Genomic DNA, 187,922 nt, shown 5'->3' with positions numbered 1-187,922 from the left:
AACGGTGCAACTGAAACAGGGATGTTTACACAAACACCAGAGTAATCGAGTGGCCAATGGTAAACGCGGTTATAAAACGAACAATGTCACTGAAGCGGGTCAGAAAGAACACCACGCCGAACAGAAACAGTAAATGGTCATAGCCTGTGACCATGTGCATCGCTCCAAGCTCAATGTACTCCATGAAACCGGCATTGAGCGCCCTCGCCTTATCCTCTGCTGACATGCCATGCCCCATGGCGATGCTGCTTGCCAAAATGGATAGAAGACCAATCCAGTATTTCAATTTCACAACCTAAACTCCCTTGTTGTTGATTTGCTGCGCTGCCTTCCCATTGACCAGCCGGTACAGGGCTGGCAGGACAAATAGCGTTAGCAAGGTAGAAGAAATAATGCCGCCAATAACGACAGTCGCCAGTGGTCGCTGAACCTCAGACCCGATACCCGTATTCAGCGCCATCGGCACAAAACCCAATGATGCCACCAGTGCGGTGGTTATAATTGGCCGTAACCTGGTCACCGCGCCTTCAATAATCGCGTCATCCAGCGTTACACCTTCATGCATCAACTCACGGATAAACGACACCATTACCAACCCATTGAGGATGGCAATACCCGAGAGCGCGATGAAACCCACAGCTGCAGAAATGGAAAAGGGGATATCTCTGAGAAACAGCAGTAGCACACCGCCCGTCAACGCTAGCGGCACACCAGTAAAGATCACGAGTGAATCCTTGATAGAACCCAGTGCAAAATACAGCAGCGCCACAATCATCAACAATGTCAGTGGCACAACCAGCGTCAGTCGCTGACTAGCAGATTGCAGTTTTTCATAGGTGCCGCCGTATTCCACCCAGTAACCTGCCGGCACCTGTACGGTTTCATTGATGGCTTCGCGAATTTCCTCCACAAACGAACCTAGATCTCGGCCACGCACATTAGCGGTGACGACCACCCTACGCTTGCCATTTTCACGGTTGACTTGGTTGAATCCATCAACCAAGTCAATACTAGCCAGCTCGCGCAAGGGAATCGAACCGAAACCAGGAACCTGAATAGGAAGATATCCCAAGCCTTCCATGTCGGTTCGATATTTTTCAGCCAGTCGAACGACGATATCGGCTCGACGATCACCCTCATAGAAACGCCCTGCCACTTCACCCCCTAATGCTATAGACAACTGGGATTGCAGCGTTGACTTATCTAGGCCATACGACGATAACACTGACTCCTTAGGTGTAATCGTCAAAACAGGTAGGCCAGTTACTTGCTCCATCTGAATGTCCGCAGCCCCGTCTATTTCAGACACCACACTTTCAATCTGCTCTCCCACTGCCTCAAGCTGTTTGAAGTCATCACCGAATACTTTAATAGCCAGCTCCGCGCGAACACCGGCAAGCAGCTCGTTAAAGCGCATCTGTATCGGTTGCAGAAATTCATAACGACTACCCGGAACAGTATCGACGATGGCAGATAAATCCTCGACGACTTGCGCCTTGGATTTCCCTGGATCTGGCCACTGGTCCCTAGGCTTGAGAATAATGAAGTTGTCCGCAACACTGGGTGGAACGGCATCGGTTGCCACATCGGCTGTGCCAATTTTGGCGAAAACTTTCTCCACTTCAGGCATCTTCCGGATTTTTTCTTCCAGCGTTCTCTGCATCGAAATTGCTTGACCAAGGGAGGTTCCAGGGATGCGAAGGGCATGCATAGCAATATCCCCTTCATCCAAATTCGGCACGAACTCACTGCCAAGACGACTGGCCATAAAAATTGATCCGAGCACAACGAATACAGCCAAAGGGACAACCACCATACGCAGATCTACGGCTTTTTTTACCAGACGTTGGTAGCTATTTCGCAACCCTATCATGGCTCTATTTTCCTTCTCTTCCACTCCATTGCGAAAAAGCAAAGCTACACAGGCAGGCACAAACGTTACTGACAACAACATGGCGCTAGCCAAGGCTATGATCACTGTCAGCGCCATGGGATGAAACATCTTCCCTTCTACACCGGACAAGGAAAATATCGGAAGATAGACGGCGGTAATGATAAAGACACCAAACAGTGCAGGCCGCATCACCTCTTTGGTTGCCGTAAAGACAATAACCAGACGCTCTTTCTGACTTGGTGACGACCCCGCTCCCTTCGCTTGGCTCAGTCGGCGCAGGCAATTCTCCACGATGATGATTGCACCATCCACCAGCAAACCAAAATCCAGCGCACCCAGGCTCATCAAATTTGCACTTACTCGCGCATGTACCATGCCAGTAATGGTCATTAACATGGCAATGGGAATCACAGCAGCAGTTAGAAGCGCTGCACGAACATTACCCAGCAAAAGGAACAGGATAACGATGACCAGCAACGCCCCTTCCAATAGGTTTTTTTGTACAGTTTCCAGGGTTTTTTCTACCAGACCGGTGCGGTCGTAGACAGCGGTGGCGGTAATACCTTCCGGTAGGCCAGCCTTGATTTCCTCAAGCTTTTCACCCACTGCGCTAGCGACCGTTCGGCTGTTTTCACCGACCAGCATAAACACCGTACTCATTACCACTTCGCGGCCATTCTGGGTTGCCGCTCCCGAACGTAACTCCAGCCCCTCTTCTACCGTAGCCACATCCTTAAGTCGTAACCGACTGCCATCCTCTGCCGTCACAAGGGTATTGGAAAGAGCCTCAAGTGAGACAACTTGACCCGGCACCCGCAGCAACCATTGAGAGCCGTTCTGCTCTACAAATCCCACACCACGATTTTGATTATTGGCCTCCACAGCCTCTACGATCTGTTGCTGACTGATACCGGCTGCAAGTAACCTACCCGGATCAAGAGCCACCAAAATTTCCCGCTTATAGCCCCCAATGGGGTTCACCTCAACAACACCGGGCACACGCAACAATTGCGGGCGAATGATCCAATCATGCACTGAACGCAGGTCCGTGGGTGTAATGGAATTGCCCTGTGCATCAACGGCACCGGGTTCCGCATCCACCGTAAACATAAAGATCTCACCCAGCCCGGTAGCGATTGGCCCCATCTCTGGTTGCAAACCCATAGGCAGATCTGAACGGGCACCTGATAACCGCTCACTTACTAGTTGTCGAGCAAAGTAGACGTCAGTGTCGTCACTGAAAATTGCTGTTACTTGAGATAAGCCATAACGGGAGACCGAGCGGGTATATTCGAGCCCAGGTAGGCCAGCCAACGTGGTTTCAATCGGATAGGTAACCCGCTGCTCAACTTCCAACGGGGTATATCCCGGCGCCTCAGTATTGATCATCACCTGGACATTTGTGATATCCGGCACCGCGTCAATCGGCAAGCGACTGAAATTCCACAATCCAAGAAAAGACAGAAGAGCGACAACCACCAGCACCAAACGGCGGCGCTGGATGGCGTGTTGAATTATGATTTCTAGCATATCTACAGGCCTTTAGTGATCGTGGGAAGCGCCGGACTTTTCGACATCGGCCTTGAGAAGGAAGCTGTTCTCACTGACATATTCGGTGCCGGGCTTCAAACCACCGAGCACCTCCACCCACTCTTTATCCTGGCGACCCAGCTCCAGCATGCGCACCTCATACTGCTGCCCTACCTTGGCAAACACTACGGTAAAATCCCTGAATCCCTGCAACCCAATACGTTTCACAGCAAGGTCGACCGGATGCTTAGCCACTTCGATTTCAGCAGCCACAAATTGCCCCGGCTTCCAGCCTAAAGGAAGCTTGTCTAGTTTTATTAGCACGTTCAGGGACTGGCCCGAGACAGCCATAGGTTCAATAAAGATCACCTCGCCAGACACCGGCGTCTTGCCACCTGCCTGCTTCAACATGACCCGGTTACCCTCTTTTACCCGCTGGCGGTCAAGAGGATAGACCGCGACTTCTGCCTGGGTTTGCTCGATATCTACTATGACGGCCAAGATACGTTCTCCGGTCGCCTCACCAGCCCCCCCATCCATAAAAGCGATCACACCGGGCATAGGGGCACGCAATGAGTAAGACCGTAGGCTATCGTTACTTTCGATAGTAAAAAGAATATCTCCACGGGAAACCGTATCACCAAGTTTTTTGTGCACACGGACAATCTGTCCTGTAAAACGAGCTCGCAGCTCTCGCTTTCCAGAAGGAGGAAGCTTCAGCTTTCCGTAGGCAGAAATAGTCTCATGCAAGAGAGCGGGACCAGCGACTTCCGTGACAACACCCATGGAGTCAGCGACTTCTTGATCGATGGTTGTGCGGCCTTCAAAACTGTCATACTGCCATTGGTAGTTCTTCCCCTGATATTGCGCGGTTACCGTCACCTTGAATGAATGAGGCTCATATATTTCCATATCTCCGCGCAAAAACGACTCCTGAACAGTAAAACCGATTTCATCACGCACGCCGCCAAGCCGTGTCAGCACAACCTCAAGTTCCACTACTTCCGGATCCACTGCCTTACCATCGTCGGTTATCCAGGCGCGATACTCTGGCGGCACTCCGGTCTCAAAGATAGCCAGCTCCACCACAAAATTTCCTTCGCGAAGCATCAGACCGTTATTGGGTCCCTTATCAGGCTCGGCCTCTTCATTTTCAACAGCACCAGCAGCAATACCAACAGTAGGGAGAATCGCCAATAGACAAACCACTAACAGCAGACCAATATTTTTTATTGCTACTTTCATTAATTTTTCTCCTTACTGTTTGCAGAGAGAGATATTCCGGTGAGACGTTCAATTTCTGTGAGATTAACGTGGGAGCTCAACTGCGCACTGATCAACGCCAATCGAGCATCCAGCAATTCCTGTTTAACGGATTGCCATTCCAGATAAGTAAAACGGCCAACCGAATATGCTTTATTTGCCTCAGCCACCGCCTTCTTTAGCCGAGGAATAATTTCTTCATGCAAGGTGCTGGTCTGATGCCGGCTGTGCTGTAAGGCTTGATACAACTCAAACAGCCTGGCTTTTAAACGCGATTCCTCGCTGATCGCCATGGCTTGATTGACTGATCGTTTAGCCTGCAATTCGCTGACCCTCACTTCATTGCGCCGATTTTTACCCAGAGGAATCGCAACACCGGCCACTACGCCAAAATCATCTGTTGCCTCATAGCGACGCACACCCGCAGAAAAGCGCCAACTTGCAAGCGCATCAGACTTGGCTATCGCCATCTCCGATTCATTCACCCTGGCTCGGGTTAGGAAGATTTTGACTCTAGGGCTGTCTTTCAGTCTGACTTTCAGATCCTCCATGGATACCAGCGTCTGATTTGTCTGAAGCTGTCCGAGGAGCTCAAAGTCCGCTGAATCACTGTCACCCCATTGCGCTGCAAGCTGCTGACGGGCTACCGCCAGCTCATGCTCCAGGTCTTCCACATCAAGTTCACGGCGACGCAATTCCACCTCTGTACGCAGGACATCCACTCGGGATGCCCCCCCTGCCCGACCACGGCGACGTATCTCTTCAAGAGATTGGGCCGCACTGTCTCTTGCCCCTTCGGCTACAGCCAATCGTTCCTGGTAAGACAGGGCAGTGAGAAATGCTTGTGCGGTACGCGCCCCTACATCAAATCGCTGGCGCTCAAGCTCGATGGTAACCAGAGACTGGCGCGCTTCAGCGGCGCCGACCCGACTATCTATCTGTTTACCTTCCAAAGCCCAGCTCAGACTCAAGGTCGCCTGGGCGCTGTCAGCCCCCTCGTAGACACCGCTACCGAGCGCATCTTCTACTTCGAGCTGGACTTCGGTAGCGGTTCTTAATTTAGCTTGGTTAATTTGTGCCTGCGACGCGCCAGCACGAAATGACATGGCTTCCAGTTGCGGATGCTGAGTGAGGCTGCGCTCAATAGCTTGCTGTAGAGTCAGCGAGGCTGCCGCCGCATCCTCCACTAAAGCGGTCTGACCTATCAGCAGTAAAATGGGCAGCATCAAGTGCGCCAAATACCGATTGGCAATCGGTTTTTTACGCGTAAAAAAAACAGAAATCCAGCTCATCTGAACTCTCTCAATGAAGGAAAAGGGTTTCGAATAAATGATGGAGCACGTCAACACCGGCCGCGCTGCTTAATGTTGCAGAAATAGCAAGCACTACAACAGTCACCACAGGCAAAGCACGATATTCACTGACGCCTAGCAGGTGATGAACACGCCGTTCAACCGCATGGCGGGCAAAATAGCTATATGCATCATCTGCTTGCCTGTCTTGAGCGTTTACGGCGACTTTCTCCACCTGGAGTAACGCCTGAGCGATAATTGCAGGCTGGGGATAGCGCTGCACAACCCACTCATCAGCCAACTGTTCAATCGCCAGCTCAAACTCGGCCTGCAGGAAATGGCGTACACCGGGGGGATACAGGCACGTCAACAGGGAGAAGGCGAACTTGGCCAACGGATCGCGGCGACAAATATGAGCCTGTTCATGAAGACTAATAACCCGCCGCTCTTTCGCACTGATTCTGGAGGCAAGGCCTCGAGTAATATAGGCCTTGGGACTCCATAAGCCGGCCACAAACGCCATTGGAACAGGGGTGTCTAGTTCTGCTAGTCCATCTTTGTTGCACTCACTGAGCAGCCCGAGAAGTTGCTGACGCTGAACTTCGGACACCCCTTGCCAGCCCCTCCAAGCAAACAAGGCCAGCAGCCCAATAAGGCAAAAAAACAAGAATACCCCATGCCAGGATGCGGGCGAGAAAAGATAGGCATGATGCCAATGAATAATGTCGGCCAGCCACAGGTTCGCTTGAGGCTTCCACTCAGGGAGGTAGGAAAGCAACGCTGCAGCCACCCCGGCAAACAGCGGAAAAACGGCAAAGACCCAAAGTAGGTTTCTTCGTATAGCCAATTGATAGTGCGGCAGACGACTGGCAACCAGACGAACCAGCAGACTAGCCATCATCGTTCCTGTGACCATTCCCAAGATCAGGATCGTCAACAAGTGAAGAAACAACGCCGGATAGCCGAATATCATCAGCAACTACTCTTCGAGTCGGCAGCCCGGCGCGCTTCAATCAGCTTTTCCAGGGCCGAAACCTGATCATCCGACAACTTTTCAGAAAAGGTGCTGAAAGCTGCAATAAGGGTACTGCCAGGATCCGCACTGTAATCTTCGCCAATTTCTTCGATAAGCTTGGCGATAAAAGCTTGGCGATCCATAGCTGCACTATATTGAAAGGCATGCCCTTGTTTTTCACGGGAAAGGAGCCCTTTCTTGAACAATCGATCCAGCGTGCTCTGGATAGTATTCAAGGTACCTCCGCGCTGCTTCTCGAAATGCGCATAGACAGATTTTGCGTCTGCCGTGCGCCCCTTCCAGAAGTATTGCAAGACTTGCTTTTCTAGTTCACCCAGCTGCATGAATCCTGACCACTTAGAGATTATCAATCTGGCAATCAGACTGACACACATAAAACCGATCGTCAATCGGCTTTTGTATGGCTAGCCCCCCCCCCTCCCAGCATCACACGGAAAAATTTTGTCTTTAACACCTGTAACCCCCGCCGATTATTAGTGTCAGATCAGTGCTGATCTGACACTAAGCAGGGTGCCAAGACCAAAAGATTGCGATCCTTATGTGCTCTATTTACTTATTCACAATCGCAACCACCCAAGCTTTAAGCTTGGTTAACCCGGATTCCTGTTGCGTCGTTGCATCAGCAGATAGGCTGCGGGCAGCACGAAAAGTGATAACAAAGGTGCTGTTACCATCCCTCCTACCATGGGCGCAGCAATGCGGCTCATGATCTCGCTACCTGTGCCTCCCCCCCAGAAAATCGGAAGAAGACCGGCAATAATAACAGCTACAGTCATCGCCTTAGGTCGAACACGTAATACCGCGCCATCACGGATAGCACCCATCAAGGCAGCTTCATCCTTTTGGCCCTGCTCCTGCCTCTCCTGCCACGCCTGCTTTAGGTACAGCAACATGATCACGCCAAACTCGGCAGCGACACCCGCCAGGGCGATGAAGCCGACACCAGTAGCCACCGACAAGTTGTAGTCCAGCAGATACAAGAACCAGATACCGCCGGTCACCGCAAACGGTAACGTAGCCATAATCAGCAAGGCTTCACCGATACGGTGAAAGGTCAGGAATAACAGTACGAAAATAATCAGTAAGGTCGCCGGCACCACCACTTTCAGTCTCGCATTGGCCCGCTCCAGGAACTCAAACTGACCGGCAAAGGACAAGCTGACCCCCTCTGGCAGCCTGACTCCATCATTCACTGAGGCACGTAGATCATCCACTACCGAGGCTAGGTCACGCCCCCGAACATCGATATACACCCACCCAGACAGTCGGCCATTCTCACTTTTTAACATCGGTGGCCCATCGGTAATCTTGATATCCGCCACGGTTCCGAGGGTAATTTGTTTTCCTTCGGGAGTGACTATGGGCAAATCGCGTAAGCGATGCACCGTGTCGCGCCACTCGCGAGGATATCGAAGGCTGATCGGGTAACGCTCCAGCCCTTCCACTGTCTCACCGATGTTTTCACCACCAATCAAACCACTGACAACCGACTGAATATCCGCGATGTTGAGGCCATACTGAGCCGCAATGCCACGCCGAATATCGATATCCACATAACGACCACCAGTCAACCGTTCAGCCAATGCTGAGGAAACACCGGGTACTTGTTTGGCTACCTGTTCGATTTGACGACTCACCTGGTCAATGATCTCTAGGTCATTACCCGCTACTTTGATGCCAATTGGGCTCTTGATGCCAGTGGCAAGCATGTCGATACGATTGCGTATCGGAGGAATCCAGATATTTGCCAGTCCAGGCACGCGTACAATACGGTCCAGCTCCTCGACAAGCTTCTCCGTTGTCATGCCTTCACGCCATTGGTCCTTGGGTTTGAAACGGATGGTGGTTTCAAACATCGTCAATGGTGCAGGGTCAGTCGCTGTCCGCGCACGCCCCGCCTTGCCGAACACCTGCTCCACCTCAGGCACCGTTTTGATCAACCTATCGGTCTGCTGTAGAAGCTCGGTAGCTTTTTGTGCTGACAAGCCTGGTAAGGCACTTGGCATATACAGCAAATCGCCCTCATCCAGCGGTGGCAAAAATTCACCACCAAGCTGACTTAGCGGCCAAAAGGCGGTAACAAAAACTAAACCGGCAACCAGCAAGGTGGTTTTCGGCCACGCCAAGACTCGCTCTAGTACGGGTTGATAACAACTAATCAAAAAGCGACTGATTGGATTACTTTCCTCGGAAGGTATCTTTCCCCGAATCCAGTACCCCATTAACAGTGGAACCAATGTCACCGATAGGCCGGCTGCCGCCGCCATAGCCCAGGTTTTGGTAAATGCCAGTGGGCCAAATAGCCGCCCTTCCTGTGCTTCCAAGGTAAAGACAGGAATAAACGACAAGGTAATAATTAGCAACGAGAAGAACAGCGCTGGCCCCACTTCGACAGCTGCTTGCTCTATGACTCGCCAATGCGCATTACCAGTCAGAGATTGCCCTGGGTTATCCCGATGCCAAATCTCAATTTTCTTGTGAGCGTTCTCGATTAACACCACTGCTGCATCCACCATAGCGCCGATAGCGATAGCAATGCCGCCAAGCGACATGATATTGGCATTGATGCCCTGGTAACGCATCACAATAAAGGCAGCAAGGATTCCCAGCGGTAGGGAAATGATGGCCACCAGTGACGAACGCAAATGGCCAAGAAACAATACGCACACCAGTGCAACTACAATGAACTCTTCAATCAATTTGTAACTGAGGTTTGTTACCGCTCGATCAATCAGCTCACTTCGATCATAGGTGGTGACGATCTCAACCCCTTCCGGCAAGCTTTCCCGCAGTGTCTCAAGTCGCTCATGCACGGCAGATAGCACGGCGCGGGCGTTCTTGCCTGAACGCAGAATGACGACCCCGCCGACGACTTCCCCTTCACCGTCCAGCTCGGCAATACCACGCCGCATCTCCGGACCAAGGCGAATCTGCGCCACATCTCCAAGCTGTACTGGCACTCCATCAACCAGTTTTAGTGGGATTTTTCGGAAATCCTCGAGTGGCTGAAGGTAGCCACTGGAGCGCACCATGAACTCCGCTTCGCCCAGCGTCAGCACTGCTCCCCCGGTTTCCTGGTTAGCTTGTTCTATCGCCTTGCGTACTTGTTGATGACTGATCCCATGGCTGGCGAGTTTGACCGGGTCAGGGACTACCTGATACTCACGTACCATGCCGCCTATGGTTGCCACTTCTGCAACGTCAGGCAGAGTCTGCAGCTCGTATTTTAGAAACCAGTCCTGTATCGAGGTTAGCTGCGATAGATCATGCTGGCCGGTGCGATCGATCAATGCGTACTGATAAATCCAGCCGACACCGGTAGCGTCTGGCCCAAGTGATGGTCGTGCTGTACGCGGCAATTCAGACTGGACCTGACTAAGGTATTCCAACACCCGTGAGCGTGCCCAATACAAGTCGGTACCATCTTCAAACAACACGTAAACATAACTATCACCGAAGAACGAGTAACCACGTACTGTGCGCGCACCTGGCACGGCCAGCATGGTGGTGGCAAGTGGATAGGTAACCTGTTTTTCCACCAGCTGCGGTGCCTGACCTGGGTAACTGGTGCGGATAATCACCTGTACATCGGACAGATCCGGTAAAGCATCTACGGGGGTATTGTTGATAGACCAGATTCCCCACGCACTCATGAACAGCGTCGCCAGCAGCACCAAAAATCGGTTAGCCAACGACCAGCGAATCAGGGTAGCGATCATGGTGCAACCTCCTGTTTGTCGAGAGACACCACAGTCAAGCCATTATCGGTATCTTTGACGCCGACGCGCACACGATCGCCCACTGCTATATCGCTGGCCACCTGTTCGCTGGCAAGACGAAAGCGCATGGTCATGCCAGGCATACCGAGCGTCTTAAAAGGACCGTGTTTAAGCTTGACCTTGCCGTCGGATAGCCCCTCGATAACCCCCTCGGCGTAATGCAACGAATTCACTTGGGTGTCTTTTTGTTCCGCCACCTGCTTTTCTAGGCGCTCCACAATCAACCCTTTGTCTGTATCACGAATGCCAATGCGCACGCGATCACCTACCGATATCCCTTTGCCTACTTGTTCATTCGCCAGGTTAAAACGCATGGTCATGGCAGGCATGGACAAGCTCTTGAAAGGGCCATGGTCCAGCATTATTTTGCTGCCATTCAGTTGCTCGACAACACCTTCGGCATAGTGCAGTGCGTTCATCATTTCCGTCTCATCTGACATAGCCAGCTCCTGAACGGCAATGCCTTGCAGGCTGGCTTCGGAATCGAGCAGGAACTGACCACTGACAACCACCTTCTGGTCTTCCTTCAGCCCTGCCAGGATCAGCGTTTGGTCTCCCAGCTCGCCCCCCGGCAACACTGCCTGCGGACGATATCGACCCTCCCCCTCATCAAGCATCACCAGGCTGCGCTTTCCTGTATGCAATAAGGCTGCGGTTGGTACGGCCAATGCTTTCTGTGTGGCTTCGCCATGAATGCGTACCTGAGCGCTCATGCCCGGACGCAGATCACCCTCGTCATTGGACAAGGTCACTCGCACCGGCACAGTTCGGCTGGACTGATCCACCAGAGGCAGAATGTCGGCAACTTGCCCCTCACGCAGTGCTGGCTTCACTCCTTGAACGGTCACGTCAACAGCGTTACCACTACTGACTTGCCCCAATTGGCGTTCCGGGACTGCTATCTCCACCCACACGGGGTTGAGTGACTGAATCTCCGCCACGGGAGCACCGGCCGACAGCGTCATGCCAGCACGAGCATTGAGACTGCGTATCACGCCATCATGCGGAGCTGTCACCGTCCAGGTTTCCAGCGGTTTACGTTGGCGTTCAATACTCCGGATCAGGGATGCAGGCATGCCCAATGACAACAGGCGCTCCCGCCCGGCGACGATCAGTTCGTTGTTGCCGCTGCCGAGCACGGCCAGCCATTCATGCTGAGCTCCAGTCCAGGCCGGAACTCTCAATTGCATCAGCGGCTGACCACTGGAGATGGTGTCGCCCTCAGCCAGAGGCCAGACCTTGTCTACGAAGGAAGGCGCGGGGCTTTGCAGGCGTGTCAGGGCGCGGTCGTTGTAAGCAATCAACCCCGTGACATCAAGCTGAGATTGTGACTGAGCCACGACCACCGAGGCACTGCGAATTCCCAGATTTTGTACCATGGCTGCATCAATACGGACCGTTGGCTGATCGCCATCATCACCACCATTGGCATAACGGGGCACCAACTCCATATCCATGAAAGGTGAGGGCCCGGGCTCGTCAAAGTGCTGCTGGGGATACATAGGGTCATACCAGTACAGCACTTCCTTTTCATCCGCTTTGCTGTTGGTTTCACTGCTGTCCATCGCCATCGATATACTGCTCTGCGAAGGGGTGACGTAACGGCCCAAATATATTCCGGCTAGCAACAACAGCGAGGCAGCCAAACCGATCAAGGCATTGCGTTTAATGTTCATCATCTTGCTCCTCGCCCACCATGCCGTGGTGGTCGTAGGTAAAATGGAGGGCGGCTGCCTGCTGGTCATACTGCCCGCTGAGATCAATTTCTTTCAGTTTGGCGTCCAGCCATTCGCTACGTGCCCGTACAAGATCGGCCAAACTGCCATCACCGCCGCGCCAAGCTGCCCTAGCCAATCCCACTTTCTCTTTTGCGAGAGGCACCAGTTGCTCCCGTTGCCGGGCCAGCGTGCGTTCCTGGCGTTCATATTCGGCCAGATCGCTCTGCAGCATCGCTTCATGTTCACGACGTACCGCCTCTGCACGAGATACCAGTGCTTGCCACTCAGCTTCCGCCGAGGCAATGCGAGGCCCTTGGCGCGACCGGCTGAACAATGGCAGGTCCACATTGACCTGTAGCATCGCCATGTCACTGAATTCTTCACGATTCATATAAGCCAGAGTTAAAGCCCAGTCCGGCTTCTTGGCGGCACGAGCCTCGTCCGCGTTAGCCTGGGCGACAGAAGCCTGACGCGACGCTATCTCAAGTTCAGGGTGCTTATGCAGGCTATTCAGTAACTGTTCAGCATTGATGGCGAAATCAGGTGCTTGGCCAGCCGGTGATTGCCGGCCGGCTTCCCCCAGCCAGCGTATTAAACGAGCCTTAGCCTGGCGTTGCCTGGCCAGAAGAGCATCTCGCCGATCCAGTAATGTCACGGCTTCCTGCCTGGGTGCCACGCTATCAATAGCCTTTCCTTGACCCGATGAAAGTCGGGCACGCACTGCCTTGTCGAACAAACGATTTTCAGCAATGAGTTCTTCCAGCAGGACTAGTTGACGATCCAGAGTGTGGAGCTCGATCCAGGCTTGAGCGGTCTGACGCAGCACGGCCAGACGAGTCGCCTCTTTCGTGGCCTCCGCTAAGCCGATTTGCTGTCTGGCACCTTCTGCCCTTGCTGTGCGTTTGCTGCGATTGGGGAAACGCTGGGTTACACCAATACGCTGCATGGTCATGAAATCACTCGACAGGCTGTAACGATCGGCACCATCCACAGGTACATTGTCGAGGCCAAGAATCAGGGTGGGATCAGGCAAAGCATCGGCAGGCCCTTCTGCCTGCTGAGCGGCCTCGACGCGGGCCGATTCCGCCCGCAGTTCCGGTGATTGACGTAAGGCGAGCTGTAGCGCCTGATTAAAAGTCAGGCCTTCTGCCCCAAACGCCTGGACACTAGCTAGCAGCAGGGAGGGCGCTAGCCAGCCGAGTGCGCGCCGATACCGGCCGGCGCTCAGAAATATCCAATACATGTGTCACTCCAACACGGATCATGGCGCGCAACGCGCCCTCAGTGGGCCCAGACCAGGCCGGACCCCGAAAAGATCAGTGAGAAAGTGCTAGTGGCGGTCGCCAGATGGTAGATAAGGCAAGGGGGAGATAGAGAGGGTCAGAAAAATGAGGGGCAGCCGGATTTGCTGCCTGAAAAGAATTCGCCGGTGGCGTATTCATGATCGAGAGCTGCCCAGCATGGCACTCCTGACCAGGCTTGCAAACCGGGCCACTGTGCGTGCTGGATTGACCATCCAGACAACAATCGTTTTGTGGCATGGCGGACATCATGCTGCAACGGTCATCCATGTCTGCCTGCATCATGGTCTGTTCCATGGGGCAAGGCTGCACCAATTGCACCGCTGCCATCCCGTACAAGGAGATGCTAAGCAGAAATAGGCAGCTAATGAATAACCGGGCAATAAACATATGGTGTCAGCATAGTCCGAAGTGATGTGCTGTAGGCAACATAAACCTTGGGGTAACCCCCATGTCAACGTTTAATATCGAGCTATATAACTATTGATCACCAGCTCTGCTCCCTCTGGCATGCTCTTCTCTACGCCACAGCCTTCAATAGCATTACTTGATGAAGCGTGAAAGTGTCTCTCGATGCCATTCCAGGCGCCTGTTGGCATGCTGGGTACCGAGGCTTATGTCGACAGGTGGCGGCGTGGTTAAGAACTATAAAATCGACACTTTGATCTATTGCGGTTGTAAGATGCCCTCGCTGATGCCAGCAAGAACCCCGCAAGCATCAACTTCACGGCCATCGTTGCACCTCGCTCTCAGGGAAACGAGTTGCTTCTCAAGCGATTGCAAAGCCGTTATCTGCGACCGCGCATCAGCAGACTTCCTGTTATAAGCAACCTGTTGGCTTTACACACCTAGAGAGTTAATCACAATGAGTTGGATTAAAGTTGAACGGGCTGAGCAAACCCCGTGGAACTTGATCACGGTCAACAGATCACGGATGAAGTCGCTTAAGGCGCCAGCTATGGCAAAATAGCCCCTACTCGAGGCTCCACGCCGATGGCCTAGGATTGCATGCCCAAAGATCCGGTAGGCAGGTATTTCCGTGCCCAGCTTCTCCTTCATCGTGGTTTTGACGTCGATTTCGATCAGCACCCCGAAGCAGTTATCCGTGAGAGACTGACGCGCTCGTTTGTCAACCGCCTCAAAATCAGCATCTTCTATGGTTCGATCAATAGTGTACGGCACCAGCGATTATTACTTAGGGCCAAGCTTGATAACTCGCAGGCGCAATGCATTCACAATCACGCTGAAAGACGACAGCGACATTGCAGCAGCCGCGAAGATCGGTGAAAGCAGTATCCCGAAGAACGGGTACAAAACCCCCGCCGCAATCGGAACGCCCGCGGAGTTGTACACAAAAGCAAAGAACAGGTTCTGTCGGATATTGCGCATGGTCGCCAGCGACAGACGACGCGCTTCTACAATACCCATCAAGTCGCCGCGCAGCAGCGTAATGCCCGCGCTTTCGATGGCCACATCTGTGCCGGTGCCCATGGCCACCCCCACGTCCGCCGTTGCCAATGCAGGCGCGTCGTTAACGCCATCACCCGCCATCACGACAACACCCCCTTCATCTTTCAGACGCTGGACGATCTTGCCCTTATCTTCCGGCAGTACCTCCGCTTCCACTTCATCGATATGCAATTTGCGAGCAACCGCCTCGGCCGAGGTGTAGTTATCGCCAGTCAGCATGACCACTCGAATGCCGTCTTTTTGCAGCGCGACAATAGCAGCGTGGGTCGTTCTCTTGATGGGATCGGAGATGGCCAACAGCCCAGCGATTTTTCCATCGACGGCGGCAAAAATCACGGTAGCACCATCTTTGCGATGCTCGTCGGCATCGCTGTCAAATCTAGTGGTGTCGACATTCTCCGACTCCATGAGAAGACGATTACCAAGCAGCACCCGCTTGCCGTCGATTTTTCCTGTTACCCCTTTACCGTTGGGAGAATCGAAGTCTTCCGCATCCGGCAGCTTCAGCTCCATGCCCTTGGCTTTGTCCAGAATGGCGTGGGCCAGTGGATGCTCACTGCCTTTCTCGAGTCCGCCCGCAAAACGCATCAAAGCATCGTCATCGTACCCATTCGCTGTAACAATTCGGGTGATTTGTGGCTGCCCCTCTGTCAACGTGCCGGTCTTATCCACTACCACCGTATCTACCTTTTCCATGCGTTCAAGGGCTTCCGCATCGCGGATCAGCACACCACTTTGGGCGCCGCGGCCAACACCTACCATGATCGACATCGGCGTTGCCAGACCCAGTGCGCAAGGGCAGGCAATGATCAGAACACTGACCGCCGCAATCAGCCCGAACGCCATGGGCGGTGTCGGCCCAAGGAATGACCAGGCTATAAAGGCAACAATGGCAATTAGGATCACGGTGGGCACAAACCAGCTCGCCACCTTATCGGCAAGCCCCTGGATCGGTGCGCGGCTGCGTTGGGCGCTGGCCACCATCTGCACGATTTGGGAAAGCATGGTGTCCCGGCCAACCTTGTCGGCCCGCATGATAAAGCTGCCCTGTTGGTTAATACTGCCGCCAATCACTTGGTCGCCAGACTTTTTGCTGACTGCAAGAGGCTCACCGGTCACCATGGACTCATCCACGTTGGAGCTGCCTTCAAGTAACTCACCGTCCAGCGGCACCTTGTCCCCCGGGCGCACTCGCAGGCGATCACCCACCTTGACCTGATCCAGCGACACATCGGACTCGTCGCCCTGGTCATCCAGCTTTCGGGCCGTCGCCGGTGCCAGATCCAGCAGCGCCTTGATCGCGCCCGAGGTTTTCTCCCGGGCCCGCAGTTCAAGCACCTGGCCTAACAGAACCAGCACCACGATGACCGCAGCCGCCTCGAAGTAGACGGCGACAGAACCGTCTTCCTGCCGAAAGGCGTCGGGGAAAATCTGGGGCGCCAGTGTCGCCACCAGGCTGTAGATCAGCGCCACGCCAGTACCAATGGCAATGAGCGTGAACATGTTCAGATTGCGGCTGACGACGGACTTCCAGCCTCTGACAAAGAAAGGCCAGCCACACCAGGCCACTACTGGCGTCGCCAACACCAGTTGAATCCAGTTGGACATTTGTGGGGCAACGATCTGGTCAAGGCCGGTGAGATGTCCGCCCATTTCCAGCACCAATACCGGCAGGGCCAGCACCAGGCCAATCCAAAATCGACGGGTCATGTCTTTGAGCTCTGCCGAGGGCCCGTCATCCAGACTTACCTGCTCGGGCTCCAGGGCCATACCACAGATAGGGCAATCTCCGGGGCCCTGCTGGCGAATTTCCGGATGCATCGGGCAGGTGTACATGGTGCCCGGAGCCACGGGTTCGTCCTGTTTCTGTTCTCCACTGAGGTAGTGTCCCGGGTCGCCGTCAAACTTCGATTTGCACCCCGAAGAACAGAAATACCAGGTTTTCCCGCCATGCTCGCTGCGATGTTCCGCCGAGTGTGGATTCACCGACATGCCGCAAACAGGATCTTTGACCGTGTGCTCAGCCGTCATGGCCGATCCCTCCCTATCGAGTTCTGGTGATTAGTGATGATGAGCATGAGATTCTTTGTGTCCCGCTTCTTCGGCTTCTGTGGCCTTTTTCAGGAACAGTTGCTCGGCCACTGCGATAACAATCATGGTGACAACCGCCACGCCAATAACAAACAGGTCAGTATTCAGTTTGACCCAAACGAAGCCACCAAGAGCGAGCAAATCCAGAACAATTGCCACCGTGGGCACCCACACATTGGCCTTCACATCCTCCCGTAAATAGCGCAGAACGCCCCAATGGATAGCAATGTCCATGATCAGGTAAAAAATGATGCCCAGCGCTGCAATTCGGGACAGGTCGAAGAAGGCCGTGAGGATAAGCCCAAGCACCACGGTATAAACCAGCGTGTGCTTCTGGATGCTACCGGGCATGCCGAAATGACTGTGGGGGACCAGCTTCATTTCAGTCAGCATGGCCAACATGCGTGAGACGGCGAAAATACTGGCCAGAATGCCACCGGCGGTGGCCATCATCGCAATGGCGACGGTAAACCAGACGCCGTAGTCGCCCAATGCGGGACGCGCAGCGGCCGCCAGAGAGTAGTCCTGCGTTTTGATGATTTCCGCCAGGGACAGGTTACTGGCAACGGCGAAACCGACCAGGGTGTAGATCACCACGCAGGCTGCGATGGAAATAATAATCGCTCGCCCCACGTTTCTCTTGGGGTCTATGACTTCCGAGCCGCTGTTGGTGATGGTGGTAAAACCTTTGAAGGCCAGAATGCCAAGGGCCGTTGCCCCCAGGAAATTGCCAAAGGTTCCAGCCTCACCGGGGCTAGAGAAATCAACAGAAACACTGTCGGCAATCCAGATACCCACCAGCCCGAAAACCAGAATGCCTCCGATCTTCAGGATACCTATAAAGGAAGCCACGCCCTGAATCATTCGGTTGCCCAACAGATTGATCAGAAACGCGGCCAGAATTAGTGAGACGCCAAGAATGGGCACCATGCGGCCACTTTCATCGCCATCGAACAGTTGCATGGTGTAAGAACCGAAGGTTCGCGCAAGAAAGCTCTGGGCAATCACCATCGAGAAATACATCAGCAAAGCATTGAAAGCCGTCGGTAACCGATTGCCATAGGCTTTGTGCAGGTACATGCCTATGCCCCCGGCTGACGGGTAGGCATTGGAAATTTTGATGTAGGAATAGGCACTGAAGCTTACGATTACCGCCGCGGCCAGAAACGCCAACGGGAAAAGAACGCCAGTCATCTGCGCCATCTGCCCGGTAAGGGCGAAGATACCGGCGCCAATCATGACACCGGTGCCCAGCATAACAGTTCCCGGAAGTGTAAGACTGCCTTTCTGATAGCGCGTGGTTCTGTCGTGCGTGCTGCTCATACAACCTCCTGTTGTTTTGAACGGCGTTTGATACTCAATAAATAGCCAATGCTGGCTTGGGTAGATCTCACTTGCATCAATGTCGAGAAAAACGGGCCAAAGAAATATCTTTAGCCCCTAAGTACCTGATCAGAGTGCGATGCGCGCTCCAATCACAGCAAACCAATCTGCTGTACTGCCGCCGTCCGCTTCGGCAAAGTCGGCACTATCGCCGTATTTGCGCTCATGCACCACGCCCACATAAGGCGAGAACGCACGGTCGATCAGATCATAGCTCAACCTGAGTCCGGTTTCGGTAGAAACCAGTCCTTTACCAACGCCAATTTCCCGGTCCTCGCTAAACGCAACCGTGGCATCCAGCGTTGCCGCCAGAATCCAGTAGTTGGTGAGAAGCAGCTCGTACTCTGCATCCAGTTCGGCTGACGTATCGCCATCCTTACTGACATACAGGTTTGCATCGATCTCAAACCATTGGGGAGCCAGCCCGGCTACACCGAGAACGGCATATGTACGGTCCGGCCCCTCGGGCGTATCGAAACGTACGCCCGCTTTGGCGTCGAAGAACTTGGAGATGGGGATCTGGCCGACCAGCTGGTTTTCCAGTGTTTCGTAGGCCTGCTCCTCTATCTCGTACTCCCCGGTTGTGAGCAACCGGACTTTGAACTCGTCGGTGCCATAGAAAGCATCCGCATTCCAGACGCCCAGTTCCTCGTCATCGTCGCTGTAGCGGTATTCAAACTCCTCGAGTTGAACACCCCAGGTTGTGAGCGGCTGTTTACGAGCGGTGGTGTCGGAGATCATTTCCTGAGCTGTCACCGCCGTTGAGACACCAATAGAGGCAAGGAAGCTGACTGCGACAATTGATCGAATACAGCTCATACCTCACCTCCATCTTTGGCAATCACGTCTGTTTTGGCCTGCGTCGACTCTGGCCCACCTTCAACAATGACCTTGCGGAACATACCAGCGGCCGCGTGATAGGACAGGTGACAGTGGAACGCCCACTGACCGGGCGCGTCGACCTCGGTTTCCATGTAAACCGTGGTGCCTGGCTGCACACTGACCGTGTGTTTGATCGGATTCCACTGGTCTGCGCCAACATCTAGAATGGACCACATACCGTGCAAGTGCATGGGGTGAGTCATCATGGTTTCGTTGACAAACTTGAAGCGGACCCGCTCACCATATTTCAGGCGGATCGGATCGGCATCTTCGTACTTAACGCCATTGATACTCCAGGTGTACCGCTCCATATTGCCGGTCAAACGAAGCTCTATTTCTCGAGTCGGTTCGCGGTCTTCATACAGTGGATCTTGGGCCTTGAGGTCAGCGTAGGACAGGAACTTGCCGCCATTGGCTGCCGTGGGGACGAGGCCACTTCCCTTCGCATAGAAGGGGTCGCTTGGACCTTCTTTTCCCATCGCCATGGAACCATGGTCCATGCCGGACGTGCCCGAATGATCCATTCCTTTCATATTTGAGTGGTCCATGTTGCTCATGTTTGCGTGATCCATTCCCTCCATCGAAGAATGATCCATTCCGGACATCCCTTCTGAGCTATTCATATCCATGTCGCCATGGTCCATACCGGACATACCGCCCATATCAGCCATAGTCAGGCGGGCCGGTTCACGCAGTTGCGGCACTAACGCTTCCATACCCTCTTCTGGGGCCAGTGTCGCTCTGGCATAGCCCGAACGCCCCATGGATTCGGCGAAGATGGTGTAGGCCTGCTCACCTTTCGGGCGGACGATCACATCGTAGGTTTCCGCCACACCGATCCGGAACTCGTCCACACTAACCGGCTGAACGTTGTTGCCATCAGCCTGCACAACGGTCATGTCCAGACCGGGGATCCGGATATCAAAGTAAGTCATCGCCGAGGAGTTGATGAAACGCAGCCGAATGCGTTCGCCCGGTTCAAAAAGCCCAGTCCAGTTCTGGTCCGGCCCCTTACCGTTGATCAGGCCCGTAAAGCCTTGCAGGTCCTCAACGTCAGCTTTCATCATGCGCATGTCGCCCCAGGCCATCCGGTCTCGGACCGTATTCATCAGCCCATTCTTTGACACATCCGAGAAAAACTCACCCACAGTTTGCTGCTCGCGGTTGTAGTAGTCCGGCATCATTTTCAGGTTGCGCATGATGCGGTCACCGGAATGGGGGTGCTTATCAGTCAGCTGTACCACGTATTCACGATCGTAGCGGAACGGTTCACGTCCCTCAGGTTCGATAACGATGGAACCGTAGGCGCCATCCGGCTCCTGAAAACCGGAGTGGCTGTGAAACCAATAAGTACCAGCCTGCTGGATGGGAAATTCGTAGGTGAAGGTTTCACCCGGCTTGATGCCTGGAAAGCTGATACCAGGCACACCGTCCTGATCAAAAGGAAGGATCAGGCCGTGCCAGTGAATGGAAGTCATCTCATCCAGGTTGTTGGTCACGTTGATCTTGACGTTTTCGCCTTCCTTGAAGCGCATCACCGGCCCGGGAGATGCACCGTTATAACCGATGCCGTCTTTCACGAAATCGCCGGTGTCAATTTCGACCCGATCAACCGTGAGATTATATTCGCCAGCCATGACCGATGCAGACATCAGCAGGCTTAACAACACTGAACCTAAACGGCTGTTCATACTTTTTGCTCCAAATCGCTCTTCACTAAGAACCCTCAAAATAAATACCTACAAGCCCACTGGATCAACGCCCCATTAGTGAACTCAGTTACTGGACCTTGACGTCACCGTACATCCCTGCCTGGTAATGACCCGGCACATTGCAGGCGAACTCGATATTGCTGTTATCGGAAAACTTCCAGATGACTTCCTGGCTCTGGCCCGGTTCCAGCAGGACGCTGTTGGGGTCGTCGTGTTTCATGGACTGGCCGTTCCCCATGTCCATTTCCATCATGTCGTGGTTGAGTTTTCCGCCCTGGATGACGCCATGCTCGACCATCATCATCATTTCCTCCTGATGGCCCTCGTGCATCTCTGGGGTGCCGATGTTGAATTCGTGAACGAGGTTCCCTTTGTTCTCCACCATGAACCGCACCGTTTCCCCGGGGCTTACGGTGATTGATTCCGGTTCATAGTAGTTGTCGTACATTTCGACTGTTATGGTTCGGCTGACCTCTGAGGCTTTACCAGGTTCACCAATCGCAGCGCCGTGACCGTGGCCTCCGCCATGGGTTCCAGCGGCAAAGGCGGTCGCCGACAATGAGATTGTTGCGGCAGCAACAAGGAATTTTGATACGATCATATAACTTCTCCCTTGAACGGATCTGGCCCAGAAGGCCGGTTTGTCTTACTCAAAACTTGAGCAATATCCAGAAACGGTTGCTACCATCGCTCAGCAACCTGAATCCATGCTGAAAATCGGAATTATTTTTCGTTCAGGCAGAATTCAGCTTGGGCAGCAACACTGACGGGCTTTGATACTCAAATTGGGAAGGCAGATCAGGAATGCGATTACTTCTGGTGGAAGATGATCCCCTGCTGGCGAACGGGCTAAGCGTCCAGCTGGAAAAGGCCGGTTTCAGCGTGGATACCGCCCGTACAGCACGGGACGCCCGGCAACTCGGGCAGCAGGAAAGCTACCGGGCCGGCATCCTTGACCTGGGCCTGCCCGACGGCAACGGTCTGGACGTACTGAGGCAGTGGCGGACGCACAAGGTCAGCTTCCCGGTGCTGATCCTGACCGCCAGAGGAGACTGGCAGGACAAGGTGAATGGACTGAAGGCCGGCGCCGATGATTACCTCGCGAAGCCTTTCCAGACCGAAGAACTGATTGCCCGGCTTCACGCCATCGTCCGGCGAAGCGAAGGCCGAGTTATGGATACCCTGACAGCCGGCCGATTCGAGCTGGACGAAAATCGCCAGACGTTAAGAGCCGGTGACCAGACCGAACATAGCCTGACCGGTACGGAGTTCCGCTTGCTCCGCTGTCTGATGAGTCGACCCGGGCAGGTTTTCTCGAAAGAACAGCTTCTGGACCAGCTATACAGCCTCAACGACACACCCAGCGAGAACGTGATCGAAGCCTATGTGCGGCGGCTCAGGAAGCTGGTGGGTCCGGACACCATAAAGACCCGACGTGGTCAGGGGTACCTGTTCGATGCCGATAGCCACTAGACCTCGCTCGGTCAGGGGGATGCTCCTGATTCTGCTGCTTCCGGTCGGTATTGGTCTGATGGCACTGGCCTGGTTCATTCATGGGGCCTTGCTGGAGAGGATGTCCACGGACTTCGTGGAAAGCCGCCTGAAAGATGAGGTGGCTTTTCTGGAACACCAGATCCGCCAGTCCGGTGGCCGGATTGATACACTCCAGACCGGCGATTACTTCCAGGAAGTGTTCCACCACGCCTTCGCCATTGCCTCTCCGTCCGGGCAGTCCATTTCACCGGAAACCTGGACACCGCTGCTGAGGCCGTTGCTCTCGTCCGAGCAGGAAGGAGCCGTGAGAGTCCGAGGTGCTGGGGTATCCGCTGCGCCTTCAGAGTTGCTTGGGTATCGCCGTGCTTTCACAATCGGCGGCAACCCCTTTGTGGTCATTGTTGCCGAGGATATGGAGGCACTTCAGCAAAGTCAGGCCGAACTCCACACCTGGACTGCCATCGTCTCGGTTTTACTGGTCATTCTGATGGTCGGAAGCATATGGGTGGGCATCACTCTGGCCCTGCGGCCAGTAGTGGGCCTTCGGGCGAGCCTGAAAAAGCTTCAGTCAGGCGATATCTCCCGTATTAACGCAGACGGCCCGGAGGAGTTCCGGCCCCTCGTTCAGCAACTCAATCAGCTGCTGGATTCACTGGATGACCGGTTGGAACGCTCCCGTGACGCCCTTGCCAACCTTTCCCACAGTGTGAAAACGCCCATAGCGGCTGTCAGACAGATCCTGGAAGACACCAGCCGACCGCTCGATGAGAAGCTGAGATGGGAAATGGCGGCGCGCCTCGACGACATAGATGCTCAGCTGGAGTCAGAAATGCGGCGAAGCCGGTTTGCGGGTCCACAGGTCGGTCAAAGTGCCTGCCCGGTCAAACAGGCCCGGGACCTGCTGTGGATGCTCGGCCGCCTCTACCCCGATAAATCTTTTGAACTGTCAACGGATCTGCCTGAACACCATCGCTGGCCTGTTGAGGAGCATGATCTGAACGAAATCCTTGGCAACTTGCTGGATAACGCAGGCAAATGGTCGTCCCGCTGGGTGGAACTCACGCTGGGTGAAGATCAAGGTCAGTTAAAAATCATCATCAGCGACGACGGAGCGGGCGTATCAGAAACAGCCCACTCACAATTGGGCAAGCGAGGATTGAGGCTGGACGAGCAAACACCCGGTCATGGATTGGGGCTGGCTATTGTCCACGCAATAGTTGAGCGTTATCAGGGACAGGTTCATTACACGTCCAGTAAGGTAGGAGGCCTTACTGCAGTTGTTGTAATCCCTGGTTCTGATCGATTCGGCGACCGGTCAGACAACTGACACCTTCACCCTCCATTCTCTATGCTTCAAGTCAAATTCATCAATAGTTGGGATGATGATTTGGAGTCTCGTCCAGCCTGTTCAATCTCGACCGCTCTATAATGAGCTTTCCCTGAAGGATACTGAATCTACACCCACTAACACTACTTGCTCTACTTGCAACCCAAAACAGCAAACCGATGCTTTTGATCATGAATTTTATACCCCCCCCTTTCACTGCATGCCAGAGCCCGCCTTGTGCGGGCTTTTTCATGCCGTTTTGGAGTTTCTATGGATATTCGAGCGAGCTGGGCCTGTACCACGTACAGGGCTACGTTAATCCTGAGGAGATTATCAGTACGGCGGCCACCATTTTGTATGGCTGAAAGGTGTCTAGCAAACCGGTGGCGATTCATAGTAATTTCATTTCTGTTACCTAGTCTACGTCTCGATTCCAGATTTTTTCACCTACATATCACCCCCATGAAGCCAGGAAGGAATGACCTTCCTGACCCATCGCATGGAGGTTTCATGATCATTCAATGTCCCAGCTGCCAATCTATCCGGATAGCGGCACTCCACAACGGACGCAGAGTGTGCGGCTCTGTCGGCACAGCTGCAGGTGCCGCTAGTGGCGTAGCTGCAGCCACCAGTGGCGCCCGTGTTGGCATGACACTGGGCTATGTCGCAGGCCCGGGAGGATCACTACTAGGCGGCATCGCCGGTGCCGTGATTGGTGGTCTGATCGGAGGTGTTGCCGGCGGAGAGGCCGGTGCCGCTCTCGGTGACAAGCTCGACCAGACCTTCCTCGACAACCTGCAATGCCTGGATTGCGGCCACGCCTTTCGACTCGACACCGATTAACCCGTATTTCGCACCTCCCCCCCTTTCACTGCATACCAGAGCCCGCCTTGCGCGGGCTTTTTTATGCCGTTTTGGAGTTTCTATGGATATTCCCACTTTCGTAAAGAACGAGCAGGGCCTGTACCACGTGCAGGGCTGTGTTAAACCCGAGAAGATTGTCAGTACGGCGGCCACCATCCTGCTGGATGAGCTGACCGGTCGGGAGGCACTCACGGCTCCCACCGATGTCGCCCAGTTCCTGCAGCTGGCCCTCGCCCAGGAAAAGAACGAGGTCTTCGCGGCCATCTTTCTCAACAACAAGCACAAGGTCCTCAGTTTCGAGCCCTTGTTCAACGGCACCATTGATGGCGCGGCGGTATATCCCCGTGTGGTTGTGCAGCAGGCCTTGGCCTGTAATGCCGCTGCCGTGATCTTCGCCCACAACCATCCCTCCGGGTGCTGTGAGCCCTCCCAGGCTGATCGCACCATCACCACCCGGCTCAAGGACGCTCTGGCCCTGATCGATGTGCGGGTCTTGGATCACTTCGTCGTGTCCCGCTCCGAGTGGGTCAGCCTGGCCCAGCGTGGCTGGCTCTGAGCCTTTCCCATTCTGCTTTAGCTATACCCCTGAATCAGCATGTCTCCCCCTCTTCTTATTCGTTAATCCGCCCGTTCTGGGCTCATCGCTATTTCTTGGAGATTTACCATGACACATCTTGTCGAAAGCATGGCCTATGCAGGCCGAACCCCCTGGTACGGACTCGGCAACCAGCTCGCTGCCCAACAACCCCTCAATGTCTGGATGCAGGAAGCCGGCATGGACTGGGAGATCCGCGAGACTCCCGTCCGTTTCATTAGCAGTGAGGCTGGCTCCCTGGGGCAGATCTCATCCTTCCCGGATCAGAAGGTTCTGTTCCGCTCAGACAATCAGGCGCCTCTGTCCGTAGTGAGTAACCGCTTCAAGGTGGTTCAGCCCCGGCAGATCCTGGAGTTCTACCGGGATCTCACCGAGCAGTCTGGATTTGAACTGGAAACCGCTGGCGTCCTTAAAGGAGGCCGCAAGATCTGGGCGCTGGCCCGCACCGGCCAAACCGGCGTGCTCAAGGGCAACGACCGCACCGACGCTTACGTCCTGCTGGCCACCGCCTGTGACGGCACCATGGCCACCACGGCGCAGTTCACCAGCGTTCGGGTGGTCTGCAACAACACGCTTGCGGTGGCGCTGAACGGCCAGAGCCAGGCGGTAAAGGTCTCCCACCGATCAGTGTTCGATCCGGACGCAGTCAAACGCCAGTTGGGGATTTCCGTGTCCGCCTGGGACGAGTTCATGTACCGCCTCAAGCGGCTGAGCGAGCGCCAGGTCAAGGACACCGAGGTACGGACCTTCCTCCGAGGCGTCTTTCAGGACGAAACCGCCCAACGGACCAAGGCGACGATCACGCCCGTCAACGAACGCGCCATGGAAACGGTCAGGGCCCTGTACGACGGCCGGGGCCGGGGCGCTCATTTGCCCTCCTCACACCGCACCGCTTATGGCCTGTTGAACGCGGTCACCGAGTTCGTCGATCACGAACGGCGCAGCCGCACCGCCGATCATCGCCTGGACTCCGCCTGGTTCGGCCAGGGCGCCACCCTCAAACGCAAGGCGCTGGACCAGGCACTGCGGCTGACGGCATGACGCCCTTTGCCCACGACATGCCATACCCCCACCAGAGCGGTAGGCTCTGGTGGGCGTTGTTATGGAGGATAATCAATAATGAAAACGACCCCACTGTATTTCCGCCCTTGTGGACAGGCGGCGGACCGGGTCAGCGAGACCTTACCCACGGGGGTAGCGGCCGTTTGGGGAGCCGCCCTGTTCGACGGCTTGATGGGCTCACCGGAAGCCCCCGAGCGCGGCCCGCGTCTTCGGCCGTGCGGGCACGGCGAGTGGATCGATCTGATCTGCGCCAGCACCCGCTATCTGGCGCCGCTCTGGACCTGTTGCCGGCGCTTCTGGCCACCGGGTGCCCCAGCAGACGGGGCCTTTGAAGCGAACGTGGTGCGCCCCTTCGGCGAGCTGCTCGGTTACCACCTGGTTCTGCACCAGGGTCAGTGGCCCTCGGACACCGAAGCGGAGGCGGTCATCCACGATCTCGTCACCGCGTTTTTTAATCGGTATCCGTCGGGACCTTCCGCGCCCGCGTAGCCCACTCTTCCCCGATCTCGTCTTCTCTTTCCCTTCTCGATCCAAGCCCTGCGACAGCCGAGCGGCTGTCGCAGGGCCCGGTTATGGAGTATGCCCCATGAACCCTCACCCTCATCGCCCGCAACGGCGTCGCCCGGCTCTGCGCCTGGTCTCCACCAAACGTCTCAGCCGGGCGGACTGGCTCGAAGTCCGTAAACAGGGCCTGGGCGGCAGCGACGCCGCCAGCGCCATCGGCCTCAATCCCCATCAGTCTCCCCTGGAGCTGTGGATGATCAAAACCGGGAGAGAGGACGCGTTGCCCACCGCGCCTCAGGATGACCTCGCCTCCCCCCTGTATTGGGGCACCGTGCTGGAACCCATCGTGGCCGACGCCTACTCCCGTCACACCGGCCGCAAGGTGCGCCGCGTCCACGCGGTCCTGCAACATCCGGATCCGGACAAGGCCTGGATGCTCGCCAATCTGGACTACACCGTGGTCGGGCACCCCGACGTCCAGATCCTGGAGTGCAAGACCGCCGGAGAGTACGGCGCCCGCCTCTGGCGGGACGGGGTACCGGACTACGTCCAATGCCAGGTCCAACATCAGTTGGCCGTCACCGGCAAACAGGCGGCCGATGTCTGCGTACTGCTCTGCGGCCATGAGATGAAGATCTTCCGCATTCCACGCGACGACGCCGTGATCGAGCGATTGATCGAACGGGAGCGGGCGTTCTGGCGCCACGTCGAGAACGACACGCCGCCCCCCGTGGACGGCAGCGCCTCCTCGGACCGGGCCCTGCGGGCGCTCTACCCCCACGACGACGGGGTGGTGCTGGATTTCACCGACGACGCTGGACTGTGCGGGGATTTCGACGAGCTGCTGGATCTGCGCGAACGCCTGACCCGGCTACAGGCGCGGGAATCCCGGCTCAAGCAACGCCTCCAACAGGCCATGGGCCACGCATCCCGCGCCCTTTTTGGTAACGGCGAGGTGTCCTGGAAACGCAGCGCCGACAGTACCGTGCTGGACAATGAACGACTGCTCCAGGTCCATCCCGGATTGCTCAAGCGCTATGGGAAAGTCAAACCGGGTACACGCCGTTTTTTAGTACGCACCTGACACCTCACCACCGCTATCACCACTGCCTCATCTACGGGAGTTCACCATGCTCAAACAGCTTGCCATCACGCCGCCCGTGATCGGCCGGATCAGCATCGGTCGCATCGTCGAGAAAGACGGGAAACGCCGACCGGAAAAAGACGATCAATTCACGCTCACCACCCAGATCCAGACCCGCCAGGGCTGGGTCACCCACCCCCTGGACGGGCAGCTGCGTCAGGACGCGCCCAGTGGCAAGCTACGGAGCCTACCCGTGCGGCTGTTGTTCAACGATCCGGATCTCAACCTGAGAGCCGATTACACCCGCTTCGATCGCAACACGGGACGCCCTCTGTGTGTGGGGGATGGGGAAACCTGCCGGCGGCGGACCGAGGACGGCGTTCAGTCCTTACCCTGTCCCGGGCCGGAGGCGTGCCCGCTGGCCGGCGAGGGCGCTTGCAAACCCTACTCCCGGTTGAGCGTCCGGATTGGCGATGACGATGATGTCGGTGTGTTTCTGTTCCGAACCACCAGCTACAACAGCATCCGTACCCTCACCGCCCGGCTGCACTATTACCACGCCCTGTCCGGCGGGCACCTCGCCACCCTGCCGCTGTGCCTGAAACTGCGCGGCAAGAGCACCCGGCAAAGTCACGGCACCGTGATCTACTACGTGGATTTGACCCTGCGTGAAGAGCAGCCTCTCGACGTGGCCCTGGTCGAGGCTCGCGATCTGGCGGAGACCCTGGCGGCTCGCGGGTTCGATCAGGCCGCCCTGGATGCCGCCGCCAGAGCGGGGCTGGCCAACGGAGCCTTTGAATACAGTGAGGATGAAGGGCTGGAGGTAGTGGAAGAGTTCCCGCCGAACGCCCCCGGCTCCGAACCGCACAGGGACGGTCCCAAGTCAGACGAGACCCCGCCCTCGGGGCTGCGCCAGAAGCTGGGACTGGCTCATCCCTCCGACGCTAATCCAGCGTCTCCATCAAGGCCAGGAGGGCCTGGCGTCGCTTGACCGGCATGCGGCGGAAGGAGCGCAGCAGTACCTCCTCGGCCTCGTTACGTACGGTCAGGGGGCTGGGCTTCTCCAGCATATCGTCATCCCCTTCACCGCAGATCAATTCGTCCAAGGAGACACCAAGCACCGTACTCAGCTTGTGAAGCAACCGAAAACCCGGCTTCTCCCGGTCGTTTTCCCAAGCGGATATCGAGGCCTTACCCACATTCAGCTCAGCGGCCAACTGTTCTTGGGTTAAGCCCAGGTGTTTCCGGGCGGATTTCAGACGGGTGTGGAAGCCTGACATGAGGGGACTCGGTATCAATGACCCCTCTGACGTTATGGAATCTCCATACTTTTGTCGTATGGCATAAATAGACTGCAAAAGTATATTTATACCATACTTAATTAGTACGGAATCCGTGAACCAGCCCTCACTTTCCGAACTTGAAATAACTCAAAACACCGCTCTGGCGTCACCGCCGGGTTGACCGCGTTTGGGGAAAAGCGGCGAAGCACAGAAAGCGGTGATACGGCGCGGAAGAGCACACAGAGGACCTCCCCCTGCACCCGGTTCGGGTCCCTTTTGCCGATTGGCAGCTTCAATACCTAAAGGAGTCATCATGATCAAACGATGGACCGGCTTCAGTCTTATCCTGGCCTGCTTGATTCTCACCGCCTGTGGTGGCAGCGGTGGCGGCAGCCACCCTGGTAATAACGGCGGCACCCCACCAACCCATCCCGACGACGGCGGAGACGACAACGGTACGCCGCCCGGCACCATTAACGTGTATCCCCACGCGGATGCTGGGCGCGACCAAAACGTCAAGGTGGGGGATACCGTTACCCTCGATGGCTCCGCCAGTTTTGACGAGGATAATGATCCCCTGACCTATCGCTGGAGGTTCGTCTTCGTACCGGATCACGGCACAAGCGCGGAGCTGAGCGATAAGAGTGCCGTCAAACCGAGCTTCGTTGCGGACATGGAAGGCACGTACGAGGTCGAACTGATCGTCAACGACGGCGAGGCCGATAGCAAAGCGGATACCGTCACCATCACCGTGGCCTCTGCCAATAGCGCACCCACGGCGCACGCTGGTGACGACCAATCCGTGAAGACCGGACAACGGGTCGAGGTAGACGGCCGTGACAGCCAAGACACCGACGGCGATCTTCTGACTTACCAGTGGTCGTTTGTATCCGTGCCGGACGGCAGTGCGGCGGTACTGGAAGACGCGAATTCCGTCGTGGCCGCATTCACTCCGGACGTGGACGGCGAATACCGTTTGTCACTGGTGGTGAACGACGGCGTGGTGGACAGCGATCCCGATGAAGTTGTAGTTACTGCCAGTACGCCCAACAGCAAACCCGTCGCTAACCCAGGCGGTAATCAGACCGTTAATGTCGGCGACACCGTTACTCTGGATGGCAGCAGCAGTCACGACGCCGACAACGATCAGATCACCTATCAGTGGCACTTCGTGACCCGGCCTGCGGGAAGCAATGCAGAGCTCTCTGGCGACACCACGGTATCCCCGAGCTTCACGGCAGATGTCGAAGGGGACTACGTGGTGGGTCTGGTTGTCAATGACGGCCAAGAAGACAGCGATCCTGTTAACGTCACGATCACCGCACAAGAAGTAGACCTGCCTCCGGTGGCGGTGATCAATGTCAGCACTATGTCAACGACAGTGGGCGGAATCATTAACCTTGACGCCCATGACAGCTACGATCCTGAAGGTCGCATTCTTCACGGATCCTGGACGCTGATCTCAAGGCCAGAAGGCTCCAATGCGGAGATTGATACCAAAATTAACACTTGGAGGGAAATTAGTATCCGGACCGACGTTGCTGGTTCGTACACTATTGAACTCATCGTCACCGAAGGAGGACAAGAAAGCGAACCGGCGCGCGTCGTTATCACGGCAACCGAGCTGAACCGTAAACCTACCGCAGACGCAGGCGAGGATCAGACCGTCAATATCGGCGATCTCGTGACGTTAGACGGCTCTAACAGCATCGACCCCAACGACGATGTCATCAGCTACAGCTGGTCGTTCCGTTCAACGCCGACGGGCAGCGACCTTACTGAACTGACTGACCCCACCAGTGTCGCGCCTTCTTTCACCCCTGACATCGCAGGAGACTACATCGTCCAACTGGTTGTTAACGACGGCGAGTACGACAGTGATCCGGTTACGGTGAAAATCACGGCAATCGAAAATGGGCTTCGTCTGGAATCCTATTCTTTCGGTAGTTGGAATGAATCAAGCTTGCCCTACGTCTCTAACAGCGTGTTGAACAAAACAGAAACGTGCGTGGGTTCCTGCCCGAACGCTGTCACGCTCGAAGAGTACCGGATTACCGCTATCGGCGGAGACTTCACCATCGATAACGTAGAAGCGATTGTTGTAACGCCCGGCTACGACCACCTCAACCCGCTGATCGATGGGCTCTATACGGGCCAAACGATCACCAAAGGCAGTACGGTCAGCTTCGACTTGAACGTAGGCCGTATCAACGTCAATCAAGTCAAAGTGCGGTTCTCATTCGATGTCGTGGAGACAGGGAAACGGTTTGAATCCAACATCACTCTGACTCTCAGGATCTGAACTCAGCAACTAGAACGCCCGGGGGAATTTCTCCCGGGCTCTTTCCGCCTGCCAGCTATTCCGCAACAAGTAAAGTGCGAAGGCAATCGGCCAATTTGCTTGTGCTAGATCTCGGGGACGAACCCCCAATAAACGTACGAATAGTCCTAGTGCAACAACTCGGAAAAGGAATACTGAGTGAAACCCCATCCCAACCCGAGACGGGAGAGCGCCCTCGCAATCGTGATTGTGGGGCTGGGAGTGGCCGCTTTACTTGTTGCCCTGCTCTTCGGAGCAACCGATGAGAAGATCGGCAAGCTCGCCGCTTCCGGCGCCCTGATCCTGGGGATCATCGGCGCCTCACAGCTATGGCGCCAACCTCCTCTGGACCCGCCTCATTCTGACCAAACCGAGGGCAAGCCCTCAACATCAAAGAGAAAAAACCCATGAGACTCATATGGATCCTATGCGTGCTTACGCTGCTATCCGGCTGCTTCGATCCTACTTTGGACATCAGCACCCGGGAATCCCGGAAAACCTCGTACTTGGCACTCTTGAACAGCCTTCCCGAGGATCAACAGGAGGAGTTCGACGCTCTTGTCATCAAATACCTCGAGGAATACGAGATAGGTGGTCACGTCTACGTCAATGACCTCGAAGATCTCCATGGGCTGACTGCCGCTGAAATCCTGGAGGTCACAAAGGAACACAAAGCGCGCATAGACAGCATCGTCGCCGAGGAAATGGCGGCACATCAGGAATATCAGGACTACAAAGCCCAAAACCCGGATAAATTTAAGCCCTCAAACTACATGAAGGTCTCAAGACACTACGAACCCGAGTACTTCTCCGGATATCGCTCCGAACTCAAGTTCGTCAACATTCTGAGCCTGGTCGATGAGCTTGAAATTAAAGAACTAACTGTGAATCGGGGGAACTGCCGTATTTATCGGGTAATGGAGGGCCCTGGTGGGAGCCTTCGGCACCCTCTACCCAAGAAAATAAAATACGGTGAGACACTCAAAATACAAGTCGATCATCAATGCAACATTATCGAAGCCCAAATCGTCACAGATCATGGCTCTGGCACCTACACCTTTGACGGATAAACGCCCGCCACCACCAAGGACCGTCGTTCAATTCCTCCTTTCATTGCACAAACCGAGAAAAGACAGTGAAAAATGAACAACACAAAGAATGGACAAACACCATCTACGTTGCCATGGTGATCGCTTACCTGGCAGCATCCCGAATCATAATATCCCCGGAAAGCGACGGCTTCCTCGAAGGGATTTTTGCCTCTTCATATCTAAAGGCGTTGATGTTAGAGCCAGGCATGGCACCACACTCCCTCTACAGCTCTCTAAAGACGGGAATTCTCATCTCTGTCATCGCGATAGCTTATTTCACCTATATAGGGTCCACCACCAAGATAAAGGTGTCGTCCCTTATCTTGTCTATCCTGGCAGGATCAAAGTGGGTTCTCGAGTACGCTGTCCTGACCTCATTCCTGAACAAGACCACGTATGGCTACGATATAAAGCACTATGTTTACATCGTGTTTATTCTGGCAGTTCTTGGGATCGTAGGCATGGCCATAGAGATCGAAGAAAATCAATAAGTTAAGCTCACCGATAAACTACCGAATAACGCACCCTCACCGGCACCAATTTCCGGGCCTCTACATCAATAGAGGCCCTTCTCACTATCAGCTTTTCTTTTTTCCTTCGTACGCCATGTCACGTTCCTCTATTCGTTCCATAATCCAAGACTCTATTTCATCAGCGACCCAGCCTGCTGCACGCGCGCCTAAACTGACCTGTTTGGGAAAGCGCCCTTCAGAGATCGCTTTATAAATGGCTGACCGCTTCAGCCCGGTGGTATCCATAACTTCTTTCAACCGCATGATCTTCATGATGATTAACGCCTCGGTATTCTTCTCATGCGATAGGGCTTGGCTGTAAAATATAACCATTACGACCTTCCCCTCGACTGCACCGAAGGTTCCGGAAACCATCTCCAAACTGCTTTGTGTCCTCTTTGGCCAAATAACTAAGTCGGTTAAATAATCCTGCTATCTGACTATCGCACACTGCCGAATGCCGCTTTATCCGGTAGACACCGCCTTCCGGAAAATGCACCAACCCGACCGCTTGCTCCATAGTCCATCCCAACGCACGGGCCCAAGCCGCGACAATACGTTTTGCCAAACCACCTGGACTTGCAATGCGAGGGTCCGCCGGGATATCAGGATCGAACTCGCCCATCCCATTTGCTCGCGGCATTTCGCCAAGGCCTCGGTAGCAATCCCCGTTCAGAAACAAGCACACATGAAAGTGGTGCTGATGAGACACGCCTTGCTCTCTCACGCAAACATATTCGAGTCGACACCGAGGTGCTGCCCTTCCATCCCGCTTACGTTTCATCAGCTCAGCCTCTAGTTGAGCTCGCAATGACTGTATAAACCGTTCTATTAGATCCCCCCGGCGATAATACCCATTTACCGGCAGAGCAAGATCCACCCGCACAGCCATAGTTCTTGGCTGGCTGTGGATAGCCCGTGTCATCGTTTCGTGAATTCGCTCTAAATAGGGGATAAAGAGAGGTCCTCGTTGAAGCTGAACATCGTAGCCTTGCCAAGGGCCTGAGTGATGAAGGGAAAGATTGGTATTATCGTGATTACGTTTTCGCATTTTTTGCTCCTCAGAACAGTAGTGTTCATAGGAACAAGCCGCCATTTATTTTTTTAAGCTCTGCAACTCCAGCAACACCAATTACACCCTGCTATATTCTTTATTTTCCATCAGCCACAAGAGAATTTGACATTTTCATGCCGAAGAACCTATCTAAGAATAAGCCAAAAGCCCCTGTTAATGATAAAAAATCATTATAATCATAACTATATACCGTTCAGAAAATAACCATTTCTGCGCACAAACACTGCGCCAAGATAGTTATCTACGCTTCCGCGTTAGATCATCCCTTGACCCTCATGATTTGAGAACACTGCCAACCCTCATCCTAATTCGTGCCTTTTGAGAGATGCTCCATCTCTCAACCTCTCGCTCTTAATTTTTTCAAAATCCTTTTCTTCTTTATCTTCCACTTTATACATACGGTGTATTCTTTGGTGTTGCGGTTTACTTGACATACATTTAATCCTAAGTTAAACATTACACCAAACCCTTCTTTTAATTACACTCAAAACTCTACATGTAGATACCATATGATCATGAACTCCCCTTTCACAGAAACACCGCCCCTCCCCCACCTCAGTAAACGAGAGAAGTATTGGTTACGCCTGCACTTATCCTACAATTCGGATTGGGTTTACCCAGGAAGCTCTGAGAAGATCAAAAGTGTCGAGTCGATCGTTGAGGATTTGGCCGACAACTGGAACAGATATTACATGTCCTCTCACATTAGGACATGGAAGGAGGCTTATTTTCTGCCCAACAATGAACTGAGTTGGATATCAGCCGATAATGACAGGCAGTTAATTTGGCTACTCAATGAACTAAACATTGCCATTCCAAATATAATTGTTCGAGATCCTCCCCCTTCTCGCTTTCTCCAAGTTCAGATATTGCTCCAACCTCCTGACCCAGCAACCATACCCTCTGAACGAAGATATCACTCCGTCATTGCAACAATTGACGCCTGGGCCATTCGTTTGGACCAAAAGAGAGAGGTCCTTGATAAAATGAGACAATATTGGGATCAATGTCAGATAACCTGGAGTCAGATAAAGTGGCTTAATAAAAGAGATATCAGCCAGTTAAACTGGGCTATTGAGTACATCAATAAGTCCATGCTCTGGAAGCAGCACGATCTGCTTTTCTCATGTCGGCACTCCTCCGACCCCAAAGAGAAATATACGTATATACTTGGCTTTCTCGACCACTTATATAGGTTGGGCAAGGACTCCCAAGAGCTTTTCACAATCAAAATGCGCAAGACTTGGTCCCAGAAGAAATATCGGGAGTCCGAGAAGGCGAAGAAGCAGGTATACTTCTCGTTAAGCGACGAGGCTAGGCGCCACCTTGAACAGCTCGAAAAAGCTCGAAAACAGTCAAAGAATCGCATCATCGAAGACCTGCTCTCACAAGCAGTGAAATCCAAGCCCTTCGAGTAACCCTCGGCTAACTGGTGGACAATACGGTGGGCAACACTCAATAATCCACTGTTAAAAATAAGCAACTCATTGTTTTATAAGGTTTTATTTATTTTTCGCGATAAGCAGATCCAAGACATGGACCAGCAATACCTGGCGGAACTGTCACGAACCCCAAGACCACCTGGACTCCCCCGGCCAACGGTATCGCGTACCTCTCCAGCACCGGACAACGAGACGCTCTGAAGCTGAAAGTCTATCGAAGCGTATCCAGGTGGTCCGCCCAACGCTGCAGCCACTCCCGGCATTCTTCCTCATAGCCGCGCAAGCTATAGGCCCCCTCGATGCCAGGAGGGCCCCGATCACTTCGGCGACATCACTGGGGCAGCGCAGCCATGCCAAGCCAGTGCGCACGGAGCGCCTCAGGCGGCGCGCAGGGTGTTGAAGAGGGTACGGCGGGCGATTGCTTGGGCTTTGAGCTTGCGCCTGCCAGGGATGCACTTACGCTGACCTGGGAATCGACAACCACCCGACTCTCAGACAGATACAGCTCCACCAGATCAGCGATGGTGAAGCTGCCGGCCTGTTCCTGCCGTTCGCGGGTACACTCCGCTTTGGGACAGACGCCGCTGGCGCGCAGGGCCTTCTGTCCGACGGGTTCACTTGGCCCCGGGCAAGCGTCATCGCCGAGGCCGAGCATTTATTCGGTGGGGCAAAAAGTGGGGCAAAAATGCAGGCAACAAAAAAGGGGTTAGGCTGTGAATCGCCTAACCCCTTGTTTTGTTTGGTCGGGACGGGAGGATTCGAACCTCCGACCCCTTGCACCCCATGCAAGTGCGCTACCAGACTGCGCTACGCCCCGAGAGTGGTTGCTTGCTCGGCAGAGAGGGCTCTGCGTCGAAGCGGCGGGAATCATAACGGATTCATGACGCGGATGGAACCCGAAAAACCGCCGCCCGGCGTTGGTTGGGTGGGAATTGGCCAGCCCCTCGTCAGGCCTTCAGCGCGTCCAGCACTTCCTCCAGCTCCACCCTCATCTGCCGGATCATCTGATGGTAGCGAGTGGCGCTTTCGGAGTTGGCGTCGCCGGAGAGCTGCTGACGGGCACCGCCGATGGTGAAGCCTTGCTCATACAGCAGGCTGCGGATCTGGCGGATGGTGAGAACATCCTGACGCTGGTAATAGCGGCGGTTGCCGCGCCGCTTCACCGGTTTCAGCTGCGGAAACTCCTGCTCCCAGTAACGCAGCACATGCGGCTTCACATCGCACAGCTCGCTGACCTCACCAATGGTGAAGTAGCGTTTGCCGGGGATGGCGGGAAGCTCGTCGTTATTACTGGGTTCCAGCATGGTAATCTTCCACCCGCTGCTTGAGTTTCTGACCAGGCCGGAAGGTCACCACCCGCCGTGCGGTAATGGGAATTTCCTCACCGGTCTTGGGATTGCGACCGGGCCGTTCACTTTTATCACGCAGTTCGAAGTTGCCGAAGCCGGACAGTTTCACCGGGCGATTGTTTTCCAGCGCTTCACGCAATTCCTGGAAAAACATCTCCACCAATTCCTTGGCTTCCCGTTTGTTCAGTCCCAACTCTTCGTGCAGTCGCTCCGCCATGCCGGCCTTGGTCAGCGCGCTCATATCTGCCTCGGTTTAGACCCTGAGATTGGCGTTAAATCGTTGTTTTAACTGGGATACTACCGCTTCGACCAGGGCATTGACCTGATCGTCCCTAAGAGTGCTGGAAGCGTCCTGGAAGGTCAAGGTCATGGCCAGGCTTTTGTAACCGTGGTCAATGTGCTCGCCCTGGTAGACATCGAATACCTGCACGTCACGCAGACGTTCGTCGCAGGTTTCCCGCACCCGTTCCAGCATGTCCCCGGCCGCCACTTCGGCGGCCACCACGAAGGCCAGGTCCCGCTGTACGCGCGGGAATTCGGACACCGGCTGGAACCGTGGCAAACGCCCGGTCACCAGCGGTTCCAGGATCAGTTCAAACAGGTAAAGGTCGGTGGGCAGATCCAGTTGAGCGGCCAGACGGGGATGAATACGCCCCAGATAACCGACGGTCTCGCCATCGCGCTCCAGCCGCGCACACTGTCCCGGGTGCAATGCCGGGTGGGTGGCGGCGACAAAGCGGAAGTCCCCGCTGGCGGACAGCGCCAGCAGAGATTCCACGTCCCCTTTCAGGTCATAGAAATCCACCGCCCGCGGCTTGCTCTGCCAATGCGCCGGCGCCGCGCTGCCGTAGAGCAGTCCCGCCACCATCGGCTGCTGAGTGAGTTCCTGCTCACCGGGCACGAAGCGCAGCCCGGTTTCGAACAGGCGCAGACGGTCAATTTGCCGGTTCAGGTTGCGCTGGGCGGTGGTCAGCAGGCCCGCCATCAGGGTGGTGCGCATCACACCGAGATCGGCGGAAATCGGGTTCAGCAACGCCAGAGGCGGGTGATCCGGATCCACCTGGGCCAGGATTTCCGGCGCCACGAAACTGTAGGTGATCGCTTCCATGTAACCACGATCGCGCAGCGCATCGGACAGCCGGCGCAGCGGCACCTTGTGTTCGTATTGCGTGTTGCCCGCGGGCGTGCCCGCCGGTACCCGGTTGGGCAAACGGTCGTAGCCGTGAATCCGCGCCAGTTCCTCGATCAGGTCCTGTTCGATGGCCATGTCGAAACGCCAGCTCGGCGCGGTTACCCGCCAATGCCCCTCGCCCTGCTCACTCACGTCCATGCCGAGTCGTTGCAAAATGTCGACGATTTCATCGTTCCGCAGGGGACTGCCCAGCAATCGGGTGGCATGGTCGGCATACAGTTCGATGGCTGCCGGGGCCGGCAAGGACGCCGTGTCCTCGCTGCCGCTCACCGGGCCGGGACGGCCACCGGCGATCTCCAGGATCAGGGCAGTGGCGCGCTCGATGGCCCGGGCCTGCAGCGCCGGATCCACGCCACGCTCAAAGCGGTGGGAAGAATCGGTGTGCAGGCCGTAGGAACGGGCTTTACCAACAACGGCCAGCGGACTGAAGAAAGCGCATTCCAGGAACAGATCACGGGTATCGGCGGACACCGCGCTGGGGCGGCCGCCCATGATGCCGGCCAAGGCCAGTGGCCCCTGCCCATCGGCGATCACCAGGGTATCGTCGCGCAGTTCCAGAGTCTGTTCGTCCAGAGTTTCCAGCCGTTCACCGGCTTGTGCCCGGCGTACACGGATACCGTCGCTGAGACGGTTCAGATCAAACGCGTGCAGCGGCTGTCCCAGTTCCAGCAGGACGTAGTTGGTGACGTCCACCACCGGATCAATGGAACGCAAGCCGGCCCGGCGCAACCGCTCCACCATCCACAACGGCGTCGGCGCGGAAACGTTGACGTCCCGGATCACCCGGCCCAGATAACGGGGGCAGGCTTCGGCGTCTTCCACGGTCACCGGGAAAACGTCGTCGATCCCGGGCGCCACCGGCTCGATGGCCGGTTCGTTCAGCGGTACCCGATTGAGCACGCCCACTTCCCGGGCAACGCCGCACAGGCTCAGGCAGTCCGCCCGGTTGGGGGTCAGGTCCACTTCGATGATGGTGTCGTTGAGCCCGAGATAGTCACGGATATCGGTGCCCACCGGCGCGTCTTCCGGCAATTCCAGCAGACCGTCGATGAGGTCTTCCATGCCCAGTTCGGAGGCGCCACAGAGCATGCCCTCGGAAGGCTGGCCGCGCAGCTTGGCCTTCTTGATCTTGAAGTCGCCGGGCAACACCGCGCCGATACGGGCGAACGGCGCCTTCAGCCCTTCGCGGGCATTGGGGGCGCCGCACACCACCGGGAACACCTCGGTGCCATCATCCACTTCGCACAGACGCAGTTTGTCGGCATCCGGGTGCGGCTGGCAGCTTTTGATGCGGCCCACCACCACTCCGCTGAAGGCCGGCACCACCGCTTCCACGGCGTCCACTTCCAGACCCGCCATGGTCAATTGGTGCACCAGCGTGTCGGTATCGATGTCGGGATTAGCCCATTCCCGTAACCAGGCTTCGTTGAAACGCATTCTCGGTGTTCCTTAAATTCGGTTCGCGGCCGCTCGGCCTAAGCTGCGGTATCCGGTGGTGACGCGCTCAGGCGAATTGCGAGAGCACGCGCACATCGTTTTCGAAGAACAGACGCAGATCGTTGACGCCATAGCGCAACATGGTCAGGCGTTCGATCCCCATGCCGAAGGCGAAGCCGGTGTAGCGCTCCGGATCCACGCCACCGTGCTCCAGCACTTTCGGGTGCACCATGCCGCAGCCCATGATTTCCAGCCAGCCGCTGTGAGAACACACCCGGCAGCCTTTACCGCCACAGCTCACGCAGCCCACGTCCACTTCGGCACTGGGCTCGGTGAAGGGGAAGTAGCTGGGGCGGAAGCGCACCGGCAGATCATCCACTTCAAACACGAATTTGAGAAACTCCGCCACCGTGCCCTTGAGATCGGCGAAGGTGATGCCCTCGTCCACCAACAGCCCTTCCACCTGGTGGAACATGGGGGTGTGGGTAAGGTCGGAGTCACAGCGGTAAACGCGGCCCGGAGCGATGATCCGGAACGGCGGCTTACCGGCCTTCATCACCCGTACCTGTACCGGCGAGGTATGGGTGCGCAGCAGACGTCCGTCACCAAAGTAGAAGGTGTCATGCATGGCCCGGGCCGGGTGATGATCGGGGATATTGAGCGCCTCGAAATTGTGGTAGTCGTCCTCCACTTCCGGGCCCTCGGCGATGTCGAAACCGAGCCGCAGGAAGAAATCCTCCATGCGCCGGCGCATGCGCGTCACCGGATGCAGGGCGCCGGGCATTTCGCCACGGCCCGGCAGGGTCACATCCAGCGCTTCCTCGGCGAGACGGGCATTGAGTACCTGCTCCTGCAGCAGAGACTTGCGCTCTTCGATGGCGTCCTGGACCCGTTGCTTGCCCTCGTTGATCAAAGCCCCGGCCTTGGGGCGTTCTTCCGGCCCCAAGCCACCCAGACTCTTGAGCAGAGCACTGATTTCCCCTTTCTTACCCAGATAGCGGACCCGCACCTCGTCCAGAACGCGGGCGTCGCCGGCCTCGGCCACCTGCGCCAACGCTTCGCTGACCAGGGTTTCCAGGTTCTCCATCATAAAGCCTTATCCACCAGTGGTTGCTGATTTCCCCCGCCACGCCCCTGGCCCGCGGGTCGATCCCATCGCGGCCTGTCTGGCGGCCGCGCAAACGAAAACGGGGGAAGAGCGCGAGCTCTTCCCCCGTCGAGAGTGCCTTGTCGTTACGCTTATGATTACAAGAGTAACGTCACAGGTGCTCAGGCGGCGAGGCTCGCTTTGGCTTTCTCAGCCAAAGCACCAAACGCGCCCAGATCACGCACGGCCAGATCGGCCAGCACTTTACGGTCGATGTCGATGGACGCTTTCTTCAGACCATCGATCAAACGGCTGTAGGACAGGCCACTGACACGGGCCGCGGCGTTGATACGCACGATCCACAGACGACGGAACTGACGCTTGCGAACTTTACGGTCGCGGTAAGCGTACTGACCCGCTTTGGTTACCGCCTGTACCGCTACGCGGAACACACGGCTGCGCGCGCCATAGTAACCTTTGGCTTGCTTAAGGATTTTCTTGTGCCGGCGACGGGCCTGCACACCACGTTTAACTCGAGCCATTATTCAGATCTCCAAAAACCAGTTGCGATACTGAGCTGTTGGCTCAGCTATAGGGCATCATGCGTTTAACCAGGGCCACATCGCTTTCGTGGACTTCCTGCTTCGGACGCAGCTGACGAATCCGCTTGGAGGACTTCTTCGTCAGAATGTGGTTTTTGAATGCCTGCTTGCGCTTGAAACCGGAGGCGGTTTTCTTGAAACGCTTTGCAGCCCCGCGGTTTGTCTTGATTTTAGGCATGGTTACCTTCTCGTTGCTGAGTGCTTGATTACCTTAAGCAACCCGAATCCGGATCACTTCTTCTTTTTGCCCGGGCCGAGCACCATGATCATCTGGCGTCCTTCCATATTCGGGCGTTGCTCGACGGAACCGTATTCCGCCAAATCCTCTTCAATCCGTGCCAGCAGCTCGCGACCGAGCTCCTGGTGCGCCATTTCCCGACCTCGGAAACGCACAGTGACCTTGGCTTTATCGCCGGTTTCGAGGAAGCGCTTCAGGTTACGCAGCTTCACCTCGTAGTCGCCGGAATCGGTGCCAGGCCGGAATTTGATTTCCTTGACCTGAGTCTGGCGCTGTTTCTTGCGAGACTCCTTGGCCTTCTGTTTTTGCTCAAACAGATGCTTGCCGTAATCCATGATCCGGCAAACGGGCGGTTCCGCACCAGGGGAGATTTCCACCAGATCCAGCTGCTTTCCGGTGGCCGTTTGTAACGCTTCCTCCAGGGAAACGATACCAAGCTGCTCACCGTTTTCGTCGATCAGCCGCACGTCGCGGGCCTGGATTTGCTGATTGATGTTGGCACGCTGCTCGCGTCCCTTGCCTCCACGCTTAATGTCGTGAACCTCCACTTAGTGAATCGAAATGAGGCGAACCTCGCCCGTTTTGACGGGTAGCGCGACATTGTATGCCACGCGGCGACACCCGGACAACCCCGACGCCGGGCATCGAATCTCAAAACGGGAATGTTTGGTAGGCACGATTGGATTCGAACCAACGACCCCCACCATGTCAAGGTGGTGCTCTAACCAACTGAGCTACGTGCCTGCAGAGGGGCGCAATTTTAGGGATACCGGCCGGCTCTGGCAAGCCCTTACCGCATTAATCGCGCCGGCGGGCGCTCTCAGGGCCCGGCGCACCACCTTGATGGTGGTGGCGCTCAGCGGCGGCGGGCGCTCCAGGCGGCCTCGATCTGGCGGGCACGGGTGATGGAGTCCTGCACCAGAGCGCTCTGGTGCTCGGCGAACTCGCGGATGATTTCCAGCGCGGAGCGCACATCACGGCGGAAGATGGTCTCCACCAGCGCTTTGAAGAAGGACAGGCATTCCTTCATTTCGTCATGATCCAGATGCAATGCCATGAACCAGGTACGCTGCAGCGCCGGTTGCAGGTTACCCAGCACCGATTCCACGTAGCTGTTGCGGGCGAAGGGATAGGCCAGTTCCAGAAAACGGAAGCACAGGGTAAAAAAGCGCTCCACGTTGCGCTCGCCGGCGGCCAGTTGCAGTTCGTGAATCAGCTCGATGAACGGGTCCAGGTCCTCCTCGCGCAGGGACTTGATGGCCTTGCGGATCACCAGCCCGAGCAGCACCTGGACCAGTTCATACAGCCCCTGCACCCCGGCTTCCGTCAGTTCCCGCACCACCGCGCCCCGCCGTGGCAGGATCTCGATCAGATGACGGCGCTCCAGGATCAGCAACGCCTCGCGCACCGACCCCCGGCTCACTTCCAGCTCACCGGCTACCCGCAGTTCCTGAATCCGGTCGCCGGCCAGCATTTCCCCACGGATGATCTGGCCGGCCAGGTGACCGGCGATCTGCTCAGCAAGGCTTTGGTTGGCTTTAAAGGTCACGATCGTCGCATTGTTTAACAATTTGGAAGCATTGTCGGACTATACAACAGGAGATCAAGCAACACAGCGCCCTGTTTACGTAACGGTTTGCAATTATCGGCATTCAGCCCGGTGACAAGTTCATCCCGGTCTGGTTAGCTCAAGGATAAGCCCCCGACCGGACTGGGGCACAAAGGAGGACGGGTCCGTGGACACCGTGTCGATGCATCAGGCTCTGATTACTGAATTACCGCTGGTGGACGCCCTGTTCGACCAGTACGCGGAGCGCTTTGGCCGTGACCAGACCGCCTACCGCAACCATGTCTATCGCCTGGTCAATCTGGTGGCGCTGCAGCAACCGCTGACGGAAGACACCCTGGAGAAGCTGCAAGTCGCGGCCTTCTTTCATGACGCCGGCATCTGGCTGGCCGGCACCTTCAATTACCTGAGCCCTTCCGCCCGTCTGGCCTGCCACTACCTCCATGAGACCGGCCGTGGAGCCTGGAGCACGGAGGTTCAGGACATGATCCTGGATCACCATAAGCTCAGCGCTTGCGAGTCCGGCAAGACAGCGTTGGTGGAGGCATTCCGCCGTGCCGACTGGATCGATCTGTCCCGGGGGCTGCTGCACTTTACCGTGCCGCGCCCGGCTCTGCGCGCGGTGCTGCGCCGCTTCCCCAACGCCGGCTTCCACCGCCGGCTGCTGACGCTGTTCCTGCGTCAGATGGCCACCGAGCCCTGGCGTCCTCTGCCGATGCTGCGGCGTTAGCTCTCGCTGCCCCTCTTCCTCATCCCGGTCCTTTCTTTTAAGGGAGCGTCTGCACGCCAATTCGCCGCCAGGGCGGCTCCCTCAGGGGCGTCAGAGCCCGTGGAGAGTCGCCGGTCAGAATTCCAGGACCGTGTTTGGCCAGGGAAGGCCAAACCCGAGCCCACATGGATGTGCTTGTAGCGTGTCCTGGAATTCTGACCGGCGACTCTCCTTACCTGCACAAAGGCCCCCTTGGACATTCGGTCCAAGGACACAATGCCCAAGGACACTCTGCCCAGGTTCCGACATCCGCCCTTCTTGCTAGCCTTTAAAGGATTCTTGAACGGGGGCGGCGACGCCACCCGATCCTTTGCCCGTTGGGCCGGGGTACAAACCCCATTGCCGCCGGAAGGAGTACGCCCATGTCTGACGCCCTGGCGCTGGACCTTGCCCGTCTGCAGTTCGCCTTCACCATCTCGTTCCATATCATTTTTCCCGCCATCACCATTGGTCTGGCCAGCTATCTGGCGGTACTCGAAGGGCTCTGGCTGTATCGAAAGGACACCGTCTACCGCGATCTCTACCATTTCTGGAGCAAGGTGTTCGCTGTCAACTTCGGCATGGGCGTGGTCTCGGGCCTGGTCATGGCCTACCAATTCGGCACCAACTGGAGCTTCTTTTCCGAGTTCGCCGGCAGCATCACCGGCCCGCTTTTGACCTACGAGGTGTTGACCGCCTTTTTCCTGGAGGCGGGTTTTCTCGGCATCATGCTGTTCGGCTGGAACCGGGTGGGCCCCGGCCTGCATTTCTGCTCCACCGTGGTGGTGGCGATCGGCACTCTGATTTCCACGTTCTGGATCCTGGCTTCCAACAGCTGGATGCAAACCCCTCAGGGGCACGAGATCATCGACGGCGTGGTGGTGCCGGTGAACTGGTTCGAGGTCATCTTCAACCCCTCCTTCCCCTACCGCCTGCTGCACATGAGTGTGGCCGCCTTCCTTGCCACCGCCCTGTTCGTCGGCGCTTCCGCCGCCTGGCATCTGCTGCGGCGACGCGATAATCCGGCGGTGAAAAAGATGTTCTCCATGGCCATGTGGATGCTGATCGTGGTGGCGCCGATCCAGGCGCTGATCGGCGACGCTCACGGCTTGAACACCCTCGAACATCAGCCGGCCAAGGTGGCCGCCATGGAGGGCCATTGGGGTGGTGACGAACACATGGCTGACGAAGGAGTGCCGATGATCCTGTTCGGCTGGCCGGACATGGAAGCGGAAACCACTCGTTTCGCCGTGGAGATTCCACGACTCGCCAGCCTGATCCTGACACACAGCTGGGACGGCACCATCGCCGGGTTGAAGGACTTCCCAGTGGAGGATCGTCCCAATGTGCCAGTGGTGTTCTGGTCGTTCCGGGTGATGGTCGGTCTTGGATTGTTGATGATCGCGCTCGGTGCCTACGCCCTGTGGCAGCGCGGGCGCGGGCGCCTCTATGACCACCCTTTGTTACTGCGCTTCGCTCTGATGATGGGCCCCGCCGGTCTGATCGCTATTCTCGCCGGGTGGTACACCACCGAAGTGGGCCGCCAGCCCTGGGTTATATATGGGCTGTTACGCACCGCCGACTCGGTATCGCCCCATCCACCGGGACAACTGGCGCTGTCCTTGTCGCTGTTCGTGCTGGTCTATCTGTTCGTGTTCGGCGCCGGCATCGCCTACATGCTGCGACTGGTACGTAAGGGCCCAGTGATCAGCGAAGGGGAGCGGGAAGCCCACGGCGGTCCCGGCCAATATCGCCAGCCCATGCGCCCGTTGTCCGCCGTGGAGGACGACGAGGGCGATGCCGGGCATCCACAACCGCACACCAGGAGTTGAACCATGGGTATCGATCTTCCTTTGCTGTGGGCGCTCATCATCGGCTTCGGGGTGATGATGTATGTGATCATGGACGGCTTCGATCTCGGCATCGGCATCCTCTATCCGTTTCTGCCGGACAAACAGGATCGGGACGTGGCCATGAACACGGTGGCGCCGGTCTGGGATGGCAACGAGACCTGGCTGGTGCTCGGCGGTGCCGGCCTGTTCGCCGCCTTCCCGATGGTCTATTCGGTGGTCCTCACCGCGCTCTACCTGCCGTTGATTTTCATGCTGCTGGGGCTGATCTTCCGCGGCATCGCTTTTGAGTTCCGCTTCAAGGCCCGCGAGCACGAGCGACCGATATGGGACAAGGCGTTCATTGGCGGCTCGCTGGCCGCCACCTTCTTTCAGGGTGTAGTGCTGGGCGCCTTCATCAACGGTCTGCCGATGGAGAACGGGGTCTACACCGGCGGCGCTTTCGGTTGGTTCGCACCCTTCCCGCTCTTCACCGGGGTTGGTCTGGTGTTCGCCTACGCCCTGCTGGGCAGCACCTGGCTGCTGATGAAAACAGAGGGCCCCCTGCAGGACCGCATGCGCCGCCTGACCTATCCGCTGACCTGGGTGATGCTGGCCCTGATTGCCGTTATCAGCGTGTGGACGCCGATGGCGCACCCGCAAATCGCCGAGCGCTGGTTCAGCTTTCCCAACGTGTTCTGGTTCTCGCCGATTCCATTGCTGGTGGTGTTCTGCGCCACGCTCATGCTCAAGGGGCTGAAACAAGGCGCCCAGGTTGCGCCGTTCATTTACACCCTGATATTGATCTTCCTTGGCTACAGCGGCCTGGCGGTGAGCGGCTGGCCGCACATCCTGCCACCGGACGTGACACTGTGGGAGGCGGCCGCGCCACCGCAAAGTCTCGGTTTCACCCTGGTGGGGGCCCTGTTCATTATCCCTTTCATCCTGATGTACACGGCCCTGGCTTACTACGTGTTCCGTGGCAAAGTCCGGCCGGAGGACGGTTACCACTGATGGCAACCCGGCAGATGAAACACTTTCAAACGACCCAAGCCGCCCCGCCGCCCTCCTGGCCCAAACGGCTGGGGTGGATGGCACTGATCTGGAGTGCCAGTGTGCTGGCGCTCGGTTTCGCCGCCGGACTGATGCGTCTGTTCATGAACACCCTGGGCCTGCACGGCGGCTAAAATTGATCAGGGTTTATCCACCGGTGAGTTACTCACAGAATCTGTGGATAACTCTGTGCACAGACTGTCATCAACTGTCGCCAGGCCCCATTTACCCTGACATTTCGACAGAATGACGAAAAAGTATCCATAAAATTAAATCTCTTTAAAATCAATAAGTTATATATCGATCCAAGAAAAAACAACGACTTGCGCCAGGCAGCTTCAGCGCATTGTGAAATTTTCGTTACCTTGTGCAAAACCGTAACGCCGAACGCACTGATATGGCGCTGGAACCAGGCCCCAGGGGTGGGCGGGAGAGGAAGCGGGAAGGCGGGAACGGGCAACAATCACGGTCCTTTCCTGTATCAGACTTTCCTGTATCAGAAAAGGACCGCGATGGAATTCAGGCCGGGTCAGTCGTACTGGAAGGTGATGCCGAGGCGGTGGCCGACTTCTTCATAGGCCTCCACCACATTGCCCAGCCCCTGGCGGAAACGGTCCTTGTCCATTTTCTCACGGGTGTCCTTGTCCCACAGGCGGCAGCCGTCCGGGGAGAACTCGTCGCCCAGCACCACCTCGCCCTGGAACAGACCAAACTCCAGTTTGTAGTCCACCAGCAGCATGTTGGCGTCCAGGAACAGCCGCTTGAGCACGTCGTTTACCTTGAAGGTCAGCTCCTTCATTTTTTCCAGGTGCTCGGGTTCGGCCCAGCCGAAGCTGCGCGCGTGATATTCGTTGACCATCGGATCACCGAGGGCGTCGTCCTTGAGGAACAGCTCGAAGGTGGGCGGATTCAGTTCCTTGCCCTCCTCCACGCCCAGGCGGCGCACGATGGACCCGGCGGCGATGTTACGCACCACGCATTCCAGCGGGATCATCTCCAGCTTCTTCACCACGCATTCGGTGTTGGACAGCAGCTTCTCGAAATGAGTGGGAATACCGGCGGCCTGGAGCTTTTCCATGATGGCGGCGTTGAACTGATTGTTCACCGCGCCCTTACGGTCCAGCGCCTCTTTCTTCTTGCCGTCAAAAGCAGAGGTGTCGTTGCGAAACACGATCACCAGCTTGTCGGCGTCGTCGGTGGTGTATACGGACTTGGCCTTGCCGGCGTAGAGTTCGTCACGTTTTTCCATGGGGTACCTGCTTTGACCTCGTGATCCTGCGCTAGGAAACATTCAGCCAGTCAAACCCACCGGTCTGGCTGGCCACCTGAATTCGCTCCCGGCCCTGCTCCATGACCTGATGAATTTCCCACAGGGCATGATCGGGAGTGTTATTTTGCTCGCTCAAGTGCGACAGCACGAGATGTTGCAAGCGATCCACGTTGCACTGCGCCAGCATCGTCGCCGCCTGCTGATTGCTCAAGTGCCCCAGATGCCCCCCGACCCGACGCTTCAGCGACAGCGGGTAAGGGCCGTTGGCGAGCAATTCCGGCTCATGATTGCATTCCAGCACCAGCGCGTCGCATTCCGCATAGGCCTGCAGCACGTGAGGGGTTACCGAGCCCAGGTCGGTGAGCACGCCCACCTCCCGTTGCCGCCAGGAGAACCGGTATTGGCACGGTTCACGGGCATCGTGCGGCACGGTCACCGGCGTCACCGCCAGGGCACCTATCTGGAAGGGCCGTCCCGGGCGCACTTCGTGCCAGTCACAGCGATGGAGGCCCGCCGCTTTCCCGGTTACCGCCCGGGCGGTGCCAAAGGTACTGTAAACCGGGATCCGGTACCGGCGAGCCAAGGCGCCCACGCCACGAATGTGGTCGCCGTGCTCGTGGGTAACCAGAATGGCCCCGAGATCGGCGCCGCCAAGACCGCGCTCGGCCAGACGGCGCTCGGTTTCCTTGACGGTAAAGCCGCAATCCACCAGCACCAGGCAGTCGTCCGCGGACACCAGGGTGCCATTGCCTTTACTGCCACTGCCGAGGGAAGCCAGGCGCACCGCGGCCTTCCGCCGGCGCCTAGCGCCGGATACCCGAGCCGATACGTTGCAGCTCGCCGTACAGACTTTCCAATACCGCCAGGCTTCCGGCTTTATCCGCCAGCGCGGTGCCTTCAGCGTTCATCAGGGCCACCTGAATACCGTTGGTGGTATGGCTGAGCTTGAGCTGAGCCTCCGCCGGCTGGAGCTGATAACGTTCCGGCGTGGTGAGGAAGAACACGCCCTGGTCGCGGTTACGGTCGGTGACGCGCAGGTCGGTCTGCGTCAGTGCCTGCCCCACGCTTTCCCAGGCTTGCGCATAGCGGTCCGGCATCATGATGATGGGATAACCGGTACCGTCCTTCGCCAGCACCGCCCTGGCGCCGGCCGGCAACGCCGGCACCGGCGTCTGGTCGCCGTCTTCCGGCACCGCGCCGACCAGATCCGGCGGTTTTGGCGCCTGGAAGCCCCGTTCGCCATCCTCGGCGGTCAGCCGCTGATCCGCGTCCGGCACTTCATATAGTGGGGATTGGCCAATGAACACCCAGCCGTCCGGCACGGTCATCGGCTCCACCACCTCGGCTTCGCGATACTTCAGACTTTGATTCGGAATCAAACCACAGCCGGCCACCATACCCGTGGTGGCCAGCGCGACAACAGTAAGCCAACGCTGCATTATGCCTCCAGGAGCCCGCTACGACGCAGCGTTTCACGCAAGCGCGGTTGTGCGGCCTCCGACAATGTAACCAGGGGCAACCGGATTCCCCGGTCGATCATCCCCATCTCATAAAGCGCCCATTTCACGGGAATCGGGTTCGCTTCGATAAACAGATCACGATTCAGGGGCTCGAGTTCCGCATTCAATGCACGGGCACCATCGGCATCGCCACTCAGCGCCGCGTCACAGAGCCGCGCCATTTTCGCCGGCACCACGTTGGCGGTGACGGAAATGTTGCCATCGCCGCCGGCCAGCATCAGCTCGCAAGCGGTGGCGTCGTCACCGGAATAGACCATGAAATCCGGGCCGCAGCGTTCACGGATCTCCCGCGCCCGCTCCAGATTACCGGTGGCTTCCTTGATGCCGACGATGTTCGGCACCCGGCACAGGCGCTCCACCGTCTCCGGCAGCAGATCACAGGAGGTGCGCCCGGGCACGTTGTACAGGATCTGGGGAATATCCACTGCCCGCGCCACCGCCAGAAAGTGCTGATACAGGCCTTCCTGGGGCGGCTTGTTGTAGTACGGGGTCACCAGCAGGCAGGCATCGGCGCCGTCGCGTTTGGCGTCACGGGTCAGGCGAATGGCTTCCTCGGTATTGTTGGCCCCGGTACCGGCGATGACCGGAATCCGTTTATTGGCCACGGCCACCACCTCACGGATCACGCTGTCGTGTTCCTCAAAGCCGAGGGTAGCGGATTCACCGGTGGTGCCCACCGCCACGATGGCGTGGGTGCCCTGCTCGACGTGCCAGTCGACCAGGTTCCGCAACCGCTCCCAGTCCACCGAGCCGTCTTCCCGCATCGGGGTGACCAGCGCCACAATACTGCCGCGAATCATGCCGTCATCTCCTGCCTGGCCCGTTGAGAGCCGGTTCGTCATTTAGAGCCTGTTCTTAGCGCACAGCCGCTTGGGAACCGTGGTTCCCCAAACCGCGTATGGTACCCCTCCGCGCTTGGCCTGAACAATATCAATTCGCCGGAAAAGGCATCGGCACGGGGCATTCATGGGGCATTTACGGAGCATTCCCGGAACATTCCCGGAACATCGGAGCGAGGTTTCGGTCCCCGACCAGTAGCGTTAAGCTACTGCCTTCCCACTTGCCGACGTTCCACCGACGTTAGCAAGTTTTTACGCTTGCGAGGATCCCATCATGGCCACTGAGTCACTGATCGTCATTTCCGCCCTTGGCTCCGACCGGCCGGGCATCGTTCATGCCCTGTCCAAGACCGTGCTGGAGTACGGCGGCAATATTCTGGACTCGCGCATGACCCTGCTGGGCGGCGAGTTCGCCGTGCTGATGCTGGTGGCGGCAGAGGAAGACGCCCTGGCCCGTCTGGAACAGGACCGCACCACCCTGGAAGGCAAACTGGATCTGGCGCTGACACTGAAACGCACCCGCAGCGGCGATACCGGGCAACAGGCGCTGCCCTACGAAGTCGAGGTGGTGGCCATGGATCACCCGGGCATCGTCCATGAAATCGCCGAGTTCTTCTCCGCACGCGGCATCAATATCGCCGACCTCACCACCGGCACTTACGCCGCGCCCCATACCGGCACCGCCATGTTCCGCCTGCATCTGGCGCTGAGCATTCCCACCGAACACTCGGTGGCACGCCTGCGCGAGGCCTTCCTGGACTTCTGCGAAGGCCGCAACCTGGACGCCACCATGACCCCGAAACGATAAGACTCTGAGAGGACACCCCATGACCGTAGAACTGGACAAGCCGGTCCCCGACTTTTCCGCTCCGGCCACCAGCGACACCACCTTTACCCTCAGTGACTGGCAGGGCCGGAATCTGGTGCTGTACTTCTACCCGAAAGACAGTACCCCCGGCTGCACCACCGAGGGCCAGAACTTCCGAGATCAGTACGCCGCCTTCCAGAAAGCCGGCTGCGAGGTGTTCGGCATCTCCAAGGATTCCTTGCGCCGCCACGAAAACTTCAAGGCCAAGCAGGCCTTTCCCTTCGAGTTGATCAGTGACGAGGACGAGACCGTCTGCCGCCTGTTCGACGTGATCAAACTGAAGAAGATGTACGGCAAGGAATTCGAAGGCATCGAACGCAGCACCTTCCTGATCGACGCCAAGGGCGTATTGCGCAAGGAATGGCGCAAGGTCAAGGTCAAGGACCACGTGGACGAGGTACTGGAAGCGGCAAAAACGCTCTGAGCCCGGGGAGAGTCGGCGGTCAGCGTTCCAGGACCGTGTTTGGCCAGGGAAGGCCAAACCCGAGCCCACCTGGATGTGCTTGTAGCGTGTCCTGGAACACTGACCGTCGGCTCTCCTCTCCTGGCAAGAGGCACCTTGATCCCCCCATTATTCGGCTGCGGGTAGTTCCTGGGGCTTTTCCTTCTCCTCCCGCGGCCAGGCGTTGAGCACCGCTTTCAGCAGAGTGGCCAGCGGAATGGCGAAGAACACCCCCCACAGCCCCCAGATCCCGCCGAAGAACAGAATGGCGACGATGATCGCCACGGGGTGCAGATTGACCGCTTCGGAAAACAGCAACGGCACCAGGATGTTGCCGTCCAGGAACTGAATCACCCCGTATATCACCATCACCAGGGCGAAGTCTCCGCTCCAGCCGAACTGGGCGTAACCCACCGCCGCCACCGGCAAGGTCACCAGGGTCGCCCCCACATAGGGGACGATGACCGACAAGCCCACCATCACCGCCAGCAGCAGCGCGTAATTGAGGTCCAACAACAGGAAGGCCACGAAGCTCGCCGTTCCCACCACCAGAATTTCGATAGCCTTGCCGCGCACATAGTTGGCGATCTGGCCGTCCATTTCTTGCCAGACCCGGCCCAGCACATTGCGGCGGGAAGGCAGCAGTCCAAGCAGCCAGGACACCAGGGCCTGCCGGTCCTTGAGGAAAAAGAACACCAGCAGCGGCACCAGCACCAGAAACACCAGGATCTCCAGCAGATTGGGGATCGATGACAGCGACAAAGACAGCACCGCCTGTCCGAACTGGGCCAGTTCGCGCTGGGCGGAGTTGACCAGGATGTTCACCTGCTCGATGGAAATCACTTCCGGGTACTGCTCGGGCAATGCCCGCAGCCATTGCTCACTGTTCTTGAGCACGTGAGGAAGCTGATCCCGCACCAGCATGACCGTTTGCTGCCACACCATCGGCAACAGCACCACCAGGGTGGCCACCAAGCCGCCAAGAAACAGCAGAAACACCAATATCACCGACAACAGAGAGGGCAAACCACGCCGTTCCAGGGCACTGACCAGTCCCTGCATCAGATAGGCCAGCACCAGCGCCGCCAGCACCGGCGCCAGGATGTTGCCAAACAGCAGGATAATCGCCAGCCCTCCGACCAGGGCCACCAGCAGATAGACCGCCTCTTCATCAGCAAACCAGCGTTCCATCCAGCCCTTGAACACTTTGAACATCGAGTGCCTTCCTTATTAAAACCGGGTATCGGATCATTCAGAGGGGTTGATAGTTCCGTGTAATTTACACAGTCTCTATGCGCCGTCGCCGGCGGCCCCACAGCGTATCAAAAACTCGTACTCGCCCGCCGCTTCGCCATCGCGAACCAGATCGTGAGGTGATTGTCGAAGATAGGCGGGAATATCCCTTGCCGAACCGGCATCGGAGGCCAGTACCCGCAACATCTGCCCCGGCGCCAGATGTCGCAGGGCCTGGCGGGTTTTCAGTAACGGCAAGGGGCATTGAAGCCCTCTGGCGTCCAGGGTCTGATGAACCGTCATCGGATCCTCGGAATGGTGTCGGGTGCCATCCATCAAAGGGTGCCATCCTTATATCAGGAGTTACTTTGTGATCCGTGCCATGCACGCTCTGATACTCAGCCTGGTGGTGGTGCTCGCCGCGCCACCCGGCCGCGCCCAGGATCTGCCCGATCTCGGTGATCCGGCGGCGGCGTTGCTGTCCACGGGCCAGGAGTACCGGCTGGGCCGCAGTTGGCTGCGCAGTCTGCGCGGCAAGACACCGATCATGACCGATCCACTGGTACAAGACTACGTGGAAAACCTGGTTTACCGGTTGGCTTCGTTCAGCGATCTGCACGAACCCAATCTCTCCATCGTGGTGATCAACAGCCAGGCCATCAATGCTTTCGCGGTACCCGGCGGCGTCATCGGCCTCAACGCCGGCCTGTTTCTCAACGCCGGCTCCATGGATGAAGTGGCCAGTGTGGTGGCCCACGAAATCGCTCACGTCAGTCAACGCCATTTTACCCGTCGCTACGTGGATTCCCAGCGCACCAACATCGCCATGCTGGCGGCCATGCTGGCCAGTATCGCGGTGGCGGTGGCGGGCGACGCTCAAGCTGGCATGGCCGGCATGGCCGCCACCCAGGCTGGTGTGATCCAGTCTCAGTTGGCCTACTCCCGCCACCATGAGCGGGAAGCGGACCGGGTCGGCATGCAGACCCTGGTCTCGGCGGGCCTGGACCCGAACGCCATGCCCCGTTTTTTTGAACGGCTGGTGGAACAGCAGCAATTCGCCGGCGATCCGCCAGAGTTTCTGCTCACTCACCCGGTCACAGAAAGCCGGGTGGCGGACAGCCGCGCCCGGGCCCGCAACCTGCCTCACCCGAAACAGGAAACCTCCCTGCCCTTCGAGCTGGTACGCGCCCGTATCCAGGCCTCCTTCTTCGACGATTATCAACGCGCCGAAGCCTACTTCCAGAAACGGCTGAAGAACGGCGACGTCAGTCAGCAGGAAGCAGCCCGCTATGGCCTCGCCATGTCGGCCCTGTACGACAAAAAGTACGATCTGGCCCGTCGCCGGCTGGATCAGTTACGCCAACAGGACCGTGCCGAACTGTGGTATCCGTTGGGCCTGGCGGAAGTGGCGCTGGCGGAAGGCGATTATCCCCGTGCCATCGAAATGGCCCAGTGGGTGCAGAAGATCAACCCGGAGGGCTACCCCAGCTCGGTACTGCTGGCGCGGGCCTATCTGTATTCCAAACAGCCGGAAAAAGCGGTGCCGGTCCTGGAACCGCTACTGCGGCAGCGCCCGGATGATCCCATGCTGTGGTCCATGGCGGCGGATGCCTGGGGCAACAGCGGGGAACTGGCGCGCGCTCATCGGGGCCGGGCCGAATACGCCTTCCTGCGCGGCCGGGACCGCGAGGCCAAACAACAAATGCAGTTTGCCCTGAAGGAAGCCAGCGGACAGTTCGCCCTGCGCAGCGCTCTGAATGCGCGTCTCAAGGAAATGGAGCGGCTTTCCGAAGAGGAATTTTGACGACGGTCCGGGACACAGCCCCGGAACCGCCATCCATTCGATCAGCGTTTCAGGCTCTTGCCGAAATCCAGCATCCGGTCCAGAGGCACCATGGCGCGACGGGCCAGGTCCGGATCGACAAAGATCTCCTGCCCGCAACCATTTTCGTCCTGCAGCACCGCCAGGGTGTTCTCCAGGCCGTTCATGGCCATCCACGGACAATGGGCACAGCTGCGGCAAGTGGCGCCGCTACCGGCGGTGGGCGCTTCGATGAAGGTCTTCTCCGGCGCCAGTTGCTGCATCTTGTAGAAGATGCCCTTGTCGGTGGCGACGATGAAGGTGTCGTTGGGCATCTCGGTGGCCGCTTTGATCAACTGCGAGGTGGAACCCACCACGTCAGCGATGGCCACCACCGATGCCGGTGATTCCGGATGCACCAGTACCGCGGCACCGGGATGGACGGCTTTCAGCTCTTCCACGCCGCGCGCCTTGAACTCCTCGTGGACGATACAGGCGCCGTCCCAACAGAGCACATCGGCACCGGTCTTGTCGCGCACATAGGCCCCCAGATGCTGATCAGGCGCCCATAGAATCTTCTCGCCGCGCTGGTCCAGATACTCGATCAGTTCCACCGCGATGGACGACGTCACCACCCAGTCCGCCCGGGCTTTCACCGCCGCGGAGGTGTTGGCGTAAACCACCACGGTACGGTCCGGATGCTGTTCGCAGAAGGCGGCGAACTCATCCTCGGGACAGCCGATATCCAGGGAGCAGGTGGCTTCCAGGGTGGGCATGAACACCCGCTTTTCCGGGCTGAGAATCTTCGCCGTCTCGCCCATGAAACGCACGCCGGCCACGATCAGGGTGTTGGCCGGATGCTCCTTGCCGAAGCGGGCCATTTCCAGGGAATCCGCCACGCAGCCGCCGGTTTCCTCCGCCAGCGCCTGGATCTCCGGATCGGTGTAATAATGCGCCACCATCACCGCGTCGCGGGCCTGTAACTTCTCTTTAATCCGCTCGCGGTAGAATTCCCGCTGTTCCAGGGTCATCTCCTGCTCGCCATCGGCATGGGCCAGATGGGCGCGGACCAGTTCTTTAGCCTGAGCACTCATATCGCATCGCCGCCCCGTGTGAGGATCGGAAAGCCGACAATCGGTCCGGATCGGACCCTCGTCGCTGTCCCGGTGACGATCAAGGATGTTGATGCCAACCGGGGGGCGAATCATACCACAGCCAAAGAGGGGGTCACGGCGGGTGCCGTCAAGAGTATGGTGTAAAACGCCGCAAGCCCCGGATTCACTGCCTTCCGGGCTCAGAATAAAGCATTTTATGCATATAAAATAAGGCTGAAATGGCGTCCCCCCGGGCGGATGGGCGACGGCCCGCGGGGTGACCGCCATGGGCGGCGGCCATAAAAAAAAGGGCTGCCTGGCGGCAGCCCTTTTGGAAATTGGTGGGTCGTGTAGGATTCGAACCTACGACCAATTGGTTAAAAGCCAACTGCTCTACCAACTGAGCTAACGACCCGTCGAACGAGGCGCAAATAATACGGATTTATTTCGACATGACAAGGGGGAAACCGGGATTTTTTTCACGCCCGCAGATACTTTGTCGGATCTTTGACCAATGCTTCCTCGAAGCCCTGGCGGCGCAGCCGGCAACTGTCGCAGCGCCCACAGGCCTGCCCCTCTTCGTCGGCCTGATAGCAGGACACCGTGAGACCATAATCCAGTCCCAGCCGGGTCCCTTCCCGAATGATGTCCGCCTTGGACAAAGTCATCAACGGCGTGGCGATACGGATCGGATGCCCTTCCACCCCGGCTTTGGTGGCCAGGTTGGCCATGTTCTGAAACGCTTCGATGAACGCCGGCCGGCAATCCGGGTAACCGGAATAATCCACCGCGTTGACACCGATATAAATAACATCGGCCTCCAGCACCTCCGCCAATCCCAGCGCCAGCGACAGAAACACGGTGTTGCGCGCCGGCACATAGGTCACCGGAATGCCGTCGCCCTCTTCTTCCGGTACGTCTTCCGGCACCGCGATGTCATGGTCGGTAAGCGCGGAACCGCCGATGTTTCCGAGACCCAGTTCGATCACCCGATGGGACTCCGCGCCCAGCGCGCGGGAAACCCGTTCGGCGGCCGCCAGCTCCGAGCGGGTGCGCTGGCCATAGTCGAAGGCGATGGTATGACAGCGGTGCCCTTCGGCCCGAGCCATGGCCAGACAGGTGGCGGAATCCAGGCCCCCGGACAGCAGTACCACGGCGGTGCTCATGTTGTGTTCTCCGTCATAGCAGCCCCTGGGCTTCAGCGCCCCTGGGCATCATTCCACAGTAATTTATGCAGCTGGATCTGGAAGCGTACCGGCAAGCGGTCCCGCACAATCCAGTCCGCCAGGTCGGTCGGTGACAGTTGCCCCTGCACCGGCGAGAACAGCACATCGGACACCCGTCGCGCCAATTGGTGCTGATCCAGCATGAAGCGGGCCCAGTCGTAGTCGCGACGGTCCGCCAGCACGAACTTCACCTGATGGTTCGGCCGCAGCAGCGGAATGTTTTCCAGCCGATTATTGTGCTGCTCGCCGGAGCCCGGCGCCTTCAGATCCATCACCACCGAGACGCGCTCGTCCACGGCGGCGATATCCATGGCGCCCCCGGTTTCCAGGCTCACTTCATAGCCACGGTCGCACAAAAGCGTCAGCAGCGGCAGGCAGTTGGGTTGCGCCAGCGGTTCACCGCCGGTCACCGTGACATAGCCTGCTCCGTAGCCGTCCACGGTCTCGAGAATATCGTCCAGGGACCATTTTTGCCCGCCCTGAAAGGCATATTCCGTATCACACCAGACACAACGCTGGGGGCAGCCGGTCAGCCGCACGAAGACAGTGGGCCGTCCCACGCTGCGGGCTTCTCCCTGCAGAGAGTGAAAAATCTCGGTGATACGCAGTTCCACTGTGGCTCCTGACCGGCGGCGAATGCGGGTGTCGTTGGCGGATACGGATGGCCGCCCGGAACAGGGCGGAGTCATTCGGGGTCGGAATCGAGCCCCGGAATGGCGCGCATTCTAACACAGGGAAAGCGCCGGGGACTCCCCGGCGCCTGGCTGGCGGGTTCAGTTGCCCAGTTGCTTGAGCATGGCCTTGGCCAGCTCCGCCTCGGAGGAGTCCGGATACTGTTTGACCAGGCGCTTCAGAGTGTCGCGAGCCTGAACGGTACTGCCGCCCCGCGCCTGCAGGCTGGCCAGTTTGTACAGGCTGGTGGGCGCCCGGCTGTGATCCGGATAATCCTCCACCACCTTGGAAAACTGTTCCCGGGCCTTGGTCAACTGCGGCGATTTCAGATTGGAATAGGCTTCACCCAGCCAGAAATGGGCCTGCGGACGATACCGGCCGTTCGGATACTCTTCCAGATAGGCTTCCAGGGCCGGTACGGCGCCTTCGAAGTCGCGGTCCAGCAATTTGCGTTGGGCGTCATTGTAGGCCTGGCGATCGGCTTGCGGGTCCGCCGGTCCTTCGCCGTCCTCTCCATCCCCGGTGGCGTTCTCGTCATCGGCCGAAGCCGGCGCGGTACTCTCCGCCAGGGCATTGATTCGGGTATCCAGGTCCAGATAGCGTTCGCGCTCGGCGGCTTTGAGCCGGTCCACTTCGTGACGCAGACGTTCTATCTGACCCTGTAAATCCTGAAGCTGTTCCTCATACTGCTGCATTTGCTGCATCAGCATGATCACGCCGTCGTTACCGCCAGTGGATTCCGCGGCGACGGTGCGGGCACCGCCCCGTGAACCGCCGCGGTCCTCCACGGACAAAGGGCCGGTCTGCGCCTGCGCAGTAATCACGGCCCCCGCAAGCAGGGCACCGATGAACCCATGTGTTCCGAGTCTATGGATGGCCTGCTTCAACATCATGGCTTACGGACGGCCTGCCACGTAGTTCAGCTCAACGCGACGGTTTTTCGCCCAGTCCATTTCGCTGTGACCGAAAGCGGCGGGCTTCTCTTCACCGTAGGACACCACTTCCAGTTGGGAAGAGGATACGCCCTGAACGCGCAGGAACTTCTGTACCGCCTGGGCACGACGCTCGGACAGAGCCACGTTGTACTCACGGGTACCGCGCTCGTCGGCATGGCCTTCCAGGCGCAGCTTGGCGTTGGCGTTGTTTTTCAGGTAGGTAGCGTGGGCACGCAGGCTTTCGAAAGCAGCCGCCGGAACGGTGTTGCTGTCGAATGCGAAGTAGATCACACGAGTATCGGTGGTGCCGTCGTAGTTGGACGGATGGTTGTGGAAGTTATCCGCGGTTAACGGAACGCTGCTGGTGTCAGGACGAGTGGACTCGGGACGCTGAACCGGCTGAGTGGTACCGGTCTGGGAATCCATGCCGGAGGTGTCCGTGGCGGACGTGTCCTGCTCGGTGGGCGTGCTGGAACAGGCGGCAAGAACACCGGCCAGAATAACGGCAAACAAAGGATTGACGAATGAACGCATGACAAAACTCCTGATTAATTTCCTGTAATTTCGAACACTGAGACCCGTTTATGGAGAAACCTCCGCATCCGTCCCCGGCCCGTCAGTGACAACGCTGACGCGTGGCTCACCCTGGGCCAGACACCTGAGATGCGAGTCAGCATCTACAGAAACGGCGACCAGGCCGGTTCCCTGACTTCCCCTTCCTTCGACGGCAGCTCTACCTTGACTCTGCCATCGATGGATACGGCCTCCAGGACCCCCGTGCCGCGACGTTGCGTACCGTAAATTACCATACTTCCATTAGGCGCAACACTGGGCGACTCATCCATATTGGTCTGAGTCACAATATCGAACGTACCCCGTTGCAGGTCCTGCACGCCGACGTTGAAACTGCCATTGCGACGGTGCACATAAACCAGATACCGGCCGTCCGGGGTGACATCCGGACGGGCGTTGTAATTGCCCTCGAAGGAGACCCGACGGGCGGACCGATCGTTGATGTTGAGCATGTAGATCTGCGGGCCGCCGGAACGGCTGGACGTGAACACCACATGCTCGCCGTCCGGCATCCAGCGTGCCTCGGTATCGATACCGTAGTTGTCCGTCAGCCGGGTCAACCCGCCGCCATTCACATTCACCATATACAGTTCCGGATTACCGTCCTTGGACAGGGTGATCACCAGCCGCTGACCGTCCGGTGACCAGGACGGAGCGCCATTGATACCCCGCTCCCGGCTGACCACGGAACGCTGCCCGCTGGCCAGATCGTGAACGTAAATGTTCGGCTTGCCGTTGTTCTCAAAGGAGACATAGGCGATCTTGCTGCCATCCGGTGACCAGGACGGGCTCATGATCGGCTCGGCACTGGACAGAATGGTCTTCACCCGATGGCCGTCGGCATCGGCGTACTGCAGTTGATAAGGCAGCTTGGCGCCACGGTTATGGGTGACATAAAGGATCTTGGTGGAAAAGGCACCGGGAATGCCGGTGAGCTCTTCATAGATGCGATCGGAAATGGCATGGGCCACATCCCGCAATTGAGCTTTGGTCGGACTGTAGCTTTCACTGAACAGTTCACGCTGGCGACCCACGTCATACAAGCCATAGGTCACTTCATAGCGGCCATCGTCCCGCGGCTTGGTATGGCCGATCACCAGGTACTCCTGGCCGAGCACACGGAAATCCCGGTAAATGATCGCGTCCTTGGTGTGCGGCCGACTGAGCATGTTCTTGGCCGGTAGCGGTTTGAACTGACCACTGCGGTGCAGGTCCGCCTCGACAATGGAGGACACCTGCTCCGGCGCCTCGTTATCGCCGTCAAACGGCACGATGGCGATCGGCACCGCGTCCACCCGTCCCTCGGTCACCTTGATCAACAGCTCGGCCCGCGCGGCCACCGTCAGTGTCGCCAGGACCAGGGCCAATATCAGTCGCTTCATTTGGCATCTCCAGGTTCAAATTCGAGCACAAGCGTTCGGAACTCTTCAAAACCGTCGCCTTTCGGCACCGGCAGGGGGCTGGCCAGTTGTACGCCCTTGACCACGGAATCATCGAAGTCCGGATAACCGCTGGACTTCACCACATCCACATTGACCACGTCACCGCCGGGAACCATCCGGATACGTACCTGGGTACGGATGTCGTTCCGGTTACGGTAGTTGCCGGGAATGCGCCAGCGTTGAGCCACCGCCGAGGAGATGGCGTCAATATAGCTGGCGGTTTCCTGTTCCACCTTGCTGTCCGGGTCACCGCTGCCGGGATTCTCCTGGTCCTGCTTCTTACCCTGACGCGCCATCTCCAGCCGTTCCTGAGCCAGCAGTTCCTCCATGTCCGGCTGCTCGAACTTGGGCGGCGGCTCCGATTTCGGTTTCGCATCCGCTTTGGGTTTCGGTTCCGGTTTTGGGGGTTCCGGTTTGGGTTCGGGCTTCGGTTTGGGTTCGGGCTTCGGTTTCGGCTCTGGCTTAGGCTCGGGTTTCGGTTTGGGTTTGGGTTCCGGCTTCGGCTCAGGCTTGGGCTTCGGTTCCGGCTTAGGCTCCGGTTTAGGTTTCGGCTTGGGCTCTGGTTTGGGCTGCGGCTTGGGCGTCGGCTTCTCTTGCTTGGGCTCGGGACGGGTGGGCGCCGCCGCCCGCTCGGTCTGGTCGGTAACCACCGCCATCACATGAGGAGGAATCTTCGGGGGACGGCGCAGTTCCGGCTCGGAGGTCCAGGTAAACAACACCATTCCCAGCACCAACAGGTGCAGGAACAGGGACAGCCCCGCGCCTACCCCACGGTCACTCATGGCAACTCCGCTGGGTCGGTTACCAGGCCCAGCTTGGTGACACCGGCACTTTGCAGCTCCGACATCAGTACCACTACTTTGCCATAGGGCACGTCCTGATCACCGCGCACCAGGAACAGGGTTTCCGGTTTCTCGCTGTGAATGGCGGTGACCCGCTGGGTCAATGCTTCCAGATCGGTGGCGGCTTCACTGTCATCGCCGACATTAATGTAGTAGCCGCCATCGGCGGCCACCGCGATCATCACCGGCTCGTCATTTTCCGTCGGCAGCGGCGCGCTATTGGCCTGGGGCAGGTCCACGGAGACCCCCTGGGTCATCATCGGCGCGGTGGCCATGAAGATCACCAGCAGCACCAGCATCACATCGATGTAAGGCACCACGTTCATCTCCGCGGCCAGCTTCCGCGGAGTATGCCTGCGCATACCTGAAGAAGGTCGGTATCGGGCCACGATCTACTCCTCCCGGCTATGGGCCTGACGGTGGAGAACGGCGGAAAACTCCTCGGCGAACATTTCGCAGTTGCCCACCAGGGAGTCGGACAGAGAAGCGTAGCGGTTGTAAGCCATCACCGCCGGAATCGCCGCGAACAGGCCGATGGCGGTAGCCACCAGCGCCTCGGCGATACCCGGCGCCACCACGCTGAGCGTGGCCTGGGTCACATTGGCCAGGGCACGGAATGAATGCATGATGCCCCACACCGTACCGAACAGGCCGATATAGGGACTGGTGGAGCCCACCGACGCCAGGAACGGCAGGTAACGGGACAGCCTCGCCTCTTCCCGCTGCAGCGCCACACGCATGGCCCGCTGGGCACCGTCCATCACCGCGTCACTGTCCCGGGAAGTCTTCGACAACCGCACGAATTCCTGGAACCCGGCACGAAAAATTGCCTCGGTACCGGAATCCGGATTGGATTTCTTGCGCACCTGATTATACAGGCTGGCCAGATCACCGCCGGACCAGAATTTCTCCTCGAACGCCTGCCCCGCCTTGCGCGCCCGGCTCAATACCCGATAGCGGGTAACGATCACATACCAGGAGAACAGGGAAGCGAACAGCAGCACCAGCATTACCGCCTTCACCACCGGCCCGGCATGCAGCACCAGGGAAGCAATGGACATGTCGGAGGCTTCAATCATTGGCCCGTTCTCCTCGATATTCGGCCTTGAATCTTTGGTACAGCGGCGCCGGCAACGCTTTCGGGCGAATACCGTCGGCACTGACGCAGGCTATTTTGATTTCCGCTTCACACAGAAGCTGATCTCCGCGGCGCACCTGCTGAGCAAACAGCAACGTCGCCTTCCCCAGGTGACGCAATCCAGCGGTGACACCGAGGGCGTCATCGATACGCGCGGGACTGTGGTAGCGCACCTGGCAGGAATGCACCACGAACTGATAATTCTCCTCGGACAACCCGTAATGCTGGTAGCCCAGGGAACGCAAGTATTCGGTACGGGCTCGTTCCATGAATTTCAGATAGTTCACGTAATAGACGATACCGCCGGCGTCAGTGTCTTCGATATAGACCCGCACCGGTAGGACAAAGTCCTGATCCGTCGAAGATTTTTCAGTCATTAAACAAATCCTCATCACTCCCCGGGCGGCGCAGCCCGAAGTGGCGCCAGGCGTGGTTGGTCACTTGCCGGCCCCGCGACGTGCGCTGTATGAAACCCTGTTGAATCAGATAGGGTTCCACCACTTCCTCCAGGGTTCCGGCGTCCTCGTTGAGGGCCGCCGCCAACGAGTCCAGCCCCACCGGACCGCCGTCGAACTTATGCATCATCATGTTCAGCAACCGCCGGTCGGTGCCATCCAGACCGTGGCTGTCCACCTCAAGCATATCCAGCGCCGCCTCCGCCACCGGTCCCACGATGCGGCCATCGCCTTTCACCTCGGCATAGTCCCGCACCCGGCGCAGCAGCCGGTTGGCGATCCGCGGCGTGCCCCGGGCGCGGCGCGCCACTTCCCGGGCGCCATTTTCATCCACTGGAATGGCAAGGATGTCGCAGGAACGGGCGACGATCCGCGACAAGTCGTCGACGTTATAGAATTCCAGCCGCTGCACGATACCGAAGCGGTCACGTAACGGCGCGGTGAGCAGACCGGCACGAGTGGTGGCGCCGACCAGGGTGAACGGCGGCAGGTCCAGTTTGATGGAGCGGGCCGCCGGCCCTTCGCCGATCATGATGTCCAGTTGGAAGTCTTCCATGGCCGGATAGAGGATCTCTTCCACCACTGGTGACAGCCGGTGGATCTCATCCACGAACAGCACATCGCCCTCTTCCAGATTGGTGAGGATGGCGGCGAGGTCTCCGGCTTTTTCCAGCACCGGGCCGGAGGTGGACTTCAATTCCGAGCCCATTTCCCGGGCAATAATATGCGCCAGCGTGGTCTTCCCCAGCCCCGGCGGTCCGAAAATCAGGGTGTGATCAAGAGTCTCGCCACGCCCGCGGGCGGCGTCGATGAAAATTTCCAGCCGCTCCCGGACCTTGGGCTGACCGTTGTAATCGGCCAGATTGGCGGGCCGGATCGCCCGGTCATGCTGCTCTTCCCGGGGATCCGAAGCGCCGGAGGAAATCAGGCGATCATTGTCCATGGTGACATTACACCTTCTCTAATAGAGCAATAGAGCCAGAGAAGCACCCTTTATGGTGCGGGGGCATCACTCTTTACAGGACATCACTTTGCCAGACCACGCAGAGCCCGGCGAATAAGACCTTCGCTGGTCTCCTCCCCGGCCTCCGCCGCGCGGGCCACCGCCGCCACCGCGTCCTTATTGCGATAGCCCAGAGCTTCCAGCGCCGCCACCGCGTCGTCACGAACGCCATTGGCGCCGGCCTGGGACACCAGCCCCGACGGCATCGCTGGCGCGCCTTCCAGCTTGTCCAGGCGATCGGACATCTCGATAACCAGACGCTCGGCGGTTTTCTTGCCGATACCCGGCACCTTCACCAGGGAGCTGGTGTCCTGATCACGGATACAGGCGGCCAGCCGATCCGCTTCGATGCCGGAGAGAATCGCCAGCGCCATTTTCGGGCCGACACCGTTTACCTTGATCAGGCTGCGGAACAGCTCGCGCTCATAACGGCTGTTGAAGCCGTACAGCAGTTGGGCATCCTCGCGAACCACGAAATGGGTATGCAGTGTCAACGACGCCCCGACTTCCGGCATGTCATAGAACACCGTCATCGGCGCTTCCACTTCGTAGCCGACACCACCCACATCCAGCAGCAGCCAGGGCGGTCGTTTGTCCAGCAGTTGTCCTTTGAGTTGTCCGATCATCGTATCCGTCTTCGTCTTACCGCGGTGGCGCCGGCGATGCGCGCCAGCGATACGCGCATGTGCGCATGACACAGGGCGATGGCCAGAGCATCGGCGGCATCCGCCTGCGGGCGTTTGTCCAAACCCAGCAAATGCCGGACCATTTCCGCCACCTGAACCTTCTCGGCGCCGCCACTCCCCACCACCGCCTGTTTCACCTGGCGGGCGGAGTACTCAAATATCGGCGCGCCACTTTGCACCAGCGCCGCCAGTGCGGCGCCCCGGGCCTGACCCAGCTTCAATGCGGAATCCGCGTTGCGAGCCATGAACACCTTTTCAATGCTGATTTCCGCCGGCTGAAAGCGCGTCAGCAGCTCGGTCAGCCCGGTGAAAATCTGCCCCAGGCGTGGAGCCATGTCCTCACCGCTGGTACTGATGGTGCCAAAGGTCAAAGCGCGGCTGCGATTACCCTGTTGCTCAATGACACCGTAACCGGTGTGTCGGGAGCCTGGGTCGATACCGAGCAAAATGGTCATAAAGTCCAGCCGATTCTCATAATAAAAAGGCAGGTAGCCGTTACCTGCCTCATATAACCTTTCCGCTGTTCTTATGTCCAGTAGAAGCGCTAACACGCTTTCACGCAACACGCTTACACGCTGGAAAACCTCAAAACAGCGCAAAGGGCTGGAATAGCGTGCCAGCGTGTTGCGTGCCAGCGTGTTAGCGGTCCGTTATTGCTCCGGCCACTCGGCGTTGGTGTAGACGTTCTGGACGTCGTCCAGATCTTCCAGATGGTCGACCATCTTGCCCACGGTCTCGGCGGTGTCGGCGTCCATCTCCGCGCTGGTGGATGGATGCATGGTGACCTCGGCATCCGCCGGCTCCAAGCCGCCCGCCTTGAGCGCATCGACCACGTCACCGAAGCTGCGATCCGGGGCGGTCACCACCAGGAAGCTGCCGTCGTCGTTTTCTTCCACGTCCTCGGCGCCGGCTTCCAGGGCCAATTCCATCAGCTTTTCTTCGTCCACGCCGGGCTCGAAGAAGATTTCGCCCCGCTTGGTGAACAGAAACGCCACCGAACCGCTGGTACCAAGATTGCCACCAAACTTGGAGAAGGCATGACGCACTTCGGCCACGGTGCGATTGACGTTGTCGGTCATGGTTTCCACCAGCACCGCCACGCCACCCTTGCCGTAACCTTCGTAGGTGATCTCTTCCATGTTGGCGCTGTCGTCACCGCCGGCGCCACGTTTGATCGCCCGGTCGATGGTGTCCCGGGTCATATTGTTGGTCAGCGCCTTGTCCACCGCCGCCCGCAGACGCGGGTTATCGTTGATCTCGCCGCCGCCCATGCGGGCGGACACGGTGATCTCGCGGATCAGCTTGGTGAAGATCTTACCGCGCTTGGCGTCCTGGGCCGCCTTGCGGTGTTTGATATTGGCCCATTTACTATGACCTGCCATTGAGGCCCCCTTTCCTTATATTCCTGTGTTGTTCTCTCAGCTGTCCGCCTTGCGAACGCTGATGCCCACTTCACGCAGCTGCTGATTGTCCACCGGCGAAGGCGCGTTGGTCATCAGGCAAGCCGCGGTCTGGGTTTTCGGGAAAGCAATCACTTCACGAATCGAGTCGCTGCCGGTCATCAGCATCACCATGCGGTCCAGGCCGAAGGCCAGACCGCCGTGGGGCGGTGCACCGTATTTCAGTGCGTCGAGCAGGAAGCCGAATTTCTCGCGCGCTTCCTGTTCGTCGATACCCAGCGCCTCGAACACGGTCTGCTGCATGTCCGGGCGATGAATACGGATGGAACCGCCGCCCAGCTCGGTGCCGTTAAGCACCATATCGTAGGCCCGCGACAGCGCGCCTTCCGGGTTGCTCTTCAGTTCCTCGGGGTCGCACTTGGGCATGGTGAACGGATGGTGCAGCGCATAGTACCGGCCGTCTTCTTCCTCGAACATGGGGAAGTCCACCACCCACAACGGCTTCCAGTCGCCCTCGGCAAGACCACGCTCATGGCCGACCTTGACCCGCAACGCACCGATCGCTTCATTGACGACTTTGGCCTTGTCGGCACCGAAGAAGATCAGATCGCCGGTGGCGGCCCCGGTACGTTCCAGGATGCCTTTAATAGCGTTCTCGGTGAGGAACTTGAGAATCGGCGATTGCAGCCCTTCGGCGCCGGCGGCCAGGTCGTTGACCTTCACATAGGCCAGCCCCTTGGCGCCATAGATGCCGACGAACTTGGTGTACTCATCGATTTCCTTGCGGGACAGATCGGCACCGCCAGGCACTTTCAGCGCCACCACCCGCCCTTTGGGATCCTTGGCCGGGCCGGCGAACACTTTGAACTCCACGTCGTCCATCAGATCGGCGATGTCCACCAGTTCCATCGGCACGCGCAGATCCGGCTTGTCGGAACCGTAGCGGCTCATCGCCTCGGCGAACGTCATGCGCGGAAACTCCGGCAGTTCCACATCCAGCAACTCGCGGAACAGAGTACGGGCCATGCGCTCGGCCACGCCCATGATGTCCTCTTCCTCGACAAAGGAGGCTTCCAGGTCGATCTGGGTGAATTCCGGCTGACGGTCAGCGCGCAGGTCCTCGTCGCGGAAGCACTTGGCAATCTGATAGTAGCGGTCGAACCCGGCCACCATCAGCAACTGCTTGAACAGCTGCGGAGATTGCGGCAGCGCGAAGAAGCTGCCGGCGTGGGTACGGCTGGGCACCAGATAATCCCGTGCCCCTTCCGGCGTGGCCCGGGTCAGTACCGGGGTTTCCACGTCCATGAAACCTTCCTGCTCCAGGAAGGCGCGTACCGCATGGGTGAGCCGGGAACGGAACTGGAAGCGCTGCAGGGCTTCCGGCCGGCGCAAATCCAGATAGCGGTACTTCAACCGCACTTCCTCACCGGCGGCGGAATACTCGTCCAGCTCGAACGGCGGCGTCTGTGCTTCGTTGAGAATGGTCAGCGCCTTGCCCAGCACTTCGATATCACCGGTGGCCATGCGCGCATTACGCACCGCCTCGTCACGCAGCCGCACCCGGCCGGTGATTTTCAGCACGTATTCGCCACGAACCTTGTCGGCCAGGGCAAAGGCGTCCACCGTATCGGGATCGAACACCACCTGCACCAGACCAGTGCGGTCACGCACGTCCAGGAAAATAACCCCGCCGTGATCGCGGCGGCGGTGTACCCAGCCGCACAGTTCCACCGTCTCCCCATCATGGGAGGCCCGCAAATCACCGCAATAATGGCTTCGCATGTCCACAGTCCAGTCTTGAGTTCGTTTTGGCCGGTCCCGGCCCATCACCGGCAGGGCCCGAAAAAGGCGGCCTAGTATAGCGATTCAGCGGCGGCCGGGCCATGCCATCCGGCGCGCGAGGGACCATCGGGCAGGGTTGCCGGAAGGTCGGGCACCCGCGTCGATGCCGCCCATTTTCAGTGCCGGTCTTGCCGCGAATCTGTAAAAAGCCGCCAAAGCGCGCCAAACACCGCAAAAAATAGGTGCCGGACGCCTTGTACGTCGGGAAACGTTGGCATATAACTGACTGCGCACCAGCTCAGTCGTGCCTCTGAGTCAGGCAGTCCAGGGGTACCCTGACAGGGAAGCAACTAAACAACCTTCTCCAGGAAGTCATCAAACACAGGGGTAAACGATCCTATGGCTGCAAAGAAAAAAGCGGTGAAGAAAACCGCCAGCTCCACTCCCAAGGCCCGAGCAGTGAAAGCCATCGCCGAGCCGATGACCAAAACCCAAATCGTTACTCAGATCAGTGAAACCACCGGTCTCACCAAAAAAGACGTCAACGCCGTCTTTGATGAGCTGGCCGTGGTCATGGAAGGTCATCTGAAGAAGCGCGGCGCCGGCCAGTTCACGCTGCCGGGTCTGATCAAAGTCGTCACCCAGAAGAAACCGGCGACCAAGGCCCGCAAGGGCATCAACCCTTTCACCGGTCAGGAAACCACCTTCGCGGCCAAACCGGCCCGCACCATGGTAAAAATCCGTCCGTTGAAAAAGCTCAAGGATATGGCGGGCTGATCCGCTGGCCTGGCCGGGAGCTCCTCGCGGCCAGGCTTTCCCTCCCCTTTCCCTCCCGTTCCGCGCAGCAGATGCGAGTCGCCGCCCAACCCCCTATAATCCCCCGCCCCCGGAGCCTGTTTTAACTCCGTACCGGCATGCCCAAGGTGACACGACATGGCTGAACGCAAGGACAAACGCAAAGTCATCGGCGAACCGATGACCGACGAACAAATCAAACTGTTTCTGGACCTGCCTCCCGAGGAAGGCGAGAACGCCGATTTTCATGTGCTGATTCGCGCCTATCGCGCCCTGCGTGTGGAGGATTTCGAGCGTTTTCTGGTCTTCTTCATCGAACAGGGCCGTGACCTGCGCGCCCAGGACGACAAGGGCCGGACACTGATCGAGGTGATGCACGGCCACGGCAAGAACGACGACTACATCGCCGTGCTGGAACAGGCCGGCGGCTGAAACGGCAGGCCTTGGAAACATCAATCCAGAGGTCGCCACAAGGCCGCCGTGGGAGCTTGTCCGGGCGGCGGGCCACTGCAATCGAATTGCACTGCGCCCAAAGAATTCGCTTGCAGGCAAGCTCCCACAGCGGCTTCGTAGCCGGGATTGATTAAGTCGGCGGGGAGCGTTCCAGGACCGTGCTTTACCCGTGTCCTGGAACGCTCCCCGCCGGCTCCCCTCCTCTGCAAGAGGCACCCTTTTCATAGCGGTGGCAAAAAGAATCGCCGGGAACGATTCACGACGTCGTATCAACGACGGCCCGCAGGGCCACCGCCAGGGATGGCGGTGGCAAAAAGCCGCACCTTGTCCGCGCTGGCCCAGGTACAATCGCGACCATGACCGGATTGCCTCCCTACGTAGTCTGGCGCCGCCGCATGCTCTGGCTGCGGGCGGTGCTGGTGATCGCCCTCGCCCTGGCGCTGCTGGTGCTGCGCCAGTTTTCAGCGCTGGTGCCGCTGTCACTCACGCCACTGCTGTGGCTGGGCGCGCTACTGCTGCCCAATCTGTTGACCCTGCTGACATTGAATCTGGATCCCCGCCCTCAGCAACGTCTGCTGGCGGTGGAGCTGGCCATGGACGTGATGCTGTTTCTCGCCGTGGTGCAACTGTTCGGCGGCGCCAGCAACCCGATGACCTTTTACCTGCTGGTACCGGTCTTGATGGCCGGCATGACCCTGGCCCCCATGACCAATGGCCTGGTGCTGATTCTCGCCCTGACCGGTTATATGACGGTGAGCCAGTGGCACCACATGCCCGCCCCCCATACCGCTCTGCACGCTCTCACCCGGGAGCTGAGCGCTCTGCACAATATCGGCATGGCGGTGGCCTTCGCCGCGCTGGCGGTGACGCTTTCCATCCTCGGTCAGGTGATCCAGGCATTGACCCGGCAACAGCAGCGTCAGCAGGACAAGGCCATGGAACTGGCCGGACGCCGCGAGCGCATGTACCAGGTGGCGGCGACGCTGGCCCACCAGGCCCACGAACTCAACACCCCATTGAGCAGCCTGGTGATGATCAGCGATAACGCCTTGCAAGAGCCCGGGTTGTCCGACACCACCCGCGCCGACCTGGAGCAAATCCACGCACTGGCCCGGCAGGTAGCCGGCAAGCTGCGCCGGGCCGATCACCATGACGTCCCCGAGGACATCGCGTTCTCCGCTCTGATTGACCGTTTGCGCCTGCACCTGAGACATCTGCAACCCACCCTGGAGATCCGGCATCAGGGCCCCGACCACGCCGTGCTCAAACAGGCCAGCGATTGGTTCCGGGTGCTTGCCAATCTCGGCTACAACGCCATCGATGCCGGAGCCGGTACGCTGGCGATCGAGTTGAACACGGCGCCGGAGGGGTGGCTCCTGCAGATCAGCGACGACGGTCCGGATCACCCGGAGCGTCCCGGCCGCGAGGGGATGGGCATCGGCCTGGCGCTGGTGGAGAGTACCCTGGAAAACCTGGACGCGCGGCTGGAGATGGAATTCAGCCGGCAATGGACCCAGGCCCGAATTCGCTGGAGTGGTTATGGCGCTTGAAACCCTGCTGCTGGTGGAAGATGACGAGTTACTGGCGACACAGACCCGCCGGGCGCTGGAACGCCACGGCCTGAGCGTGACCCTGGCCGCCGACGCCGAGCAGGCGCGTCAGTGCATGGCCTCCCTGCCCACCCTGGACGCGGCGGTGCTGGATCAGAACCTGGGCGTCGACAACGGGCTCGATCTGATTGCCCCGTTACTGACGCATTTCCCCCAATGCCGGATTCTGGTGCTGACCGGCTACGGCAGCATTGCCGCCGCCGTCGCCGCCACCCGCCGCGGCGCTCATAATTATCTGACCAAGCCCGCCGGAGCCGGTGACATTCTCGATGCGCTGCGACGCGACCCGGCACAAATGGAGTCCCTGCCGGACTCGCCGCCATCATTGCAACGGCTGGAATGGGAGCATATCCAGCGGGTACTGGACGCCCACGGCGGCAACATCTCCCATGCCGCCGCCGCGCTCGGCATCCACCGGCGCACCCTGCAGCGACGTCTGAAGAAACGTCCCAGTCCGGTGCAATTCGAACGGGAACGGCCAGAAAGGAACTAAGACGTCCGAGCCAACTCCTGAAATGTGAAACAATCCTGCTTCCACTGGCTTTCCGCTAAACTCCTCCAGTAGTCTTTCCAGAGTCAGGGTCTGGTGCCACCGTCCAGGCCAAGCAAGGGGCGAAACCGAAGTAGCATCATCATGATCAGGGATAGAATTTTCCGCCACCGGGATGCCGTCACGCGCACGCCTTGCCCCAACCACGACCAAACCGGTTGCCCGTTGTCCGACCGCCGAGTTGTCATTGTGCTATGAGGACCGAACGCCGCCGCCGGCCCCTTGCGCTCCGCGCCCTGCTCTCCGGACTGCCGCTGGTGCTGGCTTTTACCGTCAACGCCCCGGCCCGGGCGGCGGACAACGAGCCGGTGCTGACCATCAAGGGTGATCTGCATGATGAGGTGCGCGACAACGTGCGCGTACTGGTTGGCCTGGACGATGCCGCCTGCCAGCCGGGTCCCGGCCAGAAGGCGCTGATTCTGCGCCAGGTTCGCAACCGGTCAGAGGAGGCGATGCAGGCACTGGGGTATTACCAGCCGGACATCGTGCCGCAATGGCAGGACGCCACCGGCGACGCCTGTTTCGGCGTTACGCTCACCATCACCCCCGGACCCCGCACCAAAGTGGAAACCCTGTCGATCACTTTCAATGGCGAGGCGCAACAGGATCCCGCCTTTCAGAACGCCATCGACAAGGCCAGCCTGTCCCCCGGCGATCCGTTGCGCCACGACCGCTACGAAGCATTGAAACGACGGCTGCAACAGTTACTGATCGATCGCGGCTACGCCGAGGGCAGTCTGTCCACCCATCGCCTGGAAGTGGACCGCGCCCGGCATCGGGCCAGGGTGGTGATGGTGGTGGACAGCGGCCCGCGCTACAGCGTGGGCGAGATCACCATCAACGAGGTTCCTCTGGACCCGCGCCTGGTCAACGCCTATCTGCGTTTCGCCAGTGGCGAGCCGTTCAATAACGAGCGCTTGCTGGCGACCCAACAGGCTTATATGGGCACCAGTTATTTCAGCGCCGCGCGGTTGGAACGCAGCAAGGTCAACGCCGACAGCAAGACCATCGATGTCGGTATCAATCTGACCATGCGCAACCGCTGGGCGCTGCTCACCGGGGTCGGGGTCAGCACCGATACCGGGCCACGGCTGCGGCTGGGGATCGAGAATCGGCGCATCAACAGCGCCGGTCATCGTGCCCGGGCGGAAACCGAACTGTCCGATCTGCGTCAGGGGGTCGGCGTCAACTACCAGATTCCCTTGCGCGATCCCAATACCGAACGGCTGGATCTGCACACCCGCTACCTGAACGAAATCACCGACACCCGCGAAAGTGAAACGATCAGTACCGGGGTCGACTACATTCGTGAGCTGCCGTCGAAGTGGGTGGTCACCACTTCGCTGGAATATCTGCAAGAGAACTTCGACGTGGCCGACCAGGCCGATCACATTGAGCTGATCATGCCCGGCATCCAGATCAGCCGCGTTCATGCCGATGATCCGATCTACCCGCGCTGGGGCTGGCGGCTGGGAGTCAAGGTGCGCGGCGCCCATGAATCGATGGCGTCGTCGTCCAGCTTCGTGCAGGCAGACAGCTGGGCCAAACTGGTCGTGCCGCTGGGCAAGGGCCGCCTGCTGACCCGTGCCGAGGTCGGTTACACCGAGATCGACAACGTCCGTAACCTGCCTGCCTCATTACGGTTTTTCGCCGGCGGTGACTCCAGCGTGCGCGGCTTTGCCTACGAATCCCTGGGGCCCACCAATGATGATGACGAGGTCATCGGTGGTCGGCACTTGCTGGTGACCAGTGTCGAATACGATCGCCCGATCAGCCGGCAGTGGAGCCTGGCGGTATTCTCCGACGCCGGCAACGCCTTCAATGACTTCAACGACTACGACGTGGAACGCAGCGCCGGTTTCGGCGTGCGCTGGCGCTCGCCGCTGGGACCGATCCGTCTGGATCTGGCCCGCGGCCTCAGCGGCGGCGACACCTGGCGGCTGCACCTGAGCATGGGGCCGGATCTGTGAAGCGCTGGCGCTGGTTGAAAATCGTTCTTCTGCTTGTGATCCTGCTGCCACTGCTGTTGATCGCCGGCGTCTACGGGCTGCTTGCCTCCCGCGCCGGCAATCTGTGGGTACTGGAACGGGTCAAACCGGTATTGCCCGGCGAACTCACCATTGAGGACTGGCAAGGCAATTTGCTTAGCGGCGCGCAAGTGGCGCATTTGCAGTACCGCCAGGATGAGCTGGTGGTGGACCTTCACCAGCTGCGCCTCTCGCTGGTGCCGCTGGAAGCCTTGCGCGGCTGGCTGTATCTGGGCGAACTGCACGCCGACCGGGTAAGGGTGCATATACCGCCCTCCCCTGCGGATCAACCACCGGATGACACACCGTTCACCCTGCCCGAAAGCATCGCCCTGCCCCTGGGTGTGCGCATCGATACCTTCTCGCTGAACGAGCTGATTCTGGAAGGCGCCACCGACCTGCAATTGCGGGATCTGGAAGGACAGCAATGGGCCGCCTGGCAACGCCTGAACCTGCCCCGGATCGCGCTCACCGTGGCCGATACCCGTCTGGACGCCAGCCTCTCCGGTAACCTGCACGCGCCCTTTCCGGCCCAGGGCGATCTGCTCTGGCGCCGCCCCGCCGCGGGAGACGATGGCGCGCCGCAACTGGGTGGCCGGCTGATTTTCCGTGGCGACCTGGACAAACTGAACCTCAGCCACGACCTCAGCGCACCGCTGACGTTGAGCACTAACGGCAGCCTCGCCTGGCGGGATCACACCCTGAATCTGGATCTGATCCATGAATGGCCGGCCCAGGCACTGCCGGTGGACACTCCCGTGCCGGTGCAGCTGGGCGCCGGCAAACTGACCACCGTGGGCTCCCTCGATGCCCTCCAAATCCAGGGCCAAGCCGACCTGGAAGCGGACGGCCACCCGCTCAAGCTGAATCTGGACGCCATCGCCAGCACCCGGTCCATGGCCTTGAAGCAATTGCATCTGGAAGGCGCCGGCCAACGTCTCAATGCCACCGGCAGTCTGTCCTATGAGAAGGGTCTGGCCTGGGACCTCAACGTCAATGGCGACGCCCTCGACCCGGCGCTGGTGGCGCCGGACTGGCCCGGCAATCTGACCCTGCGCGCCCAGAGCAAAGGACACTGGCGTGATGACGATTGGCGCGTCAGCGTGGACCCTTTGTCCCTCACCGGCACCCTGCAAAAGAAACCGGTTTCTCTGACCGGCAAGGCCAGCCAGCCCGCCGGCGGCGATCTGAGCCTGACGCTGAATGGCCGCTGGGGCCAGGACCGGATCACCGCCGAAGGCAAGGTGGGGGAACGGCTGGCGTTGACGGGAACCGCCGCGGTGGCGGATTTGTCAGCGTGGCAAGGTCCGGCCCGCGGCGCCCTTGATTTGCGCTGGCGGCTGGCCGGCACCTTGGAAAACCCGCTGCTCAGCGGTGAACTGGGTGGCCAGCAACTGGCCTGGGAAGATTGGCACCTGCCCCGCCTTGATGCCCGTTTCAACAACCTGACACCCGGCAACGGCCAGCAAAGCCTGACCGTGACCCTGGGCCCGGTGAGTCAGGGCGCCGAGCAACGCCTGGAGCAAGTGACGCTGGCGATTCAGGGCACCCGCTCGAATCACCGGGTGACGATCGCCGCCCACCAGGATGCCGCCGAGCTGGAACTTGCTCTGCAGGCGGCGCTGAGCCAGGACTGGCGCTGGCATGGCAGGGTCGAGCAGTGGCGGCTCGGTGAACCGCGTGCCGGCAACTGGGCGCTGGATACGCCGGCGCCATTCAGCGTCAGCGCCGCCCGGCAGCAGCTGGAAACACTGTGCCTGCAGCGCCAAAGTGGCGAGGGCCGTCTCTGCCTCGGCGGTGAACATGGCGACGGCGGCCGCTTCAACGCCGAAGCCCGGCTTGCGCGCTTGCCGCTGACGCTGTTGAATCCCTGGCTCGGCGACCAACTCAGTCTGGCCGGCGAGGTCAACCTGGACAGCCGCTTCTCCGGCACCCTGGCCGCCGCCAACGGAGAATGGACCCTGAGCGCCGACCACACCCGGCTGACCGTGCGCGATGTCGGACAGGACCATGTCTTCGACCTGGATACCGCCCGTCTCGACGGCACCCTCCAACAAGGCAATCTGGCCAGCCAGCTGGCCCTGGTGGTGGCCGGGCACGGTTCCCTGGACGCGGAGCTGAACACTCGCCTGAGCGCGGCGGCTCCGGTTGACGGCCGGTTGCGTCTGGATATTCCCAAACTCGATGACTTCGCCGCCCTGATCCCGCAAATCGGCGAGCTGAACGGCGCCGTCCGTGGCGAATTGAACCTCAGTGGCACGCAGGACGCGCCCCGGTTAAGCGGCCAGATCGATCTCACCGGCGGCCGCGCCAGTGTGCCGGAACTGGGGATCGCCATGGAGGAGGTCACCTTTACCGCCGCCGGCGATGCCGCCGGGCTGCGACTGGATGGACGCGCCCGGTTCGGCGAAGGCACCCTGACCCTGGACGGCGAATGGCGTCCGGAGGTATCGCCGCTGGCGGTCACGCTCAACATCGATGGCGAACGCCTGCAGGTGGCCAACCGCCCGGACGCCAAGGTCTGGGTCAGCCCGGCCCTGCGGCTTCAGGGCAATGGCCAGGATCTCACCCTGGACGGTACCCTGACCGTGCCCGAGGCCCATCTGGAACCCCGCGAACTACCGGAAAGCGCGGTGTCGGTCAGCGCCGACCAGGTGATTATCGACGCCGAGACCGAGGACAGTGCGCCGCTGCCCTTCGCCATGTCGGTGGACGTGGTACTGGGCGACAAGGTCAGCTTCGAGGGCTTCGGTCTCACCGCCACCCTGGGCGGCGATCTGCGAGTGAGTCAAAAAGTGGATCAGCCGGCCCAGCTCAACGGCAACCTGACCATCAAGGAAGGCCGTTACCGCGCCTACGGCCAGAACCTGGCCATCGACAACGGCCGCCTGATGTTCCAGGGACCGCCGGAAAACCCGGGCCTGGATATCCTCGCCATCCGCAAGATTCCCAGTGAAAGCCTGGTGGTGGGGGTACGTATCAGCGGCACCCTGCAGCAGCCGAAAGCATTGATCTTTTCCGATCCAACCCTGGAGGAAAGTGAGGCGATGTCCTACCTGCTCACCGGCCGCGGGCTCAGCAACGCCAATCAAAGCGATGCCGCCATGGTGGCCCAGGCACTGGCGATCTACGGCCTGCAGGGTAGCGGCGTGACAAGAAAACTCAGTGAAACCCTGGGGCTGGATGAAGTCACCATCGGCAGCGACTGGGGTGGCGCCGAGGACGCCGCGCTGATGCTCGGCAAACAAATCTCCGAGCGCCTGTACCTGACCTACGCCGTGGGTATCTTCGACGCCATCTCCACGGTGATGCTGCGCTACACCCTGACCCGGCAACTGCACCTGGAGGCCCAGTCCAGCAGCAAGAACCAGGCCCTCGATCTGATCTGGGAAAAGGAGTTCAGGTAGGCGCCGGCAGTGCGTAGATGCCGGTGACATGGGCCACCATGTCATCGCTGTCGACACTGTAGAGACGCACTTCCAGTACCGCCGAGCGCCGTCCCAGCCGGATGATCTCGGCGTCGGCAATCATGTCCACCGGCGCCGGCTTGCTGAGAAAGTTGATATTCAGGTTTTGCGTCACCGCCATTTCCAGCGCCCCGAGCCGGCCCAGAATCACCGCGTACATGGCGGAATCCGCCAGGCCCATCATGGTCGGACCGGAAATGGTGCCGCCGGGGCGGATCATGGACGGCTGGAACGGGTAACGCACCCGGGCCCGGTTCCCTTCCACCCACTCCACCTGCAAAGCGGTATCGGCCGCCGAAGGCAAGCCGTTGTACATAATGGTCTGTACTTCCTGCGCGCTCAGCACGGTTGTTTTCCTTCTTTCTTCAGTCAGCGATTGGCAGATGAATAGAGGGGTAGATAGTGCCAGAGGCCCGCTTTGACGGGAAGCATACCGGTGTCAGCGCCGGGCCGACTATGTAGAATAGCCCACTTACCGGCCGGGCTTCGGCACTGTCAATCGCATCTCATTGGATCCGGATTCGTACAAATTATGCGTACTTCCCGCTATTTGCTTGCCACCGTCAAGGAAACCCCCGCTGACGCGGTGGTCATCAGTCACCAGTTGATGCTGCGCGCGGGCATGATCCGCAAGCTGGCGTCCGGCCTCTATACCTGGCTGCCCAGCGGCCTGCGCGTGCTGCGCAAGGTGGAGCGGATCGTGCGCGAGGAAATGGAACGGGCCGGCGCCCAGGAAGTACTGATGCCGGTGGTGCAGCCGATCGAGCTGTGGCAGGAATCCGGCCGTGACAGCGCCTACGGCCCCGAATTGCTGCGCATCACCGACCGCCACGGCAACGGCTTCTGTCTGGGCCCCACCCATGAGGAAGTGATCACCGATCTGGCGCGCAACGAGATTCACAGCTACAAGCAATTGCCACTCAACTTCTATCAGATCCAGACCAAATTCCGCGACGAGATCCGCCCGCGCTTCGGCGTCATGCGCTCGCGGGAGTTCACCATGAAGGACGCCTATTCCTTCCACCTGAACGCGGAATCGCTGGCCGAGACCTACCAGGACATGCATCGCGCCTACTGCGCGATCTTCGACCGCCTGGGGCTGGACTATCGCCCGGTGGAAGCGGACACCGGCTCCATCGGCGGCGCCGCCAGCCATGAGTTCCATGTGCTGGCGGCCTCCGGCGAGGACGACATCGCGTTCTCCGACACCTCCGACTACGCCGCCAACGTGGAGCTGGCCGAAGCGCTGGCCCCCGCCGGCGAGCGGCCGGCTCCCGGCGCTGAAATGACGCTGGTGGACACCCCCGACGCCAAGACCATCGAGCAACTGGTGGCGCAGTTCGGCCTGCCCATTGAGAAGACCGTGAAGACCCTGGTGGTGAAAGGGACGGAGGGCGGCCTGGTGGCTCTGCTGGTCCGTGGCGACCATGAATTGAACGATGTCAAAGCGGAAAAACTGGAGGCGGTGGCGGCGCCGCTGGCCTTCGCCGAGGAAGCGGAGATCCGCGCCGCCATCGGCGCCGGCCCCGGCTCGCTGGGTCCGGTGAACCTGCCCATCCCCTGCATCGTCGACCGCACCGTGGCGAAGATGAGCGACTTCGCCGCCGGCGCCAACCAGGACGGCAAGCACCATTTCAATATCAACTGGGAGCGCGATGTGGCGCTGCCGGATGTGGCCGACCTGCGTAATGTGGTGAACGGTGATCCGAGCCCGGATGGCCAGGGAACCCTGGTGATCAAACGCGGCATCGAAGTGGGCCACATCTTCCAGCTCGGCACCAAATACTCCGAAGCGCTCAACGCCACCGTGCTGGATGAAAACGGCAAGGCGGTGACCATGCCCATGGGCTGCTATGGCATCGGCGTCAGCCGCATCGTGGCCGCCGCCATCGAGCAGAACCACGACCAGCGCGGCATCATCTGGCCCGAGGCCATCGCCCCGTTCCAGGTGGTATTGATGCCGCTCAACCCGAAGAAGAGCCCGCGCGAAAAAGACACCGCCGAGCAGCTCTACCAGACCCTCACCGAAGCCGGCATCGAGGTGCTCTACGATGATCGCGAGAAAGAGCGGGTAGGCGTGAAGTTCAGCGACTCCGAACTGCTCGGCATTCCCCACCGTATCCTGGTGGCGGAAAAAGGACTGGACCGCGGGGTACTGGAATACAAACGCCGAGGCGCCGAGGACAACGAGGACCTGCCGCTGGATCGGGTGGTGGAAGTGCTCAAGGAGAAGCTGGCCGGGCATTGAGCCCGGGGTTCACTCACTGCCTGGACTACGAAGCCGCCCGGACAAGCTCCCACAGCGGCTTCGTAGCGACCTCTGAATTCATATCCGCAAGGTTTGGGGTGCGCCTTTCCCGCTAGCCCCCTTCGCGGCGCCGCGCCAGCAGTTGGGTCATGGCGGCATCACCGGTGGCGGTGAGCCGCCAGCAACCCGCTCCGGCACCTCTCTCATCGTGACGGATCAAACCCAGCGCCCGTAACTGCACCTTGATCTGCTGCAGCACCGGCTCCGCCAGCGTCACATTACGCACCGCGTGGGCCTCCGGGAAGCGGGGTTTCAATTCCTCCAGCGCCCGCCGCGCCAGGGCCTGCTCCAACGTCTTGCGCAACACCGCCTCGCTGGCGCCCTCCAGCATCTTCGGTGCCAGCGAACCGAACACCGCGTCCCATTGCCAACGGCTGCGCCCCCGCGCCAGCTTGCAGGCGCCGCCCTGATACACCGCGCAACTGTATTCCAATTCCACCGGATCGCCGCCCCGGGCCAGCGCCGCCGCCGCGGGCCGTTGATCCGTCAGCCAGCGTTCACGCTCCGCTTCCAGGGCGGCCAGTCGCCGACGCAAAGCCGCGTCCTCGGTACCGCCGGCCGTACCGGGCCGGACCCAGCCCGCGGCCGGATAGGTTCGCAGCCAATCCGGCAACACCCGCGCCAGCCGATCCACCAGATCCGCCGGCTCGCGCCAGGTATGGCAATGGGTCTTGCCCTGCAGCAGACGGGCAAAATCGTCACGCCGCACGGCCCCCTCACGAGCCCCTTCCCGGGCCGCTTCCGGCAACAGAGAGGGCGCTTCGTGAATGAACGCCAGCACCGGCTTGCGCTTGGTGGCGGCATAGACAAACTCGCGGTGCATCTGACTCAGCCCCAGCGGCGACAGGGCGCCGTAAAGCCCGCCCAGAATCAACACCACATAGTCGCTGTCATCGATCAGACGCTGCGCCAGCGGCATGTGATCGGCGCCGTCATCCAACGCCGTCATTCCCAACGGCATCAGCGCCTGATTCAACAGCGGCGCCAGTACCTTCTGGCGCACCCCCAGTGGATCCGGATACCCGGTGCTGAGAAAAACCGGATGGCGTTTTTCCATCAGCGTGTTTCCTTGCGACCCCATCGCTTTCCCTGTGCCCCCTGACAATATCGCCCCTCAACCTCTACTACCCCACAACGGTTTCAGAGTTCGTGGAGAGCCGACGGTCAGCGTTCCAGGACCGTGCTTCTCCGTGTCCTGGAACGCTGACCGTCGGCTCTCCTCCCCCGGCAAAAGGCCCCGACCCCCACCGTACCTCCTGGTATCGGCGACCCCAGCACCGATTAAAGCCCCTGCGCGAGCACCCGACAAGGAACCTCTCCACAACAGCAGGCCCACACCCGTCATGGCGGGACACACTGGCCGGTTCGTGCTAGCCTGCCGGACACCGTCCATCACTAACTGTGCCGATCATGCGAACCATCGCCTTTTATAATCTGAAAGGAGGGGTGGGCAAGACCACCACGGCCATCAATGTGGCCTGGCACGCGGCCCGCTGGAAACACCGTACCCTGCTCTGGGACCTGGACCCGCAGGGCGCCGCCAGCTTCTATCTCGGTGTCGACGACGGCGCCGGCTACAAGGCGGGCGCGGTGCTCAAGGGCAAGCAGCCCATGGGTAACCTGAAGCGGGAAACCCGCTGGCCGCTGCTGGAAGCCATTCCCTCCGACATCAGCCTGCGCAACGCCGACCTGAAACTGGCGGAGACCGGGCGCGGCCAACTGCGACAGCTGGTGGCACCGTTCGGCGAAAGCTACGAGTTAATGCTGCTGGATTGCCCGCCCACCCTGAGCCCGGTGGCCGAGAGTATTTTCTCCGCCGCCGACTACCTGGTGGTGCCAGTGATCCCCACTCACCTTTCCCTGCGCGCGCTGGAACAGGTGCGCGATTGGCTGGACAGCAAGAAGCTCAAGAACCTGGAGCTGATCCCGTTCTACAACATGGTGGACCGGCGCCGGGCCCTGCATCTGGATTTGCTGGTAAAACGGCCGCCAATCATGCGTAACGGCCTGCAAACCTGGATCCCCTACTCCACCCATGTGGAGCAGATGGGCGATCACCGCGCACCGGTGGCGGAATTCGCCCCGCACACTCCGGCCGCCCACGCCTACCGGGCGCTGTGGTTCGAACTGCTGGATCGCATCAAGCTCTGAGCGGGAAGCACGGAACGCAAAACGGGGCCATCAGGCCCACGGCTGTCCCTCACTGGCATGCACCACGCTGGCACGCTAAGTTCGCGAGCAAGCTCGCTTCCCACAGCGGCTCCGTAGTTCGAGAGGTGGAGCTCGTGGAGGGCCGGCGGGCAGCGTTCCAGGACCGTGCTTCTCCCGCGTCCTGGAACGCTGCCCGCCGGCCCTCCTTACCTGGCAAAGAGCCCCCCCACCCAGATCTGACTTCATGTCTCCAGCGTCGGCCTATTCACTCCAGGGGTCGGCCCGTTGCAGGATCGTATCCAGATCCAGACCACGCGGCAGGGTGCCGTAGTTGCGATCACCGTGCTCACCCAGACGGGAGGCGATGAAAGCCTCCGCCACGGCGCTATTGCCGGCGGCAACCAGCTGACTGGCCTGCATGGTCAGCGACAGACGGTCAACGATGTCGCGGGCGCGGTATTCCGCATCCTGCATATCAGAGAACTCGCTCTTCAACGCGGTCACGGCCTTGTCCAGACGGCTATCGGCACCGGCCGCCTTGCCCAGTTCCGTGAACCACACGTCCAGTACTTTGGGCGTCTTCGCCAGAGCGCGCAGCATATCCAGCGCCTGCACGTTGCCGGACCCTTCCCAGATCGCATTGATCGGTGCTTCCCGGTACAGACGCGCCGTCATGAACTCCTCGATGGCGCCGTTGCCGCCCAGACATTCCATGGCCTCGTAGGCATGGAACGGGGTGCGCTTGCAGATCCAGTACTTACCCGCCGGCAGCCCCAACCGCAACAGCAGCTGTTCATGTTCATTGCCGCTGTCCAACGCGGTGTTGTCCAACGCCTCGCCCATGCGCATGGCGATGGCCAGGGAGCCTTCCACTTCCAATTGCAGGTCGGCAAGTACGTTGCGCATCAGCGGCTGGTCAATCAGCGTTTTGCCGAACGCGGCCCGGCCACTGGCGTGATTGACCGCCTGCGCCACCGCCTGACGCTGCCCCGCCGAAGAACCAATCATGCAGTCGAAACGGGTCATCGCCACCATCTCGATGATCGCCGGCACGCCGCGCCCTTCCTCGCCGACCATCCAGCCCAGGGCTCCGCGCAGCTCGATCTCGGAGGAGGCGTTGGAGACGTTACCCACCTTGTTTTTCAGGCGCTGCACCTGAATCGGATTCTTGCTGCCGTCGGGCCGCCAGCGCGGCACCAGAAAACAGCTCAGGCCGTTGTCCGTCTGCGCCAGTACCAGGAAGGCGTCGCACATGGGCGCGGAGGTGAACCACTTGTGGCCAATCAGTTCGTAGGCCTCGCCGGGGCCACCAGCGCCGATCGCATAGGCGCGAGTGGTATTGGCGCGCACATCGGAGCCGCCCTGCTTCTCGGTCATGCCCATGCCGATGGTCAGGGACTGCTTTTCATCGTGCGGCACATTGCGCGGGTCATAACCGTTGTTGAGGATCTTCGGCAGCCATTCCTCCGCCAGGGACGGGGTCAGCCGGATCGAGGGCACCGCCGCGAAAGTCATGGTCAGCGGGCAGCCATGGCCCGCTTCCGCCTGGGCCTGCAGGTAGCTGCGCGCGGCCCGGGCCACATGGGCGCCGGGCTTGGGATTGGTCCAGGGCGCGGAATGGATGCCGCTCTCCAGCCCCAACGCCATCAGGTTGTGATAGGCCGGGTGATATTTCACCTCATCCACCCGGTAACCGTGACGGTCGTGAGAGAAGAACTGCGGTTTGTTTTCGTTGGCCAGGAAGCCCCACTCGATCACCTCGGCACTGCCGGTCCTGGCACCGTGGGCGGACAATGCCGGTTCCGCCCAGCCCGCACCGTGGCGGCGCACCGCTTCACGCAGGGCATTGTCGGTGTCATAGGCGTTGTAATCCTGCAGATCGCCGGACTGGTTGAGCACCTCATGGGTGTCGGCCAGGGCTTCCACATTCAAAGCATCGTGTTGAGCATTCATGATTGACCTCCAGCGCCAACGGCGCCTGTGGTGGTGTTTTGTTGTGGTTGTCTCGATTGCGATGGCGTGGCGCCCACCGCCCGCAGGCAGAAGGCCACCATCTGATCCGGCAGGGCGGCGTCCGCCAGCGGCGCCGCCAGTGGCCCCACCAGAGCTTCGGCCACCGCCCCCACCAGCGCCGCGGCGCTGGGAGCGGTGGCCTGGGCCGGCAGCTCGCCGCTGGCAACGCCATGATCCAGCACGTCCCGATACAGCGCCGCATAGGTGGCCCGATAATGCAGACGCTCGGCATCCACCTCCGGCTCCACCGGTTCGGCGATCAGCGCCCAGGCCAGCTTGGGCGCCGCCATGGCACGGCCGGCGAACACCCGCAGTGCCTGCTCCAGACGGGCACCAGCGCCGCCCGGCCCGGACAGCGCCCGCGCCACGGCCTCCACTTCCCGCTCGGTGGCGACACGGAATACCTCCGCCGCCAGGGTCGCTTTGTTATCGAAATAGCGATACAGCGTGCCGACACCGACGCCGGCGCGCTCCGCCACCGCCTGCATGGTCATGGCGGCGAAGCCCCCTTCCCGCACCAGCCTCTCGGCGGTCTCCAGCAAATTCTCCCGCTGCGCCGCCTTACGCGCCCGCACCTGAGCGGTTTCCCGGTATGCCATGATCGGAATCCTGGTTCCTGCTTTCAAAGAATTGAATCATGGTTCCGGTCTTTGAGCAAGCGGGCAAGAAGAGACAGTTCGCGATTCAATCAACGCGCCCTCTCTTGATACCATTCGGATTGTTATAGTGTAGAGCCAACAAAAGCAGGCAGGGCGGACATCACCATAACCATGAAACGCATCCTTTTGGTCCTTGCCTCGATCCTGTTGCTGATCCCGATCACTGTGGTTCTTGCCCTTACCATCACCCGTGATGTGCCCGGGGGAACCTACTTCCCTCAGCCCATCAACTCCAAGTTTGACTCCTATGCCGAGGTCACCTGGGCCGAGGTTGACCGCCTGTTGCCGGTAATGAGGCTCTATGGGCCGGACGGGACCAAACTGCGCGGCTATTTGATGGTGCCGTTCAAAAAAGAGGCCCTCCCGCTGCGTGGTCATGGCAAGGATTATGTTGCCGAGACGGACGGTTCGGTTCGCTTTATTCAGGAAGAAGGCTTATTCGGCAATAGCTATCCGGACATCGAGGACGAGAGTGACCTCGACGCACTGAAAGAGCGAAGCAAGGACAATCTCGCTAGCGACATAAACGGTATCCAGGCACTGAAACTCGTCCCGGTCGAGCCAGACAACCCCGAACTCCTGCGCATCCAGGCCGAGTGGCGGGACGCGCGAAACCGGACGCAAGAAGTATTCCAGCAGCTCGCCCAGGCCAAGGTGACGCCAACATGGCAGACCTCCCACGAGGGCATGCTGTCGTTGAAACTGCCAGAGAACTATGTTCTCAGGTATCCCGAAGCGGCGTCCGATGCCATCGCGTTCAAGGTTTGGCAGCGGCGTGGAACCGATGTCAAAGCCCACGAAATGACCCTCTTTGCCACCACCAACGAAGATAAATATCAGCGACGGAAAGTGGCAAAAAACTTTTTCTCCATTCACCCCGATCACCAAAACCTCGGACACGACATCCACATCGCCCGAGAGGCAAACGGCTACTATTTTATTCAGGCCGAACGCGATATTGGCGACACTTATATCCATGCCAGGGCGGAAACACCCGATACTCAGGTAGCCAGTGATTTTATCGGGATCATCAAACAGCTGGGGACGGAAGATCTCTCCATGCAGTTGCTTTCAGGCGAGTATATCCCCTCCATGGACTCCACTATGACGCAAAAAAACTATGCGGAATTCGTGGGCTTTCTCGGGCAGCGGCTGGCCCCTTTCTTTAATCCCGACGACGATTTATTCCACGCAAGATCGGGCCGTATGACATCGCCGGATCATCCATGGAGGCTTGACTTTTCCTCCTTCGATCAAGAGGGAGCGGCGTCCATACAGATCTTTCTTCTACGTTGGCAAAGCACCAATCCACCGGCTCTCCAGGACATCTGGCCCCATGCCCCCGCCGAAGAAGAATATGGCGAGGTGGTGGCAACGGCCGGCCCGGCCTTGAAACTGCGCATCAACCAGCGGCTGAGCACCTGCAACAGCCGTTACCATTTGCCCATCGCCAGGATAAACGAACATCAGGAATTGAGCTTGCTGTTCGATGTCGGCTCCAACAGCCTGCCGGAGTGCCAGGAGGCAGCGGCCTGGTTCAAACAACTTGATCTGGCTGCCCTGAAAAAGGCGATTCCCGCGATCAATAACGAAACCGCTTGGCGACCCTTTTTTCAGAACGCCGCCTTCAAAAAGCCGTGACAGCCCATCCCAGCAATGCCATACCCACGACCAACCAGAGCAACGGCACTTTCCCCGACCGTAATAACAAAAACCCCATCACCACCATCGCCAAGTCCCCTCCACCGGCCACCGCCGAGCGAAAAACCGGGTCGTAGAGGGCGGCCAGCAGCAGTCCCACCACGGCGGCGTTGATGCCTGCCACCGAGCCGGCCATGGCCGGGCGGCTGGCCAGGCCGCGCCAGGCGTCGGCCAATGCCCATACCAACAGGAAGCCGGGCAGGAAGATCGCCACCGTGGCCAGGGCCGCGCCGGACCAGGGCGCCGCCGGCATCAGCAGCGCGCCCAGATAGGCGGCCAGGGAAAACATCGGGCCGGGTACCGCCTGGGCGGCGGCGTAGCCGGTCAGAAAGGCGTCGGTACCGACGCGGTCACCGACGAAGCCCTGCAGCAACGGCAACACCACATGGCCGCCGCCGAACACCAGGGCGCCGGCACTGTAGAAGTCCCGCAGCAGCCACAGGCCTCCGACCAGTGTGAACAAAAGCCAGAACCCGAGGAACAGCACCAGCGGGCGCACCCTGATGGCACCGCTCTCCGGCACGGTCTCCACGGTACGCTTGAGCCATCCGGCGCCGATCAACGCCGCCAGCAACAGGGTCAGCAGTTGCGTGACGATGCCCGGCCACCACCACAACAGCACCGCCGTGGCCAGCGCCAGTGTCCGGGTCAGGGCATCGGGACAAAAACGGCGGCCCATGTTCCAGACCGCGTCGGCCACCACCACCACCGCCAGCCATTTCAGCCCCCGCACCACGCCATCCAACCCGTCGCCGGCCCACTGGGCGGCGAACAGCGCCACCAGCACCATGAGCAGGAACGACGGCAGGGTAAAACCGAGGAACGCCGCCACCGCCCCAGCCAGCCCGGCGCGATGACGGCCGATGGCGAACCCCAACTGGCTGGAGGCCGGACCGGGAAGAAACTGGGTCAACGCCAGCAGACGGGCGAACTCATCCTCGTCCAGCCAGCCCAGAGTGGCAACGAAGCGGCGATGGAAGTACCCCACATGGGCCGCCGGACCACCAAAGCTGATCCATCCCAACAGAAAAAATTCACGAAAAACCCGCCATGCCTGCATTGTCGCTTTGTTTCCCGTCATGGTTTCGTCACAGTCGCGCCGGATTGTGCGTGGTGCACGTGTCACGCGGATGTCACCGCGTCCGCGGACAGGTATACTGCCGCCATGCAACGCGATCCCCTTTCGATTCTCCAGCACGTATTCGGCTACCACGAATTCCGTAACCAGCAGGCCGCCATTATCGACACCCTGGTAAGCGGTGGCGATGCCCTGGTATTGATGCCCACCGGCGGCGGCAAATCCCTGTGTTACCAAATCCCGGCCCTGGCGCGGGAAGGTGTCGGTGTGGTGGTCAGCCCATTGATCGCGCTGATGCAGGATCAGGTGGACGCGCTCAATGCTCTCGGGGTCAGCGCCGGTTTCCTCAATTCCACTCTGGACGCCGGCCGCGCCCGGGAACTGGAACAACAGGTCCGTGACGGCACTCTCGACCTGCTCTACGTGGCGCCGGAGAGGCTGACCCAGGCACGCACTCTGGAATTGCTGCACCAGTCGCCGCTGGCGTTGTTCGCCATCGACGAGGCGCATTGCGTGTCGCAGTGGGGCCATGATTTCCGCAGTGACTACCTGCAGCTGTCCCTGCTGCACCGGGAATTCCCCCAGGTGCCGCGTATCGCGCTCACCGCCACCGCCGATCCGCGCACCCGCCAGGAAATCGCCGAACGGCTCGATCTCGGTGGTGCCCGGCACTTCGTTTCCAGCTTCGACCGACCCAATATCCAGTACCGGATCGAACGCAAGGACAGCGCCCGCCAGCAATTACTACGGCTGATCCGCAGCGAACACGCCGGCGACGCCGGCATCGTTTATTGCCTGTCCCGCAATAAGGTGGACCAGACCGCCGACTGGCTCAACCAGCAGGGCATTGCCGCCCTGCCCTACCACGCCGGTCTCGGCGGCGAAGTGCGCGCCCGCCACCAACAGCGTTTCCTGCGCGAGGATGGCCTGGTGATGGTGGCCACGGTGGCGTTCGGCATGGGTATCGACAAACCGGACGTGCGTTTCGTCGCCCACCTGGATCTGCCCAAAAGCATTGAAGCCTATTACCAGGAAACCGGCCGCGCCGGCCGTGATGGCGCCCCCGCCACCGCCTGGATGGCCTATGGGCTGGAAGACGCCATCCGCCACAAGCAGATGCTGGCGCAATCGGAAGGCAACGAGCAGTTCAAGCGTCACGAGCATCAGCGGCTGGAGGCCATGCTTGGTCTCTGTGAAGTGACCCAGTGCCGGCGCCAGGCGCTGCTGAATTATTTTGGCGAGACCCTGGAAAAACCCTGCGGCAACTGCGATACCTGCCTGAATCCGCCACAGACATTCGACGCCACCGAGGTGGCGCGCAAAGCGCTCAGCTGCGTTTACCGCACCGGCCAGCGCTTCGGCGTCAATCACCTGGTCGATGTACTCACCGGCAATCGCAGCGACAAGGTGGCTTCCGCCGGCCACGACCATGTCTCCACCTGGAACATCGGCGGCGAGCTTTCCGCCAATCAGTGGCGGGCCATTTACCGGCAACTGGTGGCACTGGGCCTGCTCGCCGTGGATGCCGCCGGCTATGGCGCCCTGCAACTCACCGAGACCTGCCGTCCGTATTTACGCGGTGAGCGATCGCTGCAACTGCGCAAGGACGTGGCCCGTGCCCAGACCCGCTCCCGCCGTGCCGAGCGGGTTCCGGTGACGGACGCCGAGCGCCCGCTTTGGGAAGCCCTGCGCGCCTGCCGCAAGCAACTGGCCGAAGAAGCCGGCGTGCCGCCCTACGTGATCTTCCACGACGCCACCCTGCTCGACATGATGGCGATCCACCCGACCTCCCTGCGCGACATCGCCAGCGTCAGCGGCGTCGGCGACCGCAAGCTGGAAGCCTACGGCGACGCTTTCCTGGAAGTGTTCCACCGCTACGCCTCGTGACGGTCCGCTTTGTCTGCTGGTGAATCTCCCACAGCGACGTTGTAGCAACCTGCGAATTTATGTCTCCAAGGCCAGAAGAACTCCTGTACTTGCCGGTTACCTCGAAGCGGAGCCGCGTTACGCCTTTGCGGGACCCTGCTTCACGGCGTTCCCGCAAAGGCGTAACGCGGCTCCGCTGTCCATGATGGAGGGTAAGGCCAGTTCCCGCTAAACCGCGATGAATCTTATGTTGGCGTCCGACATCCAGCGCCGCTCCACAACCGTGGGACAACACAAATCATCAAACCGTCATTTCAATGACGCCGAATCATCACATCCTTTATCCAGCATAGGCAGCGCTTCGGGAGCCCGCTCCCGACCCGGGTTCCATACCCAGCCTCCGCCGTCGCGGAGAAGCGCAAAGGAAGGCGCGTGATGGGGTGCACCCGGGCATACCAATACCAAACTGGGGGTTCACATCATGCGATTCACGGCACTACCGCTGTACGCGGTGCTGCTCGGCGGCCTGTTGTCCGCCTGCGGCGGTTCTTCGTCTTCATCCGATTCCGGCACGCCACCCACCGATCCCGGCAACGGCGGCGAAACACCCACGCCGACTCCGGTTTCCACCCTGCGCATTGGTCTGTTGCCCGACACCCAGGGTGGCGGCGATAACGTTTCCATGCATCCGATGAAAGCGGTGCTCGACAAGGAGCAGGAACTGGGCGTGGACATCGTGATCCCGGTGGGCGACCTCACCGACCACGGCACCACCCGCGAGTTCGAGCAATGGACCTCGGTGGCGGAAAGCTACCGCGACGCCGGCATCGAGTTCCTGCCGCTGATGGGCAACCACGAGGACAGCTACGCCTACTCGGTGGAATGGATCGAGAACATGAAGCACTACATCCCCGAGGATGCGGTGCACATGGCCGGCGCCCAGTACTTGAACTACTACGTGATCCGCGACAACGTGATGATCATCCTGCTCAAATACTACAATCTGCCCATCGCCTTTGAGTGGATCAAGCAGGAAGTGGCCGCCCACGAAGGGGAATTCGACCACCTGGTGATCGCCAGTCATGACGGCCTGATCGGCGCCAAGTACGGCGAAACTCGCGAGATGATCGTCGAGGGCATCAAAGGCGACAACGCCCTGATGGACATGTGGGACGACATCCGCGCCTTCTTCGCCCGCTATGACGTGCTCTGGGTACAGGGCCACGAACACATGTATCAGCGCTCCGTGGTCACCGCGCCGATCTGGGTGGACCCGTCATCCTGGACCACCGCCGATGGCAACTACCGCCTGCCGCAGTACACCCAGATCATGTCCGGCAACGCCTCCTATAAAGGCTATGAATTCCGTTACGGCGAGCGCGAGCTGGTGCAGCGTATCGTGCAGCAGAAGATGAACACCATGGATAACGGCTCCCCGGCCTATGACGCCAACGCCTCGGTGCTCACCTTCCAGGGCGACCGGGTCGACTATGAGTCCTGGTACGTCGAACACACCATCGGCAGCAACGAGGACGGCGTCAAAGAACTGGCCGACCCGCAATGGAAACTGATGGATCGCTTCTCGCGCACCAGGAACCGCTGCGAACGGCTGGTCTACCCCAACTCCATTCCCGAAGGCACCCGACCGGTGATGTACCTGGACGCCAGCTACATCAGCAACGACTGCACCGGCGACGACGGCAGCGTGGCGCGCATGGTGGCCGGCACCAACAACACCTTTAACCGGGTCGAAAGCCGTACCCGCGACATGGGCGTGACCCCCGGCTTCAGCCGCGCCGAAACCGTCACCGACCTGATGCGCCTGGGCTACCAGTTCCTGTTCCAGTATCACGAATCCTGGACCCCCAACCTCAACGGCAACGAGCGCCTGGTCGCGCTTAACGAGAGCGAAGTGGAGATTCCCGAAACCACCATCGACCTCAAAGAGCTGGTCACCATGAGCTGGCAACAGGCCGATGAGGATACCGCTTCGGACATCCTTATCGTCAGCGGCACCCAGAACCAGACCGGCACCTACTCCAGCGCCTACGGCGCGGTGAAGGACATCGAAAGCATGGTTGGCCTGCCCGGCAGCCAGCCCGACGGCACCGCCAAGCAGCCCCATACCCTGCCGGCCACCGCCAGCAAAGCGTGGGATCTGGCCACCGCCGTGTCCGACGCCTATGCGCTGACCTTCGACGCCAGCGAAGGCGTGGACACCGACAGCCACACCCTGGCCTGGCGTACCGCCGACGGTTGGCAGGCCATCGCCGACACCGACTGCGTGGTACAGCAGCCGTTCGACAGCGCCTTCCTGACCACGCCGCCAAACCGTCCGGACGCCTGCGCCGACCAGCCCCTGGTGGGCTTCGACGCCGACCACGGCCGGCGCTGGTGGACCGTGCTGCAACAGGACGCGGAACTGGCGCTGATCAGCCGCTGACGCTTTGAGACAAATCGCGGCTCGTGAGCCACTGGTGTCCTACAGTTGTGGAACATCCGTTTACACGCAACCGTTGGCACACTGATTCGCTGGCAAGCCAGCCTCCCACAGCGGCTCCGTGGCCCTCTCTGTGGGAAGCGAGCTTGCTCGCGAATACAGCGTGCCGGCTTGACTTCCCGTCCCCGCCAAGACAAGCATGGGCCGATATAACAACAAACAGGCCCATGCCATGGGGTTTTACAGCGACTATATTTTTCCGCCCCTGCTGGACCTGGGGACACGCCCTTTCTATCGCGACCGCCAGCGTTTGATCGCCGCCGCTCGCGGGCGGATCCTGGAAATCGGCGTCGGCAATGGCGCCAACCTGCCGCTTTACGGCGAGCAAGCCACGGAAATTCACGGCCTGGAACCCAGTATCCCGTTGCTCGACCGGGCCCGCCGGCAAGCCACCAACGGCCCCCACCCTGAACGCATCCGCCTGCTGGCCGGTGATGCACGGCGACTGCCCTACCCGGACCGGTACTTCGACACCGTGGTGGCGTGCCTGGTGCTGTGCACCATCCCCGAACCGGAACGGGCCGCCCGGGAAATGCGGCGGGTGCTGGCCGACAATGGGCAATTACTGATTCTGGAGCACATCGCCAGTCCCAACCCCCGCACGCAGCGCTGGCAGAACCGGCTGACGCCGTTGTGGAAACATCTGGCCTGCGGCTGCCACCTCAACCGCCCCACCCCGGATATCCTCCACGATGCCGGTTTCGACCTGGCCAATACCCGCCGTTACCGCCATGCCCACCTCCCCGCCTTCGCCAGTCAGGTATTGGAGGGCGCCGCCACACTCCACCCCGGCTAAATGGCCCCGTTTGTGGCCCAATCACCCTCCCCACGGGCCTTTTCCGGCCATCACGGGAGATAAAGTCCTCGTGCCCCGGGCGCCAATCAGGTAACCTTCGCGCCTTTATTGCTTCCCTTCCTTAACTCCGAAGATACCCCCTATGGATTTCCAGTCCCTCGGATTGATCGATCCCCTTTTGCGTGCCGTGGCCGAACAGGGTTACGACCGTCCCTCGCCGATTCAGGCGCAAGCCATTCCCGCGGTTCTGGGTGGCAGTGATGTGATGGCCGCCGCCCAGACCGGCACCGGCAAGACCGCCGGTTTCACCCTGCCGTTGTTGCAACGGCTGGAGCCGGGCAAGCCGGCCGCCAGCCGCCAGGTGCGCGCGCTGGTGCTGACCCCCACCCGTGAACTGGCCGCTCAGGTCGGTGAAAGCGTGGCTGAGTACGGCAAATATTTGCCAGCGCTGCGCTCCGCCGTGGTGTTCGGCGGCGTCAACATCAACCCGCAGATCAACCGTCTGCGCGGCGGTGTGGATGTGTTGGTGGCCACCCCCGGACGGCTGCTGGACCTGTATCAGCAAAAGGCGATGTCCTTCGATCAGTTGGAAATCCTGGTACTGGATGAAGCGGACCGGATGCTCGACATGGGCTTCATCCACGACATCCGCAAGGTACTGCGGCTGCTGCCGAAGCAGCGGCAGACGCTGATGTTCTCCGCCACCTTCTCCAATGAGATCCGGACGCTGGCGAAGACCCTGGTACGCAGCCCCAAGGAAATCGACATCAGCCCGCGCAACAGCACCGCCGAACGGGTGCGTCAATGGGTGGTGACCGTGGACAAACGGCACAAGGCAGCGCTGCTCACCCATCTTATCGGCGAGCAGCAATGGTTCCAGGTGCTGGTGTTCACCCGTACCAAACACGGTGCCAACCGCCTGGCCAAGCAATTGGAAAGTGCCGGCATCGAGGCCGTCGCAATCCATGGCAACAAGAGCCAGAACGCCCGCACCCGCGCCCTGGCCGGATTCAAAAGCGGTGACGTGCGCGCCCTGGTGGCCACCGACATCGCCGCCCGAGGTCTGGACATCGACCAGTTGCCGCAGGTAGTGAACTTCGATCTGCCCAACGTGGCCGAGGACTACGTACACCGGATCGGCCGCACCGGCCGCGCCGGCGCCGACGGCGAAGCGGTGTCCCTGGTCAGCGGCGAGGACCAGAAACTGCTCAAGGGCATCGAGCGGCTGATCAAGCAGCCCATCGAACGCCGCCAGGTGGACAACTTCGAGCCGCCGGCGGTGGCCGATATCCCTGATGAGAGGGAGCCGCGTTCCCGTCCCAATGGTTCCCGCTCCGGCTCTCGCTCTGGCCCCCGTTCCGACAGTGCCTCTCCCAACAAGGGCGGCCAGCGTCGCTCCGCGCCCCGCAGTGCCGACGGCAAACCGGCGCCACGCCGGCGCCGCCGCAGTGGCGGTGGTGGTGGTGGTGGCCAACGCAGCGGCAACGGCGGCAATCGCGCCAGCCGCGGCTGATCGAACCCACGCTCGCGGCGCCTTGCCCCGCCGCGAGCGACTCCCTCACCATCCACTATCCGGTCTGATTGTTCCTCTACTGTTCAAAAATCATGAACAGTGATATCGAATTTCTCCTGATTATTCGCTCTGCACACAGGTGTATGGTGTCCCGGTTTCCCGCATAAACCGATCAAGGAGAACCTGCATGTCCGCTCCCCATCAGAACGTTGCCATTGTCACCGGCGCCTCCCGAGGTATCGGTGCCGCCATTGCCGAACGTCTGGCCGCCGATGGCCATGCCGTGGTGATCAACTACGCCGCCAGTGCCCAGGCGGCGGAAGCCCTGGCGGCGAAAATCGAGCAGGCCGGCGGCACCGCCCTGCCGGTCAAGGCCGATGTCAGTGACCCGGAGGCGGTGGCGCGCCTGTTTGATGCCACCGAAACGGCGTTCGGTGGTGTCGACGTGCTGATCAACAACGCCGGCATCCTCAAGCTGGCGTCACTGGCCGACGGCGACGACGAACTGGTGGACACCCAGATCGCCATCAATCTCAAGGGCACTCTGAATACGTTGCGCCAGGCATCGCGGCGCCTGCGCGAGGGAGGCCGCATCGTCAATTTCTCCACCAGCGTGGTCGGCCTGAAGCTGGAAAACTACGGCGTTTACGCCGCCACCAAAGCGGCGGTGGAAACCCTCACCGGCATTCTCGCCAAGGAACTGCGTGGCCGTGACATCACCGTCAATGCGGTAGCCCCGGGCCCCACCGCCACCGATCTGTTCCTGGAAGGCAAATCGGAGGAGCTGGTGGAACGGCTGGCGAAACTCAGCCCCATGGAACGGCTCGGCACGCCAAGGGATATCGCCGGCACCGTGGCGTTCCTGGTCGGCGCCGATGGCGGCTGGGTCAACGGCCAGGTCCTGCGCGCCAATGGTGGCGTGATCTAGATCCGACACACCAGGCCATAATGGTCCGACGGTTGATTCGAAGCGGGCGGTTTCAGAGCTTGTAGAGAATCGGTGGTCAGAATTCCAGGACCGTGTTTGGCCAGGGAAGGGCAAACACGAGCCCACATGGACGTGCTTGTAGCGTGTCCTGGAATTCTGACCGCCGATTCTCCCCGGCAAGAGCCCCCTGCTCCGCCACCATTCTGATTGTATTTTTCCAGGGCTGGCCCGAAACCGACCATCGTCTACTGGCATCCCGACAGCTCCGGTGCTTGGATAACAGCACGGCGTGCCGACCCCCCCCCGCGCGCCGCAAAACAAAAAACGGCAAGGAATCGGAAATGAGCTATCGGAATGCCTTTCAGCAGGCCCGCCAACAACCGGAAACCTTTTGGGCCGAACAGGCCCGCAACGTGGCCTGGTACCAGCCGCCCACACGCATCCTGGAAACCCTGGACGACGGCACTCACCGCTGGTTCGGCGATGGCCGCCTGAACACCTGCTATCTGGCTCTGGACCATCAGGTGGAACAGGGCCGGGGTGAGCAGGATGCGCTAATCTTCGATTCCCCGGTCACCGGCGTCCGCCAACGTTTCACCTACAATCAGCTGTTGGCGCGGGTGGCGGAGCTGGCCGGTGCGCTCACCCGTCTTGGTGTCGGCGCCGGCGATGGGGTGGTGATCTATATGCCGATGGTGCCGGAAGCGGCCATGGCCATGCTTGCCTGCGCCCGCATTGGCGCCGTGCATTCGGTGGTGTTCGGCGGTTTCGCCGCCAACGAGCTGGCGGTGCGCATCGACGACGCCAGGCCCAAGGTGATCCTGACCGCCTCCTGTGGCATCGAGATCGATCGCGTGATTCCCTACACACCACTGGTTCATGGCGCTCTGCGACAGTGCCAGCATCGCGTCGATCAGGTCCTGGTGCTGCAGCGCGAAACGGCAACGGCGGAACTGCGGCAATACGGGTTTCTCGATTGGCGGGCCACCGTTGATGGCAGCGATCCGGTGCCGCCCACGCCGCTCAACGCCAACCACCCGCTCTATATCATGTACACCTCCGGCACCACCGGTAAGCCCAAGGGTATCGTCCGCGACCACGGCGGCCATGCCGTCGCGCTGCTCTACTCACTGCGCAATGTCTATGGCATGGAAGCCGGAGAAATCTGGTGGGGCTGTTCCGACGTGGGCTGGGTGGTGGGCCACTCGTTTATCGTCTACGCGCCGCTGCTGGGCGGCTGTACCACGGTGATGTTCGAAGGCAAGCCGGTGAAGACGCCGGACGCCGGCGCCTACTGGCGTCTGGTGGAAGAGTACGGCGTCAACGGCCTGTTCGCCGCGCCCACCGCGTTCCGCGCCATGCGAAAGGAAGATCCCGAAGGCCGGTTGTTCCAACGCTACCGGATCGACACGCTCAAACATTTATTCGTGGCTGGCGAGAAGCTGGATACCCCCACCTATCAGTGGCTCAGTGATCTCACCGGGCGGCCGGTGTATGACCACTGGTGGCAGACCGAGACCGGCTGGCCGGTGACCGCCCCCTGCGCCGGCCTCGGCGAACGGGAAGTGCGCAATGGTTCCACCAACCGGGCGGTACCCGGTTATCTGGTGGAAGTGCTCGGCGAGGATGGCCAGCCGCTGCCGCCCAACCAGGAAGGGGACATCGTGTTGCGTCTGCCGCTGCCACCGGGCTGCGCGCAAACACTTTGGAACGATCATCCGCGCTATCTGGAAAGCTATTTGCGCACTTATCCCGGCTATTACCACACCGGCGACGGCGGTTACCTGGACGAAGACGGTTTCGTGCACATCATGGGCCGCACCGATGACGTCATCAACGTGGCCGGTCACCGGCTTTCCACCGGCATCATGGAGGAGCACATCGCCACCCATTCGGCGGTGGCGGAATCGGCGGTGGTGGGCCGCCACGATGAGCTGCGGGGGGAAGTACCGCTGGGTCTGGTGGTGCTCAAGGACGGCGTCGCGCAATCGCCACAACAGGTGGAACAGGAACTGATCGCCCTGATCCGCGACCAGGTGGGCGCCGTGGCCTGCTTCCGCCGTGCGCTGATCGTGCCACGGTTGCCGAAAACCCGCTCCGGCAAGACCTTGCGCGCCGCTTTGCGTAAGATGGTCAACGGCAAGGATTTTCCCCTGCCGCCCACCATCGACGACCCGGCCATTCTCGATGAGATCAGTGATGTGCTGATCCGCGAGGGCGAAGTCGCGCGACCCGGGCAGGTTCTATGATCGGGAGAGAATGATGACAACACTGACCCTGAGCAGTGACGAACTGGTACGGCGGGCCAAGGCCCGCATCGAATCCCTGACGGCGGAGGACGCGGTGGCGCTGCTTGACGATCCCGACACCCGCTTCGTCGATTTGCGTGACGTGCGCGAACTGCAACGCGAAGGCACCGTGCCCGGCGCCCTGCACTGCCCGCGCGGCATGCTGGAATTCTGGGTCGACCCGGATTCCCCCTATCACAAGGAGGCTTTCGATACCGGCCAGCGTTTCGTCCTGTTTTGCGCCCTGGGCCACCGTTCCGCCCTGGCCACCCAGCAGTTGGTGGAGATGGGCTTTGGCCCGGTGTGTGACATCGAAGGCGGCTTCAAGGCCTGGCGCGAAGCCGGCGGCGCGGTGGACAAGAAGGACTGAATCCGGCGCTCACCTCAGCGGACCGCACACCCGTTCGAATCCCGCCACCACGAACGGGATCATGCGGTCGTAGGCGGTCTGGAAGTCGTCGGAGCGGCACAGGCCGCCGGACATGACGTTGATACGGCCGGTGTTGGCGAACGTCAGTGACATGGCACCGGACATGAAGTGGTAGCACCAGTACAGATCGGCGCGCTCCGCCCGTGGCAGGGCCGCCGCCAACGCTTCCACGAAGGCTTCCATGGGACCGTCGAAATGGCGGCTCATCAGTACCGGCCCCCATACCGGCGAGGTGTTCACGTAGGCCAGCAGCGCGCAATAGTTACGCCACCCCTGATCCTCGCTTTCCTGAGCCATTTCCAGCGGCCGCAGATACGCTTCGATGATCCTTTCCAGCGGTATCGGATCGCATTCGGCGCGGGCCGAAGCCAGCGCCGCCAGACGGTCTTCGTTGAGAATGCGCGCGCGGCGCTGGAAGACGGTATCGAACAGCTTCTGCTTGGCGCCAAAGTAATAGCCGATCAGCGCCAGATCGACATCGGCTTCGCCGGCCACCGCCCGTAACGTGACGGCGTCATAGCCGTGGTAGGCGAACAAACGCTCGGCGGCGTCCAGAATCAGCGTGTCACGGTTGCCCCCACCATCGCGGGAACGCGGGCGGCCCACGGCTTTCTTTCTGGCGGGGGATTTCGCGGACTTGGGGGGCTTGGTCGTCATGGACGGATAGTACGCAAGCCCCCCGGGTTCAACAACCGCCGGCTTTTCCCGGCGTCAGTCTCACTTCAGGGACACACCCCCAGCCGCCAGACGTTACCGCCATCCTCGCTGTACAACGCGGTCACCCCCCAGGTGGAACCGGCCATCGGTTCATCACTGCCCTGGGCGAAGTAGTCCGGCGCATAGTAATTGCCGGTGCTGTAAGCCCGCCCCGCCACCTTGTGGTAGTAGTTGTAAGTGGACTGAGCCTGGCACTCGTCGCCCGGCTGCGGCTCCGGGTCGCCGCCACCGCCGGATCCGGAACAGGCCTGTACCGGTCCCGCGCAGCTGGCATCATCATCCTGCCACTGGCATTGGCCACTGACCGTTGCTTCGTTCAGCTTGAACGCCTCCGCGCCGTATTCCAGATAGCAATCGGCGTAATTGGTGTAGTCCAGCCGTCCGGCGCTGATGTGCTGATCCAGGGTCGCCACCTGGCCGGCGTCGATAACGAAGTCGATCTGATCGCTGCTGCTCAGCCCGCCTTCGTCCTCGGCGGTTACCGTGGCGTTCTGGGGACCGCCCGGCAAATCGCAGGCCCGGGCGCTATAGCGCATACCCTCGATCTCCGCCGCCAGCGCTCCGCTGGCGAAGGTCACCGTCACCCCGGCCAGATCCTGATTGTCGTCCACCACCTGGCCACTGATCGTCGCGCACTGCCCATCCACGCTCACCGCGATGTCACTGAGTACCGGAGCACTGGCAGGCGGTTCCGGCCCCACCCGCACGGTACGGATGGCCGGTTCGCTTTCACCGCCATCGTCATCGGTGGCGGTCACCGCCACGGTGTACAGGCCATCCGCCAGCGGATCGCTGGTGGCCTGGAAATAGCCCTCGTTGTCGGTGGCGGCGGAAAGGGTCATGCCGCCTCCGTTCACCCCCTCAATGACGATGGATACGCCACTGACCGAGCCGTCCTCATCGCTGGCCTGCCCGCTGACCTGAATCCGGTCCGCGCTGGCGGTGACATCCACCTGGACCAGGGTCGGAACCCGGTTACGGTCGATCCGCGCATTGTGCCCGGCGAAGAAACCACCGAGATAGCGGGCGTAATTGATGCTGGCACCGCTGACATAGCTGCCGGAGGCACCCTGACCGCCGGACCAGGAGTGATCCAGGCCGTGAAACCAGAGCATGGAGACACGGCCATCCTGCCACAGGAATTCCTCGGCGCTGCCGCCATCGGCGCTGATCACGGTGCTGCCAGGAACCTCGCTGACACCGTACAGCGCCGCCATGCCTTCCGCGTTTTGCCGGTTATAGCAGGTGTCCACGGTGGTATCGGCGTCACCATGGGCGATCGAAGCGATCTGGGTGTCGAAGGCGCTTTGATAACTGCCACCGAGGTTGCGGCAGCGGCTTTCCACGTCCGCCTGCTCACAGGTCCCGATAGCACCACTGGAGCTGGTACCGACACTGGGGCCGGCGCTGACCCCGACCCCGGCGAACACATCCGGTGCCAAACAGGCGGTGGTATTGGCGAAAGCCGCGCCGGAGGACAGCCCGGCGATGTACACCTGATTCGGATCAATGCCGCGAGCGGCGTCGCCGGACAGGGTATTGGCCAGGTTGATCAGGTTCTTATAGTCACCGGCGGACCGGGACTTGCTGCCCTGCCAGTAGGACCAGCAACTAAAACCCGCCTTGTTCATGGCATCCGGCACCGCCACCACCATGCCGTACTCTTCCGCGGCCACTTCCAGATTGGCGGTTTTATAGGCATCAATGGACTGGGTGCAGCCATGCAGCACGATCAGCAGCGCCTTGCCGTTGCCCACCAGCGAATCACTGTCCGGGGTATAGAGATGCACCTTGTTGAAGCCGCCCAGCGACAGGTTGTTCTGCCAGGCACCGGCGCAGGCCAACGCCGGGATGGCGGCGGCCGTCAGGGTCAGGAACGCGATCATCAGGGACCGCATTGGTCTTCTGGTCATTGTTGTTCTCCTGATTGTCGTTGTTGTTTTTCGGTGGTGTTTCCAGACCGGCGCGCAACACGATGCCCGGCCGGCAGTCTTATTCATCATCCGATGAATAAAAACTCATCAAGCGTTGAATATTTGCGCGAAGGAGTCAAGACTGCTGTGGGAAGCTTGCTTGCAAGCGAATGGCCAACGGCCCGGGGGCATTCGCGGCCAAGGCCGCTTCCCACAGCGGCTTCGTAGCATGATCTGCGGGAGCTTGTAGCAAACGGAGGGAGAGTCACCGTGCCGGCTGGCTGGTCGGCCTAGTCCTGTTGCCGGCGCTGACTGTCGGCACGGACTTCTTGCAGGCCGGCGTCGCTGATCAGCCCCAGACGATGGGCGTGGCTGGCCATCTCCAGGCTGTTGCGAGCCAGAATCATTTCACAGCCCTGGGCCGATACCTGACGCGCCAGCCGGTGAATCTCACGGTCCCGGGACGGACTCTGATGGACATGGCGAATGTAGATCGCCTTCACCCGCCCCGGGTGCTCGGCGACGATCTGTGCGTACACTTCCGGATCGCGCTGGCCGCTGTCGCCGATCAGCACAAACGGCAGTTGCTGATACAACGCCATCATGCGCCGGATCAGCAACGCCTTGTGATCCTTGGCGCGGCGCGGCCAGGGCCGCTGCAGCGTCAGCCCCCATTCACGCAGGAACAGAATCGGGCCATGGGGAATGCGGTTGAGGTGAAAAAATTCCGACAGCATTTCATAGAGGGTCCAGGGCGCCCGGGACACATACAACATGGGCCGGCGCCGCTCACCATCGAGGCCCTGAAACAAGGCGCGGTACAAAGCGGAGACGCCGGGGAAGGCGGTGCGATGACGGGCCTTTTCCACGAACAACCGGTACAACATCCACAGCTTGTTGGCGACGCCGGTGAACATCACGGTATCGTCGATATCGCTGACCACCGCCAGATCCACATCCGCGGGCGGAATGTACACTTTCGCGTCCGCGTTGGCCGGCTCGTCATTGTCCCGCTCAGGCAACAGCGTCAGCCGCACGGTCTGCCAGGACGATTCGGCGGGCAGAGTGTCCTGAATCGGCAGACGCACGGTGAAGTAGCCATCGCCGTCGGTTTTCACTTCGTCCCGGGAGCCCAGAGCACGCACTCGCACCCGCGCTCCGCCGATACCCCAGCGCACCGTGCGCCGCCCCACGTTAACCAGATCGTTGAGCGGCCCCTCCGCCAGGTCCAGCCCCAGGCCCGGCTGGCGAAACACGCGACCGATGAGAAACAGCTCCTGACGCGAACCATAGCCCCGATAGCATTGAATCACCCGCGCTCCCCGCCCCTCGGCGCGGCGCACCGGACGAGCAAGAAAACGCAACAGGTTCCGCAGCCCCCGGTACAGGACCCGGGGTGAAGGCACAGGCATGGTGTCTCCCAATCACAATCAGTGGGACAAAGAATAGCGAAAGCGGCAACGCTAAACGATGGGCGGTTCCCCCGCCAGGGTGGGGCCGTGTTCGATGTCGGAGGTAAACACCTCCAGATTCTGCGCCACTTCCTGCACCTCATCGAAGCGGGCGATGTGATAAAGCGCCTCGCCCTCGTTCACCAATGGCAGATTATTGCGGCCCACCAGAATGCCGGCACAGGGGGAATGGATCGACACATCGTCACCGCCAAACGGGCTGGAGATGCGGCCGATCAGTTGGCCTTTCTTCAGCCAGGCGCCGAGCGCCACCAGCGGCAGGAACACGCCATCGCGATCCGCGCGGACCCAACTGGAGGAGCGAGCGATATGGGGCTCCAGCGGCGCCCGGGTCTTGCGCGAACCGGTCATGCCCAGATGGTGCATGACATTGAGCACGCCTCGCACCCCGGCGCGGATACAGCCTTCCTCGAAGCGCAGCGCTTCGCCGGCTTCGTAGGTGATCACCGGAATACCCTGGGCCTCCGCCACTTCCCGCAAAGTGCCCTCGCCCAGCACCGAGTTGATCACCACCGGCACGCCGAACGCGCTGGCCATCTCGGCGGTGGCGTGATTGGACAGGTCGGCGCGGATCTGCGGCAAATTGGCACGATGGATGGCACCGGTGTGCAGATCCACCGCGTGGGTGGCGCGATCCAGCACCTGGGTCTTGAACTGCCAGGCCATGCGGGCACCCAGGCTACCGGTCTCCGAACCGGGAAAGCAGCGGTTGAGGTCCCGGCGGTCGGGCAAATAACGGGTTTTGTGAATGAAACCAAACACATTGACCACCGGCACCGCCAGCAAGGTGCCATTAAGACGGCGCAAGGAGGAATGGCGCAGCAGGCGGCGGATGATTTCCACGCCGTTGAGTTCATCACCGTGAATGGCCGCGCTCACCATCAGCACCGGCCCGGGGTGACGGCCGTGAATGACATGGATCGGCACGTTCAACGGCGTCTGTGTGTAAAGCTGCGCCAGCGGCAACTCCACCTTGGCGCGAGTCCCCGGCGCCACGGTGATACCGTTCAACTGAAACGGCGCCGCTTTTGGTTCTTTAGGGTTTTTGGTATTACTGTTTTTCATCAACTACCCGCACCGGATCAGCCAGTGGTCTTCGCCCTTGGTTTTTGCCTTTCGCTGTTCACTATTCACTATTAACTGTTAACTCTCTTTCATCCCTTCGCCCCCTTGGTCTGGGTGCGAAAAGGCCGCGCATCCTTTTCCAGGAAGCGGATCACCATGCCCGCCACATCCTTGCCGGTGGCCGATTCAATCCCCTCCAGGCCCGGCGAGGAATTCACTTCCATTACCAGCGGACCATGATTGGAACGCAGGATATCCACGCCGGCCACGTTCAATCCCATGATGCGGGCGGCACGAACCGCGGTGGCACGTTCTTCCGGAGTAATGCGGATCAGGCTGGCGGTGCCGCCACGATGGAGATTGGAGCGGAACTCGCCGGCTTTCGCCTGCCGCTTCATCGCCGCGATCACCTTGCCACCCACCACGAAACAACGAATATCGGCACCGCCGGCTTCCTTGATGTACTCCTGCACCATCACCGAAACGTTCAGCCCCATGAAGGCCTCGATCACCGATTCCGCCGCCTTTACCGTCTCCGCCAGCACCACGCCGATGCCCTGGGTGCCTTCCAGCATTTTGATCACCAGCGGCGCGCCGCCGACCATGCTGATCAGGTCGGGAATATCATCCGGGGAGTGGGCAAACCCGGTCACCGGCAACCCCACGCCCTTGCGTGACAACAACTGCAGGGAGCGCAGCTTGTCCCGGGAGCGGGAAATAGCCACCGATTCGTTCACCGGGAACACACCCATCATCTCGAACTGACGCAGCACCGCGGTACCGTACTGGGTGATGGAGGCACCGATCCGGGGGATCACGGCGTCAAAGCCTTCCAGCACTTCACCTTTGAAATGAATCTCCGGCTTGTGCGAGACCATGCTCATATAACAGCGCAGCGTATCGATGACGTGCATCTCATGGCCGGCTTCCCTGCCCGCCTCCAACAGACGGTGCGTGGAATACAACTGCTTGTTACGGGAAAGAATGGCGATTTTCATGGCTGACGCTCATTACCACCGAGTAAGAAAGAAGACCGGGGATCCACCATGACGCGCTTCATGGCGGTGCGTCCCAGCAACATGCGAAATTTCATGGTGTCACGATCCGTGAGGGTCACCTCGATCGGCCACCGTTGCCCGCCCATCACCATTTCGGTGACGATCACCGGGCGCCGTTCACGGTGACCACCGGAATCCGACACCACCCTGTACTCCAGCACCGGCGCTTCGCACTCGCGAACATCGTCGGAATGCTGGAACGGATGAATAAGAAAACGTACCCAATCACCGCCATCACGCTGAAAGTGCTCGACACTGAAGGCGTGCAACGCCGAAGTGCGCGCACCGGTGTCCACCTTGACCTTGATCGCCTGAATACCCAGCTGCGGCAGGCTGGCCCACTCCCGCCAGCCAACGACGGATTTCTTCATCCTGAACCCTCACCACTTCTCTGCGCAGACTACACAGAAGCGCGCGCGACGTCTTCTCAAACGATCACGGCCCGTGGGCCGCTCCTACACTGGCATCGACCACCAACGGTAGGAGCGGCCCACGGGCCGCGATCTGCTTTTTACAGGCCGTTGATGACGGCCCGGTTACGACAATTTGCGACCGTTCTTGGCGGCGATGCGCAAACGCAAGGCATTGAGCTTGATGAAGCCCTCGGCGTCCTTCTGATTGTAAGCGCCGGCATCGTCCTCGAAAGTGGCAATGGAGGCGTCAAACAAGCTGTCGTTGTCGGAGCGGCGGCCAACCACGGCCACATGGCCCTTATACAGTTTGACCCGCACTTCACCGTTGACGTGTTCCTGGGTAGCGTCGATCAGCTTCTGCAACGCCAGACGTTCCGGGCTCCACCAGTAGCCGTTGTAGAGCAGTTCGGCGTACTTGGGCATCACCGAATCCTTCAGATGCGCGGACTCGCGATCCAGGGTCAAGGATTCGATGGCGCGGTGGGCCGGCAGCATGATAGTGCCGCCGGGGGTTTCGTAGCAGCCCCGGGACTTCATGCCGACATAGCGGTTCTCGACGATGTCGAGACGGCCAACGCCGTTGTCACCGCCCAGTTTGTTCAGCCTGGCCAGCACCTCCGCCGGGCTCAGACGCTCGCCGTCGATGGCGACGATATCACCCTTCTCGTAGGTCAAGGTGATGTAGGTGGGCTGATCCGGGGCGTTTTCCGGGCTCACGCTCCAGCGCCACATGTCTTCCTCGGCTTCCCACCACGGATCTTCCAGATTGCCGCCCTCATAGGAGATGTGCAGCAGGTTGGCGTCCATGGAGTACGGGGATTTCTTCTTCTTGCTGGTGAAATCCACCGGAATCTCGTGGTCCTCGCAGAAGGCCATCAATTTCTCGCGGGAATTCAGCTCCCATTCCCGCCACGGCGCGATCACCTGGATGCCGGGCTTGAGCGCGTAGGCACCCAGCTCGAAGCGGACCTGGTCGTTGCCCTTGCCGGTGGCGCCGTGGGAGATGGCGTCGGCGCCGGTTTCCTCGGCGATTTCCACCAGACGCTTGGCGATCAGCGGGCGCGCGATGGAGGTGCCCAGCAGGTACTCGCCTTCATAGATGGTGTTGGCGCGGAACATCGGGAACACGTAGTCGCGCACGAACTCCTCGCGCAGATCCTCGATGTAGATTTCCTTCACGCCCATGGCCTGGGCCTTGGCGCGGGCCGGCTCCACTTCCTCACCCTGGCCGATATCGGCGGTAAAGGTCACCACCTCACACTGGTAGGTTTCCTGCAACCATTTGACGATCACCGAAGTATCCAGGCCACCGGAATAGGCCAATACCACTTTCTTGATGCCGGACATGCAAAGCTCCACACGATGGACGCGCACCGCCGGCCTGGCCGGACGATGGCAGTGAACGAAAGACCGCGTATTGTACCCGCCACCGTCCGTCGCCGTCACCTGTCCCCGGGAGCAACGTCCTGTCGCCCGGTTTTGTGTAGAATGCCCCTTCAGCCCTGGGCCGGCGGCCTTGTGCGGGGATATCTGGCCCCGTAGCATGGGCACGCTTTGTACGGAGACCCCATGAGCGAGAAACACCCTTCCCTTGCCTTGCGCTTCCGGGGCTTTTTGCCCGTCGTGGTGGACGTGGAGACCGGCGGCTTTGACGCGCGCCACGACGCCCTGCTGGAAATCGCGGCGGTTTTGCTGGAAATGGACTCCGGGGGCTACCTGCGTCCAGCCACCCGCATTCACTTCCACGTGGACCCGTTCCCCGGTGCCAACATCGAGCAGGCGGCCCTGGATTTCACCGGCATCGACCCGAGTAACCCGTTGCGCGGCGCGGTGGCCGAGGACATCGCGCTCAGCGGAATCTTCGATCCGGTACGCAAGGCGGTGAAGCAGAACGGCTGTAACCGGGCGGTGCTGGTGGGACACAACAGCTTCTTCGACCAGGGGTTCCTTAACGCCGCTTCCGAGCGCAACGACGTCAAACGCAACCCGTTCCACCCGTTTTCCAGCTTCGATACCGCCGCCCTGGCCGGTCTGGTCTACGGTCAGACGGTACTGGCCAAGGCCTGCGAGGCGGCCGGCATCCGCTTCAGCCAGCGCGAGGCGCATTCGGCCCTGTACGACGCCACCCGCACCGCCGAGCTGTTCTGCTCCATGGTCAATCGCTTCCGCGATCTGGGCGGCTGGCCGCCGCCGCCGCCCGCCAAGATGCCGCCGACCCTGGTGCGGGAACTGGACTGAGGGGCACCGGGCAGGGTACCGGCATCCGGAAACCATCGCGGCCCGTGGGCCACTCCCACGGATTGTAGGAGCGGCCCACGGGCCGCGCAGGTTTCAGCTTCCCGCGCCAAACGTCCGGCGCGCTACGCTTTTACAGCTTGTCGGCGTTCTGGGACAGATAGGAGGCCACGCCTTCCGGGCTGTCCTTCATGCCCGAGTCCCCTTTCTGCCAACCGGCCGGACACACTTCACCGTGCTCTTCGTGGAACTGGATGGCGTCCACCAGACGCACCAGCTCGTCGATGTTACGGCCCAGCGGCAGATCGTTGACGATCTGGCTGCGCACCACGCCGTTGTTGTCGATCAGGAAAGCACCACGGAACGCCATGCCGCCCTCGGATTCGACATCGTAGGCCTGGGCGATCTGGTGATTCATGTCGGCGGCCAGGGTGTATTTCACCGCGCCAATACCGCCGTCGTTCACCGGGGTGTTACGCCAGGCGTTGTGGGTGAAATGGCTGTCGATGGAGACACCGATCACTTCCACGCCGCGCTCCTTGAACGCGTCCATGCGGTGATCCAGAGCGATCAGCTCGGACGGGCAGACGAAGGTGAAGTCCAGCGGGTAAAAGAACACCAGACCATATTTGCCCTTGATCGCCTCGGACAGGGTGAACTCGTCGACGATGCTGCCATCGCCCAATACCGCGGGAACGGTGAAGTCGGGTGCGGGTTTACCTACCAATACGCCCATCTCGTTTTCTCTCCAGTTAAATCACAAGGGAAAACCCGCCGTGAACGGCGGGTGTGCCGGTGCGTTCTCGTCGCATCCGAAGTCTATTCGGCGTCGCTTTCCGCCGCGGCGCTCTCGACCAGCGTTTGCAGCTGCCCGGAGCGGAACATCTCCATGATGATGTCGCAGCCGCCGACCAGCTCGCCACTGACCCACAATTGCGGATAGGTCGGCCAGTTGGCGTATTCCTTGAGCGACTCACGGATTTCCGGGGCTTCCAGGATGTTCACGTAGGCGAACGGCTTGTTCACCTTGGTCATCGCTTCCACTACCTGGGCGGAGAAGCCGCACTGGGGAAACTGCGGGGTGCCTTTCATGTAGAGCAGCACCGGGTTTTGGGCTATCTGGTCTTTGATGACCTGAAGCACATCGTCCATAAAAGACTACCTGGCTGGGTGGCTGATTGAAGTTACCGGTCAGTGTAGCACTTCCGGCGCCGTGGGCAGAGGGTGGGGATGGTACCGGGCCCTTTCAAGCCCGGTACCCGAGGTCGCTCAGAAATGGGCGCGAATGCCAAGCGCGGCGGTACGCGGCAGGTTCGGGCGGGCACCATCCGGGCTGCGGGCGACGATTTTCTGCTCATCGAACAGGTTGTCCACTTTGCCGTAGACCTCCACCGCGCTGGTGAGATAGTAGGACGCCGTCAGATCCACCACCAACAGATCATCGGTACGCTCCAGCCCGTTGTCGCAGGCGCCGGTGACGCACATCCCCTCCACGTACCGGGTGGTCAGATAACCGCCCCACTGGGCCGGCTGCTCCAACCCCACTGTCAGACTGGCCTGATGCTCCGGCAGATACGGCAGGCGGTCTCCGCTTTCCACCGCGGCATCGCTGGACTCGGAGGATTGGGTGATCTTGCCGCGAGTGTAGGTGTAAGCCAGCCGCAGCGGCACGGTCAGGCCATTGGCCGCCCGCCAGAGTGTGCTGCCGGCCGCCAGTTCCAGCCCGTATACGCGGGACTCACCAAAGCTCACCGAGCCGGAGTCCTGGCTGCCGCCGCCGGCCAGATCGCAGGGATAGGCCAGCGAGCAGTTTTGCAGCGTGTTCTCGTAATCACTGTAGAAACCGATGACGTCCACGTTCACACGCTCGCCCCAGTAGCGGGCACCGGCCTCGTAGTTCACGCTTTTTTCCGGGTCGGTGCCATCAGTGGCGGAAGCGCCCGCCGGGGCGAACCCCTGATGCACGCCAGCCAGCAAGGACCACTGATCGCTCAGCAGATAGGTGACGCCTAATCCGGCCAGCACCTCGCTGACGTCGTTGCTGTCGCGCCGGCTCACGGTATCGCGCCCCGGATCGCCGTAGCGGCGGGCTTTGGACTGGATATCCTCATAACGCAACGAGCCGGTCAGAATCAATTTGCCGATGTAGATCTTGTCCACCAGCCAGGCCGACCAGGCATCAGCCTCTTCCACCCGGTTATCACCGCCGGTGGGCGCCACGTAGCCGCTGGGCACCAGCACGCCGTTGGTCTGCGAGAACACCTCCACCGGCTGATAACGATCCACCTCGTCCTGATGGAAACGCGCGCCCACCACCATCTCATGCTCCAGAGCGGCGGTGGTGAAGGCGTGGGCCAGCTCGCTCTGGACCCCCTTGGCGGTGTATTCCCGGTTATTGTGTTTCACCGTCACGTCGGACACGTCCTGGCTGCCGTCCAGGATGGCCCGGGCATCGGCGTCGCCGCCGTTGGCGTCATCGATCAGGCCGCCCAGACTGCGGCCACCGGCACCGCTGACCTTGAACCAGTCACGCTGGAATTCATTGCGGTAAATCACCGACTGCAGTTGGGTGCGGTCGCCGAGCACCAGATGATGGCGCAGGGCGATGCCATCGTGATCGTTGTCCATCTGATCCAGGGCGCTGAGTCCGTAGCGCCGGTTGGGGTCATCGTGAAAATCGCCATCGCTGAGGCCCAGGTAGGTTTCGTTGGAAACTTCACTGGAATGGGACAGCTTGAGTTCCAGCGCCTGCTGCAGCGACGCCTCCGCCGGGCTGGTCCAGCGCAGCTTGGCGATATAATCACGCTTGTCGAAACCGGTATCGCGGTCGGAGCGGTCCACATCCTTGAATCCGTCGCTGCTTTGCTGGTGGGTTTCCAACAGGAAGCCCCATTGTCCATGCGTGGCGCCATACCAGGCATGGCCACGCTGGTGGCCATTCTCACCGGTTTCCAGTTGCACCATGCCAGCCGGGGAGTCGGGAATCGGCGTGGACAGGAAGTTGATCGCCCCGCCGACGGTAAAGGGGCCATAGCGCAGGGTGCCCGGCCCTTTCAGCACCTCGATACCGTGAAAGCGGCCGGCGCTGGGAAAATAATACGCCGCCGGGGCCGCGTAGGGCGCCGGCGCCATCAGCACACCGTCCTCCATCAGCGACACCCGTTCGGAACGGCCGCTGGCGGCACCGCGAATACCGATATTCGGGCGCAATCCGTAGCCGTCCTCCTCTTGCAGGTAAACGCCGGGAGCATCCTGCAGCATGCGATGTACGTCCGTGTACTCTTTCTTTTCCAGATCCTCGTTGCTCAATACGTAGGCGGAGCCCGACAGACTGAAAGCGTCGGCGGAGGAGCCGATGATGTCCACCGCCGGCAGCCGGTGGGACTCGGTTTCGGCAAGCACCAGGGCCGGCGTTAGCGCCGCGCCCCAGAAAAGAGTACGAATTTGCATATTGTCGTTCCCGCAACTTTGTCAGCTTTGTAAAGAGGCAGGAAGAATAATGAAAACAATTCGCATTTACAGCGAAGTCACTTTACCTTTTGTGACGCTCTTGTTACCGCCGTCTCTGGTGGTCATCCTCCGGGCCATGGCCACCGCCGCCGGGAGAGGCCAGCAACAGCCGGTCTCCGGATTTAGCGTGAGCACTCACCTTGGCCGGCAGCAGCTCACCGTTGAGCCGGTTCTCCCCTGCCGCCCCGGCAGCGCCACCGGCCAGCCCCCAGGGCCGATGGTGACGGCGTTCAGTGAGCAGGGTGAAACGGGCCGCTGCCAGGAATTCCAGTTCCCGCTCGATGCCATCGCCGCCACGGTGATGGCCTTCGCCACCGCTGCCGCGCCGCAGCCGGTACCGCCAGACGCGCAGCGGATAGTGCTCTTCCAGGCTTTCGATGGGCGTATTCAGGGTATTGGTCATATGGCTGTGCACCGCCGACAGCCCCGGCCCCAGGGCATGCCCGCCGGTGCCGCCGGCCATGGTCTCGTAATAATCCCAGGGCCGTTCGCCGCCCTCCCCCATGGCCAGGTTGTTCATGGTGCCCTGGCTGGCGGCGGGGATTGCTTCAGGCTCCGCCTGGGCCAGCGCCCCCAGCACCACGTCAACGATACGGGAGCTGGTTTCCACATTGCCGGCGGCCACCGCGCCGGGCCGGCGGGCGTTGACCAGACTGCCCTCGGGCGCTTCCAGAGTGATCGGACGGAACAGCCCGGCGCAGGACGGCGCGTCATCAGGCAACAGACAGCGGAAACAGTAATAAGCCGCGGCCGCCGCCACCGACAGCGGGCAATTGATGTTGCCGTCGACCTGGCCGGCGCTGTCACTGAAGTCCAGATGGGCCCGTTCGCCGTCCACCGTCAACGTCACGGCAATGGCAATGTCGCGATGGCCCTGGCCATCGTCATCCATCCAGTCGTGGAAGCGATAAACGCCGTCACGCAGCGCCGCCAGGCGCTGACGCATACGCCGCTCGCCATAACGGTTCAGCTCGCCCATCGCCGCCGCCACCCACTCCGTGCCCCGCTCCCCGGCCAGTTCCGCCAAACGATGGGCACCGGCCAGGCAACTGCTGGCCTGGGCGGCGAAGTCGGCGAACCGGGGCACATCCACTGGCAGCGGACCCGGACCGTCCAGCCCGGCCAGTCGCCGGCATAGTGGCACCTGCCATTCACCGCGCCGCTTCAGCCACTGCGGCGCGATCACCAGGCCTTCTTCTTCCAGCGTCCGGGACACCGGCATGGATCCCGGCGAATGGGCGCCGATGTTGGCGTGATGAGCACGGGTAACGGCGAAACCGATGAGTTCACCGGCCACCAGCACCGGCGCCACCACGGTGACGTCCGGCAGATGGGTGCCGCCCAGGTAAGGGTCGTTGACCACCAGCAGGTCGCCAGCGGCCCAGTCCCGCTGCCCCACCAGATCGGCCATGGCGTAGGCCATGGAACCCAGATGCACCGGTATATGGGCGGCCTGGGCGCAGAGCTGGCCGGCGGCGTCGAACAGCGCGCAGGACAGATCCAGGCGATCCTTGATGTTCGGTGACAGCGCGCTGGCCCGCAGCAGCGCCCCCATCTCGTCACAGATGCCGGCCAGGCGGTTGGCGAAGATACTCAATTGTACCGGGTTCATGGACATTATCGGGTCGGCGATGAGTGAACAGGCAGTATGCCACAGGCCGGACGCCCCAGGGCCCGCGCGTTGCGCCGCCCTTCAAGCGTGAGTATTATCGTTGGTCCACTGGCAGCCTCGGCTGCCGTTTTTATTTTCACGGACCCTAATATCATGAGCGAGCAGTTCCTGATCCCCACCTACGCGCGGCAGCCCATCGCTTTCGTCCGCGGCCAGGGGGTATGGTTGTACGATGAACAAGGCAAGGCGTATCTGGACGCGGTGTCCGGTGTCGCCGTGTGTAATCTCGGTCACTGCCATCCGGCGGTGGTCCAGGCGCTTCGCGAGCAGAGCGAACGCCTGATGCACACCTCCAACCTGTATCGTATTCCCGTTCAGGAACGACTGGCCGAGCGACTGTGCCAGCTGGCCGGCATGGACAAAGTGTTCTTCGGCAACTCCGGCGCCGAGGCCAACGAGGCCGCGATCAAGCTGGCGCGGCTGCATGGCCGCCGCCGCGGTGTGGAAAAGCCGGTGGTGCTGGTGATGGAAGGCAGCTTCCATGGCCGCACCATGGCAACACTGTCCGCCACCGCCAACCAGAAAGTCCAGGAAGGCTTCGGACCGCTGCTGGAAGGCTTCCGCCGTTTGCCCTACAACGACCTTGATGCGGTCCACGAGGCCGCCGATGACAATGTCGTGGCGGTGCTGGTGGAACCGGTCCAGGGCGAAGGCGGCGTCAACGCGGCCAGCCCCGGCTATCTGCAAAAGCTGCGCGAACTCTGCGATCAGCGCGGCTGGCTGTTGATGCTCGACGAGATCCAGACCGGCAACGGCCGCACCGGCACCTATTTCGCCTGCCAGGCGGAACAGGTCCGCCCCGACGTGCTCACCACCGCCAAGGGGCTGGGTAACGGCTTCCCGATTGGCGCCTGCCTGGTCAGCGGCGCGGCCAGCGATCTGTTCGGGCCCGGTAATCACGGCAGCACTTTCGGCGGCAACCCACTGGGCTGCGCAGTGGCACTGGCGGTCATCGATACGTTGCAGGACGGTGTGCTGGAACAGGTCGCCGACAAGGGCGAGGCCCTGCGCGCGCAACTGCGCGAGGCGCTGTCCGGTCTGTCTCTGGTCCAGGAGGTCCGTGGCCGGGGCATGATGGTGGGTATTCAACTGGATCGTCCCTGCGGCGAGCTGGTGGACCGGGCCCGCGAAGCCGGGCTGTTGATCAATGTCACCGCCGGCTCGGTGATCCGCTTGCTGCCGCCGTTGATTATCAGCGACGCGGAGCGCGATCAACTGGTCCACACCCTGAGCACCGTGATCCACCGCTATGCCGATGAGCAGGAGGCCTCATGACCCGCCACTTTCTGACTTTGCTGGACCTGACCCCGGAAGAACTGGGTTATCTGATCCAACGGGCGGTGGAGCTGAAAACCATGCAGCGCACCGGCCAGTTCCATGAGCCGTTGCGCGGCAAAACCCTGGGCATGATCTTTGAAAAGTCCTCCACCCGCACCCGGGTGTCCTTCGAAGTGGCCATGACCCAATTCGGCGGCGCCAGTATTTTCCTGTCTTCCCGCGACACCCAGCTGGGCCGTGGCGAACCGGTGGAGGATTCCGCCCGGGTGCTCTCGCGCATGGTGGACGCGGTGATGATCCGTACTTTTGATCACCGCACCGTGGAAACCTTCGCGCAACATTCCCGGGTACCGGTGATCAATGCCCTCACCGACGATTTCCACCCCTGCCAGTTGCTGGCCGACATGCAGACCTACGTGGAGCATCGGGGCGAGATCAAGGGCCGCAAGGTGGTCTGGGTCGGCGACGGCAACAACATGTGCAACAGCTACATCAACGCCGCCCGCCAGTTCGATTTCCAACTGGTGGTGGCCTGCCCGGAAGGCTTTGAACCCGACGCCGCCCTGATGGCGGACAACGCCGGGCGAGTGTCTGTGGTGCGCGACCCGCGCGAAGCGGTGGCCGGCGCTCATCTGGTCACCACCGATGTCTGGGCCTCCATGGGCCAGGAGCAGGAACAGCAGGAGCGGGCCCGGCATTTCGCCCCTTATCAGGTGACCCCGGCGCTGATGGACCTGGCCGACGAGCAGGCGCTGTTCATGCACTGCCTGCCCGCCCACCGTGGCGAGGAAATCAGCCACGACATGCTCGACGACCCGCGCTCCGTGGTCTGGGACGAAGCGGAAAACCGTCTGCACGCGCAGAAGGCGCTGTTGGAATTCCTGCTCCACGGCCAACACTGACAACATTGCGGCCCATGTCCCAGCCCCTGCTGACCGTTACCGATCTGGCCTGCCAGTATGGTGAATACCGCGCCGTGAACGGCGTCAGTTTCACCCTGGAGGAAGGCCGGATCGCCTGTCTGCTGGGACCCAGCGGCTGCGGCAAGACCACCACCCTGAGAGCGGTGGCCGGGCTGGAACCGATCCAGGCCGGTCGCATTCATATCGGCGGCGAGGAAGTGGCCCGTCCCGGCTATCAGCTGGCCCCGGAACGCCGGCGGCTCGGTATGGTGTTCCAGGAACACGCCCTGTTCCCCCATTTGACCGTGGCCGAGAACGTGGCTTTCGCTCTGCGCCGGGAGACAGCGGAGCAACGCCGCGAACGGGTCGCCCAGTGCCTGCGCCGGGTACGCCTGGAAGGGCTGGATCAGCGCTATCCCCACGAATTGTCCGGCGGTCAGCAACAGCGGGTGGCCCTGGCCCGCTCCCTGGCGCCGCGCCCGCGCCTGCTGTTACTGGACGAACCTTTCGCCAGCCTCGACCTGGATCTGCGCCGGGCCCTGGCCGAGGAACTGGGTGATATCCTGCGCCAGGAGCAAGTGGCGGCGCTAATGGTCACTCACGATCAGGAAGAGGCGTTTCTGCTCGCCGACCAGGTCGGCGTCATGCAGGCCGGAACCCTGGCCCAGTGGGACAGCCCTCATCGCATCTATCACGCTCCGCGCAGCCGTTTCGTGGCGGAATTCGCCGGCTACGGCACCTTCCTGCGCGGCACCGTCACCGCCGCCGGCGCGGTTGGCACTGTGCTGGGAGAACTGCGTGACGGCCCCCTGCCCTGGCCGGCCGGCACCGAGGTGGACGTGCTGTTGCGGCCGGATGACCTGTTGCCGGATCCCCAGGGCACGCCGCTGACCGTGGAAAAGAGCCTGTTCACCGGTCCCACGGTTCTGCACCGGTTACGTTTGCCGGACGGCGGCACCTTGTTGTGCCAGACCAGCGGCCGGGAACCACCAGCACGCCCCGGCGAGATGATGCCAGTGACCATGGCGCCCACGGTCCTGGTGGCCTTCCCGCTTCAGGACGAAGACTAGCGCCGGACGCCCGGGAAGATCGCGGTCCGTGAACCACGGCTGTCCCATAATTGCAGGAGAGTCTGACGCTCTGGCTTGTGAATTCCCGCAATGCCCTATCGGCAGGTGCCGGGAACACGAATTCAGAGAGGGCGACGAAGCCGCTGTGGGAGCCAGCCTGCTGGCGAATACGGCCTCCGGTATTGGGCATTCGCTTGCGGGCAAGCTCCCACAGCGGCTAAAGAACCACGGGCTGCTTTGTTTCGCTGTTAACTGTCCACTATCAACTGTCAACTCAACTGCGGCTCCATAGCAAGGCCATGGCCGCGCCTACCCCGTCCGCACCTGATTGCGACCATGGCTCTTGGCCAGGTAGAGGCCGTGATCGGCGCGGGCCAGCAAGGTTTCCACGGTTTCCCCCGGCTGATAGCCGGCGACACCGGCGGACAGCGTCACCGTGGCCGGCCCGCCCATGTGGTCGAAACCGGCGTTGGCCCACTGCTGGCGCAGGCGTTCAACCACACGCAGGGCGCCGGCCTCATTGCTTTGCGGCAACACCATCAGGAACTCCTCACCGCCGAGCCGTGCCAGGTAGTCCCCCTCGCGCAACAGGGCGGCGGCGTGGTCGGCGAAGGCGCGCAGCACCTGGTCGCCCCATTGATGGCCGTAGTGATCGTTGATCGCCTTGAAGTGATCCATGTCCAGGTAACACACCGCGAACGGATAATGATGGCGGTCCGCCAGACTCTTCTGATAATCCAGCACTTCCACGATATGACGGCGGTTGAACAGCCCGGTCAGATCGTCGCGAATCGCCAGTTCCCGGCTTTGCCGCACCATCCGCGCCAGTTCCCGATTGTGTCGGCCGAGGGTCCGACGCAACGCATTGACGCCGCCCCCGGTAATGGTGAAGCAAGCGCTCACCGCCACGAAAGCCAGCCACTGCAGCAGCGCCGACGCCAGCTCCAAATGTTCATCCCGATGCTGATAAAGACCGAGCAACGCCAGCCCGTAAGCCGCACTGACCACCACGGACAACAGACTCAGAGCTCTTGGCTCCAACCGGAACGACAGCAGCAACAGCAGCGGGAAATACAGCAACATCACGGCGAGGCGCCCGTCCGTGGTGTGTACCGCCGTCAGCAACAGCATGGCGGCCAGAACGATCCCGGCCGGAAACGACAGCGTCGGCTCCTGCCAGGCCCGGGTCAGACCGCGCTCGATCATCGCCAGGTAAGGCAGCATGAGACTCCATAGCAGCGCCAGCGCGCACGCCAGCACCTCTCCGTCGACGCGGCTGTGCCCCAGTTTCCACAGCACCGTCGCCACCGCCGAATAAAACAGCGCCACCGCCACCACCGAGCGACCATGCACCCGCAGCAGGCGGCGCTCGTTCACTGTCAGGCGCCCCAACGGCTGCCAGTCCGGCTTCATCACGCTTCCTCCAGCAAGCGATCACGGCCGGCCTGCTTGGCCTGATACAGCAGCCGGTCGGCGCGGGCCAGCACCTGTTCCGCCTCTTCCCCGGTGCCGGCCAAGGCAAGGCCGGCGGAAGCGGTCACACTCAAGTCCGGCTGGCCCTCGAAGCCCTCTTCACGCAGTTCCGCCAGTATCCGCTCCACCAGCTCCCGGGCCTGCTCCCGGTGACTGACCGGCAGAATCAACAAGAACTCCTCGCCCCCCATCCGCGCCGCCAGCGCCGGCGGTTGCAGATGGCGGCGCAGCAAATCGGCGAAACGGATCAGGACACGGTCACCAGTCAGGTGGCCATATCGGTCGTTGATGGTTTTGAAATGATCCAGGTCGACGAACACCACCGCCAGCAGATAGGCACCACGACGGGCCTGGCCACAGGCCTTGGTCAGCAGCTCCATGGCGTGGCGGCGGCCGTACAGGCCGGTCAGCTCATCGCGGATCGCCAGATCACGGACCTGCCGCGCCATTTGCTGCAAGGCTTCGTTGCGGCCGTCGATGCGACGGCGGATGCCGACGATCTCCAGCGCCAGCAACATCATCAGCACCACCGCCAGGGTGAACAGCAGCCAGTGTTGCCACTCCACCATGGCGTTGAAGGCGTGCGGCGCACTGCTTTGCAGTTCCAGCAACACCAGCGCGTAACCGCCCACGCCGAGCAATGCCAGGCGCAGCAATTGCCAGCGGCCAACACGGAACACTCCGATTTGCAGCACAGCGAGAAAGAACACCATGACCAGCAGGCGGTGATCACTGAGGAACAAGGCGCTGACCAGCAACGCCACCGTGCTCCACACCAGCACCGGCTCGATAAAACGGCGGACGTCACCACCATTGCGAAGGGTCAGGCAGGCCAGGCTCCAGACCACCAGATGGCCGAACCAGAGCGCCAGGAAGGTGAGGAAGAACGCCTCCGGGGACAGGGCGAAAAAGCCCCATTGCAACGCCAGCCAGCACACCAGAGTGTGAGCGCCGGCGCCCAGCAACGCCGCCAGGGACAGCCGCTGGAATTCCTGTTTGTCATATCCCCGCGAGATTCTTTGCTGCATGCGCCGGGTCCCCGAATGATGGCAGGCGGGGGCCTATGCACCACACGCCGAACGCTGTTCCGGAGCCGGAGCCGGGTTTACCGGAGCCACGCAGGGGCAGTATCGGCAACAGGCATCAGGCTATTTTCCTAGAGCAGCCCGGAAATGATACTGAAACCCGGTGAGGCGGCCCATGCCGCCTGTGTAAAAGAAAGTCACATCACCCAGGGGGCATCCCACATCACCCGGCGCATCTCACATCACCCGGCGCACCGCTGCCTGCCAGCCCTGGTAGCGCCGTTCGCGTTCGTCCTCCGCCAGCGACGGCAGGAAGGAGCGCTCGCAACGCCAGTGATCACCCACATGGGCCAGATCGCTGTACCAGCCGCACCCGAGCCCGGCCAGATAGGCGGCGCCCAAAGCCGTGGTTTCGGTCACGTCCGGGCGGTCCACCTGGATCCCCAGCACATCCGCCAGGGTCTGGCTGAGCCAGTTGTTCACCACCATGCCGCCATCCACCCGCAAGGTGGTGGGCCGCCGCCGGCAGTCCGCCGCCATCGCCTCCAGGAGGTCCCGGGACTGGTAGCAAACCGCCTCCAGACCGGCGGTGACCACCTCGGCGATACCGGTATCCCGGGTCAGCCCCAGCAAGGCACCGCGGGCATGAGGATCCCACCAGGGCGCTCCCAGCCCGGTGAACGCCGGTACCAGATAGACGCCGCGCGAGGAACCGGCACGACGCGCCAGCGCCTCGGTTTCACTGGCGTGGGAAATCAGATTGAGGCCGTCGCGCAACCACTGGATGGCGGCGCCGGCGACGAAGATGGAGCCTTCCAACGCGTAGGTGGTTTCGCCGCCGAGGCGATAACCCACCGTGGTCAGCAGGCGATTCTCCGAGGTCACCGCGGCGCCGGTGTTCATGATCATGAAGCAGCCGGTGCCGTAGGTGCTCTTGACCATGCCCGGCTGGAAACAGGCCTGTCCCACCAACGCCGCCTGCTGGTCGCCGGCGATCCCCGCCACCATCACCGGCGCTCCCAGCAGCTCCGGCGCGGTGACCCCGAAATCACCGGCGCTGTCGCGCACCTCCGGCAGCAGGGCGGCGGGAATGTTGAACAGGCTCAGCAGGGTGTCGTCCCAGCGCTGCTCATGGATATTGAACAACAGTGTGCGCGAGGCATTGGTGGCGTCGGTGGCATGCACCTTGCCGCGGGTGAGCTTCCACAACAGCCAGCAATCAATGGTGCCGAAGGCCAGATCACCGGCCTCGGCCCGCGCCCGTGCCCCTTCCACCGTATCCAGTAGCCAGGCCAGCTTGGTGGCGGAGAAATACGGGTCAAGCAACAAGCCGGTGCGCTCGCGCACGGTGTCCTCGTGCCCCTGATCCTTCAATTGCTGGCACAAGGCGGCGGTACGACGGTCCTGCCAGACGATGGCGGGCGCCTCCGGTTCACCGGTGGCACGGTCCCACAGCACCGTGGTCTCGCGCTGGTTGGTGATACCGATGGCCGCCAGCTGCGCCGCCTCCACCGCGGCGTTGCGCAACGCCTGCCGGCACAACGCCAGCACATCATTCCAGATTTCCTGAGCGTCGTGCTCGACCCAGCCGTCCTGGGGGAAATGCTGCTTGAATTCCTTTTGCGCCTGCCCCACCGCGGCCCCATCGCGATCAAACACAATGGCGCGGGAACTGGTGGTGCCCTGGTCGATGGCGAGGATGTACATGAGAACCCCGGAAATCAGTTAATAATTAATAGTGAACAGTTAACAGCGAAAGATAAAAACAGGTGATCTTTAACCGCTGTGGGAGATGCCTGCAGAAAACGTATTGGTCGACTTTTGTTTTTCGCTGTTAACTGTTCACTATTCCCTGTTAATTGCTCTTCTCATCTTCCCAGCACATGCTGGCGCTGCTGTTCGCGGGGCAGGATAACCTGGAAACGGGCGCCGCCCCAGTCGCTTTCCAGCACCCTTACTTCGCCGCCGTGCCAGTCGACAATGCGCTTGACGATGGACAGCCCCAGGCCGTAGCCGCCGCTGGCGCGGTGCCGGGACTGGTCCAGACGGGCGAAGGGCTTGAACACCCGCTCGCGTTGATGCTCGGGGATCCCCGAACCGTCGTCGTCCACTTCCAGCACCACCCGTTCGCCGCCTTCTTCCAGCCGTATGGTCATGAGGATGCGCGCCTGCGCGTAGCGTAGAGCGTTGGTGACCAGATTCTGCAGGATACGGTGCAGGTAGCGCGGGTCGCCATCCACGGCCAGGGTCCGGTCCCCTTCCACCTCGATCACGATATCCCCGCGAATCGTGTCCAGTTCCCCTCGCAACTGCTCGCACACTTCCACCAGATACACCGGCTGGAAGTCGATGGTCGGCGTGCCCTGTTCCAGCCGCGCATAGGTGAGAATCTCATCGATCAACTGATCCAGCTGGTCAATGTCCCGGTCCAGGGCATCCAGTCGCTCCCGGCGGGCCTCGGCGGATTCGCTGTCGGCCAGCATTTCCAGACCGAAACGCAGCCGCGCCACCGGCGTGCGCAGTTCGTGGGAGACCGCCCGGGTCATCTCCCGTTGGGCATGGATCAACCGGCGGATGTGGGCGGTCATGCCGTTGAAGGTGGCGGCCAGTTGGCCGATGGAGTCGCCGCCGCGAACGTCGGCGTGGGCGGTAAGATCGCCGCCGCCGAGCCGTTTCACCGCCCGCTCGAGATGGCGCAGTCGGGTTTGCAGCGGCCGGACCTGGAGATAAGTGGACAACGCCACCAGACACAAGGCCAGCAAGCTGGCGATCACCAGTAATTCCCAGGGGAACGGATCGAACAGGGTCATCGGCCCGAGCACCAGCACCCGGTGGTCCCGTGGGATGGGCACGTAAAGGTAGAGGGTGGCGTCCCGGCGCGTGCTGTCGGTGAGCAGCAGCACCATCTCGTTGCGGTCCAGGCGCTGGTACTGTTCCTCGTCGAGACCAACTTCTCCCCACTCCGCCAGGGACAGCGGAAACCCGAAGTACGGCACCAGCCGCGCCAGGGACTGGGCCCGCTGCTCCGGCGCCACCGCCTTGAGGCGCGCCTGCTGCTCGGAGAGACGTTCGAGACTGGTAACCAGATAATCGTCCCCGCCGGGAACGTGATACAGCACGGTGATCCGTTCGGACTCCCGGTGTTCTCGGATCACCACCCGGCCTTCGTCCAGGTGCAACCGCTCCCGGTAGGTCAGGCTGAGGTCCGCCCCCGGGTGTATCCGCAGGGAGGCGCCAAGCCGACGGCTCATCTCCCGCAGCCATTCGGCGCGGTCGGCTCCGGATTGCTCCCGCAGTCCCTCCCCGAGCAGAAAGAAAGTCCCTTCCGCCATGCGCTCGCGATACTGACCGGCGCGGTACTGATTGATCAGATCAACGCCGACATAGGTGGCGGCACCGATGATCAGCAGGGCCACCAGGATGCCACCGTAGATGCGCACAAAAATGCTGTTCAAGAGGCCTCTCCGGTCAACCCGGGCAAGTGGCGCCAACAGCCGCGCCCGCGCCGCCGACGCCGGTCACGGCGCGGCGGGGAAGCGGGCACGGTGTCTTCAACCGGAACTCATTTCCTTGACGAACAGGTAGCCCTTGGAACGCACGGTCTTGATGCGCTTGGGATTTTCCGGGTCGTCGCCGACTTTCGGGCGGATCCGGGAAATGCGCACGTCGATGGAACGGTCCTGGCCATCGTACTGGATGCCGCGGAGTTTCTCGAAGATGGTCTCCCGGGACAGCACGGTGCCAGCGTTGGAGGCCAACAACCAGAGCAGATCGTATTCGGCGCTGGTGAGATCCACCGACTCGCCTCTCAGCGTCACTTCGCGGGCGGCGTTGTCGATCACCAGAGCACCGAATTCGAGGCGGGCCGGTGAGTTGTCTCGCTCATTGTCGGTTTCCACCCGCCGCAGCAGGGCGCGGATCCGCGCCAGCAATACCCGCGGCTTGACCGGTTTGGCGACGTAATCGTCGGCGCCCATCTCCAGCCCCAGTACCTGATCCATGTCGTCGGTGCGGGCGGTCAGCATCAGGATTGGCTTTTTGTACGCCCCCCTGACTTCCCGGCACACCGTCAGACCGTCCGCCCCCGGCAGCATCAGATCCAGTACCACCAGATCCGGTTGCTCGGCGCGGATCCGGCGGATCGCGTCTTCCCCATCGCGCACCACGGTAACGGCGAGGCCGTTGGATTCCAGGTATTCTCGGGTCAGGTCGGCGAGGCGGTCATCGTCCTCGACGATCATGATGGTCGGCGGGTTATCCTGCACGGTTGTCATCCCGTCGTTATCCTTATCCGTTTCTGTTCACAAGGGACCGGGTTACCCCGGTACAAACTGCCCCACCCCCAGTGGCGTGGCGATATTCTTCTTTTAGCGCATACACCCCGGCGGCGGCAACCATGACGATGGCGGCAAGATGACACAATATATGGGATAGCGGCGCTTCACTACCAGTGTCATTTCCGGCGCCGGAAAAGACTCACAAAAGTTCACACATTATCCACAGGATTTCCCCAGGCCGGCATCTTGCAAATCCGCCCGCTCGACTATAACTTGTACCCAATCAGAACCAGCAACCCAATATATTGGGTTTTGTAAAATGTCACCGCTCCCATTCTTTGGAGACAGCTGAAGATAGCGAAAGACGGTGGCAGGCCGGCGCCACGGGGCCGGCGGCAGTTTTTCCCGCTGGGTACCCGCCCCACCCGGGCACACAAGATATAGTGGTATCCAGGCACCACGACGCAGTCCGGATAAACCGGAACGTCCCAGAATAAAGCGGGAGAAGACGGTGAAAGCGGCACCAGGGCCGCGGCAAGCCCCGCGGTAGCTGGCCGTAACACCAGACAGAACACATACCAGACACCACGGCAGCGCCATAACGGCGCTGCCCCGGCCAGCCGGGCCGGACACTAAACAGCATCGCACCATACTTTTACGGAGAGGGCATCATGCAAACGGAGATGAATCGCGACTCGCAACCCGACGACCGCGATGCGATCGACATCGAGGACGCAGGCGTATCCACTACCGCCCCGGGCCAGTTGCGCGTGATCAAACGCAACGGCAAGGTGGTTCCCTACGATGACGACAAAATCACCGTCGCCATAACCAAGGCCTTCCTGGCCGTGGAAGGCGGTACCGCCGCGGCTTCCTCGCGCATCCACGACACCGTCGCCCGGCTTACCGAGCAGGTCAGTGCCATTTTCAAGCGCCGGATGCCCTCCGGTGGCACCATCCACATTGAGGAAATCCAGGATCAGGTGGAGCTGGCGCTGATGCGCGGCGGCGAACACAAAGTGGCGCGGGATTACGTCCTCTACCGTGAGCAGCAGGCGCGCAAGCGCGCCGAGCGCGACAGCCAGTTCCCCGAGCCCACCCACCAGGTGGATCTGGCCGTGACCATGGAAGACGGCAGCCGCGCGCCGCTGGACATGGGCCGCCTGGAACACCTGATCCGCGAGGCCTGCCGCGGCCTGGATTACGTGGACGCCGACAAGATCATCGCCGAGACCGTCAAGAACCTGTACGACGGCGTCTCCATCAAGGACGTGAACACCTCCATGGTGATCACCGCCCGCACCCTGATCGAGGTGGAACCGAACTACTCCCTGGTCACCGCCCGCCTGCTGCTGGACAAGATCCGTGCCGAAGCGTTGCAATACCTGGACGTGGCCGAGCGTGCCAACCAGGAAGAAATGCAGGAACTGTACAGCCGCACCCTGGCCGCTTACGTGCATAAAGGCATCGAGTGCGAGCTGCTGAACCCGGAACTGGCGGACTTCGACCTGGAAAAACTGGGCGCCGCGCTGAACGGCGAACGCGACCTGCAGTTCTCCTACCTGGGCCTGCAAACCCTGTACGATCGCTACTTCATCCACCATAACGACACCCGCATCGAGCTGCCGCAATGCTTCTTCATGCGCGTGGCCATGGGGCTGGCGATCCGCGAGGACAACCGTGAAGAGCGCGCCATCGAGTTCTACAATCTGCTGTCCAGCTTCGATTACATGAGCTCCACGCCGACCCTGTTCAACGCCGGCACCCTGCGTCCGCAGCTCTCCAGCTGCTACCTGACCACGGTGCCCGATGATCTGTCCGGCATTTACAGCGCCATCCACGACAACGCCATGCTGAGCAAATTCGCTGGCGGCCTGGGCAACGACTGGACCCCGGTGCGGGCGCTGGGTTCCTACATCAAGGGCACCAACGGCAAATCCCAGGGCGTGGTGCCGTTCCTGAAAGTGGTCAACGACACCGCGGTGGCGGTGAACCAGGGCGGCAAGCGCAAAGGCGCGGTCTGCGCCTACCTGGAAACCTGGCACATGGACATCGAGGAATTCCTCGAGCTGCGCAAGAACACCGGTGACGACCGCCGCCGTACCCACGACATGAACTCCGCCAACTGGATCCCGGATCTGTTCATGAAGCGGGTGGTGAACGAGCAGGAGTGGACCCTGTTCAGCCCCAACGACGCGCCGGACCTGCACGATCTCTACGGTGAAGCGTTCGAGCAACGCTACAACGAATACGAGGAAATGACCCGTGACGGCCGCATCAAGCACTACAAGCGGCTGCCGGCCATCAACCTGTGGCGCAAGATGCTCTCCATGCTGTTCGAGACCGGCCACCCCTGGTTCACCTTCAAGGATCCGTGCAACCTGCGCAGCCCGCAGCAGCACGTGGGCGTGGTGCACTCCTCCAACCTGTGCACCGAGATCACCCTGAACACCAACCGCGAGGAAATCGCGGTGTGTAACCTGGGTTCCGTGAACCTGGCCCAGCACATCGGCGACAACGGCCTGGACCGGGAAAAACTGGCACGCACCGTGAAAACCGCCGTGCGCATGCTGGATAACGTGATCGACATCAACTACTACAGCGTGCCTCAGGCGGAAAACTCCAACCTGAAGCACCGCCCGGTGGGCCTGGGCATCATGGGCTTCCAGGACGCGTTGTATAAACAGGGCATCAGCTACGCTTCTTCCGACGCGGTGGCGTTCGCCGACCAGTCCATGGAAGCGGTCAGCTACTACGCGATCCAGGCTTCCGCCGATCTGGCCGAGGAGCGCGGCGCCTACCAGACCTTCGACGGTTCCCTGTGGAGCCAGGGGGTGCTGCCGATCGACTCCATCGACATCCTGGTGAAACAGCGTGGCGAGGACTACTGCAAGGTGGATCGCAGCCAGACCCTGGATTGGGACAGCGTGCGCGAAAGAGCACGCAAGGGCATGCGCAACTCCAACGTGATGGCGATCGCGCCCACCGCCACCATCGCCAACATCACTGGCGTGTCCCAGTCCATCGAGCCCACGTACCAGAATCTGTACGTGAAATCGAACCTGTCCGGCGAATTCACCGTGGTCAACCCGTACCTGGTGAACGCGCTCAAGGAACGCGGTCTGTGGGATAACGTGATGGTCAACGACCTCAAGTACTACGACGGTTCCGTGCAGCCGATCGAGCGGGTGCCGGCGGATTTGAAGGAACGCTTCCGCACCGCCTTCGAGGTGGAGCCGCGCTGGCTGGTGGAATCTGCCAGTCGCCGCCAGAAGTGGATCGATCAGGCCCAGTCCCTGAACCTGTACATCGCCGAGGCCAACGGCAAGAAACTGGATGTGACTTACAAAATGGCGTGGCTGCTGGGTCTGAAAACCACCTATTACCTGCGTGCCATCGGCGCCACCCAGACCGAGAAGTCCACGGTCAATGACAACAAGCTCAACCGGGTATCCGCCGTGGCGGAGGAGCCGGCCCAATTCGACAAGGCGGCGGATGTGCCGCAGGCCTGCTCCATCGACGACCCGGACTGCGAGGCGTGCCAATAAGACGCCGGACGCCTGAGGCCGGACGCCAGACGCCAGGACCTGCTTTTCCAAGCGTCAGGCGTCGGGCGTCCAGCGTCAGGTCACTCACAGAATGCACCACCGGTGACGCCAAGACGTCACTCTGAAAGAATGGAGAGAATCATGCTGAGCTGGGACGATTTTGATGCGCAAGAGACGCCCGCCAACAAGCAGCCCCGCGTCGCACAGCCGACGCCGCCGCAATCTGAGCCGGTCGCTGAGAAAGCGGCATCTGCACCTCAAGCACCGGCAGCGGGAAGTGCAGCGAATGCTGAACCTCAACAAGAGCGAGGAAGAGCCGCTGACGCCGCCAACGAAAGCCCCCGGGAACGCGCCCTGAGCGACGCCGTGGCCCGCGCTCAACAGGCCGTGGCACAGATGGACGTGGCCGAAGGCGTGGCGGAACTGGAAGGCACCGCCGGCCGCGTGCAGGTGGACGACAAACGCATGATCAACTGTCGTGCCGATCTCAACCAACTGGTGCCCTTCAAGTACGACTGGGCCTGGCAGAAATACCTGGACGGCTGCGCCAATCACTGGATGCCCCAGGAAATCAACATGAACGCGGACCTGGCGCTGTGGAAGCGGAGCGACGGTCTGACCGAGGACGAGCGCCGCATCGTCAAGCGCAACCTGGGTTTCTTCTCCACCGCCGATTCCCTGGTGGCGAACAATCTGGTGCTGGCCATCTACCGGCTGGTCACCAATCCGGAGTGCCGCCAGTACATTCTGCGTCAGTCCTTTGAGGAGGCGATTCACACCCACGCCTACCAGTACTGCATCGAATCACTGGGCATGGATGAAGGCGAGATCTTCAACATGTACCGGGAAATCCCCTCCGTGGCCAAGAAGGCTCAATGGGGTATCCAGTACACCCGCGAGCTGTCCGACCCGGAGTTCAAGACCGGCACCCCGGAAACCGACAAGGCGCTGCTGCAGAACCTGATCGCTTTCTACTGCGTACTGGAAGGTATTTTCTTCTATTGCGGCTTCACCCAGATTCTGTCCATGGGCCGCCGCAACAAGATGACCGGCGTGGCCGAACAGTTCCAGTACATCCTGCGTGACGAGTCCATGCACGTGAACTTCGGCGTCGACGTAATCAACCAGATCAAGCTGGAAAACCCGCACCTGTGGGACCAGGGCATGCGTGACAAGGCCACCCAGATGATCCTGGAAGGCACCGAGCTGGAGATTCAGTACGCCCGCGATACCATGCCGCGTGGCGTGCTGGGTATGAACTCCGCGATGATGGAAGAGTACCTGCAGTTCATCGCCAACCGCCGTCTCACCCAGTTGGGCCTGCCCGAGCAGTTCAAGGGCGTAAACAACCCCTTCCCCTGGATGAGCGAGATCATGGATCTGCGCAAGGAGAAGAACTTCTTCGAGACCCGGGTCACCGAGTATCAGGTCGGTGGCGCGCTGAACTGGGACTGAGTCCACCGAAAGGCAGCGGGGACCAACGGCACCCGCTGCTTTTCATGGCCTGTTCCAGCGGCCTGTCGGCATGACGGCAATTGTTCTCGTGCCATTTCCTTGGCACCATTCCCCTATCCACACAGGGAGGCCTTCATGAGCCAACACGATCAGGACCACGATACCCTAGAGGAAGCGCGGGAACTGCTCGACACCATCGAGCAGGTGGAAGAAGCCCTGACGGTGATGACCACCGTGGTGGCCCAGCTCAAGGAGCAGGTGGCGACCCATCTGGAAGACGATACCGAGGAAATAACCGCCGAGGAATTTCTCGAGCGCTGTGAAAATCTGGCTGGTACCTGGCACTGAGTCCTCAACTGGGAATGAGTGCTCCAATTGGGTTAACCCGGCGCTGATTGGATAATCCGATGACATCCATCAGCCAATCCACGCGCAACCGGGCGCCCAAGGCGTTATAGTGTGGGACGGCGTTGACCGGAAGGTCGCGCCGTCTTTTTACATGTTGCCGCACTGCTTTCCATGTAAGAGTTGCTGCACATAGAGTTGCTGCGTTAGGGAGCCCCTGTTCATGAAAGCGTCGGATCTCTTTGTCCGTGCCCTGGAAGCCGAAGGCGTTGAATACCTGTTCGCCATCCCCGGGGAAGAGAACCTGGATCTGTTGGAATCCCTGCGGGGATCCAAGAAAATCAAACTGGTCATTACCCGCCACGAGCAGGCCGCCGGTTTCATGGCCGCCACCTATGGCCGCCTCACCGGTAAGGCCGGCGTCTGTCTGTCCACCCTGGGGCCTGGCGCCACCAACCTGGTCACCGCCGCCGCCTACGCCCAGCTCGGCGCCATGCCAATGGTGATGATCACCGGCCAGAAGCCGATCAAGTCCAGTAAACAGGGTCAGTTCCAGATCATCGACGTGGTCGACATGATGCGTCCGCTGACCAAGTTCACCAAGCAGGTGGTCAGCGGCGATACCATTCCCGCCCGCATCCGCGAGGCGTTCCGTCTGTCCCAGGAGGAGCGCCCCGGCGCCACCCATCTGGAGCTGCCGGAAGACATCGCCCGCGAACATTCCACCATGCCGGTATTGGAGCCGAGCCTGACCCGTCGCCCCATCGCCGAGGACAAAGCCATCTGCCGCGCCGTGGAAGCGATCCAGAACGCGCGCAAACCGCTGATCCTGGTGGGCGCCGGCGGCAACCGCAAGCTGACCAGCAAGATGCTGCGCCAGTTCATGGATAAGCTGGGCATTCCGGTGGTCACCACGCAGATGGGCAAAGGCGTGGTGGACGAAACCGGGCCTCACTTCCTCGGCAATACCGCGCTGTCCGATGGCGACTTCGTGCACCGCGCCATCAGCGCCGCCGACCTGATCATCAACATTGGCCATGACGTGGTGGAAAAGCCGCCGTTCTTCATGCGCCCCGGCGGACCGGAAGTGGTCCACATCAACTTCAACTCCGCCCAGGTGGACCCGGTCTACTTCCCGCAAATCGAAGTGGTCGGCGATATCGCCAACAGCCTGTGGCAGCTCAAGGAGCGTCTGGATCCGCAGGAGCACTGGAGCTTCGCCGACTTTCACCGGGTGCGCGATGCGCTGCAGAAGCACATCAACGAAGGCGCCCGTGACGACCGCTTCCCGATGCTGCCCCAGCGGCTGGTGCACGAGGTGCGTAAGGTGATGCCGGACGACGGGGTCATCGCCCTGGACAACGGCATGTACAAAATCTGGTTCGCCCGCAACTACCCGGCCACCCATCCGAACACGGTGTTGCTGGATAACGCCCTGGCCAGCATGGGCGCCGGCCTGCCCTCGGCGATGGCGGCGAAGATGGTTCATCCCAACCGCCGGGTTCTGTCAGTCTGCGGCGACGGCGGCTTCATGATGAATTCCCAGGAGCTGGAAACCGCGGTGCGCATGGGGCTGGATCTGGTGGTGCTGATTCTGCGCGACGACGGCTACGGCATGATCAAGTGGAAACAGAGCCAGATGGACTTCCACGATTTCGGCCTGGATTTCCGCAATCCGGATTTCGTCGCCTATGCCAAGGCCTATGGCGCCGAGGGACACCGGGTGGAAAGCAGCGATCAGTTGGTTCCCCTGGTGGAGAGCTGCTTCGAGGCCGGTGGCGTTCACGTCATCGACCTGCCGGTGGACTACTCCCAGAACGACCGCATTCTCAACCAGGAAATCCGCGAGTTGAGCAGCAGGGTCTGAGCCAACGGCACCGTTCCCGCGCCATGCGGGAACGGTGCCGTCTAACGCCAGGATTGCAGCCTCGCCCAATCCGCCCCGGGACGCGGAACCCGAAACGACTCCACCAATCCCCTCTTGTCCACGGTGACGAACACCCGCCGCCCGTCCTCACCACCGAAGGCCAGATTGGTGGGGTGCTTGCCGCTCAATGCCACAACACGCCGCACTTCTCCCAACGGCGATACCACCGCCACTTCGCCAGCGCCGTAGCGCGCCACATACAGATTGCCATCAACGTCCGCGCGCATGCCATCCAGTTTGTGGTCCGGAAATTCGATCAGCACCCGGCCGTTACCCAGACTGCCATCAGCGCTCACGTCAAAAACGCGGATGCGCCGCTGCACGGTTTCGTTCACGTAAAGCTGTCCGCCATTCGGGCTCAGGGTGATGCCGTTGGTGGTGCCCAGATCGCCGGCGACGATACTCGCCTGCCCGGCGAGGTTCACATACCAGACCCGGCCCGTGCCGCTTTTCCAATCCGGGTCACTGGCGTAGATACCACCATCGGCGGCGACGGTCAGATCGTTGGGCTGATGCATGCGCGGCTCATGAACCCAGACACGGACACTCTTGTCCCGAGGGTCAATGCGCAGCAGATTATGGCCGCGATGGTCGGCGGCATAGAGGAAGCCATCCGGGCCGAAGCGCAAACCGCTGGCCACGCTGCCTCGCGGCAACGTCAGGAACAGGGCGGCCTGGAACCGTCCGCTTATCACCCCCAAAGTCCCCGGCCGCTGATAGTTGACCACCAGCAAACGCCCATCCGGCGCCACCGCTGGCCCTTCGATACCACGCGGGAAAGTGCCCTCCGCCACCCAGTCCCGGGGCACCCACTCCTCGGCCAGCGCCGGCATGCTCAGCGCCCACAGCGCCATGCCGACCGCGATCTTCGCCACAAAACCGACTCCTCTTCGTCATCCCGATTTCATACAGCCTTGCTTAGCTTGGGAACTCGGGTTCCCCGCCAGCCCCCCCTTTATGACCACTGTCCATGGTGGGCCACCTTCGGGCCACCAGCAACGCCGGGTGGTGCGAGCGGATTCATAATCCGGCGCAGCGGAGTGATTCCGTAGTGGCACCCTGAATAACAATCGCGCACTCCTTGAAGACGCCTCCCGGGGCGTCTCTTTTTTTGTGACCGCCGTCCATGGCGGTCACCCCGCGGGCCGATTCACTGGCAAGCCAGCTTCCCACACAGGGGCCACGAAGCCGCTGTGGGAAGCGAGTTCACTCGCGAATAGCCGGCCAGCACGCTCTGCCCGCGAAATTTGGCAAGCCCCGGATTACCTGCCAACATCCCTGCCTGAACGGCCCAATCCCCGGAGGTTGTGATGTGGTTATCGCACTACTCGACACTGGCCCGCTACAACCAGTGGCAAAACCGGCAGCACTACCAACTCTGCGACAGGCTGGACGACACCCAGCGCAAGGCGGACCGGGGCCTGTTCTTCCACTCCATCCACGGCACGCTCAACCATCTTCTGCTCACCGACCGGCTGTGGCTGAGCCGGTTCCTTGACCGCCCTTTTCATGTCCATAGACTGGATCAGGAGCTGTATGAGGATTTCGATCAATTATGGCGGGAGCGGGAAAGTACCGATCAGGCCATCCTGGACTACATCGCCGGACTCGAGGAAAACCGTCTGGACGGTGAGCTCAGCTACGTCTCGGCTTCCACCGGCCAATCCCGCAGCTATCCATTGCGGCTTTGCCTGACGCATTTTTTCAATCACCAGACCCACCATCGCGGCCAGCTCACCACCGCCTACAGCCAACTGGGCCATGATGTGGGTATCACCGATCTGATCTTCATGCCCAGGTCTCCATAACCGGGCTTTCAGTCCCGTTCCAACTCCTCGGTTTGAAGGCTGCTCAACTGTGCGCAAACCAACTCCGCGGCGTAATCCGCCGCATCCTGGTATGGGCGCAGCACCTGCCCAACGCCAGCTTCCTCCAGAACCTGGCCGTCCCGTTCGTGATGTACGGTCACCGCCAGACGTCCACCGTAGCCCCGCTCCGTCAACGCCAGCCCCAAGCCACGATTCAAACCCAAGTCCGGTACGGTGCTGATCACCCACTGTATCGAGTCTAGCGGCAGATGTTCGATGAATTCGTGGCTCTCAATATCGCCGTAAGCAACATTCAGTCCTTGCCGCTGGTACTCCCTCACCACCTCCGGATCAAAGTCGAGACCCAACACGGCGACACCCGCATCGCGAAGCCGGTGCACCAGACGCCCCCCATAGCGCCCCAAACCAAACACCAGTACTTGGGTGTTCCCGATGGAAGCTCCGGCCTCCTCCGCTTCACGGTAGGGATTGCGGCGCTCAAAGTGGGTCAACCAGGGCGATAACCACTCATAGAGTTTGTGGGAGTACAGAATCATATAGGTGGAGATAGTGATAGTGACAATCCCCACCAGGGTGATCAGGCCGAGGGCGTTATCATTGATATGGCCAAGAGTAATGCCCATGGCCATGAAGATGATGGAAAATTCACTGATCTGCGCCACGGTCAAACCAGCCAGGAAGCCGGTACGCCGGCGATACCCCATGGCCCCCATGATCACGATTACTACCAGTGGGTTACCGATTAATACGAACAACGAGAACACCAGGGCCGCGGATAACTCTTCTCCCAGGGCCGCGAATTGCAACTGCGATCCGAGGTGCACGAAAAAAAACAGCAACAGAAAATCCCGGACGCTGGTTAGTCGTGCGCTTACCGCTTCACGGTAGGGTGTGGAGGCCAGGGAAAATCCTGCCAGAAACGCTCCCACTTCCTTGCTGAAGCCCACATAATCTCCCAATGCCGCCGCCGAGGTACCCCAAGCGATACAAAACAGCAGCATCAACTCCGGCGACTTCGCCAGCAAATGCATCAAGGACGGCAGCAAATAGCGCATGGCCAGCACCACCAACAGAGCCGCCGTCAGCAACTTGCCAATAATCGACAGTAACAGCAGCCCGGTGCTCTCCACATCCAGCCCCTTGGAGACACTGAGACTACCCACCACCATCATCGCCAGTACCACGGCGATATCCTGGACAATCAAAAAGCCCATGGCGATACGACCGTGCAGAGAGTCGATCTCTTTTTTATCCGACAACAACTTGACGATAATAATGGTGCTGGAGAACGTCAGCGCCACCGCTACGTAAAGTGCTTTGATGCTGTCAAAGCCCAGCATCAACCCGATCACATAGCCAAGAACAATAGTGAAGGTTAGCTGGCCAAGACCGGTGGCCAGCGCCACCGGCCCCAGGTTGCGCACCAGGTGCATGTCCAGCTTCAGCCCGACCACGAACAGCAAAATAGTGACACCTATTTCCGCCAGCAACGAAACCTGCTGCTCCATCCCGATCAGATCGAGCCCGGCCGGCCCCACCAGAATTCCCACGAGGATGAAACCGACCAGCAAGGGCTGTTTCAAGCGCACCGCCAGTACTCCCACCAAAGTGGAGATGAACAGCAAGGCGGCGAATTCGTAGTATTGATGTTCCATGGTCATCATTCCCAGGAAATAGGGTTCGAGGTCGCCACCCATTCGCGGCGCCAGCGCTTGGGGCCGACCCCGGCCCATTGACGAAACGCCCGGGTAAAGGCGCTGTGCTCGGAGTAACCGAGCAGCGCCGCCACTTCCGTCAGTTCCAGGCGGCCATCCGCCAGGTATTCCCGGGCCAGCTGGTAGCGCACTCGCTGTAACACCGCCTGGAACGTCTCCCCCTGTTCCGCCAAACGGCGTTGCATGGTACGCGCACTGACGTGATAGTGCTCCGCCAGCGCTTCCAGCGTCGGCCGCCCTTCGCGCATCAAACGCACCAGATCGGCGTCATGGGGCGACCCCGCGCGCGGCTGACGTTCCAGTAACGACTGCGCCTGCCGGTCCAGGATATCCACCAGGCCCGGGTCCGGCGCGCCCAGCGGCAGCGCCAGATAGGTCAGCGGTATCCGCAATACCGTCCACGCGCAATCGAAGCGCACCTCCGCACCGAAAAACGCCTGATAAGGCGCCGGATCCGCTGGTTCTGGATTGACGAAATGCACCGCCTCCACCGGCAAATCCCGGCCTACCAGGTTGCGAATGAACTGCACTACCGCCGCCACGCCGGTTTCATCCACCAGCGCGCCTGGGCGGCCGCGTTCCACTCCCCAACGCACTTCCAGACTGTCGCCGACGGTGGCCACCCGGGCCGGATTCACGTCATAAACCAGCCGGTGATATCGCTCCAACCGCGCCAGCGCTTCGCCCAGAGTGCCGCAGTGGGACACCACATAACCGAGCACGTCGAAATGCCGGGCGGTGATGGTACGCGCCACCGCCAGTCCCAGGGCCGGTTCATCCAGGTGCTGGCTGGCAATCTCAAGGCTGCGCCGCCAGAACGCCAGCGGCACTTTCTCCAACCCATCCTCGGCCAGCACCGGGGGGACACCCAGCAAGCCCCGGGCATCCATGCCCAGGTTTTCCAGGTAGTCGTAAAGCAGCCGGACATAGGCCGCGGCCACATGATTATCGGAGAGCGCTGTCATGTCGTCATTTGTCAAAAAAAAGACGGAGGCTGTCAAGCCCCACCGCGCCGGGACTCTCATACTGAGCGATAGAAAATTGCCGGGAACGCTTTTTAACGTCGCTTCAGTGACGGCCCGCAGGGTGGCCGCCATGGACGGCGGCCATAATACAAGGAGCCTGTTATGCACGATCTGCTACAACAACTGGACTGGCGCACCCTGGTATTACCGGCCATGGTGCCGGTTTTCATCGCCGTGCTGTTGGCGGAGTGGATCCGCTTCCGGGGTCGTGATCGCTTCCTGCTGCGCGACACCGCTGCCAGTATGGGGTTGGGGGCACTGTATATGGTGTTCGATACACTGGTCACCGTGACCCTGGTGGCACTGCTGTTCAACTGGGCCTACCAGCACCGGCTGTTCACCGTCACCATGACCCCGCTCACCGGAGCGCTGCTGTTCGTGCTTCTGGAGTTCTTTTATTACTGGTTCCACCGTGCCAGCCACCGCATCCGCTGGTTCTGGTCGGCCCATGTGGCGCACCATTCCAGCCGCTACATGAACTTCTCCACCGCCATGCGACAAAGCGCCCTGTACAGTCTGGCCGGCAACTGGATTTTTTATATTCCGCTGGCGTTCCTTGGCTTCGAACCGGTTTGGGTGTTCTTCATGCTCACGGTGAATCTGGCCTATCAGTACTTCATCCATACCCAATGGATTGGCAAGCTGCCGCGCCCGATCGAGTTCGTGTTCAATACGCCCAGCCATCACCGCGCCCACCATGGCCGCAATCCCGAATACATCGATCGCAACTATGGTGGCATTCTGATCCTTTATGACCGGCTGTTCGGCACTTTCGTGGAAGAGCAGGAAAAAGTGCCAGTGGAGTACGGCATTACCCGTCCGGTGGACAGCTTCAATCCGATCACATTGACGGTGCACGAGGCCCGCGACATGTTTCGTGACGCTCTGCGGCCCGGTCCACTAAGGCATCGCCTGAAGCACTTCTGGGCGCCGCCGGAATGGCAGCGCCCGGAGCAGGAAACGGAGGACGGATTCAGCCGCTCCCCGGCAGATTAAGCAAAAGCAGCGACAAGGCAGGGATCATCACCAGGATGCCGATACGAATCACATCCGCGTACAGGAACGGGACAATACCCCGGCTCACCGTGCCCAGAGATGTATTGATGCTGTACTTCTGCACGATGAACAGGTTCATCCCCATGGGCGGCGTGATCAGACCGATCTCCACCACCATGAGAGCGAGGATACCGAACCAGATCGACTTTTCGGTATAGGTGAGATCGAAGAATTCCAGGTTGACCACGATCGGATAAAAGATCGGCACGGTGAGCAGAATCATGGACAGGGAGTCCATCACACAGCCCAGCAGCAGGTAGATGGCCAGAATCGAGAACAGTACCACGAAGGGCGCCAACCCACTGTCGGCAACCCAGGACGCCAGTTCAGCCGGCATCTGACTGAGCGCCAGACCGCTGTTGAGCAGATCGGCGCCGACCACCACCAGATAGATCATGGCGGTGGCCTCGGCGGTGCCGATCAGACTTTGGTACAACCCTTTCCAGCGCAAGCCACCGCGTACTACCGCGAACACGCCACAGGCGGCGGCGCCAATGGATGCCGCTTCGGTGAGATTGGCCCAGCCTCCATAGATACCGAAGATCACCACGATGAAGATCAACAGCACCGGGGACACCTCCAGCACCGCCCGCCACCGCTGAGGCCAACCGGCCTTGTCCACCCGCGGCACCGACGCCATGGTACGTACCGCCACCAGGCGGATCACCACCAGGTAACCGAACATGGCCACCAGACCGGGGATCACCGCCGCCATGAACAGTTTGGCGATGGACTCCTCGGTGAGCACGGCATAGATGATCAACGGCACCGACGGCGGAATCAGAATCCCCAGGGTGCCGGCCGCCGCCACCGTACCGGCGGCCAGTTTGGGCGGATAGTGATGTTTCTCCAACTCCGGCAACGCCACCTGGCTCATGGTGGCGGCGGTGGCCAGGGACGAGCCGCAGATGGCACCGAAACCGGCACAGGCACCGGCGGCGGACATCGCCAGACCGCCACGCCAATGACCGATGAAAGCCGCCGCCGCTTTGAACAGGGCGCGCGACAGACCACCGTGAATGGCGAACTGCCCCATCAACACGAACAGCGGAATCACCGCCAGGTCGTAATTGGAAAAGCGGGCGTAAACCAGATTGTTGATGGTGAACAGCAGCGCCGTGGTGTCACCGTGATTGACGATCAGATAGCAAACTACGCCGCCCAGCAGCATGCCCACGCCCACGTGCACGCGCAGCGCCAGAATCAGCAGTACGCCGCCGAGCACCCAGAGTCCGATTTCCATACCGCTCATGACAGCTCCTGCAGCGGTTTGCCGGTCAGCGACCGCGCCGCCTGATACAAGGCACAGGCGCACAGCAGCGCCAGACCGGGCAGCATCAGCATCTGCGGAATCCACAGCGGCACCGCCAGCATGGTGGAGGTGGATCCGTATTCGTGGCTGTCCAGGGTCAGCAGGCCGGTGCGCCAGATCAGCAACGCCGCCACCAGCGCCAGTAGCAGATGACTGAGCGACAACAACATCCGGTTCACTCCCGCCGGTAGCAGCCCGGCGATCAGATCCACGCGGATGTGGTTATCGCGCAGCTCGCACAGCGGCATGAACGAGGCCACCGCCACGGCGATGGCCATTTCCAGAATTTCGATGTCACCGGGAATCGGCGCGGACCACAACTTGCGCCCCAGCAGAGAGACCAGCGACATGGCGATCACCGACAACACCACAGCGCCGCCAATCACGGCGACCGCGATGCTGAGACGGCGCAATACCGTTTCAACCATGGGAAACCTCGGCCTTTATCAGAGTTGAAGGGCGGAGTTGAAAGGCGGCATTAATGGGCGGCGTTAGCGGGCAGCGTGTTCACGCACGATATCCCGCAGCCCCTGATACAGCGCCTGGCGGTCGATACCGCCCTTATCGGAGGCCACCCACTCATCGGTGACCCTCTGCGAGGCCTCACGCATGGACCGATAGGTAGCGTCATCCAGCGTCACGATCTCGTGGTCCGGATCGGCGGACAGCTGCTCCACCACCTGATCGATGGTCACATCCCAGGCTTCCCCGAAACGGCGGGACAGGGCCTCTCCGCTAAGCCGGTCGACGATCACGCGCAGATCGTCGGGCAGATCCTGATACCGCTTTTTGTTCATCAGCACCGCCAGTGTGGTCACCGTCGGCGTGGCCTGATCCGGCGCGGTCCTCATGTGGTAATGGGTGGTTTCATCCAGTTTGGTCGGCGGCACCACTTCCCACACCGCCAGGGCTCCGTCGATGACGCCCTTGGCCAGCGTGTCGGCGATTTGTGCCGGCGGCATGCTCACCGGGGTCGCGCCCAGAGAAGTGAGCATCTCCGAAGCCAGCCGGGTGGACGCCCGTACCCGCAGCCCTTTCATGTCGTCCAGGGAGGCCACTTTGCGGCGCGCGGTGTGCAAAGTACCACCGCCGTCACTCTGAATGGCCAGCACGTGGTAATCACGGAAATCATCCTTGGCATAGCGTTGATAAAATTCCCACGCCACTTCACTGCCATCAACGCCGCCGGGAGGCATCACGAACGGCAGCTCCAGCGCCTCGCTACGCGGAAAACGGCCAGCGGCGTAACCGAGACCGGTCCAGACAATATCCACCACGCCATTGCGCGCCATGTCGGCCAGCTGCGCGGGAGTACCGCCCAATTGCATGGACGGATAAATCTGACATTCGATGCGGTCACCGGACTGCTCCGCCAGATCGGCGCACCAGGGCTCCAGTACGTTTTTCTGGGCATTCGCCACCGCCGGCAGGAAATGCATGATACGTAAAGTGACTTTTTCCTTTTCCTGCTCCGCCGCCTGGGTCTGGGCGCTCAAGGACAGCCATACGATCGCCAGAAGGGCCATGATTTTTTTGGAATTCATACACACCTCTCGGGTTGATACCCTGATTGTTATTCATCGAAATCCATCCTTGCCATCGATTCCTTTCACTGGCCGGCCCGGATTCCATTAATGTATTAATGAATTTCTAACACCTTGCCCTGGTCAGGTCAACGAAGGATTGGGAAAAACCGCTCCTACCTATCTTCCGTCATCTTCCGTATCTGTCTTTCCCCCACGAAAAGTGCAATTTTTCCTGCGGAAATCACCTGGGTTCGCTTTCGTGGCTCGGCCAAGATGCGGAACGTTATACGCCGATAACAACAATCGCGGCGGGCCGGTTCGATGTTCACGCACCTCTGTTCACGCACCTCTGGCCGGCCCGGAAACAGGAGAAGTAACAGTGCAGTTCCACCATCACGGCTATGTATCCGACGACCCGAGAATCGAGGAGGCGTCCGGCACCGGGGTCGACCGCCCCGACACCTTGCCGGACCAGGTCGACGTGCTGATTGTCGGCAGCGGACCGGCGGGCATGATCGCCGCCGCCCAGTTGGCGAAGTTTCCTAACATCACCACCCGTATCATCGAACGCCGCCCCGGGCGCCTGCGGCTGGGCCAGGCCGATGGCATCCAGGCGCGCAGTGTGGAAACCTTCCAGGCGTTCGGCTTCGCCGAACGGATCACCGCCGAGGCCTACCGGATCACCGAGATGGCGTTCTGGACACCGGATCCGGACAACCCCTCCCACATTGTTCGCTCCTCGGTGGCTCCCGATGACGCCAGCGGCGAAATCAGCGAGTTTCCCCATCTCATCGTCAACCAGGCTCGGGTGCTGGATTATTTCGCCGAGTTCGCCCGCAACGCCCCCGCCCGCCTGACTCCGGACTATGGGCTGGAATTCCAGGATTTACGCATCGATCATGGCGAGGACTATCCGGTGACGGTGACGTTGCGCCATGTCTGCGGCGATCAGGAAGGTCTGGAACGTACCGTGAAAGCCAGGTACGTGATCGGTTGCGATGGGGCTCATAGCCGCGTGCGCGAAGCCATCGGCCGCAAGCACATCGGCAAGGTCGCCAATCACGCCTGGGGCGTCATGGATGTTCTCGCCACCACCGATTTTCCGGACATCCGCACCAAGTGCGCGATCCAGTCCGCCTCCGGTGGCAGTATTCTGCACATTCCCCGCGAGGGCGGTCACCTGTTTCGCATGTACGTCGATCTTGGCGAAGTGGCCGGGGATGACAACCGCCGCATACGCCAAACCACGCTGGAAACCACCATCGCCAAGGCCAACCAAATCCTCCACCCCTACACCCTGGAAGTTAAGGATTGCGCCTGGTACACCGTCTACGAAGTGGGCCACCGGGTAACCGACAAGTTCGATGACGTGCCCCCCGAGGCTACCGGCACCCGCGCGCCACGCGTTTTCATCACCGGCGATGCCTGCCATACCCACAGCGCCAAGGCCGGCCAGGGCATGAATGTGTCCATGCAGGATGGTTGGAACATCGCCTGGAAACTGGGCCACGTGCTCTCCGGCATCGCCCCGGAATCGCTGCTGGCAACCTATTCCAGCGAGCGTCAGGTGGTGGCTCAGAACCTGATTGATTTTGATCGCGAATGGTCGAGCCTGATGGCCAAACCGGCCGAGCAATTCAGCAACCCGCAAGAGCTGAAGGAGTTCTATGTCAAGACCGCCGAATTCCCGGCGGGCTTCATGACCGAATATCAACCGTCGATGATCACCGGCGGCAAGGCACACCAACCTCTGGCCACCGGCTTCCCGGTCGGCAAGCGGTTCAAATCCGCCCCCGCCATGCGGGTGTGTGATGGCAATGACGTTCACCTGGGGCACCATGCCACCGCCGATGGCCGCTGGCGGATCTATGTCTTCGCCGATCAATCGGCTCCCACCGGGCACTCCCCGTTGACCAACTGGGCCGACTGGATGCTCAACAGCCCCCGTTCCCCGGTGGTGAAATACACTCCGGAAGAAACCGATCTCGACAGTCTCTTCGATATCAAGGTGATCTATCGACGGCCCCATGGCGAGGTGGAGTTCGGCCCAATGATTCCGGCGTTGTTCATGCCAAAGGTCGGCCCGTTCCAATTGACGGACTACGAAAAGGTTTACGCCGTCGACCCGGAGCACGACATCTTCGAGGCCCGGGGTATCGATCCCAAAGGCGCGGTGGTGGTGGTACGGCCGGATCAGTACGTTTCACTGGTGACCGCTCTGCACGCCACCGATGAACTGGCCGCCTTCTTCGATGGAGCCATGCTGCGGCAACGCCGATGACACCCCGGACTCAGGGCGCCCGCTTGTCGGCGCGGTAGCGCCCCGGTGTCATGCCCGCTTCGCGGGTGAAAAAGCGTGAGAAATAAGCGGGGTCATTAAAGCCCAGCTGGTAGCCGATCTCGTTGATCGACGCGGTGGTGAAGATCAGCAACCGGCGGGCTTCCTGCATCAATCGGTCGAACACCAACCGCTTGCTGGATTTGCCGGCGGTGCGCCGGCAAATCTCGTTGAGCCGGTTCTCGGTAACACCCAGTTCGTCGGCATAGCGGGTCAGGGTCCAGTGATGCGGGTAATGATCCTCGATCAGCATCTGAAAACGCTGAAACAGGGAGAGGTCCTCATGACGTACCGGCTGCGGCGTCACGCGGTTGCGTGCCAGCCGGAACAGATCAATGAAGATCAACTGCGCCAGCGCCCGCACCGCCTGCGGCTGCCCTGGCCTCGGCCCATGAATTTCCCCGCGCAGTTGATCAAACAGACGGTCGAGCCCCGCCATCGCCGGTGCCTGTGGCGCCGGCAGTTGGGAAGCCGCCACGCACAGCGGAGCGATGTCGCTAACATCGCCCAGATCACCGCTTTCCTCCAGCAGCGACCACACCAATTGCTGCTGCACGGTGAGCACGTGACCGTCGGCGTCCGCATCAGTGACGAAGGCGTGGGTCACCGTGGGAGGCGTGAGGAAGAACAGAGGCGCCCGCTGATGGTACTGATGCTCATCCAGGTACACCCGCACCATGCCGGACTTGACGTAATGCACCTGGAAGAAGCGCACATGGCGGTGCGCCGGCATATTGCGTCCGAAGAAGTCCGCCATGCGGCCGAGCGCGTCGTAGTGCACTTCGGCGTCGGCGTAGCGCTTGTCGTACACCTGACCGATGTTGATGTTGGGTATGGGGTCGGTTGTTGTCATAGTCCTGCCCGCCGCCTGATACCGGCATCATTCACCGCTTTAGCGGATCCGGCAACGTCCTCTTGATTTCATTAATATATTAATGTAAATATTAACCTATTAACAAAACAAGGAGCCTTCATGCGGCACGCTAAAGTGGAATATCAAGGGCGCGTCCGGACGGTCACGGTCGGTCCGGACGACCTCCCCATCGGCGACGACGGCGAGATTCTTGACGCCACCGGGCTGCGCTGGCTCCCGGCCAGCGGCGGCACCCTGTTCGGCGTGGCATTGAACTATCGGGGTCTGCTGGAGGCCCGGCTGCCGGAGTTTCATCAGCCGCCCTATCAAAAGCCGCCGGAGAAACCGGTGTTGTTCATCAAGACCCCGAACACGCGCAATGCGCACCAGGGCACCGTGGCACGGCCTCAGGGGGAGCGATTGCAACCGGGTCCCGCCCTGGGCGTGGTTATCGGTCGCCGCGCCAGTCGTGTCAGTGAGCAGGACGCCCTCGATTATGTTCGCGGCTACACCGTGGTCAACGAGTTCAGTCTGCCGGAAGACAGCTACTACCGGCCGGCGATCAAAGCCAAGTGCCGGGACGGTTTCTGCGCATTGGGCCCCTGGTGGGTAGACCGCGACGATATCGCCAACCCCCATGACCTCACGCTGACCCTGACGGTTAACGGGGTCGAAAAGCAGCGCGGCAGTACCGCCGATCTGATTTGGCCCATTCCCCGCCTGATCGCCGAGTTGAGCGAATTCATGACCTTGAACGCAGGCGACGTGCTGATCACTGGAACACCGCCAGGCCGGGTGGATGTCAGCGAAGGGGATCAGGTGGACACCACCATCGAGAGCATCGGCACCCTCCGCAACCTTATCGTCACCGACCACGGCGGGGAGGCGAAACAATGAAAAGTGCACGCATTCAATACCACGGCGACACGCTGGCGGTGGCCGTGAATGACGACGGCCATCCGCTGCTCGCGGACGGTACGATACTGGACCCGGAACAGGTCACCTGGCTGCCGCCCGCCACCGGCACCATGTTCGCCCTGGGACTCAACTACGCCGACCACGCCGCTGAACTGTCCTTCAAGGCAGCGCCCAAGGAACCACTGGTGTTCGTTAAGGCCGCCAATGCCTACACTGGTCATAACGGCCGCAGCTGGCGCCCGGACAACGTCGAGTACATGCACTACGAGTGCGAGCTGGTGGCGGTAATCGGCAAGACCGCGCGTAATGTGCCGCGCGCCGACGCCCTCGACTTTGTGGCCGGCTACACCCTGTGTAACGACTACGCCATTCGCGATTACCTGGAAAACTACTACCGCCCCAATTTGCGGGTGAAAAATCGCGACAGCACCACCCCGGTGGGTCCGTGGATCGTCGACCGTGACGATGTGCCCGACCCCAATGACCTGCGCCTGCGCACCTACATCAACGGTGAGCTGCGCCAGGAAGGTACCACCGCCGACATGATTTTCGATGTCGCTTTCCTGATCGAGTATCTGTCCGGCTTCATGACCCTGTCTCCCGGCGACATGATCGCCACCGGCACCCCCAAGGGCATGGCCGACGTCCAGCCCGGTGATGTGGTGGACGTGGAGATAGAAGGGATCGGCAGGCTGCGCAACCACATGGTCAGCGAGAGCGACTTTTTCCGGAAGAATCAGGAGTAACCCGTGATCAAGCATTGGATTAACGGCCAGCAGGTGGCCAGCGACGAGACCTTCGATAATATCAACCCGGCCACCGGCGAAGTGATCGGCCAGGTGGCCAGCGCCGGCGACCGGGAAGTGCAACAGGCGGTGGCCGCCGCCAAAGCCGCCTTTCCCGGCTGGGCCGCCACCCCGGCCAAGGAGCGGGCGCGGCTGATGCGCCGGCTCGGTGAACTGATCGATGAGAACGTACCGAAACTGGCGGAGTTGGAAACCCTGGATACCGGGCTGCCGATCCACCAGACCAAAAACGTGCTGATCCCGCGCGCGTCGCATAACTTCAACTTTTTCGCCGAGGTGTGCACCCGCATGAACGGGCACAGTTACCCGGTGGACGACCAGATGCTCAATTACACCCTGTACCAGCCGGTCGGGGTGTGCGCGCTGGTGTCGCCCTGGAATGTACCGTTCATGACCGCCACCTGGAAAACCGCGCCCTGCCTGGCGCTGGGCAACACCGCCGTACTCAAGATGTCGGAACTGTCGCCGCTCACCGCCAACGAACTGGGACGGCTGGCCAAGGAAGCGGGTCTGCCCGACGGCGTGTTCAACGTGATCCAGGGTTACGGTGCCACCGCCGGTGACGCCCTGGTGCGCCACCCGGACGTGCGCGCGGTGTCGTTCACCGGCGGCACCGCCACCGGCCGCAAGATCATGCAGAACGGCGGCATGAAGAAATACTCCATGGAGCTGGGCGGCAAGTCGCCAGTGCTGGTATTCGAGGACGCGGACCTGGATCGGGCCCTGGACGCGGCGCTGTTCACCATTTTCTCCCTGAACGGCGAGCGCTGCACCGCCGGCAGCCGTATCTTCATTCAGGAAAGTGTTTACGACGAGTTCGTGAAAACCTTCGCCGAGCGCGCCAAACGCCTGAAAGTGGGCGACCCCACCGATGCAGAAACCCAGGTGGGCTCGATGATCACTCGTCAGCATTACGAGAAGGTCACCGGCTATATTCGTCTGGGTATCGAGGAAGGCGCCAAATTAGTGGCCGGCGGCCTGGAGCGTCCGGCCGGGCTGCCGGAGCGGGTCGCCAACGGCCAGTTCATTCAACCCACCGTGTTCGCCGACGTGAACAACCGCATGCGCATCTGCCAGGAAGAAATCTTTGGTCCGGTGGTGTGTCTGGGTAAATTCAAGGACGAACGCGAAGCGCTGGAACTGGCCAACGACGTGGAATACGGCCTGGCCTCCTATGTCTGGACCAATGACGTGGGCAAGGCGCACCGGGTGGCGCGCGGCATCGAGGCCGGCATGGTGTTCATCAACAGCCAGAACGTGCGCGATCTGCGTCAGCCGTTTGGCGGCGTCAAACAGTCCGGTACCGGCCGCGAAGGTGGTGAATACAGTTTCGAGGCCTTCACCGAAGTCAAGAACGTCTGCCTTTCCATGGGCAGCCACCACATTCCCCGCTGGGGCGTGTGAGCCGAGGCCCAGGCCTCACCGATAAGGAGAACAATCATGGGCGAAGTCGTTCTCGCCGCGAAAATCACCCACGTGCCCTCCATGTACCTGTCAGAGTTGCCGGGCAAACATCAGGGCTGCCGGCAGGCGGCCATTGATGGCCACAAGGAGATCGGCCGCCGTGCCCGTGAGCTCGGCGCCGACACCGCCGTGGTGTTCGACGTGCACTGGCTGGTCAACAGCGGCTTCCATATCAATTGCGGAGAACGGTTCGAGGGCATTTACACCAGCAACGAGCTGCCACACTTCATCAAGGACATGCGCTACCGCTATCGCGGCAACCCCGCGCTGGGAGAAAACATCGCCGCCGCAGCCAACGCCGCCGGCGTGCGCACCCTGGCTCACAACATTCCCAGTCTGGAACTGGAGTACGGCACCCTGGTGCCCATGCGCTACATGCACATGGACGTACCCGAGGAACAGCATCTCAGTGTCATTTCCATCGCCGCCTGGAACGCCTGGCACCGATTGGAGGACAGCTTCACCTTCGGCGCCGCCGTACGCCGCGCCATCGAGGCCAGCGATCGCAAAGTTCTGGTACTGGCTTCGGGATCGCTTTCCCACCGTTTTTCCGACGATCGTGAAGCGGAGAACAACCTGCACAAGTGGACCCGGGAGTTCGATCGTCAGGTGGATATGCGGGTGGTGGAACTGTGGCGCCAGGGCCGCTTCAGGGAGTTCTGCGCCATGCTGCCGGACTACGCCGAACACTGCTATGGCGAGGGTGGCATGCACGATACCGCCATGTTGCTGGGGCTGCTCGGCGGCGCCGACTACGACAAGCCGGTGGAGATTCTCACCGAACCGTTCGGCAGTTCCGGCACCGGCCAGATCAACGCGGTGTTCCCCCTGCCCTGGTAACCGCGCGCACTGACACGGACGTACTTAAACGGACGTACTCAAACGGAGTAAGAGCCATGCCCCATTTCATTGCTGAATACAGCGGCAACCTCGAACCCGAAGTGGATTTCGACGGTCTGTTCGCCAACGTCCACGAGGCTCTCGGTAACAGTGGCGTGTTTCCACTCGGCGGCATCCGCAGCCGCGCCATTCGTCACGACACCTGGCGCATCGCCGACGGCCAACACGACTATGCTTTCGTACACATGACGCTCAAGGTCGGCAGCGGCCGCGATCTGGCGACACGTCGGCGGGTGGCGGAAACACTGTTCGAGGTCATCAAGGCCCACTTCGCCCCGTTACAGGAAAAGCGACTGCTGGCGGTGTCCTTCGAGATGACCGAGTTGAACCCGGATCTGAACTTCAAACACAACAACATCCACGCCTTTCTCAAAGGGGAGAGTTGATGCTCGACGAGGCTTTCATTCGCCAGGCCGCGCGGCGGCTCGACGACGCCGAACAGCGGCGTACCCAGATCCCGCAGCTGTCACTGGAACAACCGGACATCACCATCGAGGACGCTTATGCCATCCAACGCGCCTGGGTGAAAAAAAAAATCGCCGACGGCCGCAAGCTGATCGGTCATAAAATCGGCCTCACCTCCCGCGCCATGCAGGTTTCATCCAACATTGACGAACCGGACTACGGCGCCTTGCTGGATGACATGCTGTTCAACGAGGGCAGTGACATTCCCTGCGACCGTTTCATCGTGCCGCGCCTGGAAGTGGAACTGGCCTTCATGCTCGGCAAGCCGCTGCAAGGACCGGACTGCACCCTCTTCGATGTCTACGATGCCACCGAGTATGTCATTCCGGCGTTGGAAATCATCGACGCCCGCATTCAGCAGGTGGATGCGGAAAGCGGCGTGACCCGCAAGGTTTTCGACACTATTTCCGACAATGCCGCCAACGCCGGCGTGGTCATGGGCGGCCGCGCCATCCGGCCCATGGACGTGGATCTCAGACGGGTATCGGCGGTGCTTTATCGCAACGGCGTGATCGAGGAATCCGGTGTCGCCGCCGCCGTCCTCAACCACCCGGCCAAGGGCGTGGCCTGGCTCGCCAACCGGCTGGCCCCCTACGGTATCGGCCTGGAACCCGGCCAGTTGATCCTCGGTGGCTCCTTCACTCGCCCGGTGGCGGTCCGTCCCGGAGATACCTTCCACGTGGATTACGGTGACCTCGGTGCCATCGCCTGCCGTTTTGTTTAGGCGCGCCCTATTGGAGAAATGTCATGGAAATGCCGGTAAACCTCTTCAAGCAGGCTCTGCTTCGCGGTGAGCCTCAAATCGGCCTGTGGCTGGGCCTGGCCCACGCCTACAGTGCCGAGCTGGCGGCCAACGCCGGCTTCGACTGGCTGTTGCTCGACGGTGAGCACGCGCCCAATGATCTGCGCAGTCTGCTGTCGCAATTGCAGGCCATCGCCCCTTATCGCTCGCAACCGGTGGTACGCCCGCCAGTGGGCGACACCGCCCTGATCAAGCAGTACCTGGATCTGGGCGCGCAGACACTGCTGGTGCCAATGGTGGAAACAGCGGATCAGGCGCGTCAGTTGGTTCGTGACATGCGTTACCCACCGGAGGGCGTACGCGGTGTCGGCAGTGCTCTGGCCCGGGCGTCACGTTGGAACAGCGTGCCCGGCTACCTGGACAAGGCCAACGACGAGATGTGTCTGCTGGTGCAGATAGAGTCCCGGGCCGGCCTGGACAACTTGGACGACATTGCCGCGGTGGATGGCGTCGATGGAGTCTTCATTGGCCCGGCGGACCTGAGTGCGGCCCTGGGCCATCGCGGCGCCCCCGGCCATTCAGAAGTACAAAGCGCCATCGAGGATGCCATTCGCCGAATCCTGGCCGCGGGCAAAGCCCCCGGCATACTTTACGCCGATACCGATAAAGCCCGTCATTTTCTCGACCTGGGTTGTCTGTTCGTGGCGGTGGGCGTGGACACCAGCCTGCTAATGGGGGCTCTGAAAAACCTGGCCGGTCAGTTTAAACCTGATGACGACAACCCTACCCCATCTTCAGTGTATTGACGCTCTCGCCACCATCATTAAAACAAGAGGAAAAATCATGTTTCGTTTGTGCTCGCCGCTGGCCGCGACGCTGTTGCTCGCAGCCGCTCTGCTTCCGTTCAACGCCACCGCCGCACCGGCGGAGCAGGAACCGGTTCGTTTGCTACTGCTGGGCACCAAAGGCGGCCCGTCCGTGCTTTCCGATCAACGTCTGCCCCAATCCACCGCTCTGATGGTCGGCGATAATCTGTACTTGCTCGATGCCGGCTATGGCGCCAGTCTGCGTCTGGTTCAGGCCGGTATTCCGCTAGCTCGCCTCAAAGGTGTTTTTATCACTCACCTGCACAGCGATCACGTACTGGATTATCCGTCGATTCTGATGAACAGCTGGGCCAGCGGTCTCAAGCAACCGGTGAGGGTGTTCGGCCCTCCCGGCACCCGGTCGATGACCGATAACACCTGGAAGACTTTCCAGGTGGATATCGGTCTGCGCATTGACGACGAAGGAAAACCCGATCCGCGCGAACTGGTCACCGTGAAGGAAATCGATGAGGGCTTGGTGTATCGGGATGAGCACCTCAAGGTCTCCGCCCTGCGCGTGCCGCATCCGCCGTTCAAGGACGGTCAGGCCTTTGCCTACAAGTTCGAGGCCGGCGGCAAGACCATTGTTCTCTCCGGAGACCTGAACTATTTTCCGCCGTTGGCGGAGTTCGCCAAAGACGCCGACGTGCTGATCAACGAGGTGGTTCACGTGGAAGCGGTGGAGCGCCTGGCTAAACGTATCGGCAACGGCTCCACCCTGGCCAAGGCCATCATCTCGCACCATGTTACCGCCGAAAACGTGGGTAGTATCGCCAGCGAGGCCGGCGTGAAGAAACTGGTACTGAGCCATTTCGTTCCCGCCGACGATCCTCTGGTCACCGATCAGGTTTGGCGCGATGCCGTGGGCAAAACTTACCACGGCCCCATCGTGGTGGGCGCCGACGGCATGGAAATCAACCTCAATGACTGACCCCATTACTTCATTCCACGCTCTGGAAAATAGCGCGCTGCTACGGCAAGACGCCTATATCGACGGCGAATGGATCGGCGCCGCGCAACGCTTCTCAGTCACCGATCCGGCCACCGGCACCGAGTTGGCACAAGTGGCGGATCTTGCCGCGGAGGCCACCAGCATGGCGGTGGAGGCCGCTCATCGGGCACTGCCGGCCTGGCGTGATCGCACCAGCGGCGAACGCGCCGAGTTGCTGAAGGAGTGGTTCCGCCTTGTCATGGAGAATCGCCAGGATCTGGCCCACCTGCTGAGTCTGGAGCAGGGCAAGCCACTGGCGGAAAGTCTCGGCGAAATCAACTATGGCGCCCGCTTCCTTGAATGGTTCGCCGAGGAAGCCAAGCGGGTGTACGGCGACATCATTCCCCATGATCGCGCCGGACGACGCCTGGTGGTGCTTAAGCAACCCGTGGGCGTGGCGGCGGCGATCACGCCGTGGAACTTTCCCCACGCCATGATCACTCGCAAGGCAGCGCCGGCGCTGGCCGCCGGTTGTACCCTGGTGCTCAAACCGGATCCGCAAACACCACTGTCAGCGCTGGCCTTGGCCGCACTGGCGGAACAGGCCGGCATACCCGCCGGTGTATTCAATGTGGTGACCGGACGTGATGCCGCCGCCATAGGCACAGTGCTCACCGGTGATGCGCGGGTCCGCAAGTTGTCGTTCACAGGCTCCACTCCCGTGGGCAAGCTACTGATGGCGCAAAGCGCCCAGCACATGCAGAAAGTCAGCCTGGAGCTGGGCGGCAACGCACCGTTCATCATTTTTGACGACGCCGATCTGGACGCCGCCGTGGAAGGCGCCCTGGCCTCCAAGTTTCGCAACAGTGGCCAGACTTGTGTATGCACCAATCGCTTTCTGGTCCACCACCGCATCTACGACGCGTTCTGCCAGCGCTTCAGCACATCGGTGGCGGCGCTGCGAGTCGGCCCGGCCTTCGAGAAAGGCGTGCAACAGGGCCCTCTCATCAATGAAGGCGCCTTGCGTAAAGTGGAGACGCACCTGGCCGACGCCATCGGCAAAGGCGCCCGGGTCCTCAGCGGCGGACAACGCCATGCGCTGGGCGGCGCCTTTTTCCAGCCCACGGTGCTGGCCGACGCGACACCGGACATGTTGCTGTTTCAGGAAGAGACTTTCGGACCGCTGGCACCGGTGTTCCGGTTTCATGACGAAGAGGAAGCGTTGGCCCTGGCCAATGATACGCCGTTTGGACTGGCCGCCTACGTCTACACCCGGGATCTGGGACGCGCCTGGCGTGTCGGTGAAGCTCTGGAATATGGCATGGTCGGCGTTAATGAAGGTATTATTTCCAACGAGCGGGCACCCTTTGGCGGCATCAAGGAATCAGGCCAGGGCCGCGAAGGCTCCCGTTACGGAATAGAGGACTATCTGGAAGTAAAATACATGTGTCTGGGCATCGGTTGATGCCCATTCCAACTGTAAGGACGCCGATCCCGCATGCCCAAAGCCGCACCCTCCCTCACCCTGGCCCTGTTGCAGGGTCGCGAAGCCGTGATGGCGTACTTCCGCCCTTTGCTCAACAAACACAACTTGACCGAGCAGCAATGGCGCGTCATTCGTATTCTTAAACAAGCCCCTGACTTTACCCTGGAAAGCCGTGATCTGGCCGCCCTGGCCTGTATTCTCCGGCCCAGCCTTACCGGCGTGCTGGTGCGCTTGGAAAAAGCCGGCCACGTTCGCCGCTGGAAACCGGAAACCGATCAACGGCGCCTGTGCGTCACCCTCACCGACCAGGGACATGAGGTATTCGCGCAGATGAGCAAAGGTATGAATCGACAGTATCAGAAGATCCAGCAGCGACTCGGCGAAGACGACTACCAGACGTTGATGGATCTGCTCAGCCGGCTGCGGGACCTGCAGCCCTGAACACGGAAGCAGTCCTGAACTCGGAAATAGGTTGGCGGCGACCCGGGGCCGCCGCCGCTTCTGTTATTGTGGCCGACGCATGCGGCACCCCGTGGCCGGCATGGTGACCGCCTCCGGTTCGATGCGATCCAGTTTGGCGAAATTGAAGTCCGTGCCCTCGGCACCATAGGGCATATTGTCCTTCAGCACAGACACGAACAATGGCGTTTGCAGTTGATGATCCTCGCCACGCATGGTGACGGTGCCATAGGAAGTCTCCAGTGACAGTCCTTCCAGTGCCCGGGCCACGGCCACCGGATCATTGCTGCCGGCCTTGTCCGCCGCTTTTTGCAGCATTTCCAACATTACCGTGATACGCGGATAGAACAGGAAGTAATCCCATTTCTTGTCTTCATACATCTGCTTCTGACGCTCACCGATAGCGTCGTCGTCGGTATCACCGTAATAGCCATAAATTTCATAAATACGGTCCACGCCCTGCTCGCCCAACTGGCTGACCACCCCCGGGCTGCCGCCATAATAAGTCAGGAACGGCACATTCAGACCGAATTCCGCCGCCGCTTTGACCAGCAAGGTGATGTCCTGTCCCCAGTTGCCGGTAATGATGGCGTCGGCCCCGGATGCCTTGATCTTGGAGACATAAGGCGTGAAATCCTTCACCTTGCTCAGCGGGTGGAAATCCGTACCGACAATTTCGATGTCCGGACGTTTCTCCTTGAGCATGGTGCGCGCCGCTTCCGCCAGCGCATGGCCAAAACTGTAGTCCTGGTTAATCAGGTAGATCTTCTTGATGTCATCCCGTTTGGCGATCCAGTCGGTAAGCGCCTTCATCTTCATGTCGGAATGGGCTTCGAAACGAAAGTGCCAGAACGAGCAGCGTTCATTGGTAAAACTCGGCTCCACCGCGCCGTGGTTCAGATAGAGCACCTCTTTTCCGGGGTTACGCCGGTTATACTTGTCCACCGCCGCGATCAGAGCCGACCCCACCGCTGAACCGTTACCCTGAACAATGTATCGGGCCCCTTCATCGATGGCTTTCTGCAACTGCACCAGACTTTCCTGGGGATTGATCTTGTTATCCAGCCCGATGATTTCGATGGGATCCCCATTGAATCCGCCATTGGCGTTAAGCCGTTGCGCATCAAAACGCAGATGTTCCAATACCGGCAGGCCGGTGCTGGCCATGGGGCCGGTCAGCGGATCAATCAGCGCGATTTTCACCGGCGCCGCCAGCAACGGCCCCGCCATCATCATCAATGCAGCGAATAGAATAGATATAGCATTCCGCATAAAGCCTCCGTTGTTATTGTGATAAGCGTTATTCATGCCTCCCGAAGCAAGGCTTTGTAATATTTACTCTGTATATATACCAAAGAGTATGTACACAACAGCGAGGCCTTGTCTATTTCACCTTCCGTCACCTAGTCTCCACTGCTCGCCCTGCGTCGGCGGGCGCTCATGCGCAGGTTGAGCATTTCCACACCGAAGCTGAACGCCATGGCGAAATAGATATAGCCCTTGGGTATATGGAAATCGAGACCGTCCGCCACCAACGCCGTGCCCACCAGCACCAGAAACGACAGCGCCAGCATCTTCAAGGTTGGATGTTCGGTAACGAAATTACCGATGGCATTGGCGAAGACCATCATGAAGCCCACCGCGATCACCACCGCGATCACCATCACCTCCAGATGATTGGCCATCCCCACGGCGGTAATCACCGAGTCCAGCGAGAACACCACATCCAGCAACGCGATCTGCACCAGAATACTGAAAAAGGAAGCGCTGCCCCTGGACTTGGTGAACTGATGTTGTTCGCCGGCGTCATCAATGGAGTGATGGATTTCCATCACCGATTTTGCCAGCAAAAACAAACCGCCAAGAATCAGCACCAGATCGCGGCCGGAAATGCCCTGCCCCAGCACCGTGAACCAATCCGCGGTGAGCCTGGTCAGCCAGGCCAGTGACGCCAGTAGCAGCAGCCGCATGATCATGGCCAGGGACAAGCCAATCAAACGCGCCTGGGGACGCTGCCGCTCCGGTAGTCGGTCAACCAGAATGGAAAGAAAAATGATATTGTCGATACCCAGCACGATTTCCAGGGCGGTCAGGGTGGCAAGGGCCACCCACGCCTCTGGAGAGGTTATCCACTCAAGCATGTATCGTCCTTCGTCCAGCCACCCACATTAAGTCCTGGCGTGGGGGGCCGAACCAAGCGCCTCACCCGCTCCCCAGGGATCCATTTTCGGCCAATGAAGCGCCATTGCCGCCCCCCATCCTACCTATAGTTACCCCCTCTCGCCCACAGGTTCATGTACCGGCCATATGGGCGTAGTATCAAAGGACCCCAACCCCACAACTTGCATGAAAAGGAGGTGCGCAGTGACGAGGATTGGCCAGGACACCCTGAACAGCGCCAAGCCGCTGAACGTCGGCGATCGGACCTATCATTACTTCGATCTCAATACCGTGGCCGACAAAGGATGGGGTGACCTCAGCAAACTGCCCTTTTCCCTGAAAGTTCTACTGGAAAACCTGCTGCGCCATGAAGATGGCGACACCGTCACCGTGGACGATATCGAAGCTCTGGTGCGGTGGCCGGAGAAACGCACTTCCGATCGCGAAATCAACTACCGCCCCGCCCGGGTGCTGATGCAGGACTTCACCGGTGTGCCCGGAGTGGTGGATCTGGCCGCCATGCGCGACGCCATCAGCAAGGCCGGCGGCGATCCGAACCGCATCAACCCGCTGGCGCCGGTGGATCTGGTCATCGACCACTCGGTAATGGTGGACAAGTTCGGCAATCCCCAGGCGTTCTCGGAAAACGTGGAGATTGAGTACGAACGTAACCGCGAGCGGTATCAGTTCCTTCGTTGGGGCCAAAAGGCCTTCGATAATTTCCGCGTGGTGCCACCGGGCACCGGTATCTGTCACCAGGTCAACCTGGAGTACCTGGCCCGCGGCGTCTGGTCCGGCGACAGCGACGACGGCAATACCTATGCCTATCCGGACACGCTGGTGGGCACCGATTCCCACACCACCATGATCAACGGCCTGGGTGTACTGGGCTGGGGTGTCGGCGGCATCGAAGCGGAAGCGGCCATGCTCGGCCAGCCGGTGGCCATGCTGATCCCGGAAGTGATCGGCTTCAAGATCACCGGCAAGCTGCGTGAGGGCGTTACCGCCACCGACCTGGTGCTGACCGTGACCGAAATGCTGCGCCGCCGTGGCGTGGTGGGCAAGTTCGTCGAATTCTTCGGCGACGGCCTGGCCGACCTGAGCCTGGCGGATCGCGCCACCATCGGCAACATGGCCCCGGAATACGGCGCCACCTGCGGCTTCTTCCCCATCGACGAACGGACCACCGAATATCTGCGGCTCACCGCCCGTCCCCAGGAAGTGGTGGATCTGGTGGAAGCCTACTGCAAGGCCCAGGGTCTGTGGCGCTCCAGCGCCGATCCCGATCCGGTCTTCACCGATACCCTGGAGCTGGACCTGGACGACGTGGTCCCCAGCCTGGCCGGCCCGAAACGGCCCCAGGACCGGGTACCGATGACGGAAGTGAAACGCACTTTCGCCGATCTGCTCACCAAGGAGCTGAAACTCGATGACGCCGAGATCAGCAAATTGGAAGGCGAAGGCGGACAGACCGCGGTGGGCAACCACGAGCCCAACAGTGGTGTGGAAGTGGAACTCAACGGCGAGCGCTTTCACCTCGACCATGGCGCCGTGGTGATCGCCGCGATCACCTCGTGCACCAATACCTCCAACCCCAGCGTCATGCTGGCCGCCGGTCTGGTGGCGAAAAAGGCGGTGGAAAGGGGCCTGATCCGCAAACCCTGGGTAAAAACCTCGCTGGCACCGGGCTCCAAGGTGGTTACTGACTACCTGAGCAAAACCGGCCTCCAGGACCCGTTGAACGAGCTGGGATTCGATCTGGTGGGCTACGGCTGTACCACCTGTATCGGTAACTCCGGCCCATTGCCGGAAGAGATCGACCGCGGTATCACCGAAGGCGATCTGGTGGTGGCGTCGGTGCTGTCCGGTAACCGCAACTTCGAAGGCAGGGTGCACCAGAGCGTGCGCACCAACTGGCTGGCATCGCCGCCGCTGGTGGTGGCCTACGCCCTGGCCGGTACCGTACGGATCGATCTGGACAAGGACCCGCTGGGCCGCGATAACGACGGCAAGGAGGTCTATCTGAAGGATATCTGGCCCAGCAGCAAGGAAATCCAGGATGCCATGTTGATGGTCAACAACGACATGTTCACCCGCGAATACGCCAGCGTGTTCGACGGCGATGAAATCTGGAAGAGTCTGCCGATACCGGATTCCAAGACCTATGAGTGGAACAGCAAATCCACTTACATCCAGAACCCGCCTTTCTTCGAAGGCCTCACCCCCGAAGTGGAAGACGTGCAACCGGTCAGGAACGCCCGTGTGCTGGCCCTGCTCGGGGATTCCATCACCACCGACCACATCTCCCCGGCCGGGGCGATCAAGGCGGACAGCCCGGCGGGGCATTACCTGCAGGGCCACGGCGTGGAGCCGATCAATTTCAACTCCTACGGTTCCCGTCGCGGTAACCATGAGGTGATGATGCGCGGCACTTTCGCCAACATCCGAATCCGCAACGAGATGACCCCGAACATCGAGGGCGGCTACACCAAGCACATGCCTGGCGGTGAGGAAATGCCGATTTACGGCGCCGCCATGCGTTACCGTAAGGAAGGCGTCCCCAGTGTGGTGGTGGCCGGCAAGGAATATGGCACCGGCTCCAGCCGCGACTGGGCGGCGAAAGGCACCCGTCTGCTCGGGGTACGCGCGGTGATCGCCGAAAGCTTCGAGCGGATCCACCGCTCAAATCTGATCGGCATGGGCGTGCTGCCTCTGCAATTCCCGGAAGGCGTGGACCGCAAGACGCTCAACCTGGATGGCAGCGAGGAAGTGGATATCCCCGGTCTGAACAATGACCTGAAACCGGGTCAGGAAATCGAGGTGGTATTCCGCAAGAGCAACGGCAAGGCGCAAAGCATCAAGGCGATTAGTCGTCTGGATACCGGCGCCGAGGTGACCTATTACAAGAATGGCGGCATTCTCCACTACGTGCTGCGGCAAATGATGTAACCCTCCCGCGCCGGCCCTGCATAAACAGGGTCGGCGCTCTTCTTTCTTTTTTTATCTTCCTTACCTCTCGCATACACGCCTTTTCCGTTCCCCTTTTTTGGTATCCCGGAAAACGTCGATACACGCCTTTTTTTCCGCATTTATCGCCCTCAAAAGCAGGGCATAAAGAGCCGGCCGGTTCCCGGTTTTTCCGAGTGGAAAACATCTTACCTGTCCCCTTTTTTATATAATATGCATTTTTTATATTGTTGAGTTTGCGTTTGACGCACAACAGAGCAAAGATAAGTCCGCCGGCAGCATTTGGGGCGAGTCGGCAAGGCGTTGCTCCTGCCCCGGGCGACGCCGCAAAAATTCATCATCACGGATCAAAAAAGCACACAAGGAGGCAGGAGGCAGGGAATGAATATTTCCACGGTAACCAACCCGAAAATTCATCCTTTTCTATATGTCTATCGCAGCCGCGAAGATGATTTCTGGTGGTGTGCGATTCCCTATATCGATAAGCGGGCAAGACGACGGCAGAGACGCTGTACTTTCCGCGACAGCAAGTATGGCAGCACCGAAGCGGCGCTCTATCAGGCGAGGCTCTGGCGCGATCGGCAGATCCAGCGGCCGGAGGTGCGCGCCGCCATGGGTAAGCATCGACCACTGATCCTTTGCAGCACCGACGAACTGGATCGCATGTCCGAGACCCGGAACCCCTTCGGCCTGGTGGGCATCACCGCCACCTTTCGCGACAAACCCCTGGGGGGTAACTTTTCGGTCACCGCCAATCGGGGGCGCAAGAAGTGGTTTTCCATGCGCCGCTACGGCGGCTATGGCGCTTTCCGCCGGGCGGTGGAGCAGCGCTGTCGCTGGGTCAGCGAACCGATACCCGACGAAGAAGACCTCAGACGCCGTTATCAACACTGGGCTCGTCGCAACCGCGACACCCTGATCAGCCACCGGGTGGAAACCTGATACCCGCAACACAGGGCCGTCAATCCGGCGGCTCTGTTACCCTTCTTCCCTATCGACTGATTCTTTTGGTAACAACACCTCAAAATAATGCGACTATATTAACTTTCTGATCAAGAATGCTCAGTTCCTCCTGAACGAGAGAAGCTGAAATTCGAGTCTTCGAACCACTGACCACTCTTTTTTGCCACTGTCCTTTCGACCACCTTTTTTGTTTTAAAAATGAAATAACCTTTTATAACAATAAGTTATGTCTCAATCAGAGAAGCACAATCCCGCCACCCTCCCCTCCCTTTGTCCCCACTCATAGTGTGCCTTGACACCCGAAAAAGGGGCGGGCTAAAGTGAAATTGAAGTTCATTATTCGAGAGATCAGGCATTGTTTTAATGTTCTGACGTTTATTTGCGCCGGACCAACGGACGTTGCCTCCGGCCGGGGCATTGCGACAACAACCATCCACAACAACTATCCACAACAATACGGCCCGACAAGAGCGGAACATCGCCGGGGCCAGGCTCGGGAAACAGGTAGTCAACATGGGTTTCTATGTATTACGGCGCCTGCTGGCGCTGATTCCCACCCTGTTCATCGCCAGTGTCATTGCGTTCACCGTGGTCCGTCTTGTTCCCGGTGATGTTCTCGACCTGATGCTCAGCGAGAACGTGTACTCTTCCGGCGCACCGGAAGACCGGGCCCAGTTGGAACAAGCGCTGGGACTGGACAAGCCACTCTATCAACAATATCTGCACTGGGCCGGCGATGCCCTGCAAGGGGATCTGGGGGAATCGCTGTGGCGCAATACCCCGGTCACCGGGGAAATCGCGGCACGCCTGGACGTCACTTTGGAATTGGGCATTCTGGCGCTCCTGATCGCGCTGGCGATCGGGCTGCCCATCGGCATCTTCGCCGCGGTCCGGCAGGAGACTCTGGGCGATCATATTGGCCGCACCTTTTCCATCCTTGCCCTGGCCGTGCCCAATTTCTGGCTTGGCACCCTGGTGGTGATTCTGCCGGCCTTGTGGTGGGGCTGGTCCCCGCCCAATAAGCTGGTGCCGTTCTTTGAAAACCCGCTGGAAAATCTCAAGACCTTCCTGTTGCCCTCTCTGATTCTGGGCACCTCGCTATCGGCGGTGATCATGCGCATGACCCGCACCATGATGCTGGAAGTGCTGCGTCAGGATTACATCCGCACCGCCTGGGCCAAGGGGCTGCGCGAGCGCCGGGTGGTACTGATGCACGCGGTGAAGAACGCCATGATTCCGGTGATCACCCTGGTCGGCATCCTGGTCCCCATCCTGTTCGGCGGCACCGTCATTATTGAACAGATCTTTCGCCTGCCGGGGCTGGGACAGCTGCTGCTGGAAGCGGTGAGCACCCGCGATTACCCGGTCATCACCGGCGTCTTTCTGGTCACCGGCGTGGTGGTGATGCTGGTCAACCTGCTGGTTGATCTGTGCTACGGCTACCTTGACCCCAAAGTTCGTTACGACCGCTGACGGAGACCGCCATGAGCCTGTCCATACAGACCCCCGCGGCCGCCGCTCCGGCCACGCCGCCGCGCCGCCGTACTCGCCCCAAAACACTGCGTTTCCTGCAGCGCCTGTGCAAGGAGCGTCCCCTCGGCGCCCTGGGCGCGATGATTTGCCTGGTGCTGCTACTGACCGGCCTGTTCGCCGACGTCATTGCCCCCGAAGGGTTCAACGCCATTAATCCCATTGAACGGCTGAAGGCGCCTTCAGCGGAACACTGGCTGGGCACCGACCAGTTGGGGCGTGACGTCTTCGCGCGCATCGTGCACGGCGCCCAACTGTCGGTGATCGTGGCCTTCGCCGCCACCACCTTGTCGATTGTCATCTCCGCGCTGCTGGGGATTCTCAGCGGCTATTTCGGTGGCCGGCTGGACATGGTCATTCAACGCCTGGTGGATGGCTGGATGTGTTTTCCCGATCTGATTCTGCTGATCGTGGCGGTGGCGGTCCTCGGCCCGGGCACCTGGCAGGTGATCCTTATTCTGGGGTTGCTGTTTGGCATTTCCGGCTCGCGCATCATTCGCGGCGCGGTGCTCAGTGCCAAACAGAACGTCTATGTTCACGCCGCGCAATCCATGGGCGCCTCCAGTACCCGTATTCTGCTCAAACATATTCTGCCCAACGTCATGGCACCGCTGATCGTGCTTTATACCACGCGGCTGGCGGCGGTGATTCTGGCCGAATCCGGACTCAGCTTTCTCGGTCTCGGCATCCCGCCGCCGGAGCCGAGCTGGGGCGGCATGCTCAGCCTGGACGGGCGCAGCTATATGTTCCAGGCACCGTGGCTGGCGATCGCGCCCGGCATCGCGCTGACCGTGGCGGTGTTCGGCATCAACATGTTCGGCGATGCCCTGCGCGACCTGCTCGACCCGAGAATGCGCGGTGGTGGCGGCCGTTATCTGGCCCGCGTCAAACGCACCATCGGCAGCTGACCGGCCCCTGGTCCGAGGAAGGGAGAGACCATGTCCACAGAGACTTCAACGGCGACGGCGACGGCCACGGCCACGCCGCGCACCGAGCCCGCCGCCACATTGTTGCGGGTGGAAAATCTGCACACCGTGTTCGAGAAGGACGACAGCGTGGTTCACGCGGTCAACGATGTCAGCTTCGACGTGCGCCGCGGAGAGGTGCTCGCTATTGTTGGCGAAAGCGGCTCCGGCAAAAGCATCACCGCCATGTCGCTGCTGCGTTTGATCCCCAGCCCGCCGGGGCAGATCATCGGCGGCCGGGTGCTGTTTGATGGCCAGGATCTGCTGGATCTGCCCGACGACGCCATTCGTCAGCTCCGTGGCCGCGACATTTCCATGATCTTCCAGGAGCCGATGACCTCGTTGAATCCGAGTCTGCGCATCGGCCGGCAGTTGGCGGAACCACTGCGCGTTCACGGCAGTGTGCCCAAGGACAAGGTTCGTGAGCGATGCATCGAACTGCTGCGCCAGGTGCGTATCGGTGATCCGGAAAAACGCCTCGACGCCTACCCCCATGAGCTATCCGGTGGCATGCGCCAGCGTGTCATGATCGCCATGGGGCTGGCCTGCCTGCCCCGGCTGATCATAGCCGACGAACCCACCACTGCTCTGGACGTCACGGTGCAGGCGCAAATTCTGGAACTGCTGCGCGATATCACCCGCGCCAGTCAGTCGTCGATGATGCTGATCACCCACGACCTCGGCGTGGTGGCCCGCTACGCCGACCGCATCAACGTCATGTACGCCGGCCGCATCGTCGAGCGCGGCACCGCCCACGATATTTTTCATCGGCCGCGACACCCCTACACAGTGGGCCTGATGGAATCCATGCCACGGCTCGACGACGCCATTGGCAATCGTCTGACACCCATCCCCGGCTCGCCGCCGGATCTGTCCGACCCGCCATCCGGGTGCCCGTTCCACCCCCGTTGTCGCTTCGCCCAGCCCCGTTGCAAGCAGGAACGGCCTCCGCTGGAGCGGCTCGATCAAGAACATTGGAAAGCCTGCTGGGTGAATCTCGATGACACACACTGACTCTCATACCGACGTCACCGCCCCCTTGCTCCAGGTCAGCGGCCTGAAAGTACACTTTCCTTTGCGCCCGGGTCTGTTCGGCAAACCCGCCGCCATGGTCAAGGCGGTGGACGGTGTCGATTTCACCGTGCATCGCGGCGAAACCCTGGGCCTGGTGGGCGAATCCGGCTGCGGCAAGTCCACCACCGGTCTGGCGGTACTGCGTATGACCCCGCTCACGGAAGGACGCATTGTCTTTGACGGCGAGGATATCAGCCATCCGGACGCGGCCACCACGAAGCGGCTGCGGCGCAAGATGCAAATGGTGTATCAAGACCCGTTCGGGGCGCTCAACCCCCGTATGCGCGTACTGGATATCATCGGCGAACCGCTGCGCGTGCACCGGCTTACCCGCACCCGGGCGGAATACCGGGAACGGGTCATGGACCTGCTCGACCGGGTCGGCCTGAAAGCGGAAATGGCCGACCGCTATCCCCACGAATTCTCCGGCGGTCAACGGCAACGCATCGGTATCGCCCGGGCACTGGCGGCGGATCCGTCACTGATCATCTGCGACGAGCCGGTGTCCGCCCTGGACGTGTCAATCCAGGCCCAGGTCATCAATCTGCTGGAAGATCTGCAACGGGATCTCGGCCTGACCTATTTATTCGTTGCCCACGACCTGGCGGTGGTGCGTCACCTTTGTCACCGCATCGTGGTCATGTATCTGGGACGAGTGGTGGAAGTGGCGGATCGGGAGCGGTTGTATCAGGCACCACGCCATCCTTATACCCGGGCGCTGCTGGGCGCCATTCCCATCGCCGATCCGGATCCGGTGGTCCAGGCCCGCTTCAACCCTTCGGTCGACGGCGAAGTCCCCAGCCCCATCGATCCGCCTCCGGGCTGCCCGTTCCATCCCCGCTGTCCCCACGCCACCGATCTGTGCCGCCGCGAGGCACCACGGCCGATCGACGTGGAAGACGGCCACAGCGTCGCCTGCCATCTTCACGACCCGTCCCGGGTGGCGGAGATGAATCACTCCGAACCTTCATACCAAGAACAAGCGAGGAACATCGCATGACTCTGCGCACCCTTCGAACCACTCTGGTTCTGGCCACGCTCGGCGCCGCCGGTGCTATCCAGGCCGCCGAGGAAGCAACACCCCAGCTCGGCGGCACCGTGAATATCTCCACCATGTACCGCACTCTGGATGCCACTACCTGGGATTTGCAGAACTGGACCTGGAAAGGCAACCACGACAATCTGCAACTGGAATCCCTGCTGCGCGGCGATCTGCAATACGGCCCACGTGGCAAGAACGAAAATTCTTTCGTCGAGCAGGCTTATATTCCCTACAACCAGTTGGAAGGCAGCCTGGCGGAAAGCTGGGAGGTGAAGGAAGACCCCATGCGGGTGATCTTCCACCTGCGCAAGGGGGTCCAGTGGCAGGAAGTGCCCGGCGTGATGAAAAAGCGGGAACTGGTGGCCAACGACGTCATCACCTCGTTCCAAAGCCGCGGCAACAGCCCCCGCGCCATTCCCACCTTCTGGGATTTCATCGAGCGCTGGGAAGCGCCGGACGATCACACCGTGATCGCCTATTTCAACCAGTTCCACGGCAACTGGCCGTACCGGATTGCCTGGGGATACTACGACGGCATCTCTCCGCCGGAGTGGCAGAATCTCAGCGAGGACAAACGGGCGGACTGGCGTAACGCCGCCGGCACCGGCCCTTATCGCATCGAAAAGATCGAGACCGGCCGTCAGCAGGTGTACGCGAAGAACGACGACTACTGGGATTCGGTGACCCTCAACGGCAAGGAATATCCGCTGCCGCTGAACGACAAAGTGGTCTATCACATCATCAAGGATGAGGCGAGCGCGGTGGCGGCGCTCAGTTCCGGCCGCATCGATATCATGGAGGCGATCCGCTGGCAGTTGGTGGATCAATTGAAGAAAACCGCGCCGGAGCTGCAGTTCCGCAAAAACCTTTCCACCAATGGCACTTACATCGCCCTGCGCACCGATCAAAAACCCTTCAACGATGTACGCGTGCGCCGCGCCCTGAACATCGCGGTGGACCAGAAGGCAATTCTCTCCTCGCTGCTCAACGGTGAAGGGGAATTGCTCAACTATCCCTTCGCCCAGCGCTGGACCGAGTTCTACACTCCGCTGGACCAGCTCTCCGCCGAAGCCCGGGAACTGTTCGAATACGACCCGGAGAAAGCGAAAAAGCTGCTGGCCGAAGCCGGTTATCCAAAAGGCTTCAGCTTCGATCTCCAGGTCTGCTCCTGCAGCCCCTACCACATGGATGTGGCGCCCATGCTGCAGGCTTACTATCAGCAGGTCGGTGTGAAAGTGAACATCAAGACCATGGAGTACGGTGCCTTCCGCTCCAACATGCGCGGCAAGACCCAGGCCGGCGGCTATCTGATGAACAACGGCTCCGGCAACCCGATCCAGGTACTGCGCAAGAGCTTCCGCACCGATCAGACCTGGAACGCGTCCTGGTACAGCAACGAGGAGTTTGACCGGAAGATCGACGCCGCCATCAAGGAACCGGACACCGAGAAACGCAATGCGATGCTGAAAGAGTTGAATGATTTCATCATCGAGGAAGCCGTGCCGCACGTGTGGCTGCCGACGGAAATGGGCTACTCCGCCTGGTGGCCGTGGGTGAAGAACTACTACGGTGAGCAGCGTATCGGCGCGGTCAAACCCAACGCCATCTACTCACGCATCTGGATCGATCAGGAAATGAAGGAAAGCATGGGCAAAGCGCGCTGATCACGGCACCGCTTCCCGCAACACGGCCCCCAGGGCCGTTTCCCCCCAGGGCCGTTTCCCCCGCGCCCGGCTCATGCCGGGCGTGTCGTACCCAGTACAGCGGCCGCACCAAACGCTGATGCGGCCCCGGCACCGGACACAGCCGACCATCGGCCAGCGCCGCGCTCACACTGGCCTCACTGACATAACCGACACCGGCCCCGGCCATCAGCGCCTGGCGCACCGCCTCGCCGGCCCCCAGTTCCAGTATCCGTTGCGGTTCCGGAAAGTCCGTCCCCAGACTGCGTTCAATCACCGTCCGTGTGCCCGAACCAGGCTCGCGCATCACCCAGGGCCAATGGGCGGGATCCGGCTTCAATGCCTCCACCACCGATGGGGCCGCCACCCGCAATAGCACATCGTCACGCCAATGCCGCACCCGCAGCAGGGCGTGGGACACCGGCCCCTCCACCAGCGCCAGATCCACTTTCAGTTCCAGCAGCAATGCCACCGCCTGGCGGGTATTGACCACATCCATCCGGACCCGTGCCCGCGGATGGCGCTGCCTGAATGTGGATAACAATGGCGGCAGATAGTAATTGCCCAAAGTGTGGGTGGCGGCCAGCGTCACCTCCAACGGGGGTGACTGGAACAGCCTCTCGCAACGGGAGAGCTGTGTCAGCAAGGCGCGGGCTTCCGGAATCAACGCCCGCCCCCGGTCATTCAGAACCAGCCCGCGACCAACACGATCGAACAGCCGTGCGTCCAGCCGCTGCTCCAACTGCGCCAGGCCCTGACTCACCGCCGGTTGGGTCAGCGCCACCCGTTCCGCCGCCGCCGCCACTGAACCGGTTTCCGCCACCGCCAGGAACAACCGCCATTGTTTTAGTGTCGTTTCATTCATAAATTTATTTTAGTTATAAGTTTATAATTATCAAATATTATTATTTATGGCGCTTCGGCATAGTGGCTTGACCTTGCCAAAGGATCAAAGGAACCACCGATGCGCACGCTCTCTCTCGCTCTGCCCCGCCCGCACTGGCCCATGGCGCTGCTGGTCCTGGCCTGCGCCCTGGCCGGGATCGGCCTGGCCCACAGCCGGCTGGCTCAACACTGGGGGCTGGGCGCGCTGGCTCTGGCCATGCTGCTCGGCCTGGTGGTGGCGCAACCGCTGCCGGCACCACTGCGCGAGGCCGGCGGATCCGCCCTGGCGCTGTTCAAGGGGCCGATTCTGAAAATCGCCATCGTCCTGTACGGACTGCGTATTCCCCTGGACGCGGTGGGCGAACTGGGCCTCGGCGTAATCGCCCTGAACGCGGGACAAATCGCCTTGAGTCTGATACTCGGCGGCTGGCTGGGGCAGCGCTGGCTGGGCATGAGCCGCGCCGCCGCGCTCTCCATCGGTGCCGGCAATGGTATCTGCGGTGCCGCCGCGGTGCTCGCCGCCGAGCCGGTACTGGGGACCCGCGACCGGGATACCGCCATGGCGGTGGCGGCGGTGGTGGTGTTCGGCACGCTCAACATGCTGCTGTTACCACTGCTGTATCACCATCTACCAACGCTGTTTCCGGACCAGAATCATTTCGCCGTGCTGGTGGGGGCCAGCGTCCAGGAGGTGGCCCAGGTGATCGTCGCCGCCCAGGCCATGTCGCCGGCGCTGGTGGACAGCGCCCTGCTGGTAAAAATGGTGCGGGTGATGATGCTGGCGCCGGTATTGCTGGTACTCGGCATGGGCGCGCGCCGCGCCACCAGCGCTGGCGCCGGTAACAGTATCGGAAACAGTGGTATCAAGACACGCCCGGTTCTCCCCGCTTTCGCGTTCTGGTTCGTCGGTGCCCTGGTGGTCAACGGCCTGGGCTGGGTGCCGGATTCCTTGGCCTCTCCCCTGGCCGGCCTGGACGACATTCTGCTGGCGCTGGCGATGGCGGCACTGGGCTTGAGCACCCATTTCGATTTGCTGCGCCGCGCCGGATGGCGCCCTCTGGCCCTGGGCGCGATTCTCTGGCTCGCCACCCTGGCGCTGGTCTTCGCCGCTCTGTTCAGCGGGGCTCTTTGAATGTCTTTTTTAAGGAAACCTTGTTGCCCTCCATCAGGGACAGCGGAACCGTGTTACGCCTTTGCGGAAACGCCGTGAAGCAGGGTTCCGCAAAGGCGTAACACGGTTCCGCTTCGAAGTGACCGGCAAAGCACGGGAGTTCTTCTGGCCTTGGAGGCATAAATGGTGGCTACAAAGCCGCTGTGGGAGCTTGCCTGCAAGCGAATCTTTTTGGCCCCGAGAGTCAGTTCGCTTGCAGGCAAGCTCCCACAGCGGGTCTGTATGGAGCCTCCCGGTTCCAACGGGGCTGGCTTATACTCCGGGCAAAATAACAAGGCCGGCCTCCGCACCCGGCGCAAGCGAGACCATTGAGCCGGTGGCACCCTGATCCTCTCCCTCCCCAATACCCCCCCCTTTGGGGGGTATCGGCCCCCTCCGGGGCCATTGATAATGATCCTGTTCGTGACCGACCACCCTCAACTTAAAAGAATCAGGGATATGAACAGGTACAAGGATCCGTCTTTCCACTCCGCTTTTCTTTTCTTATTTGCCGCACTCGTTTTGAGTGGATGTGGCGATGACGAATCCGGCGGCGATGCCAACACCGCGGCGGCAACGCTGCCCGCCTATGACCGCATTCCCGATTGCGACGGCATGGCCGCTCTCCTCGGGGACCTGGTCAGCGGCCTGACGCCCGCCGACGACGAAGGCGAGCCGGGTCGTTATCGGGAAGACGGCCGCTACGGCGTCAACTGCACCTGGCTGACACCCCGGGTGGAGAGCGACAACGCTTTCGAAATGGTCAAGGGCGGCAGCTTGTCGATCGGTATCACGGTGGACCCGCGGGACAGCTCCGACGAGAAAACCCTGCGCGACCTTGGCATGGTGTATGACGATGCCCGCGTCGAAGCGCTTGGCGGTTATGTCGTCGACATGGGCGGCAAACTCGATCCCGCCGCCCAGTTGGGCATGGTCGGTCCACAAGTGGTGGTTGGCCACGTCAACATTTCCTTCGCCGCCGGCGGACTGTACTTGCAAAAGGTGGAAGAACTGAGGAACGTCACCAATGATCGCGTCATCGAGGCCGCGGTCACGCTGCATCGTTCACTGCGATAAGCCCGATCAGGACTCATCGACCCGTTTCACTTCAAGGAGAGGAAACCATGCTGAAATCCATTCTGACCCGTCTGTTGGCGGCCTCCATCACCATCACCGCTTTCGGTTCACTGCATGCGCAGTCCCCCGAAGCCGCCCCCAACATGGTCCAGATGGGGCATCAGTTGGCCACTTTCAGCGGCAGCATGCACTCCGCGGCCGAAGTATGCGGCGATTATACCAAGGACCAACTGGCCGACATGAAAGCTAAGCAGAAACAGCAGATGTCGCAAATGGGTCTCACCGCCGAGGAATTCGACACCGCCTTTGACGCTGGCAAGAAAAAAACCGATGAGCGTTGGGACACCATGTCCAAGGCCGAGCAAGAATCCGCCTGTGAGGAACTGCAGCAACAGATGAGTCAGGCCTTCAAGGGCATGATCAAGTAGTCCGGCTCACGGGATCGGCGGGATCTGCTACACTGCCCCCACCACGGTCACCGCCATTCCCGTCATGCGTTTTGTAGCTTTTTTTTCACTCGCCCTGCCGCTGTGGGCTTCATCGGCCACGGCGGCGGACGCGGCCCGGGACGAAACCCGCGACGCCCTGCTGCGAGAGCGGCAGGAACTGAGTGAGCGGGCGGAGGCCCTGGCCGACCAGCAGACCACCACACAACGGCTGTTGGAACAGCAGCAGGCTTATCTGGACGCCCTGGAAAAGGAAATCCAGTCATTGAAAGCTGCTCCAGAATCAGATCAAAAAAACTGATCAATCCGTTTCAGCCAGTCCGCTCCCTCCCCTGGTAACACAACGCTATCTTGGGCTCTCCCATCCTCAATAGGAGAGTCCGATGAAGCGCGTTCTGGTTCTTTACTACTCCATGTACGGCCATATCGAAAGCCTGGCCCGGGCCGTGGCCGAAGGCGCCGCCAAAGTCGACGGCGTGGAAGTGGAGATCAAACGAGTGGCCGAGACCATGGATCCGGAGGCGTTCCAGAACGCCGGTGGCAAAACCGACCAGGCCTACCCCGTGGCCAGCCCGGCGGAACTCAAGGACTACGATGCCATCATCATCGGCACCCCCACCCGCTTCGGTAACATGAGTGGCCAGATGCGCACTTTCTGGGACCAGACCGGCGGCCTGTGGGCCCAGGGTGCCCTGGCCGGCAAAGTCGCCAGTGTGTTCACCTCCACCGGCACCGCCGGCGGCAAGGAAACCACCATCATCAGCACCTGGCTGACCCTGGCCCACCACGGCTTCATCATCGTGCCACTGGGCTATGCCGATCCCGGTCAGGAACAAATGGACATCAGTGAAGTGCATGGCGCCTCTCCTTACGGAGCCGGCACCATCGCCGGTCCCGATGGCAGCCGCCAGCCCAGCACCAAGGAACTCAATCTGGCCCGCTACCAGGGTGAACAGGTAGCCCGCCTGACCGCGAAACTGTGACATCCAATTCAGCCTGACACTTCTCTCGTCTTGCTCTGATCCCCCCTTGGGCCGCCTTCCCCTTCCTTAATTGGCGGCCTTTTTTCCTCTTCCTGCCCGGGTAAACGGCGACCTCTGGCACAGAAGGGGCTACGAAGCTACTGTGGGAGCTTGCCTGCAAGCGAACTGGCCCGTGTGTCAGGAATTCGCTTGCAGGCAAGCTCCCACAGCGGCTTCGTAGCCACCTCCGAATTTATGTCTTCAACGCCAGAAGAACACGTTATGGTAGGGACTCCACCGAGCAAGGAATCACCATGGCCGACACCATCGCTATTTCCGAGTCCAACCGGCAACCCACGCTGGCCGTTCTGATCGACGCGGACAACACGCCACCGGCCATCGTCGAGGGTCTGTTCGAGGAGATCGCCAAGTACGGCACCGCCACCATCAAGCGCATCTACGGTGACTGGACCCAGCCCAACCTTGGTGGCTGGAAGAAAGTACTGCTGGATCATTCGATTCAGCCGGTGCAGCAGTTCGCCTACACCACCGGCAAGAACGCCACCGACAGTTCGCTGATCATTGATGCCATGGATCTGCTCTACACCCGGGAACTGGATGGGTTCTGCCTGGTTTCCAGCGACAGCGACTTCACCCGGCTGGCGGCCCGATTACGGGAAGCCGGCCTCACCGTGTATGGCTTCGGTGAACAAAAGACCCCCAAACCGCTGGTGGCCGCTTGCGATAAATTCATCTACACCGAGATTTTGCGCGCGGACGACGATGGCGCCGCCAGCAAGGGCGGCAAAGCCGGCAAGGACAAAACCAGCGGCAACACGCCGCCTCTGAAGTTCATCGCCCGGGTCATCGACGATGTCTCGGGAGAAGACGACTGGGCCCACCTGGGGGTGCTTGGACAGAACCTGAGCCAGCGCCGCCCGGAGTTCGACACGCGGCTCTACGGCTTTCGCAAACTGAGCGAGCTGCTGAATGCCCAGACCGGCCACTTCGAGCTGAAGAAAGGGGAAAACGGCGGACTGTGGGTTAAGAACAAGAACGGGTGATCGCCTGTGGGAGCTTGTCCGGGCGGCGGGCCGCTGCAAGCGAATGGGCTCTCGGCGAAAAGATTCGCTTGCAGGGCAAGCTCCCACAGCGGCTCCGTAGTCCGTTTTCGGGACGGCAATGGCCTTCTCACACAAGAGGGGTGCAATTCGCCTTATCGAACCAGCCAGAGACTCAATTCCGGCACATAGGTAATCAGCAGCAGCGCGATGATCAGCACCAGCATGAACGGCAGCGTGGCCCGGAACAGTTCGGTGATCGACTTGCGGAACCGGTAGCTGGCGATGAACAGATTCATCCCCACCGGCGGTGTGATGTAGCCGATCTGCATATTGGCGACAAAGATAATGCCCAGATGTACCGGATCGATGCCGTAGCGTAGCGCCACCGGCAGAATCAACGGCACCATGATCACCAGAGCGGCAAAAATATCCAGCAAGGCGCCGAGCAACAGCAGCAGGATGTTGAGCAGAATCAAAAACGCCAGCTTGCTCTGTACGTGAGTCTGGATGAAGGTGAACAAATGCTCCGGCACGCCGGCATACACCAGGTAATCGGCAAAGGCCTGGGCCACCGCCAGAATCAGCAGGATTCCCCCCACCATGACCATGGCTTCGCGGGTCAGCCCCGGCAGACGGCGCAACGGAATCTCCCGGTACAGCACCACTTCCGCCAGCAGCACATAAAGCGCGGTGACCGCCGCCGCCTCGCTCACCACCAGGAAGCCGGAGAAAATACCGCCGAGCACCACCAGCGGCAGCGGCAATTCCCAGCGCGCATCCCACAACGCCTGCCCCAGCTCCCGCGCGTTGAACGGTTGCCGCGGCAACGGATCGCTGCGATTGACATACACGCAGTAGCCGTACAGCAACACCACCATCAGCAACGCCGGTCCCACCCCGGCCAGGTACAGATCGACGATTTCCACCGGTGGCATGGTCAGTTGCTGCGATAACTGCTGCGCGATGATGCCGTAGATCAGCAGCGGCACCGACGGCACCAGCAGCAACCCCAGGCTGCCGGACGAGGTCACCAGCCCGAGGCTGAAACGCTGCGGATAACCGGCCTTGACCAGCGCCGGCAGCAACAGCGCGCCCAGCGCCACGATGGTGACACCGGAGCCACCGGTAAGGGCAGTGAAAAAGGCGCAGGCCACCAGCGCCACGAAGGCCATGCCACCGGGCATCCAACCGAACGCGGCCTGGCTGAGACGGACCAGGCGATCGGCGGTACGCGATTCGCTGAGCAGAAAACCGGCGAAAGTGAACAGCGGCAGCGCCATCAGCACCACCGAATCGGACAGCTGGTAAATATCGATGTGGAGCACCGACAGCGGCGTCTCCTGGGTGAAGAAGCCGATGGCGGCCGCGGCCAGCAGAATGGCGAACAACGGCGCCCCCATCAGCGCCAGCACGATCAACAGAACAATGGCGGCGATAATCATCCCAGCGGCTCCCGCATGCAGGGCCGGCGACCGCCCAACCCGAGCACGAACAGCACCAGGTAACGCAACGCCATGACGCTGAAGCCGAACGGAATGATCACCTGCGGCACCCAGCTCGGGATGCCGGCGAAGGCGATCTCACCGTACTGGTACTCCTCGATCACGAAACCAATGCTGTACCAGGCCACCAGGGTACAGATGGCGGCGGTGAACAGATCCACCGTGCCGGTGATCCAGGGTTGGAAGGATTTGGGCAACCACTGTCCCAGCAGATCGATGCGGATGTGCTCGTCCCGGCGGGAGGCGATCATGGCACCGAGCAGACCGATCCACAGCACCGCGTTACGCAGCAGCGGCTCCACCCAGATCAGACTGACACCGGCCAGGTTGCGCAGCCCGATTTGCACCACCGCCAACAGCACCATGCCCAGCAGGATGGCCACGATCAGACCATCTTCCAGGCGGTGCAACCAGGACAGCAGGCGCCGCATCAACGGGCCCGGTAGTCGTCGAGCAGCCGATGCAGCCGGTCCAGCATGCCGCTGCTCAGCTCGCCGTCGCTGACCAGCGACTGGGTGGCTTTATCAGCGGCGGATTTCCACTCGGTGCGCTGTTCGTCGCTGGGGGTGACCGTTTCCAGCCCTTGCTGTTGCACCGCCTTGAACGCTTCGCGGTTCTGCTCGCGGCCTTCCTGATCCAATTGAGTGAAGGTGTTGCCCAGGACTTCGCGCATGATCTTCTGATCCCCCTCGGAAAGACGATCGAAATAGCGCTTGTCGATGGCCAGCAGGCCGTAGGTGTAGAGCAGCGGCAGGTCGGTGATGTACTTCACCCGCGCGTACCATTGCAGAGTGAGCGCCGCCACTGGGGGCGCGGCGAAGCTGTCGATGGCGCCGGTCTGCAACGAGGTCAACACCGAACCGATATTCAGCACGATCGGAGACAATCCCAGCGTCTTGGCCGCCTTGGCGGAGGCCGAATCACTGGCCGGCAACCACAATTTGCGCGCCTGCAGATCCGCCAGACTGACCACCGGCTGTGTCGACATGATGTAGGCAAAGCCGCCGTCCACCAGTCCGAAACTGATCCAGCCGTTATCTTCCAGCCCCTTGAGGATGACCGGATCCAGCTCTTCGCGAACCGCGTCCACTTCGCCGTAATCATTGAACGTGAGCGGCACATTGAGAATCTGGCCATCCGGATAGGCGTCGGCAAAGGCGCCACCCTGGGCCATCTGGCCGTGCAACTGACCGATACGAATCTTGCGCTGTACCGCCCTGTCGTCCCCCATCACACCGCCGGGATAAATCTTCAGGGCCACTCGCCCCTCGGTGCGCTCCTCGATGGTGGCGCCGGCTTTTTTCAGCGCCCGAACCACACTGGTGCCATCCGGATACAGGGTGGAAATCTTGAAGGTGGTGGCCAGGGCCAGCACCGGAAACAGGGCCATGACGGCCACCACGAATCGCAACATCATCCTCTCCAGCTTCGATGGGGCCGGGCGCTCCATCGCTCACATATACGGCTCAAAAATGCCGCTCAGAAATACGCGTCGGCGCTGTCCAGCAGACGTTGTGCCTGTTGCTGTGCGTAGACGTTCTGCAAGGTCAGTCCGGGCTGCTCCGGATCCGCTTCCAGCACTTTTTGAAGCTGGGCATCATGCAGCTCACGATCAAACACCAGACGGGCATAGTGCTCGGCATACAGCACCCGCGCCAGCAGGTTGCGCCCTTGGGACAACGCCACCGCCTGCTCGAAATGCGCCTTGGCCTGCTCCGGCTGACCGCCCAGGGAAGCCGGCAGCAGACTGTTGAGCACTCCCAGGTACATGTGCGCCTGACCGTTCTGGTAGCCTTCATCCAATGCCACCACCCGCTCCATCAGCGCACGCACCCGGGCCAGTTCGGCCACCGCGTTCCAATCATCGGAATGGGTCTGGATGTAGCCGGCCCAGGCGCTGCCCAGAGTAAACAGCAAGGGCAGATCATCGTCGCCGGCCTCCGCCAGCAACGCCTCGAATTCCGGCACCGGCATCTCGCGCAACTCGCAGTAATCGCTCTGGTGGCTGCAAGCGGCGCGCATGGCGTAATCCAGGGCCTTCTCGTTGAGTGTCGCGGCGCGCTCGGGATCCTCCACGAACAAACCGGCATAGGCGCCATACAAATCGGCGCCGGCACGCAACAGACTGGTGCGCTCCGGCCAGGTCAGGATCAGGCCATCCACCATCAGCAGATAGCTGGGCAGTCCCTCACCCACCAGCACCAGATCGTTGTTGTCCTCGATGCCCTTGGCCAGATTGTCGCCGATCCGATTCACCGCGCAGCCCTGCAGAATCAGCACCAGAGCCACCGAACAGACTGCTCGCCATTGTTTCACGCTGTTGTTGCCTCCTATTCCGGGACTCTTTATAGCAGCGGCCACCGACCAAACTCAAACGACCGTTGGAAACCGGCCATAACGCTCTGCCTCACGCCGGCCGCTGACGGCGCCAGAGCCCCACCGCGGTGCCAATCGCCATGCCGCTGAGCAATCCGGCCAGATGCGCTGAGTTGGCGACGATGCCGGAGAGCCCCACATAACAGATCACCAGCCACACCAGCATCAACACCACCACTTCCCTGCGCAGTTGGTAACCGGCCCCCGGATTGACCTTGCCGTACAGCCACAGATACCCGAGCAGGCCATACACCACACCGGACAGACCACCGAAATTGGGGCCGGTGTCGTAAAACTGAGCAAGGTTGCTGATGGCGGCGGTGGCCAGGGTGATCCACAGCAGTTGAAAACTGGACTGGAACCGTTCAATCACCCGGCCCAGATCGCACCACCACAACAGATTGAACAGGATATGCAGAAGCGACATGTGCAGCAGCATCGGGGTGACCACCCGCCACGGCTGCACGGCCAGTCCGTCCAGGGAAGGCGGAAACATCAGCGCCGCGTAAAGCCGGTCTCCCAGTAAAAAGGGTGACAGATACACCAGAACACAGAGCACCAGCCCGCTCTTGGTCACCAGCCCCAGGCTGCGAAACCAGCCACCGCTGAACAGCGCCTGCCGCGGCACGTCGGCGGGCGCGTTGCTGTGCCAGGCGTCTTCCTGCCAGCGCCGGTCATCCGGGCTGGCCAGGAATGCCTGGCACAGCTCGCGGGCCTCCTCAAAGCGGTCCGCCGCCACGGACAGCACCTGGCCATCCTGTTCCTGCCGCAGCTCCGCGCGGATACCGCGTTGCCCCAGCATATGCACCAACCGCGCGGCGAGCGCGGCGTTGTTCACGCGAACCAGTTCAATCATGGAATCTCCTGCTGCCAGCGCCGCCGGGCCCGCGGGTCATCGGCGAGCCGCTCCACCTGCTCCCAGAAGCAGTGCCAGTGCCCGCCACAGCCTAACAGAAGGGCCTGGAAAGCGGGCACCAAACCGTAATAATCCCCCACCCCGTTGAGCTGGGCATTATTGAGCGGGCCCTGGAAGAAGCCCTGATAGGCGTCCAGGGCGGACAATTGGCGGCGCTCGGACTGATAGCGCTGACGCAACTGGCCAATCAGCCGGTCCTTGCGTTCGGTCATGGTCCGCGCCGGCACATCAGTGGCGTACAACCGGGTCAGGGCCGCGCGGGTGTCGGCCACCATGGCCAGGAAGGCGGCACGGGCACGGTCCACATCACGCCAGCGCTCCAGGTCCACGGCCAGATCATGGCCGGCAAGGAACCGGGTAGTGCCTTCACGGGCCACCATGGTGGCCAGGGACTCGTTGAAGCGGGTATCGCCCTTCACATACAACCGTCGGTGTACCAGCTCATGCAGCAGCAGGTCCACCATGTCGGCGCGGGAACGATTCATCATCGGTGTGGTGAGCGGGTCGTTGAACCAACCCAGAGTGGAGTACGCGGCGGCGCCGCCCACGTAGGTGTCGAAACCCTGCTCGTCGAGATCACGCGCCGCGCGCAAGGCGGCCTCCCGATCAAAATAACCGCGATAGCTGACACAGCCGGCAAACGGGTAACACCAGGTTTCCGGCGTCAAGGAGAACGCCGGCGCGGCCATCAGGTTCCATACTACCGCCCGGCTTTCCAGGGCCACGTATTGGCGATAGACACCGCGCGCGGGCAATCCCATGCGGTCGGCGGCGAAGTCCAGCACCTCCTCCGCCAGCCGCAGATTATCCCGCACCCGTTGCGGTGTGGCCGGATCGGCCAGAGCATCGGACAGCGGCTGCCGTTTCGACATCAGAGACCAATGCCCTTTTATTGCCTGGCCGTAATAGCCCAGTTGGCAGCCGGAGAGCACCGCCACCACAATGACAGCAGCCAACAGCCAGATCCGTTTACGCCTCATGCGCGGGACATGAACTTCCGTTCCAGGGTATTGACCTTCACCCGCTCCCCTTCCTGAATGTACTCCGGCACCTGAATCACCAGACCGGTTTCCAGGGTGGCGGGTTTGGTGCGGGCACTGGCGGAGGCGGCTTTCATCGCCGGCGCCGTTTCCTGAATGGTCAGCTCCACCGCCTGCGGCAGCTCCAGGCCGATCACCGAATCACCGACCCGCAAGGCCAGCAACCCGCCGGTGTCCTCGGTAACGAACGCCAGCTCGTCCTCGATGTCCTCGGATCGCAGCGGGTATTGGGTGAAATCCTCCTCGTCCATGAAGATATGCTCGGCGCCGTCCACATAGGAGAAACGCACCGGGCGGCGCTGCAGATCCACGGTGGGCACGTCGTCGTCCCCCTTGAACCGCTCCTCGAACTTGGAGCCGCCGCCGACAGCCGTGGCCCGAACCCGGTAGAGGGTGGCGGCACCGCGGGCGGAAGGGGATTGCACTTCGATCTGGCGAATCACGTAGAGGCCGCCGTTATGCTCGATCACATCGGATTTCTTCAGGTCGCTGGCGCGGGTCACAAAACAATCCTCACTGAATGGTCGCCGGCTATTCTAGCCCAGAGGGCAAGTGCGGTCCCATAGTTAGCTGGCACGCTGACTTGGAGAGATAAATTCGCACTGTATTCGCTGCTGCCCAGGCAGCTTTCCACCGACCTGACCACGAAGCCTGTGGGAGATTCTATGGTGCCCTGCAAGCGAATGTGTCAATGCCAGAGGGCCTGAATTCGCCAGCAAGCTGGCTCCCACAGTTTCTGCTACGAAGCCGCTGTGGGAAGCTTGCTTGCAAGCGAATGTCCCAGCGCCGGAAGGGCCAGAATTCGCCAGCAAGCTGGTCTCCCACAGCCTTTCTACAGGGCCGCTGTGGGAGCTTGCCTGCAAGCGAATGGGCTTCCGGACGCCGAGATTCGCTTGCAGGCAAGCTCCCACAACGGCATCCAGGTTTCCGCGAGGATTACAACTGCCCGGAAATCCACTCCCGGGCGCGTTCGCTCAGGCGCTTGGGGTTGTCGTCCGCCGGCAAGGGTGTGCCGAAGGTCAGATCGACGATGACCCGTGGACGGCCCAGCAGCCGCCACAGATGATGGTGGAACTCGTCGTTACCGACGAACGCCAGAGTCGGATCAAAGTCGCCGTTATGGTCCCGGTAACGCAGCGCCACCGGCTGCACCGGCGCCTGATCAGCGGCGGCCAGCAACTGCGGGAAAAACCGCCGCACAGCCCGGCCATCCGTGGTAGTGCCCTCGGGGAAGACCAACACCGAACGGCCGCCCACCAGGCGCTCGCGGATTTCCTCGACCTTGCGGCTGACTTCTCCGCTGCCGCGACGGATGAACAAGGTCCCCACATTGCGGGCCAGCCAGCCGATCACCGGCCACTCGGCCACTTCCGCCTTGGACAACATATCGCACGGCCGCAGCGCACCGATCACGGGAATGTCCAGCCAGGAAACGTGGTTGCTGATCAACAGCATGGCGCCACCGGCCGGGGCGCCGGTCACCCGCAGCCGCACGCCCAACAGGGACAGCAGCCGCAAATACCAACGCTGCTTGGCCATCACCATGGCCGGATGAGACTGCGGATAGCGGGCACGCAGCCACAACGCCTCCAGCACCCCCGCCAGAATATGCAGGATCACCAGAGGCAAACGCCAGGCGCGGCGCCATGCCGCCGCCAAACCGGTGCCATGGCGGTCGGCGGCGGCGGACGTCTCCATCCGTTCCATTACACCGCCTGTGCCGGTTGCAGGAAATGCTGGACGTAGCGGCTGGGCAGATCGTCCACCGCCAGCAGAATGAAGTAATCCAGACAGTTGAAATCCGGATCCCAGCACGGTTCGCCGCAGACCTTGGCGCCCATGCGCAGGTAGGCCTTGAGCAGTGGCGGCATGCGCTTGCCGTTCTCCAGCGGATCGCCGGGCAGACTTTCCAGACGGTACCGCGGTGACACCCGGTATTGCGCCGGTGCTCTGTGATTCTCGCGAATATGCTGGTCTATGGCGGCCACGTTATAACCCTCGCCCAGAGCGATACTGGCACAGCCGATCAGGTAACGGGTGTTCTGCTCGATCATGTAACGGGCCAGCCGTGCCCACAGCACGGTGATCACGGCGCCGCCGCGATGGCGCGGGTCGATGCAGGTGCGGCCAATCTCCGCCACCTGGCCATCCAGATGCCGCACCAGGGGCATGTGAAACTCACCCGTGGAGTAAAAGCCGCCGGTGCGCGCCACCCGATCACCAGGCAGCACCCGGGTATAACCCACCAGTTCCCCGGTCTGGTTATCGCGCACCACCAAATGCAGACAATGGCGGTCGAAGCGATCCCGGTCCAGGCCGAACGGAGCATGGAAGCTGGCGCCATACTCCTCGGAGAAAATCCGGTAGCGCATGCGCTGCACTTTCAGGATCTCGCGTCGAGACCGGGTAAAGTAGGCGCTGAAACGGCTGTTGTTGGTATTCGCCTCTTCCCGCTCACGGGCAGGCTGGCGGAAAACCACCCGCCATTGCGGCTTAAGGGCTTTCAATTTTCCAGCGGCTTGCGCAAGCATAACGGGCTCCATGGCTCTTTTTCCGGCAGTCTGGAAGCCGGCCATGTCGACGCCGTGACAGCCTTGTGACAGTTCCGCGACAGAACCTCCGCACCAATTACCCGCTCTCCGGCCATCAACAGGTGCCGCCACGGCAACGCGCCGTCGCCAAAAAAGAAATTATCCGGTCGCCACAATCCGTGTTTCATGGCCAGACCGGCGCCGCGCGCGGCGCTCTCTTTCGGTATCAAGCGGGGAAACCAACATGTTCTTAACCACCGCCAGAGCGCTGCTTGCCATATCCACCCTTTTTTGTGCTCTGCCCTCCATGGCGGACGGCCGTCTGCCCATTTCCTTCGTTCTCGACTGGAAACTTCAGGGCGTGCACTCGTGGTACTACCTGGCCGAGGACCGAGGCTACTTTGATCGGGAAAACATCGAACTGAACATCGATCAGGGCGATGGCTCCGCCGCCACCGTCACCAAGATCATGGCGGGAACCTATCAGGCCGGTTTCGGTGACGTTAACGCGATTATCCAGAACGCGGCCCGGCGCCCGGAACGCACACCGGTGATGGTCTACATGGTTTATAACCGGGCGCCCTTCGCCATAATGACGCTGGCTGACGGCCCCATTCACAGGCTCGAGGACCTGCAAGGTGCCCGCCTGGGATCACCGGCCGGCGGCGCGGCAATGCGCATGTTCGACACCCTGGCCCGTCTCAATAACCTGGACGCCGACAGCGTCGAGTGGGTCAACATGGCTCCCAACCTCCAGGAACAGATGTTGCTCCGCGGCGAAGTGGATGCCTCCGCGGTATTCTCGGTGACCAGCTATGTAAACCTGCTGGCTCAGGGCAAGGACCCGGAGCAGGACGTGCGCTGGTTTCATTACGCCGACCACGGCGTGGCCCTGTACGGTAACGGTGTAATGGTCTCACCCGAACTGATTGAGCAGCATCCGCAGACCGTGCGCGGGCTGGTAAGGGCAATCAACCACGGTATTCGCGATGCCATCGCCGATCCGGACGCGGCCATCGAGGCCTTGGCCAAACGGGAGCCACTGATCAACAAGACCCTGGAAAAACAGCGCCTTCTTTACACCCTGAAAACCGTGATGCTGACGCCGGAGGTCAGTGACAATGGTCTGGGCCAAACGGACCCCGAGCGTCTGGCCCGATCTATCGAGCAGGTTGCCGACGTATTCGAGCTACCCGCCAGACCCAGCGCCAGTCGCGTTTTTACCGATGAATTCCTGCCCCCCAGGGCGCAACGTCAGGCCGCACAATGAACACGCCCGCTCCTTGGCATTGCGAATGGCTGCTGCCAGCACCGGGACAGCGCCCGGCCCAGCGGGGCGCCCGCTTGCAATGGAACTGCACCAACTTGACCTCGTGGCGGAATCTGGCCGCCGATGACCCCGTTCCCCCTCGGGGACTGGTACTGCCGGCACTGGCCAATGCCCATGACCATGCCCGCGGCTTTCGCAACGCCAGCCTTGGCGCCTTCGGCGAACCCCTGGAAAGCTGGTTGCCATTTCTTGGCTGGATGCCGCCAATGCCGCCTTATCTGTGCGCGGCCACTTCCCTTGCCCGGTCCGCACGCCACGGTGTGGTCAACGTCCTGGTCCATTACACCCGCGTGCAAGGCGGCCTGCCTTACCTGGAAGAGGCTCGGGAGGTGGGCCGTGCCGCCCGCGATGTTGGCGTGCATATCGGCTTCGCCGTGGCACTAAGGGATCGTCAGTCTCTCGCCTATGCTCCGGACCACACCGTGCTGGAGCGGCTGTCCCCCGCGATTCGCGACGCTATCCGTCGCCAACTCGCCAGCCCGGCGCTGCCCGTGGCCGAGCAATTGGCACTGGTCGAGGAAGTGGCTGCCGCCTGCGCCGACTACCCAATGACGGTGCAGTATGGTCCTACCGGCGTGCAGTGGTGCTCCAACGCTTTGCTGGAAGGCGTGGCGCAGGCGTCCTCCGATCAACAAAGACCAGTGCACATGCACTTGCTGGAAACCAGGCGGCAAAGACAATGGGCCGATCACGCCTTCCCCGGCGGCATCGTCCACCATCTGGACCAACTGGGACTGCTCACTCCCCAGCTGACCCTGGCGCACTGCACCTGGTGCCGGCCGGACGAACTGGCCCTGCTGGCGGAACGGGGGGTCACCATCGCCGTCAACACCAGCTCAAATCTGCTGTTGGGCTCCGGTATCGCGCCGTTTGAGGAAATGCAGCGTCAGGGCTGCCGGGTGGCCATGGGGCTGGACGGTCTGGCACTGGATGAAGACGACGACGCTTGGCGCGAATTACGTCTGACCTGGGCCCTGCATCGGGGGCGTGAATTCCGGCCGGCGCTGGACGCCGCCACCCTTTGGCGATTCGCTGCCGTCAACGGCCGGCGTGCGGTCACCGGCAAACTGGATAGCGGCGGCGTGATCGACGACGGCGCTCCGGCGGACCTGATCATGCTGGACTGGGACGCTCTCAACGACGACGGACTCTGGCCCGACCACGACCCCTGGCCGCTAATACTGGCGCGGGCCAATGGCCGCCATATCAACAAGGTGGTGGCCTCGGGGCGGCTGATCGTCGACCAAGGCCGGTTGCTAACCGTGGACGAAACCGCGCTCACCGGCGAATTGCATCGACGCGCGCGGCATGCCATTGACCGCGACAGTGCCGAAATACAGGCATGGCGCCGGACTCTCGCCACATTCAGCCGCGAGCTGGAAGCCTTCTATTACCATCAAGGGCATTGCTGTGGCTGAGATGGTCAGGCCAACAGTGCCGCCGGCTCGGCCAGGTGCCGTTTCAGATGTTCAGCGAAACTGTACGCGGCCACCGGCAAGCGGCGGCCGCGCAGCTGCGCCAGCAGCAGTTTGCCGCGGGGGAAGCCATGATCTTCAATTTCCCGAGCCACCAGCTCACCGCCGTCGGTGAGTGCGCCCACCGAAATCTGGAATGAAACTGCTTGTTCGCGATGCAGAAAGCCGCGCAGAAACTCAAAGGAATTACTTTGCACGGCCGGCGCGAAACGCACCGAACTGCGGGCCAGAAAGCGGTCCAGCATTTCTCGCCCGGCGGTGCCCCTTCCCGCCAGAGCCAATGGCCAGCCAACACAATCCCGGAGCCGTAGTGACGGCTTCTCCACCAACGGATGGGTATGGTGCATCCACGCCACCAGCTTCTGCTCGTAGGAACCAAGCACCTGCAGATCCGGCTCCGGCTGCAGGTTGAAGACCAGCGCCAGGTCGCTGTCAAAGTCACGCAGTACGTCCAGCGCGTGTAGATGATCGGCGACGTTCACTTCGAATTCCACCGCCGGGTGCGCTTCACGAAACGCCTGCACCGCATGGGGCAGAAACACCGGCGCCAGCGCCTGGCTGCACACCAGCCGCACCAGGCCACGCCGCAGTCCGGACAGATCCTCGATATTGGACCGCACGCGCTCCAGCTCCGCCGTGCGATCACGGATATAGGCAACGAACAGCTCCCCGGCGGCGGTGAGGCGCATTCCCCGCGGCAGCCGTTCGAAGATCGGCGCCCCCAATTCGTCCTCCAGGTCCTGAATCCGGCGAATCACCGCCGAGGGGGCCACATGCAAGCGCTCCGCGGCCTGCCGCACCGACCCCGCCCGTGCCACCTCATCCACGTAACGAAGAAACCGAAGGTGATTCATAGCTCTGCCCGTCTGTTGTGATGGTCGATCACGCAAGCAGGTTTAGTGCCATATACCGTTGCCAAAATCGCAACAGTTAAACGCCAAAAAAGCAGTAAAAGAGAACAGCGGATGGCACGTGGCGTGCTTGGTTACTGGCGTTGAATACAACGTGAAGAGCGATGCCGGACATGACCCAGCCCCCGATCACCAAGATGCGCCCCCTTAGCCAACAATGGCATGACACCGAACAAGGCGTCAGCCTGATCCGATCTCCCCTGCCGGCCCGCCCCATTACGATGCAAGCGCAGCCGGAATGCATCGAATTGGACCTCAACCGTACCCAGTTGGTGGTGGTCGACATGCAGAACGATTTCTGCCACCCGCAAGGCTGGTTCGGTATCCAGGGAGTCGATATTTCACCGATGCGCTCACCGCTGACCACCCTGATCCCGCTGGTGGACGGCTGGCGTGCACTGGGCTACCCGGTGCTGTGGCTGAATTGGGGAATTCGTCCGGACTGCGCCAATCTCAGCCCCACACAGTTGCACAAGGGACGGCGCCTGCCCGGCGGTATTGGTTACGGCGACGCCCTACCCGGCCAGGACAGCCGCGCCGTGGTGGCTGGCGATTGGGGCGCGCGCAACGTCGATGAACTGCCGCCGCGGGAAGGCGACCTGTTGATTCACAAACATCGCCTGAGCGGATTCTGGGACAGTGAGCTGGATTCGGTGCTGCGTCAGCGTGGCATCACCACCTTGCTGTTCGCCGGCATCAACACCGACCGCTGCGTGTTCAGCACGCTGCAGGACGCCGCCTTTCTAGGTTACGACTGCGTGCTGCTCGAAGACGCGTGCGGCACGCCCTCTCCGCAGTACGTCAGCGACGCCATTTATTTTCTTGTTCGCCAGTTACACGGCTTCGTCGGCCGCGCCACGCATCTGCTCGACGCCTGCGCACCGTGACACCGGTTTTCATTCCATAACCGCCAACGTTAAGGATTTGCCATGACATCGTTTACCCGTCTGCTTCGCTACGGCCTTATGGCCGGCCTAATGGTCAGCGCCGCCCTGGCCGGCGCTGATACCCGTTTGAAGATGGTGCTCAACTGGAAATACGAAGGCTCCCAGGCCTGGTTCTTCCTGGCCAAGGAAAAAGGTTACTTCAAGGAGGAAGGTATCGATGTGGTGCTCGACCAGGGCGAAGGCTCCGCCGCGTCCATCGGCAAGGTCGCCAGCGGCGCCTATGACGTCGGCTTCGGCGACACCAACGCCATCATCGAGGCCGCCTCCACCCATCCGGAGCACGCCCCGGTGGCGGTCTACATGATCTACAACACGCCGCCCTTTGTGATCGCGGTAAAAAGCGACAGTGACATCAAAACGCCGGACGACCTGTCTGGCAAAACCCTGGCCGGCCCAGCCAACGACGGCGCGCTGAAACTGTTCCCGGCGCTGGCCCGCCAGGTCGGCCTGGACACCGATTCGGTGAACATTCTCAACGTGGCGCCGAACCTGCGCGAACAAACGCTGCTGCGTGACCGGGCCGACGGCATCTTTGGTTACCTCAATACGATCCGCTTCTCCGCCAAACTGGTGGGCATGAACCCGGACCAGGACCTGCGCTTCATCCGCTACAGCGACCATGGTCTGGATCTGTATTCCAACGCGGTGTTCTTCTCCCAGGACATCATCAACGAAAAACCGGAAGTCGTGCACGGCTTCGTGCGGGCGCTGAACAAAGCAATCAAGGAAGTGATCGCCGATCCGGACGCCGGCGTCGGCTACGTGCTGAAGCAGGAACCACTGCTGAACAGGGAAGTGGAGAAAGCCCGCCTTCTGGCCACTCTGCAATGGGAAATGAACCACCCGGAAATCGGGAAAATCGGCCTGGGCGCGGTGGATCAAGCCCGTCTCAAACGCAGCATCGATATCGACGTGCAAGCGAAAAACCTGCCACGCGTCCCCACCGTGGAACAAATCTTCGACAGCCGTTTCCTGCCTGCCGAGGAAGATCGTATTCATCAATTGAAATGAGGACGGCATGAAGCTCAATCTGCAAGGAAAAAACGTCATCATCACCGGCCCGGCCAAGGGCATGGGCCGGACCGTCACTCTGGCGTTCGCCGCCGAAGGGGCCAATCTGGCGCTTACCGGTCGGGACATCGCGGCGATTGAACCGGTCGCCGAGGAAGCCCGCGCTCTGGGCGTGATCGCCACGGTACTGCGCTGTGACCTGAGCATCGGTGCGCAAGTGAACACGATGGTCGCTGAAGCGGAAAAAACGCTCGGCCCCATCGACGCCCTGATCAATGTCGCCGGCGGCTCTGGCCCAATCGGCAAGACCGGCTGGGAGACCACCCAGGAAGAATTCGACGACATCGTCCGGATCAATATGACCGGCTGCTTCAACACCATGCGCGCGGTGCTGCCCGGCATGATCGCCAACGGCGGCGGCAAGATCGTCAACGTCGGCGGCACCTTCGGTATGCACGGCCGCGCCGGGCGTATGGCCTATTCCGCCTCGAAATGGGGACTGCGCGGCATTACCAAAAGCTTCGCCATCGAAGCCGGCCCGCACAACATCAACGTCAACTGCGTGGCGCCGGGCATGGTCGACGGCCCCCGCTTCCGTGACAAAGTCTGCGCCAACATGGCCGCCGCCCAGGGCATTTCGCTGGAACAGGCGATGCAGCGTCACGCCGAGGATTATGCCCTGCGGCGTGTCACCACCGACCAAGACGTGGCGCACGCCTGCCTGTTCCTGGCCAGCGAGGTGTCACGCCAGATCACCGGTGTGGACCTGCCGGTGGATGGCGGCTGGGCCGCCTTATAAGGAGAAGAGTATGAAAACGGTAGATACGGTTATTCGCGGCGGCACCGTGGTGTCGTCCCAGCGGATAGTGAAAGCCTCCGTGGCCATCGATAATGGTCTGATCGTCGCTGTCGGCGATGATGAGGTTATGCCCGACGCGCGGGAAACGGTGTCCGCCGAAGGGCTCTATGTTTTGCCCGGTGCCATCGATAGCCATGTCCACTTCCGCGATCCAGGCTATCCGCACAAGGAAACCTGGAAAACCGGCTCGGCGGCGGCCGCTTGCGGCGGCGTCACCACGGTATTCGACATGCCTAACACCAACCCGCCCACCGGCACGTTGGAAGCCCTGGCGATGAAACTGAAGGCGGCGGAAAGTTCCTACGTGGACTTCGGCATCCACGCGCTGTTCGACGACAGCACAGTGGCAACCCTCATCGACCTGCTCGACGGCGGCGCCACCAGTTTCAAGGCGTTCGTCGGCAATACCTTCGGCAATCTGCCCGCCCCCAGTGACGGCGCTCTGCTGGAAGGCTTTGAAACACTGGCACCGCTGGGCATCCGCACCACCGTGCACGCGGAAAATTCCTCGATCATGGCACGGCGCCAGAAACATCTGCGCGAAGCCGGCCGTACCGATCCTCTGGCGCATCTGGCGGCGCGGCCGGCGGTTGCTGAAATCGAGGCCATCGGCCGCATCATCACTCTGGCGGAGTGGACTGGCGCGCGGGTCCACATCGCCCACCACAGTGCCGCTGATTCCCTTTATCTGTTGCGTGAAGCGAAACGGCGCGGCGTCGATGTTACCGCCGAAACCTGTCCCCAGTATCTGTTGCTCAATACCGTCAACATGCTCGACCTGGGCGGTCTGCTGCGGGTCAATCCACCAGTACGCGAGCCACGCCACAACGAGCCATTATGGCGGGCCTTGCTCGACGGCGTGATCGACATGATCGCCACCGACCACGCTCCCCATGCGCCGGAGGAGAAAACCCGCGACGATATCTGGGAATGCGACTGCGGCTTTCCCGGCGTGGAAACGCAAATGCCGTTGATGCTCACCGAAATCAATGGCGGCCGCGCGGCGATAACCGACTATGTGCGCTGGAGTGCCGAAGCCCCAGCCCGGGCCTGGGGCTTGCAGGGTGTCAAAGGAGTGATCGCCCCCGGCGCCCATGCCGATATCGTCCTGGTGGACATGGGCCGCAGCGAAAATCTCTCCCAGTACCGCTTGCAGTCAATCGGCAAGATCTCCCCCTGGCACGACCGGCAAGTCAAAGGCTGCCCACTGCACACCATGGTGCGCGGTCGTTTCGTGGTGCGTGACGGTGAGCTTCTGGAACACACCGCGGGTTGGGGCCAATCGATAAAACCGGTGCAACGAATGCCGCCTGCGCGGGTCGCTCACCCGGATACCACCACCCGTGCCATCACTGAGCCGGGCGCGGCGGAGCGGGAAGCCAGAGCTACTGCCGGGGAAGCATCATGCAAGATACACCGCTGATCGAACTGTCCCAGGTTACCGTTCGCTACGGCGATCCGGATAGCGGCACCCTGGCCTTGACACAGACCAGCCTGCGCATCGACCGCGGCGACTTTGTCGCCCTGGTCGGCCCCAGCGGCTGTGGCAAATCCACCATTCTGAAACTGGTGGCGGGATTGCTCACCGCCAGTTCCGGTGGCGTGCTGCTGAACGGCCGTGAAGCCAACTGCAAAGGCATCGGCATCGGTCTGGCGTTTCAGAATCCGACCATGATGCCCTGGCTTACGATCCGCGAGAACATCATGATCCCGTTGAAAATCGTCGAGCCATACCGCGGCCAGTATGCGCGCAAGAAGAAAGGCGAATTCGCGGAGAAAGCCGATGCCATGCTGGCCCGGGTCGGGCTGGCCGGCTTCGGTGACAAACGGCCCTGGGAGCTGTCCGGCGGCATGTTACAGCGGGCCTCGCTATGCCGGGCACTGATCCACGAGCCGCAATTATTATTGCTCGACGAGCCCTTTGGGGCCCTCGATTCATTCACCCGGGAGGAACTCTGGGACATTCTCCAGCAGTTGTGGATGGACACCGGCTCCACTGTCCTGCTGGTTACCCACGATCTGCGCGAGGCGGCGTATCTGGCCAACCGGGTTTGTGTCATGTCATCCCGGCCCGGGCGCATTCTGGAAGATTGTCCGGTGCCATTTCCTCGTCCACGCAGTGAGGAGACCACTTATCAGCCGGAGTGCGTCAGTCTGATTCACAGTCTGCGCAAACAGATCGCCGATGCCCGCGCCGGCGAACCCACCCAGGAGAACGCATGATGAAACCGCTGAAGACTCAACAACGCCAGCGCCTACTGTCGGCCATGGTACTGATCGGTTTTTTTCTGCTCTGGGAACTGGCCTGCCTGGCGTTCCAGGTTTCCGATCTGGTGCTACCTCGGCCGACACAAATCTTCCTTGTCCTGTTTGAAAAAATGCCGCTGCTCTGGCCACATACGGTGCAAACGCTCTATACCACTCTGTTGGGTTTTGCCCTGGGAGTGATCAGCGGTGTCCTGCTCGGCGTCATGGTCGGCTCCTCGCGGCTGGCCTACAATGTGGCATATCCGTTACTGGTGGGATTCTCCAGTATTCCCAAGGTAGCCGTGGTGCCGATTTTCGTGGTGTGGTTCGGTGCCGGCACGGTCCCGGCGGTGCTCACGTCGATGATCATCAGTATCTTCCCGGTGGTGGTCAACGTGGCCACCGGCCTGGCCAGCACCGAGCCGGAATTCGAGGATGTGCTCAAGGTACTCGGCGCCAGCAAAAGAGATGTTCTCTGGAATGTCAGTCTGCCGCGGGCACTGCCCTACTTGTTCGCTTCCCTGAAAGTCGCCATCACTCTGGCTTTCGTCGGCACCGTTCTGTCCGAGTCGGTGGCCGCCAACAAAGGCATCGGTAACGTCATGATGATCGCCAGCGGCAACTTCGACGTTGCCCTGGTGTTTGCCGGGTTGATCATTCTTGCGGTAATGGGCGTGTTGCTGTACGCGCTTTCCGCTTACATCGAGCACCGCGTTACCGGCTGGGCCCATCGCAAAACCGAGAGCATGACATGAACCAGAACACTCAGGCATTACAACGCATTGCCGTATTCTGCGGCTCCAATTTCGGCACCCACGATGACTACCGGGAACAGGCGGCGGCCCTCGGCGCACTGCTGGCGGAGCAGGGTATTACCCTGGTTTACGGCGGCACCAGCAAAGGGCTGATGGGAGTGGTGGCAGACGCCGCCCTCGCCGCCGGCGGCGAGGTGCTTGGTGTCATTAATCGCCGATTATTCGAACGCGGCCATCTCCATCCCCGGCTCTCAGGCCATGAGGTAGTGGACAATATGCGCCAGCGCAAAGCGCGCATGGCGGAACTGGCCGACGCCTTCATCGCTCTGCCCGGCGGTCTGGGGACCCTGGAGGAATTGCTGGAAGCGGCAACGCTGAGCCAGCTGCGCGATCACGTCAACCGCCCCAGCAAGGCCTGTGGCGCGCTGAATATTCGCGGCTTCTATTCGCCATTGCAGGCGTTACTGAGCCATGCCGCGGCCGAAGGGTTCATGCCGGCCGCCCACCTGGATCTCATCACCGTGGCGGATACGCCGGCAGAGTTACTGGCCGAGTTGGAGCAGTGGGTTCCGCCGGACGTCAACAAATGGATCGGCCAGCCCGGCTCCTGATCCGGGGCCGTCGGAGGGCACGCCGGTCGCGCCCTCCCGGGTTCCGCGCTGTCGCCAGTGACGACCGCATTTTTCTGACCATCACGCTTTCTCGAAAACAATATCCTGCGCCCCTTCCCACAGTACTTTCTCCCCCAGCGCGCGCAAATTCTCCTTGCCCTGGACAATGCTGAGGAAATGATTTCCGGCCAATTGGCCCATTTGGCTGGAGAAGCAGCAACTGCCATAGGCCATAATGATCTCGGTTTCGCTGTAGCCGCCGGGGTAGAACAGAATGTCACCTACCGAGGGATGGCTGGTGTGGTTCTCGAATGTCACGCCCAACTTCCAGTCACCGAGCGGAATCCAACAGCCCTCACCGCTCCAACGCACATGAATGAGGCGCTGACGGTAAGGCAGCAGCGCCTCGAACGCCGCCACGGTGTTCGGCGCATCGGCCTGGGTTTCGGCGACAAACGTAAAGCCACCGGCGGTGATACGAATCAAAGACATAGAATGTTATCCATAAGCAATGAGCAATATTGCCGGCTTAACGATACCCAAAAGCGCCGGCTTTTACCGGTCCGGAAAGGTGGTTTAAAACCACGACAACGTTGCCGGACAGGCAACGGTTAATTCCGGCTCGTTCATCCACCATAGGACCCTGCCATGAACGCTGAAGCGATAAACCTGTCCTTGCCCGACGGCCATCCGATGCGGGCACGCTGGATCGTTCCCGCCGAGAACAACGGTCTGGGGGCGGGCGTTATCGTGATCCACGATATTTTCGGTTATACCCCGGATGTGCAGCGTATCGCCGAGCGGCTGTCACGGGCCGGCTACCCGGTGCTGGCGCCGGACCTCTACGACCGGGCCGGCGGCAAAGCCTCCTGCGTGGTGAGAACGCTGCGCGATCATGAACGGGGACGGGGCTTCGCCTTCGAACAACTGGAAACCTGCCGCCAATGGTTGTTGCAGCAAAGCGACACCGAGGTCACCAAGGTAGGTGTAATGGGTTTTTGCATGGGCGGCCGTTTTGCCCTGTTGTTCGCGGCGCGGGCGCCGATACAAGTGGTGGCGCCGTTTTATGGCGGTGTGCCGAAACAGGCCGAATCACTCCGTGGTATCTGCCCGGTCGTCGGCGGCTGGGGGCGCAAGGATCTGATTTACGGGAATCATGGCGACCGTCTGGCGGGCCATCTGACCCGACTGGATGTTCCCCACGACATACGCACCTACGATCATGCCGGCCATTCTTATATGAACGACCACCAGACGTTTACTTTCAAGCGGCTGGGCTGGTATTCACCGCTGCGTTCCCGGCATGATCCCGACGCCGCCGAGGACAGCTGGCGCCGGGTGTTGTCGTTTTTCGGGAAGACATTGCGGGAGGCGGAACCCGCCATTCATGGCTAAAGCGGAACATCGCCCGGTCTGGGACATAACCACTCAGCCAGTGTTGCGCAGGCCGGCGGCGATGCCGGCGATGGTCACCATCAAGGCGCTTTCCAGCACTTTGTCGGAATCGCGGTCACGCAGACGGGCCATCAGTTCCGCCTGCAACAAGTGCAGCGGATCGGTGTAGGGATCTCGCACGCGGATCGACCAACGCATGACCGGGTTGTTATCGAGCAGATCACCACGGCCGGTCAGACGGCCCAGGGCCTCCACGGTACCGGCCAGACGCTGGCGCAGGGAATCGCCCAGCCGCATCAGGTCGGCGTCATCGGTGAGCCGCTCCTCGTACCAGGCGGCCACCCGCGAATCCGCTTTCGCCAGCACCATTTCCAACATGTCCACCACGCCCTGGAAAAACGGCCAGTGGCTGGCCATTTCCCGTATCCGGTCGATGTCGGACTGATCTTCCAGGGCGGCTTCCAGGGCGGCACCGGTGCCCAGCCAGGCCGGCAGCATCAGACGGATCTGTGTCCATGCGAACACCCAGGGAATAGCGCGCAG

169 protein-coding genes, 3 tRNA genes and 1 pseudogene (1 of these 173 only partly in view) are annotated in these 187,922 nt (G+C 60.7%); 80 read left to right on the top strand and 93 right to left on the bottom strand.

The window, feature by feature from the left end:
- Window positions 1–25: 25 nt before the first annotated feature.
- From MA04_RS04565 to MA04_RS04495, 15 genes and pseudogenes are all read right to left on the bottom strand, one after another.
- On the bottom strand, window positions 26–292 hold the full coding sequence (locus MA04_RS04565) for a HupE/UreJ family protein (RefSeq protein ID WP_262459605.1): 267 nt from the start codon (window positions 290–292) through the stop codon (window positions 26–28).
- Between the two features lie 3 nt (window positions 293–295).
- Window positions 296–3,424, bottom strand: coding sequence for an efflux RND transporter permease subunit (locus MA04_RS04560; protein WP_262459604.1), 3,129 nt, complete (start codon window positions 3,422–3,424; stop codon window positions 296–298).
- Between the two features lie 12 nt (window positions 3,425–3,436).
- Entirely contained in the window at window positions 3,437–4,669 is a 1,233-nt protein-coding gene (locus tag MA04_RS04555; protein WP_262459603.1) for an efflux RND transporter periplasmic adaptor subunit, read from the bottom strand.
- Complete coding sequence (locus MA04_RS04550; protein ID WP_262459602.1) at window positions 4,669–5,979, bottom strand: TolC family protein; 1,311 nt, start codon at window positions 5,977–5,979, stop codon at window positions 4,669–4,671. The genes MA04_RS04555 and MA04_RS04550 overlap by 1 nt, the downstream gene beginning before the upstream one ends.
- 10 nt (window positions 5,980–5,989) lie before the next feature.
- Window positions 5,990–6,952, bottom strand: coding sequence for a M56 family metallopeptidase (locus MA04_RS04545; protein WP_262459601.1), 963 nt, complete (start codon window positions 6,950–6,952; stop codon window positions 5,990–5,992).
- Entirely contained in the window at window positions 6,952–7,338 is a 387-nt protein-coding gene (locus MA04_RS04540) for a BlaI/MecI/CopY family transcriptional regulator (RefSeq protein ID WP_007149039.1), read from the bottom strand. The genes MA04_RS04545 and MA04_RS04540 overlap by 1 nt, the downstream gene beginning before the upstream one ends.
- A 267-nt stretch (window positions 7,339–7,605) precedes the next feature.
- A complete protein-coding gene (locus MA04_RS04535; RefSeq protein WP_262459600.1) occupies window positions 7,606–10,734 on the bottom strand; it encodes an efflux RND transporter permease subunit in 3,129 nt (1,042 codons plus the stop codon).
- Complete coding sequence (locus MA04_RS04530) at window positions 10,731–12,473, bottom strand: efflux RND transporter periplasmic adaptor subunit (protein WP_231866138.1); 1,743 nt, start codon at window positions 12,471–12,473, stop codon at window positions 10,731–10,733. The genes MA04_RS04535 and MA04_RS04530 overlap by 4 nt, the downstream gene beginning before the upstream one ends.
- Window positions 12,460–13,755 (bottom strand): TolC family protein, encoded by a 1,296-nt coding sequence (locus tag MA04_RS04525; RefSeq protein WP_262459599.1) that lies wholly within the window; start codon window positions 13,753–13,755, stop codon window positions 12,460–12,462. Before MA04_RS04525 ends, MA04_RS04530 begins: the two co-directional genes overlap by 14 nt.
- A 724-nt stretch (window positions 13,756–14,479) precedes the next feature.
- Window positions 14,480–14,614 (bottom strand): annotated as a pseudogene (locus MA04_RS04520) (Cd(II)/Pb(II)-responsive transcriptional regulator); the annotation flags it as partial.
- 390 nt (window positions 14,615–15,004) lie between these two features.
- Window positions 15,005–17,314: a heavy metal translocating P-type ATPase gene (locus MA04_RS04515; protein WP_007151136.1), complete on the bottom strand. Its 2,310-nt coding sequence runs from the start codon at window positions 17,312–17,314 to the stop codon at window positions 15,005–15,007.
- A 30-nt stretch (window positions 17,315–17,344) separates the two neighbouring features.
- Window positions 17,345–18,697 carry an APC family permease gene (locus tag MA04_RS04510; protein WP_081737601.1) on the bottom strand — a complete coding sequence of 451 codons (1,353 nt, stop codon included), beginning with the start codon at window positions 18,695–18,697 and terminating at the stop codon, window positions 17,345–17,347.
- Window positions 18,698–18,826: 129 nt separating this feature from the next.
- Window positions 18,827–19,576 (bottom strand): copper resistance protein B, encoded by a 750-nt coding sequence (locus MA04_RS04505; protein WP_262459598.1) that lies wholly within the window; start codon window positions 19,574–19,576, stop codon window positions 18,827–18,829.
- Window positions 19,573–21,330, bottom strand: a complete 1,758-nt coding sequence (locus MA04_RS04500) for a copper resistance system multicopper oxidase (RefSeq protein ID WP_262459597.1) — start codon at window positions 21,328–21,330, stop codon at window positions 19,573–19,575. Before MA04_RS04500 ends, MA04_RS04505 begins: the two co-directional genes overlap by 4 nt.
- Before the next feature lie 88 nt (window positions 21,331–21,418).
- The gene (locus MA04_RS04495) at window positions 21,419–21,952 is read right to left on the bottom strand and encodes a cupredoxin domain-containing protein (RefSeq protein ID WP_262459596.1); all 534 of its coding nucleotides are present in this window, start codon (window positions 21,950–21,952) and stop codon (window positions 21,419–21,421) included.
- A gap of 203 nt (window positions 21,953–22,155) precedes the next feature.
- On the opposite strand from MA04_RS04495, the gene MA04_RS04490 reads away from it, so the two are divergent.
- The 8 genes from MA04_RS04490 (at window position 22,156) to MA04_RS04455 (ending at window position 29,272) form a co-directional block, all read left to right on the top strand.
- On the top strand, window positions 22,156–22,824 hold the full coding sequence (locus MA04_RS04490) for a response regulator transcription factor (protein ID WP_262459595.1): 669 nt from the start codon (window positions 22,156–22,158) through the stop codon (window positions 22,822–22,824).
- Window positions 22,825–22,843: 19 nt separating this feature from the next.
- Entirely contained in the window at window positions 22,844–24,172 is a 1,329-nt protein-coding gene (locus MA04_RS04485; protein WP_262459594.1) for an ATP-binding protein, read from the top strand.
- A gap of 648 nt (window positions 24,173–24,820) precedes the next feature.
- Window positions 24,821–25,015 carry a hypothetical protein gene (locus MA04_RS04480; protein WP_231504753.1) on the top strand — a complete coding sequence of 65 codons (195 nt, stop codon included), beginning with the start codon at window positions 24,821–24,823 and terminating at the stop codon, window positions 25,013–25,015.
- A 28-nt stretch (window positions 25,016–25,043) separates the two neighbouring features.
- A complete protein-coding gene (gene radC, locus MA04_RS04475; RefSeq protein ID WP_255346280.1) occupies window positions 25,044–25,592 on the top strand; it encodes a RadC family protein in 549 nt (182 codons plus the stop codon).
- A gap of 108 nt (window positions 25,593–25,700) precedes the next feature.
- The gene (locus MA04_RS04470) at window positions 25,701–26,672 is read left to right on the top strand and encodes a DUF932 domain-containing protein (protein ID WP_262459593.1); all 972 of its coding nucleotides are present in this window, start codon (window positions 25,701–25,703) and stop codon (window positions 26,670–26,672) included.
- A gap of 78 nt (window positions 26,673–26,750) precedes the next feature.
- Window positions 26,751–27,182, top strand: coding sequence for a hypothetical protein (locus MA04_RS04465; RefSeq protein ID WP_262459592.1), 432 nt, complete (start codon window positions 26,751–26,753; stop codon window positions 27,180–27,182).
- Between the two features lie 97 nt (window positions 27,183–27,279).
- Entirely contained in the window at window positions 27,280–28,281 is a 1,002-nt protein-coding gene (locus MA04_RS04460; RefSeq protein WP_262459591.1) for a YqaJ viral recombinase family nuclease, read from the top strand.
- A 46-nt stretch (window positions 28,282–28,327) separates the two neighbouring features.
- On the top strand, window positions 28,328–29,272 hold the full coding sequence (locus MA04_RS04455; protein ID WP_262459590.1) for a recombination directionality factor: 945 nt from the start codon (window positions 28,328–28,330) through the stop codon (window positions 29,270–29,272).
- Here MA04_RS04455 and MA04_RS04450 read toward each other — a convergent pair.
- Window positions 29,226–29,561: a helix-turn-helix domain-containing protein gene (locus MA04_RS04450; protein ID WP_022996103.1), complete on the bottom strand. Its 336-nt coding sequence runs from the start codon at window positions 29,559–29,561 to the stop codon at window positions 29,226–29,228. The two genes, MA04_RS04455 and MA04_RS04450, sit on opposite strands and share 47 nt — an antisense overlap.
- Window positions 29,562–29,877: 316 nt before the next feature.
- Here MA04_RS04450 and MA04_RS04445 point away from each other — a divergent pair, with 316 nt between their 5' ends.
- The 4 genes from MA04_RS04445 to MA04_RS04430 all read left to right on the top strand — a co-directional run bounded on the left by MA04_RS04445 (window position 29,878) and on the right by MA04_RS04430 (window position 33,466).
- Entirely contained in the window at window positions 29,878–31,866 is a 1,989-nt protein-coding gene (locus MA04_RS04445) for a PKD domain-containing protein (protein WP_262459589.1), read from the top strand.
- A 177-nt stretch (window positions 31,867–32,043) separates the two neighbouring features.
- Window positions 32,044–32,295: a hypothetical protein gene (locus MA04_RS04440; protein ID WP_262459588.1), complete on the top strand. Its 252-nt coding sequence runs from the start codon at window positions 32,044–32,046 to the stop codon at window positions 32,293–32,295.
- A 20-nt stretch (window positions 32,296–32,315) separates the two neighbouring features.
- Window positions 32,316–32,954 (top strand): DUF6694 family lipoprotein, encoded by a 639-nt coding sequence (locus MA04_RS04435; protein ID WP_262459587.1) that lies wholly within the window; start codon window positions 32,316–32,318, stop codon window positions 32,952–32,954.
- A gap of 65 nt (window positions 32,955–33,019) precedes the next feature.
- Window positions 33,020–33,466, top strand: coding sequence for a hypothetical protein (locus MA04_RS04430; RefSeq protein WP_233918262.1), 447 nt, complete (start codon window positions 33,020–33,022; stop codon window positions 33,464–33,466).
- 87 nt (window positions 33,467–33,553) lie between these two features.
- Here MA04_RS04430 and MA04_RS04425 read toward each other — a convergent pair whose 3' ends face one another.
- Both MA04_RS04425 and MA04_RS21790 read right to left on the bottom strand, forming a co-directional pair.
- Complete coding sequence (locus MA04_RS04425) at window positions 33,554–33,820, bottom strand: AlpA family transcriptional regulator (RefSeq protein ID WP_262459585.1); 267 nt, start codon at window positions 33,818–33,820, stop codon at window positions 33,554–33,556.
- Window positions 33,786–34,412 (bottom strand): inovirus Gp2 family protein, encoded by a 627-nt coding sequence (locus tag MA04_RS21790; protein ID WP_449355853.1) that lies wholly within the window; start codon window positions 34,410–34,412, stop codon window positions 33,786–33,788. Before MA04_RS21790 ends, MA04_RS04425 begins: the two co-directional genes overlap by 35 nt.
- 659 nt (window positions 34,413–35,071) lie before the next feature.
- On the opposite strand from MA04_RS21790, the gene MA04_RS04420 reads away from it, so the two are divergent.
- On the top strand, window positions 35,072–35,980 hold the full coding sequence (locus MA04_RS04420; protein ID WP_262459584.1) for a hypothetical protein: 909 nt from the start codon (window positions 35,072–35,074) through the stop codon (window positions 35,978–35,980).
- A 764-nt stretch (window positions 35,981–36,744) separates the two neighbouring features.
- Here MA04_RS04420 and MA04_RS04415 read toward each other — a convergent pair.
- The 10 genes from MA04_RS04415 to MA04_RS04370 all read right to left on the bottom strand — a co-directional run bounded on the left by MA04_RS04415 (window position 36,745) and on the right by MA04_RS04370 (window position 43,458).
- Window positions 36,745–36,821: transfer RNA gene (locus MA04_RS04415), tRNA-Pro, on the bottom strand.
- Window positions 36,822–36,951: 130 nt separating this feature from the next.
- Window positions 36,952–37,308, bottom strand: a complete 357-nt coding sequence (locus MA04_RS04410) for a MerR family transcriptional regulator (RefSeq protein ID WP_262459583.1) — start codon at window positions 37,306–37,308, stop codon at window positions 36,952–36,954.
- Window positions 37,292–37,594, bottom strand: coding sequence for an integration host factor subunit alpha (ihfA, locus tag MA04_RS04405; RefSeq protein ID WP_014995527.1), 303 nt, complete (start codon window positions 37,592–37,594; stop codon window positions 37,292–37,294). The genes MA04_RS04410 and ihfA overlap by 17 nt, the downstream gene beginning before the upstream one ends.
- Before the next feature lie 12 nt (window positions 37,595–37,606).
- Window positions 37,607–39,982, bottom strand: a complete 2,376-nt coding sequence (gene pheT / locus MA04_RS04400; RefSeq protein WP_262459582.1) for a phenylalanine--tRNA ligase subunit beta — start codon at window positions 39,980–39,982, stop codon at window positions 37,607–37,609.
- A gap of 67 nt (window positions 39,983–40,049) precedes the next feature.
- Window positions 40,050–41,069, bottom strand: a complete 1,020-nt coding sequence (gene pheS, locus MA04_RS04395; RefSeq protein ID WP_041717654.1) for a phenylalanine--tRNA ligase subunit alpha — start codon at window positions 41,067–41,069, stop codon at window positions 40,050–40,052.
- A gap of 182 nt (window positions 41,070–41,251) precedes the next feature.
- Window positions 41,252–41,611 (bottom strand): 50S ribosomal protein L20, encoded by a 360-nt coding sequence (rplT, locus tag MA04_RS04390; RefSeq protein WP_014995530.1) that lies wholly within the window; start codon window positions 41,609–41,611, stop codon window positions 41,252–41,254.
- 43 nt (window positions 41,612–41,654) lie between these two features.
- Window positions 41,655–41,849, bottom strand: a complete 195-nt coding sequence (gene rpmI, locus MA04_RS04385) for a 50S ribosomal protein L35 (protein WP_014995531.1) — start codon at window positions 41,847–41,849, stop codon at window positions 41,655–41,657.
- Between the two features lie 53 nt (window positions 41,850–41,902).
- The gene (gene infC, locus MA04_RS04380; protein WP_163127233.1) at window positions 41,903–42,457 is read right to left on the bottom strand and encodes a translation initiation factor IF-3; all 555 of its coding nucleotides are present in this window, start codon (window positions 42,455–42,457) and stop codon (window positions 41,903–41,905) included.
- Window positions 42,458–42,576: 119 nt separating this feature from the next.
- Window positions 42,577–42,653 (bottom strand) — tRNA-Val (locus MA04_RS04375).
- A gap of 112 nt (window positions 42,654–42,765) precedes the next feature.
- Window positions 42,766–43,458 (bottom strand): GntR family transcriptional regulator, encoded by a 693-nt coding sequence (locus MA04_RS04370; RefSeq protein ID WP_022996122.1) that lies wholly within the window; start codon window positions 43,456–43,458, stop codon window positions 42,766–42,768.
- A 187-nt stretch (window positions 43,459–43,645) separates the two neighbouring features.
- Here MA04_RS04370 and MA04_RS04365 point away from each other — a divergent pair, with 187 nt between their 5' ends.
- The 4 genes from MA04_RS04365 (at window position 43,646) to MA04_RS04350 (ending at window position 47,240) form a co-directional block, all read left to right on the top strand.
- Window positions 43,646–44,206, top strand: a complete 561-nt coding sequence (locus MA04_RS04365) for a hypothetical protein (protein WP_163127231.1) — start codon at window positions 43,646–43,648, stop codon at window positions 44,204–44,206.
- Between the two features lie 401 nt (window positions 44,207–44,607).
- Window positions 44,608–46,056 (top strand): cytochrome ubiquinol oxidase subunit I, encoded by a 1,449-nt coding sequence (locus MA04_RS04360; RefSeq protein ID WP_163127230.1) that lies wholly within the window; start codon window positions 44,608–44,610, stop codon window positions 46,054–46,056.
- 3 nt (window positions 46,057–46,059) lie between these two features.
- Window positions 46,060–47,067 (top strand): cytochrome d ubiquinol oxidase subunit II, encoded by a 1,008-nt coding sequence (gene cydB / locus MA04_RS04355; protein WP_262459580.1) that lies wholly within the window; start codon window positions 46,060–46,062, stop codon window positions 47,065–47,067.
- 14 nt (window positions 47,068–47,081) lie between these two features.
- Entirely contained in the window at window positions 47,082–47,240 is a 159-nt protein-coding gene (locus MA04_RS04350; protein ID WP_262459579.1) for a DUF2474 domain-containing protein, read from the top strand.
- Window positions 47,241–47,635: 395 nt separating this feature from the next.
- Here the strand turns inward: MA04_RS04350 and purC are convergent, their stop codons facing one another.
- Genes purC through dapA form a run of 4 tightly spaced genes read right to left on the bottom strand, consistent with a single transcriptional unit; the run spans window position 47,636 to window position 50,696 of the window.
- Window positions 47,636–48,355: a phosphoribosylaminoimidazolesuccinocarboxamide synthase gene (gene purC / locus MA04_RS04345; RefSeq protein WP_262459578.1), complete on the bottom strand. Its 720-nt coding sequence runs from the start codon at window positions 48,353–48,355 to the stop codon at window positions 47,636–47,638.
- Between the two features lie 31 nt (window positions 48,356–48,386).
- Window positions 48,387–49,160: an MBL fold metallo-hydrolase gene (locus tag MA04_RS04340; RefSeq protein ID WP_163127227.1), complete on the bottom strand. Its 774-nt coding sequence runs from the start codon at window positions 49,158–49,160 to the stop codon at window positions 48,387–48,389.
- A gap of 19 nt (window positions 49,161–49,179) precedes the next feature.
- A complete protein-coding gene (gene bamC / locus MA04_RS04335) occupies window positions 49,180–49,815 on the bottom strand; it encodes an outer membrane protein assembly factor BamC (RefSeq protein WP_262459576.1) in 636 nt (211 codons plus the stop codon).
- Entirely contained in the window at window positions 49,815–50,696 is an 882-nt protein-coding gene (gene dapA / locus MA04_RS04330; RefSeq protein ID WP_163127225.1) for a 4-hydroxy-tetrahydrodipicolinate synthase, read from the bottom strand. The genes bamC and dapA overlap by 1 nt, the downstream gene beginning before the upstream one ends.
- 313 nt (window positions 50,697–51,009) lie before the next feature.
- Here dapA and MA04_RS04325 point away from each other — a divergent pair, with 313 nt between their 5' ends.
- A complete protein-coding gene (locus MA04_RS04325; protein WP_163127224.1) occupies window positions 51,010–51,543 on the top strand; it encodes a glycine cleavage system protein R in 534 nt (177 codons plus the stop codon).
- A 19-nt stretch (window positions 51,544–51,562) separates the two neighbouring features.
- Window positions 51,563–52,027 carry a peroxiredoxin gene (locus MA04_RS04320; protein WP_022996132.1) on the top strand — a complete coding sequence of 155 codons (465 nt, stop codon included), beginning with the start codon at window positions 51,563–51,565 and terminating at the stop codon, window positions 52,025–52,027.
- A 147-nt stretch (window positions 52,028–52,174) separates the two neighbouring features.
- Here the strand turns inward: MA04_RS04320 and MA04_RS04315 are convergent, their stop codons facing one another.
- Together MA04_RS04315 and MA04_RS04310 are read right to left on the bottom strand one after the other, a co-directional pair.
- Window positions 52,175–53,260: an AI-2E family transporter gene (locus MA04_RS04315; RefSeq protein ID WP_163127222.1), complete on the bottom strand. Its 1,086-nt coding sequence runs from the start codon at window positions 53,258–53,260 to the stop codon at window positions 52,175–52,177.
- A 75-nt stretch (window positions 53,261–53,335) separates the two neighbouring features.
- Window positions 53,336–53,614, bottom strand: coding sequence for a sulfurtransferase TusA family protein (locus MA04_RS04310; RefSeq protein WP_163127221.1), 279 nt, complete (start codon window positions 53,612–53,614; stop codon window positions 53,336–53,338).
- Between the two features lie 34 nt (window positions 53,615–53,648).
- On the opposite strand from MA04_RS04310, the gene MA04_RS04305 reads away from it, so the two are divergent.
- On the top strand, window positions 53,649–55,082 hold the full coding sequence (locus MA04_RS04305; protein ID WP_163127220.1) for a M48 family metalloprotease: 1,434 nt from the start codon (window positions 53,649–53,651) through the stop codon (window positions 55,080–55,082).
- Between the two features lie 41 nt (window positions 55,083–55,123).
- Here the strand turns inward: MA04_RS04305 and nadA are convergent, their stop codons facing one another.
- The 16 genes from nadA to aspS form a co-directional block, all read right to left on the bottom strand.
- On the bottom strand, window positions 55,124–56,173 hold the full coding sequence (nadA, locus tag MA04_RS04300; protein ID WP_163127219.1) for a quinolinate synthase NadA: 1,050 nt from the start codon (window positions 56,171–56,173) through the stop codon (window positions 55,124–55,126).
- Window positions 56,174–56,512: 339 nt separating this feature from the next.
- Window positions 56,513–56,588: transfer RNA gene (locus MA04_RS04295), tRNA-Lys, on the bottom strand.
- Between the two features lie 64 nt (window positions 56,589–56,652).
- On the bottom strand, window positions 56,653–57,339 hold the full coding sequence (gene queC / locus MA04_RS04290; protein WP_163127218.1) for a 7-cyano-7-deazaguanine synthase QueC: 687 nt from the start codon (window positions 57,337–57,339) through the stop codon (window positions 56,653–56,655).
- A 32-nt stretch (window positions 57,340–57,371) separates the two neighbouring features.
- A complete protein-coding gene (gene queE / locus MA04_RS04285; RefSeq protein WP_262459575.1) occupies window positions 57,372–58,013 on the bottom strand; it encodes a 7-carboxy-7-deazaguanine synthase QueE in 642 nt (213 codons plus the stop codon).
- Between the two features lie 159 nt (window positions 58,014–58,172).
- On the bottom strand, window positions 58,173–58,895 hold the full coding sequence (gene ybgF, locus MA04_RS04280) for a tol-pal system protein YbgF (protein ID WP_240342818.1): 723 nt from the start codon (window positions 58,893–58,895) through the stop codon (window positions 58,173–58,175).
- 72 nt (window positions 58,896–58,967) lie between these two features.
- Window positions 58,968–59,540, bottom strand: a complete 573-nt coding sequence (gene pal / locus MA04_RS04275; RefSeq protein ID WP_163127215.1) for a peptidoglycan-associated lipoprotein Pal — start codon at window positions 59,538–59,540, stop codon at window positions 58,968–58,970.
- 143 nt (window positions 59,541–59,683) lie between these two features.
- Window positions 59,684–60,961 (bottom strand): Tol-Pal system beta propeller repeat protein TolB, encoded by a 1,278-nt coding sequence (gene tolB / locus MA04_RS04270; protein WP_262459574.1) that lies wholly within the window; start codon window positions 60,959–60,961, stop codon window positions 59,684–59,686.
- Complete coding sequence (locus tag MA04_RS04265; protein WP_262459573.1) at window positions 60,958–61,803, bottom strand: TonB C-terminal domain-containing protein; 846 nt, start codon at window positions 61,801–61,803, stop codon at window positions 60,958–60,960. Before MA04_RS04265 ends, tolB begins: the two co-directional genes overlap by 4 nt.
- Complete coding sequence (gene tolR, locus MA04_RS04260) at window positions 61,800–62,225, bottom strand: protein TolR (protein ID WP_205475467.1); 426 nt, start codon at window positions 62,223–62,225, stop codon at window positions 61,800–61,802. The genes MA04_RS04265 and tolR overlap by 4 nt, the downstream gene beginning before the upstream one ends.
- 30 nt (window positions 62,226–62,255) lie before the next feature.
- Complete coding sequence (gene tolQ, locus MA04_RS04255; protein ID WP_014995558.1) at window positions 62,256–62,942, bottom strand: protein TolQ; 687 nt, start codon at window positions 62,940–62,942, stop codon at window positions 62,256–62,258.
- A complete protein-coding gene (ybgC, locus tag MA04_RS04250) occupies window positions 62,935–63,378 on the bottom strand; it encodes a tol-pal system-associated acyl-CoA thioesterase (RefSeq protein ID WP_163127212.1) in 444 nt (147 codons plus the stop codon). Before ybgC ends, tolQ begins: the two co-directional genes overlap by 8 nt.
- Window positions 63,371–64,399, bottom strand: coding sequence for a Holliday junction branch migration DNA helicase RuvB (gene ruvB / locus MA04_RS04245; protein WP_262459572.1), 1,029 nt, complete (start codon window positions 64,397–64,399; stop codon window positions 63,371–63,373). Before ruvB ends, ybgC begins: the two co-directional genes overlap by 8 nt.
- 83 nt (window positions 64,400–64,482) lie before the next feature.
- Window positions 64,483–65,085, bottom strand: a complete 603-nt coding sequence (ruvA, locus tag MA04_RS04240; RefSeq protein ID WP_014995561.1) for a Holliday junction branch migration protein RuvA — start codon at window positions 65,083–65,085, stop codon at window positions 64,483–64,485.
- The gene (gene ruvC / locus MA04_RS04235; protein WP_163127210.1) at window positions 65,082–65,600 is read right to left on the bottom strand and encodes a crossover junction endodeoxyribonuclease RuvC; all 519 of its coding nucleotides are present in this window, start codon (window positions 65,598–65,600) and stop codon (window positions 65,082–65,084) included. The genes ruvA and ruvC overlap by 4 nt, the downstream gene beginning before the upstream one ends.
- Before the next feature lie 195 nt (window positions 65,601–65,795).
- On the bottom strand, window positions 65,796–66,527 hold the full coding sequence (locus MA04_RS04230; RefSeq protein WP_163127209.1) for a YebC/PmpR family DNA-binding transcriptional regulator: 732 nt from the start codon (window positions 66,525–66,527) through the stop codon (window positions 65,796–65,798).
- Window positions 66,528–66,563: 36 nt separating this feature from the next.
- Window positions 66,564–68,327 carry an aspartate--tRNA ligase gene (aspS, locus tag MA04_RS04225; protein ID WP_262459571.1) on the bottom strand — a complete coding sequence of 588 codons (1,764 nt, stop codon included), beginning with the start codon at window positions 68,325–68,327 and terminating at the stop codon, window positions 66,564–66,566.
- 399 nt (window positions 68,328–68,726) lie between these two features.
- On the opposite strand from aspS, the gene MA04_RS04220 reads away from it, so the two are divergent.
- From MA04_RS04220 to MA04_RS04195, 6 genes are all read left to right on the top strand, one after another.
- The gene (locus MA04_RS04220; protein WP_014995565.1) at window positions 68,727–69,104 is read left to right on the top strand and encodes an HU family DNA-binding protein; all 378 of its coding nucleotides are present in this window, start codon (window positions 68,727–68,729) and stop codon (window positions 69,102–69,104) included.
- 156 nt (window positions 69,105–69,260) lie between these two features.
- Window positions 69,261–69,554 carry a PA4642 family protein gene (locus tag MA04_RS04215; RefSeq protein WP_262459570.1) on the top strand — a complete coding sequence of 98 codons (294 nt, stop codon included), beginning with the start codon at window positions 69,261–69,263 and terminating at the stop codon, window positions 69,552–69,554.
- A 377-nt stretch (window positions 69,555–69,931) separates the two neighbouring features.
- Window positions 69,932–71,125 carry a HAMP domain-containing sensor histidine kinase gene (locus MA04_RS04210; RefSeq protein ID WP_262459569.1) on the top strand — a complete coding sequence of 398 codons (1,194 nt, stop codon included), beginning with the start codon at window positions 69,932–69,934 and terminating at the stop codon, window positions 71,123–71,125.
- Window positions 71,115–71,678: a response regulator transcription factor gene (locus MA04_RS04205; protein ID WP_262459568.1), complete on the top strand. Its 564-nt coding sequence runs from the start codon at window positions 71,115–71,117 to the stop codon at window positions 71,676–71,678. Before MA04_RS04210 ends, MA04_RS04205 begins: the two co-directional genes overlap by 11 nt.
- A 251-nt stretch (window positions 71,679–71,929) precedes the next feature.
- Window positions 71,930–73,705: an autotransporter assembly complex protein TamA gene (locus MA04_RS04200; RefSeq protein WP_262459567.1), complete on the top strand. Its 1,776-nt coding sequence runs from the start codon at window positions 71,930–71,932 to the stop codon at window positions 73,703–73,705.
- On the top strand, window positions 73,702–77,169 hold the full coding sequence (locus tag MA04_RS04195) for a translocation/assembly module TamB domain-containing protein (RefSeq protein ID WP_262459566.1): 3,468 nt from the start codon (window positions 73,702–73,704) through the stop codon (window positions 77,167–77,169). The genes MA04_RS04200 and MA04_RS04195 overlap by 4 nt, the downstream gene beginning before the upstream one ends.
- Here MA04_RS04195 and MA04_RS04190 read toward each other — a convergent pair.
- Entirely contained in the window at window positions 77,162–77,575 is a 414-nt protein-coding gene (locus MA04_RS04190; protein ID WP_014995571.1) for a PaaI family thioesterase, read from the bottom strand. The genes MA04_RS04195 and MA04_RS04190 overlap by 8 nt on opposite strands.
- Window positions 77,576–77,761: 186 nt before the next feature.
- On the opposite strand from MA04_RS04190, the gene MA04_RS04185 reads away from it, so the two are divergent.
- Entirely contained in the window at window positions 77,762–79,477 is a 1,716-nt protein-coding gene (locus tag MA04_RS04185; protein WP_262459565.1) for a proline--tRNA ligase, read from the top strand.
- 112 nt (window positions 79,478–79,589) lie between these two features.
- On the opposite strand, the gene MA04_RS04180 is transcribed toward MA04_RS04185, so the two are convergent.
- Window positions 79,590–80,594: a DUF4062 domain-containing protein gene (locus MA04_RS04180; protein WP_262459564.1), complete on the bottom strand. Its 1,005-nt coding sequence runs from the start codon at window positions 80,592–80,594 to the stop codon at window positions 79,590–79,592.
- Window positions 80,595–80,947: 353 nt separating this feature from the next.
- On the opposite strand from MA04_RS04180, the gene MA04_RS04175 reads away from it, so the two are divergent.
- Window positions 80,948–81,688, top strand: a complete 741-nt coding sequence (locus MA04_RS04175; protein ID WP_163127199.1) for a ParA family protein — start codon at window positions 80,948–80,950, stop codon at window positions 81,686–81,688.
- A gap of 261 nt (window positions 81,689–81,949) precedes the next feature.
- Here the strand turns inward: MA04_RS04175 and MA04_RS04170 are convergent, their stop codons facing one another.
- Both MA04_RS04170 and MA04_RS04165 read right to left on the bottom strand, forming a co-directional pair.
- On the bottom strand, window positions 81,950–83,641 hold the full coding sequence (locus MA04_RS04170) for an acyl-CoA dehydrogenase family protein (protein WP_262459562.1): 1,692 nt from the start codon (window positions 83,639–83,641) through the stop codon (window positions 81,950–81,952).
- Window positions 83,638–84,300 carry a TetR/AcrR family transcriptional regulator gene (locus MA04_RS04165; protein ID WP_262459561.1) on the bottom strand — a complete coding sequence of 221 codons (663 nt, stop codon included), beginning with the start codon at window positions 84,298–84,300 and terminating at the stop codon, window positions 83,638–83,640. Before MA04_RS04165 ends, MA04_RS04170 begins: the two co-directional genes overlap by 4 nt.
- 171 nt (window positions 84,301–84,471) lie before the next feature.
- On the opposite strand from MA04_RS04165, the gene MA04_RS04160 reads away from it, so the two are divergent.
- Complete coding sequence (locus MA04_RS04160) at window positions 84,472–86,001, top strand: hypothetical protein (protein WP_262459560.1); 1,530 nt, start codon at window positions 84,472–84,474, stop codon at window positions 85,999–86,001.
- Here MA04_RS04160 and chrA read toward each other — a convergent pair.
- A complete protein-coding gene (chrA, locus tag MA04_RS04155) occupies window positions 85,988–87,142 on the bottom strand; it encodes a chromate efflux transporter (RefSeq protein ID WP_262459559.1) in 1,155 nt (384 codons plus the stop codon). The genes MA04_RS04160 and chrA overlap by 14 nt on opposite strands.
- Window positions 87,143–87,226: 84 nt before the next feature.
- Here chrA and recQ point away from each other — a divergent pair, with 84 nt between their 5' ends.
- The 7 genes from recQ to MA04_RS04120 all read left to right on the top strand — a co-directional run bounded on the left by recQ (window position 87,227) and on the right by MA04_RS04120 (window position 97,400).
- Complete coding sequence (gene recQ, locus MA04_RS04150) at window positions 87,227–89,026, top strand: DNA helicase RecQ (RefSeq protein ID WP_262459558.1); 1,800 nt, start codon at window positions 87,227–87,229, stop codon at window positions 89,024–89,026.
- 460 nt (window positions 89,027–89,486) lie between these two features.
- Complete coding sequence (locus tag MA04_RS04145; protein WP_262459557.1) at window positions 89,487–91,448, top strand: metallophosphoesterase family protein; 1,962 nt, start codon at window positions 89,487–89,489, stop codon at window positions 91,446–91,448.
- A 196-nt stretch (window positions 91,449–91,644) separates the two neighbouring features.
- Entirely contained in the window at window positions 91,645–92,301 is a 657-nt protein-coding gene (locus tag MA04_RS04140; RefSeq protein WP_240342817.1) for a class I SAM-dependent methyltransferase, read from the top strand.
- Window positions 92,302–92,443: 142 nt separating this feature from the next.
- Complete coding sequence (locus tag MA04_RS04135; RefSeq protein WP_163127193.1) at window positions 92,444–93,814, top strand: DEAD/DEAH box helicase; 1,371 nt, start codon at window positions 92,444–92,446, stop codon at window positions 93,812–93,814.
- Between the two features lie 187 nt (window positions 93,815–94,001).
- Window positions 94,002–94,742 (top strand): SDR family oxidoreductase, encoded by a 741-nt coding sequence (locus MA04_RS04130; protein ID WP_262459556.1) that lies wholly within the window; start codon window positions 94,002–94,004, stop codon window positions 94,740–94,742.
- 341 nt (window positions 94,743–95,083) lie between these two features.
- Window positions 95,084–96,991 carry an AMP-binding protein gene (locus MA04_RS04125; protein ID WP_163127191.1) on the top strand — a complete coding sequence of 636 codons (1,908 nt, stop codon included), beginning with the start codon at window positions 95,084–95,086 and terminating at the stop codon, window positions 96,989–96,991.
- A 10-nt stretch (window positions 96,992–97,001) separates the two neighbouring features.
- A complete protein-coding gene (locus tag MA04_RS04120; protein WP_163127190.1) occupies window positions 97,002–97,400 on the top strand; it encodes a rhodanese-like domain-containing protein in 399 nt (132 codons plus the stop codon).
- Between the two features lie 9 nt (window positions 97,401–97,409).
- Here MA04_RS04120 and MA04_RS04115 read toward each other — a convergent pair whose 3' ends face one another.
- From MA04_RS04115 to MA04_RS04085, 7 genes are all read right to left on the bottom strand, one after another.
- Window positions 97,410–98,117, bottom strand: coding sequence for a TetR/AcrR family transcriptional regulator (locus MA04_RS04115; RefSeq protein ID WP_262459555.1), 708 nt, complete (start codon window positions 98,115–98,117; stop codon window positions 97,410–97,412).
- Between the two features lie 65 nt (window positions 98,118–98,182).
- A complete protein-coding gene (locus tag MA04_RS04110) occupies window positions 98,183–100,090 on the bottom strand; it encodes an extracellular catalytic domain type 1 short-chain-length polyhydroxyalkanoate depolymerase (RefSeq protein WP_262459554.1) in 1,908 nt (635 codons plus the stop codon).
- Window positions 100,091–100,380: 290 nt separating this feature from the next.
- Window positions 100,381–101,502, bottom strand: a complete 1,122-nt coding sequence (locus tag MA04_RS04105) for an App1 family protein (protein WP_262459553.1) — start codon at window positions 101,500–101,502, stop codon at window positions 100,381–100,383.
- A gap of 51 nt (window positions 101,503–101,553) precedes the next feature.
- Entirely contained in the window at window positions 101,554–102,627 is a 1,074-nt protein-coding gene (locus tag MA04_RS04100) for a succinylglutamate desuccinylase/aspartoacylase family protein (protein WP_262459552.1), read from the bottom strand.
- An 89-nt stretch (window positions 102,628–102,716) separates the two neighbouring features.
- On the bottom strand, window positions 102,717–103,625 hold the full coding sequence (gene rimK / locus MA04_RS04095; RefSeq protein WP_262459551.1) for a 30S ribosomal protein S6--L-glutamate ligase: 909 nt from the start codon (window positions 103,623–103,625) through the stop codon (window positions 102,717–102,719).
- Entirely contained in the window at window positions 103,622–104,056 is a 435-nt protein-coding gene (locus MA04_RS04090; RefSeq protein ID WP_163127186.1) for an ATP-dependent zinc protease family protein, read from the bottom strand. The genes rimK and MA04_RS04090 overlap by 4 nt, the downstream gene beginning before the upstream one ends.
- A 165-nt stretch (window positions 104,057–104,221) precedes the next feature.
- Window positions 104,222–105,445, bottom strand: a complete 1,224-nt coding sequence (locus tag MA04_RS04085; RefSeq protein ID WP_163127185.1) for an argininosuccinate synthase — start codon at window positions 105,443–105,445, stop codon at window positions 104,222–104,224.
- A 222-nt stretch (window positions 105,446–105,667) separates the two neighbouring features.
- On the opposite strand from MA04_RS04085, the gene rnt reads away from it, so the two are divergent.
- Window positions 105,668–106,336 carry a ribonuclease T gene (gene rnt, locus MA04_RS04080; protein ID WP_014995593.1) on the top strand — a complete coding sequence of 223 codons (669 nt, stop codon included), beginning with the start codon at window positions 105,668–105,670 and terminating at the stop codon, window positions 106,334–106,336.
- A 130-nt stretch (window positions 106,337–106,466) separates the two neighbouring features.
- Here the strand turns inward: rnt and MA04_RS04075 are convergent, their stop codons facing one another.
- From MA04_RS04075 to MA04_RS04060, 4 genes are all read right to left on the bottom strand, one after another.
- Window positions 106,467–107,069, bottom strand: coding sequence for a peroxiredoxin (locus tag MA04_RS04075; RefSeq protein ID WP_163127184.1), 603 nt, complete (start codon window positions 107,067–107,069; stop codon window positions 106,467–106,469).
- Between the two features lie 83 nt (window positions 107,070–107,152).
- A complete protein-coding gene (grxD, locus tag MA04_RS04070) occupies window positions 107,153–107,485 on the bottom strand; it encodes a Grx4 family monothiol glutaredoxin (RefSeq protein WP_262459550.1) in 333 nt (110 codons plus the stop codon).
- Window positions 107,486–107,602: 117 nt separating this feature from the next.
- Window positions 107,603–109,783, bottom strand: coding sequence for a TonB-dependent receptor family protein (locus MA04_RS04065; RefSeq protein WP_262459549.1), 2,181 nt, complete (start codon window positions 109,781–109,783; stop codon window positions 107,603–107,605).
- 103 nt (window positions 109,784–109,886) lie between these two features.
- Window positions 109,887–111,455: a hydantoinase B/oxoprolinase family protein gene (locus MA04_RS04060; RefSeq protein WP_262459548.1), complete on the bottom strand. Its 1,569-nt coding sequence runs from the start codon at window positions 111,453–111,455 to the stop codon at window positions 109,887–109,889.
- 153 nt (window positions 111,456–111,608) lie between these two features.
- On the opposite strand from MA04_RS04060, the gene MA04_RS04055 reads away from it, so the two are divergent.
- From MA04_RS04055 to MA04_RS04045, 3 genes are read left to right on the top strand one after another with little or no spacing between them, the layout of a single operon-like run.
- Window positions 111,609–112,790, top strand: coding sequence for an acetylornithine transaminase (locus MA04_RS04055; protein ID WP_262459547.1), 1,182 nt, complete (start codon window positions 111,609–111,611; stop codon window positions 112,788–112,790).
- On the top strand, window positions 112,787–113,695 hold the full coding sequence (argF, locus tag MA04_RS04050) for an ornithine carbamoyltransferase (RefSeq protein ID WP_163127179.1): 909 nt from the start codon (window positions 112,787–112,789) through the stop codon (window positions 113,693–113,695). The genes MA04_RS04055 and argF overlap by 4 nt, the downstream gene beginning before the upstream one ends.
- 14 nt (window positions 113,696–113,709) lie before the next feature.
- Entirely contained in the window at window positions 113,710–114,765 is a 1,056-nt protein-coding gene (locus MA04_RS04045; RefSeq protein ID WP_262459546.1) for an ABC transporter ATP-binding protein, read from the top strand.
- Between the two features lie 309 nt (window positions 114,766–115,074).
- Here the strand turns inward: MA04_RS04045 and MA04_RS04040 are convergent, their stop codons facing one another.
- The 5 genes from MA04_RS04040 to MA04_RS04020 all read right to left on the bottom strand — a co-directional run bounded on the left by MA04_RS04040 (window position 115,075) and on the right by MA04_RS04020 (window position 121,537).
- Entirely contained in the window at window positions 115,075–116,178 is a 1,104-nt protein-coding gene (locus MA04_RS04040) for a GGDEF domain-containing protein (protein WP_262459608.1), read from the bottom strand.
- Window positions 116,178–117,266 (bottom strand): GGDEF domain-containing protein, encoded by a 1,089-nt coding sequence (locus tag MA04_RS04035; protein WP_262459545.1) that lies wholly within the window; start codon window positions 117,264–117,266, stop codon window positions 116,178–116,180. The genes MA04_RS04040 and MA04_RS04035 overlap by 1 nt, the downstream gene beginning before the upstream one ends.
- A 234-nt stretch (window positions 117,267–117,500) precedes the next feature.
- On the bottom strand, window positions 117,501–118,970 hold the full coding sequence (glpK, locus tag MA04_RS04030; protein ID WP_262459544.1) for a glycerol kinase GlpK: 1,470 nt from the start codon (window positions 118,968–118,970) through the stop codon (window positions 117,501–117,503).
- Window positions 118,971–119,131: 161 nt separating this feature from the next.
- A complete protein-coding gene (locus MA04_RS04025; protein WP_262459542.1) occupies window positions 119,132–120,718 on the bottom strand; it encodes an ATP-binding protein in 1,587 nt (528 codons plus the stop codon).
- A gap of 96 nt (window positions 120,719–120,814) precedes the next feature.
- Window positions 120,815–121,537: a response regulator gene (locus MA04_RS04020; RefSeq protein ID WP_014995605.1), complete on the bottom strand. Its 723-nt coding sequence runs from the start codon at window positions 121,535–121,537 to the stop codon at window positions 120,815–120,817.
- Between the two features lie 674 nt (window positions 121,538–122,211).
- Between MA04_RS04020 and MA04_RS04015 the strand changes: the two genes are divergently transcribed.
- The 4 genes from MA04_RS04015 (at window position 122,212) to MA04_RS04000 (ending at window position 128,755) form a co-directional block, all read left to right on the top strand.
- On the top strand, window positions 122,212–125,088 hold the full coding sequence (locus tag MA04_RS04015; protein ID WP_262459541.1) for a ribonucleoside-diphosphate reductase subunit alpha: 2,877 nt from the start codon (window positions 122,212–122,214) through the stop codon (window positions 125,086–125,088).
- Between the two features lie 141 nt (window positions 125,089–125,229).
- Window positions 125,230–126,543: a ribonucleotide-diphosphate reductase subunit beta gene (locus MA04_RS04010; RefSeq protein ID WP_163127919.1), complete on the top strand. Its 1,314-nt coding sequence runs from the start codon at window positions 125,230–125,232 to the stop codon at window positions 126,541–126,543.
- Between the two features lie 135 nt (window positions 126,544–126,678).
- Window positions 126,679–126,891, top strand: a complete 213-nt coding sequence (locus MA04_RS04005) for a hypothetical protein (protein ID WP_014995608.1) — start codon at window positions 126,679–126,681, stop codon at window positions 126,889–126,891.
- A 220-nt stretch (window positions 126,892–127,111) separates the two neighbouring features.
- Entirely contained in the window at window positions 127,112–128,755 is a 1,644-nt protein-coding gene (locus tag MA04_RS04000) for an acetolactate synthase large subunit (RefSeq protein ID WP_262459540.1), read from the top strand.
- Between the two features lie 41 nt (window positions 128,756–128,796).
- Here MA04_RS04000 and MA04_RS03995 read toward each other — a convergent pair whose 3' ends face one another.
- A complete protein-coding gene (locus MA04_RS03995; RefSeq protein ID WP_262459539.1) occupies window positions 128,797–129,690 on the bottom strand; it encodes an SMP-30/gluconolactonase/LRE family protein in 894 nt (297 codons plus the stop codon).
- A gap of 435 nt (window positions 129,691–130,125) precedes the next feature.
- Between MA04_RS03995 and MA04_RS03990 the strand changes: the two genes are divergently transcribed.
- Window positions 130,126–130,623, top strand: coding sequence for a DinB family protein (locus MA04_RS03990; protein WP_163127923.1), 498 nt, complete (start codon window positions 130,126–130,128; stop codon window positions 130,621–130,623).
- 8 nt (window positions 130,624–130,631) lie between these two features.
- Here the strand turns inward: MA04_RS03990 and MA04_RS03985 are convergent, their stop codons facing one another.
- Both MA04_RS03985 and MA04_RS03980 read right to left on the bottom strand, forming a co-directional pair.
- On the bottom strand, window positions 130,632–132,341 hold the full coding sequence (locus MA04_RS03985; RefSeq protein WP_233926110.1) for a cation:proton antiporter: 1,710 nt from the start codon (window positions 132,339–132,341) through the stop codon (window positions 130,632–130,634).
- On the bottom strand, window positions 132,305–133,324 hold the full coding sequence (locus tag MA04_RS03980) for an AraC family transcriptional regulator (RefSeq protein WP_163127925.1): 1,020 nt from the start codon (window positions 133,322–133,324) through the stop codon (window positions 132,305–132,307). The genes MA04_RS03985 and MA04_RS03980 overlap by 37 nt, the downstream gene beginning before the upstream one ends.
- Window positions 133,325–133,486: 162 nt before the next feature.
- Between MA04_RS03980 and MA04_RS03975 the strand changes: the two genes are divergently transcribed.
- Entirely contained in the window at window positions 133,487–134,380 is an 894-nt protein-coding gene (locus tag MA04_RS03975; RefSeq protein WP_262459538.1) for a sterol desaturase family protein, read from the top strand.
- Here MA04_RS03975 and MA04_RS03970 read toward each other — a convergent pair.
- The 3 genes from MA04_RS03970 to MA04_RS03960 form a co-directional block, all read right to left on the bottom strand.
- Complete coding sequence (locus tag MA04_RS03970) at window positions 134,358–135,692, bottom strand: TRAP transporter large permease (protein ID WP_262459536.1); 1,335 nt, start codon at window positions 135,690–135,692, stop codon at window positions 134,358–134,360. The genes MA04_RS03975 and MA04_RS03970 overlap by 23 nt on opposite strands.
- Window positions 135,689–136,180 carry a TRAP transporter small permease gene (locus tag MA04_RS03965; RefSeq protein WP_163127929.1) on the bottom strand — a complete coding sequence of 164 codons (492 nt, stop codon included), beginning with the start codon at window positions 136,178–136,180 and terminating at the stop codon, window positions 135,689–135,691. Before MA04_RS03965 ends, MA04_RS03970 begins: the two co-directional genes overlap by 4 nt.
- A 63-nt stretch (window positions 136,181–136,243) precedes the next feature.
- Window positions 136,244–137,296, bottom strand: a complete 1,053-nt coding sequence (locus MA04_RS03960; RefSeq protein ID WP_262459535.1) for a TRAP transporter substrate-binding protein — start codon at window positions 137,294–137,296, stop codon at window positions 136,244–136,246.
- A gap of 361 nt (window positions 137,297–137,657) precedes the next feature.
- Here MA04_RS03960 and MA04_RS03955 point away from each other — a divergent pair, with 361 nt between their 5' ends.
- Entirely contained in the window at window positions 137,658–139,559 is a 1,902-nt protein-coding gene (locus tag MA04_RS03955) for an FAD-binding monooxygenase (protein WP_262459534.1), read from the top strand.
- Window positions 139,560–139,569: 10 nt separating this feature from the next.
- On the opposite strand, the gene hpaA is transcribed toward MA04_RS03955, so the two are convergent.
- Window positions 139,570–140,469, bottom strand: a complete 900-nt coding sequence (hpaA, locus tag MA04_RS03950; protein ID WP_262459533.1) for a 4-hydroxyphenylacetate catabolism regulatory protein HpaA — start codon at window positions 140,467–140,469, stop codon at window positions 139,570–139,572.
- Between the two features lie 120 nt (window positions 140,470–140,589).
- Between hpaA and MA04_RS03945 the strand changes: the two genes are divergently transcribed.
- From MA04_RS03945 to hpaR, 10 genes are read left to right on the top strand one after another with little or no spacing between them, the layout of a single operon-like run.
- Complete coding sequence (locus MA04_RS03945) at window positions 140,590–141,366, top strand: fumarylacetoacetate hydrolase family protein (protein WP_205475496.1); 777 nt, start codon at window positions 140,590–140,592, stop codon at window positions 141,364–141,366.
- Entirely contained in the window at window positions 141,363–142,133 is a 771-nt protein-coding gene (locus MA04_RS03940) for a fumarylacetoacetate hydrolase family protein (RefSeq protein WP_163127937.1), read from the top strand. Before MA04_RS03945 ends, MA04_RS03940 begins: the two co-directional genes overlap by 4 nt.
- A gap of 3 nt (window positions 142,134–142,136) precedes the next feature.
- Complete coding sequence (gene hpaE / locus MA04_RS03935) at window positions 142,137–143,597, top strand: 5-carboxymethyl-2-hydroxymuconate semialdehyde dehydrogenase (protein ID WP_262459532.1); 1,461 nt, start codon at window positions 142,137–142,139, stop codon at window positions 143,595–143,597.
- A 36-nt stretch (window positions 143,598–143,633) separates the two neighbouring features.
- Window positions 143,634–144,497 carry a 3,4-dihydroxyphenylacetate 2,3-dioxygenase gene (gene hpaD / locus MA04_RS03930; protein ID WP_014995623.1) on the top strand — a complete coding sequence of 288 codons (864 nt, stop codon included), beginning with the start codon at window positions 143,634–143,636 and terminating at the stop codon, window positions 144,495–144,497.
- A gap of 56 nt (window positions 144,498–144,553) precedes the next feature.
- The gene (locus tag MA04_RS03925) at window positions 144,554–144,943 is read left to right on the top strand and encodes a 5-carboxymethyl-2-hydroxymuconate Delta-isomerase (protein ID WP_022995727.1); all 390 of its coding nucleotides are present in this window, start codon (window positions 144,554–144,556) and stop codon (window positions 144,941–144,943) included.
- Window positions 144,943–145,746 carry a 2-oxo-hept-4-ene-1,7-dioate hydratase gene (hpaH, locus tag MA04_RS03920; protein ID WP_262459530.1) on the top strand — a complete coding sequence of 268 codons (804 nt, stop codon included), beginning with the start codon at window positions 144,943–144,945 and terminating at the stop codon, window positions 145,744–145,746. The genes MA04_RS03925 and hpaH overlap by 1 nt, the downstream gene beginning before the upstream one ends.
- Window positions 145,747–145,769: 23 nt before the next feature.
- Entirely contained in the window at window positions 145,770–146,570 is an 801-nt protein-coding gene (hpaI, locus tag MA04_RS03915) for a 4-hydroxy-2-oxoheptanedioate aldolase (RefSeq protein WP_262459529.1), read from the top strand.
- Window positions 146,571–146,607: 37 nt separating this feature from the next.
- Complete coding sequence (locus MA04_RS03910; RefSeq protein ID WP_262459528.1) at window positions 146,608–147,561, top strand: MBL fold metallo-hydrolase; 954 nt, start codon at window positions 146,608–146,610, stop codon at window positions 147,559–147,561.
- On the top strand, window positions 147,554–149,026 hold the full coding sequence (locus MA04_RS03905) for an NAD-dependent succinate-semialdehyde dehydrogenase (protein WP_262459527.1): 1,473 nt from the start codon (window positions 147,554–147,556) through the stop codon (window positions 149,024–149,026). The genes MA04_RS03910 and MA04_RS03905 overlap by 8 nt, the downstream gene beginning before the upstream one ends.
- A 33-nt stretch (window positions 149,027–149,059) precedes the next feature.
- A complete protein-coding gene (gene hpaR, locus MA04_RS03900) occupies window positions 149,060–149,488 on the top strand; it encodes a homoprotocatechuate degradation operon regulator HpaR (protein ID WP_014995628.1) in 429 nt (142 codons plus the stop codon).
- A 63-nt stretch (window positions 149,489–149,551) separates the two neighbouring features.
- On the opposite strand, the gene MA04_RS03895 is transcribed toward hpaR, so the two are convergent.
- On the bottom strand, window positions 149,552–150,778 hold the full coding sequence (locus MA04_RS03895; protein WP_262459526.1) for a branched-chain amino acid ABC transporter substrate-binding protein: 1,227 nt from the start codon (window positions 150,776–150,778) through the stop codon (window positions 149,552–149,554).
- Window positions 150,779–150,909: 131 nt separating this feature from the next.
- Window positions 150,910–151,647: a TerC family protein gene (locus MA04_RS03890; protein WP_163127958.1), complete on the bottom strand. Its 738-nt coding sequence runs from the start codon at window positions 151,645–151,647 to the stop codon at window positions 150,910–150,912.
- A 223-nt stretch (window positions 151,648–151,870) separates the two neighbouring features.
- On the opposite strand from MA04_RS03890, the gene acnA reads away from it, so the two are divergent.
- From acnA to MA04_RS03855, 7 genes are all read left to right on the top strand, one after another.
- Window positions 151,871–154,615 (top strand): aconitate hydratase AcnA, encoded by a 2,745-nt coding sequence (gene acnA, locus MA04_RS03885; protein ID WP_316252574.1) that lies wholly within the window; start codon window positions 151,871–151,873, stop codon window positions 154,613–154,615.
- Window positions 154,616–155,014: 399 nt separating this feature from the next.
- Window positions 155,015–155,575: a hypothetical protein gene (locus tag MA04_RS03880; RefSeq protein ID WP_262459524.1), complete on the top strand. Its 561-nt coding sequence runs from the start codon at window positions 155,015–155,017 to the stop codon at window positions 155,573–155,575.
- Window positions 155,576–156,109: 534 nt separating this feature from the next.
- Window positions 156,110–157,069 carry an ABC transporter permease gene (locus tag MA04_RS03875; protein ID WP_262459523.1) on the top strand — a complete coding sequence of 320 codons (960 nt, stop codon included), beginning with the start codon at window positions 156,110–156,112 and terminating at the stop codon, window positions 157,067–157,069.
- Window positions 157,070–157,080: 11 nt separating this feature from the next.
- The gene (locus MA04_RS03870) at window positions 157,081–158,034 is read left to right on the top strand and encodes an ABC transporter permease (RefSeq protein ID WP_262459522.1); all 954 of its coding nucleotides are present in this window, start codon (window positions 157,081–157,083) and stop codon (window positions 158,032–158,034) included.
- A 30-nt stretch (window positions 158,035–158,064) separates the two neighbouring features.
- Complete coding sequence (locus MA04_RS03865) at window positions 158,065–159,105, top strand: ABC transporter ATP-binding protein (protein ID WP_262459521.1); 1,041 nt, start codon at window positions 158,065–158,067, stop codon at window positions 159,103–159,105.
- The gene (locus MA04_RS03860; RefSeq protein ID WP_262459520.1) at window positions 159,092–160,165 is read left to right on the top strand and encodes an ABC transporter ATP-binding protein; all 1,074 of its coding nucleotides are present in this window, start codon (window positions 159,092–159,094) and stop codon (window positions 160,163–160,165) included. Before MA04_RS03865 ends, MA04_RS03860 begins: the two co-directional genes overlap by 14 nt.
- Entirely contained in the window at window positions 160,162–161,871 is a 1,710-nt protein-coding gene (locus MA04_RS03855) for an ABC transporter substrate-binding protein (RefSeq protein ID WP_163127968.1), read from the top strand. Before MA04_RS03860 ends, MA04_RS03855 begins: the two co-directional genes overlap by 4 nt.
- Here the strand turns inward: MA04_RS03855 and MA04_RS03850 are convergent.
- Window positions 161,798–162,754 carry a LysR substrate-binding domain-containing protein gene (locus MA04_RS03850; protein ID WP_262459519.1) on the bottom strand — a complete coding sequence of 319 codons (957 nt, stop codon included), beginning with the start codon at window positions 162,752–162,754 and terminating at the stop codon, window positions 161,798–161,800. The genes MA04_RS03855 and MA04_RS03850 overlap by 74 nt on opposite strands.
- Window positions 162,755–162,853: 99 nt before the next feature.
- Between MA04_RS03850 and MA04_RS03845 the strand changes: the two genes are divergently transcribed.
- The 6 genes from MA04_RS03845 (at window position 162,854) to MA04_RS03820 (ending at window position 167,473) form a co-directional block, all read left to right on the top strand.
- Window positions 162,854–163,906, top strand: a complete 1,053-nt coding sequence (locus MA04_RS03845; protein WP_262459518.1) for a YeiH family protein — start codon at window positions 162,854–162,856, stop codon at window positions 163,904–163,906.
- Window positions 163,907–164,446: 540 nt separating this feature from the next.
- Window positions 164,447–165,001 (top strand): lytic murein transglycosylase, encoded by a 555-nt coding sequence (locus MA04_RS03840; protein ID WP_262459517.1) that lies wholly within the window; start codon window positions 164,447–164,449, stop codon window positions 164,999–165,001.
- A 47-nt stretch (window positions 165,002–165,048) separates the two neighbouring features.
- Complete coding sequence (locus MA04_RS03835; RefSeq protein WP_262459516.1) at window positions 165,049–165,429, top strand: hypothetical protein; 381 nt, start codon at window positions 165,049–165,051, stop codon at window positions 165,427–165,429.
- A gap of 64 nt (window positions 165,430–165,493) precedes the next feature.
- Window positions 165,494–165,748, top strand: a complete 255-nt coding sequence (locus tag MA04_RS03830) for a hypothetical protein (protein ID WP_262459515.1) — start codon at window positions 165,494–165,496, stop codon at window positions 165,746–165,748.
- A gap of 82 nt (window positions 165,749–165,830) precedes the next feature.
- Window positions 165,831–166,430, top strand: a complete 600-nt coding sequence (gene wrbA / locus MA04_RS03825; RefSeq protein WP_014995643.1) for an NAD(P)H:quinone oxidoreductase — start codon at window positions 165,831–165,833, stop codon at window positions 166,428–166,430.
- Window positions 166,431–166,723: 293 nt separating this feature from the next.
- Window positions 166,724–167,473, top strand: coding sequence for an NYN domain-containing protein (locus tag MA04_RS03820; RefSeq protein WP_262459514.1), 750 nt, complete (start codon window positions 166,724–166,726; stop codon window positions 167,471–167,473).
- A 152-nt stretch (window positions 167,474–167,625) separates the two neighbouring features.
- Here the strand turns inward: MA04_RS03820 and MA04_RS03815 are convergent, their stop codons facing one another.
- The 9 genes from MA04_RS03815 to MA04_RS03775 form a co-directional block, all read right to left on the bottom strand.
- Window positions 167,626–168,915 (bottom strand): TRAP transporter large permease, encoded by a 1,290-nt coding sequence (locus MA04_RS03815; RefSeq protein WP_262459513.1) that lies wholly within the window; start codon window positions 168,913–168,915, stop codon window positions 167,626–167,628.
- Window positions 168,912–169,406 (bottom strand): TRAP transporter small permease, encoded by a 495-nt coding sequence (locus tag MA04_RS03810; protein WP_262459512.1) that lies wholly within the window; start codon window positions 169,404–169,406, stop codon window positions 168,912–168,914. The genes MA04_RS03815 and MA04_RS03810 overlap by 4 nt, the downstream gene beginning before the upstream one ends.
- A complete protein-coding gene (locus MA04_RS03805) occupies window positions 169,406–170,392 on the bottom strand; it encodes a TRAP transporter substrate-binding protein (protein WP_229682946.1) in 987 nt (328 codons plus the stop codon). The genes MA04_RS03810 and MA04_RS03805 overlap by 1 nt, the downstream gene beginning before the upstream one ends.
- 62 nt (window positions 170,393–170,454) lie before the next feature.
- Window positions 170,455–171,291 (bottom strand): TRAP transporter TatT component family protein, encoded by an 837-nt coding sequence (locus MA04_RS03800; RefSeq protein ID WP_262459511.1) that lies wholly within the window; start codon window positions 171,289–171,291, stop codon window positions 170,455–170,457.
- Between the two features lie 91 nt (window positions 171,292–171,382).
- Complete coding sequence (locus tag MA04_RS03795) at window positions 171,383–172,207, bottom strand: rhomboid family intramembrane serine protease (RefSeq protein WP_262459510.1); 825 nt, start codon at window positions 172,205–172,207, stop codon at window positions 171,383–171,385.
- A complete protein-coding gene (locus MA04_RS03790) occupies window positions 172,204–173,223 on the bottom strand; it encodes an aminopeptidase (RefSeq protein WP_262459509.1) in 1,020 nt (339 codons plus the stop codon). The genes MA04_RS03795 and MA04_RS03790 overlap by 4 nt, the downstream gene beginning before the upstream one ends.
- 20 nt (window positions 173,224–173,243) lie before the next feature.
- Entirely contained in the window at window positions 173,244–173,810 is a 567-nt protein-coding gene (efpL, locus tag MA04_RS03785; protein ID WP_022995566.1) for an elongation factor P-like protein EfpL, read from the bottom strand.
- A 433-nt stretch (window positions 173,811–174,243) separates the two neighbouring features.
- Window positions 174,244–175,014, bottom strand: coding sequence for a lysophospholipid acyltransferase family protein (locus MA04_RS03780; RefSeq protein WP_262459504.1), 771 nt, complete (start codon window positions 175,012–175,014; stop codon window positions 174,244–174,246).
- On the bottom strand, window positions 175,014–175,838 hold the full coding sequence (locus MA04_RS03775) for a GNAT family N-acetyltransferase (RefSeq protein ID WP_014995653.1): 825 nt from the start codon (window positions 175,836–175,838) through the stop codon (window positions 175,014–175,016). The genes MA04_RS03780 and MA04_RS03775 overlap by 1 nt, the downstream gene beginning before the upstream one ends.
- A gap of 244 nt (window positions 175,839–176,082) precedes the next feature.
- Here MA04_RS03775 and MA04_RS03770 point away from each other — a divergent pair, with 244 nt between their 5' ends.
- Together MA04_RS03770 and MA04_RS03765 are read left to right on the top strand one after the other, a co-directional pair.
- A complete protein-coding gene (locus MA04_RS03770) occupies window positions 176,083–177,108 on the top strand; it encodes an ABC transporter substrate-binding protein (protein WP_080531338.1) in 1,026 nt (341 codons plus the stop codon).
- Complete coding sequence (locus tag MA04_RS03765) at window positions 177,105–178,586, top strand: amidohydrolase family protein (RefSeq protein ID WP_262459503.1); 1,482 nt, start codon at window positions 177,105–177,107, stop codon at window positions 178,584–178,586. The genes MA04_RS03770 and MA04_RS03765 overlap by 4 nt, the downstream gene beginning before the upstream one ends.
- A 5-nt stretch (window positions 178,587–178,591) precedes the next feature.
- On the opposite strand, the gene MA04_RS03760 is transcribed toward MA04_RS03765, so the two are convergent.
- On the bottom strand, window positions 178,592–179,497 hold the full coding sequence (locus tag MA04_RS03760) for a LysR family transcriptional regulator (protein WP_080531339.1): 906 nt from the start codon (window positions 179,495–179,497) through the stop codon (window positions 178,592–178,594).
- 170 nt (window positions 179,498–179,667) lie between these two features.
- On the opposite strand from MA04_RS03760, the gene MA04_RS03755 reads away from it, so the two are divergent.
- The 7 genes from MA04_RS03755 to MA04_RS03725 are packed head-to-tail and all read left to right on the top strand — an operon-like array spanning window position 179,668 to window position 185,984.
- Window positions 179,668–180,441, top strand: coding sequence for a cysteine hydrolase family protein (locus MA04_RS03755; RefSeq protein ID WP_244168487.1), 774 nt, complete (start codon window positions 179,668–179,670; stop codon window positions 180,439–180,441).
- Between the two features lie 42 nt (window positions 180,442–180,483).
- Complete coding sequence (locus tag MA04_RS03750) at window positions 180,484–181,512, top strand: ABC transporter substrate-binding protein (RefSeq protein WP_080531341.1); 1,029 nt, start codon at window positions 180,484–180,486, stop codon at window positions 181,510–181,512.
- Window positions 181,513–181,519: 7 nt separating this feature from the next.
- Complete coding sequence (locus tag MA04_RS03745; RefSeq protein WP_080531342.1) at window positions 181,520–182,311, top strand: SDR family NAD(P)-dependent oxidoreductase; 792 nt, start codon at window positions 181,520–181,522, stop codon at window positions 182,309–182,311.
- A gap of 10 nt (window positions 182,312–182,321) precedes the next feature.
- Window positions 182,322–183,794 carry a dihydroorotase gene (locus MA04_RS03740; protein WP_080531343.1) on the top strand — a complete coding sequence of 491 codons (1,473 nt, stop codon included), beginning with the start codon at window positions 182,322–182,324 and terminating at the stop codon, window positions 183,792–183,794.
- A complete protein-coding gene (locus MA04_RS03735; RefSeq protein WP_262459501.1) occupies window positions 183,776–184,594 on the top strand; it encodes an ABC transporter ATP-binding protein in 819 nt (272 codons plus the stop codon). Before MA04_RS03740 ends, MA04_RS03735 begins: the two co-directional genes overlap by 19 nt.
- The gene (locus MA04_RS03730) at window positions 184,591–185,373 is read left to right on the top strand and encodes an ABC transporter permease (protein WP_262459499.1); all 783 of its coding nucleotides are present in this window, start codon (window positions 184,591–184,593) and stop codon (window positions 185,371–185,373) included. The genes MA04_RS03735 and MA04_RS03730 overlap by 4 nt, the downstream gene beginning before the upstream one ends.
- Window positions 185,370–185,984, top strand: coding sequence for an LOG family protein (locus tag MA04_RS03725; RefSeq protein WP_080531345.1), 615 nt, complete (start codon window positions 185,370–185,372; stop codon window positions 185,982–185,984). The genes MA04_RS03730 and MA04_RS03725 overlap by 4 nt, the downstream gene beginning before the upstream one ends.
- Window positions 185,985–186,065: 81 nt before the next feature.
- Here the strand turns inward: MA04_RS03725 and MA04_RS03720 are convergent, their stop codons facing one another.
- Window positions 186,066–186,476 (bottom strand): DUF3830 family protein, encoded by a 411-nt coding sequence (locus MA04_RS03720; protein ID WP_022995579.1) that lies wholly within the window; start codon window positions 186,474–186,476, stop codon window positions 186,066–186,068.
- A gap of 156 nt (window positions 186,477–186,632) precedes the next feature.
- On the opposite strand from MA04_RS03720, the gene MA04_RS03715 reads away from it, so the two are divergent.
- Window positions 186,633–187,379 carry a dienelactone hydrolase family protein gene (locus MA04_RS03715; RefSeq protein WP_262459498.1) on the top strand — a complete coding sequence of 249 codons (747 nt, stop codon included), beginning with the start codon at window positions 186,633–186,635 and terminating at the stop codon, window positions 187,377–187,379.
- 33 nt (window positions 187,380–187,412) lie between these two features.
- Here the strand turns inward: MA04_RS03715 and ppc are convergent, their stop codons facing one another.
- Window positions 187,413–187,922 carry the 3' end of a phosphoenolpyruvate carboxylase gene (ppc, locus tag MA04_RS03710; protein ID WP_262459497.1) on the bottom strand. It continues 2,154 nt past the right edge of the window, so 510 of the gene's 2,664 nt are visible here — the last part of the coding sequence; its start codon lies off the right edge, out of view; it ends in the stop codon at window positions 187,413–187,415.

It is taken from the genome of Alloalcanivorax balearicus MACL04 (assembly GCF_025532145.1).
GTDB lineage: Bacteria > Pseudomonadota > Gammaproteobacteria > Pseudomonadales > Alcanivoracaceae > Alloalcanivorax > Alloalcanivorax balearicus.
This window is presented reverse-complemented; position numbering and strand designations above follow the sequence as displayed.

Bases quoted from the DNA above. Each gene is read 5' to 3' on its own strand.
- MA04_RS04560 (WP_262459604.1), bottom strand. From the start codon at position 3,424: ATGCTAGAAATCATAATTCAACACGCCATCCAGCGCCGCCGTTTGGTG.
- MA04_RS04555 (WP_262459603.1), bottom strand. From the start codon at position 4,669: ATGAAAGTAGCAATAAAAAATATTGGTCTGCTGTTAGTGGTTTGTCTA.
- MA04_RS04550 (WP_262459602.1), bottom strand. From the start codon at position 5,979: ATGAGCTGGATTTCTGTTTTTTTTACGCGTAAAAAACCGATTGCCAAT.
- MA04_RS04545 (WP_262459601.1), bottom strand. From the start codon at position 6,952: ATGATATTCGGCTATCCGGCGTTGTTTCTTCACTTGTTGACGATCCTG.
- MA04_RS04540 (WP_007149039.1), bottom strand. From the start codon at position 7,338: ATGCAGCTGGGTGAACTAGAAAAGCAAGTCTTGCAATACTTCTGGAAG.
- MA04_RS04535 (WP_262459600.1), bottom strand. From the start codon at position 10,734: ATGATCGCTACCCTGATTCGCTGGTCGTTGGCTAACCGATTTTTGGTG.
- MA04_RS04530 (WP_231866138.1), bottom strand. From the start codon at position 12,473: ATGATGAACATTAAACGCAATGCCTTGATCGGTTTGGCTGCCTCGCTG.
- MA04_RS04525 (WP_262459599.1), bottom strand. From the start codon at position 13,755: ATGTATTGGATATTTCTGAGCGCCGGCCGGTATCGGCGCGCACTCGGC.
- MA04_RS04515 (WP_007151136.1), bottom strand. From the start codon at position 17,314: ATGACGGCTGAGCACACGGTCAAAGATCCTGTTTGCGGCATGTCGGTG.
- MA04_RS04510 (WP_081737601.1), bottom strand. From the start codon at position 18,697: ATGAGCAGCACGCACGACAGAACCACGCGCTATCAGAAAGGCAGTCTT.
- MA04_RS04505 (WP_262459598.1), bottom strand. From the start codon at position 19,576: ATGAGCTGTATTCGATCAATTGTCGCAGTCAGCTTCCTTGCCTCTATT.
- MA04_RS04500 (WP_262459597.1), bottom strand. From the start codon at position 21,330: ATGAACAGCCGTTTAGGTTCAGTGTTGTTAAGCCTGCTGATGTCTGCA.
- MA04_RS04495 (WP_262459596.1), bottom strand. From the start codon at position 21,952: ATGATCGTATCAAAATTCCTTGTTGCTGCCGCAACAATCTCATTGTCG.
- MA04_RS04490 (WP_262459595.1), top strand. From the start codon at position 22,156: ATGCGATTACTTCTGGTGGAAGATGATCCCCTGCTGGCGAACGGGCTA.
- MA04_RS04485 (WP_262459594.1), top strand. From the start codon at position 22,844: ATGCTCCTGATTCTGCTGCTTCCGGTCGGTATTGGTCTGATGGCACTG.
- MA04_RS04480 (WP_231504753.1), top strand. From the start codon at position 24,821: ATGACACTGGGCTATGTCGCAGGCCCGGGAGGATCACTACTAGGCGGC.
- MA04_RS04470 (WP_262459593.1), top strand. From the start codon at position 25,701: ATGACACATCTTGTCGAAAGCATGGCCTATGCAGGCCGAACCCCCTGG.
- MA04_RS04465 (WP_262459592.1), top strand. From the start codon at position 26,751: ATGAAAACGACCCCACTGTATTTCCGCCCTTGTGGACAGGCGGCGGAC.
- MA04_RS04460 (WP_262459591.1), top strand. From the start codon at position 27,280: ATGAACCCTCACCCTCATCGCCCGCAACGGCGTCGCCCGGCTCTGCGC.
- MA04_RS04455 (WP_262459590.1), top strand. From the start codon at position 28,328: ATGCTCAAACAGCTTGCCATCACGCCGCCCGTGATCGGCCGGATCAGC.
- MA04_RS04450 (WP_022996103.1), bottom strand. From the start codon at position 29,561: ATGTCAGGCTTCCACACCCGTCTGAAATCCGCCCGGAAACACCTGGGC.
- MA04_RS04445 (WP_262459589.1), top strand. From the start codon at position 29,878: ATGATCAAACGATGGACCGGCTTCAGTCTTATCCTGGCCTGCTTGATT.
- MA04_RS04425 (WP_262459585.1), bottom strand. From the start codon at position 33,820: ATGGTTATATTTTACAGCCAAGCCCTATCGCATGAGAAGAATACCGAG.
- MA04_RS21790 (WP_449355853.1), bottom strand. From the start codon at position 34,412: ATGACACGGGCTATCCACAGCCAGCCAAGAACTATGGCTGTGCGGGTG.
- MA04_RS04420 (WP_262459584.1), top strand. From the start codon at position 35,072: ATGATCATGAACTCCCCTTTCACAGAAACACCGCCCCTCCCCCACCTC.
- MA04_RS04410 (WP_262459583.1), bottom strand. From the start codon at position 37,308: ATGCTGGAACCCAGTAATAACGACGAGCTTCCCGCCATCCCCGGCAAA.
- ihfA (WP_014995527.1), bottom strand. From the start codon at position 37,594: ATGAGCGCGCTGACCAAGGCCGGCATGGCGGAGCGACTGCACGAAGAG.
- pheT (WP_262459582.1), bottom strand. From the start codon at position 39,982: ATGCGTTTCAACGAAGCCTGGTTACGGGAATGGGCTAATCCCGACATC.
- pheS (WP_041717654.1), bottom strand. From the start codon at position 41,069: ATGGAGAACCTGGAAACCCTGGTCAGCGAAGCGTTGGCGCAGGTGGCC.
- rplT (WP_014995530.1), bottom strand. From the start codon at position 41,611: ATGGCTCGAGTTAAACGTGGTGTGCAGGCCCGTCGCCGGCACAAGAAA.
- rpmI (WP_014995531.1), bottom strand. From the start codon at position 41,849: ATGCCTAAAATCAAGACAAACCGCGGGGCTGCAAAGCGTTTCAAGAAA.
- MA04_RS04360 (WP_163127230.1), top strand. From the start codon at position 44,608: ATGTCTGACGCCCTGGCGCTGGACCTTGCCCGTCTGCAGTTCGCCTTC.
- cydB (WP_262459580.1), top strand. From the start codon at position 46,060: ATGGGTATCGATCTTCCTTTGCTGTGGGCGCTCATCATCGGCTTCGGG.
- MA04_RS04350 (WP_262459579.1), top strand. From the start codon at position 47,082: ATGAAACACTTTCAAACGACCCAAGCCGCCCCGCCGCCCTCCTGGCCC.
- purC (WP_262459578.1), bottom strand. From the start codon at position 48,355: ATGGAAAAACGTGACGAACTCTACGCCGGCAAGGCCAAGTCCGTATAC.
- bamC (WP_262459576.1), bottom strand. From the start codon at position 49,815: ATGCAGCGTTGGCTTACTGTTGTCGCGCTGGCCACCACGGGTATGGTG.
- dapA (WP_163127225.1), bottom strand. From the start codon at position 50,696: ATGATTCGCGGCAGTATTGTGGCGCTGGTCACCCCGATGCGGGAAGAC.
- MA04_RS04325 (WP_163127224.1), top strand. From the start codon at position 51,010: ATGGCCACTGAGTCACTGATCGTCATTTCCGCCCTTGGCTCCGACCGG.
- MA04_RS04320 (WP_022996132.1), top strand. From the start codon at position 51,563: ATGACCGTAGAACTGGACAAGCCGGTCCCCGACTTTTCCGCTCCGGCC.
- MA04_RS04315 (WP_163127222.1), bottom strand. From the start codon at position 53,260: ATGTTCAAAGTGTTCAAGGGCTGGATGGAACGCTGGTTTGCTGATGAA.
- MA04_RS04310 (WP_163127221.1), bottom strand. From the start codon at position 53,614: ATGGATGGCACCCGACACCATTCCGAGGATCCGATGACGGTTCATCAG.
- nadA (WP_163127219.1), bottom strand. From the start codon at position 56,173: ATGAGTGCTCAGGCTAAAGAACTGGTCCGCGCCCATCTGGCCCATGCC.
- queC (WP_163127218.1), bottom strand. From the start codon at position 57,339: ATGAGCACCGCCGTGGTACTGCTGTCCGGGGGCCTGGATTCCGCCACC.
- pal (WP_163127215.1), bottom strand. From the start codon at position 59,540: ATGCGTTCATTCGTCAATCCTTTGTTTGCCGTTATTCTGGCCGGTGTT.
- tolB (WP_262459574.1), bottom strand. From the start codon at position 60,961: ATGAAGCGACTGATATTGGCCCTGGTCCTGGCGACACTGACGGTGGCC.
- MA04_RS04265 (WP_262459573.1), bottom strand. From the start codon at position 61,803: ATGAGTGACCGTGGGGTAGGCGCGGGGCTGTCCCTGTTCCTGCACCTG.
- tolR (WP_205475467.1), bottom strand. From the start codon at position 62,225: ATGCGCAGGCATACTCCGCGGAAGCTGGCCGCGGAGATGAACGTGGTG.
- tolQ (WP_014995558.1), bottom strand. From the start codon at position 62,942: ATGATTGAAGCCTCCGACATGTCCATTGCTTCCCTGGTGCTGCATGCC.
- ybgC (WP_163127212.1), bottom strand. From the start codon at position 63,378: ATGACTGAAAAATCTTCGACGGATCAGGACTTTGTCCTACCGGTGCGG.
- ruvB (WP_262459572.1), bottom strand. From the start codon at position 64,399: ATGGACAATGATCGCCTGATTTCCTCCGGCGCTTCGGATCCCCGGGAA.
- ruvA (WP_014995561.1), bottom strand. From the start codon at position 65,085: ATGATCGGACAACTCAAAGGACAACTGCTGGACAAACGACCGCCCTGG.
- ruvC (WP_163127210.1), bottom strand. From the start codon at position 65,600: ATGACCATTTTGCTCGGTATCGACCCAGGCTCCCGACACACCGGTTAC.
- MA04_RS04230 (WP_163127209.1), bottom strand. From the start codon at position 66,527: ATGGCAGGTCATAGTAAATGGGCCAATATCAAACACCGCAAGGCGGCC.
- aspS (WP_262459571.1), bottom strand. From the start codon at position 68,327: ATGCGAAGCCATTATTGCGGTGATTTGCGGGCCTCCCATGATGGGGAG.
- MA04_RS04220 (WP_014995565.1), top strand. From the start codon at position 68,727: ATGGCTGCAAAGAAAAAAGCGGTGAAGAAAACCGCCAGCTCCACTCCC.
- MA04_RS04215 (WP_262459570.1), top strand. From the start codon at position 69,261: ATGGCTGAACGCAAGGACAAACGCAAAGTCATCGGCGAACCGATGACC.
- MA04_RS04210 (WP_262459569.1), top strand. From the start codon at position 69,932: ATGACCGGATTGCCTCCCTACGTAGTCTGGCGCCGCCGCATGCTCTGG.
- MA04_RS04205 (WP_262459568.1), top strand. From the start codon at position 71,115: ATGGCGCTTGAAACCCTGCTGCTGGTGGAAGATGACGAGTTACTGGCG.
- MA04_RS04200 (WP_262459567.1), top strand. From the start codon at position 71,930: ATGAGGACCGAACGCCGCCGCCGGCCCCTTGCGCTCCGCGCCCTGCTC.
- MA04_RS04185 (WP_262459565.1), top strand. From the start codon at position 77,762: ATGCGTACTTCCCGCTATTTGCTTGCCACCGTCAAGGAAACCCCCGCT.
- MA04_RS04180 (WP_262459564.1), bottom strand. From the start codon at position 80,594: ATGGAAAAACGCCATCCGGTTTTTCTCAGCACCGGGTATCCGGATCCA.
- MA04_RS04175 (WP_163127199.1), top strand. From the start codon at position 80,948: ATGCGAACCATCGCCTTTTATAATCTGAAAGGAGGGGTGGGCAAGACC.
- MA04_RS04170 (WP_262459562.1), bottom strand. From the start codon at position 83,641: ATGAATGCTCAACACGATGCTTTGAATGTGGAAGCCCTGGCCGACACC.
- MA04_RS04165 (WP_262459561.1), bottom strand. From the start codon at position 84,300: ATGGCATACCGGGAAACCGCTCAGGTGCGGGCGCGTAAGGCGGCGCAG.
- MA04_RS04160 (WP_262459560.1), top strand. From the start codon at position 84,472: ATGAAACGCATCCTTTTGGTCCTTGCCTCGATCCTGTTGCTGATCCCG.
- chrA (WP_262459559.1), bottom strand. From the start codon at position 87,142: ATGACGGGAAACAAAGCGACAATGCAGGCATGGCGGGTTTTTCGTGAA.
- recQ (WP_262459558.1), top strand. From the start codon at position 87,227: ATGCAACGCGATCCCCTTTCGATTCTCCAGCACGTATTCGGCTACCAC.
- MA04_RS04145 (WP_262459557.1), top strand. From the start codon at position 89,487: ATGCGATTCACGGCACTACCGCTGTACGCGGTGCTGCTCGGCGGCCTG.
- MA04_RS04140 (WP_240342817.1), top strand. From the start codon at position 91,645: ATGGGCCGATATAACAACAAACAGGCCCATGCCATGGGGTTTTACAGC.
- MA04_RS04135 (WP_163127193.1), top strand. From the start codon at position 92,444: ATGGATTTCCAGTCCCTCGGATTGATCGATCCCCTTTTGCGTGCCGTG.
- MA04_RS04130 (WP_262459556.1), top strand. From the start codon at position 94,002: ATGTCCGCTCCCCATCAGAACGTTGCCATTGTCACCGGCGCCTCCCGA.
- MA04_RS04125 (WP_163127191.1), top strand. From the start codon at position 95,084: ATGAGCTATCGGAATGCCTTTCAGCAGGCCCGCCAACAACCGGAAACC.
- MA04_RS04120 (WP_163127190.1), top strand. From the start codon at position 97,002: ATGATGACAACACTGACCCTGAGCAGTGACGAACTGGTACGGCGGGCC.
- MA04_RS04115 (WP_262459555.1), bottom strand. From the start codon at position 98,117: ATGACGACCAAGCCCCCCAAGTCCGCGAAATCCCCCGCCAGAAAGAAA.
- MA04_RS04110 (WP_262459554.1), bottom strand. From the start codon at position 100,090: ATGACCAGAAGACCAATGCGGTCCCTGATGATCGCGTTCCTGACCCTG.
- MA04_RS04105 (WP_262459553.1), bottom strand. From the start codon at position 101,502: ATGCCTGTGCCTTCACCCCGGGTCCTGTACCGGGGGCTGCGGAACCTG.
- MA04_RS04100 (WP_262459552.1), bottom strand. From the start codon at position 102,627: ATGAAAAACAGTAATACCAAAAACCCTAAAGAACCAAAAGCGGCGCCG.
- rimK (WP_262459551.1), bottom strand. From the start codon at position 103,625: ATGAAAATCGCCATTCTTTCCCGTAACAAGCAGTTGTATTCCACGCAC.
- MA04_RS04090 (WP_163127186.1), bottom strand. From the start codon at position 104,056: ATGAAGAAATCCGTCGTTGGCTGGCGGGAGTGGGCCAGCCTGCCGCAG.
- MA04_RS04085 (WP_163127185.1), bottom strand. From the start codon at position 105,445: ATGTCCGGCATCAAGAAAGTGGTATTGGCCTATTCCGGTGGCCTGGAT.
- rnt (WP_014995593.1), top strand. From the start codon at position 105,668: ATGAGCGAGAAACACCCTTCCCTTGCCTTGCGCTTCCGGGGCTTTTTG.
- MA04_RS04075 (WP_163127184.1), bottom strand. From the start codon at position 107,069: ATGGGCGTATTGGTAGGTAAACCCGCACCCGACTTCACCGTTCCCGCG.
- grxD (WP_262459550.1), bottom strand. From the start codon at position 107,485: ATGGACGATGTGCTTCAGGTCATCAAAGACCAGATAGCCCAAAACCCG.
- MA04_RS04065 (WP_262459549.1), bottom strand. From the start codon at position 109,783: ATGCAAATTCGTACTCTTTTCTGGGGCGCGGCGCTAACGCCGGCCCTG.
- MA04_RS04060 (WP_262459548.1), bottom strand. From the start codon at position 111,455: ATGAACCCGGTACAATTGAGTATCTTCGCCAACCGCCTGGCCGGCATC.
- MA04_RS04055 (WP_262459547.1), top strand. From the start codon at position 111,609: ATGAGCGAGCAGTTCCTGATCCCCACCTACGCGCGGCAGCCCATCGCT.
- argF (WP_163127179.1), top strand. From the start codon at position 112,787: ATGACCCGCCACTTTCTGACTTTGCTGGACCTGACCCCGGAAGAACTG.
- MA04_RS04045 (WP_262459546.1), top strand. From the start codon at position 113,710: ATGTCCCAGCCCCTGCTGACCGTTACCGATCTGGCCTGCCAGTATGGT.
- MA04_RS04040 (WP_262459608.1), bottom strand. From the start codon at position 116,178: ATGAAGCCGGACTGGCAGCCGTTGGGGCGCCTGACAGTGAACGAGCGC.
- MA04_RS04035 (WP_262459545.1), bottom strand. From the start codon at position 117,266: ATGCAGCAAAGAATCTCGCGGGGATATGACAAACAGGAATTCCAGCGG.
- glpK (WP_262459544.1), bottom strand. From the start codon at position 118,970: ATGTACATCCTCGCCATCGACCAGGGCACCACCAGTTCCCGCGCCATT.
- MA04_RS04020 (WP_014995605.1), bottom strand. From the start codon at position 121,537: ATGACAACCGTGCAGGATAACCCGCCGACCATCATGATCGTCGAGGAC.
- MA04_RS04015 (WP_262459541.1), top strand. From the start codon at position 122,212: ATGCAAACGGAGATGAATCGCGACTCGCAACCCGACGACCGCGATGCG.
- MA04_RS04010 (WP_163127919.1), top strand. From the start codon at position 125,230: ATGCTGAGCTGGGACGATTTTGATGCGCAAGAGACGCCCGCCAACAAG.
- MA04_RS04005 (WP_014995608.1), top strand. From the start codon at position 126,679: ATGAGCCAACACGATCAGGACCACGATACCCTAGAGGAAGCGCGGGAA.
- MA04_RS04000 (WP_262459540.1), top strand. From the start codon at position 127,112: ATGAAAGCGTCGGATCTCTTTGTCCGTGCCCTGGAAGCCGAAGGCGTT.
- MA04_RS03990 (WP_163127923.1), top strand. From the start codon at position 130,126: ATGTGGTTATCGCACTACTCGACACTGGCCCGCTACAACCAGTGGCAA.
- MA04_RS03985 (WP_233926110.1), bottom strand. From the start codon at position 132,341: ATGGGTGGCGACCTCGAACCCTATTTCCTGGGAATGATGACCATGGAA.
- MA04_RS03980 (WP_163127925.1), bottom strand. From the start codon at position 133,324: ATGACAGCGCTCTCCGATAATCATGTGGCCGCGGCCTATGTCCGGCTG.
- MA04_RS03975 (WP_262459538.1), top strand. From the start codon at position 133,487: ATGCACGATCTGCTACAACAACTGGACTGGCGCACCCTGGTATTACCG.
- MA04_RS03970 (WP_262459536.1), bottom strand. From the start codon at position 135,692: ATGAGCGGTATGGAAATCGGACTCTGGGTGCTCGGCGGCGTACTGCTG.
- MA04_RS03965 (WP_163127929.1), bottom strand. From the start codon at position 136,180: ATGGTTGAAACGGTATTGCGCCGTCTCAGCATCGCGGTCGCCGTGATT.
- MA04_RS03960 (WP_262459535.1), bottom strand. From the start codon at position 137,296: ATGAATTCCAAAAAAATCATGGCCCTTCTGGCGATCGTATGGCTGTCC.
- hpaA (WP_262459533.1), bottom strand. From the start codon at position 140,469: ATGACAACAACCGACCCCATACCCAACATCAACATCGGTCAGGTGTAC.
- MA04_RS03945 (WP_205475496.1), top strand. From the start codon at position 140,590: ATGCGGCACGCTAAAGTGGAATATCAAGGGCGCGTCCGGACGGTCACG.
- MA04_RS03940 (WP_163127937.1), top strand. From the start codon at position 141,363: ATGAAAAGTGCACGCATTCAATACCACGGCGACACGCTGGCGGTGGCC.
- hpaD (WP_014995623.1), top strand. From the start codon at position 143,634: ATGGGCGAAGTCGTTCTCGCCGCGAAAATCACCCACGTGCCCTCCATG.
- MA04_RS03925 (WP_022995727.1), top strand. From the start codon at position 144,554: ATGCCCCATTTCATTGCTGAATACAGCGGCAACCTCGAACCCGAAGTG.
- hpaH (WP_262459530.1), top strand. From the start codon at position 144,943: ATGCTCGACGAGGCTTTCATTCGCCAGGCCGCGCGGCGGCTCGACGAC.
- hpaI (WP_262459529.1), top strand. From the start codon at position 145,770: ATGGAAATGCCGGTAAACCTCTTCAAGCAGGCTCTGCTTCGCGGTGAG.
- MA04_RS03910 (WP_262459528.1), top strand. From the start codon at position 146,608: ATGTTTCGTTTGTGCTCGCCGCTGGCCGCGACGCTGTTGCTCGCAGCC.
- MA04_RS03905 (WP_262459527.1), top strand. From the start codon at position 147,554: ATGACTGACCCCATTACTTCATTCCACGCTCTGGAAAATAGCGCGCTG.
- hpaR (WP_014995628.1), top strand. From the start codon at position 149,060: ATGCCCAAAGCCGCACCCTCCCTCACCCTGGCCCTGTTGCAGGGTCGC.
- MA04_RS03895 (WP_262459526.1), bottom strand. From the start codon at position 150,778: ATGCGGAATGCTATATCTATTCTATTCGCTGCATTGATGATGATGGCG.
- MA04_RS03890 (WP_163127958.1), bottom strand. From the start codon at position 151,647: ATGCTTGAGTGGATAACCTCTCCAGAGGCGTGGGTGGCCCTTGCCACC.
- MA04_RS03880 (WP_262459524.1), top strand. From the start codon at position 155,015: ATGAATATTTCCACGGTAACCAACCCGAAAATTCATCCTTTTCTATAT.
- MA04_RS03875 (WP_262459523.1), top strand. From the start codon at position 156,110: ATGGGTTTCTATGTATTACGGCGCCTGCTGGCGCTGATTCCCACCCTG.
- MA04_RS03870 (WP_262459522.1), top strand. From the start codon at position 157,081: ATGAGCCTGTCCATACAGACCCCCGCGGCCGCCGCTCCGGCCACGCCG.
- MA04_RS03865 (WP_262459521.1), top strand. From the start codon at position 158,065: ATGTCCACAGAGACTTCAACGGCGACGGCGACGGCCACGGCCACGCCG.
- MA04_RS03860 (WP_262459520.1), top strand. From the start codon at position 159,092: ATGACACACACTGACTCTCATACCGACGTCACCGCCCCCTTGCTCCAG.
- MA04_RS03855 (WP_163127968.1), top strand. From the start codon at position 160,162: ATGACTCTGCGCACCCTTCGAACCACTCTGGTTCTGGCCACGCTCGGC.
- MA04_RS03850 (WP_262459519.1), bottom strand. From the start codon at position 162,754: ATGAATGAAACGACACTAAAACAATGGCGGTTGTTCCTGGCGGTGGCG.
- MA04_RS03845 (WP_262459518.1), top strand. From the start codon at position 162,854: ATGCGCACGCTCTCTCTCGCTCTGCCCCGCCCGCACTGGCCCATGGCG.
- MA04_RS03835 (WP_262459516.1), top strand. From the start codon at position 165,049: ATGCTGAAATCCATTCTGACCCGTCTGTTGGCGGCCTCCATCACCATC.
- MA04_RS03830 (WP_262459515.1), top strand. From the start codon at position 165,494: ATGCGTTTTGTAGCTTTTTTTTCACTCGCCCTGCCGCTGTGGGCTTCA.
- wrbA (WP_014995643.1), top strand. From the start codon at position 165,831: ATGAAGCGCGTTCTGGTTCTTTACTACTCCATGTACGGCCATATCGAA.
- MA04_RS03820 (WP_262459514.1), top strand. From the start codon at position 166,724: ATGGCCGACACCATCGCTATTTCCGAGTCCAACCGGCAACCCACGCTG.
- MA04_RS03815 (WP_262459513.1), bottom strand. From the start codon at position 168,915: ATGATTATCGCCGCCATTGTTCTGTTGATCGTGCTGGCGCTGATGGGG.
- MA04_RS03810 (WP_262459512.1), bottom strand. From the start codon at position 169,406: ATGCGGCGCCTGCTGTCCTGGTTGCACCGCCTGGAAGATGGTCTGATC.
- MA04_RS03805 (WP_229682946.1), bottom strand. From the start codon at position 170,392: ATGATGTTGCGATTCGTGGTGGCCGTCATGGCCCTGTTTCCGGTGCTG.
- MA04_RS03795 (WP_262459510.1), bottom strand. From the start codon at position 172,207: ATGATTGAACTGGTTCGCGTGAACAACGCCGCGCTCGCCGCGCGGTTG.
- MA04_RS03780 (WP_262459504.1), bottom strand. From the start codon at position 175,014: ATGGAACGGATGGAGACGTCCGCCGCCGCCGACCGCCATGGCACCGGT.
- MA04_RS03775 (WP_014995653.1), bottom strand. From the start codon at position 175,838: ATGCTTGCGCAAGCCGCTGGAAAATTGAAAGCCCTTAAGCCGCAATGG.
- MA04_RS03770 (WP_080531338.1), top strand. From the start codon at position 176,083: ATGTTCTTAACCACCGCCAGAGCGCTGCTTGCCATATCCACCCTTTTT.
- MA04_RS03765 (WP_262459503.1), top strand. From the start codon at position 177,105: ATGAACACGCCCGCTCCTTGGCATTGCGAATGGCTGCTGCCAGCACCG.
- MA04_RS03760 (WP_080531339.1), bottom strand. From the start codon at position 179,497: ATGAATCACCTTCGGTTTCTTCGTTACGTGGATGAGGTGGCACGGGCG.
- MA04_RS03755 (WP_244168487.1), top strand. From the start codon at position 179,668: ATGACCCAGCCCCCGATCACCAAGATGCGCCCCCTTAGCCAACAATGG.
- MA04_RS03750 (WP_080531341.1), top strand. From the start codon at position 180,484: ATGACATCGTTTACCCGTCTGCTTCGCTACGGCCTTATGGCCGGCCTA.
- MA04_RS03745 (WP_080531342.1), top strand. From the start codon at position 181,520: ATGAAGCTCAATCTGCAAGGAAAAAACGTCATCATCACCGGCCCGGCC.
- MA04_RS03740 (WP_080531343.1), top strand. From the start codon at position 182,322: ATGAAAACGGTAGATACGGTTATTCGCGGCGGCACCGTGGTGTCGTCC.
- MA04_RS03735 (WP_262459501.1), top strand. From the start codon at position 183,776: ATGCAAGATACACCGCTGATCGAACTGTCCCAGGTTACCGTTCGCTAC.
- MA04_RS03730 (WP_262459499.1), top strand. From the start codon at position 184,591: ATGATGAAACCGCTGAAGACTCAACAACGCCAGCGCCTACTGTCGGCC.
- MA04_RS03725 (WP_080531345.1), top strand. From the start codon at position 185,370: ATGAACCAGAACACTCAGGCATTACAACGCATTGCCGTATTCTGCGGC.
- MA04_RS03720 (WP_022995579.1), bottom strand. From the start codon at position 186,476: ATGTCTTTGATTCGTATCACCGCCGGTGGCTTTACGTTTGTCGCCGAA.
- MA04_RS03715 (WP_262459498.1), top strand. From the start codon at position 186,633: ATGAACGCTGAAGCGATAAACCTGTCCTTGCCCGACGGCCATCCGATG.